Annotated in this window: 223 protein-coding genes, 4 tRNA genes and 5 pseudogenes (1 of these 232 cut by a window edge); 129 read left to right on the forward strand and 103 right to left on the reverse strand. The window is 35.2% G+C overall.

Features of this window, described 5'->3' with window-relative positions; translation table 11 throughout:
• Positions 1–79 precede the first annotated feature (79 nt).
• Both dnaN and dnaA read right to left on the reverse strand, forming a co-directional pair.
• Positions 80–1,240, reverse strand: coding sequence for a DNA polymerase III subunit beta (gene dnaN, locus IPK14_04330; GenBank protein ID MBK7992652.1), 1,161 nt, complete (start codon positions 1,238–1,240; stop codon positions 80–82).
• Between the two features lie 332 nt (positions 1,241–1,572).
• Positions 1,573–2,985 carry a chromosomal replication initiator protein DnaA gene (gene dnaA, locus IPK14_04335; protein ID MBK7992653.1) on the reverse strand — a complete coding sequence of 471 codons (1,413 nt, stop codon included), beginning with the start codon at positions 2,983–2,985 and terminating at the stop codon, positions 1,573–1,575.
• Between the two features lie 594 nt (positions 2,986–3,579).
• On the opposite strand from dnaA, the gene IPK14_04340 reads away from it, so the two are divergent.
• The 7 genes from IPK14_04340 to IPK14_04370 all read left to right on the forward strand — a co-directional run bounded on the left by IPK14_04340 (position 3,580) and on the right by IPK14_04370 (position 11,232).
• Entirely contained in the window at positions 3,580–4,479 is a 900-nt protein-coding gene (locus tag IPK14_04340) for a sigma-70 family RNA polymerase sigma factor (GenBank protein ID MBK7992654.1), read from the forward strand.
• A gap of 113 nt (positions 4,480–4,592) precedes the next feature.
• Positions 4,593–5,744, forward strand: a complete 1,152-nt coding sequence (locus IPK14_04345) for a hypothetical protein (protein ID MBK7992655.1) — start codon at positions 4,593–4,595, stop codon at positions 5,742–5,744.
• 120 nt (positions 5,745–5,864) lie between these two features.
• Positions 5,865–6,074: a twin-arginine translocase TatA/TatE family subunit gene (locus IPK14_04350; protein MBK7992656.1), complete on the forward strand. Its 210-nt coding sequence runs from the start codon at positions 5,865–5,867 to the stop codon at positions 6,072–6,074.
• Between the two features lie 154 nt (positions 6,075–6,228).
• A complete protein-coding gene (locus IPK14_04355; protein ID MBK7992657.1) occupies positions 6,229–6,564 on the forward strand; it encodes a PASTA domain-containing protein in 336 nt (111 codons plus the stop codon).
• Between the two features lie 144 nt (positions 6,565–6,708).
• Positions 6,709–7,380, forward strand: a complete 672-nt coding sequence (locus tag IPK14_04360; protein ID MBK7992658.1) for a ribulose-phosphate 3-epimerase — start codon at positions 6,709–6,711, stop codon at positions 7,378–7,380.
• 61 nt (positions 7,381–7,441) lie between these two features.
• Positions 7,442–8,581 (forward strand): outer membrane protein assembly factor BamD, encoded by a 1,140-nt coding sequence (bamD, locus tag IPK14_04365; protein ID MBK7992659.1) that lies wholly within the window; start codon positions 7,442–7,444, stop codon positions 8,579–8,581.
• A gap of 200 nt (positions 8,582–8,781) precedes the next feature.
• Positions 8,782–11,232, forward strand: coding sequence for a response regulator (locus IPK14_04370; protein ID MBK7992660.1), 2,451 nt, complete (start codon positions 8,782–8,784; stop codon positions 11,230–11,232).
• Positions 11,233–11,293: 61 nt separating this feature from the next.
• Here the strand turns inward: IPK14_04370 and IPK14_04375 are convergent, their stop codons facing one another.
• The 3 genes and pseudogenes from IPK14_04375 to IPK14_04385 all read right to left on the reverse strand — a co-directional run bounded on the left by IPK14_04375 (position 11,294) and on the right by IPK14_04385 (position 13,570).
• Positions 11,294–11,596: a hypothetical protein gene (locus IPK14_04375; GenBank protein ID MBK7992661.1), complete on the reverse strand. Its 303-nt coding sequence runs from the start codon at positions 11,594–11,596 to the stop codon at positions 11,294–11,296.
• Positions 11,597–11,746: 150 nt separating this feature from the next.
• Entirely contained in the window at positions 11,747–13,321 is a 1,575-nt protein-coding gene (locus tag IPK14_04380) for an AAA family ATPase (GenBank protein ID MBK7992662.1), read from the reverse strand.
• Positions 13,304–13,570, reverse strand: a pseudogene (locus IPK14_04385) (NERD domain-containing protein). The gene IPK14_04380 and the pseudogene IPK14_04385 overlap by 18 nt, the downstream one beginning before the upstream one ends.
• A gap of 180 nt (positions 13,571–13,750) precedes the next feature.
• Between IPK14_04385 and IPK14_04390 the strand changes: the two are divergent.
• The 3 genes from IPK14_04390 to IPK14_04400 all read left to right on the forward strand — a co-directional run bounded on the left by IPK14_04390 (position 13,751) and on the right by IPK14_04400 (position 15,732).
• Entirely contained in the window at positions 13,751–14,623 is an 873-nt protein-coding gene (locus tag IPK14_04390; protein ID MBK7992663.1) for an alpha/beta hydrolase, read from the forward strand.
• A 169-nt stretch (positions 14,624–14,792) separates the two neighbouring features.
• Positions 14,793–15,101, forward strand: a complete 309-nt coding sequence (locus IPK14_04395; protein ID MBK7992664.1) for a PilZ domain-containing protein — start codon at positions 14,793–14,795, stop codon at positions 15,099–15,101.
• 85 nt (positions 15,102–15,186) lie between these two features.
• Positions 15,187–15,732 carry a tetratricopeptide repeat protein gene (locus tag IPK14_04400; GenBank protein ID MBK7992665.1) on the forward strand — a complete coding sequence of 182 codons (546 nt, stop codon included), beginning with the start codon at positions 15,187–15,189 and terminating at the stop codon, positions 15,730–15,732.
• An 80-nt stretch (positions 15,733–15,812) separates the two neighbouring features.
• On the opposite strand, the gene IPK14_04405 is transcribed toward IPK14_04400, so the two are convergent.
• Positions 15,813–17,924, reverse strand: coding sequence for a hypothetical protein (locus IPK14_04405; GenBank protein MBK7992666.1), 2,112 nt, complete (start codon positions 17,922–17,924; stop codon positions 15,813–15,815).
• A gap of 189 nt (positions 17,925–18,113) precedes the next feature.
• Here IPK14_04405 and IPK14_04410 point away from each other — a divergent pair, with 189 nt between their 5' ends.
• Complete coding sequence (locus IPK14_04410; protein MBK7992667.1) at positions 18,114–18,566, forward strand: nuclear transport factor 2 family protein; 453 nt, start codon at positions 18,114–18,116, stop codon at positions 18,564–18,566.
• Between the two features lie 153 nt (positions 18,567–18,719).
• Here the strand turns inward: IPK14_04410 and IPK14_04415 are convergent, their stop codons facing one another.
• The 4 genes from IPK14_04415 to recF form a co-directional block, all read right to left on the reverse strand.
• The gene (locus tag IPK14_04415; GenBank protein MBK7992668.1) at positions 18,720–19,997 is read right to left on the reverse strand and encodes an amidohydrolase; all 1,278 of its coding nucleotides are present in this window, start codon (positions 19,995–19,997) and stop codon (positions 18,720–18,722) included.
• 61 nt (positions 19,998–20,058) lie between these two features.
• A complete protein-coding gene (locus tag IPK14_04420; GenBank protein MBK7992669.1) occupies positions 20,059–20,394 on the reverse strand; it encodes a hypothetical protein in 336 nt (111 codons plus the stop codon).
• A 127-nt stretch (positions 20,395–20,521) separates the two neighbouring features.
• Entirely contained in the window at positions 20,522–23,014 is a 2,493-nt protein-coding gene (gyrB, locus tag IPK14_04425; GenBank protein ID MBK7992670.1) for a DNA topoisomerase (ATP-hydrolyzing) subunit B, read from the reverse strand.
• 35 nt (positions 23,015–23,049) lie between these two features.
• Entirely contained in the window at positions 23,050–24,408 is a 1,359-nt protein-coding gene (recF, locus tag IPK14_04430; GenBank protein ID MBK7992671.1) for a DNA replication and repair protein RecF, read from the reverse strand.
• 135 nt (positions 24,409–24,543) lie between these two features.
• Here recF and folK point away from each other — a divergent pair, with 135 nt between their 5' ends.
• The 3 genes from folK to IPK14_04445 all read left to right on the forward strand — a co-directional run bounded on the left by folK (position 24,544) and on the right by IPK14_04445 (position 27,012).
• Complete coding sequence (gene folK / locus IPK14_04435) at positions 24,544–25,143, forward strand: 2-amino-4-hydroxy-6-hydroxymethyldihydropteridine diphosphokinase (GenBank protein MBK7992672.1); 600 nt, start codon at positions 24,544–24,546, stop codon at positions 25,141–25,143.
• Between the two features lie 93 nt (positions 25,144–25,236).
• Positions 25,237–26,097 carry a 3-methyl-2-oxobutanoate hydroxymethyltransferase gene (gene panB, locus IPK14_04440; protein MBK7992673.1) on the forward strand — a complete coding sequence of 287 codons (861 nt, stop codon included), beginning with the start codon at positions 25,237–25,239 and terminating at the stop codon, positions 26,095–26,097.
• A gap of 24 nt (positions 26,098–26,121) precedes the next feature.
• Positions 26,122–27,012 (forward strand): pantoate--beta-alanine ligase, encoded by an 891-nt coding sequence (locus tag IPK14_04445; GenBank protein MBK7992674.1) that lies wholly within the window; start codon positions 26,122–26,124, stop codon positions 27,010–27,012.
• A gap of 75 nt (positions 27,013–27,087) precedes the next feature.
• Here the strand turns inward: IPK14_04445 and IPK14_04450 are convergent, their stop codons facing one another.
• The 11 genes from IPK14_04450 to rpmH all read right to left on the reverse strand — a co-directional run bounded on the left by IPK14_04450 (position 27,088) and on the right by rpmH (position 36,877).
• Positions 27,088–27,558: a PilZ domain-containing protein gene (locus IPK14_04450; GenBank protein MBK7992675.1), complete on the reverse strand. Its 471-nt coding sequence runs from the start codon at positions 27,556–27,558 to the stop codon at positions 27,088–27,090.
• Between the two features lie 154 nt (positions 27,559–27,712).
• A complete protein-coding gene (locus tag IPK14_04455; GenBank protein MBK7992676.1) occupies positions 27,713–28,588 on the reverse strand; it encodes a ParB/RepB/Spo0J family partition protein in 876 nt (291 codons plus the stop codon).
• The gene (locus tag IPK14_04460; GenBank protein MBK7992677.1) at positions 28,566–29,339 is read right to left on the reverse strand and encodes a ParA family protein; all 774 of its coding nucleotides are present in this window, start codon (positions 29,337–29,339) and stop codon (positions 28,566–28,568) included. Before IPK14_04460 ends, IPK14_04455 begins: the two co-directional genes overlap by 23 nt.
• Positions 29,340–29,446: 107 nt before the next feature.
• Positions 29,447–30,103 carry a 16S rRNA (guanine(527)-N(7))-methyltransferase RsmG gene (rsmG, locus tag IPK14_04465; GenBank protein MBK7992678.1) on the reverse strand — a complete coding sequence of 219 codons (657 nt, stop codon included), beginning with the start codon at positions 30,101–30,103 and terminating at the stop codon, positions 29,447–29,449.
• Positions 30,103–31,983 (reverse strand): tRNA uridine-5-carboxymethylaminomethyl(34) synthesis enzyme MnmG, encoded by a 1,881-nt coding sequence (gene mnmG, locus IPK14_04470; protein MBK7992679.1) that lies wholly within the window; start codon positions 31,981–31,983, stop codon positions 30,103–30,105. The genes rsmG and mnmG overlap by 1 nt, the downstream gene beginning before the upstream one ends.
• A 192-nt stretch (positions 31,984–32,175) precedes the next feature.
• The gene (gene mnmE, locus IPK14_04475) at positions 32,176–33,570 is read right to left on the reverse strand and encodes a tRNA uridine-5-carboxymethylaminomethyl(34) synthesis GTPase MnmE (protein ID MBK7992680.1); all 1,395 of its coding nucleotides are present in this window, start codon (positions 33,568–33,570) and stop codon (positions 32,176–32,178) included.
• Between the two features lie 125 nt (positions 33,571–33,695).
• Positions 33,696–34,151 carry a hypothetical protein gene (locus IPK14_04480; protein ID MBK7992681.1) on the reverse strand — a complete coding sequence of 152 codons (456 nt, stop codon included), beginning with the start codon at positions 34,149–34,151 and terminating at the stop codon, positions 33,696–33,698.
• A gap of 28 nt (positions 34,152–34,179) precedes the next feature.
• The gene (gene yidC, locus IPK14_04485; GenBank protein ID MBK7992682.1) at positions 34,180–35,958 is read right to left on the reverse strand and encodes a membrane protein insertase YidC; all 1,779 of its coding nucleotides are present in this window, start codon (positions 35,956–35,958) and stop codon (positions 34,180–34,182) included.
• 125 nt (positions 35,959–36,083) lie between these two features.
• Positions 36,084–36,326 carry a membrane protein insertion efficiency factor YidD gene (gene yidD, locus IPK14_04490; protein ID MBK7992683.1) on the reverse strand — a complete coding sequence of 81 codons (243 nt, stop codon included), beginning with the start codon at positions 36,324–36,326 and terminating at the stop codon, positions 36,084–36,086.
• A complete protein-coding gene (gene rnpA / locus IPK14_04495) occupies positions 36,281–36,652 on the reverse strand; it encodes a ribonuclease P protein component (protein ID MBK7992684.1) in 372 nt (123 codons plus the stop codon). The genes yidD and rnpA overlap by 46 nt, the downstream gene beginning before the upstream one ends.
• Positions 36,653–36,733: 81 nt before the next feature.
• Complete coding sequence (gene rpmH / locus IPK14_04500) at positions 36,734–36,877, reverse strand: 50S ribosomal protein L34 (GenBank protein MBK7992685.1); 144 nt, start codon at positions 36,875–36,877, stop codon at positions 36,734–36,736.
• A gap of 355 nt (positions 36,878–37,232) precedes the next feature.
• Here rpmH and IPK14_04505 point away from each other — a divergent pair, with 355 nt between their 5' ends.
• From IPK14_04505 to IPK14_04520, 4 genes are read left to right on the forward strand one after another with little or no spacing between them, the layout of a single operon-like run.
• Positions 37,233–37,796 carry a hypothetical protein gene (locus IPK14_04505; GenBank protein MBK7992686.1) on the forward strand — a complete coding sequence of 188 codons (564 nt, stop codon included), beginning with the start codon at positions 37,233–37,235 and terminating at the stop codon, positions 37,794–37,796.
• Positions 37,797–37,846: 50 nt separating this feature from the next.
• Positions 37,847–39,541 carry a PilT/PilU family type 4a pilus ATPase gene (locus tag IPK14_04510; protein MBK7992687.1) on the forward strand — a complete coding sequence of 565 codons (1,695 nt, stop codon included), beginning with the start codon at positions 37,847–37,849 and terminating at the stop codon, positions 39,539–39,541.
• A gap of 17 nt (positions 39,542–39,558) precedes the next feature.
• Positions 39,559–40,239 (forward strand): methyltransferase domain-containing protein, encoded by a 681-nt coding sequence (locus IPK14_04515; protein MBK7992688.1) that lies wholly within the window; start codon positions 39,559–39,561, stop codon positions 40,237–40,239.
• 9 nt (positions 40,240–40,248) lie between these two features.
• On the forward strand, positions 40,249–41,175 hold the full coding sequence (locus IPK14_04520) for a hypothetical protein (GenBank protein MBK7992689.1): 927 nt from the start codon (positions 40,249–40,251) through the stop codon (positions 41,173–41,175).
• Here IPK14_04520 and IPK14_04525 read toward each other — a convergent pair.
• From IPK14_04525 to IPK14_04585, 13 genes and pseudogenes are all read right to left on the reverse strand, one after another.
• A complete protein-coding gene (locus tag IPK14_04525) occupies positions 41,172–41,933 on the reverse strand; it encodes a hypothetical protein (GenBank protein ID MBK7992690.1) in 762 nt (253 codons plus the stop codon). The genes IPK14_04520 and IPK14_04525 overlap by 4 nt on opposite strands.
• 2 nt (positions 41,934–41,935) lie before the next feature.
• The gene (locus tag IPK14_04530) at positions 41,936–42,250 is read right to left on the reverse strand and encodes a hypothetical protein (protein MBK7992691.1); all 315 of its coding nucleotides are present in this window, start codon (positions 42,248–42,250) and stop codon (positions 41,936–41,938) included.
• 4 nt (positions 42,251–42,254) lie between these two features.
• Positions 42,255–43,349: an AAA family ATPase gene (locus IPK14_04535; protein MBK7992692.1), complete on the reverse strand. Its 1,095-nt coding sequence runs from the start codon at positions 43,347–43,349 to the stop codon at positions 42,255–42,257.
• Positions 43,350–43,380: 31 nt separating this feature from the next.
• Complete coding sequence (locus IPK14_04540) at positions 43,381–43,671, reverse strand: AAA family ATPase (protein ID MBK7992693.1); 291 nt, start codon at positions 43,669–43,671, stop codon at positions 43,381–43,383.
• A 39-nt stretch (positions 43,672–43,710) separates the two neighbouring features.
• Positions 43,711–44,352, reverse strand: a complete 642-nt coding sequence (locus tag IPK14_04545) for a carboxypeptidase regulatory-like domain-containing protein (protein ID MBK7992694.1) — start codon at positions 44,350–44,352, stop codon at positions 43,711–43,713.
• Between the two features lie 20 nt (positions 44,353–44,372).
• A complete protein-coding gene (locus tag IPK14_04550; GenBank protein MBK7992695.1) occupies positions 44,373–45,656 on the reverse strand; it encodes a dihydroorotase in 1,284 nt (427 codons plus the stop codon).
• 3 nt (positions 45,657–45,659) lie between these two features.
• Positions 45,660–46,633: pseudogene (locus tag IPK14_04555) on the reverse strand (aspartate carbamoyltransferase catalytic subunit).
• Positions 46,634–46,642: 9 nt separating this feature from the next.
• A complete protein-coding gene (pyrR, locus tag IPK14_04560; GenBank protein MBK7992696.1) occupies positions 46,643–47,197 on the reverse strand; it encodes a bifunctional pyr operon transcriptional regulator/uracil phosphoribosyltransferase PyrR in 555 nt (184 codons plus the stop codon).
• Between the two features lie 112 nt (positions 47,198–47,309).
• Positions 47,310–47,582 (reverse strand): hypothetical protein, encoded by a 273-nt coding sequence (locus IPK14_04565; protein MBK7992697.1) that lies wholly within the window; start codon positions 47,580–47,582, stop codon positions 47,310–47,312.
• Positions 47,583–47,783: 201 nt separating this feature from the next.
• Entirely contained in the window at positions 47,784–48,506 is a 723-nt protein-coding gene (locus IPK14_04570; GenBank protein MBK7992698.1) for a response regulator transcription factor, read from the reverse strand.
• A 28-nt stretch (positions 48,507–48,534) separates the two neighbouring features.
• Positions 48,535–49,527, reverse strand: coding sequence for a response regulator (locus IPK14_04575; GenBank protein ID MBK7992699.1), 993 nt, complete (start codon positions 49,525–49,527; stop codon positions 48,535–48,537).
• A 175-nt stretch (positions 49,528–49,702) separates the two neighbouring features.
• Positions 49,703–53,668, reverse strand: coding sequence for a response regulator (locus IPK14_04580; GenBank protein ID MBK7992700.1), 3,966 nt, complete (start codon positions 53,666–53,668; stop codon positions 49,703–49,705).
• A gap of 272 nt (positions 53,669–53,940) precedes the next feature.
• Entirely contained in the window at positions 53,941–54,111 is a 171-nt protein-coding gene (locus IPK14_04585) for a hypothetical protein (GenBank protein MBK7992701.1), read from the reverse strand.
• A gap of 920 nt (positions 54,112–55,031) precedes the next feature.
• Here IPK14_04585 and IPK14_04590 point away from each other — a divergent pair.
• The 8 genes from IPK14_04590 (at position 55,032) to IPK14_04625 (ending at position 58,582) form a co-directional block, all read left to right on the forward strand.
• Positions 55,032–55,105 (forward strand) — tRNA-Pro (locus tag IPK14_04590).
• A 68-nt stretch (positions 55,106–55,173) separates the two neighbouring features.
• Entirely contained in the window at positions 55,174–55,449 is a 276-nt protein-coding gene (locus tag IPK14_04595; GenBank protein ID MBK7992702.1) for an acylphosphatase, read from the forward strand.
• Positions 55,450–55,497: 48 nt separating this feature from the next.
• Complete coding sequence (locus IPK14_04600) at positions 55,498–56,295, forward strand: PilZ domain-containing protein (GenBank protein MBK7992703.1); 798 nt, start codon at positions 55,498–55,500, stop codon at positions 56,293–56,295.
• Positions 56,296–56,300: 5 nt separating this feature from the next.
• On the forward strand, positions 56,301–56,822 hold the full coding sequence (locus tag IPK14_04605; protein MBK7992704.1) for an adenine phosphoribosyltransferase: 522 nt from the start codon (positions 56,301–56,303) through the stop codon (positions 56,820–56,822).
• A gap of 62 nt (positions 56,823–56,884) precedes the next feature.
• Positions 56,885–56,958: transfer RNA gene (locus tag IPK14_04610), tRNA-Arg, on the forward strand.
• A 161-nt stretch (positions 56,959–57,119) separates the two neighbouring features.
• Positions 57,120–57,407, forward strand: a complete 288-nt coding sequence (locus IPK14_04615) for a cupin domain-containing protein (protein ID MBK7992705.1) — start codon at positions 57,120–57,122, stop codon at positions 57,405–57,407.
• 44 nt (positions 57,408–57,451) lie between these two features.
• On the forward strand, positions 57,452–57,991 hold the full coding sequence (locus IPK14_04620; protein ID MBK7992706.1) for a hypothetical protein: 540 nt from the start codon (positions 57,452–57,454) through the stop codon (positions 57,989–57,991).
• A gap of 48 nt (positions 57,992–58,039) precedes the next feature.
• Positions 58,040–58,582 carry a serine/threonine protein kinase gene (locus IPK14_04625; GenBank protein ID MBK7992707.1) on the forward strand — a complete coding sequence of 181 codons (543 nt, stop codon included), beginning with the start codon at positions 58,040–58,042 and terminating at the stop codon, positions 58,580–58,582.
• Between the two features lie 3 nt (positions 58,583–58,585).
• Here IPK14_04625 and IPK14_04630 read toward each other — a convergent pair whose 3' ends face one another.
• The 6 genes and pseudogenes from IPK14_04630 to larC all read right to left on the reverse strand — a co-directional run bounded on the left by IPK14_04630 (position 58,586) and on the right by larC (position 64,492).
• Complete coding sequence (locus tag IPK14_04630; protein MBK7992708.1) at positions 58,586–58,927, reverse strand: hypothetical protein; 342 nt, start codon at positions 58,925–58,927, stop codon at positions 58,586–58,588.
• 17 nt (positions 58,928–58,944) lie between these two features.
• Positions 58,945–59,448, reverse strand: coding sequence for a YajQ family cyclic di-GMP-binding protein (locus tag IPK14_04635; protein MBK7992709.1), 504 nt, complete (start codon positions 59,446–59,448; stop codon positions 58,945–58,947).
• A 21-nt stretch (positions 59,449–59,469) separates the two neighbouring features.
• The gene (locus IPK14_04640; protein ID MBK7992710.1) at positions 59,470–60,246 is read right to left on the reverse strand and encodes a TatD family hydrolase; all 777 of its coding nucleotides are present in this window, start codon (positions 60,244–60,246) and stop codon (positions 59,470–59,472) included.
• A gap of 3 nt (positions 60,247–60,249) precedes the next feature.
• Positions 60,250–62,289, reverse strand: a pseudogene (gene metG / locus IPK14_04645) (methionine--tRNA ligase).
• 9 nt (positions 62,290–62,298) lie between these two features.
• On the reverse strand, positions 62,299–62,964 hold the full coding sequence (folE, locus tag IPK14_04650; GenBank protein MBK7992711.1) for a GTP cyclohydrolase I FolE: 666 nt from the start codon (positions 62,962–62,964) through the stop codon (positions 62,299–62,301).
• A 6-nt stretch (positions 62,965–62,970) separates the two neighbouring features.
• Positions 62,971–64,492 (reverse strand): annotated as a pseudogene (gene larC, locus IPK14_04655) (nickel pincer cofactor biosynthesis protein LarC).
• Positions 64,493–64,954: 462 nt separating this feature from the next.
• Here larC and rpsO point away from each other — a divergent pair.
• Positions 64,955–65,224 (forward strand): 30S ribosomal protein S15, encoded by a 270-nt coding sequence (gene rpsO / locus IPK14_04660; GenBank protein ID MBK7992712.1) that lies wholly within the window; start codon positions 64,955–64,957, stop codon positions 65,222–65,224.
• Between the two features lie 198 nt (positions 65,225–65,422).
• Positions 65,423–67,651 (forward strand): polyribonucleotide nucleotidyltransferase, encoded by a 2,229-nt coding sequence (gene pnp, locus IPK14_04665; protein ID MBK7992713.1) that lies wholly within the window; start codon positions 65,423–65,425, stop codon positions 67,649–67,651.
• A gap of 602 nt (positions 67,652–68,253) precedes the next feature.
• Here pnp and IPK14_04670 read toward each other — a convergent pair.
• From IPK14_04670 to IPK14_04680, 3 genes are all read right to left on the reverse strand, one after another.
• Positions 68,254–69,111 (reverse strand): DNA adenine methylase, encoded by an 858-nt coding sequence (locus IPK14_04670; protein ID MBK7992714.1) that lies wholly within the window; start codon positions 69,109–69,111, stop codon positions 68,254–68,256.
• Between the two features lie 170 nt (positions 69,112–69,281).
• The gene (locus IPK14_04675; protein MBK7992715.1) at positions 69,282–69,647 is read right to left on the reverse strand and encodes a hypothetical protein; all 366 of its coding nucleotides are present in this window, start codon (positions 69,645–69,647) and stop codon (positions 69,282–69,284) included.
• A gap of 100 nt (positions 69,648–69,747) precedes the next feature.
• A complete protein-coding gene (locus IPK14_04680) occupies positions 69,748–71,586 on the reverse strand; it encodes an HD domain-containing protein (protein ID MBK7992716.1) in 1,839 nt (612 codons plus the stop codon).
• Positions 71,587–71,937: 351 nt separating this feature from the next.
• On the opposite strand from IPK14_04680, the gene IPK14_04685 reads away from it, so the two are divergent.
• The 7 genes from IPK14_04685 to IPK14_04715 all read left to right on the forward strand — a co-directional run bounded on the left by IPK14_04685 (position 71,938) and on the right by IPK14_04715 (position 84,942).
• On the forward strand, positions 71,938–72,771 hold the full coding sequence (locus tag IPK14_04685) for a hypothetical protein (GenBank protein MBK7992717.1): 834 nt from the start codon (positions 71,938–71,940) through the stop codon (positions 72,769–72,771).
• Positions 72,772–72,807: 36 nt separating this feature from the next.
• Positions 72,808–73,008 carry a sulfur carrier protein ThiS gene (gene thiS, locus IPK14_04690; GenBank protein MBK7992718.1) on the forward strand — a complete coding sequence of 67 codons (201 nt, stop codon included), beginning with the start codon at positions 72,808–72,810 and terminating at the stop codon, positions 73,006–73,008.
• Between the two features lie 59 nt (positions 73,009–73,067).
• Positions 73,068–73,850, forward strand: a complete 783-nt coding sequence (locus IPK14_04695; protein ID MBK7992719.1) for a thiazole synthase — start codon at positions 73,068–73,070, stop codon at positions 73,848–73,850.
• Positions 73,851–74,033: 183 nt separating this feature from the next.
• Positions 74,034–77,807, forward strand: coding sequence for a sigma 54-interacting transcriptional regulator (locus IPK14_04700; GenBank protein ID MBK7992720.1), 3,774 nt, complete (start codon positions 74,034–74,036; stop codon positions 77,805–77,807).
• 326 nt (positions 77,808–78,133) lie between these two features.
• Positions 78,134–79,450 carry a hypothetical protein gene (locus IPK14_04705; GenBank protein ID MBK7992721.1) on the forward strand — a complete coding sequence of 439 codons (1,317 nt, stop codon included), beginning with the start codon at positions 78,134–78,136 and terminating at the stop codon, positions 79,448–79,450.
• Positions 79,451–79,555: 105 nt separating this feature from the next.
• Positions 79,556–83,683 (forward strand): VCBS repeat-containing protein, encoded by a 4,128-nt coding sequence (locus tag IPK14_04710; GenBank protein MBK7992722.1) that lies wholly within the window; start codon positions 79,556–79,558, stop codon positions 83,681–83,683.
• A gap of 215 nt (positions 83,684–83,898) precedes the next feature.
• Positions 83,899–84,942, forward strand: a complete 1,044-nt coding sequence (locus IPK14_04715) for a hypothetical protein (protein MBK7992723.1) — start codon at positions 83,899–83,901, stop codon at positions 84,940–84,942.
• 63 nt (positions 84,943–85,005) lie between these two features.
• On the opposite strand, the gene IPK14_04720 is transcribed toward IPK14_04715, so the two are convergent.
• Positions 85,006–85,077: transfer RNA gene (locus IPK14_04720), tRNA-Val, on the reverse strand.
• A 261-nt stretch (positions 85,078–85,338) separates the two neighbouring features.
• Between IPK14_04720 and IPK14_04725 the strand changes: the two genes are divergently transcribed.
• The 6 genes from IPK14_04725 (at position 85,339) to IPK14_04750 (ending at position 90,934) form a co-directional block, all read left to right on the forward strand.
• Positions 85,339–86,289, forward strand: coding sequence for a MoxR family ATPase (locus IPK14_04725; protein ID MBK7992724.1), 951 nt, complete (start codon positions 85,339–85,341; stop codon positions 86,287–86,289).
• Between the two features lie 23 nt (positions 86,290–86,312).
• Positions 86,313–87,668 (forward strand): DUF58 domain-containing protein, encoded by a 1,356-nt coding sequence (locus IPK14_04730; GenBank protein ID MBK7992725.1) that lies wholly within the window; start codon positions 86,313–86,315, stop codon positions 87,666–87,668.
• Complete coding sequence (locus IPK14_04735; protein MBK7992726.1) at positions 87,665–88,012, forward strand: hypothetical protein; 348 nt, start codon at positions 87,665–87,667, stop codon at positions 88,010–88,012. The genes IPK14_04730 and IPK14_04735 overlap by 4 nt, the downstream gene beginning before the upstream one ends.
• Positions 87,994–89,673, forward strand: coding sequence for a DUF3488 domain-containing protein (locus tag IPK14_04740; GenBank protein ID MBK7992727.1), 1,680 nt, complete (start codon positions 87,994–87,996; stop codon positions 89,671–89,673). Before IPK14_04735 ends, IPK14_04740 begins: the two co-directional genes overlap by 19 nt.
• Complete coding sequence (locus IPK14_04745; GenBank protein ID MBK7992728.1) at positions 89,598–90,212, forward strand: DUF4129 domain-containing protein; 615 nt, start codon at positions 89,598–89,600, stop codon at positions 90,210–90,212. The genes IPK14_04740 and IPK14_04745 overlap by 76 nt, the downstream gene beginning before the upstream one ends.
• Before the next feature lie 83 nt (positions 90,213–90,295).
• Positions 90,296–90,934 carry a hypothetical protein gene (locus IPK14_04750; protein ID MBK7992729.1) on the forward strand — a complete coding sequence of 213 codons (639 nt, stop codon included), beginning with the start codon at positions 90,296–90,298 and terminating at the stop codon, positions 90,932–90,934.
• Here the strand turns inward: IPK14_04750 and IPK14_04755 are convergent, their stop codons facing one another.
• Positions 90,935–91,564 carry an NYN domain-containing protein gene (locus tag IPK14_04755; GenBank protein ID MBK7992730.1) on the reverse strand — a complete coding sequence of 210 codons (630 nt, stop codon included), beginning with the start codon at positions 91,562–91,564 and terminating at the stop codon, positions 90,935–90,937.
• Between the two features lie 194 nt (positions 91,565–91,758).
• On the opposite strand from IPK14_04755, the gene IPK14_04760 reads away from it, so the two are divergent.
• A complete protein-coding gene (locus IPK14_04760) occupies positions 91,759–92,265 on the forward strand; it encodes a hypothetical protein (protein MBK7992731.1) in 507 nt (168 codons plus the stop codon).
• A gap of 4 nt (positions 92,266–92,269) precedes the next feature.
• Positions 92,270–93,160 (forward strand): VWA domain-containing protein, encoded by an 891-nt coding sequence (locus IPK14_04765; protein MBK7992732.1) that lies wholly within the window; start codon positions 92,270–92,272, stop codon positions 93,158–93,160.
• Between the two features lie 9 nt (positions 93,161–93,169).
• Here the strand turns inward: IPK14_04765 and IPK14_04770 are convergent, their stop codons facing one another.
• Entirely contained in the window at positions 93,170–93,679 is a 510-nt protein-coding gene (locus IPK14_04770) for a hypothetical protein (protein MBK7992733.1), read from the reverse strand.
• A 154-nt stretch (positions 93,680–93,833) separates the two neighbouring features.
• Between IPK14_04770 and IPK14_04775 the strand changes: the two genes are divergently transcribed.
• The 5 genes from IPK14_04775 to IPK14_04795 all read left to right on the forward strand — a co-directional run bounded on the left by IPK14_04775 (position 93,834) and on the right by IPK14_04795 (position 99,279).
• Positions 93,834–96,815, forward strand: a complete 2,982-nt coding sequence (locus tag IPK14_04775; protein MBK7992734.1) for a S8/S53 family peptidase — start codon at positions 93,834–93,836, stop codon at positions 96,813–96,815.
• A 23-nt stretch (positions 96,816–96,838) separates the two neighbouring features.
• The gene (locus IPK14_04780; GenBank protein MBK7992735.1) at positions 96,839–97,501 is read left to right on the forward strand and encodes a hypothetical protein; all 663 of its coding nucleotides are present in this window, start codon (positions 96,839–96,841) and stop codon (positions 97,499–97,501) included.
• Between the two features lie 37 nt (positions 97,502–97,538).
• A complete protein-coding gene (locus IPK14_04785; protein MBK7992736.1) occupies positions 97,539–97,751 on the forward strand; it encodes a hypothetical protein in 213 nt (70 codons plus the stop codon).
• A 17-nt stretch (positions 97,752–97,768) separates the two neighbouring features.
• On the forward strand, positions 97,769–98,197 hold the full coding sequence (locus tag IPK14_04790; protein MBK7992737.1) for a hypothetical protein: 429 nt from the start codon (positions 97,769–97,771) through the stop codon (positions 98,195–98,197).
• Between the two features lie 62 nt (positions 98,198–98,259).
• Positions 98,260–99,279: an O-antigen ligase family protein gene (locus IPK14_04795; protein ID MBK7992738.1), complete on the forward strand. Its 1,020-nt coding sequence runs from the start codon at positions 98,260–98,262 to the stop codon at positions 99,277–99,279.
• 46 nt (positions 99,280–99,325) lie between these two features.
• On the opposite strand, the gene IPK14_04800 is transcribed toward IPK14_04795, so the two are convergent.
• The 5 genes and pseudogenes from IPK14_04800 to IPK14_04820 form a co-directional block, all read right to left on the reverse strand.
• Complete coding sequence (locus tag IPK14_04800; protein MBK7992739.1) at positions 99,326–100,003, reverse strand: Uma2 family endonuclease; 678 nt, start codon at positions 100,001–100,003, stop codon at positions 99,326–99,328.
• Between the two features lie 133 nt (positions 100,004–100,136).
• Positions 100,137–101,349: pseudogene (gene coaBC, locus IPK14_04805) on the reverse strand (bifunctional phosphopantothenoylcysteine decarboxylase/phosphopantothenate--cysteine ligase CoaBC).
• A gap of 23 nt (positions 101,350–101,372) precedes the next feature.
• Complete coding sequence (gene gmk / locus IPK14_04810; protein ID MBK7992740.1) at positions 101,373–102,014, reverse strand: guanylate kinase; 642 nt, start codon at positions 102,012–102,014, stop codon at positions 101,373–101,375.
• A complete protein-coding gene (locus IPK14_04815) occupies positions 102,004–102,882 on the reverse strand; it encodes a YicC family protein (protein MBK7992741.1) in 879 nt (292 codons plus the stop codon). The genes gmk and IPK14_04815 overlap by 11 nt, the downstream gene beginning before the upstream one ends.
• A gap of 5 nt (positions 102,883–102,887) precedes the next feature.
• Positions 102,888–104,702, reverse strand: a complete 1,815-nt coding sequence (locus IPK14_04820) for an ATP-binding cassette domain-containing protein (GenBank protein ID MBK7992742.1) — start codon at positions 104,700–104,702, stop codon at positions 102,888–102,890.
• Between the two features lie 290 nt (positions 104,703–104,992).
• Between IPK14_04820 and IPK14_04825 the strand changes: the two genes are divergently transcribed.
• Together IPK14_04825 and IPK14_04830 are read left to right on the forward strand one after the other, a co-directional pair.
• Positions 104,993–105,904: a DUF4912 domain-containing protein gene (locus tag IPK14_04825; protein ID MBK7992743.1), complete on the forward strand. Its 912-nt coding sequence runs from the start codon at positions 104,993–104,995 to the stop codon at positions 105,902–105,904.
• Between the two features lie 32 nt (positions 105,905–105,936).
• Positions 105,937–107,517, forward strand: a complete 1,581-nt coding sequence (locus IPK14_04830; protein MBK7992744.1) for a DUF1957 domain-containing protein — start codon at positions 105,937–105,939, stop codon at positions 107,515–107,517.
• Between the two features lie 2 nt (positions 107,518–107,519).
• On the opposite strand, the gene IPK14_04835 is transcribed toward IPK14_04830, so the two are convergent.
• Positions 107,520–108,140 (reverse strand): UbiX family flavin prenyltransferase, encoded by a 621-nt coding sequence (locus tag IPK14_04835; GenBank protein MBK7992745.1) that lies wholly within the window; start codon positions 108,138–108,140, stop codon positions 107,520–107,522.
• Between the two features lie 140 nt (positions 108,141–108,280).
• Between IPK14_04835 and larB the strand changes: the two genes are divergently transcribed.
• The 38 genes from larB to accC all read left to right on the forward strand — a co-directional run bounded on the left by larB (position 108,281) and on the right by accC (position 132,151).
• Entirely contained in the window at positions 108,281–109,027 is a 747-nt protein-coding gene (gene larB / locus IPK14_04840; protein MBK7992746.1) for a nickel pincer cofactor biosynthesis protein LarB, read from the forward strand.
• A gap of 490 nt (positions 109,028–109,517) precedes the next feature.
• On the forward strand, positions 109,518–109,958 hold the full coding sequence (locus tag IPK14_04845; GenBank protein MBK7992747.1) for a 30S ribosomal protein S12: 441 nt from the start codon (positions 109,518–109,520) through the stop codon (positions 109,956–109,958).
• Between the two features lie 36 nt (positions 109,959–109,994).
• The gene (gene rpsG, locus IPK14_04850; protein ID MBK7992748.1) at positions 109,995–110,465 is read left to right on the forward strand and encodes a 30S ribosomal protein S7; all 471 of its coding nucleotides are present in this window, start codon (positions 109,995–109,997) and stop codon (positions 110,463–110,465) included.
• Between the two features lie 49 nt (positions 110,466–110,514).
• On the forward strand, positions 110,515–112,617 hold the full coding sequence (fusA, locus tag IPK14_04855) for an elongation factor G (GenBank protein ID MBK7992749.1): 2,103 nt from the start codon (positions 110,515–110,517) through the stop codon (positions 112,615–112,617).
• Between the two features lie 57 nt (positions 112,618–112,674).
• The gene (tuf, locus tag IPK14_04860) at positions 112,675–113,862 is read left to right on the forward strand and encodes an elongation factor Tu (GenBank protein ID MBK7992750.1); all 1,188 of its coding nucleotides are present in this window, start codon (positions 112,675–112,677) and stop codon (positions 113,860–113,862) included.
• Positions 113,863–113,872: 10 nt separating this feature from the next.
• Positions 113,873–114,199 (forward strand): 30S ribosomal protein S10, encoded by a 327-nt coding sequence (rpsJ, locus tag IPK14_04865; protein MBK7992751.1) that lies wholly within the window; start codon positions 113,873–113,875, stop codon positions 114,197–114,199.
• 62 nt (positions 114,200–114,261) lie between these two features.
• On the forward strand, positions 114,262–114,918 hold the full coding sequence (rplC, locus tag IPK14_04870) for a 50S ribosomal protein L3 (protein MBK7992752.1): 657 nt from the start codon (positions 114,262–114,264) through the stop codon (positions 114,916–114,918).
• A gap of 27 nt (positions 114,919–114,945) precedes the next feature.
• Positions 114,946–115,572, forward strand: a complete 627-nt coding sequence (gene rplD / locus IPK14_04875) for a 50S ribosomal protein L4 (GenBank protein ID MBK7992753.1) — start codon at positions 114,946–114,948, stop codon at positions 115,570–115,572.
• Between the two features lie 13 nt (positions 115,573–115,585).
• The gene (rplW, locus tag IPK14_04880; GenBank protein ID MBK7992754.1) at positions 115,586–115,891 is read left to right on the forward strand and encodes a 50S ribosomal protein L23; all 306 of its coding nucleotides are present in this window, start codon (positions 115,586–115,588) and stop codon (positions 115,889–115,891) included.
• 126 nt (positions 115,892–116,017) lie between these two features.
• Positions 116,018–116,839: a 50S ribosomal protein L2 gene (gene rplB, locus IPK14_04885; GenBank protein MBK7992755.1), complete on the forward strand. Its 822-nt coding sequence runs from the start codon at positions 116,018–116,020 to the stop codon at positions 116,837–116,839.
• 17 nt (positions 116,840–116,856) lie between these two features.
• Positions 116,857–117,153 (forward strand): 30S ribosomal protein S19, encoded by a 297-nt coding sequence (gene rpsS, locus IPK14_04890; protein ID MBK7992756.1) that lies wholly within the window; start codon positions 116,857–116,859, stop codon positions 117,151–117,153.
• Between the two features lie 43 nt (positions 117,154–117,196).
• Positions 117,197–117,565, forward strand: coding sequence for a 50S ribosomal protein L22 (gene rplV / locus IPK14_04895; protein ID MBK7992757.1), 369 nt, complete (start codon positions 117,197–117,199; stop codon positions 117,563–117,565).
• 32 nt (positions 117,566–117,597) lie between these two features.
• Positions 117,598–118,269, forward strand: coding sequence for a 30S ribosomal protein S3 (rpsC, locus tag IPK14_04900; GenBank protein ID MBK7992758.1), 672 nt, complete (start codon positions 117,598–117,600; stop codon positions 118,267–118,269).
• A gap of 57 nt (positions 118,270–118,326) precedes the next feature.
• Positions 118,327–118,764, forward strand: a complete 438-nt coding sequence (rplP, locus tag IPK14_04905; GenBank protein ID MBK7992759.1) for a 50S ribosomal protein L16 — start codon at positions 118,327–118,329, stop codon at positions 118,762–118,764.
• A complete protein-coding gene (gene rpmC / locus IPK14_04910; protein ID MBK7992760.1) occupies positions 118,761–118,961 on the forward strand; it encodes a 50S ribosomal protein L29 in 201 nt (66 codons plus the stop codon). The genes rplP and rpmC overlap by 4 nt, the downstream gene beginning before the upstream one ends.
• Positions 118,962–118,995: 34 nt before the next feature.
• Positions 118,996–119,298, forward strand: coding sequence for a 30S ribosomal protein S17 (gene rpsQ / locus IPK14_04915; protein ID MBK7992761.1), 303 nt, complete (start codon positions 118,996–118,998; stop codon positions 119,296–119,298).
• A gap of 28 nt (positions 119,299–119,326) precedes the next feature.
• A complete protein-coding gene (gene rplN, locus IPK14_04920) occupies positions 119,327–119,695 on the forward strand; it encodes a 50S ribosomal protein L14 (protein MBK7992762.1) in 369 nt (122 codons plus the stop codon).
• The gene (rplX, locus tag IPK14_04925; protein ID MBK7992763.1) at positions 119,695–119,967 is read left to right on the forward strand and encodes a 50S ribosomal protein L24; all 273 of its coding nucleotides are present in this window, start codon (positions 119,695–119,697) and stop codon (positions 119,965–119,967) included. Before rplN ends, rplX begins: the two co-directional genes overlap by 1 nt.
• Positions 119,968–120,058: 91 nt before the next feature.
• Positions 120,059–120,613 (forward strand): 50S ribosomal protein L5, encoded by a 555-nt coding sequence (gene rplE, locus IPK14_04930; protein MBK7992764.1) that lies wholly within the window; start codon positions 120,059–120,061, stop codon positions 120,611–120,613.
• A gap of 36 nt (positions 120,614–120,649) precedes the next feature.
• Positions 120,650–120,835 (forward strand): type Z 30S ribosomal protein S14, encoded by a 186-nt coding sequence (locus IPK14_04935; GenBank protein MBK7992765.1) that lies wholly within the window; start codon positions 120,650–120,652, stop codon positions 120,833–120,835.
• Positions 120,836–120,887: 52 nt separating this feature from the next.
• Positions 120,888–121,277: a 30S ribosomal protein S8 gene (gene rpsH / locus IPK14_04940; GenBank protein MBK7992766.1), complete on the forward strand. Its 390-nt coding sequence runs from the start codon at positions 120,888–120,890 to the stop codon at positions 121,275–121,277.
• A 71-nt stretch (positions 121,278–121,348) separates the two neighbouring features.
• The gene (locus IPK14_04945; GenBank protein ID MBK7992767.1) at positions 121,349–121,972 is read left to right on the forward strand and encodes a 50S ribosomal protein L6; all 624 of its coding nucleotides are present in this window, start codon (positions 121,349–121,351) and stop codon (positions 121,970–121,972) included.
• A 26-nt stretch (positions 121,973–121,998) separates the two neighbouring features.
• On the forward strand, positions 121,999–122,361 hold the full coding sequence (gene rplR, locus IPK14_04950; GenBank protein MBK7992768.1) for a 50S ribosomal protein L18: 363 nt from the start codon (positions 121,999–122,001) through the stop codon (positions 122,359–122,361).
• A 27-nt stretch (positions 122,362–122,388) separates the two neighbouring features.
• The gene (rpsE, locus tag IPK14_04955; GenBank protein MBK7992769.1) at positions 122,389–122,883 is read left to right on the forward strand and encodes a 30S ribosomal protein S5; all 495 of its coding nucleotides are present in this window, start codon (positions 122,389–122,391) and stop codon (positions 122,881–122,883) included.
• Positions 122,884–122,913: 30 nt separating this feature from the next.
• The gene (gene rpmD, locus IPK14_04960; protein ID MBK7992770.1) at positions 122,914–123,108 is read left to right on the forward strand and encodes a 50S ribosomal protein L30; all 195 of its coding nucleotides are present in this window, start codon (positions 122,914–122,916) and stop codon (positions 123,106–123,108) included.
• A 26-nt stretch (positions 123,109–123,134) separates the two neighbouring features.
• Positions 123,135–123,611: a 50S ribosomal protein L15 gene (gene rplO, locus IPK14_04965; protein ID MBK7992771.1), complete on the forward strand. Its 477-nt coding sequence runs from the start codon at positions 123,135–123,137 to the stop codon at positions 123,609–123,611.
• 39 nt (positions 123,612–123,650) lie between these two features.
• A complete protein-coding gene (gene secY, locus IPK14_04970; GenBank protein ID MBK7992772.1) occupies positions 123,651–125,051 on the forward strand; it encodes a preprotein translocase subunit SecY in 1,401 nt (466 codons plus the stop codon).
• Between the two features lie 20 nt (positions 125,052–125,071).
• Positions 125,072–125,725 (forward strand): adenylate kinase, encoded by a 654-nt coding sequence (locus IPK14_04975; GenBank protein MBK7992773.1) that lies wholly within the window; start codon positions 125,072–125,074, stop codon positions 125,723–125,725.
• Positions 125,726–125,755: 30 nt separating this feature from the next.
• Complete coding sequence (gene map / locus IPK14_04980) at positions 125,756–126,508, forward strand: type I methionyl aminopeptidase (GenBank protein ID MBK7992774.1); 753 nt, start codon at positions 125,756–125,758, stop codon at positions 126,506–126,508.
• A 102-nt stretch (positions 126,509–126,610) separates the two neighbouring features.
• On the forward strand, positions 126,611–126,829 hold the full coding sequence (gene infA / locus IPK14_04985) for a translation initiation factor IF-1 (protein ID MBK7992775.1): 219 nt from the start codon (positions 126,611–126,613) through the stop codon (positions 126,827–126,829).
• 14 nt (positions 126,830–126,843) lie between these two features.
• Entirely contained in the window at positions 126,844–126,957 is a 114-nt protein-coding gene (gene rpmJ, locus IPK14_04990; GenBank protein MBK7992776.1) for a 50S ribosomal protein L36, read from the forward strand.
• A 96-nt stretch (positions 126,958–127,053) separates the two neighbouring features.
• Complete coding sequence (gene rpsM, locus IPK14_04995; GenBank protein ID MBK7992777.1) at positions 127,054–127,461, forward strand: 30S ribosomal protein S13; 408 nt, start codon at positions 127,054–127,056, stop codon at positions 127,459–127,461.
• Positions 127,462–127,493: 32 nt separating this feature from the next.
• The gene (gene rpsK, locus IPK14_05000; protein ID MBK7992778.1) at positions 127,494–127,901 is read left to right on the forward strand and encodes a 30S ribosomal protein S11; all 408 of its coding nucleotides are present in this window, start codon (positions 127,494–127,496) and stop codon (positions 127,899–127,901) included.
• 44 nt (positions 127,902–127,945) lie between these two features.
• On the forward strand, positions 127,946–128,584 hold the full coding sequence (rpsD, locus tag IPK14_05005) for a 30S ribosomal protein S4 (GenBank protein MBK7992779.1): 639 nt from the start codon (positions 127,946–127,948) through the stop codon (positions 128,582–128,584).
• A 75-nt stretch (positions 128,585–128,659) separates the two neighbouring features.
• Positions 128,660–129,661, forward strand: a complete 1,002-nt coding sequence (locus tag IPK14_05010) for a DNA-directed RNA polymerase subunit alpha (protein MBK7992780.1) — start codon at positions 128,660–128,662, stop codon at positions 129,659–129,661.
• 29 nt (positions 129,662–129,690) lie between these two features.
• A complete protein-coding gene (gene rplQ, locus IPK14_05015) occupies positions 129,691–130,149 on the forward strand; it encodes a 50S ribosomal protein L17 (protein ID MBK7992781.1) in 459 nt (152 codons plus the stop codon).
• 165 nt (positions 130,150–130,314) lie between these two features.
• Positions 130,315–130,800 carry an acetyl-CoA carboxylase biotin carboxyl carrier protein gene (accB, locus tag IPK14_05020; GenBank protein MBK7992782.1) on the forward strand — a complete coding sequence of 162 codons (486 nt, stop codon included), beginning with the start codon at positions 130,315–130,317 and terminating at the stop codon, positions 130,798–130,800.
• Positions 130,801–130,804: 4 nt separating this feature from the next.
• Positions 130,805–132,151: an acetyl-CoA carboxylase biotin carboxylase subunit gene (gene accC / locus IPK14_05025; protein MBK7992783.1), complete on the forward strand. Its 1,347-nt coding sequence runs from the start codon at positions 130,805–130,807 to the stop codon at positions 132,149–132,151.
• Positions 132,152–132,181: 30 nt separating this feature from the next.
• On the opposite strand, the gene IPK14_05030 is transcribed toward accC, so the two are convergent.
• Entirely contained in the window at positions 132,182–133,285 is a 1,104-nt protein-coding gene (locus IPK14_05030) for a hypothetical protein (protein MBK7992784.1), read from the reverse strand.
• A gap of 145 nt (positions 133,286–133,430) precedes the next feature.
• On the opposite strand from IPK14_05030, the gene IPK14_05035 reads away from it, so the two are divergent.
• On the forward strand, positions 133,431–134,447 hold the full coding sequence (locus tag IPK14_05035; protein ID MBK7992785.1) for a thermonuclease family protein: 1,017 nt from the start codon (positions 133,431–133,433) through the stop codon (positions 134,445–134,447).
• A gap of 106 nt (positions 134,448–134,553) precedes the next feature.
• On the opposite strand, the gene IPK14_05040 is transcribed toward IPK14_05035, so the two are convergent.
• A complete protein-coding gene (locus IPK14_05040; protein MBK7992786.1) occupies positions 134,554–135,105 on the reverse strand; it encodes a transposase in 552 nt (183 codons plus the stop codon).
• A 130-nt stretch (positions 135,106–135,235) separates the two neighbouring features.
• Between IPK14_05040 and IPK14_05045 the strand changes: the two genes are divergently transcribed.
• On the forward strand, positions 135,236–135,724 hold the full coding sequence (locus IPK14_05045; GenBank protein MBK7992787.1) for a hypothetical protein: 489 nt from the start codon (positions 135,236–135,238) through the stop codon (positions 135,722–135,724).
• A gap of 4 nt (positions 135,725–135,728) precedes the next feature.
• Here the strand turns inward: IPK14_05045 and IPK14_05050 are convergent, their stop codons facing one another.
• Genes IPK14_05050 through IPK14_05060 form a run of 3 tightly spaced genes read right to left on the reverse strand, consistent with a single transcriptional unit; the run spans position 135,729 to position 140,990 of the window.
• Positions 135,729–138,563: an Hsp70 family protein gene (locus IPK14_05050; protein ID MBK7992788.1), complete on the reverse strand. Its 2,835-nt coding sequence runs from the start codon at positions 138,561–138,563 to the stop codon at positions 135,729–135,731.
• On the reverse strand, positions 138,563–140,416 hold the full coding sequence (locus tag IPK14_05055) for an Hsp70 family protein (GenBank protein MBK7992789.1): 1,854 nt from the start codon (positions 140,414–140,416) through the stop codon (positions 138,563–138,565). Before IPK14_05055 ends, IPK14_05050 begins: the two co-directional genes overlap by 1 nt.
• A gap of 34 nt (positions 140,417–140,450) precedes the next feature.
• A complete protein-coding gene (locus IPK14_05060) occupies positions 140,451–140,990 on the reverse strand; it encodes a DUF2760 domain-containing protein (GenBank protein ID MBK7992790.1) in 540 nt (179 codons plus the stop codon).
• A 208-nt stretch (positions 140,991–141,198) separates the two neighbouring features.
• Between IPK14_05060 and IPK14_05065 the strand changes: the two genes are divergently transcribed.
• Entirely contained in the window at positions 141,199–141,519 is a 321-nt protein-coding gene (locus tag IPK14_05065; GenBank protein ID MBK7992791.1) for a hypothetical protein, read from the forward strand.
• A 40-nt stretch (positions 141,520–141,559) separates the two neighbouring features.
• Positions 141,560–143,002 carry a porin gene (locus IPK14_05070; protein MBK7992792.1) on the forward strand — a complete coding sequence of 481 codons (1,443 nt, stop codon included), beginning with the start codon at positions 141,560–141,562 and terminating at the stop codon, positions 143,000–143,002.
• Between the two features lies 1 nt (position 143,003).
• Here the strand turns inward: IPK14_05070 and IPK14_05075 are convergent.
• Positions 143,004–143,077 (reverse strand) — tRNA-Glu (locus IPK14_05075).
• 70 nt (positions 143,078–143,147) lie between these two features.
• On the reverse strand, positions 143,148–144,230 hold the full coding sequence (locus IPK14_05080) for a hypothetical protein (GenBank protein MBK7992793.1): 1,083 nt from the start codon (positions 144,228–144,230) through the stop codon (positions 143,148–143,150).
• Positions 144,231–144,508: 278 nt separating this feature from the next.
• On the opposite strand from IPK14_05080, the gene IPK14_05085 reads away from it, so the two are divergent.
• Positions 144,509–145,309, forward strand: a complete 801-nt coding sequence (locus IPK14_05085; GenBank protein ID MBK7992794.1) for an alpha/beta hydrolase — start codon at positions 144,509–144,511, stop codon at positions 145,307–145,309.
• Positions 145,310–145,329: 20 nt separating this feature from the next.
• Here the strand turns inward: IPK14_05085 and IPK14_05090 are convergent, their stop codons facing one another.
• A complete protein-coding gene (locus tag IPK14_05090; protein ID MBK7992795.1) occupies positions 145,330–145,749 on the reverse strand; it encodes a hypothetical protein in 420 nt (139 codons plus the stop codon).
• Between the two features lie 266 nt (positions 145,750–146,015).
• On the opposite strand from IPK14_05090, the gene IPK14_05095 reads away from it, so the two are divergent.
• Complete coding sequence (locus tag IPK14_05095; GenBank protein ID MBK7992796.1) at positions 146,016–146,159, forward strand: hypothetical protein; 144 nt, start codon at positions 146,016–146,018, stop codon at positions 146,157–146,159.
• A gap of 25 nt (positions 146,160–146,184) precedes the next feature.
• Positions 146,185–146,631: a hypothetical protein gene (locus tag IPK14_05100; protein MBK7992797.1), complete on the forward strand. Its 447-nt coding sequence runs from the start codon at positions 146,185–146,187 to the stop codon at positions 146,629–146,631.
• A gap of 58 nt (positions 146,632–146,689) precedes the next feature.
• On the opposite strand, the gene IPK14_05105 is transcribed toward IPK14_05100, so the two are convergent.
• The 3 genes from IPK14_05105 to IPK14_05115 form a co-directional block, all read right to left on the reverse strand.
• Positions 146,690–147,208 (reverse strand): hypothetical protein, encoded by a 519-nt coding sequence (locus tag IPK14_05105; GenBank protein ID MBK7992798.1) that lies wholly within the window; start codon positions 147,206–147,208, stop codon positions 146,690–146,692.
• Positions 147,209–147,294: 86 nt separating this feature from the next.
• The gene (locus tag IPK14_05110) at positions 147,295–148,089 is read right to left on the reverse strand and encodes an NUDIX domain-containing protein (GenBank protein MBK7992799.1); all 795 of its coding nucleotides are present in this window, start codon (positions 148,087–148,089) and stop codon (positions 147,295–147,297) included.
• 79 nt (positions 148,090–148,168) lie between these two features.
• The gene (locus IPK14_05115; protein ID MBK7992800.1) at positions 148,169–149,266 is read right to left on the reverse strand and encodes a response regulator; all 1,098 of its coding nucleotides are present in this window, start codon (positions 149,264–149,266) and stop codon (positions 148,169–148,171) included.
• A gap of 145 nt (positions 149,267–149,411) precedes the next feature.
• Here IPK14_05115 and IPK14_05120 point away from each other — a divergent pair, with 145 nt between their 5' ends.
• The 3 genes from IPK14_05120 to IPK14_05130 are packed head-to-tail and all read left to right on the forward strand — an operon-like array spanning position 149,412 to position 150,853.
• Complete coding sequence (locus tag IPK14_05120) at positions 149,412–149,609, forward strand: hypothetical protein (protein ID MBK7992801.1); 198 nt, start codon at positions 149,412–149,414, stop codon at positions 149,607–149,609.
• Between the two features lie 30 nt (positions 149,610–149,639).
• Positions 149,640–150,275 carry a hypothetical protein gene (locus tag IPK14_05125; protein MBK7992802.1) on the forward strand — a complete coding sequence of 212 codons (636 nt, stop codon included), beginning with the start codon at positions 149,640–149,642 and terminating at the stop codon, positions 150,273–150,275.
• A complete protein-coding gene (locus IPK14_05130) occupies positions 150,272–150,853 on the forward strand; it encodes a hypothetical protein (protein ID MBK7992803.1) in 582 nt (193 codons plus the stop codon). The genes IPK14_05125 and IPK14_05130 overlap by 4 nt, the downstream gene beginning before the upstream one ends.
• Before the next feature lie 204 nt (positions 150,854–151,057).
• Here IPK14_05130 and IPK14_05135 read toward each other — a convergent pair whose 3' ends face one another.
• From IPK14_05135 to rocF, 5 genes are all read right to left on the reverse strand, one after another.
• Positions 151,058–151,345: an IS1 family transposase gene (locus IPK14_05135; protein MBK7992804.1), complete on the reverse strand. Its 288-nt coding sequence runs from the start codon at positions 151,343–151,345 to the stop codon at positions 151,058–151,060.
• Positions 151,346–151,525: 180 nt separating this feature from the next.
• Positions 151,526–153,481, reverse strand: a complete 1,956-nt coding sequence (locus IPK14_05140) for a protein kinase (protein ID MBK7992805.1) — start codon at positions 153,479–153,481, stop codon at positions 151,526–151,528.
• Between the two features lie 405 nt (positions 153,482–153,886).
• Entirely contained in the window at positions 153,887–155,191 is a 1,305-nt protein-coding gene (locus IPK14_05145) for an AAA family ATPase (GenBank protein MBK7992806.1), read from the reverse strand.
• A 10-nt stretch (positions 155,192–155,201) separates the two neighbouring features.
• Positions 155,202–156,146 (reverse strand): DMT family transporter, encoded by a 945-nt coding sequence (locus IPK14_05150; protein ID MBK7992807.1) that lies wholly within the window; start codon positions 156,144–156,146, stop codon positions 155,202–155,204.
• Positions 156,147–156,150: 4 nt separating this feature from the next.
• Complete coding sequence (gene rocF, locus IPK14_05155; GenBank protein ID MBK7992808.1) at positions 156,151–157,062, reverse strand: arginase; 912 nt, start codon at positions 157,060–157,062, stop codon at positions 156,151–156,153.
• A 179-nt stretch (positions 157,063–157,241) separates the two neighbouring features.
• Between rocF and IPK14_05160 the strand changes: the two genes are divergently transcribed.
• Together IPK14_05160 and IPK14_05165 are read left to right on the forward strand one after the other, a co-directional pair.
• Entirely contained in the window at positions 157,242–158,024 is a 783-nt protein-coding gene (locus tag IPK14_05160) for a tetratricopeptide repeat protein (GenBank protein ID MBK7992809.1), read from the forward strand.
• A gap of 58 nt (positions 158,025–158,082) precedes the next feature.
• Positions 158,083–159,363: a hypothetical protein gene (locus tag IPK14_05165; GenBank protein ID MBK7992810.1), complete on the forward strand. Its 1,281-nt coding sequence runs from the start codon at positions 158,083–158,085 to the stop codon at positions 159,361–159,363.
• Positions 159,364–159,411: 48 nt separating this feature from the next.
• On the opposite strand, the gene IPK14_05170 is transcribed toward IPK14_05165, so the two are convergent.
• Complete coding sequence (locus IPK14_05170) at positions 159,412–160,338, reverse strand: RluA family pseudouridine synthase (GenBank protein ID MBK7992811.1); 927 nt, start codon at positions 160,336–160,338, stop codon at positions 159,412–159,414.
• 107 nt (positions 160,339–160,445) lie between these two features.
• Between IPK14_05170 and IPK14_05175 the strand changes: the two genes are divergently transcribed.
• A complete protein-coding gene (locus tag IPK14_05175) occupies positions 160,446–161,708 on the forward strand; it encodes a lytic transglycosylase domain-containing protein (GenBank protein ID MBK7992812.1) in 1,263 nt (420 codons plus the stop codon).
• Between the two features lie 9 nt (positions 161,709–161,717).
• On the opposite strand, the gene IPK14_05180 is transcribed toward IPK14_05175, so the two are convergent.
• From IPK14_05180 to IPK14_05225, 10 genes are all read right to left on the reverse strand, one after another.
• Entirely contained in the window at positions 161,718–162,857 is a 1,140-nt protein-coding gene (locus tag IPK14_05180; GenBank protein MBK7992813.1) for an efflux RND transporter periplasmic adaptor subunit, read from the reverse strand.
• Between the two features lie 47 nt (positions 162,858–162,904).
• Complete coding sequence (locus tag IPK14_05185; GenBank protein ID MBK7992814.1) at positions 162,905–163,060, reverse strand: hypothetical protein; 156 nt, start codon at positions 163,058–163,060, stop codon at positions 162,905–162,907.
• Positions 163,061–163,082: 22 nt separating this feature from the next.
• Positions 163,083–166,334, reverse strand: coding sequence for a type 2 lantipeptide synthetase LanM family protein (locus IPK14_05190; protein MBK7992815.1), 3,252 nt, complete (start codon positions 166,332–166,334; stop codon positions 163,083–163,085).
• Between the two features lie 50 nt (positions 166,335–166,384).
• Positions 166,385–168,352 (reverse strand): S9 family peptidase, encoded by a 1,968-nt coding sequence (locus tag IPK14_05195; protein MBK7992816.1) that lies wholly within the window; start codon positions 168,350–168,352, stop codon positions 166,385–166,387.
• 195 nt (positions 168,353–168,547) lie between these two features.
• Complete coding sequence (locus IPK14_05200) at positions 168,548–169,156, reverse strand: hypothetical protein (GenBank protein MBK7992817.1); 609 nt, start codon at positions 169,154–169,156, stop codon at positions 168,548–168,550.
• Complete coding sequence (locus IPK14_05205; protein ID MBK7992818.1) at positions 169,137–170,288, reverse strand: TonB-dependent receptor; 1,152 nt, start codon at positions 170,286–170,288, stop codon at positions 169,137–169,139. The genes IPK14_05200 and IPK14_05205 overlap by 20 nt, the downstream gene beginning before the upstream one ends.
• A complete protein-coding gene (locus IPK14_05210; protein ID MBK7992819.1) occupies positions 170,258–171,481 on the reverse strand; it encodes a carboxypeptidase regulatory-like domain-containing protein in 1,224 nt (407 codons plus the stop codon). Before IPK14_05210 ends, IPK14_05205 begins: the two co-directional genes overlap by 31 nt.
• Before the next feature lie 306 nt (positions 171,482–171,787).
• On the reverse strand, positions 171,788–172,006 hold the full coding sequence (locus IPK14_05215; protein ID MBK7992820.1) for a hypothetical protein: 219 nt from the start codon (positions 172,004–172,006) through the stop codon (positions 171,788–171,790).
• A gap of 86 nt (positions 172,007–172,092) precedes the next feature.
• Positions 172,093–172,293: a hypothetical protein gene (locus IPK14_05220; GenBank protein ID MBK7992821.1), complete on the reverse strand. Its 201-nt coding sequence runs from the start codon at positions 172,291–172,293 to the stop codon at positions 172,093–172,095.
• 89 nt (positions 172,294–172,382) lie between these two features.
• On the reverse strand, positions 172,383–172,607 hold the full coding sequence (locus IPK14_05225) for a hypothetical protein (GenBank protein ID MBK7992822.1): 225 nt from the start codon (positions 172,605–172,607) through the stop codon (positions 172,383–172,385).
• Between the two features lie 446 nt (positions 172,608–173,053).
• Between IPK14_05225 and IPK14_05230 the strand changes: the two genes are divergently transcribed.
• Complete coding sequence (locus IPK14_05230) at positions 173,054–176,167, forward strand: efflux RND transporter periplasmic adaptor subunit (GenBank protein MBK7992823.1); 3,114 nt, start codon at positions 173,054–173,056, stop codon at positions 176,165–176,167.
• Between the two features lie 31 nt (positions 176,168–176,198).
• On the opposite strand, the gene IPK14_05235 is transcribed toward IPK14_05230, so the two are convergent.
• Together IPK14_05235 and larA are read right to left on the reverse strand one after the other, a co-directional pair.
• Positions 176,199–177,416 (reverse strand): MFS transporter, encoded by a 1,218-nt coding sequence (locus IPK14_05235; GenBank protein ID MBK7992824.1) that lies wholly within the window; start codon positions 177,414–177,416, stop codon positions 176,199–176,201.
• 8 nt (positions 177,417–177,424) lie between these two features.
• Entirely contained in the window at positions 177,425–178,711 is a 1,287-nt protein-coding gene (gene larA / locus IPK14_05240) for a nickel-dependent lactate racemase (protein MBK7992825.1), read from the reverse strand.
• Positions 178,712–178,927: 216 nt separating this feature from the next.
• Between larA and IPK14_05245 the strand changes: the two genes are divergently transcribed.
• The gene (locus IPK14_05245; GenBank protein ID MBK7992826.1) at positions 178,928–179,596 is read left to right on the forward strand and encodes a transglycosylase domain-containing protein; all 669 of its coding nucleotides are present in this window, start codon (positions 178,928–178,930) and stop codon (positions 179,594–179,596) included.
• Here the strand turns inward: IPK14_05245 and IPK14_05250 are convergent.
• Positions 179,593–180,867 (reverse strand): GAF domain-containing sensor histidine kinase, encoded by a 1,275-nt coding sequence (locus tag IPK14_05250; GenBank protein ID MBK7992827.1) that lies wholly within the window; start codon positions 180,865–180,867, stop codon positions 179,593–179,595. The two genes, IPK14_05245 and IPK14_05250, sit on opposite strands and share 4 nt — an antisense overlap.
• 358 nt (positions 180,868–181,225) lie before the next feature.
• Here IPK14_05250 and IPK14_05255 point away from each other — a divergent pair, with 358 nt between their 5' ends.
• Positions 181,226–181,432 carry a response regulator transcription factor gene (locus tag IPK14_05255; protein ID MBK7992828.1) on the forward strand — a complete coding sequence of 69 codons (207 nt, stop codon included), beginning with the start codon at positions 181,226–181,228 and terminating at the stop codon, positions 181,430–181,432.
• A gap of 73 nt (positions 181,433–181,505) precedes the next feature.
• Here IPK14_05255 and IPK14_05260 read toward each other — a convergent pair whose 3' ends face one another.
• Complete coding sequence (locus tag IPK14_05260) at positions 181,506–182,813, reverse strand: Stp1/IreP family PP2C-type Ser/Thr phosphatase (protein ID MBK7992829.1); 1,308 nt, start codon at positions 182,811–182,813, stop codon at positions 181,506–181,508.
• Positions 182,814–182,867: 54 nt separating this feature from the next.
• Positions 182,868–183,617: an FHA domain-containing protein gene (locus tag IPK14_05265; GenBank protein ID MBK7992830.1), complete on the reverse strand. Its 750-nt coding sequence runs from the start codon at positions 183,615–183,617 to the stop codon at positions 182,868–182,870.
• A gap of 457 nt (positions 183,618–184,074) precedes the next feature.
• Here IPK14_05265 and IPK14_05270 point away from each other — a divergent pair, with 457 nt between their 5' ends.
• From IPK14_05270 to IPK14_05315, 10 genes are all read left to right on the forward strand, one after another.
• Entirely contained in the window at positions 184,075–185,331 is a 1,257-nt protein-coding gene (locus tag IPK14_05270) for a ThiF family adenylyltransferase (GenBank protein ID MBK7992831.1), read from the forward strand.
• Between the two features lie 204 nt (positions 185,332–185,535).
• Positions 185,536–185,820, forward strand: a complete 285-nt coding sequence (locus tag IPK14_05275; protein ID MBK7992832.1) for a hypothetical protein — start codon at positions 185,536–185,538, stop codon at positions 185,818–185,820.
• A 99-nt stretch (positions 185,821–185,919) separates the two neighbouring features.
• Complete coding sequence (locus IPK14_05280; GenBank protein ID MBK7992833.1) at positions 185,920–186,096, forward strand: hypothetical protein; 177 nt, start codon at positions 185,920–185,922, stop codon at positions 186,094–186,096.
• Between the two features lie 29 nt (positions 186,097–186,125).
• Positions 186,126–186,482, forward strand: a complete 357-nt coding sequence (locus IPK14_05285) for a hypothetical protein (GenBank protein ID MBK7992834.1) — start codon at positions 186,126–186,128, stop codon at positions 186,480–186,482.
• The gene (locus IPK14_05290; GenBank protein ID MBK7992835.1) at positions 186,460–186,717 is read left to right on the forward strand and encodes a hypothetical protein; all 258 of its coding nucleotides are present in this window, start codon (positions 186,460–186,462) and stop codon (positions 186,715–186,717) included. The genes IPK14_05285 and IPK14_05290 overlap by 23 nt, the downstream gene beginning before the upstream one ends.
• Positions 186,718–186,722: 5 nt before the next feature.
• On the forward strand, positions 186,723–187,457 hold the full coding sequence (locus tag IPK14_05295) for a Mov34/MPN/PAD-1 family protein (protein ID MBK7992836.1): 735 nt from the start codon (positions 186,723–186,725) through the stop codon (positions 187,455–187,457).
• Positions 187,458–187,571: 114 nt separating this feature from the next.
• Positions 187,572–188,624 carry a hypothetical protein gene (locus tag IPK14_05300; GenBank protein MBK7992837.1) on the forward strand — a complete coding sequence of 351 codons (1,053 nt, stop codon included), beginning with the start codon at positions 187,572–187,574 and terminating at the stop codon, positions 188,622–188,624.
• A 43-nt stretch (positions 188,625–188,667) separates the two neighbouring features.
• On the forward strand, positions 188,668–189,855 hold the full coding sequence (locus tag IPK14_05305; protein MBK7992838.1) for a dipeptidase: 1,188 nt from the start codon (positions 188,668–188,670) through the stop codon (positions 189,853–189,855).
• A 227-nt stretch (positions 189,856–190,082) separates the two neighbouring features.
• Positions 190,083–190,352, forward strand: coding sequence for a hypothetical protein (locus IPK14_05310; GenBank protein MBK7992839.1), 270 nt, complete (start codon positions 190,083–190,085; stop codon positions 190,350–190,352).
• Between the two features lie 43 nt (positions 190,353–190,395).
• Positions 190,396–191,187 (forward strand): enoyl-CoA hydratase/isomerase family protein, encoded by a 792-nt coding sequence (locus tag IPK14_05315; GenBank protein ID MBK7992840.1) that lies wholly within the window; start codon positions 190,396–190,398, stop codon positions 191,185–191,187.
• Between the two features lie 62 nt (positions 191,188–191,249).
• On the opposite strand, the gene IPK14_05320 is transcribed toward IPK14_05315, so the two are convergent.
• The 5 genes from IPK14_05320 to IPK14_05340 all read right to left on the reverse strand — a co-directional run bounded on the left by IPK14_05320 (position 191,250) and on the right by IPK14_05340 (position 198,431).
• Positions 191,250–191,984, reverse strand: coding sequence for a hypothetical protein (locus IPK14_05320; protein MBK7992841.1), 735 nt, complete (start codon positions 191,982–191,984; stop codon positions 191,250–191,252).
• Positions 191,950–193,887, reverse strand: a complete 1,938-nt coding sequence (locus IPK14_05325) for an SUMF1/EgtB/PvdO family nonheme iron enzyme (GenBank protein ID MBK7992842.1) — start codon at positions 193,885–193,887, stop codon at positions 191,950–191,952. Before IPK14_05325 ends, IPK14_05320 begins: the two co-directional genes overlap by 35 nt.
• A 253-nt stretch (positions 193,888–194,140) precedes the next feature.
• Positions 194,141–195,388 carry a hypothetical protein gene (locus IPK14_05330; GenBank protein ID MBK7992843.1) on the reverse strand — a complete coding sequence of 416 codons (1,248 nt, stop codon included), beginning with the start codon at positions 195,386–195,388 and terminating at the stop codon, positions 194,141–194,143.
• A gap of 37 nt (positions 195,389–195,425) precedes the next feature.
• Complete coding sequence (locus IPK14_05335) at positions 195,426–197,183, reverse strand: hypothetical protein (protein ID MBK7992844.1); 1,758 nt, start codon at positions 197,181–197,183, stop codon at positions 195,426–195,428.
• A 30-nt stretch (positions 197,184–197,213) separates the two neighbouring features.
• Positions 197,214–198,431 carry a Stp1/IreP family PP2C-type Ser/Thr phosphatase gene (locus IPK14_05340; protein ID MBK7992845.1) on the reverse strand — a complete coding sequence of 406 codons (1,218 nt, stop codon included), beginning with the start codon at positions 198,429–198,431 and terminating at the stop codon, positions 197,214–197,216.
• A 319-nt stretch (positions 198,432–198,750) separates the two neighbouring features.
• Here IPK14_05340 and IPK14_05345 point away from each other — a divergent pair, with 319 nt between their 5' ends.
• The 3 genes from IPK14_05345 to IPK14_05355 are packed head-to-tail and all read left to right on the forward strand — an operon-like array spanning position 198,751 to position 200,712.
• Entirely contained in the window at positions 198,751–199,176 is a 426-nt protein-coding gene (locus IPK14_05345; protein MBK7992846.1) for a nuclear transport factor 2 family protein, read from the forward strand.
• Positions 199,177–199,204: 28 nt separating this feature from the next.
• Complete coding sequence (locus tag IPK14_05350) at positions 199,205–200,152, forward strand: acyl-CoA dehydrogenase family protein (protein ID MBK7992847.1); 948 nt, start codon at positions 199,205–199,207, stop codon at positions 200,150–200,152.
• A 26-nt stretch (positions 200,153–200,178) separates the two neighbouring features.
• The gene (locus IPK14_05355) at positions 200,179–200,712 is read left to right on the forward strand and encodes a hypothetical protein (protein MBK7992848.1); all 534 of its coding nucleotides are present in this window, start codon (positions 200,179–200,181) and stop codon (positions 200,710–200,712) included.
• 74 nt (positions 200,713–200,786) lie between these two features.
• On the opposite strand, the gene IPK14_05360 is transcribed toward IPK14_05355, so the two are convergent.
• From IPK14_05360 to IPK14_05375, 4 genes are all read right to left on the reverse strand, one after another.
• Positions 200,787–202,124, reverse strand: coding sequence for a hypothetical protein (locus IPK14_05360; protein MBK7992849.1), 1,338 nt, complete (start codon positions 202,122–202,124; stop codon positions 200,787–200,789).
• A 40-nt stretch (positions 202,125–202,164) separates the two neighbouring features.
• Positions 202,165–202,923 (reverse strand): type III secretion system chaperone, encoded by a 759-nt coding sequence (locus IPK14_05365; protein ID MBK7992850.1) that lies wholly within the window; start codon positions 202,921–202,923, stop codon positions 202,165–202,167.
• A gap of 183 nt (positions 202,924–203,106) precedes the next feature.
• Positions 203,107–204,288 carry a hypothetical protein gene (locus IPK14_05370; protein ID MBK7992851.1) on the reverse strand — a complete coding sequence of 394 codons (1,182 nt, stop codon included), beginning with the start codon at positions 204,286–204,288 and terminating at the stop codon, positions 203,107–203,109.
• A 24-nt stretch (positions 204,289–204,312) separates the two neighbouring features.
• On the reverse strand, positions 204,313–205,188 hold the full coding sequence (locus tag IPK14_05375) for a hypothetical protein (protein ID MBK7992852.1): 876 nt from the start codon (positions 205,186–205,188) through the stop codon (positions 204,313–204,315).
• 1,067 nt (positions 205,189–206,255) lie between these two features.
• Between IPK14_05375 and IPK14_05380 the strand changes: the two genes are divergently transcribed.
• A complete protein-coding gene (locus IPK14_05380; GenBank protein MBK7992853.1) occupies positions 206,256–207,662 on the forward strand; it encodes a hypothetical protein in 1,407 nt (468 codons plus the stop codon).
• A 91-nt stretch (positions 207,663–207,753) separates the two neighbouring features.
• Here the strand turns inward: IPK14_05380 and IPK14_05385 are convergent, their stop codons facing one another.
• The 4 genes from IPK14_05385 to IPK14_05400 all read right to left on the reverse strand — a co-directional run bounded on the left by IPK14_05385 (position 207,754) and on the right by IPK14_05400 (position 211,982).
• On the reverse strand, positions 207,754–208,179 hold the full coding sequence (locus IPK14_05385; GenBank protein ID MBK7992854.1) for a polymer-forming cytoskeletal protein: 426 nt from the start codon (positions 208,177–208,179) through the stop codon (positions 207,754–207,756).
• A gap of 20 nt (positions 208,180–208,199) precedes the next feature.
• Positions 208,200–209,480, reverse strand: coding sequence for a pentapeptide repeat-containing protein (locus IPK14_05390; GenBank protein ID MBK7992855.1), 1,281 nt, complete (start codon positions 209,478–209,480; stop codon positions 208,200–208,202).
• A gap of 57 nt (positions 209,481–209,537) precedes the next feature.
• Positions 209,538–211,004, reverse strand: coding sequence for a hypothetical protein (locus IPK14_05395; GenBank protein ID MBK7992856.1), 1,467 nt, complete (start codon positions 211,002–211,004; stop codon positions 209,538–209,540).
• Between the two features lie 246 nt (positions 211,005–211,250).
• Entirely contained in the window at positions 211,251–211,982 is a 732-nt protein-coding gene (locus tag IPK14_05400) for a type 1 glutamine amidotransferase (GenBank protein MBK7992857.1), read from the reverse strand.
• Positions 211,983–212,340: 358 nt separating this feature from the next.
• Between IPK14_05400 and IPK14_05405 the strand changes: the two genes are divergently transcribed.
• From IPK14_05405 to IPK14_05415, 3 genes are all read left to right on the forward strand, one after another.
• Positions 212,341–213,321 (forward strand): CPBP family intramembrane metalloprotease, encoded by a 981-nt coding sequence (locus IPK14_05405; protein MBK7992858.1) that lies wholly within the window; start codon positions 212,341–212,343, stop codon positions 213,319–213,321.
• Positions 213,322–213,696: 375 nt separating this feature from the next.
• Complete coding sequence (locus IPK14_05410; protein MBK7992859.1) at positions 213,697–214,299, forward strand: RNA polymerase sigma factor; 603 nt, start codon at positions 213,697–213,699, stop codon at positions 214,297–214,299.
• A 249-nt stretch (positions 214,300–214,548) separates the two neighbouring features.
• Positions 214,549–215,328 carry a Uma2 family endonuclease gene (locus IPK14_05415; GenBank protein ID MBK7992860.1) on the forward strand — a complete coding sequence of 260 codons (780 nt, stop codon included), beginning with the start codon at positions 214,549–214,551 and terminating at the stop codon, positions 215,326–215,328.
• 188 nt (positions 215,329–215,516) lie between these two features.
• Here the strand turns inward: IPK14_05415 and cphA are convergent, their stop codons facing one another.
• Together cphA and IPK14_05425 are read right to left on the reverse strand one after the other, a co-directional pair.
• Positions 215,517–218,132 carry a cyanophycin synthetase gene (gene cphA, locus IPK14_05420; protein MBK7992861.1) on the reverse strand — a complete coding sequence of 872 codons (2,616 nt, stop codon included), beginning with the start codon at positions 218,130–218,132 and terminating at the stop codon, positions 215,517–215,519.
• Complete coding sequence (locus IPK14_05425; GenBank protein MBK7992862.1) at positions 218,132–218,968, reverse strand: cyanophycinase; 837 nt, start codon at positions 218,966–218,968, stop codon at positions 218,132–218,134. The genes cphA and IPK14_05425 overlap by 1 nt, the downstream gene beginning before the upstream one ends.
• A 332-nt stretch (positions 218,969–219,300) precedes the next feature.
• Here IPK14_05425 and IPK14_05430 point away from each other — a divergent pair, with 332 nt between their 5' ends.
• From IPK14_05430 to IPK14_05460, 7 genes are all read left to right on the forward strand, one after another.
• Positions 219,301–221,022 (forward strand): B12-binding domain-containing radical SAM protein, encoded by a 1,722-nt coding sequence (locus tag IPK14_05430; protein ID MBK7992863.1) that lies wholly within the window; start codon positions 219,301–219,303, stop codon positions 221,020–221,022.
• Between the two features lie 96 nt (positions 221,023–221,118).
• A complete protein-coding gene (locus tag IPK14_05435) occupies positions 221,119–222,048 on the forward strand; it encodes an LD-carboxypeptidase (GenBank protein ID MBK7992864.1) in 930 nt (309 codons plus the stop codon).
• Between the two features lie 25 nt (positions 222,049–222,073).
• The gene (locus IPK14_05440) at positions 222,074–223,729 is read left to right on the forward strand and encodes an AMP-binding protein (protein ID MBK7992865.1); all 1,656 of its coding nucleotides are present in this window, start codon (positions 222,074–222,076) and stop codon (positions 223,727–223,729) included.
• A 47-nt stretch (positions 223,730–223,776) separates the two neighbouring features.
• Positions 223,777–226,356: a serine/threonine protein kinase gene (locus IPK14_05445; protein ID MBK7992866.1), complete on the forward strand. Its 2,580-nt coding sequence runs from the start codon at positions 223,777–223,779 to the stop codon at positions 226,354–226,356.
• A gap of 92 nt (positions 226,357–226,448) precedes the next feature.
• Positions 226,449–226,844 carry a hypothetical protein gene (locus IPK14_05450; protein ID MBK7992867.1) on the forward strand — a complete coding sequence of 132 codons (396 nt, stop codon included), beginning with the start codon at positions 226,449–226,451 and terminating at the stop codon, positions 226,842–226,844.
• A gap of 41 nt (positions 226,845–226,885) precedes the next feature.
• Positions 226,886–227,962 (forward strand): aminomethyl transferase family protein, encoded by a 1,077-nt coding sequence (locus IPK14_05455; GenBank protein MBK7992868.1) that lies wholly within the window; start codon positions 226,886–226,888, stop codon positions 227,960–227,962.
• 5 nt (positions 227,963–227,967) lie between these two features.
• Complete coding sequence (locus tag IPK14_05460; protein ID MBK7992869.1) at positions 227,968–228,264, forward strand: hypothetical protein; 297 nt, start codon at positions 227,968–227,970, stop codon at positions 228,262–228,264.
• A gap of 3 nt (positions 228,265–228,267) precedes the next feature.
• Here IPK14_05460 and IPK14_05465 read toward each other — a convergent pair whose 3' ends face one another.
• The 3 genes from IPK14_05465 to IPK14_05475 all read right to left on the reverse strand — a co-directional run bounded on the left by IPK14_05465 (position 228,268) and on the right by IPK14_05475 (position 229,824).
• Positions 228,268–228,951, reverse strand: coding sequence for a phytanoyl-CoA dioxygenase family protein (locus IPK14_05465; GenBank protein ID MBK7992870.1), 684 nt, complete (start codon positions 228,949–228,951; stop codon positions 228,268–228,270).
• A gap of 98 nt (positions 228,952–229,049) precedes the next feature.
• On the reverse strand, positions 229,050–229,250 hold the full coding sequence (locus IPK14_05470) for a hypothetical protein (protein ID MBK7992871.1): 201 nt from the start codon (positions 229,248–229,250) through the stop codon (positions 229,050–229,052).
• A gap of 175 nt (positions 229,251–229,425) precedes the next feature.
• Positions 229,426–229,824 carry a DUF971 domain-containing protein gene (locus IPK14_05475; GenBank protein MBK7992872.1) on the reverse strand — a complete coding sequence of 133 codons (399 nt, stop codon included), beginning with the start codon at positions 229,822–229,824 and terminating at the stop codon, positions 229,426–229,428.
• A gap of 63 nt (positions 229,825–229,887) precedes the next feature.
• Here IPK14_05475 and IPK14_05480 point away from each other — a divergent pair, with 63 nt between their 5' ends.
• Positions 229,888–230,391, forward strand: a complete 504-nt coding sequence (locus IPK14_05480) for a DUF4440 domain-containing protein (GenBank protein ID MBK7992873.1) — start codon at positions 229,888–229,890, stop codon at positions 230,389–230,391.
• A gap of 23 nt (positions 230,392–230,414) precedes the next feature.
• Here the strand turns inward: IPK14_05480 and IPK14_05485 are convergent, their stop codons facing one another.
• Positions 230,415–230,686, reverse strand: the 3' portion of a protein-coding gene (locus IPK14_05485; protein ID MBK7992874.1) for an ATP-binding protein. Its footprint extends 484 nt past the window's final position; 272 of the gene's 756 nt are visible here — the last part of the coding sequence; the start codon falls outside the window, past its right edge; its stop codon occupies positions 230,415–230,417.

Genomic DNA, 230,686 nt, shown 5'->3' on the forward strand with positions numbered 1-230,686 from the left:
TTATTTGGCAAAAATTCTAGCAAAAAACCCTTAAACTTCCAATGCTGTAACATTAAATAGTTAAAATTAAGCTGTTTTCTTAAATTCTCATTGGCATCACTACATATTTATATTCAAGACCTAAATCTTTTTTAGGTCGTAGTTGTGCTTGGCTGTTAACATCCTTAAACTCTAAGTTAAACTCCTCTGTCCCAACAGAGTTAAGAAAATCTAATAGGTAAGAAGAATTAAAACCAACATTAATTTCAGGCCCATTATAATCAGTTAAAATTGTTTCTTCAGCCTTTCCTACTTCGCTACTTTGAGAAGTTATTTCTGCTAAATTATCAGACACTCGCAATTTAATACCTCGGCTTTTTTCATCAGCCATAAGAGCAGCACGTTTAATAGCAGATAAAAAATCACTAGTAGAAAATACCATAGAAAGTTTTATTTCCTTTGGTATAACTAGTTCATAGTTTGGAAATTGGCCTGAAAGAGTGCGAGAAATAAGAAGGCGTTGACCCACCTTAAAAAATAAATGGTTATCATCTTTTTCAAAATAGACAAATTCTGGTTGTTTTTGAGCCTCTTTTTCATCTTTACCCTTGTTTGCTGTGTCTGCAAAGTCAGAGAGCATTTTTAGCAATTCTGTTAGCGTTTTTCTTGGAATTAGCACCTTAAAATCTTCTGTTAAATCTTGAACAAAGTTTTTTTGTTCAACATAAGCTAAGCGATGACCATCTGTAGCAATCATACGAGCAGATTCTTTGCTTAACACAAATTGCGCACCATTAAGAGCAAACCTTTGATTTTCTTCTTGTGTAATAGCATAAATAGTATGTTCAATTAAGTAACGCAACCTGTCAGCAGGAAAAGAAAGTTTTGTTTCTTTAGGTTCTGGGACTGTAGGGAAAGAATCCTCAGGTTGGCCTACAATGCGATATTTAGAACGTTGACAACGAAGTTCGGCCCAGGATTGCTCATCTTTCTTTAAGTGTATTTCCGCATCTGGCAAATTACGAACAATTTCAAAAAGTTTTCTTGCATGAATTAACATTGTGCCAGGCGTTTTTACTTCTGCTTCACATTGGCAACGAATAGTGACATCTAAGTCTGTTGCAATAATTTTAATTGCATCAGAACCATCTGAGGTAATAGAAATATTTTGCAAAGCTGGAATAGTGTTTTTCTTTTCAATTACGCCTTGAACAAAACCCAATTCCTTTTGCAGGTTGCTCTTTTTTACCGTGAACTCCACGCTTTTACTCCTTTAAGTAAAATTTAATAAGTTTTAATAATTAAACTACTTTATAAAAATTATTTACTTTCCTAATAAGATCTTATTTCTTGATCTAAAAAATTAAAAATTTAGTAGATAGATCAAATATTAATAATAGAGCCTGTGGAAATGTGAAAAAAGTTTTTTAACTTATTGAAAAATAAAGTATTTTTGTCAATAAAAAGCTGTGCGATCTGCTGTGGATCCAAGTGTGTAAAACTTCTTCGTCTGTGGATCCTTTTTAACAGCAAAAATTTTTTTCACAGGATCCAAAGGGATCCAAAAAACTTTATAGGAAAAGTCAAATAACTTTATTTTAATGAACTAGTTAAGCTGTTGATAACTCTGTGGAAATCTTTATCAGTTTGGTATAGCGAAGTTATTTTATTCACACTATGAAGCACCGTAGTATGATGCTTTCCTCCAAACTCTCTACCGATTTCTGGCAAACTAGCTTTTGTTAATGTTTTACATAAATACATTGCTACTTGTCTAGGAATTGCGATACTACGAGAGTTATTTTTTGATTTTAGATCATTAACCTTTAATCCATAATGGCTTGCCACTACTTTTTGAATTGTTTCTATTGAAATTCCTCGTTCATCTTCATCAATAATATTTCTTAATACTTCTTGAGCCAGTTGTAATGTAATAGGCTGTTTTTTTAGCGATGAATAGGCGACTAGACGAACTAAAGAGCCTTCTAATTCTCGAACATTAGACTTTATTTTACTTGCAATAAAAAGAGCTAAATCATTTTCTAAATCAATTTTTTCCAGTTCTGCTTTACGTCTTAAAATTGCTACTTTGGTTTCTAAGTCAGGTGGTTGAATATCTGCTAGCAAACCCCATTCAAATCGGGAATGCAAGCGTTCTTCTAATGTAGGAATTTCTTTAGGTGGACAATCAGAAGAAATAACAATTTGTTTTTGTGCGTCGTATAATGCGTTGAAAGTATGAAAAAACTCTTCTTGAGTTCTTTCCTTACCAGCAATAAATTGGATATCATCAACTAGTAAAACGTCTATTGACCTATACTTCTCACGAAAAGTTAAAGTTTTATCGTAACGAATGGCGTTAATTAGTTCATTCATAAACTTTTCTGCGGAAATATAAACAAGTCGTAAGTGTCGGTTACGGGATCTAATAGTATGTCCAATGGCATGCATTAAGTGGGTTTTTCCTAAACCTACGCCTCCATATATAAAAAGAGGATTATAAGCTTTTGATGGAGCCGCGGCGACAGCTTGCGCCGCAGCATGAGCAAATTGGTTTGAAGAACCTACTACAAAGTTTTCAAATGAATATTTTTGATTTAATGGGGTTTCAATGGGTTCAATATCTACAAATCTAGTGCTAACAAATTCATCTAATCCAGAATCATCAAAACCACTGTAAACTAATGATGGAGAAGCTTTTATACTTTCTTGGGAATCAAAAAAATCCTTATTTCTAAAATTATTACTTTGTTTACCTTTATCATTAAAACTAAAAATAATACGATAATTACTAAGACCTAAGTCTGATAAAGCTTTTGATATTTCTTCGCTATAATTTTCTATAATCCAATTTTCAAATACTTTGTCTGGAGCAGTTAAATAAATAACATTATTGGAATTAGATAAAAAAGTTATAGGTTCAAACCAAGTATCAAAGCTTTGATGATTTATTTTTTCCTTAATTAAGGAAAGAATAGAGTCCCAAAGATTTGGGCTACTTTTTATGTTCATAAACTATATCCGATCCATTGCACAATGACCTAAGTAATTTTTAGGTTAATAATTTGTTTTTATAGTTTAATTTTTAAGACTAAGACGAGATAAAGATTTAACTCTTAGATAAGATTTCCACAGCAATTTAACAGCTTTTTAATGTTATAAAATATATTAGTTGTGAAGAACTAAGAGGCTTATTTTCAGTTATTTAAGCTGTTGAAAATATTTTTTCAGACCAAAATCGAGATTAGCATATGCTTTTATTGCTTTGCAATTGATTTTCACAGGAAAGAATAGAAAAAAAGCTTTCTTAAAAGTTCTTTTTAGAGCTATGAACATTTTTATCAAGATCTTAGCTAAGCAAAAAATTTTCCGATCACGTAAGGAAAATTTTTACATTTTTTTTACAGTAGAAAGGAAAATTTAGGTAGAATTTTGATCTTTTACAAACAAATGAAGCAAGGAAGCATTGAATAGAAAAAATAAAACTCTTATTTTAGTCTAATCAAAGATAGAACTAAAATAGCCTAGGGTTACATTCCTAATTCTAGGTTAAATTTTAGGATTAAAAAATGTAACCAATGTAAGCTTAGGGCATAAGACGTGCAAACAAGTTCAAAAGATTTTATTAGTAGGTTTAATAAAGAAATAACAGAAATTTATTTCTCAATAACTAAAAGGTATTCAATAACCAAAGAAAAATTTTCAGAGGTTCTTTATTTTGTTATATTTAGATATTTACTAAAATCTTCTCCAGATGCTACTAGTAGAGAAATTATAGCCTTTTTACTTCAATTAAATGCTCAGGATCTTTGTTTTGCTGTTGCTTGTGCTGAAGCAGATGAAACAGCTTGGGAAGATTTTATGCGGGATTACAGGGGGTTTTTACAAGCAGTTGCTCATCAATTAACAAAAAATGAGACTCAAGCCGAAGAATTAGTGGAAATTGCATGGAGTGAACTTTTTGGACTTCGAGAAGTAGAAGGAAAAAGGGTTAGTAAATTTTCTTCTTATTCTGGTAAAGGTTCGCTAAAAGGATGGTTAAAAGCGGTTTTATTTCAACTTTCTGTTGATCGTCATCGAAAACAAGGTAGATATGTACAAACAGAAGAAGAAAAAGATTTTGAACGCTTAACACCGGCTGTTGCTCATACAGCGGAAAAAAATCCTTCTATAGGAAAGCGTTATCAAATTGCTACACATAAAGCACTAGAGAAAGCCATTACTACCTTAGATTCTCGTATGAAATTAGTGCTAAGTTATTATTATTACGATAACTTAACGTTAAAACAAATAGGACAAATTTTTGGGGTACATGAAGCTACAGCAAGTCGTTGGCTACAAAAAATTCAACAAGATATTCGACAAGAAGTAGAAAAACTTCTTAAGCAAGAGCATCAATTTAATAATGTTCAAATAAAGGAATGTTTAGAATTTGCTTCACAAAGCGAAGGTGTAGACATCAAAACTTTACTAACAAGTGAACCTCCAAGAGGCCCTTAAATTTAGCAGAAATATCTGCAAGATTTTTGTTAACTTGCGTTCCCACTATGGGAAAAGTAGAAGCTATAATTATTAGAGCAGAGTATTTTTTGGTAGCTTTTTAAGGGGAAAAAATGGAAAACACAAAAGACAAAGCAACAGATTTGCAAATAGATAATTTGTTGCGTAAACACTTAAAAGACAACCCACAAAATGTTGAGTGTGAAGGCTTTGATCCAGACTTAGCCACAGCTTATGCAGAAAAAACTCTTAGTGGGATTATATTAGAAAACTATCAAAGCCACTTAATTGCTTGCCAAAATTGTCGCCAAATGACTACGGAATATTTATTAATGTTTGGTGAAGAAGTCGCTAATAAGGATCCAGAACAAGTAGTTTTTTCAAATGAAGTAGTTAAAAAAGAAGTAAAAAAACCTTCTAGTTTTGGATGGACAAGTTTAAGAGAATGGCTCTTTGCTTCACAACTTCGCTGGGTTACAGTAGCATTAGTTATAGTTTGTGCAATAACATGGATAGTTTACGATCGAAATATAAATACTAACACTATAGCAGAAAACAATAATATTCAAAACGGGAAGAAAAATACTCCAGAAAATACTAGTGATCCTAAAGTTATTGATCCAAAACCTGAAGATAAGGTAACATTACCTGATAATGTACTCGCGACTGATAATAAAAAAGATTTAATAATTACTCCTGAGAAAAATAAGGATAGTAAAGATAATAAAGATAATAGAGATAATACACAAAATGTTACACCTGAAAATAAATTAGAGAATAAAGAGGAATTTGCTAATAAAACGGCTCCTACTATAAAATTACCAGACTTAAAACAAGGGGAAACAATACCAGATTTAGCAGGAAATAGTAAAAATACCCCTATTAATATTACTGACCCTTTACAAATACCGCCCCCACCACCAGCAAATAACGATATTGCGCAAAATACAGAGAAAAATACCGGTACTACTACAACTAATAACGGCCCTCGTTCAACAAAAGGTGAGAAGTTAGGCATAGGTTTAGCTTCTGATATAGAAGAACAAAAAACTATAGCAGGAAAAAAGTTTATTCTTAAAAATGGAGTTTGGACAGATAAAGAATATTTAAGTCGAGGAGCCAAAAATCTAAAGAAGGTAGAACTTAAGAATGGTAGTGAAGAGTATAAAAAGGTTTTAAGAGAAAATGCTAGCTTAAAGCCTTATTTTGGAATTGGAAAATCTGTCATTGTGCTTTATAACGACACACTTTATTTGATCAAATAAGCTCTATAGATAAGAAAGAGGTTTTATTTTGCTATCCATCCGTAAACAGGTATTTTATTTGACAGTTAGTAAGACACAAGACTAGAATTAGGGAATGTTTTTAGTTTTAAGGAGATCTCTATGCTTGGCCTTTTTTTATTTCCTCTTGGCCCTACAGAAATGATAGTTATTTTAGTAATTTTGGTTGTTCTTTTTGGTGGCAAAAAGATACCAGAATTAGCATCTGGATTAGGAGAAGGAATTAAGAATTTTAAGAAGTCAATGAATGATGATCCTGATGCAGATAAAGAAAAAGTTGCACGTATTGAAGAAACTTCTAAGTCTAAGTAACTATTTTTTAGGTTGCTATTTAAGGCGTAAATTTATAGGCCCCCCCTTAATAGTTTTGCTTATAGTTTATTGCTTATAGTTGAAAGCTTTTCTAGGAAATGCTAGACTAGCGTTTCCTTAAGGTTCTACTTTAGAAAAATCTGGAGAAGTAAAATTGGGCTTTGCTAGAGTATTTTGGACAGTCTTTCGACGCTTACTTATTCTAGCAATTCTATTATTAGCCTTTATTGGTAGTTCTTTAACAGCAATTTATTTTTCTCGTGGTAAAGAAGTTAAAGTACCAACATTTATTGGTAAAAAACAAAGTGATGTGCAACGCATCGCTCAAGGTGTGGGACTAACAGTAAGTACTATTGAAGTTGTTGATGAAGAAGCTCCTACAGGTATTGTCATTAACCAAGAACCAAAAGCAGGTATGATAGTTAAAACAGGTTATACAATAAAAGTTTTTTTACCTAGCAAAAAAATAGAGAATAATACCCAACCTTAATAAGGCTGGGCTACTACCATAAGCCCCTCTAAGGCTTATAAGTAATGTAAAAACAAAGTATTATTTTATTTAGCTATATAGAGGCTTTTAGCAATAGTACAGTCGTTTACGACTAAACGCATAATCACAGTAGGATTTTTATTTATGCAAATAAAAATAGCTCCTTCAATATTATCTGCTGATTTTACTCGTCTAGGTGAACAGGTAAGAGAAGTAGAAGCCGCCGGAGCAGGTATTTTGCACGTTGATGTTATGGATGGTCATTTTGTTCCTAACATCTCTATTGGCATACCTGTAGTTGAATCCCTAAGACCTATTACTAAACTTCCTATTGATACGCATTTAATGATTTCTGAAGCGGATCGTTATATAGAACGTTTTGCTAAAGCTGGTTCAGATATGATTTCTGTTCATGTTGAAGCCGTTCCACACCTTCACCGTAGTCTTGATTTAATCCATAGTCTAGGATGTAAGGCTGGTGTGGTGCTTAATCCAGGAACTTCACTATCAACTTTAGATGAAATTTTACCTTATACAGATTTTGTTTTACTAATGTCAGTTAATCCTGGCTTTGGAGGACAAAAATTTATTAAAAGTACGTTAGAAAAAATATCTAAGCTACGAAAAATGATTACAGAACGAGACTTAAATGTTCATATTGAAGTAGATGGTGGTATTGATATGACTACTGCTCCTCAAGTTACTGCTGCCGGAGCAGAATGGTTAGTTGCTGGTTCAGCTATCTTTTGCGCTGAATCTCCTGCTAAAGCTGTTGTAGAAATGCAGCAGATAGCCAATAAACCTTTTTCTGTTTAATTTATTTTTAATTTTTCTTATTTTTCTTAATTAAAAAGTTTTATTTTGGAGTAATGCAAAAATGAAATTAGCAAAATTTTTCACTCTTTTTATTATATTAACTTTAAGTTTTTCTTTATCTGCTTGTAGTAGTAATAAAACTACTAAATTATCTGTGTCTGATAATGCAGATCAGCCTCGTGATGGTCGAGATCGAGAGCTTTTTGAAGATGCTTTAAAAGAAATGCAGAAAAAACGCTATGAACAAGGCCGTCTGTTAATTAACACTATGGTGACAACTTATGGTGATAGCCCGCTACTACCAATGGCAAAACTTACTATTGCAGATTCTTACTATAGAGAAGGTGGTACAGGAAATTTAGTACAAGCAGAAGCAGAATATAGGGATTGGCTACAATTTTTTCCTAATCACGATTTAGCACCAGAAGTTTTAATTAAAACCGCAGAAATACACCTTAGACAAATTCAATCAGCAGACCGTGACCAAGAACACGCTTTGAAAGCAGAAAAAATTTTGGTAGAAACCACAAAGCGTTTTCCTAAATCAAAGGATAATCCAAAAATAGTAGAGTATTTAGACTTAGTACAAGAGAAATTAGCTACTCATGATTTAGGTGTTGCTAGGTTTTATTTTGAGAGACGTGATGCTTGGAAAGCTACAGAATCTAGATGTTTAGATATTATTAAAAAATATCCTAACTTTATAGAAATGGATATAGCCCTTTGGTATTTGGGGCGAGCCTTAGAGTCACAAGAAAATACAGAAGATGCTTCTAAGTATTTTGCCCGTATTGTACGCGAATTTCCAGAAAGTAAATATCGCGATGCTGCGGCTGAAAAATTAGAGCTTTTTGGTAAAGTTGTTCCAGATCCAGACCCAACTATTACAGAAAAAATAGTTGAACGTCGCTCTATGATGGCTCGTGTTATGGAAAATCTCTTTGGCCCAACAGTTGCCGTCTCTAAAGAAGGAATTTTACTTAAAGATGGCGACAAGATAGATGAATCAACTTATGAGCTAATAAATACTACTGCAAGAAATACAGGTAGCGACCCTACAAGTAGAGGTGGTAGTATTGGAAGTAAACCTACTACAGATAACGCGGATAATAATGCTAATCCTACAAACACAAACAATGAAGGAGATAGCAACCAGCCAAAAATAAAAGAGAAGAAAAAAAACAAAAAATCTAAAGGTTAATTACTAAAAAATAACAAATCTTGACAGCAATAAGCTAAGGATGATAGTTTAGTTTTTCAATGTTTTTGGTTGATTTCAAAAGAGTTTTGATTTCTAGTTTGCAACGCTACAGAGTAAAATTTTCTCTGTAGCGATTTGCATTTAGAATGCCACTTAGATTAATCAAAACTAGGAAATCAAAGTCTATTTAGGAGGACGGAATGGGACATAAAATCTTACTTGCTGACGATAGTATAACAATACAAAAAGTTGTTAACTTAACTTTTTCTGATGAAGGTATAGAAGTTGTTACAGTAGGGAATGGAGAATTGGCAGTAAGAAGATTAAACGAAGTCCAACCAGACATTGTACTTGCTGATATTTATATGCCTGGTAAAAGCGGTTATGAAGTTTGTGAGTATATTAAAACTAATCCTCAATATTCCCATATCCCTGTACTTTTATTAGTAGGGGCTTTTGAACCTTTTGATCCAACAGAAGCCGTTCGTGTTAAAGCAGACGGGCATTTAACAAAACCTTTTGAATCTCGTGCTTTGGTTGCAACAGTAAATAGACTTATAGCTAATAATCCTAAAAGGGCTGTTACTCCTGTTCCTACCCAAACACCTTCTTGGCAAAATATTCCTCCAGATGCTACAACTACAAAGCTTTCTCCAGAAATTGCTGCTCGTTATCAAACTAGTTTCTCTCCAGAACTACAAAAGGTTGAACCCTTTATGGCTAGTCCAGTAACACCAATTCAAGCTAAACCGGTGACACCAATACAAGCTAGTCCTGTAATGCCAATACAAGCTAGCCCTGTATTTCCAGCAAGTCCAATAACACCAATACAAGCTAGCCCTGTATTCCCAGAAAGTTTTGCTCCTCCAAAACCAGAACCTGTTTTTCCTCCATCCTCTTCTGCTAATAACTTTGTAGATAAAGTTTTTAGCTTTGATGATAGTAATTCTGCACCTATAACAACAGTTCCTGAAGAAACGTCTGATAAAATGCAGCTAGATATAGATAGAGGCCCAGTTTTTGATTTAGACGCTCCACCACCACCTAGCGAGCCAACATTTGAACTAGAATTAAGTGATGATACTTATAATACTTCGGAGCAAAAAGATTCATCTACTCTAGCTTTTGACCCAAATGCAAATGTCTCCACACTTAACAATCAAACACAAATGGATAAATCCGTAAATTTTGAATTTACACCCGATGAACCTGTTGAAGCAGAAAACTCACTGCACGAAAATAAATATGATGAATATGAAAATACTCAAATAATGGGTTCTGCTTCCCGCAAAGAGCTTTTTGCAGCTTATTCGGCTTACTCTAGTTCTGCACCTTCTACAAGTAAAATGCAAGATCATAAAGACATGTCACTAGATATAGACTTTGGCACCCAACAATCTTCTAGTTTTGAAGTAAAAAGTAATGCAGAAACAGAAGATGTTAGCACTGTATCAGAGGACAATTATAGCTATGATGATTTTAGCCCTTTAGAACTAGAACCTTTAGAAGAAGTAGGCTATTCACAAACTCAGGAACAGAATACTTCTGCTTCTACACCTCATACAACTGATGAATTGCCAGCTATTAGCGATGAATATGTTTTTGAATCAACAACTTCTGAAATTAAAAGAGAACCTTTATTAGATATAGAGGAAATTCCTTCTCCCGAAGTTTCTAGGGTAGAAGAACTTAGCTTAGATATTGGGCGAATAACTAGTTCTCAAGATGTTGCAAGAGTTACAGAAACGATTCCCCAAATTCCAGAGCCTATTGCTACTCCAATTTATACACAAGAAACACCTGCTTTAACAGAAATGTATGTTTCTGAACCCATTGCACCAATACAACACCATGAAGAACCTAAATATATTACCCCTAATCCAGTAGAAGAATTTAATTACTCTGAACCAATATCTAATATTCCTGATTACGCTTCAAGTCCAATGCCTTTAAGTACTGTAAACTCTAATCTTACGTCTATAACTAACGAGGAAGATCCTTTAGGTTTAGAATCTCAAGATCACCCACTAGAAATAGATGAAAGCCCTTCACAATTTGAGCTTGAGCAAGCACCAACCCATTACTACACAGAACCATTGTCTTCTAATTACAACGCTATTGCAGAAGAACCTTTAGCCGATTTAGTAACACCAGAAAGTGTCTCTAATACTATAAATGAACCTCAAACAGTCTTTGAAACAAATGCTGGCTTAGAATCTGTTTTAGAACTGCCAGAAGTACCAGAACCAACACCTGTTTTACCTGCTATTTCAAACCCAATTTCAACTACAACTTTTGTCGAAGAAGAAAATCTTCCTACAGCAACAGATTTAGCTTCTGCTAGTGCTTTTGTTTCTTCCCCTATTATAGCTTTGTCTCCAGTTTCAACAATTCCAAGTTTAGTTGAAACTAATACAGTAGTAGAAAACCTTATAACTAAACCTGTTATTGAGTCTGATAATCAAACAAAATTAACAGCTATCACTAGTATTACTAGTATTGATCAAATACCACAACACTTAATAGACCAAATTGTTCAACGTGTAATATCTCAGCTTAGTGAAAATGTTGTAAGAGAAATTGCTTGGGAAGTAGTCCCAGATCTAGCAGAAATTTTAATCAAAAAGCAGCTAGAAAAGAAAGTTAAATAGTTGGTTAACAAGAGCTAATGCTAACAAGCTAACATTTTAAGTTTGTTGAAATTACTTTAAATTATTTGTATAGACGAAAAAACTTAAAAGACTTCGGCCATTCTTCTCTAGGCTTAAAAGCAATAGCAACCTCCTGATTATCTAAAGCGGATTCCGTTAAGATAATATGATCAGGTGTTTCTTTAGCTTTCTCAAATTCTGAATCATTAACTTTACATATAGCCTTGAAAAAAGGCCCTGATAACCATTCTGCAATTTCCGGAGTATCTTTAAATTTTAAATAACAAGCCAAAGATGCATGTGCTGATGCAAGCATTGCAAAACCATTTGGTATTGATTCTTTTATAAGGATATACATTTTCATTTTTCTTTTCTCCTTTAGATTTTCGTTTTTCTTCATTCTACTTCAACTCATATTATATCTTTTGTTTTCCCTTTAACATTTAAATAACTTTATCCTTTTTAATAAATACCTAAATACAACGTAAACTATGTTACGATGTAATAAACCATTTTAGTAAAGAGCTAGTTTTTCTCTGCATTGTTTAAGATCAACAATAAATTGAGAGGCTTTACAGTGAGTAATTAAAAGCTCATTGCGAGCGCGTGTTAAACCAACATATACTAGTTTTCGCTCTACTTCTGCTTGTTCTATAGATGAAGGCAATAAAGATAATCCCACTAAAGCCACAGCAGCAAAATCTAGCCCTTTGGCACTATGGATAGTTGATACTTTTACTTTAGCTGATGAAAGTTGAAAACTACGTTTTGACTCTTGATTGCGGGTTATCCATTCATATTCAATTCCTGCTTCTTCTAGCGAAGTTAGGATAGCTTGTATATATTTCTCATCGTTAGGGTTAGCACCTTTTTTTACATATAAAATTAATATTTCTTGTGGTGGATACTTACCTTTTTCTAGCCAAAGTTTTACTCTAGCGGCTATTTCTGCGCATTCTTCTCTAAAGCTTTGACATTCAATTAGTTGTGGGAATAAACCAGATCTTAGAGTTGCTTGAGGTCTTATTATTTCTAAGAGTTGACCTTCATCATCTTTTAGTAACTCATCTGTAAATTTTACTCCGCAATTAAGAAAGCTAGAGGCTAGTTGGGCTATTTCACGAGTATTGCGATAGTTGGTCTTTAATATTTTAGCGCGTCCTTTAATTTGAATTCCTACGCTCTTAAAGCTAAACCCTTTGCGATAAATATTTTGCGCACTATCGTGAACTATGAATAAACTATTAGTTTTTGGGTTTAAGCAACGAACTATTAATTTTAACCATTCAGGATGGAAATCATGAGCTTCGTCTATTAGGATTGCATCAAAAGTGGGAACTTTATATTTTCCTTCATCAATAAGTTTATTTAGCTTTTGGGAAAGAATTTCTGCCCATTTTTCACCGCTAGCTTGTTCAACTTTAGCCCTAGCAGCTAGTTGCGCTAAAAATGGATGATAGTTTGTTACTTTAATATTAGCTAAACATTTAGGCAAAGCTACCATATCTATCATTTGTTTTAACATAGTAGTAAGGCTTACGTTATAACATAAGACTAAAATTTTCCAATCAGGATAAAGCTGTGCCAAAATTCTTGCTCTACAAATTAAAGTCCAAGTTTTTCCAGAACCTGCAACACCCCTTAACAAACGGTGTCCTTCTCCTAGATGTTTAGCTAAGCGTTCTTGCTCTAAGTCCATTACTGTAAGAATAGTTTCGCTATCAGTTTCTAATTCTGGCAAAAAATCTTTATTATCTTTAGATTCAATTTGTTTTACAGGAAATTGTTTTCGAGGAAGCCTTATTTCTGGAAAAAGATGATATCGAATTCGGTCTATCTGCTCTGTTGATAAATGAAAGTTAAAGTATTGAGGAAAAAGCATTTGTAATTGTTGTTGAAATTTTTCTGCATTTATAGAAGTACTTAAATGGTCGTAAAATAATGCTTTATTAACCTCAAATAATTCAGGCAAAGAAGACTTAAAATCTTCTGATTTAATACGACTCCAAACAACTCCATAACTAAAGGGAAAAGCTAGTTTACCTTTATAATCATTGCTAGATTGAACTAGTAACGGGTCAGATGCCAATAAATCAACTATTTGAAGCGCATAGTTTCTAGCTTGGTTAAGAGGGTTGGTACAACTTTTTTGGCCTTTGGAAGTTTCTATAACAATATATTTAGGGTTAATTTCTTTAATTTGAGATAGTTGCCAATCTTTAACTTCTAAAATTAGCAGCCCAAGTTTAGGGTCTAAAATAACAAAGTCTGCAAAGCGTTGTTTAATAGGAATATTAAACCAAACATAAACGTCATCACTTAATTTATTTTGAAGCAGCTTAAAAGGGCTGTTTCTCCTGCGGTTGCTTCTAAACTATTAAGTGTTTCTGGAATCATATAAGCCATCTTGCTAGCATTTACCACCTTTGTTGATTTATTTGCTTTGCTAAAGTATCTTAGTTCTTAAGGCTAAACAAAAACAAATACAATAAATCAAACCAGCAAAAAAAGGTAAATTATGAAATTAAGGTATTTACTAGTATTAACAGTTTTCTTATTGGTAAATGTAACTATTGTTTATGGTCAAAGAGATGGAAACTTTAATAATTTCATGGTTATAAAAAATATGGATAAGGCAGAACCATTAATTATTGGCGAGACATTTACAATTGACTCAAAAATTCTTGGTGAAAAAAGACGCATAAACGTCTATATTCCTTCAATTTATTTAGAATCAGCAGATACTAAATTGCCAGTGCTTTATATGCCTGATGGGGGTATGGCTGAAGACTTTTTGCATCTAGCAGGTCTTGTGCAAGTGTCTGTAGGCAATCAAACAATGCGACCATTTTTGCTAGTGGGAATTGAAAATACTGAAAGACGACGTGATATGACTGGCCCTACTGAAAATGAAGAAGATAAAAAGATCGCTGTGCGTGTAGGAGGTTCAGAAAAGTTTAGAAAGTTCTTAAAAGATGAATTAATGCCCCAAATAAAAGAGCGTTACCACACAACTAACGAAACAGCCATTGTTGGCGAGTCACTTGCAGGACTTTTTGTAATGGAAACTTTTTTTCTTGAACCAGATTTATTTGATACTTACATAGCACTTGATCCAAGCCTTTGGTGGAATAATCAAAAACTAGTCAAAATGGCAGATAAACAACTGCAATCACATCCTAAATCAAAGAAAAACTTATATTTTGCAAGTAGCGATGAAAAGGGTATTTCAGATATTACTCAACAATTATCAGGGATTCTTAGTAAATATGCACCTTCTATGCTTAATTGGCACTATGAAAAAATGCCAGAGGAAAAACACTCGACAATCTATCATCCAGCGGCTCTCAAAGCTTTTAGGAGTTTGTTTAAACCTACCATAGATAAGTAGGTGTTAATTATTTTTATAATTCTATAAAAATGTGTATGTACAAAGAAATAAAAGAAACTATGATAAAGAAAAATAGTTGTATAAAGCCTTTTAACAGGAAAAAATATAATAAATAATGGTATAGCTATTGCTTAGTATAGTAATAAAATCTTTTTGGAGGGTCAATATAATGGACGACCAACGCGAAGAACCTAGAGAAGAAGCTAAAATGTTTATTACTGTTGAAGGCCATGATCTTTGGGGTCATGAAAAATTAGAAGCATTAGTAACAGATGTAAGTCATTCAGGAATATGTGTATATACCGAATTTCCTTTTGAAATTAATTCTATCGTTAAATTATATTTAGGAGGAGAATTAGCTGCTAAAGGAGAAATTGCAGATGTTGTTACAGATACTACTCAAGAAAATGCAGCTTTAAGAACTCGTATCGGTATAGAAATTACTCAAAAATACGAGGCTTGGCCCTATTTTTCTTAAAGTGTGGTAAAAAATCCACTGTGGAAAAATCCTTAATTTAAGGGACTAAAACAATAAGAGATAAATGGAGAAAAATATATAAAAAATGAAGTTAATGAGTAAAGTTATAGTAAATTTCTCCATAACTATTTTATTGATTTTGTTTGCTTTAAGTGTAACAAGTGCTTTTTCAACAGAGGAAAATTTTAAGCTTAAAAACTTATCTAAATCAATAAAAGATAATTTTTTAGTAGTAAGTACCCAAAATGACGAAGAAACACTTAAAGCTATCCTTAATGAATGGAACTTAAACGACGTTAGAGAAACAAGAGAACGACTAGAAAGTTTAGTAAGAAATAATCCTAAAAACTATGTAGCCTGGTATTGGATAGCAGTAGCTTCTCATCGTGACCTTGATGATAGCAAGCGGGCTAAAGAAGCTCTTTCCAAAATAATTAAAGCTAACCCAAAACAGCCTACTTGGTTGATACCCTGGGCGTACTTTCGTCTTGGTATGGTTGCAAACTCTGAAGGGCAAACTAGCGAGGCTATAAAGCTTTTTAATAAAGTTCTTTTATTTAAGGATGATGGATCTGGTTTTTATTATGCTGCTCAAGATGAATTATCTAAACTGGAAAACTTAAATGAGTAACGTTTAAGTTTTAGATTTTATGGGATAATAATTTTGGAGTTAAACTATCATCCCACAAAAAAGGATTGCTCTAACTTTAATTATTTCTTAACGTTAAAGCTAATAGCTTCTATTTGTTTGTTCATTTCTACATATAAATTAGCTTTGTCAGCCGTAATTTTCTTGATTTCTGCTTGTAATCTCTCTATTTCGTCTTCACCTGTCTTAAATTTTTGTATATAGCGGTTCATTAAGGTTTTATCGTCGGCTGTTTTACTAATAGTTTCTAAGTTTGTTCTTAAACGGGCTTGCTCTGCACTTATTTCTGATATTTGCCGATTTTTAGCTACTAAAGCTTGGTCAGTTTCATAAATTTTGTTTTTGATATCTAAAATTCGCTCTAAAGCTTGTTTAATTTCATCGCTAATATGTCTTCCTTTATAGAAAAATTCTACGTCTTCAGGAGTAAAACTAGAAATATAGTAAGTAGTTTCTACTGTGTTTTCCTCAACTACAGGGAATTTTAATGTTGTTTTTGGCTCAACTGTAACTCGGAAACGGAAGTAGTTTTGCGTTTTTTCTGCTGGTTCTGGAGTATTGACTAGCTTCCAATTTTTCTTAAAAGGATGCTCTAAGTAAATAACTTTTTGTTTATTGTCTTTATTAACAATATTATAAGTTTTTGTGCTTATTTGTTTGTTGTAAGCAACACAACTTCCCTTATTAATGCTTACTGAAGAAACATTATTTGCTTTATCTTCGTTAGAAACGCTAATAAAACAACTTAAGTCCGCCGCATAAGTAAGAAATCTTTTTTCATCTGGCTTCATTCTGCTAATTAGGCTTTCACCTGCATAAGTTTCTTGTTCAAAAACCGTTAAAGGGCCATTTTCTAAAGTTAGATTAGTAGTATTATGGATTAAAACACCACTCATAGGGTTTCTAATCTCATTATCTTCGTTAAAAATAGCTATACGCTCACCTTCAATCTTTGTTGAGATAATAGGGATTAATGCTGAACTATTACGCTTAATAGTTACTGGATGATCTACTTTATATTCAAAGAGTTCACCAATATTTCTTCCTACAGCTACCGAGCTAGTAGATAATTCTAAATTTTCCGTTAATGGCCTAGGCGGTGGAGGTGGAGCATAAGAATTTCCTACACTTCCTGCTATAACCCCACCAGCGACCCCACCAGCAACGCCACCTTCAATGCCACCTTCAACCCCAGCATCAAGGCTACCTTCTTCTGGTTCAGGGTTATTTTTATCAATAGTTTCTTCATAAATTTGTGGCCTTAATGCAGGCTCATCATCTTCTGGAAGCGGGACTTCTGGCCGAACACGATATTTAATTGCTTGTATATCTTGGGTAAAAGAAACAGGTTTACCAGAAACAAGCGATAGTTGCACATTTTCCCAATCTTCATTTTGTTCATTATCTACAATCGCCCAACCTTGTAAAAAAGGCTTTCCTTTGCTATCTATAACAACTCTATAAGTTGTTTTCCAAACAGGAGCTTCAATTGTATAGCCTGCAACAATATTTCTTTGACCTTCACCTTGAGCAGAAATAGTAATATTACGAACATCTTTTTTATGAGTATTATTTAAAATATCAAGATAATGTTCTAAATCATTACGTAATTTTTGGTCTAAAATTTTTATCCCTCTAATTTCTACTAAATCAAAAGCTCGAATATCTCCAAGCTCAGTAGAAATAACCAATAAATCTTGCTCTAAAATATTTTGATTTTGTGTAATACGTTTTTTTTCTAACCCAACAACTTTTCCTGTAACTATTTCTTTTGCACGAACTTCTACTTTTGCTCCTCTCATTTGAGCAATTAGGGCTGACATACCACGTTGATTTGAATCAGTTAAACTAAGCGAAAAATCTTCCAACTGTTTATCAATGGGTTTTGAAGAATCATAATTTACTGTAGAAATTCGTCCTCCATTTAAGTCTAGGACTAACAATGACTTAAGCACATCATTCATTTGTTTTGTATTAAATTCTAATTCAATATTTTCTGATCCTGCAACCATGCCTTTTCGCTCAAAATATCCTACGCCGTGACTATATAAAATAACTCTTTTTACAGGTAATTGGCCTATTTGATTTGATTGATTAGAAGGTTTTTCTAGTTTTTGGGCAAAAACAGGAAAGGTAAAAGATAAAATTAGGGCAAAAACAAGCAGTTTTTTCATAAAATTAATCTCCCAAGGCGAAATAATCATCTTGGGAGACTAGACACTAGCTTTAATAGATTTGTTCCCAACAGTTTGCTTGCTAGCAAAAAGAGCTTTAAGCTTTATAATTACAAATTATTATTTCTGTGAACTCCGCTAACAACTAAAAGTTATGCTTATTAATATTTATTGCTTAAGGTTATTTTTATGAAGAAAGCTATTTTGTTAGTAATTTCTCTAGTGTTATTTTTTTCTTATGTGGTTATTGCACAACATAACAAAACAGAAAAGCTTAAAAAAGAAGTCTTTGATACTGAGCAAGCTTTTGCTCAAACTATGGCAAGCCGTGATCACACAGCATTTAGCTCTTTTTTATCCTCTGAAGCTGTGTTTTTTTCTGACAAAGAAGTTTTACGAGGTAAAGAGCAAGTAGCTAATGCTTGGAAAAGTTTTTATGAAAAGCCTAATGCACCTTTTTCTTGGAAACCTGAGCAAGTAGAAGTCCTGGATTCAGGAACACTTGCCTTAAGTTCTGGCCCTGTTTATGACCCTAGCGGAAAACTTGTAGCTAGATTTACTTCTATTTGGCGATTAGAGTCTAGCGGAAAATGGAAAATAATTTTTGATAAGGGTAATAATGTCTGTGATTCTGCTAGGTAAGTTATATGAGGTAAATTTTAAGATATTTCAAAAATTTATTTTGTTAACAAAATAGCCACTATGTGGCTATTGATAATAGACTGGTTAGGGCTGGGCTAATTAAAAAAGCGGGCAAATTACCCGCTTTTTTTTGCATTCAAACTTATTTTAAGGCTATTTCAAACTATTAATAATTTGCTCACGATATTTTTTAGTTTGTTGGTTAATTTCTACCTCATTAAGAGTTAAGACTTTTCCAGACTGCATAACTACTTTTCCATTAATAATGCTGGTTTCTACATCGCTACCTTTTGTTGAATAAACTAAGCTAGAAAAAAGGTTATAAACAGGTTGATGATGAGAAGTTTGTAAGTTTACAACCACAATATCGGCTCTTTTTCCTACTTCTAACGACCCAATTTCTTTCTCAAGGTGAATAGCTTTAGCACCGCGAATAGTCGCCATTTCTAAGGCTTCCCGCGCACTTAACACAGTAGGATTTTTTGAGTTAAGCTTATGTAATTTAGCGGCTGTGTCCATTTCTTCAAATAAATTTAAGTCATTATTTGATGCTGCTCCATCTGTTCCAAGACCAACTGCAACACCTGCTTTTAACATTTCTGGCACAGGTGCAACCCCGCAAGCTAATTTCATATTGCTTTGAGGATTATGCGCTACACCTACACCACGTTGTTTTAGCAGCGCGATTTCTTCCGCGTTTGCCCAAACGACGTGTGCAGCAATTAAACGGTCGCTAAGTAGACCTAGTTTTTCCAAGTGCATAATTGGACGTGAACCATAACGCTTAGTAATATCGTCTACCTCTGCTTGAGTTTCTGCTAAATGTATGACAATAGGGATGTTTTGCTTTTCAGCAAATTCTTTAACAGCTTTCAAATGGTCAGGTTTTACTGTGTAAGGTGCGTGTGGAGCAATTGCAGGAATAATTAACGGATGGTTGCGCCAACGTTCAACAAATTTTTCTGTGTAAACCAAAGCTTCTTGAGGGGTTTTATTGTCAGCTACAGGAAAATCTATTAAGGTTTCACCCAGTACGCCACGCATCCCTGCTTTAGCTGTTGCTTCGGCAATGGTGTCTTCAAAATAGTACATATCTACATAAGTAGTCACACCGCCTTTAATCATTTCTAAACAACCAGCCATTGTTCCCCAATAGCAAAAATCTTTAGAGACATTCTTAGCTTCAGCCGGAAAAATATATTTTTCTAGCCATTCTTGAAGCAGCAAATCATCTGCAATTCCTCGAAAGAAAACCATAGGAACATGAGTATGAGTATTGATTAAACCAGGAATAATTGCTTTTCCTGTAGCAAGAATCTTTTTCTTAGGTAAGTATTTTTTGCTTAGATCAATGCGTGATCCTAGATCGACGATCCGATCACCTTTGATTGCAATATATCCGTCTTCGATCACTTCTTGACGATCGTTCATCGTTACGATCGAGCCGCCTACGATCGCTAGATCAATAGATCGGCTGGATCGTTGATCTGTTTTAGCTGCTAGGACGTGATCGTTTTTCTGTTTGTTGATCTGTTTTGTTAGCTGTTTGAGTTAAAAAGCTAGATGTTGGATCGAAAACTTTTGCTAGATCAACTGATCGTTGCTTAGATTGTTGATCGTCCGATCTTTTTGATCTGTCCGATGGATCTGATTTTTGCGATCGTCGATCTATAGTTGATCTATTTTTAGATAGATCAGACTTTGTAGTGTTTGAGTGGATCAGATTTTTACGATCATTGATCTGTTTAGCTAATAGATCAATGGATGAGATCAAACAAAGTAAAATAGCAACGATCACTATTCTAAAAGTCCATTTACCCTTACCCATTTTGTTATTCTCCTGATTTTTAAGGGATTGTAAGAAATTTAATTTGAAAATATTTCTTTAGGTAAAATTAAAGGGCGGTTGTTGTTCCGCCCTTTGATTTAGTTAGAAATTTTATAGCACAAAGCTTTTAGACATCCAAATTTCGTACATCCAAAGCAAAATCCTCAATAAATTTTCGGCGAGGCTCAACAGAATCACCCATTAACACCGTAAAAATTTCATCTGTTTCTACAGCATCTTCTATCCGAACTTGTAAAAGTGTACGTTTAGCAGGATTCATAGTTGTTTCCCAAAGTTGGTCTGGGTTCATTTCTCCTAAACCTTTATATCGTTGGATTTGGATGTCTTTTTTAGCACTATCCAAAATATGTTTAACTAGCTCATCTCGTCCATTTACTTCAGTTACATTATTATTTTGGCGAATTATAAAAGGAGGAACTAAAGAATTAGACAACTCTAAATGAAGCGACACAGACTTTTGAAATTCAACGTGTGTTGCTAGTTCCCAATCAATTAACATTGTTCCACTAGAAACCGCTGTACTACGTACAACTTCTATTTCAAATAAATTATGTTCTTCATCTTTTTTGATTTCTGACTTATAACCAGCTTTAGTTAAAGCTTCCTGAACTTTTGTTAGGGGTTGCACGGTTTCAAAAACTTGATGAAGTGTTGCTAAAGAACGCATAACACCAGTTTTTCCAGCTAAAGCTTCTAAAACTATACTTAATAACAGACGATCTTGGAACCGTTTTTCTAGCTTTTGGTAGTAGGTGTTAAATTCTATTTGTTTTTCCATTACTCGGATTAACTCACGACCTTCTAACACTTTACCAGATTCTTTAACCGTAACTTGTACATCTTCAGTAGACTTTTTCATCAAGTAGCGATTAAGTTCTTTTTCATTGATTATGTATTGTTCCGAGCGACCTTTTTTAACCTTAAAAAGCGGTGGTTGAGCAATATAAATATTTCCACGCTCAATAAGTTCTGGCATTTGCCTATAGAAAAATGTAAGTAAAAGGGTTCTAATATGGCTACCGTCAACGTCCGCGTCCGTCATTATCACAACTTTGTGATAGCGTAACTTGCTCACATCAAAATCATCTTTTCCTATGCCTGTACCAAGAGCAACAATCATCGCGCTAATTTCACCGTGTGCAAGCATTTTGTCATAACGAGCTTTTTCAACATTAAGAATTTTACCTTTTAGAGGTAAAATAGCTTGAAAACGACGATCCCGCCCTTGCTTTGCGCTCCCACCTGCACTATCGCCCTCTACAAGGTAAATTTCACAGACATTTGGGTCACGTTCTGCACAGTCGGCTAGTTTGCCGGGTAGACTGCTACCATCAAGCGCACCTTTACGGCGGACTAATTCGCGGGCTTTGCGGGCTGCTTCACGGGCGCGGGCTGCGTCTATGGCTTTGGTGATTATTTTTTTGGCAACAACAGGATTTTCTTCTAAATATCTGGAAATATTTTCATTAAGGAAAGATTGAACTTGTCCGCTAACATCACTATTAAGCTTGCCTTTGGTTTGACCTTCAAATTGTGGTTGTGGGATTTTTACGCTAATAACAGCTACTAATCCTTCGCGTAGGTCGTCACCTGTCAACGTGCTACTATTTTTCATGTTAGTTTGGGCATAGCTATTGATAGTACGAGTTAGCGAAGTACGAAAACCTGAAAGGTGAGTTCCTCCATCAACAGTATTGATATTGTTAGCAAAAGAATAGATATTTTCTGCATAACTATCATTGTATTGGATGGCTACTTCAAGACCTAAAGGATCGTCAGAAGAAGGAAGTTTTTCAAAGTACATTGGTTGAGCATGCAAAACGGTTTTATTTTTATTTAAGTGACTAACAAATTCTGCAATTCCACCTTTATAGTAAAATTCATGCTCGCGTTCTGGACTAACACGTTCATCTTTAATTGTGATACGTAAACCTTTGTTAAGAAAAGACTTTTGCCTTAAACGATCGGACAAAATATCAAAATTAAATTCTGTTACAGTAAAAATTTCTGGATCTGGCTTAAAGGTGATTTTTGTTCCTGCACGACGGGTTTTGCCTGTTTGTTGGAGAGGGGCTTGGGGATAGCCTCGCTCATATTCTTGTTCGTAAACATCCCCTTCTCGACGAATTTCTAGTCTTAACCATTCTGATAGAAAATTCACCACACTAGCACCAACACCGTGTAGACCTCCAGCAACTTTATAGGCACTATCACCAAATTTACCACCAGCATGTAATTCTGTTAGCACGATTTCTGCGGCAGAACGCTTTTTAGGGTCATCTGGGTGAATATCTGGGGGGATACCTCGCCCGTCATCAACTACGGTTACGGAATTGTCAATATGAATAAATACTTCAATATTTTTGCAATAACCTGCTAACGCTTCATCAACACTGTTATCAACAATTTCATAAACCAGATGATGAAGTCCTGCTTCACCATTTGAGCCAATGTACATTGCTGGACGAGTTCTAACGCCATCTCGGTCGCTAAGAATTTGTATGTCTTTGCCTGTATAGTGGCCGTTTTCTGGGGTAGGGAGAATGTCTTCTCCAGGACTTTCTACTGCAATGCTTAAAGCGGTATTGTTGTCTTTCATAGTTTCCTTCTGCGTTAAAATTTATAATTAAAAGGTTAAAAGGGTGCCCGATGACGATCTTCTTCATCAATAGAAGGCTCTTCTTTAAAGTCTTCTTTGACTAAAAAGACGTTGTTGCTCGCTGATGTTTTGACTGATTCAATTTGTAAATTCTCTTTATTTTCTACTAAATTATTTACAGATAAATCAGTAGTTTTTGTTATTATTTCATTGTTTTCAAAAATTTGTTTTTCAAAAATATTTTTGACTATTTCAAAAATATTTTCAGAAGTATTTTCTATAATTTTTCCTTGTGAAATAAAATTGCATTGAGCTTTTTTCTGGTATTGTGAAGCTATTTCACGTTTTGAAGTAGAGATAAAGACCTGCATTTTATTTGCTAAATGATCTAAAAGCAGAGAAATCCGTTTTAAGTCAAGTTCTGCATCAATATCATCTATTAGAAAAATTGGGTATTCTTCAAAGGTTTGATGATAAATAGCTATTTGTGCTAAGTCTAGTGTAATCAACGCGCTACGTTGCTCCCCAGAACTTCCAAATTTACTTACTTCTTGACCATCAATAAGGATTTCTAGCTCATCTCTATGAGGCCCAATCAGTGAATAACCTACTGCAATTTCATTTTCTAAACGTAAGCGTAAACGTTCTGTAAGTATTTTTTTGTAATCTTCAGTAGAAGATTTTTGACTAACTCCATGTTGAGCAAGCGAAGAAAGATAATTAATTTCTATTTTTTTCTGGCTAAAAAGTTGTTTATTTATTAACTTACTTAAACGATTTGTATAATCAACTCTTGATGAATGAATACGGGTACTATATTCAATAAGCTGTTGATTCCATGAAGCTATTAAATCAATAAATTTAGATAAATTTTGACTTTCTTGAGCTTCTTTTAGCAGAGTATTTTTTTGTTTTAGAACACGGTTATATTCTGAAATAGTTTTTAAGTAGCTAGGCGTAAGGCTAACAATACCCCGGTCTAAAAAGCGTCGTCGTTCGGCTGGTTCACCCCGAACAATTTGCATTTCTTCAGCACAAAAAACTATTACATCTAAATTACCTAAATATCTAGTAACAGCTTCTCTTTTACCATTAATATAAAAACTTTTAGTATTTTCTTCTAAATGAACTTGTAAATCTTTTTGTAATCTTTCTCTTAGAACGCTACCACGAACAAAGGCTTGTTTAGATGTTTGGTTTGTAGGGTTAAGTCTAAAAGTTTCTTTTAGTGTTGAAGTGCGAAAAGATTTTGTGCTAGCAAGTAGATAGATTGCTTCTAGCCAATTTGTCTTTCCCTGTGCGTTATCTCCACATAAGATATTGATACCTGGGGAAGCTATTAACTTACCAGATAGATTACGAAAACCTTCGGTATAAATTTCAGTAATAATCATAGGATTAAAAGTAAATATTTTATGCTATAACTTCAATATTTTAACATAATTAACTTGAATAAGCTAGCACGTAAAGCCGATTAAAATTAGCAAGAAAATTTCTAATTTATTAAGCCATTTAAGGACATTATTTAGATGCAAAGAGAAGAAAAAAGTAACTCTATTTCGCCTAAATTTTTATTATCTTCTTATAAAAACTGGGCAGCTATTGGTTTAGGCAGCAACCTAGGCGATAGAAGCGCAAATTTACTAAAGGCTATTTCTTTGTTAATTAATCAAAAAATAAAAGTAATTGCTATTTCAAATATTTACGAGACTATGCCAGAAGATTACTTAAACCAATCAAATTTTTTGAATATGGTTATAGTTGTTGCAGGAGATGATTTACCTACACCAGATAAGTTATTGCAGTTATGTTTAGAAATAGAACATCAACTTAAACGCGAAAGGCTTATTAACAAAGGGCCCCGAACAATAGATTTAGATTTATTACTTTATAATAATTTAGTAATAGATAGCATAGTAGATTTAGAAAAATACTATTCTAATATACAAATCTCACAATTAGATTTAGTGTTACCTCATCCTAGAATGCACTTACGAGGTTTTGTTTTAGTACCATTGCTAGAACTTTTACCAAATGGACAACATCCTGGCTTAAAAGAGAGTTATAGGTCATTACTTGAAAAACTAACGTTGGATTTAACAAACAAAGTTGTTTATTATCAGGGCTAAAAGCTTATTGTAGCCTAGGTGTTTCTCTTTGTTTTCTTTGCTATAATGTGCAAAAAACAATAAATTAACTTCTGTTATTGATAGGAAAAAGTTATGAGCCATTTCACTGGTGATACATTAGGAAAAATTACTGTTCAAGTAATTCAATCCAGAAAAGAGAAAAAGCAAAAAATAACGGCTTTAACAGCTTATGATTATCCTTCAGCACGTTTGGTTGATGAAGCAGGGATTGATATTATTTTAGTTGGGGATTCACTAAGTAATGTTGTCTTAGGGCATGAAAACACACTTTCTGTAACATTAGATGAAATGCTTGTGTTTGCTCGTGCAGTGCGCCGGGGATGTAAACGGGCTTTAGTGGTTGGGGATATGCCTTTTGGCTCCTATCATATTAGTGAAGAACAAGCTCTTATATCAGCCGTGCGTTATATAAAAGAAGGTGGAGTTGAGGCGGTAAAGATTGAAGGTGGGCGAAATCGTGCCTTACTAGTAGAAAGACTAGTGGAAAATGAAATTCCTGTAATGGGTCATATTGGGCTAACTCCTCAATCTGTGCATAAAATGGGGGGCTATAAAGTTCAAGGAAAAACCATTAACGCTGCACAAAGTTTGATTGAAGATGCTGTAACGCTTGAGCATGCAGGGATTTTTTCTTTAGTATTAGAAGGTATTCCTGAAGAAATTGCTGAAATGATTACAGAACGCATTAGTATTCCTACTATTGGTATAGGTGCAGGTCTTCATTGTGATGGGCAAATTCTGGTTTATTCTGATTTACTTGGGTTAACTTTTGGTCATCAAGCTAAATTTGTTCGTAAATATGCAGACCTAAAAATTACGATTAGCCAAGCTTTAGCAGAATATGTTGATGATATACACAAAGAAAATTTTCCTGCTCGCAAAGAGTCTTATCATATGCCTGAAGAACTATTAACTAAACTACGGCGGTCATAGGCGGTCATAGGCGGTCATAAAATTATGGAAATAATTAATCGTATTCCTAGAATGCGCTCAGTAACCCAAAAAATACGACGTGATGGACGTAAAATAGGCTTTGTTCCAACAATGGGAGCTTTACACGAAGGGCATTTAAGCTTAATTCGTCGTGCTAGGGCAATGAGTGATATTGTTGTAGTTTCAATTTTTGTTAACCCAATACAATTTGGACGAGGAGAAGATTTTGATGCTTACCCACGAGATCTAGCCCGTGATGCTGAACTCGTTTCTACAAGAGGTGTTGACTATTTATTTGCTCCTAATATTGATGAAGTTTACCCAGAGGATTTTTCTACTTATGTAATTGTTGAAGATTTAGGTGACAAACTTTGTGGTCTAAGCCGTCCTGGTCATTTTCGCGGTGTTTCTACAATAGTACTCAAGTTATTTAATGTTGTTCGCCCTCAATTTTCATTTTTTGGTCAAAAGGATGCTCAACAAGCAGCCATTTTAAAAAGAATGGTTAGGGATCTTTGCGTAGACACAGAAGTTGTAATTTGTCCAATTGTTCGTGAGCCAGATGGTTTGGCTATGTCATCTAGAAATGCTTATCTTAATACAGAAGAAAGAAAAGCGGCTCTTGTACTTTCTTTAGCCTTGCAACAAGCTAAGAAACTTTATCAAGATGGTGAACAAGATGCAGGAAAAATAATTTCAGCAATGCGACAAACAATTGAAAATGAACCGTTTGCTAGAATTGATTATGTTTCTATTGTTGATAATGAAAGTTTAGAGTCTCTTGATATTATTGATGAAAAAAAAGCAGTATTGATTGCTTTAGCAGTTTTTATTAATAGAGTTAGGTTAATTGATAATATTACCCTTAATACTTCAACTCAAGATGAGGATGATGAGCCGAGTTCATTTTTTTAAGCTGTAAGACTTGGGCCAAAACACTCTTTACAATCACCATAGGAAGTTTTGTTAAAGCTATATGAGCCTAAAAAATTATGTTTCAAAATTAGGCTTAATTATATGCTCAACTGTTTGGGGTTTACTTTTAATAGAAGTCAAATACTCTTGTAGTATTTTTTTATCTTTTTCGCTAATTTTTATAAATTTTATCCCTAATAAATAAACATACTCTTTACTATCTACTTTTTGATAACGGCAAGTTTGACCAACAATGTTGATAGATTTTTGGGGGAGAGCTAGTTCTATTTCCAAATAAGTATGTGTGTCATTACTAAAATGAGCGTGTAGTCCATCAACAGTAATTAAAGGGGATAAAATGCTAATACCTGTTTCGCTTAAGTCAAAAGCTTTTCCTTGAATAATTCGAGAGCTACGGCGATCTCTACCCCCAGTTTGAGCTATACGAAAACAGGCTGGTAGGTCTACAGTATAGCGAGGGCTAATACCCCACTCTAGTATAAACCGACTAAAAGTTTTGCGAAGTTTGTCTTTTAATTTACCCAATTTCCCGCCCCTCTTTTGCTAGAAATATTTTGTTAGGGCTTTTGTTTCTTATTAAAACTTTTGTGGTGTGCAAGTCTTATTCTAAATTAATTTTTACTTACTAGGAAGGACTTTTTTTCTTAATAAGTGAATTTTAATAAATATCTAATAGTTTTTATAATAATTCTTCTCCTATTTCGCCGCTTGTAGCTTTTCCTATTAATATTTCATATAGCCGGTCTAGTTCATCTTCAGAATGAAAATCTATTTGAATCCGACCACCATTTTTATTATTAAAATGTATTTTTACTTGTGTTCCAAATCGATATTGTAATTTTTTTTCTGCATCTTTAACATTTGGATCAACTGCTACAGGCTCAATAGCAATAGGTGTAGAGCAAAGCTGCTCTACTAGTTTTTCTACTTCTCTAACAGAAAGCGAAAAATTAATAATTTTTTGTGCAATTTGAAGTTGTGTTTGAAGATCTTCTAGTCTAAGTAATGCTCTAGCATGCCCCATAGAGATTTTTTCTGTTGCTACCATTTGCTGGATTTCTTCAGGTAATTTTAAGAGCCGGATTATATTGGCTACAGATGAGCGTTCTTTACCTACTCTACGCGCTACTTGTTCTTGGGTAAGTTTATAGCTGCTAATTAATTTTTGGTAAGCTAAGGCTTCTTCAATTGCATTTAATTCCTGTCGAGCAATATTTTCTACTAGGGCTAGCTCTAATAATTTATCATCAGCAATTTCTTTGACTATAGCAGGGATTTTTAATAGCTGGGCTTTTTGTGCTGCACGCCAGCGTCTTTCCCCTGCAATAATTTGAAAACGGTTTCCTTTACGACGAACTAAAATAGGTTGGACTAAACCATTTTCTTCTATAGATTCAGCTAGTTCATTTAGCTTTTGTTCATTAAAAACCGTGCGAGGTTGTTCATCGTTAACTTCAAGTAAATCTAGGTCTATTTCTAATAGTTCCTCTGTTCCAGAGCTTTCCATAGGTGGGAGTAGTGCTGATAAACCTTTACCTAGAGCCTTTTTGCTCATGACTAATTACCTCCTTAGCTAATTTTAAGTAGCTATCAGCCCCTTTTGATTTTAAGTCATAAAGCATTATTGGTTTACCGTGGCTTGGGGCTTCAGCTAATTTAACGTTTCTAGGAATTATTGTCTTAAAAACTTGTCCACCAAGAAAATCTCTTAAATCTGATTTTACTTGGGATGCTAATTTAGTTCGCTCATCATACATAGTTAATAAAAAACCTTCTACAGCTAAATTAGGGTTTAAGCCCCGCCTTACTCTAACTAAAGTATCCCAAATAGCAGAAACACCTTCTAATGCAAAATATTCACATTGTACAGGAATTAAAACAGAATCAGCGGCTGCTAAGGCATTTAAGGTTAAAAGACCTAAAGAAGGGGGACAATCAATTAAAATATAATCATATTTTTCCCGTTCAGCTTCTAAAATGGATTTTAGCTTTAATTCTCGTTCTTCTAGTTCTACTAACTCTATTTCTGCTCCAGCTAAATTACGATCAGAAGGAGCAAGGAGTAAATTTTCTATTTCAGTTTTAATTAAAATTTTGTCTAAAGGCTCACTCATTACAAGTACATGGTAGAAGCTACGACGTAAGTTTTTGGCTACACCTAAACCAGAACTAGAATTTGCTTGAGGATCAATATCTATTAGTAATGTACGTTTTTTTCCTGTTGCTAGCCCCGCTGCTAGATTTATTGCAGTGGTAGTTTTTCCAACACCACCTTTTTGATTTGCAATGGCAATGATTTTCGCCATAAAGCCTTCTTTCTTACTTTTTGGTTTTTTAGAGGACTGTTAATAAATTAACATAACATAGGCGAATTAACAGATTATGTCTAGTGTTTTTTGTGAAAAACTTTGTTTCACGTGAAACATTCTTTTTTGTGAAAAAGTAATAGTACACGATTTTTACTTTCTGGCAATGCAATTATCTCGGATTCTCTGCCTAAAAACTTTTCTTTAGAAGTAGATAAAATATTATTTGCTGTTTGTAAAGAAACAAAAAGTATTATTAATTTTGATTTAGTAAATTTTTCTATTATTTTAGGGACTTGATTTTCAAGTTTTTCTAATGCTCGGACAGTTATTAAATCAGATTCTAAAGAAATATTTTCAAATCGGTCATTAACTATTTTTAAGTTAGATAAATTTAAGCTACGTCGCACTTCTGCTAAAAAAGCAGATTTACGCTTATCTGCTTCAATTAATGTTATAGACATGTCTGTTTTAGCAAAACAAATTGGTAATCCTGGAAAACCTGCACCAGTTCCTATATCAACGATGCTATTAATTTCATTAGAAATAAATTTTGTTACAAAAAGAGATTCAAAATAAAGTTGTTCTGCGGCTTGTTTGGGATTTGTTAAGGTGGTAAGGGAAATTTTTTGATTCCATTTAAGTAAAAGAGAAAAATGTTCTGCTGTTTTATCTATTATTTGATTTAGATTTGTTGGACAAAATTTATGGAGTTGGCAAAGTTTAACCAACTCCTCTTTCATTAAATCAATTTCAGATTTCATTAAATAGCTCGGTGTCTTAGTTCTAATTGGATATTAATAATAGAAAGTGCAGCAGACGTAACCCCAGGAATCCTAGAAGCCTGACCTATAGTTTCTGGTTTTACCCTTGTAAGTTTTTCTATCATTTCACGTGAAAGACCTGGAATAGATGAATATTCAAAGTCCATAGGAATATGTCTAGCTTGTGCTTTTGCTAGTCTTTCTGTTTGCACTTTCATAGTTTCAATATAGCCTGCATATTTAATATCGCTAACGGTTACATTTAGCTCTTCTGGATCTACTTTATCTTGCATATCTGCTGGAAGTAGCATTCTTAAGTGTTCTGCTGTAACTTCAGGGCGTTTTGCTAGTTGTGCTAAAGCCACACTTTCATTAAGTTTTATACCCGTAGCTTGACAGAAACGGTCTGCGGTTTCGCTGCCTAAAACAGCGCGTAGTTTAGTAAATGCTTGTTTTAGTTCTGTAATTCGTCCTTGTTTAGTTTGGAAATTAGCAAAACAAGATTCTGTTACTAGACCAATTTGCCGACCTAGTGGGGTAAGACGTTGGTCAGCATTATCCATTCTTAATAATAGTCTTACTTCTGAACGAGAAGTAAACATTCGATAAGGTTCATCAACACCACGAGAAATAAGATCATCTATAAGAACACCAATATAACCTAGATCCCTTGGTAAGACTAAACGATCTCGGCCTTGTATCGTAAGTGCAGCATTAATTCCTGCCATTAGACCTTGGCAAGCCGCTTCTTCATAACCTGTTGTCCCATTGATTTGACCAGCATGAAATAAACCTTGGACACGTTTAGTTTCAAGTGTGGGTTTAAGCTCAGTTGGGTCTACCATATCATACTCAATTGCATAACCAGGACGAATCATTGCTACTTTTTCTAGCCCAGGGATTTTTCTAACAGCTTGTTCCTGGACTTCTAAAGGAAGGCTTGTGGAAAAACCATTAAGGTAAATCTCGTTAGTATTATAGCCTTCAGGCTCTAAGAAAAGTTGGTGGCGGTCTTTATCTGCAAATTTAACAATTTTATCTTCAATAGATGGACAGTAGCGCGGGCCAATAGATTGAATTTGACCGCTATAAAGTGGAGAACGACCTATATTTTCGCGGATAATGTCGTGTGTTGACTCTGCTGTATAGGTAATATAACAAGGAAGTTGCGGTTGGGTTATCTCCTTTGTTTGGAATGAAAAAGGAGTAGGAACTTCATCTCCTGGTTGAAGTTCAAAAAGTGAAAAATCTATTGTCCGTGCGTCCAGGCGTGGAGGAGTTCCTGTTTTTAGTCTAGCCATAGAAAAACCTAGTTTTTTGATAGATTGACTAAGTAAAATAGCTGCTATTTCTCCAGATCGACCAGCAGAAAAAGTTCGTGGGCCAATATGAATTGTACCATTTAAGAATGTTCCCGTAGCAATAACTACTGCTTTAGCCGCTAGTTTGCGGCCATCCATAAATTCAACCCCAATAATTCTATTTTGCTCAACTAAAAGTTCTACTACTTCACCTTGACGAAGTGCTAGGTTAGGGATTTCTTCAAGTTGGCGGCGCATTTCTGTCCGATAAATTCCACGATCAGCTTGGGCGCGTGGTGATTGTACGGCAGGGCCGCGACTACGATTTAGCACCCGAAATTGAATACCAGCTTTGTCTATGACTTGTCCCATCATTCCGCCAAGAGCGTCTATTTCTCTGACAATATGACCTTTAGCGATTCCACCAACAGCCGGATTACAAGACATTTGGGCAATTAAATCTAAATTGATTGTTACTAGTGCGGTTGAACATCCCATTTTTGCTGCTGCTGCTGCTGCTTCACAACCTGCATGCCCAGCACCTATTACAATTACATCAAAGCTTTCATTAAACTGCATAAAATTGGCCTCTTACTTTTATAAAAAACAAAATTATCTCAAACAAACCCATAAAAAACAACCGCTAGAGTATTTATAAAGAAAAGTTTTCCACAGCTTGTGAATAACTTTAAAATACCTGTTTTCTAGTAATTAACTTGTGGATATAAAATATTAAGGGTTCGTTGCTGTGGAAAACTTTAGGCAAAATAATTATTTTCCTACACAAAATGTTGCAAAAATTTGTCCTAGGATATCTTCAATAGTAGTTTCTCCAGTTATCTCTCCCAATTTATTTAAGGCTAAATGTAAATGACACAAAGCAACTTCTTCAGAGAAACCCTCATTAAAACGATTGATTGCGTCTGATAACTGACTAATAGTATTAGAGAGCAACGCAAAGTGACGGGCATCTAAAATCAAAGTATCTTCTTGGTTTAAGATATCATGATGGAAAAACTTATTTACTAAATCTCTTTGTAAATTATCTATTCCTTGGCAAGTTTTAGCTGAGACAGAAAAAATCTTTTCCTCGCTAATTTTATTTCCTACTAATTCAATTATTTGTTGAGGTGAAATTTTTTCTCCAAGATCTGATTTATTGATGATAACAGCAAATGGGACAGGATTATTGGAGCAATTAAAAAGTAATTCTTTATCGTCTTGGTTTAACTCGGTTGAGCCATCTACTACTTGTAAAACCAAATCAGCATCTATCATCGCGCTATAGCTTCGTTCAATACCCATTTTTTCTACCACGTCTGTTGTTTTACGTATTCCGGCGGTATCAATTAAATAAATAGGGATACCACCCAGGCTAACTTGTTCAATAAGACTATCTCTAGTTGTACCAGGAACATCTGTAACAATGGCTCGGTCTTTTTGAAGTAGGACATTAAACAAGCTAGATTTTCCAACATTAGGACGGCCAACAATTGCTAAATTTACTCCGCTGCGAACAACTCGCCCAAATTGGTAGCTTTTAGCCAAACGATGAAGTTTAGCTACTAATGTGTTAAGACGTGTAGTTAAACTTGCAATAGAATCTGTGTTCAGGTTTTCTTCTACAAATTCTACGGCTGATTCTAGATGGACGATTATTTCCAAAAGTTCTGATTTAACAGGCTGAAGATAATTTGATAATTCCCCTTTAAGTTGGCGGGCGGCCAAACGTGCTTGGTATTCAGTTTGTGAGTCAATTAAATCTCTAACAGCTTCTGCTTGTGTTAAATCCATACGACCAGAAAGAAAGGCTCGCATAGTAAATTCACCAGGGCTTGCTGCGCGTGCGCCCAGGCTAAAACAAAGTTGTAGCAAACGACTTAGAATAAATGGGCTGCCATGACAGCTAATTTCTACTACATCTTGGCCCGTATAGGATTTAGGAGCTTGAAAATAGATAGCAATAGCTTGATCAATAAAAACGCTTTTTGAGTCCTGAATTTCTACTAGTTGGGCTTTTTGTATTGCAGACAAATCTGCTTTTGGGGCAAGTTGGGATAAGATTTTAGCTGAATTTGTTCCGCTTATTCTTATTACTCCAATTCCACCACGACCAGAAGGAGTTGAAATAGCTGCGATTGTGTCATCAAAGAAAAACATTGTCATTTTTGAGGCTAGCCCTGAAGGACTAGCCTATTATCAAATGCTACTACGTAGCATAAAGACTTTAAGGGTTTTGATTTAAGCCCCAGAGTGGTTAGTGACAATAGCCAAGTCCTTTAGTGCTTGGCTTAAGATAAATAAATAGTTACTTTGCGGTCGTCGCCTTCACCTTGGCTTTCTGTATGAAGGTCTGGAAATTCTGATAAAGCAAGGTGAACAATGCGACGCTCATTAGGTGACATAGGTTCAAAGGTAAAAGGTTTTTTAGTTAGTCGGACTCGTTCTGCTGCATGTTTTGCCATTAGACGTAATTCTTTTTCTCGCATATTACGAAAGTCTGCTGAGTCAAAAACAATTCTAGTGTCATCATCTAAAAACCGACCGTAGTTTTTATTAGCAAGATATTCTAGCGCATTAAGTAGTTCTCCGTTATGTCCAAGTAAAAAAGATACATCTTCGCCAGAAAATTCCAAATTTATAGAACTAGGGTTTGTGTCTACAGAGACTGACAGGTTAAGTTGAGAAAGCACTATGATTCGGTTCATAAATTCAGTAAGATTTTTAGCTATTTTTTCTTCTGACATTGCTAGAGTTCTCCTAATTTAACACTTTTTATTTAGCTTTTGCCGCAGCAGGCGCAACTTGAGAGCCGGATATTAATTTATTAATAAATAATTGTAAAGCGACACCAAAAATACTGTTAAACATCCAGTATAAAACTAGACCACTAGGCGCGCTAGCAAAGAAAAGGACAAAAAATACTATTGGCATTATATAAGTCATCATAACGCGCTGCATTTTTTGTGCTGGATCGTCTGTGGGTGCTGGATTAGGCATTATTGCTGTAGCTGCCATTGAAGCAACCGTCATAATTATTGGTAATATGTAAGTTGGGTCAGCAATAGACAAATCTTTAACCCAGAAAATAAAAGGTGATTGTCTAACATTAATAGACATTGAAAGATAGATGTAAATTGCCCAAAAGATAGGAAGTTGTAGTAGTAAAGGTAAACAACCTGCTAGAGGATTACCTTCCTTAAATAATGCCATCATTTCTTTTTGAAGTTCTTGTGCGCGGGGATCATCTGTTTTAAGTTTTTTAAGTTTTTCTTGAATTTCTCTTTGTCTAGGTTGGAGTTTTTTAGCCTTCTCCATTGCAACAGAGCTTTTCCACTTTAAGGGGAAGAAAACTAAGTTGATTAGTAGTGTGATAGCAATAATTCCCCATCCATAATTGTAAGTAACGCTGTAAATAGCTTTTATTGAAAAGTCAAGCACAGGAATAAAAGGTCTAACAATAAAAGAAAACATTCCATAGTTAAGCATTATTTCTAGGTCATGTTTGCTCTTAAGTAAATTTTTGCTAAGAGTTGCAAGTAAGTCGCTATCTTTTGGCCCGACAAAAACTAAATAAGGTTTGTCGTTTGCTAATGGTAAGGAGACAGAAAGTAAATGTTTTTCAGTCTCATTTTCTTTAATTGTAATATTTTCAATGGTGCTACTAGGTGCTTTTTCCGTTGGGACAACAGCCATAGCAAAATAATGGTCAATACTAGCAACCCAATCAATATTTCCAGAAAAAGATTTTGTTGCTCGCTCTTTGTTTTCGCCCGTTACATCTGTACCTGCAAGGAAATTTGTTTTTCCATTTTGGACTACTAATATTTGAGGTGGGGTATTTACATAAGGGTCAAATTTCTTAACAGATTGATCACCAAAATTAGGCCCAATTATTAGTTGGGCTGCTAGTGGGTTTGAATCTTTAAGAACTTTGGCTTGAAAATCAAAGAGGTATTTTCCACCTGTTATTTTTAAGCGTTTTTCTACTTCTATACCAGAGCGAGTTTTAAGGCTAAAGACAATTTCTTTTGTTTCATCCGCTTTTAATTCTATTGTTTCGCTTTCTTCATTAACACTATAGAAAGATTCATTTAAGACTTTAGTAAGGGTTTTATCTTCTACTTCTAAGCGAAGTGGTGCGCCAAATTTTTCTCTAGTTGTTTGAGAAACTAATTCTAAGGTTTTATACTCGCTGTTAGTTATTTCTCGACCGTAAAAATGATGAAGATTTAGAGATGTTAAAACTCCACCTTTATTATCAAAAATAGCAGTCCAAAAGGGAGTTTTAATAGTTATTTTTTTTGGAGCAACTGTTTCTACTTCAGGTGAAGGAATACCTACGTTTGCATCAGGGTTATTGCTATCTGTATTAGTTGTAGGTGTTAGGCTAGCTTCTGTTGAAGGTGTTAGGCTAGCATTGGGATTTGGTGTAGGACTTGAGCTAACTTGTTCTTTTGTAATAGCTTCTGGATAAAAATAAGAAACTGCAAACTGCCAACCTACTAAAATTAAAAATGATATCACTATAAAAGAAATAAAGCGTTTTTCCATAAAATTTTGTCTGTGTACCTCTAAATGCTTAAAGTTGTGAGAGAGTCTTATAAGCATTTACGAAAATAAAAAATAACTTAAGGCAAAACATAGAATGTTGACATAAAAGAAATCTGCCCTGCTAGTTACTTCACCGGATCATAACCCCCTGGATGGAATGGATGACAACGTAGTAAACGGCGAATGCCCAAGTAAATTCCTTTAATTATTCCATAGCGTGCTATAGCGTCTGCACTATATTGTGAACAAGTTGGAAAAAAACGACAAGCAGGAGGAAACATTGGGGAAATAAATTTTTGGTATACTTTGATAGCAGAAAGTGCTAAATAGCTTGGGGTTTTGGTAAAAAGTTTAACAGTCGTAAATATTCCTCTACTATTTGTTGAAAAGGAGTTTGAAGCATCGCTTTTTTGACATTGAACACTAAGTCGCAAGGCTGCATCAATTGAGGTTTGTTTTGTCGGAATATCTCTCTTAAAATTCTCTTGCATCTGTTTCTTTCTACTGCATTACCAATCTTTTTAGTAACAGTTACGCCAAAACGCGATAAAGTTTCATTATTTTTTAGCACAAATAAAGTAAATAAAGGGCTATTATAACGCCTGCCCTTATCATAAACCCGCTTAAACTCACGAGATGTTCTAAGTTTTTCGCTTTTATGGAAACGGGCTGATACTTTTGGTGTGGATGACATAGACAGTTACAAGATTTTAGAAAAAGAGCATAAATCCACCGCTACGCTTAACATAGGTAAGCGTAGCGTAAGCAAAGCTTTTTAGTAATGTGAAGGGGTCAAACGCTTACGTCCTTTAGCACGTCGTCTTGCTAAGACTAAACGACCACCTTTACTGCTCATACGCTCACGGAAACCGTGTTTTTTAGCGCGGCGGCGATTATTTGGTTGGTAGGTTCTTTTCATGGCTTACTCCTTTTTTATTAGTTAGTTTGGCTGCTTTTGGAAAAGAAGTAAGAATAAGAGACTTAACCTGCTAAGTCAAGTCTCGCGGGTAAATTAAAAAATTTTTATGTAGATAATTTTAGTTATAGCAATGGTAAAAAAAAAGGTTGTAATATAAGTAGCTATTATTTAGCATATCAAAACATCTCTTTGCCCAAGCTTTTAAGAGTTAATACTTTATACCTAAAATATAATAGGTAAATAATAATAATTTTTAATTTTAATTAGGACTATACTTTAGTAAGAAAGGGCAGTGCTTTATTACTTAACTTAACTGTTTAGTAGTTTAGACTAAAGCACGAAGTAGAAAATAATTATGAGACCTTCAGACTTTGGCAGTTCTTTTCAAATCCCTAAATTTGAAGCACCAGCAGAGATTTTGCTATCTGATAATCGACGCTTAAGAGGTAAATTATTTCTTTCGATTTTGTCTAGTTCCAAACTAGGCCATAGTTCTGTTTTAGATAGCTTAAATGAAACACAAAAATTCTTTCCTTTTCTCTTAGAAGAATCTAACCAAGTAGAAATTATTAATAAAGATGTAGTAGTATCAGTAACCGTAGATATAAAGTTAGATCAAGATGAAGGGACAGATATCTTAAATGCAAATCTTTGGATTGAAGAAGTAGAATTAAAATGCAATCCATATATGAATTTAAGAGGAAATGTTGTTTTAGACCTTCCACCAAATAAAGCTAGGGTACTAGACTTTTTTAATTTGACAACAGCTTTTTTTGCCCTTCAAGAGGGAGAAAAACACCATATCATTAATAAAAGATATATTACAAGCATTAAAGAGCTTTCTGCTTTACCACCTACTAATGTCCCTATTGTGGTTGTTAAAGCTAAAAGAGGCGGGCGTAAAAAGAAAAATACTTAAGAAACTAGCTATTAAAAAATAGAAACTTTTACGGACTTATGAGGAATAATATGGAACAAATAGAACAGCTATTAAATAAATTTAAGGATTTTGGAGCTACAGAACTACATTTAGAAGCAGGACAAAAACCCTATTTTGCTACCCCATCAGGAGTAAAAGAAATCAGCGCAAATGCTATTCAACATAAAGATATTGTTCAAATTATTTCTCCTATTTTAACTCCGTCTGCAAGAAATGAACTTATAGAAAAACCTGGAACAGAATTTTCTCATCGTAGTGCTTCAGGGGTTTTTCAAGTTTCTATTAAGAAATCTAGCCTAGGTTTTAATGTTATAGTGCGTGGAACAGGTGCGCCAGCTATAAATGTTTCACCGGCTGCAACACAACCTGTAGCAGCACAACGTCCAGCCGGCTGGAATAATGCACCTCAAGCTAATGCTCCTACAGCAGCTTATCAAACATCACAACCAACACAACAATATTCCCCACAGCCAGCACATAATCCTAATCCAACACAAGCAGCACAAACTTTTCGTCAAGGCTCTTCTGTTCCTCAACCTACTATGGCGATGGGAGGGGCTAGTCATCAAATGGCACAAACCTTGCAGGCTACAAATCAACAAGGGTCTGCTCAAGTAGTTCAAGCAAAGATAAAAGCAGCGCAAGCAGCGGAAATTGATAAGCTTTTTGAAGAGATGGTGCGAATGAAGGCTTCAGACTTACATATTTCTGTAGGTATGCCTCCAATGGTACGCCATGATGGAGAGATGAAAGCTATTGAGGGCTTAGGAGTGTTAAGACCTGAAGACACAGACCGTATTTTGCTTGAAATTATGCCTGAGCGTAATAAACAAGAGTTTGATCGTCGCCATGATACAGACTTTGCTTATGAAATTAAGGATTTAGGGCGGTTTCGATCTAACATTTTTATGGATCGTAAAGGTAGAGGTGGGGTCTTTCGTGTTATTCCTACAAAGATTTTGACAGCAGAAGACCTAAAGCTTTCTAAACAGATTTTAGACCTGTGCTTTTTAAGTAAAGGTCTAGTAGTAGTTACAGGGCCAACGGGTAGCGGTAAATCTACTACGCTAGCCGCTATGATGGATTTTCTTAATCGGCATCGTAGAGATCATGTCATCACAATTGAAGACCCAATTGAGTTTGTACATGAAAATAAGGGCTGTTTGGTCAATCAACGAGAAGTTCATAATCATACAGATTCATTTAAGGACGCACTGCGGGCAGCATTACGCGAAGATCCTGATATTATTCTGGTTGGTGAAATGCGGGATTTAGAAACAATTGCTATTGCTATTGAAACGGCTGAAACAGGCCACTTAGTTTTTGGTACATTGCATACCACCACAGCACCTTCTACTATTGATCGTATCATTGACCAATTTCCTACAGATCGACAGTCTCAAATCCGAACCATGCTTTCAGAGTCCCTTAAAGGTGTTGTAGCTCAAACATTACTTAAGAAAAAAGGTGGAGGACGTGTTGCTGCGCTAGAAGTGTTGCTTGTTACACCCGCTATTTCTAACTTAATTCGTGAAGGAAAAACTTTCCAAATCCCTTCTGTGATGCAAACCTCTCGAAATCTAGGCATGGTTACACTTAATGAAGCATTATTTGATCATGTTAAAAATGGCCTTGTTACACCTGAAGACGCTTATGTTAAAGCTGTTGATAAAGTAGGGTTTAGAGAATTATGTAAACGTAACAATGTAGAGCTTAGCATGTAGTTATATTTCTTAAGAAAATGGTAAAGACAGAAAAAATTCAAGAGGACTTTGATCATATTGCCATTTTGTTAGAAAAAGAAGGTGAACAAATAGGCCCTTATGATGATTTTGTTCTTAAATTTGTACCAAATCCGTGTAAGCATGCTATGGAAGTTGGTTGTGGAACAGGAACATTTACCCGCCTATTAGCTAAACAAGCTAAACAAGTTACAGCTATAGACTTATCAAGTGAAATGGTGCGCGTTGCTCAATCACGCTCAACAAACTATACAAACATAGATTACAAAGTTGGAGATTTTTTAGATTTAGACTTAAAACTTGCCCACTTTGATTGTATTGTTATGATTGCTACCCTGCATCATTTACCAAATGAGCAAGTTCTTAAGCGAGTAAAACAACTTCTTGCCCCTAATGGAGTTTTAATTCTCCATGACATTTTAAGACCTGAAGGTAAGTTTGAAAAATTGGCTAATTTAGTAAGAGTTCCTGTTAGTTTATTTTCTAGGTATTTTCGCACAGGAAAACCACAAGTAAGCTGGCAATTAAGAAAAGCCTGGGCCGAACATGGCAAAGATGAATATTACCTATCAAAACGCGAAGTCAAAGCTATGAGCAATGCCCATCTAAAAGGTAGTTACACAAAATTTCACTTGCTTTGGCGTTATACAGTTATTTGGCGTAATCAAAGCACTGCATAAACCAATATTATGAACAAAATTGCTAGACTTAATGCTGCTTTACAAGGTGAGAATGTAGACCGTCCACCTTTTAGCTTTTGGTATCACTTTGGCTTACAACACGCTAAATCAGAGCGCGTTGCACAAACTCACCTAGAATTTTTTCAAGCCTATGACCTAGATTTTCTAAAAGTAATGAATGATTATCCTTATCCTGAATCTGATAACCAAGAAGAATTTTTTGAAGTTTCTGATTGGAAAAATTTAAAGGTTTTTTTAGGTGATGAAGGCGGATTTGGCAAGCAATTAAAAGCCCTTGAGCTAATAGGCCAAGAATTAGCCGACAAAGCCTATTTTGTTGAGACTATTTTTAGCCCCTGGACAACTGCACGTAAGCTTTCTGATAAAGAAACTTTAATTGAATTAAAAAATAATCATCCTGAGCTACTTTTAGAAATAATGGAAAAAATTGCTTTGTCTTTAGCTAATTATGCTGAAAAAGCAATTAACACAGGTGCAGCAGGGATTTTTCTTTCTCTTTCAGGTGCAAATCCTAATGTAATGACTTATCAAGAATATGAACATTTTGCACGTCCTTTTGATTTAATGATCCTAGAGCGTATAAAAACAAAAACTAAGTTTAATATTTTACATATTCATGGGGATCAAATTTATTTTAATGAGCTACTAGATTATCCTGTCCAAGCAATAAATTGGTCACATTATTATGCTAAACCTTCTCTAAGCCAAGCGCGGCAACAATATAAAGGCTGTTTGTTGGGCGGAATTAATGAAAAACTCTTTGGACACACTACTATTTCAGCAGTTAAAAAAGAAATAAATGAAACTCTCAAAGAACTTGGAACACAAAATTTAATAATTGCTCCAGGTTGCTCGATAGAAACAGACAGTCCACAAAAACAGTTAAGAAGTGTTAAAGAAGCTCTTGAAAGCTAATTGCTTATCTTTTCCAAAATAGCATTTTTCATTTTCAAATTTATTTCAAGAAATTTTTCTATAAATTTAATGATTTCTAGTGCTGATTCCTCAGAACGATCATAGCCTTGGATAAATTTTGGTAGTTGTTTTGAAATGTTAGGATATATTTGTTCAAACCTTCTTTCATTTGAAAAAAAGTCTTCATTTACAAGACTTTTTTCTTCTAAATAAACGGCTAATTCTAAAACTCTGTCAACTGCATGTGATTGTATAAAGCGGCTTGCAGAAAGTTTTTCACCTCGCTTATATCTACATATACCAATGTATAAATTTGTAAGAAGTTCGCCTATTATCCATTCTTTGTTATGTTGGACTTTTTCGACTCTCATAATAGGTTTACAAATATTGTGGTCTACATTGTTTTCTGCCCAAACAAGTCTACCTTCAGAGAATGGAATTTTTGACAATTCATTTTGTTCAAAAATAGCAAATTCGCAAAAAATGCCATCGTCAAATAAAGCTTTATAACCATCTTTTGTATTTTGAAAATAAAATGCCAAGTTTGAAACAGCCTTTAACCAATCCAAATTGTTTAAAAAATAGTTTTTATAACCTGTTTTAGCAATAACAAAAAAGTCCAAGTCTGAATAGTCATCTATTCTATCTAATTCAATTCCTACAGATCCTAAAGCAAGTAAAGCCAAAGCTTTTTGGCTTTGCTTTAATGATTCACCTATTTCATTTAATCTAGCAAAGAGTTTTTCTTTATGGCTCATTGTTACAATTCTAAGTGATCTTCTAATATTTCAAGTAGTCTTTCATAGCTCACCCTATTGTATTTTCCATTAGGGTTGTAGGGAATAGCAGTTTCTCTTGATGGTAGCTCTAATTCTAAGTAATAAAAGTCTTTAAGCATCCCAAAAGTGCCAATATAGATTACTTTTCCTGGCCTTTTAGCATTAGATAGCACAATTGAAGACATATCCGCAGTCCAAAGATCAGCTATTTCTAAAGCATCTTCGCCAAAATGACGATTTAATTTAGACAGTAGCGTTTTTATAGATTTACCTTTTACTAAACCTTCTAATTTCATAATTTTAACTGTTTTTCCAACCTCTTATGTTTTGAGCAAATGAGCCAAATCCATCAGGAAAAAGCTTTTCTATGTCTGATAAATCGGTTGCTAGTCTATTTGCTGGTGCATCTATTCCGCATTGATACCAGGCTTCAATGGCTGGAACTGCCAAACCAACCGCGGTTTTAATCTTTGAGCGATTTGGAATCAAAGCAAGTGAATTTTGTGGTTGCTCAATCACTTTCTTAATTTGGCATAAACGGCAATTACTGTCTATAGTTTGTTCGTGGGAAGGGTTGTGTATAAGTGTTTCGTCTGAGTCAACCACAATAGCAAAAGCTTCTGCATCTGTTTGGTAATATAGGCTTTTTATTACAGTTGGGATAAGTTGTAACACTCCATACCAGCCCCGAAAGCGTAATGGATACTCTACCTTTTCTATTTCTTCTCCTAAAATTGCACTAACAATTATTCTAGTGAATGCTTCATCAACTTCTGATTCGCTTAATATAGCAACTTTCATTACTTTATAGGATTCAATATCAAAACGTTCTGATAAACGTTCAAATGTAACAAAACCATCTTTTTTACTTGCAATTACTACTTCCTCTGGATGATCTCTAAATAGATCTAAGAAATATGGTGAATGAGTAGTGCAAATAATTTGGATTGGATCGCGTTTTTCTCCAACACTTTCAGGGTAAGAAAGCCTGTATAAAGCGTCTTGTAAATCTCTCAATAATCGCGGGTGAATACCATGATCTGGTTCTTCAATACATATCAAAGGAGGGTGATCAGGTATATAAGCTAGTGTTAAAATAGCTAAGGCAAATAAAGTACCTGTTGATAAATCTTCGGCTTGAACTTTGTGTTTTCCGCGAGTTGTCCTTAGCAGGAAAGATCTTTGACCTGTGTCTGGAGTATCAAACAATATCCGGTCATATTCTGGTAATAGTCTGTTAACTTCTTGATTTAATAGTTCAAATTTTTCTGGTTCTTTATCTCTTAATTGATCAAGTACCCCTGCAAGGTTTCCTCCGTTATCTAACAAACGGCTATTTGGGTTTAACTCAACAGGATAAGAAATAAAATTTGAATCAAAAGAAAAAATTTGCATTTGACTTAGCTTGCTTTAAATTCCTATTTCTTTAGAAAAACTTGTCGAAGGAGGAACAGTTAGAATTGTTTCTCCAAATGACTTCTGTTTGGATGTTTTCTGACCAATTTATCTTTACTTTCACACCTTCAAGGTCTTTTTCATGTCCAAAGCTAACAAGTCTTGAATACCACATAGTTACTCGTTTCGCTGCTGATTGAATAGCTTTAAGCGCGGTTGTTTTTCCGCTACCATTTGGCCCGATGATAAGTGTAAATGGGCTAAGAGGTAGTTTTGTATCTTGTAATGCTTTGTAATTCTTAAACTCTACGGATTCAATCATAAGGTTTAATTTAAGTTTAGTTTTAGCCAAAATTCAAGGTTAACGCTTAAACATTAATGCTTTAATGTTAATTTCAAGGGTTTCTGTTTTTGAGCATTCTATTTTTGTGTTGTTTTCTTTTACTTCCATTTCTATATCAGTATTAGTTCTTAGTGTAAAATGATCTCCACGGTTAAGTTCTAGTAACAAAACACGCTCATTTGAAAGGCAATCTAAGCGAGCAGAAATCAACCGACCATCTTTAGTTGCAAATTTATCATCACGTCCACAAGTTAAACCAAGCTCGCTTTTCTTAAATTTAACCATTGCTTGAGATGTGTTTCCTGAGCCTTGGAGGGAAATTTTAGCGGTTCCATCTGTAAAGCTATTTCTTAGCACCCCAGAAAAATCTTTTTCTCGATAGTCAGAGTGGCTAACTAGCAATAAAAAGTTTTTTAACCCTTCTTTATCATCTACTTCAAAAACAAAATTTCCTGCATTATCTGTTTTAGTTTTGTAATCTTGAAATTGAGTGCGAACTGTAACTAAAGCCTCTACAATAGGTTGTCCATTGCGAGCATCTATAATTTGACCGGAAAAAACAGCTTTGGCCTGATTACTCAAGCTAATTTGAGCAGAAACAGGTAGGTTAACTAAAAATAAGAAAAATAAAGCAAATATTGGTAGATAAAAGCGTTTCATTGATAAACCTCTAACTTAAATTAATCTTGTTGGTGATGATAGATAATTTTACCATTTACAATAGTTGCAATCACCGCTCCTTTTAGTTGCCAGCCAGCAAAGGGACTATTACGACTTTTTGAACGAAATAACGCAGGGTTAACAGTTGTGTTAAGTGTTGGATCAAAAATAGTTATATCAGCAGGTGAACCAACGGCTAGCGTCCCACGAGCTAGATTAAAAACCCTAGCTGGAGCAGTAGAAAGTAGCTCTACAAATCGCATTAGAGAAATTTTTCCTGTATGGTAAAGCTTGTCTAAAGAAAGGCTTACGGCTGTTTCAAGCCCTACGATTCCAAAAGGTGCGCGGTCATATTCTAAAGCTTTTTCATCTGCATGATGTGGTGCATGATCTGTAGCAATTACATCTACTGTCCCATCAATAATGCCTTGTATTAAGGCTTCTACGTCTTGATTAGTACGTAGTGGAGGATTCATTTTTGTATTAGTATCAAAACCTTCTACCGCGCTATCAGTCAGGCTAAAATGATGTGGGGTTACTTCGCAAGTAACTTTAATTCCTTTTTGCTTACCTTGTTTTACTAAAGCTAAAGATCCAGCAGTGCTTAAATGGGCGATATGGATATGCGCTCCAGTTTCTTGCGCTAGCATTAAATCTCGCTGGACATCTGCTTCTTCAGCTAAATGAGACATTCCTTTTAGTCCAAGTAGCGTAGAGTAATAGCCTTCATTCATTACGCCACCAGCAGCAAGCTCTTTATTTTCACAATGATCAACAACAGGTAGGCCAAAATTTTTGGCATATTCCATTGCTCTACGCATTACCAAAGAGTTTGACACTGGACGACCATCATCAGAAATAGCTACAATTCCAGCCTCGTACATTTCCCCAATTTCCGCCAGTTGTTGACCTTCAGATTGTTTAGTTATTGCTCCAATAGGGAAAATGTTTACAAGATTAAGCTTTTTTGCTCGCTCTAAAATATAGTGAGTTACTGTAGCATTATCATTTATTGGCTGTGTGTTTGGCATACAACATATTGAGGTGAAACCCCCAGCAGCAGCAGCTTTAGCACCTGTTTCAATAGTTTCTTTATCTTCGCGTCCAGGTTCGCGTAAATGAGTGTGAAGGTCTATAAAACCAGGTGCAACTACTAAACCTGTAGCATCGAAAATTTGAGCATCAGCTATTTCAATGTTAGGAAAAACACCTGCAATTTGTCCATCTTCAATTAATACATCAGATACTTCTTCAAAGTAACGACTAGGATCAATTACTAGGCCATTTTTAATTAATAGACGCATAAATTATTTTGCTCCTAAAACTTCCTGTTGAGCATCTGCTACATTGCCACCCATAACCAAATAAAGTGCGGCCATACGAATAGCAACACCATTAGTAACTTGTTCATAAACAAGCGAATATGGCCCGTCAATTACATCTGAAGCTACTTCAATTCCACGATTAACCGGGCCCGGATGGATAACGATTACATCTTTTTTAGCCATTTCCAGACGTTTAGCTGTTAATCCATAGAAGTAAGCATATTCTCGTAAGGAAGGAAAATAGGCTGAAGCTTCTCGCTCAAGTTGTATTCTTAGCATTAGGACTACATCAGCACCTTCTAAAGCTTTATCAATAGAAGTTGTTGTTGTAATTTTACCAACAGAATTTGCTGTTAGCTGGTCAAAATGTGGTGGAATAAGTGTTGCGGGCCCGGCTACACGAACATTAGCACCAAGTTTAGTAAGTAGATGTACATTAGAACGAGCTACCCGACTATGAGCAATATCACCAATGATTGCTACTTCTAAGCCTTCAATTTTTTGTTTATGTTCACGAATAGTTAAAGCGTCAAGTAGGGCTTGTGTAGGGTGTTCATGCGCTCCGTCGCCAGCATTAATAACAGAAGTGCGACAAATGCGGGCTAGTTGTTGGGGAACGCCTGCTGATGAATGGCGAATAACAATTGCATCAGCACCATTGCTTCTAGATTTCTAGCTGTATCAATTAGCGTTTCACCTTTTGACAAACTGCTACTAGAGGCAGAAATATTAATTGCATCAGCAGAAAGACGTTTGGCAGCAATTTCAAAGCTTGTTCTGGTACGTGTAGAGGGTTCAAAAAAAAGATTGATGACTGTACGACCTCTAAGAGTCGGGACTTTTTTTATTGGACGGCGGGAAATTTCCTTAAAAGCTGCTGCCGTGTCGAGAATTGTATTAATCTCTTCTACAGAGAGATCTCTAATTGCTAACAAATCTTTTCGATTAAAAGCCACAAACAATCCTTAAGCTTCTGGGGCAGGTTCGACAACAATAACTTGTTCTATTTCGTCAAATCCTTCCAACATAACTTTAACAATTTCTGCTTGTTTGGTAGCGACTTTCTCGCCTACATAATCAGCATGAATTGGTAGTTCACGATAACCACGATCTACTAAAACAGCTAGTTGTACTCGGCGAGGACGGCCAAAATCCATTAGTTCATCAAGTGCTGCTCGAATTGTTCGACCTGTATAAAGTACATCATCAACTAAAATTATGGTTTGTTCTTCTACTCCACCAGGAATATCAGTATCTTGAACAACAGGTTTAACATCTACTGTAGAAAGGTCGTCTCGGTAAAGTGTTATATCTAATGTACCAACAGGAGGGCGAACACCTTCAAGTTCAGCAATTTTATTAGCGATTCTTTCGGCTAGTGGTACACCTCGACGGCGAATACCTACGATTAATAATTTTTCTGTGCCGCGATTACGTTCAACTATTTCTGAAGCTATACGTGAAAGGGCGCGGTTAATAGCAACAGCGTCCATTAATTGAAATTTTTGTACAAAATTCATCGATCTTTCTCCAAAATAAACAAGCTAAAATTTTACTGCAAAACCCGTCTTTATAGCATAAGCTAATAAATGATAGCAAGGTGTCCAATAGCTTGTTGGTGACACGAAGTAATTAATACTCTACTACTGCCAATTCTACAATTTGGTAATTTTCTACTCTCATTTTTAAGAAATTTCCTTCTATTAAAGGGAGCAAATAAGCTCCCGTGCCTCCACTAGAAGCAGTGGCATTTGGATCTAGCTGTTCTCTAACTTCTAAAGGTAATTGCTTAATAATTAGGTCAAAATCAGGTATGCGGCGTTGTTTACCAAAAAGGATAAAAGCCCCTTCGGGAAGTGCTATTGGCAGAGAGATATCTTTGATCATTTCTTCTACTTTAGGCATAAAACAATATTATCTCTCCTAATAGATACTAACTGTTGTTGGCGCAAAGTTTTTTATTGTAAGTTTTTCTTTAATAACACATTAAAATAGTATCTAGCAAGTACAGATAACTATTATTACTCTTTGACATAGATAAAAACTTTGGTATTTATTGAAAGTAATAGGTTAATAGACTACTATAATCAACCTAAAAATTAAATCTTAAAAGAATTTTTTTCTTAGTTCAGAAGAATATTTGCGGCTAGTTGTTAATGGAGTTGTTATGTTGCGCAAATAAATTTGGTAGCTACTTCTAAACCAAGGCTCTATTCTTTCAATATATTCAATATTTATTAAAACTGATCTGTGAATACGTAAGAATTGTTGGGAAGGTAGGTGTTCTTCCCACTCACGTAAGGATTTTAGGACTAGTTTTTTTTCACCCTTAGTTGTGTAAACCTCTGTATAATCGCCAGTTGCCGAAATATAACTAATAGAATTTATTTTTACAAAGCCTGTTCGACCTTGACCTTTAATAAAAATAAAATCGTTGTAATCTAATGGTTGAATGGGTTTAGACTCATTTTTAGGTGATTTTTCTAATCGAGCGAGAGCCTGACTTAACCGAGGTAAACTAACAGGCTTAAGCAAATAGTCTAGGGCATTTACTTCAAAAGCACGAATAGCAAAATTATCAAAAGCAGTAACAAAAATAACAGAAAAGTCTATTTCCATTTTTTCAAACAACTTAAAGCCGGACTCTTTTGGCATTTGTATATCTAAAAATACCAAATCTGGCTCAGTTGTATTAATTACTTCTATAGCTATTTCGACACTATTGGCTTGACCTACAACTTGGATTTGTTGGAAATGAGCAAGTTGATGTTGTAGGTCTTGACGTGCTAATTCTTCATCATCTACCAATACTACACGTAGTTGCTTCATTTGTTTTATTTATACCTTTCTTCTAGGATTAAACAGGTATTTCTATTGTTATATAGACATAGCCTTTTTGTTCACTAATATTAATAGTGTGATTATCAGAATAATATTCTTTTAAGCGTTGTTTTACATTATCTAATCCTACACCTAAACTAGCACTTTGAGGAATGTCGTCATCATCAGGTTTTGCTATCCAATAGCCGCTATTAATTACATCAAAAATGAGCATATCATTTTCTATTTTTACAGATAACTTTATTTCAAGTGGTAGCCTACTAGTCACCATTCCATACTTAATAGCATTTTCTACAAGTGGTTGTAGCAAAAAGGCTGGCATTGTGTAGTTATTAGCTGCCTTTTCAAAGTTAGTTTTAACTATTAATGTATCCTTAAAGCGAATTTGTTCTATAGCTAAATAATTTAGTGTAGCTTGGATTTCTTCTTCTACGGAAACTATTGATTTCTTTCTATTTAGTAGCAAGTAGCGTAAATAGTCTGCTAGTTGTGTAAGCATATTTTCAGCCGCTTTGCCATCTGTAGAAATTAAAGCTCGAATAGACATTAAGGAATTAAATAAAAAATGTGGATTAAGTTGATAAAGTAAAAGCTCTAAATAAAGTTGCCTAGTCATCCGAGAGATTTTTAATTGATTTTCAACCCGCACAATAACTTCTTCAACTTGAAAAGGTTTAGTTACATAATCCACACCACCAACGCTAAAAGCTTTAATTTTGTCTATCATATCACTATTAGCACTAATGAAAATTACAGGGATTTTTTGGCTATTAGGGTTACTTTTTAGCTGACGACAAACGTCATAACCGTTGACTAGGGGCATATTAATATCTAAAAGCACAATATCAGGAGGTGCAGCCTTTATTGATGCAAGCGCGTGTTGACCGCTATTGGCTACTCTTACATCATAGTTTTGTGCTGTTAACATTTTTGATAGGACTTCTAAATTGTTTGGCTCATCATCAACAATTAAGACTTCCCCTTTATAGCTCTCAATATTTAATGGCATAGAATCAAAGCTCTTTTTTGGGGTTTAATAAGCAAATGTAGTTGGCATCTTATAATCCCTACAATAAAACAGACTCTTCACCAGTAATTTTAGGACAGTTATACTTGGGGTGTCGAATGCTTGTTAAGATGGATTGTCCATTGAGCGATAAAATAAACCTTTTAGCCAAAGATCTTTATTTACTAACTTTATTTGTAAGCTTATCTATCATTTGTAAAAGAGCTTCTACTTGATAGTTTTTAATCATGTTTTGTAAATGATTTTTTAGGTCTTTATTATCTTTTCCTATATCTTCAATTATCTCTTCTGCTAAAGTTAACCTACCTTGTAATGCTGCTTTATGCAGGCGGTTTAGCACTTTTGTAGGAACATTTTCTAGCAAGGCAACTATTTCAAAAGAGCTTATTTCTTTGTTAGATTTTTGCTCTGTTTTAGTCTCCAAAACTTTGTAGGAAAACTTTACTCCAAGGTGCTGTTTTAATTTTTGGAAAATGGTTTTTTCTAAATAAGGTTTAGTAACAATATCATCACATCCTACATTATAAATACCAGCATGGTCTTGTTCAAAAGCACTAGCCGTCATAGCAATTATTACGGTTGATTTTGAGTTATTTTCTAGTTCTCTAATTTTTCTTGTCGCACTATAACCATCTAAAACTTTCATTCTAATATCCATCCAAATCAACTTTGGATGCCAGGATTGCCAAATTTCAATAGCTTCTTGACCATTTGTTGCCTGGCGAACTTCAAAACCAAGAGAAGTTAAAAAAGTGCTTAAAACTGTGCGGTTTTCTGCTCGATCGTCAACTACTAAAATTCGGTGTTTTGCCTCGCCTTCAGCTAAACCTATGATGTTATCTTCTTCAGATCCTACTATTTGCGAACTCTCATTTATTTGAGGTAGTTCAATATCAAAAGCAAATACGCTTCCTCTACCTTCTTCACTAACTACAGTTATATCTCCACCCATTAATTGTACAAGGTTGCGGCTAATAAATAGTCCAAGTCCTGTTCCTTCCTTGGATTGTTGACCACTAGAAGTTTGGACAAATGCCCCAAATAATTTGTTTATTTCTTCTTTGGAAATACCTGTTCCAGTGTCTTGAACCTGGAAAAATACTCTTGAATCACTATATCTAACAGTTAAAGTTATTTTACCTACACTAGTAAACTTGACAGCATTAGCTAGTAGATTAATTAATACTTGTTTAAGCTTCTTTTCGTCTCCCTGGACTTGTTGAGGCAAGTTAGCAGGAATTTTACATTCAAACTCTAAACCTTTTCCTGTAGAGTGAGATGTAAAAATACTGGTAATATCACTAAGTAAATTATGAAGATTAAAAGTCGTTTTTTGAAGTTCGACTTTGCCAGATTCAATTTTAGAGATAGATAAAACATCGTTAATTAAAGATAGTAAGTGTTCACCACTGCGCAAAATAGTTTTTAAGTACTCACCCTCTTGTTTTTCAAAAGGGTGTTTGCGTAAAATTATTTGAGTAAAACCTAGGATAGCATTTAATGGGGTGCGTAATTCGTGGCTCATATTTGCTAAAAAAGCACTTTTAGCTTGATTAGCTATTTCTGCTGCATTTGCGCGTAGTTGATTTTCTAGCAGTTCTTGTTTTATTCTTAGCCGTTTATTTCTAGCTCTAATAGCAGTAAAACATATTACTGAAAAAGTACCAAAATAAAGACAGTAAGCCCACCAACGTTGCCAAGGTGGAGCAACAATTCTTACTTTTACTGAAACCCCTTGTTCATTCCAAATGCCATCACTATTTGCCCCTTTTACTTTGAAAATATAGTCTCCTGGAGCTAAGTTAGTGTAACTAATATAGTTTCTATTATCAACCATTCTCCATGTTTCGTTAAGTCCTATAAGTTTATAGGCATAAGAATTTTTTTCTGGGTCAGAATAGCTTAAAGCCGCAAATTCAAAAGAAAAATAATTTTCTTTATGAGAAAGTTCAAAAACTTCATTTGATTCTAAATTTTGAGCTAACAAAAGAGCGGCTTTTGGAGAAGGTTTATCAAAAATCTTAAAATTGGTAATAATGATTCTTGGGACATACTTAGTGCTTTCTATTTGTTCAGGAAAAAAGCGAGAAAAACCATCTACTCCACCAAAAAACATCTCTCCACTTTTACTTTTATAATATGCTCCAGAATTATAACTGTAGCCTTGTAATCCATCGCTAGGGCCGTAGCTAGCAAAAGTTTCTTTTACAGGATTAAATTTAATAAGTCCTCGGCTACTAGTACTTAACCAAAGATTTCCTTGACTATCTTCTAATAACCCTAAGATAGCGTTATCTGCTAAACCTTGCTCTTTTTTGTAATACTTAAAACTATTGCTTTTAAGATCAAAACAATTTAGCCCTCCACCATAAGTTGCTATCCAAAGCCTCTTTTGTTTGTCTTCATGAATTGACATTATGGTATTTGCATTTACGCTTTTATTAGTAGGATTTTTAGGGTCATATTTGTAAATTGTAAAAGCTTCTGTTTTAGGGTCAAATTTGTTTAATCCTCCGCCTTGAGTACCTATCCAAATATTGTCATCACTATCCACAAGCATAGAAAAAATAGCGTTTCTACTTAAACTATTAGGATTTTTAGGGTCGTTTAAGTAGGTTTTAGTTTCTTCTGTTTTAGTATCATATTTAATTAGTCCTTTCATTGAACCAATCCAAAAAATTCCAGAACTTGATTGACAAATTGGGCCTAAGCCGTTGTCACTTAAAGTTTTTCTCTTAAAACCATCTATTTTAGGGTCGTATTGATGTAAAGTTCCGTCATGTGTTCCTACCCATAATATTTTCTTTTGATCTTCATAAATTGAATAAACAGTATTATGACTTAAGCTAGAATTAGAATTTTTATTATACATATAATGCTTAAAGGTTTTAGTTTTAGCATCATAACGATTTAAGCCTCCTCCACCAGTCCCAACCCATAAGTTGCCTTTTGAATCTTCACAAAAAGCATATATAGTATTATGACTTAAACTATTAGGAAATCTTGGATCCTTAAAAATGGTTGTAAATTTTTGACGGTTTAAGTCAGCTTTGTTTACACCATTATTGGTTCCAACCCAAAGTATTCCTTCTCTATCTTGAAAAACTGACCAAATTTCATCACTACTTAAATTAGCACCAGAAAGTTTATCATCTGTAAATAAAGTAAAATCAGCGGTTTTAGGATCAAATCTAAAAAGCCCTAAAGTTGTAGTAGCAACCCAAAGCTTACCCCAAAGATCTTCACAAATTGAATAAATATCGTTGCCATCAGTGCTACTAGATGAATTAACTTCGTTTAAGTAAGCAGTAAAAGAGTTTGTAATAGGGTCAAATTTATTAAGTCCTCCTCCATAAGTACCAACCCAGAGATTTCCATTGTTATCTAGATAAAGCGACAAAATGTCATCTGCACTAAGGTTTCCAGTTTTTTTTGGATCACTAAGATAACGAGTAAAATTATTAGTTTTAGGGTCAAGTTTATTAAGACCTTCTTCTGTTCCAACCCAAAGATTTCCTTCTTTATCTTCACAAATAGCTGTAACAAGATCATTACTTATACTTGTTGGAAGTTTTTCATCATAAAGATAAGATGTAAACTTATTAGCCTTTGCATCATACCTATTTAAGCCTTTAGATGTTCCAATCCAATATATTCCAACTTTATCCTGATAGATTGCACTAATACGGTTATTAGTCAAACTATTAGAATTATTGGAGTTATGCTTATAAACCGTAAAATTATCCGTTTTTGGATTATATTTTGTTAATCCTTCAGATGTTGCTACCCAAAGAGTTTCTTCTCTATCTACATAAATTTTTAGAATTTCACCACTAGGTAAAGAATAAGGATCTTTTCCATCAGGACGGTAAATTGTAAAGTTGTAACCATCAAATTTATTAAGGCCGTCCTCTGTACCAAACCACATAAAACCCTGTTTATCTTGATTAATAGTTGAAACAACGTTGTGGGATAAACCCTGGTCTATTTGGTAATTTGTAAATTTGACATTTGCTTGTTGGCTATAAGCTAGATGAACAGAGAATAACGTAATACAAAAACCTATTAGCAAAAATACCGGAGTATTATGTTTAGTTAAAGTTTTGTTACTAAAGTTAACCATAAGACTAGTAAGCAGTTATAAGATAAAAATAGAGATAAAAAATTAGCTAATTATCCCTTAATAATTAGCTATCTGCAACTAACTTAACAGGTAGTTAAGTTTATTTTGGCGATAAAATAAGCTATTTAGCGATAAAAAAAACCATTTGTAGATTTTTGCTTATTTTATGTAAAAATTTCCTAATAATGTAGCTTATTAACTAACACAAAATATCTTTAGATTTATGCAAAAAAGTTAACTGGGTTTGAGGAGCGTAGCTTAAAGGCAAAATCTTACGGTTTAGGAATAATGCCAGTAGTAGATAAAGATTCTTGCAAGATGCCTACGCCCTCATAGTTATAATGCTTAGGTGTTTTAGATAAAATAAATAAACGTTTAGGCTTATTAGCAGCAGAAATACTTTTATAAAATTCGGAGGTTTTTATTTGCTCTCTAATATCCATAAAACCTAGAAAAATACTTAAATGTTCTTAAGCTTTGCCAAAATATAATAAATAACTACTGCTAGATTATGTGTCTAGCTTTGCAGGAGAAGAAACTTAAAAATTGGCAATTATAAGCTTGTATTTTGATAATAAGTGTTTGAAAGGTATATTGGCAGATTGTTAATAAAAATTGTTTGGAAAAATAAATGTTCTGCTGCTAATAAATTTTACTTAAAATTACACAAGTAATGTAAACGTAATAACTAAGATTCCCAATTTTTGGATCATATTCCGTTGTATCTTGACCTGCTAAGTCAAATTAGCAGGTTTTTTATTTGGTTAAATTAAGTACGCTGTAAACTAAATATTCTAATATTTTAATCTTAAGCCCCAGTTGGCAACAGATACGTAGCGTAGGGCTTCGACTCTACGTATAATAACGCAATGCCCCTAAAAACCCCAACGGGGCGATAGAGTTTTTTAATGTTAAGAAACAACTCTGTCGCCCCGCTTGGGCTTTTGGGAATACCTGATTATTATACCTAGGGTTGAAATCCTAGGCTACCTATCTTTCGTCCCGTTGGGGCTTTAAGAGATAAAAAGCCAAAAAACTTTGTTGACAGTGCATTAATTAAATTCTATTTTGGTTTTTGTCTCTCTCCATTTGTCATAAAATTTTCTACTTTTAACTTATTTTTATTTATAAAAATGCTTTAGCTGCATAACCAAATGTTAGGCAATTTCTAAATTTTATAAAAGGTTATTACTAGTGTTTCTACTTTTTTAAGTAGTGTTTTAGCTATTTTATTTTCTTAAAAAGTAGCCATTAACTAATCAAAACAGAAAGGGTTATCAATCAGAAGTGGCTTGACAGAAAAAATCCATGCCATATACTTTGGAAGAAAGCGGCTTCTAATTTTTATCAATCACAATTTATCCGGGGCGTGGCTCAGTCTGGTAGAGCGCACGGTTCGGGACCGTGAGGTCGGTGGTTCAAATCCACTCGCCCCGACTTAGTCCGGCTTCATTATTATTTTATATTACAGCGGATAGCTTAAAATTAATTACTTAATAATATTTATGCATTTAGCCCGTTATTTTCTCATTACTGGCAAAGTTCAAGGGGTGGGATACCGTTATTTTGCAATGCGTGCGGCTAATCAATATCAGATCTCTGGATATGTACGTAATTTAGCTTCTGGACAAGTAGAAATTGTAGCTGAAGGCCAGCGTGAGGCAATGGAAAGTTTTAAGAAAGAGCTAGCCATTGGGCCTTATCATGCAGAAGTGATTCAAATAGAGGAAAAGATTTTAGAAAATACAGGACGCTTTCAAGGTTTTCGTATTGAATACTAGTAGCTAAGAGAAATTAATTTTTTTTGGGTATTAATAATAGTTAATCCTATGCAAGAAAAACGTTCCCGTCCCCGTTTAAAGGTTTCTATGCCTGTTCAAGTCATTGGGCGTACTATTGATGGAGAAAAATTCCGTGAACTCTGTCAAACACAAGACGCTTCTGCCTTTGGACTTTGTTTAGTTTTAGAAGCAATTGTGCCACGTGGAACAATATTATTTTTAAGTATGCAAATGCCACGTCGGTTGCGTCTTTATGATTTAGCTAAAGATGTTTATCAAATTTATGCGCAAGTCCAACGAGTTCATATGTTAACAGAAGGTGGTTGTGAGGTTGGACTGTCTTTTATAGGTAAAAATCCTCCTTCAGGATATGAAAATTATCAAAGTGCAGAATTTTTTAATACAGAAATAAAAAGAACTACTGGAACCTACAAACCTGTCACCACAACACAAGTAAATGCAAATAATCCTACTAGTCACTCAGTTACAAACACAACTACAGGAACCAATGAAGTGGCAAAACCTCCTAACACAAATAATAGTGCTTGGGAACGTCCTGGCCGAAGAGATGCACGTCATAATATCCCAATAGATGTTATGATTGATTTTTTAGACATTAACAGTAGTATAATTAGGCAAGAACCAGGCTTAGTTACTAATATTAGTCGTGGTGGGGCCTGTGTGATGGCTGCAACAGAAGCACAAATTGGTAGCAAAGTCCGAGTTTCTATGATGAGAGAAAATTTTATTGTCTTGAGTTGTGTTAAAGCTATTACTACTAGTCAAGGCGGTGTATGTAATTTACATTTAGAATTTATTGATAAATGTTGGATGGGAGGCGGTTAACGCAAATGGAAGAATTAAAAAAATTGATTCGGGAAGTACCCGATTTTCCTAAACCAGGAATCTTGTTTTATGATATTACTACTTTACTGAAAAATGCTAAGGGGTTAAAGACAGTTATTAACCGAATGAGCGAAGCTTTTGCAGGAGAAAAAATAGACACTGTAGTTGGAATTGAGGCACGAGGTTTTATTTTTGCTCCAGCACTTGCCTATCATATTGGCGCAGGCTTTGTTCCTGTACGTAAACCAAGAAAATTACCTGCTTCCACAGAATCAATTAGTTATGAATTAGAATATGGTACTGATACTTTAGAAATACATCGTGATGCAGTAGGCCAGGGTCATAGGGTTTTAATTGCTGATGATTTACTAGCGACTGGTGGAACGGCTAAAGCAGTAGTTGATTTAGTTGAAAAATTAGGTGGTCAAGTGGTTGGATTAACTTTTGTTATAGAGTTAGATTTCCTTCAAGGCAGGGAAAAACTAGCTAATCATAATGTATATTCCTTACTACAATATCAGTCATAAGTATTGTTTATTATTAGAAAGATTTGTCAACGTTTAAGGCTCAACTAATTTTAAAGAGTCTTGCTCTCGTAGCTCAAATGGATAGAGCAACGCCCTCCTAAGGCGTAGGTTGCGCGTTCAAGTCGCGCCGAGGGCATAAATTATTATTTAATCTAAATATATTGGGCTGTAACAATCACACCTTTTTTGTTATGGTTTTTTATCCTTTTGATTAGTTACTATAAATTAGTTAATTCTAGGGGGATTCTTTTGGACGTAAAGCTATTTACTGAGCTAAAAAATTTTTCTCCAGAAAAAATGGTAAAAGTAAATCTTTTTGAAACAGAAAACTTTTTCTGTGATATATATTGTTTTGAACCAGGACAACAACAAAAATTGCACACCCATAATGGGGCAGATAAAGTTTATTTTGTTTTAGAAGGTGAAGGGAAATTTTTTGTTGGAACAGAAGAAAAAATCTTAGACCAAGGTAATGCGATTTTAGCCGCTTCAGGTTTTGTGCATGGAGTAGAAAATATTTCTCAAAATAAATTAGTATTGTTAGTTTTTATGTCTCCTAACCCAAATGTAAAAACTGCTGTTTAATTGTTGAGCCACTTTTATTAAAGTTTTTGGTATTTATTTAGCTTATGGAACAAACAACCAAAGAACAATTACGGGCAATGTTTTCTATAAAACCCCCCGAACCACAACCAGCAAAAGTTGCTCCGGTATTAAATCCAATGGAAACTATCCCTATTATTAATCTTTTAGAAATGGATTTAAGTAATATTGCGGATATTTCCCAGGAAGAAGAAGCCAAAGATTATACTTTTGGTTATGGAGAACAATTAAAAAGCTTAAGATATGGTGGAGATAGTAAAGACCCAAAAACACGAACTGATTTAGCAAAAGTAAAAAAAAGAGATGGCGAAATTATTGATAATAAATATCTGATTCTAGGCTCTTTAGGGGCCGGAGGTGCTTCAGAAGTTTACCTTGCCCAACGTCTTTTAATTGGTGATAAAGTTGCACTAAAACTACTTCGTAGTAGTTATGCTAGAGATCCTGACACTGCAAAACGATTTCATTTAGAAGCTGTTACAACAGCTACTATTAAACACCCTAATATAATTACTATACACGATTTTGATTTTACTGATGAAGGTACTCCATATATAGTAATGTAGTTACTTAGAGGAGAAACCTTATTAGGTGAACAGCAAAAAGTAGGCGCAATTTCTATTCGACGGGCAATACAAATAGTTACCCCAATTTGTCACGCGCTTAATGTGGCGCATTCACAAGGCATTATTCATCGAGACTTAAAGCCTGCCAACATAGTTTTACATCGTACAGACGATAACAACGAGGTAATGAAATTAATAGACTTTGGAATAGCAAAACAAGTAATAGAAAATGATTTTGATGAAATGAAAACCCTTCCGGGCTTAGTTGTTGGAACGCCTGCTTATATGTCGCCAGAACGTTGTATGGAAGAGCCATATGATCACAGAACAGATATTTATAATTTAGGCTTAATTTTTTATGAATTGACTGCTGGACAACATCCTTTTCAAGCTAAAACTATGATGGCAATGATGGCAAGGCAAATTTCTGATAAACCTCGACCATTGCATGAATTAGTACCTAATCTTCCTTCTGCCTTAGAAGATGTAATCTTTAAAGCTCTAGCCAAAGCTCCTAAAGAACGTTATGCAACAGCACTTGAATTTGCAGAAGCCTTAAACAATGCTTTTTATACATCTTCCATGACTTAAATTTTAGCTTGGGGAGTCTTTAACATACCAATCTTCGTGTAGCGACCACCCAGAGCAAAATAAACAAGCCGTCCACCGCCATTGATGATAACAGCCCGGACAAAGCCCGCGAGTATCAAAAGTATTCCAGCCAGTACCACAACCATTAGAAAAATATTCAGGATGTCCGCTACTGATGCAATACCAGCGGCTAGAGGCTTTTGGCTGCCAACTACATAATGGGCAACGAATACGTATAAAATCTGGCTCTTCTTCTTTTTGCTCTGGCTTTTTTTCTTTTACCTCATCTGGAAGATCGCTTTTTTGCAGTAGAAATAAGCTTATTTCTTGGCTGTTAGTTTCCATAAATACTTATAATATAGCTAGTTAGATCTATAGTTAGTAAATTCCATATGAATGCCAAAATCTTTTTCTTTAAGCAGTTTAATTACTTCTTGCAAAATATCTCGATCACGACCAGCAACCCTAACAATATCAGCATTGATTGAGGCTTGAACTTTTAACTTACTATCTTTGATATATTTAACTATTTCTTTGGCTTTTTCTGTTGGAATCCCCTGTTGCAAATCAATTTTTTGGCGGACAGTGCTTCCCGCTGCTGGCTCAATTTTGCCATAAGTTAACCCTTTTAACGGTACACCACGCTTAATTAATCTTTGCTGGAAAACGTCGTTAAGACTATTTAGCTTAAAATCATCATCGGATAGTAAAGTTACGGTGTTATCTTTTTCTTCTAAAGTAATATCGCTTTTACTTCCCTTAAAGTCAAACCGTTGTTTAACTTCTTTCATTGTTTGATTTATAGCGTTAGTTACTTCGGTTAAGTCGATTTTTGAAACAATATCAAAAGTATTTTGCTGGGACATAAAACATTATCCTTGTTGGGATTATAAATTAAAAAAATTACGAAAATTAGTGCTAGTAATTTCTCCTAGCTCTTCAGTGGTTTTGCTATGGAGTTCTGCTAGGCGTTTAGCAGTTTCTTTGACCCATGCTGGTTCATTGCGTTTGCCTCGAAAAGGCTCTGGTGCTAAATATGGGCAATCAGTTTCAATCAACAGGCTATCAAGTGGCAACCGTGCAGCAGTTTCCCTTAACTCTTTAGATTTCTTAAAAGTAATTACTCCAGAAAAAGAAATTAAAAAACCCATATCTACTGCTGCTTTTGCTAGTTCATAACTTCCTGTAAAGCAATGAAAAATGCCTCTTAGCCCAGTGTCTAGCCAATATTCTTTAAGGATTTGTATAGTATCTTCCTCAGCATCGCGCGTATGAATAATTACTGGAAGTTGTCTTTCTTTAGCTAGCTTAAGTTGTTGAATAAAAGCATTTTGTTGAACTTCACGCGGGCTATTATCATAATAATAATCTAGCCCAATTTCCCCCCAACCAATTACTTTTGGGTGGCGAGAAAGTGCAACTAGCTTATTTTCTAGCTCTTTATCTAGTAGTGAAGCATCATGAGGATGTACACCAACGGTTGTATAAATAAAGGGATATTGATCTGCTAATTGTTGGGCGATTTTATGCGAATCTTTTAAGATATCACCATTGCCAACCGCAACAATTATGTCTATGCCTGCTTCTTGAGCGCGTTGGAGCATTTCTTGACGGTCTTCATCATAACTATAAAAATCAATATGTGCGTGTGAATCAATAAACATTACTTATTTTAACCGCGCTCCATTAGGCACATCTTCTAAAAATCCTGCTACGACGGGCTTTCCTTCATCGCCAATAGAAGCTGCTAACAACATTCCTTGGGATTCTAAACCACGAAGTTTTCTTGGTTCTAAATTAGCGATGACAACAATTTTACGCCCTAACATTTGCTCAGGTGTGTAATATTGAGCAATACCGGCTAGGATTTGACGGGGTTTTTCTTCGCCTACATCTACTACTAAACGCAATAGTTTATCAGCTTTGGGAACTCGTTCAGCTTCTAAAACTTGGGCAACTCGCAAGTCAATTTTAGCAAAATCATCAATATTAATTGTTGGGCGTAGGGGTGGAACTTCTACTTTAGGTGTTGTTGCTGTAGTTTCAGTGGTTTCTGGTGTGGCTGGAACCGTTTCAACAGGTGCTACAGTGTTATTTTCAGACATTTTCTTTTTCTCCTCAGTAATTTCTGCCATTAACTTTTCTTTGTCTAAAGTTGGGAAAAGAGCTTTTACTTCGCCAATCTTGTTTCCTGATGGAAGTTCTGCCCACGCTAAATTTTCTGGACTTATGTTTGTTGGACTGTCCATTAAACCCATTTGTGACCAAATACTTGCACTTAATTCTGGTAAAATTGGTGCAAGCATAACCGTAATATAACGTAAAGCTTCAAGTGAAGTATAAAGAACTGTCTCAAGTTGTTCTTGATTGCTAGCATCTTTAGCTAAATTCCAAGGTGCGCTATCAGAAATATATTTATCAACACGGGCAATAATTTCCCAAACAGCTTCTAAAGCACGGCTAAAATTATAATCATTAAACTCGTTTTCAAAAACTTTGCTACGTTCTAAGCAAAGATCTCTAACCTGGCAGGCTTCTTCTTGCCATTTTTCTGCTACTTCACTGCTAAAAGCTTTTGGACAAGCGGGCAGCAAACTTTGGCAATATTTTTCTACCATTTTTAATGTACGACTAACTAAATTTCCTAAACCCTTGGCTAAATCACTGTTTACACGGTTAATTAATGCCTCATAGGTAAAATCACCGTCTAAACCAAATACCATTTCACGTAAGCAAAAATAACGTATATAATCGCGTGCAAAGTATTTAATTAAGATTTTAGGCTCAATTACATTACCTAACTCTTTACTAATTTTGCGTCCGCCCGATAGCCACATTCCATGAGCATAAACTGTTTTAGGTAGCTCAAGCCCGGCAGCCATCAAAAACGCAGGCCAGTAAACAGTATGAAAGCGTAAGATATCTTTACCTACTAGCTGCAAATCTGCCGGCCAGTATTTGTCAAACCCGCTACGAGTCTTATTTCCCCAACCTAGCGCGGTAATATAATTTGATAACGCGTCAAACCAAACATAAATTGTATGTGCTGGGTCGTCTGGGACAGGTATTCCCCATTTTACCGAAACCCGACTGACGGATAGATCTTTTAATCCACCTTTAACAAAACTAATTATTTCATTTCGTCGGGATTCAGGTCTGATAAAGTTTGGATTTTCTTGGTAATAATTTAGTAAGCGTTCTTGGAAAGCTGATAGTTTGAAAAAATAACTTTCTTCAGACACGCGCTCTGCTTCTCGGTCGTGAAGCGGGCAAAAGGGGGCTTTACCTGCTTCTTCTTCCTCTTTAAATTCGCTACACCCAACACAAAACCAGCCTTCATAATGACTTTTATAAATATAGCCAGCTTTGTCTGTTAAACGAAAAAGTTCTTGGACGGCTTCTTTGTGGTAATCGTCTGTTGTGCGAATCCAATGATCGTAATTAAGCCCAAATTGAGCGAATATATCTAAGTATTCGGCTACGATTTCATCAACATGTTGTTTTACATCTACCTAGGGTTGTCTTTTATTAGCAGCTTGCTCAATTTTTTGTCCATGCTCATCTGTGCCAGTGAGGAAAAAAACATCAAAACCACGCTGACGCTTAAAACGAGTAACTGTATCAGCTATAGTTGTGGTGTAGAGATGGCCTAGATGAGGTCTTGCATTAACATAATAAATGGGTGTAGTTACATAGAAAGTCTTCATCTTTTTTACCTAATACATTTGAGTTTTATTAATTAATGCCATTGCTTCGGCGCGGGTGCGTTGGTCGGTACGAAAAACACCCCGCACAGCAGAAGTTATAGTCTTTGCTCCTGGTTTACGAATGCCACGCATTGCCATGCACATATGTTCGCACTCAACCACAACCATAACGCCACGAGCCTTTAAGCCTTCATAAAGCAGTTCTGCAATTTGTGTGGTAAGGCGTTCCTGAATTTGTGGACGGCGAGAAAAATTATCAGCAATTCTAGCCAGTTTAGACAGACCAACTATTCTGCCATGATCAGGAATATAAGCAATATGTGCTTGCCCAAAAAAAGGTACTAAATGATGTTCGCAGAGACTAAAAATTGTAATGTCTCTAACTATAATCATTTCGTCATGAGTTTCTGCTGGTACGACTTTAATATATTCTTTGGGGTCGTGATGAAGCCCTCCACAAATTTCTGCATACATTTTAGCAACTCTCATTGGAGTTTCTTCAATTCCAGGGCGTGTAATGTCTTCTCCAATACCTTCTAAAATTAGCTTTACCCCTTGAGCAATTTTAGCTAAGTCAATATTTGCTATAGCCTGATGTTCAATTGGGGGCAAATGATCGTCAATTGTTAAAGAATTACCATTGCTAGACAGTGTTTCTAATTTATCGTCTTTCATCAAAGTTTAACCTTTATAAAGTTGTTGTTGGAGGGTATCTTTTTCTTGCTCAAAGGCAAGTGTAGCGGCTGTTTGTACCAAAGTTAATGGCACATTAGCTTTTTGTGCTAATGCTGCACAAGAATCATACTCAGGCATAACATTAATTATTTTTTCACCTAAAGAAGCAAACTTAACTTCCACCTCACCATAAATTGTTTCTACTTGGCTTTTATGTCTAGCTAAAGTACGTCGGTTAGTTTCATAATAGCGAATGCCTAAAGTTGTAGTTTCTTGAAACAAAATAGCAGAGATATTTTCAAAATTATTTTTTTCTACAAGAATTGTTAATAACACTCCAGGACGGTTTTTCTTCATATAAATAGGAGTGTAAAAAACGTCTAACGCGCCTTGTTTAAGTAGCTTATCCATCAAATAGCCATATATTTGAGGATTCATATCATCAATATTTGCTTCAATTATGGTAATGGTTTCTAAATTTGCGCTAGTAGGTTCAGAAGACACAGGGCTATGTGTAAGCTTACTTTCTTGTGCTAGTTCACCATAAAATAGCCTTAAAACATTGGGAAAATTAGCAATATCTCGACCTCCTGCACCATAGCCAATTTTTTCTATAGCCATTTTTGGTAGTGGGACAAACTCGCTACATAAGGTTGAGACAATTGCTGCTCCTGTAGGTGTCACCATTTCCTTTTCTATTTCTGTTGAATAAATTGGAATGCCTTGCAACATTTCTGCTGTTGCTGGTGCTGGAATAGGGAATTTTCCATGAGCGCAAGTTACAAAACCACGTCCAACATGCAAGGGTGAGCAAATAAATTTTTCTACTCCTAATTTTTCAAAACCAATACAAGCACCAACTATGTCAACAATTGCATCTACCGCGCCAACTTCATGAAAATGAACTTGTTCTGGCGCAATGCCATGTATTTTTCCTTCTGCTACTGCTAGTCGGTAAAAAATTTTTTTAGCTGTCTCTTTAACCCATACCGACAAACTAGATTCATCTATTAACTTATTGATTGTTGGCAAGTTGCGATGTTCATGATCGTGGACTATGGCTGTGATCGTGATCGTGGCTATGGCTATGATCGTGGCTATGGCTGTGATCGTGATTGTGGCTATGACTGTGATCGTGGCTATGGCTGTGATCGTGATTGTGGCTATGGCTGTGATCGTGACTATGGCTATGATCGTGACGATGGCTATGATCGTGACTATGACTATGATCGTGGCTATGGCTGTGATCGTGATCGTGGCTATGGCTGTGATCGTGATCGTGGCTATGGCTGTGATCGTGATCGTGGCTATGACTGTGATGCTCATGATTTTCTGTCAAGGTGACATCAAATTTGGTAGCGGCTAGTTGGCTACGAGTAACGCGGTGTAGGCTCAATTGATAGCCAGGCAAGACTAGTTTTTTTAGCTCAGAGTCTAAAAAGTGAAAATCTAGTCCTAAGTCTAATAATGCTCCAATGGTCATATCGCCACTGATGCCAGCAAAACAGTCAAAATAAAGTGTTTTCATATGATTAAAACCTAAAGAATTAAAGCTTAAAAATAATGAAAGTTGATACTAAGTGGCTAAATTAACACTGTCAAGCGAGCTAACCTTAGCAAAATAAAAAAGGGATTAGTTAAAAGTGTATATGGATTTTTATAAAGTAATTGTAAAAGGTGCTTTACAGGCTTTGTTTTTCTATGCTATTTTACGCCGTTAAAGTTTCAATTTTTCTACCTGTTGCCTGTCGTTGTAGCGAAATTATCCTAAATTTAGGAACTGTATAAAAAACGGTAGACTCTCCTGACGGGTGATAGACAAAATCCATTATTTAGAAGGTCTTAACTTTTGCGAAAGAGTTTTAGTTAAGATTTTGATTGGATAATGCTGTCATCTGGAAAAGACCTAGGATACTAAGTAGTTTCAAGATTTGCGACTTGTAGGTAGTTAATTTTTTAAGTTATTAGTCTTTGAAGGAGAATAGCATAAGTGGCTTTACAACGAGAAGTTAAGCAAGATTTAATCGCAAAATATAAAACTCATGATAGTGATACCGGTTCACCAGAAGTACAAATTGCTCTTTTAACACAACGTATCGAAGGTTTAATTGAACATTTCAAATCCCATGTCAAAGATAATCATTCCCGCCGTGGGTTATTAAAAATGGTGAGCCATAGACGTCGTTTACTTGATTACCTTAAACGACAAGACTTTGCCCGATATCAAGCAATCATTGGTAAATTAGGAATCAGGAAGTAATTATAGGTTGAAACAGTCCAATAGCGATTTGGTAGATCTATATTTTGGTCTGCTTTTAGTGGACTGCTCATTAGTGTGCATATTTTATGCACAAATAGGCTATTATTTTTTTGAGGGATTAAAAAGCCATGTTTAGCTAAATCAGCGGATTTAGTTAACATGGCTTTTTCGTTTGCGGCTCGTAGAGAGGAGAAAGTTATGTATTTTAAGAAAGCCATTAATTTTGGTGGCAGAGAGTTTTCAGTTGAAAGTGGCAAAATCGCAAAACAAGCTGATGGTGCTGTAATAATTCGTTATGGCGATACAGTAGTTTTAATAACAGCCGTAGGAGAAAAAACACAAGACGAAAGTAAGGATTTTTTCCCTTTAACAGTAGATTATCGTGAATATGGGTATGCTTCTGGCCGTATTCCAGGCGGGTATTTTAAGCGTGAAGGTAAGCCTACAGAAAAAGAAGTTTTAACTAGTCGATTGATTGACCGTCCTTTGCGTCCTTCATTTTCAGAAGGATATACAAATGAAACACAAATTATAGCTATGGTAATGTCTGCTGACACAAATAATGATCCAGATGTGTTAGCTGTTACAGGTGCTTCAATAGCACTTTATATTTCAGATATTCCTTTTCCAAACCCTGTTGGTTGTGTAAGAGTTGGTCTTATAGAAGGGCATTACGTAGTTAACCCAACTTATTCAGAGCTAAGAAATTCTCAGTTAAATTTAATTATTGCTGGTACAGAAGAAGCTATTGTAATGGTTGAGGCTGGAGCTAAAGAAGTTACAGAAAATGTAATGGTAGAAGCTTTAATGTTTGGGCATAGCGAAATTAAAAAGCTTTGTGCTATGCAACGAGAAATTAGAGAAGCTATTGGTAAGCCAAAACGGGAAGTAGTTATACATAAACTAAATGAAGATTTAGTTAAAGAAGTAGAAGAAAAACTAATTTCACAATTACGAGAATCTTTAGATGTACGCAATAAAAATAAATTAGCTAGTTATGAAGCAGTAGATGAATTAAAAGAGAAAACTATAGCTAGTTATGCAGAAGAGCCAGATAAGCAAAAAGAAGTAGGTAAAATCTTTGATCACTTAAAAGAGAAAGTTTTTAGAGAAGATATAATGCAAAACCGTCGTCGACCAGATGGACGACGTTTTTCAGAAATTCGCCCAATTACCTGCGAAGTTGGTTGGTTGCCTCGTGTTCATGGTAGTTCTATTTTTACTCGTGGAGAAACTCAAGCTGTAGTAACTGTTACATTAGGAACAAAACATGATGTGCAATATGTAGATGATATAGAAAAAGGTGAAGTTACTCGTCGAGCAATGCTTAACTATAATTTCCCACCATTTTCTGTTGGTGAAACTGGACGTGTAGGACAACCGGGCCGTCGGGAAGTAGGACATGGAGCCTTAGCACTAAGAGCTATAGAACCTGTTTTACCTACTGAAGATGTTTGGCCTTATGCCTTGCGTATAGTTTCTGATATTACAGAGTCCAATGGATCTTCATCAATGGCAACAATTTGCGGTGGAATATTATCTTTAATGGATGCTGGAGTTCCGATAAAAACACCTGTTGCAGGTGTTGCTATGGGGTTAGTGATGGCTGGCAACCGTTATGCGATTCTTACAGATATTGCTGGGGCAGAAGATCATTATGGAGATATGGACTTTAAGGTTGCTGGAAGCCGTGAAGGTATAACAGCATTACAAATGGATATAAAAATAGGTGGAATAAACGCCCAAATTATGGCAGAAGCACTTGAACAAGCTAAACAAGGTCGTTTCTTTATCTTAGATAAAATGCAAGAAGCTATCTCGACTCCTAGAACAGAGATTAGTGCTTATGCTCCAAGAATTTTCTCAATCCAAATTCCTGTAGATAAAATTCGAGATATCATTGGGCCAGGTGGGAAAACTATTCGTGGCCTAGTAGAAAAAACAGGCTGTAAGATTGATATTGAAGATGATGGACGGGTAAGCATTGCTTCTTCTGATGGTGAATCAGCCGAACGCGCTCGACAATTAATTCAAGAGATTACTGCTGAAGTTGAAATTGGAAAGAGCTATTTAGGTACTGTCACTCGTTTAGCAGAATTTGGTGCTTTTGTTGAAGTTCTACCAGGCATAGAAGGCTTGCTACATATTTCAGAAGTTGCTGATTATCGTATTCGTAATATTCGTGATGAGCTAAAAGAAGGTCAACAACTAATGGTTAAATGCCTTAGCAATGAAGGTGGAAAGGTTCGCTTAAGCCGACGTGTATTACTAAGGGATGAAAAAGGTGCTAGTAGTAATGGGGAAGCTAAAAGCCCAGAACAACAACCTTCAGAGCGCCCAGAGCGTTCAGAACGTCCTGAGCGTAGAGAGCGAAACGACTATGACCGTCCTGAGCGCAGAAGTCCGCCTGCTAGAGGAAGAAGATAAGACATTTAATTAGATAAATTAATCAATAATCAAACACAAGCGAGCTTTTGCTTGTGTTTTTGTTTTTGGGTTAATACAGCGTAACTTATAGTAATGTAGCAATTTTATATTCTTAACTCTTAAGCCCCAGAGGGGCGAAATAACTGTAGCCTAGGGCGCAAGCCCCATAAGCGCGAACTTAAGAAATAAGTTATTTATAATGAATAAATAACACAAATCTTAGCTCCGAAGGAGCGTAAAATTTGTAGCCTAGGGTTTGCGCCCTAGGAAATTATAGTTAAGCCTTCTCAAGCCTGAAAGGGCGAAAGAGTCTTTAAGAAAAGCTCTTACGCCCCATTGGGACTTTATATGGTATATTACTTAAACCCAGAGCTTACGCTCTGGGCTACATATCTTTCGCCCTGTTGGGGCTTAAGATTTAACCCCTTACTTTTCAATTAGTTGTTCTTAAGTTTCGCGCTTATGGTTTGCGCCCTAGGAAATAATAGTTAAGTCTCTTTAAGCTTTGTAAGGGTGATATAGTCTTTTAATGTTAAGAAACAAATATGTTGCCCCGTTGGGGCTTAAGATTAAAATATTAGAATATTTAAGTTACAGTATAATTAATAATTTTTAATTACTAATTCTGTTACTAGCCCACGAGCAAAGGGATTGCTATTAATTGAGCGCGGACAATGGACAGTAAAAAACTTAAAACCTTGGTAAAGAGTTCTAACTAATTTTGTATCTGAATTAGAGAGCATAAATAAACAGCCCTTTTTATCAAGGATGCGAACGATTTCTGCTAGCTTAACTTGGTCTGACTCTGTGAAATTAGAGCTAGTATAACTAGTAAAACTGGCTGTAACACTAGTAGGGACATAAGGAGGGTCTAAATAAATAAAATCTCCTGGGTGAGCTTGGGAAACAGTTTTTTCAAAGCTTGCAATACTAAACTGAACATTTTGCAAAGCTTCACTTGCAATACGAATTACTTCTTTATCACAAATTAAAGGTTTTTTATATTTACCATAAGGAACATTAAATTGACCTTGTTTATTAACTCGGTAAAGACCATTGTAACAAGTTTTATTTAAGTAAATAAATCTAGAAGCTCGCTCAATAGAGGTTAAATTTTCTGGAAGCAATTCTCTTTGCCTATAGAAATATTGCTCAGTAGTTTTATGTTTTGCTAAATGGTCAATTAGTTCATCGGGATAGTTTTTAACCATTTTATAGCAATTAATTAGCTCTGGGTTAAGGTCAGCTAGTAAAGCTTTAGATGGTCTTAAATGAAAAAAAACTGCTCCACCACCAAGAAAAGGCTCAAAATAACGATTAAACTGGGATGGATTTGGTAAAAGAAGGTTATATTGATCTAAAAGGCGACGCTTGCCCCCGGCCCATTTAATAAATGGGCGTGCTAGTGAAAATCTATTAGCTAGTGTAACGCGCTCTGGACTACTGTGATCAAAATCCAATGCACTGGAATTAGCTGGTGACAAGAACTTCTCCTCAATAAGCTACTAGTTGAAAATATTTAGGTATAAAAGTTAGTACTTGATTATTAATAAAAATAATGACATTAAGGAAATTTGAAAATGTGTTAGATATATAGATTTAGTTTGTTTTTGTCAATCAAAGCAGATCACTAAAGTCCCATTTCTTCGTTTAGTGATTTAGCTACATCTTTTAAGCTATAGATAGCTTGCCCAATATTTCCTTGAGGGGAAAGTGCAAGTAAGACAAAATAGCCTTCGTTAAGGGTCTTGATAATACAAGTTGCATCCTTATATTGGCAAATCATTACTTCAATTAATCCCATCTCTACTTCATCAGAAAATTTCCGGCAAGTTGTGAGGGTAATACCGTGATAAGCACCAATTAAATCTAGTTCTTTTAGACCTTTAGGTGGAGTGTAAATCTGTACAACTTCACCATCGCTATCTAAAAAAACTGCTCCCTTTGCTCCATAAACAGATTCCACTAATTGTTCTAACAACTTGTCAAAACTCATGATTTTTACCTGTACTTGATTTTATCTGCTTGATTTAGGTTAGCAAATTTTAAGATTTTGCCATTCTAACATATTGCTTAATTTAAGCTAACCCAAATAGTTAGCGTGCAACCGGATCTAGGGTAGCAGCATAGCTTTGTAAAACTTCATCTAATTTTCCAGAATGTAGGGCACCTACAAGAGCTTCTACTACTTGAGTATCATAACGAGTACCAACAAAGCTTCTAATTCTCTCAACAGCAACTTCTGTGTCCATTGCACGTTGATAAGGTCGGTTAGTTGTCATCGCATCAAAAACATCTGCAACAGAAATAATTCTTGCCATTAGAGGGATTTGATCACCACGCAAGCCTAGAGGATAACCTTTACCATCAAGACATTCATGATGGTAAAACATTCCAGGAATAAAACGCTTCATTTGTGGGATTTCTGACATTATTTTAGCCCCAATTTGTGGATGCTGTTTCATAATTTTATATTCATCGTCTGTTAGTGCTGCTGGTTTCTTTAGGATTTTATCATCAATACCTATTTTGCCTACATCATGCAAAATGCCAGCAATACGAATATCTTCTATTTCTTCTTCGCTTAAATCCATATATTGAGCAATTAAAACAGAATATTTCATAACACGTTCAGAATGACCACGTGTATAAGTATCTTTACCATCAATAGCTTCTGCCAATGCTCTAACCGTACCAATAAAAAGCATACGGTTTTCTTCAGCGGCTCGACGGAGTTCATTAATATATTGCTGAATATGTTCAGCCATTTTATTAAAGTCGTCGGCAAGTTGTCCTATTTCATTGCGGGTACGAACTCTAATTCTACGGGCAAAATCTCCTGTAGAAATGGCTTTTGCTCCTATAGCTAATGTTTCTATAGGAGAAGCTAGACGAATAGCTAAAAAGCTTCCAATAATTGATGCAATTAAAATAGTTACAACACTTATATAAACTGTTCTGGTTGTCATTTGTCCTACAGAAGGATAAGCAGCGTCTTCATTAATCATTGCTATTACACCTAGCTCTTTACCAGCAGCTATTTCTGCTGTGTGGTAGGTGCCAAGCATAGGAATTTGCTTTCCGTTTTCTGTAAGTTCAAAGGGAGTTGAAATAGTTGCTTTAAAGTTTGACTCTAGCCAATCATCTACTATCTTAAGATTTGATTTGTTATCAGTAAAAACCATTTGTTGATCAGGGTGTGCAACTATTCGACCACTATTATCAACTACAAAAAATATTGTTCCACCATTTTTAAGTAAAGCACTAGTTTCTTGAAGCCCACCACTATTATTAGTAATAAAACTAAATACAGGCTCTAAATTAACTATTGCTAAAACAAAACCTTCTACCATTTGCTGGTTATTTTCTGGGTTTGTGTTGCTAATTGGCGCGGCAAGGACAATGGCAGAAATATTGCTAGATTTTATTAGCTTAGGTGTACCAATGTAATAATCTAGGTCTTTATTTTGACTCATAAAGTCAAAAACATCTGTAACTAATGGCTTAAGCTCTTCATTGCTAATTTGATTAGGATCTACCCCATAAATTGCGTAATTAATTTTGCTTTTATCTAGTGGAGAAAGCATTAAAGTGCAAAGGTTTTTATCTGTGTTTATAGCCTCTTTTACTTTAGACTCTCTTTGGACTTTAGCTTCATCTGATACAGTTTGTTCTAAAACATTTACCCCACCAGCAATTTCCAGCGAACGAGCAAAAGCACCTATTTGATCCCTATATGCATGAATATAAAGCGTTATTTGTTTAGCTTTATCAATAACACGAAGGGTTTGGATATTTCTTTCTTTTTGACTTAACGTAGTTTTATTTAAGTCAATAAGATGATATCCAATTATTAAAACAGGTACAACGCTAACCGTTAATAACACGGTCAAAACAGTATAAAGAATTTTTGAACGCTTAGTGGTTTGTTCCATATAGGGTGATATCCTTAATTAGAAATCTGACAAACGACATAAGTTATATTAATTTAAATGTCTAAAGACAACATTATTTAGGAGTTATTAGAAATTTTTGCTTGTTCAAGTATATGTCAAGATAAAAATATTTGCAATTTTCTCCCTTTGTGATCGATAAATTAATCTTACTAAATTTATTTTTGGAAAGGGAATTTTATTTGCTGTAGTTATTAACATTAGTAACTATTTATGTTATTCTCTCTGCAAAATATACCTATCTTGGTTTAGTAGATTTTGCAAAATTAAATCTTGTCTTCAAAAATAAATTATAAGAATAAAAAAGTTAGCATTGTAAGGTAAGGAAGCCTAATGATTACTGGATTTAACACGGATGTTTCTTATGATGGAACAACTTATCACGTTCAAACAGAAGATAAGGGAGATGCAAATCCAATCATTTTATCTCTTGTATATGTCAGAGGAGCAATACTAGCTGCAAAACGCACTTCTTATGCAAAAGAATTACAAGGTGGTTTAACTGAACAACAATTGCAAAGCATGCTAGAAAAACAGCATCGCACCATTTTGGCTGTAATAAAAGCGGGACGAATACAAGAACTCGTAGAAAAGCTTAGTAAGCAAAAATCTGCTGATGAAGATGCGATAGCCGAAACACCTAAAGCACCTTCTTTTCCAGTTGCTCCACCTATGCCAATTCCCACTATACCAAGCCCACAAATACCTAATCAAGTAGTAAATAAAAATTTTGAAGTGCCAATACCAAGTATTCCTACTATTAACAATAATGTGGAACAGGTTGTTAGTAAAAGCAATACCCAGCCATTATTTGCAGAATTTGATTTAGATAAAATAATTTTTGATTATTTACAAACTGATTCACAGGAAGAAAAAGTAGAAATAAATTTACGTGGGGCAAAAGATTTTTATGCAGGCGAGGCTGTATTGCTACAAGTAGAAGTTTCTTTAGCTAATATGCAGGCTTTAGCAAATATTCCTGTAATTGTAAAAGTTATAGGCACAGCCTTTAAGCCTCAAATATACTCTGGACGTACTGGCCCAGATGGTGTAGCTATTATGCCTGTCACCTTGCCGCAATTTACTGCGGGAAGTGCTGCTATAGTAATTCAATCTACTTCTGACTATGGAGAAGCAGAAGTTAAACATTTAATTCGTCGTCATTAAATCACTTAGTTAAATTTACTTAATTACAGCAAAGTTATGCAAATTGTTCTTAATGGTGAAAAAAAAGAAATTTCTGAAAATATATCCTTAAAACAACTTATTGACAGGTTAGAACTTAAGCAAGAAAGAGTAGCCTTAGAGCTAAACAAAACTGTAGCGCGTCGTAAAGACTGGGCAGAGATAATGCTTAAGGATGGGGATCAGTTGGAAATAGTTCATTTTGTTGGCGGTGGTTAAAAACAAGTTTTTAAGCGATTAATGACTTATTTATCTTAAAGGATTTTATTTAGTAATTTATGGTTAAAAGCGATAAGTTAGTGATAGCAGGACGAGAATTTAATTCTCGTTTAATGATCGGTACAGGAAAATATCCTAGTAATGAAGCAATGGTAGAAGCTCATAATCGTTCTGGAGCAGAGATAGTTACTGTAGCTGTTCGTAGAGTAAATATCAGTGATCGTAGCCAAGAGTCTTTACTAGATTATATTGACTTAAAAAAGTTTATGCTACTTCCCAATACAGCCGCTTGTTACACGGCTGAAGAGGCAATTCGTACTGCACATTTAGCGCGAGAAGTTTTAGACACTCCTTGGGTAAAATTAGAAGTAATAGGAGATGAAAAAACACTTTTTCCAGATAATGAAGGCTTAGTAGCAGCAACTAAAGCACTTAGCAAAGAAGGTTTTATAGTTTTACCTTATTTTAATGATGATTTAGTTACAGCTAGAAAATTAATAGATGCTGGAGCCGCAGCCATTATGCCTTTAGCTGCGCCAATAGGATCAGGCTTAGGAATACAAAATTTTACTACTATGCGGATACTAAGAGAAATGATTACATCCGTTCCAATTATTGTAGATGCTGGAGTTGGAACGGCTTCAGACGTTGCTATTGCAATGGAAATGGGGATGGATGCGGTTTTATTAAATACAGCTATAGCAAGTGCTAAAGATGTTGGAGCTATGGCTGAAGCTATGAAACTAGGTATTCAAGCAGGCCGTCTAGCTTATTTAGCTGGTCGGATGCCACGTAAACTTTATGCTAGTGCAAGTAGTCCTTTAGATGGATTAATTAAATAAGTAAATTCAAATAGTTTTTTTATTAAAAGGCTAACAAAATAGTTTAAGTTTTGTTGGCCTTTTCTTTTTGCAGAAAGAATTACTATCCTACTGTGATAGTAATTTTATTATTTGGATTGACAGTTAGGAAATCTTAAACTATAACTATCTTGCTTATTAAACTATTTTGATCATACTTATTTTATGACCTTACCTTTACACGCTAGAAAGTTAACAGAGTTTGAGAAGAAAACTTTAACAGAATGGCTTAATTCTCAGGATGAGGAAAAATCCCGACGTGCGCGGGTAATACTGCTTTCTTGTGAGGGAAAAACCGCAATCGAAATTGGTCAAGAACTGGGTTTTCATCCTGACAACTTAAAAAAATGGATCAGACGCTTTAATCAAGACGGTCTTAACGGGATAGAAATCCTTAAACGAGGGCCAAAAAATCGTTTTACTGACCAGCAAATTAAAGCTATCTTTAAGCTTTATTACCAGTCCCCAAAAGATTTAGGCTTATCTTTTAATACCTGGACACCTCAAAAACTCGCCTTAGCAGCCGTTAAACAAGGAATTGTAAACCAAATTAGTCATGTCACTATCAGGGAATTACTATCAGAAAATAATTTAATGCAGGATGAAGTAGTAGATAACTCTTTACAAAGAAACAGTATGATAGAAAATATTAGTGATTTGGAAACTAACTCTATCATAGTACCCCTTAATGGTGACAATGGCAATATTGCAAGTAATTATGATATTAACAGTTTAGCTCAAGAAAGTACTTCTGAATTTCTTACAAGTTTAACAGATAAATCTAACAATCTTAACTCTTTTAATACTTTTGATAGCCCAATAAAAGTTACAACTAGTGGAAATATAGTAAATATTATTAGTGATAATTTAACCTCTAGAGCTAACAATGATAGTAATGATATAAGCCTAAATGCTACTGTGACACAATTGCTTTCACTAGGACAAAATGCTTTACGAATAAGTGAAAATTTAGAAGCTGTTAAAATTTTTCAAAAATTACTTAATTATCCTGGTCTAAGTAATGAATTACAAGCACAGATAAGGTGTTATTTAGGTGAAGCATATGAAGGGCTTAGCAGTTATGATGATGCACTAAATACAGTTTCAATATATGAAGATAGTTTATTTCGCAATCCATTATCACCAAAACTACAAGCAAAAGTTAAGTTGCGTTTAGGTTGGGGTTATAGTCGTATATCTAATTATGCAAAAGCTTTAGCACGTTTTAATGAGGCTAGAACTATTTATGTTGGTTTAGGAGATTTAGAAGGTTTAGGAGCTATTCATTATGCGTTAGGCTATGTTTATGTAGAAATTAATGAGTCTAATTTAGCTAGAAGCTACTTATTAAAAGCCCTAGAAGACTTACGTTATTCAGAAGATTCTAGGCTTTTAGCGCGTATTCATATAGATTTAGGGCTAGTAAATTATAAAGAAGGTGATCTTGAGGGTGCAAAAGCCAATTATCTAAAAGCCCAAGCTTATGCTGAAGGTTTAACTGATTCTAGTTTACTTGGGCTAATTGCAATGAATTTAGGAGCAATTTATGTAGATTATGGTAAAAGAGACGAAGCTACAGAATATTTAGTTAAAGCAGTAAAAGAGTTTACTCTAAGTGGACAAAATAGCTATTTAGCCCGTGCTTACAATAACTTAGGCAATAATTTATTATATGGTGGTCGTTGGAATGAAGCAGCAGAAAATCTAAATAGAGGTTTAGAACTAGCTCGTAAATTAGGTGATAGGGAAAACACTTGGCTAACACTAATTACACTTGGAGAACTAAGGTTTTTACAAGGTGAGTATGAAAAAGCTGAAGAGGCACTACTTTCTGCTTTAGGAATACTAACAGATGGAGATAAATGGGCTGAAGCCTATGCACAAAGGGTTTTAGGACTTTTATATATTGCTAATGATCGTCCAGACAAAGCTTCTCAAGCTCTTAGAACTGCCTTACAATTAGCAACGCGTATCGGTAGTTTATATGAGGTATGCTTAACACAATTAGCATTAGCTGAGCATCACTTTGCCCAAAATAATTATGAACAAGCAGAAGAATATTTAGAACTAGCTAAAGAAAACCTAAAAGGTAAACATGACCCAGATCTTTCAGCTAGTGGATGGGCCCAACGTCTAGCCGGAAAATTATCTTTAATACGTGAAGAATTTGAAGAAGCAAAACAACATATTTCTGCCAGTATCAATATCTTTGCGTCCATTAATAACAATTATGAATTAGCCGTAAGTAAATTAGAGTTAGGATTACTTTATATGCAAATAGGAGAAAGTATCCCAAGTAAAGATAATTTAGTTGCTGCTAGAGATAAGTTGGTGGCTCTTGGTGCAATGCCAACGGTTAAACGAGCTAATGAAATGTTGTTGGCCCTACAACGTGGAGAGGCCCCAAAAATCAGAAACAAAGTAGAATTAAACTTAAACCGGGATATGTTGCTTATGCAACGCTTAATAGAGGCTGCTAATTCTCGTGACTTGCTCTTAAAAGAATTAGCTACAATTATTTATGAAAATTTTGACTTGCAAAGTTTAGTAATTTTTGACAACAGCCAAAGCCAATTAGTAGCCATTGTTACAATAGGTTGCCAACAAAAGGAAGTTCTCTCCTTAATTCCAGAAATTAAGCGAATTATTGATTTTGGTAAAACTACTTTAGGTGCTTCTCATATTTATATTTTAGAAGATCATGTAAATACTCGATTTTGCCTTTATTTAGAACCAAAAAGCAATGCTCGCTTAGATTTAGCTCGGCTTAAACCTCTATTTAAGCAGGCAGAACTAGCTTTAGAAAATTGTTCTCTACGTGCTTTGACTCGTTCTACTTTGGTTCAAGAACAGGAAAAAGTTAGGGTACATACTCTTATTCCAGGCTTTATTTATTCTAGTCCTGCTATGCAAGATGTAGTAGAACGAATTAAGAAAATTCGTTCTAGTGATACAACAGTTTTAATAACTGGCGAATCAGGTACAGGAAAAGAATTAATTGCTCGTGCTGTGCATGCAGAATCTTCACGTAGAGACGCAATATTCTTACCTTTTAATTGTACTGCTACACCAAAAGACTTAATCGAAAGCCAACTATTTGGGCATCGTCGGGGAGCCTTTACTGGTGCTACTAGCAATTATCAAGGAATTATTCGTGCTGCTGATGGTGGAACATTATTTTTAGATGAAATTGGAGATCTTAGCCTAGAATCACAACCTAAATTACTAAGATTTTTAGAGGCTGGCGAAATACAGCCTCTTGGAGAAACCAAACCTATAAAAGTAGATGTTCGTGTTTTAACAGCAACTAATGCTTTACTAGAAAAAGCTGTTGAAGAAGGGCGGTTTCGCGAGGACTTATTGTTTAGATTAAATATTATTCGTCTTCATATTCCTCCTTTAAGAGAAAGAAAAGAAGAAATTCCTCTACTTGCCAACCATTATTTACAGCATTTTGCCAATCGTTCAGGAAGAAAAGAGCTTTCTTTCTCTCCTGATGTTATGTACTACTTTGGCAATTACAACTGGCCCGGCAATATTAGGCAATTGAGAGCAGAGATTGAAAGAATGGTTGCTTATTCTGGAGAGTCTAATTTACTTACTCCTAAAGATTTGTCTCCAGAAATTGTCAGAACACCTGTAATTAGTCCTATAGAAATAAAAGCACCTGTTAGTTCAATAAATCCAATAAATCCGATAAATCCGATAAATCCAGTAAATCCAATAAATCCAATAAATCCAATAAATCCAATAAATCCAAACTGGTCAAAAGATAGCTCTAACCACACCTTAAAAGAAGCTACTGATCAATTAGAAAAACAATTAATTGAGGAAACCTTAATTAGAACTGAGTACAATATTTCTCGTGCTGCTAAAGAACTTGGGCTTTCTAGGCGAGGGCTAAAACTAAAAATGTTGCAACTTGGGCTAGAAAAATAAAAAATTTATATCTTGCTGGTAATAATTTATCTATTAGTGGATAGTTAGTTTGCAGTGGAAACAATTTGCAACATAAATTTGATTACTATATGTTCGATTAAAGCATTAGTGTCATAGTGATAGAAATAGTTTACCAAATCCATATGTATAAATATCTTTTTTATTTGCAACAAAATAGCGATTTTCATGGAAAAAAAGATCTGTTTTCAATAGCTTTGGAATAGTAAATGCAATAGCCTTAATCAAACAAAACTTTAATCACAATCTAAACAAATCAAAAAAATCTCTTTATAACATTGGTAAAGTTCCACTATAGGGTTACTAAAATGAAAAAGCGTATTAGCCAATTAATAACATTAATAATCAGCTTAATCCTGATTAATTGTGTTATCTGGACTAATACTAATACAAATTCCGTTAGTGCTAGCAAAGTAGCTAATCAAGAGAGTATAACTAGTGCTAACACAACAGTTTCTATTCCAGGCGAACTTTCAGAAAAAAATAATGTTGTTTTTACAAGAGATGGTGGTAAAGGGCTAGTAGCTACATTCAAAGAGCAAGATGGTGCTACAGGTCATTCAGTCTATAGCTTTAATACCTTAACAGGTGAAGTTATTGATAGACTAGATACATTAAATTTTAGCCTTGTTACTCCAACAAAATTAACTATTAGCAACAATGATGTTTTGTTTATTAGTGCTTTATCTAATTTACCAGATGAAGTTGATTTTATTATTGTCCCTATTAACGCTGATGGCTCTTTTGCTAGAGATAGACAAGTTAATTTAGCTTTTAGAGTTCCTGTTACAGAAGATGAGCAAATTCTCCCAGATGAAATTAGTTTAAGTGCTGATGGAAGTTATGGAATTTACTCTAATAAAACAAACATATTTGTTTTTTCTACCACTTCAGGACAAATTATTAGCAGTAAGCAGATCGTTTTAGAAGGTGCTTTAGGGGAAAATAACCGTATTGAAAGTTTTACTTATGATCAACAAAATAGTCGGTTAGCCCTTATTCATCAACAAAATGGACAATACTTTATATTAGTATATACCCTAGCCTTAGATGGGCAGTTGCAATTTGAAAGGCGCATTCGCTTGCCAAAACGCGAGGTAATTGGATATGGTTCCAAACTAGCTTTTGATGAATTAGGAACTAAGGTCTATTTAGTTTCTTCAGATCTAGGTCAACTTTCTGCTTATGACATTGCTAGTGCGAATTTAGTTTTTAAGAAAACTATTCTAAATTTAGCAGAAAATGATAAAGATATAGCTAAAGAATTAGCCATATCTTTACAAGTAAATATACAAACAGGAAGACTTTTTATCCAAAAGCCAGGCCATATTCAAAAACCAGGTCATATTCAAAAACCAGGCCATATTGCGGTGGTAAATCTGAGTAATTTATCGGTTATTACTAATATAGAATTTAATCAAGCTTTAACAGGTGCCGCCTTTAATTCTGGTGGACAAAAAGTTTACGTGTTAGTTGATAATAAACTAGAGACATTCCTAGTTGACACTAATGAGAAAATAGAATCTCGTGAACTAACACAAAAGAGTTTAAATCTTTCGCTGTATGCACAAAGTGAAATGTTAGGTATTGCAGCAAGCAGCAGTGTACAGCTTATTTATCAGTGAATTAATTTCGTAATAAAAACAAACATTTAGCGGAGTAATTTGCGCATTATTAATAATGCGACAACAGGTTCACAATTTGTCTTTTAATTCTTCGAGGAGGAAACAATGAGAAAGGGCTTTACGCTACTTTTATTTGCAATCATGTTGATTGCTTCTGCTATTACCCCTATCTTAGCTCAAGACTTTGCTTTTGGGGGCGCTAATAGCAATAATAGAAATTCCATTATTCGTATTGTGCCAGGCTTAACCAACCTAGGCGTTACAGGTGCTGCTACTAACCTAACCTTAAATACACTTACAGGTGTTGGTAATGGTAGATTAGCAAATAACAGACTTGCTTCTACTTCTTTTAATGCTGTTGATGTAGGTATTGGTGATTTTGATGGCGATGGTATCAACGATATAATTACCGTTTCTGATGATACAAATATTTTTAACCTCAATTCACCACCAATTCCTTCCCCAGATGCTAACGTAGGAAGAATCACCTTATTTACAGGTGCTGGCGATGGTACATTTGGTTTACCAGCTAGCACATTAACCCGTGCAGTACCAAAGAGTCTTGCTGTTGCTGACGTAGACCTTGATGGTGTAGACGAAGTAGCAGTTGCAGACCTTACCGGTTATCAAATTTTCGATACTGGCAACTTGATAGTCACCGTTAGTGCTAGTACTCCAGGTAGTGTTGGTAGTGGTGGTACCGCTGTACCAGTATCTATCGCAATTGAGCGTATTGATGATGACGCAGTACCAGATGTCGTTGTTGCTAGCTCATTTTTAATCGCTGGCTTAGGTGGTTGTGTTGATACATTTGTAAGCACCAATGGTCTTACCATTGCTTCTTCCAGCATTTTTACACTAGGTGATGTTGCTGCTAACGTTCAACAATTTTTACCAGCTAACAGATGCGTTAATGCTTTCCAAAGCAATCTTCCTTTCCCAGCAGTTGGCGGTGCAGTTGATACAGATTTTGATATCGGTATTGCTACCACCTCTGGTTTAGAAATTTATGAAAATTTAGGTACAGACCCAGCTTTAGGTTTCCGCGGTTTTGACGGCGACTTAGCTAATGGTGGAGCTCAAACCCCATCATTCCTATTACCTGCTGGTGCTGCTCCAATCGCATTCTTCCCAGGCGATGTCAATGGTGACAACGTTCAAGACTTAAACGTACTTAACTTCGGTTCTGGTACAACCACCACTTATGTTGCTAATGCTGGTAATGTTGGTTATCAAACTGCACGTACTTCTGTAGCAGGTGCTAACCCAATATCTGGTACATTAGCTAACTTTGATGGCGATAACAATGCAGACCTTTTAGTTGCTGATATTTTTGGTGTTGTATTCTTACAAGGTAATGGCAATGGTTCTTTCACTAACTTAGGTGAAAACGTTGCTTCCTTCTTTGGCGCACCTCTAAATACCTGTGCAGTAGCTTCTGACGTTGTCAATTTACTTTTAGACGATGGTATTGAAGATATTGCTATTGCAGATGGTTTTGCTGGTGCTGGCGCACCTGGTGGTGTTATCTACCTAGATAGCCAAGGTGGTTTACCTAATGGATTTAATCCTGTTGGTTTAAGACTATTTACTGCTGTTTCTTTAGCTGCTGACTTTGATGGCACTGGTGGCTTAAATGACATCGCAGTAATGGAACAACGCTCAGGTACAGTATTTGTATTATTAAACCTTTCTGCTAATGCTAACCCAACCTTGGGATCCATTACATTAAGAGACATCTTTACAAATAGAGATATCCGTCCAACTGCTGCAACCTCTTTCGTTGATGCTTTAACAGGTCTCAATGATATTGCTATTACAGACGTTGCTACCCCACAAAATACCAATGGTGCTGGTCAAATCATTGTTGGCTTAAATGATGGTACAGGTAGATTCTCTAACCAAAATGGTTTATTCCGTCAATTCGTTGCTACCTCTGGTGCAACCAATATTCTCAGTGGTGACTTTAGAAACACTGGTAGAGCTACAGACTTAGTATATGTTGACTACCTCAACAACTTAGCCGCAGTCGCTCTCAATGATGGAACAAACTTCTTCTTAACTCCACAAATTCGTGAAACAGGCGGTTTTGTACCAGTTTCTGCTGCTATCGCTGACGTAAACGACGACGATAACATGGACGTAATGGTACTCAATAGCGGTGCTGCTCCAAACCAAACAGTTGGTAATCAATCAATCGTTTCTGTCCTATTAGGTCAAGGCGATGGCCGTTTAATCCCAACAGGTTCATTACTCAATGTACCAAATTCTGGTCTTTCAATTGTTGGTGGTTTAGCAGTATTAGATACCACTCCAATTCGTCGCGTTGTTGACTTCAACAATGACGGTTTCCCTGATTTCGCAGTTAACAGCACAAGAGGCGGTGCAGGCGTTTTAGGTGTTCCAGGCCAACCAGTTCCAACAGTTACATTACTCTTAAATCGTCCAGATGCTCCAGGCCAATTTGTTGTTCAACCTCCTATTTCCTTATTTGATGACACTGTTACTACCGGTGGAGGCAATGCCGTTAACGGTGCTAACATGGCTTTAGATTCAACCCAAGGTGGCCCAGGCTTAGTAACAGGTCGCGGTGGTAATGTTGGCCCTAATGGTGCTTTAGTCGGTTTAACAGCAGGTTTTGGCGGTGCAGGTGTTGGTGGTGCTAACTACACCCTATCAGTATCTGACTTCCAAGCAGATGGTTCTCCAGACTTAGTTGTCACTGGTTCATTTAACATATTACAAAACGTTGTTGGCCCAATTACTAACACTCAACCAGTCAACTATCGTTCAGCTATCTACTTAGTAGGTAATCAAACTGCTGGCACAATGCGTGTATCTCGTCCAATGCGTATTAGAGAATTTACTCTAAATACAGTTGGAACATTAACACCAAGAATTAATGGTGGCGATACATTTGTTGCTTGTACTACAGGTAACTTTGTTGGATTCAATAACTTAGTTCCAGATGTTGTCCACCTCTCAATCAATGGTGGTTTATATATCGATGGTAACATTACATCCGTACTCAACCATGCTCCTATTATTCGTATTAACCGTACTGATTTAGGTGCGCCAATGGGTCAAGGCCGTAAAGTTATCTTAACTTCTGGTCAAATGAGATCCATCCCAGTAACTGGTGCTGATGTTGACATCCCAGGTAACACATTAAGCTTTAGCTTAGTACCTCCTCCAAATGGTGAAGCTCCTCCATCCTTTGTACGTATTATGGACAATGGCAATAACACTGCTAACGTTGTAATCGATACACGTAACAACGGTGCAGGCGTAAACAACGGCCCAGGTCAATTAAGAGCACGCATTGCTGTACAAAGCACTGATGCTGGCACAAGCGGCCCAGGTGGACGTTTACCATTAATCGGACGTGATTACTTTACATTAGTTGTCAATCCAAACTCTGCTCCAACCATTGCTCCAATTGCTAATGTAAGCCTTGAAGCTGGTAGAACTCAAACCGTTAACCTACAAGTTAATGATAGAGAAGGCGATGCAGTAACCATAACCAGAAAATGCGACAAAGATAGCTTTGTTTCCGTCAGTGGAACAACATTATCTATCGCTCCAACAGATGCTGATGTAGGCACAAACACTTGTACCTTAACAGCTACCGATTCTATCGGTTTATTCTCAACCACTTCCTTTGTAGTTACAGTAAGAGCTCGTAACATTGCTCCAACAATCGCTAACATCGGCGACCAAACTGTAAGACAAGGTCAAGTCATCACTGTTAATGTAACAGCTAATGACACACCAGGTGATGCTTTAAGATTATCCATCACTTCACCTCTTGCTTTTGCAACACTTTCAGATAATGGCAACGGCACTGGCGTTATCCGCATTGCTCCAGCTTTAACTGATGCTCAAGGTGGACGTATTACTGTAAACGTAACTGACCAAGGTGGTTTAAGTGCTACTACATCCTTCAATGTTACCGTTCAAACAGCAGTACAAATCAATGGTGCAGCATTTGACACACGTGGCAAACAACTCTTTATCAATGGTACTGGCTTTGGTACATCAGGTGCTAGAGTAACAATCAATGGTCAAGATATAACTGCTCGCGTAAGTGGTCAATCTAATGAGTCAATCACAGCTAAAGGCAACAAGAAGAAATTAAACCTCAGAGCAGGCCCAAATCAAATTGTTATCACTGCTGGTGGTGTAACCTCTAACACCTTTGTATTGAATTTACTCCAAGGCGATGAAGATTAATCTGAATCTACCCTAGGTTTTACAAGCGAGAGCGAGCCATTCGGCTCGCTCTTGTTTTTAAGAATAAAATGTTTTAGCGTTATAATGTTTTGCTAGCTTGCAATGAGCTAACTTCATCTATAAAACTAAATAGTTGGTGTTAGTTGATTTTAAGCTTAAACAATTTATTAATATTTAGTTTTAAGCTTTTGTGGACATGTTTTTAGGAGGATTTAATGTCTAAGAAGTTTTCCTTGATTTTACTAACTTTACTTTTAATGACCGCTTTTATTGGTTGTAACAAAACTGCTAATAGCGATAACACAGCAAGTAATAGTACGGCAAATAATACGCCTGCAAATAATTCTGGAGTGACTGCAAATAATACAATAGAAGCAAATAATACAACTGATGCAACAGGGCAACCTGTTTTAGTTAATGCTCCAGCAGGAGCAAATGTTGTTTTGCCAAAGGATGTTCCAACTTTTCCAAAGGCTGCTGCTAAAGGAAAAAGAATTACAAATAAAATTACTATGTTTGATTTTCAAACCAAGTCAGATCCTAAAGAAGTAAATGACTTTTTTATAGAAAACTTAAAAAAAGAAGGCTGGCAACTCAGAATACAACAATCTAATAGTAAGGAAGGACTTTTTTTTACTAAACCAAAACGAAGTATAAAAGTTGTTGCTTATCCAAATGCTAAGGAAAAAGCTACAGATTTTACTATTCATGTTGTAGATATAAGTGATAATCCTATAGCCCAACAAATAGAAGTAGCAGATAAAGATGACAAAAAGACTCCTATTAATGTTGGTAACTTAAATGAAGCAATGAAAATGCCAGCAACATTGCCTAGTGATGTACCCTTCTATCCAGGGGCAACAAGAAAACCAACCGATAAACCGGGTCTTTGGTGGGAGTATAAAACTAAAGATAACGTTAAAAAAATTGCTGATTGGTATTCAGGAGAATTAAAAGCTAAAAATTGGGATGTACATTTAGATACTAGTGAATTAGGCGATAGTATGGTTATCTATACAAAAAATAATGAACAAGGCGATAAAATATATGTTGGTGTTCGTGTTAATGATATGAAACAAGCAGATGAACGATGGATAACATTAATTAACTATCCTTATAATACTGTAATACCAAAGGATATAAAACCAATTAGTGTGGTAGAAAAAGAACAAGCAGGAACATTAAAAGCAATTCAAGAAGCAACTAAAAAAGCTCAAGAGTTAAAGAAAAAGGCAGAAAAAGAAGCTAATAAAAAATAACTAGCTCTAATGTTTTATTAAATAAAATAGCCCAGTAATAATTTACTGGGCTATGGTTTTTTATGGGTACGGCTGGGCTTGAACCAGCGACTTCTACCGTGTGAGGATAGCACTCTACCACTGAGTTACGTACCCAAGAATTTTTAAAGTGCAAATAAAAAAGTAAGCTCCCAATTCTAGTAGAAATAACTTTTTTGCGTCAATAGCCAAAAACCCGATAACCTTACAATCCTACTTGTAAATGGGTCTATTTAGAATTTTTAATTTCCAAAAATTAAATTCTCCTTTTTGCTATAAACTTTCCTTTTGTCAAAATCTACACTTATGATAAATTGCACTCTACCATCTAAATAAAGGACACACTAGCCTTACTCTAAACGACTGGCAAAATAGAACATGGATCTTTCGACAGCTATCACTAAAACCAAACAATTACAAAAAACTATAGAAACAGTTATTCGCGGTAAATCGGAAGTTATTCGTCTAGCTATAATTGCTTTACTAGCAGGAGGGCATCTTTTAATAGAAGATGTTCCTGGTGTAGGTAAAACTACTTTAGCTCAAACAATGGCCCGTTCTTTTAATTGTACTTTTAACAGAGTACAGTTTACTAGTGATTTACTCCCATCAGATATTGTTGGCTTATCGGTTTATAATCAACGTGCAGATAACTTTGAATTTCGGCCAGGGCCAATTTTCGCCAATGTAATTTTAGCTGATGAAATCAATCGAACTACTCCTAAAACTCAAAGTAGTCTTTTAGAAGCAATGGCAGAAGGACATGTTACGATTGAAAATAAAACTTATCCCCTACCACGCCCCTTTATTGTTTTAGCTACTCAAAACCCTGTAGAACATCATGGCACCTACCCGCTGCCAGAATCACAATTAGACCGTTTTATGATGCGTATCAGTATGGGTTATCCAGAAATGTCAGAAGAAAAGCAAATCTTACGTAATCAAATGACCAGGCATCCAATAGAAAGTATTGAACCTATAATGCAGGCTTCTGATGTTGTAGAGTTACAAAAATTAGTTAGAGAAGTAAGAGTAGATGATTTAATTTTAGATTATCTTGTAAAATTAGTTGATGCTACTAGAAATAATGAGCTTTTAGAGCTAGGAGTAAGTCCTAGAGCTAGTTTAGCTTTACTTCATGCAGCACAATCTTGTGCTATTTTAGAAAAGCGAGATTATTGTATTCCTGATGATGTAAAAAATTTGCTAGTACCAGTTTTTTCTCATCGTGTTATTGTTAATGCTCGGTATGGATCAGCAAAAAAACATTCTGAAGAAGCAGAGTCAGTTCTCCAGGAAATATTAAAGACTGTTGAAGTACCAATTTAAGCCAAGAATAGTTTAGGTTTTATATGGATAGCAAAGCAATACAAGATTTTAAGCGGATTGCTAAAGAGTTTTTTATTACTACATTTTTATTAGGCTCTGCGCTAGTTTTAGCAGTAGTCTCTAATTCTTTACTACAAACAGGGGACTATCAATTAGTTGTTGGTACTACTATATTATCTTTGGTACTTGCTGGAATAGGTGGACTCTATAGCGTTCCAAAACTTTCGCGACGAGTAAATTTAGAGCTTTTTTCTTGGCGATTTTCCTATTCTGCTACTCCAGAAATGGCTTTTTTCTTTGTCCTTACCCTTATTGTCGGTTTTTCTGCTATTAATACAGGAAATAATTTACTTTATTTGGTTTTCTCTGTCTTAATTGCTGTAATAATAGCCTCTGGAATTATTTCTGAGGGCAGCTTACGTAAACTAGATGTTAGTCTTAGATTTCCAGAACATATTTTTGCTAATCAAGAAACTTTACTAGAACTCTCTTTAATTAATCGAAAAAAATTATTACCTTCTTTTTCTTTAACTGTTGGTGTAAATACAGGGGAAGAAGAAAAGAAAAACCTTTTTGTAAAAGTGCAAGAGCTATTTTTAGGGCCACAACAAGAAAAAGGTTTTGGTAAATTAGCTCACTATAGTATTTTACCTAATAACAGTAAAGTAAGCCAACGTATATCTTATACATTTAGGAAACGAGGAAATTATCAAATTACAGGTTTTATGATTAGCACTAAATTTCCTTTTGGCTTCTTGCGTAAAGTACAAGAAAAAGAAGCTGCTGGGGAAGTTATAGTTTATCCTGAACCACAACCGATTAGTAGTTTTGCTGCTAGTATTCCAGTTTTAACAGGATGGTTAGAAAGCTCTCAAAAAGGTAATAGCACAGATCTCTATAGAATGCGCCAATATGTTCCTAATGATAGTATGAGGTATATTGATTGGAAAGCGACAGCAAAAACACGTCGCCTTATGGTAAAAGAATCTACTACAGAAGATGAACGGCGTTTTAGTTTAGTGCTAGACGATCAACAAATAGATGATTTAGCAGACTTTCAAGAAAAATTTGAAAGAGCAGTAGTTTTAATAGCTTCTTTAGCGGATTATTTAACTAAACAAGGCTCAGAAGTTCGTTTGTTGACTCCTAAAGAACAAACAGACTTTGGTTTAGGTACAGAACACCTCTATAAAATATTTAGAATCTTAGCTTTAATACAACCACGTAGTCAAAATATTATAGATAATAAGCCAACTAAATCCATTAGTGAGTTTTTGGAAATGGATAAAAATGATTTTAAGATCATTGTTACACCTTTACCTTCATTAATGCCAACAAATAACATTAGAATTAAAGTTATTAGTTTAAGTAAGCTATGATAAAAAGTAATACACTAGAAAAATACTTTAAGATTTGTTCATATTTACTAATTACCCAAGGGTTTTTAACTTTATGTTTAACAGGTAATGTAGATTTTATTTCGATGGTGCTTTATAGTATAGCTTTAATACTTAGTTGGTATAGTGACAAAGCGGACTCAAAACTACAAATTAAACCTCAAACAGCTAATTGGTTAGCAATATCTTTCTTACCTTTTGTTTACATAGATTTTCGCTATATTAGTTCTTCTTATGTTGGGCCACTAATCCACTATAGTTTATTTATATCGATTTTTAATTTATTTAAGGTAAAAGCAGATCGTGATTGGGTCTTTTATATCTAATAGCTGTTTTTGAAATACTTTTAGCTGCTACTTTAACAATAGATATTACTTTCATTATTATGTTGTCTATATTTTTATTGTTAATATTGGCAACTTTAGAAGCTTTTGAAGTAAAACGCAGTCAAGGAGAAGTTTATAAACCTAAAGAAGAAAAGCTATTAAACCAAATAGGCAGAGCATTGCCTTTACGAAGAATTACTTATTTAGTTGGTGTGACATTTGCTATTGTATTATTAATTGGAATGATTACGGCTCCTGTTTTTTTGATGATTCCAAGACTTAATACTAATTTTATGGCACGTAGTTTTGGTGCTACCACAGTATCTATTACAGGGTTTTCTGATGTTGTAGAACTAGGTCAAGTAGGAGATATTAAGAAAAGTGAACAGGTAGTAATGAATGTACGTCTAAAGACAGATGCCACCAAATTAGCTAAATTACCAAAATGGCGAGGGGTAACTTTAAGTCAATATAATGGTCGTAGTTGGAGCGAACCGCGAAGAGAACAACGTAAAGCTTTACGTCCTATAGATGGACTTTACAAGGTAGATGAACCAAGTAAAAATCCTTTTCTTTTAGAGCAAACATTTTATCTTGAACCTCTTAGCACGCCTGTTGTTTTTGTTGCCCCTAGGCCCTTGACCGTTAATAACCAATTACCTTCTCTTTATAGTACTACTTCAGACACATTAACCACTGCCGACCATTCATATAAACAAATAGTTTATACAGCTTATTCTGATATTTCTTTGCCTCCTTTAACAGAACTAAAAAAAGATGCACAACCCTATAGCCAGGAAACAAAGGATCATTATTTACAAGTTCCTGATATGGATGAGCGAGTAGCTAAACTTGCTCAAGATGTTACTCAAGGTGCTACAACTCGTTTTGATAAAGCTAGAGCTATTGAACAGTATTTGAAAAAAAATTATAGCTATTCATTAGAGATGAAACGAACAGGTGAAGTTGATCCTTTAGTAGATTTTCTTTTTAACACTCAACAAGGACATTGTGAATATTTTGCTAGCGCAATGGTAATAATGCTTAGGCATATTGGGGTAGCAGCACGTATAGTAAATGGTTTTCAGACAGGGGAATATAACGAAGTAAATAATACTTTTACCATCCGGCAATCAGAGGCTCATTCTTGGGTAGAGGTTTATTTTCCTACTACAGATACTTGGATGGATTTTGATCCTACGCCATCAGCAGGCTTTAGCCAATATACTAATAATATTGCTAATAAGCTAAAAAAGTATTTTAGTGCTGTTAGAATGCTTTGGCTTGATTATGTTGTAACTTATGACTCAGAACGTCAAAGCTATCTATCAACTAGGGTTAGAGATACAGTATCATCTTATAAATCAAGTTTAGAGAGTTATATTTTTAATTTCCGACGATATTTATTAAATTCCTACAATAATTTTTCTACAGGTCAAATACCAGTAAAAAATTTAGCTATTATTAGTATTTTAGGCTCATTAACTATACTTACTTTTCTGACTTGGCAGTTTAGACAATTACTTAAAGGGTGGCAATTAGCACCAGGAAAACTTTTTCTAGTTGGTGGGCTAGACAGTTATTTTTGCCTTGGCTACGTTGGAGAACTAAAAACAATCCACAACAATCAGCCGTGTTATTTTACAATGAAATGTTGGTAGTTTTAGAAAAGAAAGGCTTTAAGAAACAAAAACATCAAACGCCTCTTGAATTTGCTACAAATACTAAGCTTTCAGAAGTTGCAGAGCTTACTAACTATTATAATAATGTTAGGTTTAGCAATATAAAACTTAATCAACAAGAAGAAAAACAAGTTCGTGAATTAATTAAAAAATTAGCTAAGAAAAAGACTGTTAACAAAATACCTGTTTCTAATCTAAAACGCTTAGGTTTAGCAACAAGTGCCGTTAGCCTTTTATTCTTACTAGGGGCAACAGTTTTTTATTTTTATAATGAAAGACATATGTCTGTAAGCTCTAGACTAGCAAAAAATCAAATACTTAGCTTTACTAATGAAAATTACAGATCCCCAAGGCTAGTTGAAAAAATTATTGGTCAAGTTAGACAACAACCAGGCAATGGAGCTTTGGATTTAGCAGAAGCTCTAGCTCCTGGTCAACCTGCTGAAGTTGCTCCAAAAGGTAAACTTCCTGGGATGACTACTTTGATCCAGCCTCACAACCTACAAAAGACGAATTAGCAAGGATATTTGAGCGTCCAGAAATAGCACTCATTGAAAAAGCTGCTACTTATAAAACTTTTGATATTAGTGAATTAACAAATTTGACACCACAACATAAAATTTTTGTTAATAATTTAGATCACCTAACTGTTATTGATAGAGTAGATGTACTACTTTGGAAGGCTTATGTACAGTTTCGAGAAGGAAAAACTAAAGAATGTGAAAGAACTTTTGCTCTAGTTATTTCTTTAGGTGATAACTTAAGGCAGGATTATTCTGTAAATAATGTTTCTTTAGGTTATAGGGTTCTTGCTCGAGGTTCTTTAGCAATAGCTAAATATAATCTTCTGTCTGATAATGAAGATCAAGCTAAAGAATGGTTTTCTATAATGAGAAGAAGTTATCAACGCCGTACTAGATTACAATACCTTGTTGGACAAATTCATTTAGCTGGTGGTAGTGATAGAAATTTAACAGAGCTTTTTGCTTTAGCAGTACAAAAAGATGAACCAGCACTTGCTCAACAAGCTACAGTTGCTATTGGGCAAGCTTGGTTAAATAATCCTAATCAAGTTATTTTGGGACTTTCAAAACAAAGAAAGTTATTTTTAATGGCTTTAACTGAAATTAAGAAAAAAGAAATTGTAAAAACAGCGAATAGTTGTTTAGAAACATCAACGAAGATGTCTTTTTTTGATAGATGGAAAGAGTTTCGTGAAAGATATAAGAAAAGATTTTAATTAATCAACAGGATCCTTAAAAATATGTTGTAAATCATCATGAAGTGGTTGAGTGGTTCTATCCCCAGGCCAGTCACGTCGTACAATGCTAAATTGTCCTGTAGTACTACTTAGAGAATATGGACGCTCGGTCTTACAAATTTCTGGAATTAAACTATCTAATTCTATAAAGCGATCAGCTACGTCAATTAATCTAGGTGAAGTATTGGAGCGAAAACCCGCAATTTCTACACGAACACCTTTATAAGCAACAGCATCAACAGCATAAGCAAAGTCTTCATCTCCACTAACTAAAATAGCTGTATCATATCTATCAGCTAAAGACAGCATATCTACAGCAATTTCCACATCTAAATTGGCTTTTTTAGTTCCATCTGGGAAGGTTTTTAATTCTTTTTCTACTACTCTATAACCATTTCTACGCATCCAGAGTAAAAAGCCTTGTTGACGCTCTGCGTTTTGGTCTACACCTGTGTAGAAAAAAGCTCTTAATAAAGTGTCTTGTCCTCTAAGTACATCAAGGAGTTTTGCATAATCAATTTCTACTCCAACCGACCTAGCAGCATGAAAAAGGTTATTACCATCAATAAATATGACCAAGCGGCCTCTAAGTGCTGTTTTATAAACCATTTTTATAGTGACCTATTATAATAATTTAAAATAAAATCTTTAATTTCAGCTATTGTAATACTTTGAAAATAGCCACGTCAAAGCAAAAGAACCAATCTTAAATATAAATAAATTTTTTAGTTTCTACTACATGGCCTTTTTTAACCAAAAATGCTAAACTATAGCTACATTTATTTCTATATTAAGGAAAAGATATGTATAAAGTTATCTTAATCTTACTTTTTCTTATTTTTCCAGCTATTGTTTTTGCGCAAGAACCATCACCACCATCACCTATAAGTGAGCCTGAGCAAAGACCTGTTTTTTCTATCGGTGAAACTATTTCTCGCAGCCGTATTGCTATTGCCGAAAAAGAACATAAAGAAATGATTAGTGCTAGTAGCGAAATGAATCATTTAGCTAGATCCTTATTAAGAATATCCCAAACCCAATGCCAATTTACTATTGATGATAAAAAGAAAATAGAAAAAATAGAAAAATTAGCTAAAAAAGTACGTTCTGAACAAGGTGGAGGTGGAAATAAATTAGAAACTAAACCAGAAAATGTTTATATTGCTCTAGAACGCTTACATAAAGCTACTCAAATAATAGAAAAAGAAAGCCGTAAAGTAAACCGTCATAGTGTTTCTTTAGTCTTGATTGAACAAGTAAACGAAGTTTTAGGATTAACTAAAGAAATAAAAAAAATGAATGATAACTAACTTTATGCTAAAAACTGTTGTCACTACCCTATTACTATTATTAAGTCTTACAACTAATAGCACTTCTTATCTTATTCAAAATCCAGAAGATAATATAATTAAAATAGAAACAGGTTTAGTAGTTATTAATGCTACCGTGACTGATAATAATGGACGTTTTGTAGCTAATCTAAAAGCTAATGATTTTCTTTTAACCGAAGACGGCCAAAGCCGTCAAATTGCCCATTTTAGCGCAGAAGAAACCCCCTTTGCAGCCGCAATTTTAATTGATGCAAGCTCAAGTATGAGAAATAAATTAAGCCGTGCCAAAGTTGCCGCAGCACAATTTATGGAAAATATGCGCCCCAGTGATTCAACCGCCGTTTATGGCTTTAACTATAAGGTTTATAATTTGCAAGAGTTTACTAATGTTAAAGATATTAGCCCTGATATTTGGGAAATAGAATCTGATGGGACAACCTCACTCTATGATGCAATGTATAAGTCTTTGGAAGATCTAAATAAGCGTGGCGAAATACGTCGCGCAGTAATAATTATTTCTGATGGGGGAGATAGCTCTAGTAAACATACTGAAAAACAAGCTTTGGAATTAGCTGCTAAATCTTCTACTAGCATTTATACTATAGATATTACTGATTTAGAGGATAGTAGAGATTCTAGTAAAATGATAGCTAGTGGTCTTCTAAAAAATTTTGCAGAAAAAACTGGCGGACAATATATTAAAACCCAAGGAGGTAAACAATTGACAGAAAAGCTCTTAGAAGTATCTAAAGAACTTCGTTCCCAATATACTTTAGCCTTTTATCCTGAAAACCTCCAAAAAAGTAAAAATCATAAACTTGCCCTAAAAGTTAATCGCCCAAATATTCAGGTTCGTTCCCGCCAAAGTTATTAACTTAAACTATTAAAAAATTCTTGGTTGGCTTATGCTAATTTCCCTAGCTAAAACCTCTCGTTGATAAACTAAAATTGCCAATGATTTACGAGAGCGTGCAGACTCCTTTAATTTACTTCCCATTAGTAAAATCATTGTAGTGCAAATAGTCCCACAAAAAACAGCAATTACTAACCGGTTAATTAGTAACCCTGACAAAGTAAAAAAGAAAAACATAAATGCTACTACAAAGCTAGATGATGCAGAGCTACGACGTTGTTTGACTTTGCGGTCAATTTCATAAATTTGTTGATCTAATATTTTTAATTGTTCACGTAAACTAAGTGGTTCTTTACTTACATCCGATAAATTTGTAACAATAGAAACAGGAGCATCTTTTAGCCATTTTAAGCTAACAATATCATCATAGATTTCTACTAAGAAATGATTATGGCATTGTGGGCAACAAACACGAGCAAGTTGTTCTGGAAATTCTAGGTCAGCACCACAATTGCTACAGTTATGTTTGATTAAACTCATGGCTTTTTCGCAATATACACCATACAAAGAAAGAATAACAAATGTTAAATGTCTGGACTCGCTTTACAAAAGTCAGTTATCATAATTTGCTAAATCAAACTAATTAACTGGCTAAAAGTCTTGCTTGTAAAACAAAAATACAGGAGTAAAAAAAATGTTACGTTGCAATAATCAACAAATTATGTTGAGACATCATTTATTATTAGTTAGCGTGATTTTACTAATTACTTGGCTTTGTTTGCCTGAAAAAATAACTGTTTCTGCAAGCCAAGAGCTAAAGAGCAAAGTAACTTTATCTCAGCAAATTCGGCCAGAAGTAAACTCTGCTAGCCTTATAGCTCCTGTAGAAGAAAATACTTCCATGCAGCTTACTTTAGCACTAAATTTACGTAATCCATTAGATTTAGATAAATTTCTTGCAGAGTTACATGACACAAAATCCCCTAATTATCAACGTTGGATTAGTCCAAATGAGTTTGGAGAGCGTTTTGGAGTTGATAAAACAGAATATCAAGCAATGGTTAGTTGGCTAGAGTCAGAAGGCTTTATAGTTGATCGCACTTGGCCCAACCGTTTAGCAATAAATTTCAGTGGAACTGTTGCGAAAATAGAAAAAACCTTTCAATTACAAATAAATCGTTATCAATATAGCGAGCGACAATATTTTGCTAATAATAAAGCTCCTCAAATTCCAGCGCGTTTTGCTAGCAATGTGTTAACTGTGCTTGGGCTAGAAAACTTTTCTGAGCCAGAACCCTTACATAAAAAGTTAGCAAATATAGATAAATCTAACTCTAGCAAAGACTCAGCACTTACTTTTAATGGTCGGACGGCCTTAGCTCCAAAAGATTTTCAAATTGCTTATAACACTGCCCCTTTGATTGCTGAAGGCATAGATGGGACAGGACAAGCAATTGCTATTGCTGCTCGTTCAGACTTTAATGTTAGCGATGTGCAAAAATTTCGTTCAGACTTTGGTTTAACAGCAAATGACCCTAAGAAAGTTTTTCCATTTGGCCCGGTTGCTAATCGGGGAGGAATTGAAGAAACGGAGGTTTTGCTAGATGTACAACTTTCCGGGGCAGCGGCTCCTAAAGCCAATGTTCAAGCTATCATCGCGCCAATGATCTCGCAGTCATTGCAGGCTATTTATAATGATTTTTCCAGCATTCCTATTGTTAGTTTAAGTTTTGGATTGTGTGAACAACGCTTGATGCTGGAGAGTACAATGTTTTTTAACTCGCTTTATGCTCAAGGTGTGGCGCAGGGTCAAACAACTTTTGTTGCTTCTGGTGATGATGGGGCAAATGATTGTAGGGATGGGCGTTTAGCTGTAAATGGACTAGCATCTTCTCCTAATGTTGTAGCTGTCGGTGGAACTAGGCTAGATGCAAGGTTTGATACAAATGGTAATGCTACGGCTTATGGTGGCGAAGTAGTTTGGAATACAGGACGAGGTAGCGGAGGTGGTCTTAGTACGGTTTTTGATAAACCTGCTTATCAAGTTGGGCCCGGTGTTGCAAATAGCACTAAACGAAATGTTCCAGATGTTGCTCTTATGGCTGATCCAATTGGCCCAGGCTATTTTATTGTTCAAAGTGGAATTACTACTACTATTGGAGGGACAAGTGCCTCTGCTCCTTCTTGGGCAGGAATTTTAGCTTTGGTACAACAACGTAATCAAAATATTAGATTAGGAAATGCAAATTTCCGTATTTATGCCCTAGGTTCTAATCAAGCCGCAGGTGGGCCAAAAGTCTTTAATGATGTAACTGTTGGAAATAATAGTGTTGCTAATGTGATGGGTTTTAATGCTCAAACTAATTATGATTTAGCTACGGGTTGGGGATCGGTTAATGCTTCAGAATTAGCACGTAATTTATTTACTCAGCAAAATCCTTTTCAAACCGTTCGTAACTTGCAAGCTACTGCTCAAGGTACAGATAAAGTTATGCTTAACTGGCAGGTGCCTGCTAATTTTGCAACTTCATCTAAGTTTGCTAAACCTGTTCTGGATTTAGCAAAACTAGAACAGAGCGAAAAAGATCAATATTTGCTAGACCCAGAAACTAATGAGTTAAAAGCTTATCGTTTTGGTATTGTTAGGTCTGGAAATAATGAACCTAATGAAAATAGACAAGTTAATGAACCTAATCCACTGGCTAGTGGGCAGGCTCCTAGAATTTCACAATTAATTGTAGACTTAAAAGGAAAAAATAAAGCTAAAGCAGATTTTACAGTTACTGACCCTGACGGTGATCTTGGAAGGCAAAGTGGAGTATCTATTATTTTGTTAGATAAAGATGTTAGAGGTGTCACCACGCCTCGAAACGGAAATTTACTTTTATTTGGCGATAGAGCAATATTTTCTAAACCTTTGGATTTTACAGGTAAAGAAACAGGTAATTTTCCATTTACCTTAAAGGGTGTAAGAGGTTTTCCATCTGCTGCAATTTGGGCTAGTAGTATTAGAGACGATGCTGGAATACTAAACCTTGCTCCGGCTGTAACTGGTATCAATGGTCGTGTTGCTGGTGATGGCACAACACCTATGATTATGAATGCTAATGCAGCAATTTTTAATAATGAAGATAGCGTAGGTGTTAACTTAGATGGAATTGACGATGATGCTAACACGGCAGGGATGACACTTGGGTTTTTGGATGCTAATGGAAAAGTAGTTTTTGCTTTAGGCATTGTCGGAGATGGTGGACTACAAAACTTCTCTCCATTTTCACTTGAGCTAGTAAGAAATCCTGTAAGAGGACAAGCACGGTTCAATGTTAATTTTTCTATTTCTGGTGTGACTCAAGCGGTACGTGCTGGAACATTAAAGGCTGTTTCTGTTAGTCTAGTAGATAGCAATGGTAATCAAAGTGCAGTAAGAGTAATTCCTTTGGATGGAGTTGCTTCAACAAATAACTTATTGCGCTATAATATCTATCGATCCCAAACAACACCAGTGCTACTTGCTCCAACAAATTTAATTGGGATTGTACCAGCAACAAATACAACATTTACTGATAGTGTTTCTATTACCCAAAAAACTACATTTAATTATGTAGTTACTGCCGTCTATGAGAATGGAGAAAGCCCTGCTTCTAATGAGGTGATTGTTACCATAGACAAACCTTAAAAGCTTATTGATCTAGGACAATTATGGAAAGCCAATCAGGAATTATCATTAACCAGTTAGTGGCAGAGGGACGTTGCGCTCTAGACACTCCTTTATCTGAAACAGAAGTGGAGAGTTTTGATAAATTTTATCGTGGCTTTCTTAATAAAAAATTAGAAGATAAATTATCTTTATTAAAAAGCATGCTGTTGATGAGACGTGGAGATTTACGTCATTATGTACAATATGCCACCTTGTTTCAAAAGCGTTATGAAAGCCTAATTCCCCTTAAACAACGTGATTTGTTGCTTAGTTTTCCTTCTGTAACTAAAGAGATTTATAACTTGATTTTTTCCTGTGTAGAAACCTATGGTGATGCTGGCAGAACTGTAGTTGATTTAACTAAAGAACAAGTTAGAGATCATTTAGACCGGACAGAAATGTTTCGTATTGACATAGACTCCCTACTTACTTCTGCTAGTGCCATTGTTCCAGAAAGCAAAGAAATGCTAGAAGAATATTTGTCTAATAAAGAAGCAACAGAAAAATCTTTTAAGTTTTGTATTGTAATCATAGCTGATCATCCTATGATTAGCGTATTACCACACACAGAAAATAACAATACTCTAGCACTTGCTAAGGTAAGAGAATATTTAGAAAAAGTTTTGGTGAACGTTTTGAGGAAAATTTGGTTGAATTTTTTGTAGTAGGAGGTGGATATATTCGGTTGGAAGCGGAAAAGTAATGATTGGTGGGCGAAGCAATATTTTTGACCCTTTATTTGCAGATATTGCTAAACCTATGTCAGATCTTTATTCTGGCCGGTTTCTTACCTTAAAGTATCAATTAGCTGAACAAATCTTGCGCCTAGAATTTCCTGACACAGATTTTCTTATTAGATCCGCAACTACTGGTAAATCCACTACTACTTTAAGCCCTGTAGCAAGACCAAGTTAAAGGATGTTTTATATAAATTGACCAGTAGTTTCCGACTTAACCTAGCAGAAAAATTTGAAAAACTCTCAACCTTTTGCCTCTACGCTTGTGCTTTAGCCGCACCTCATTCTATTGCAGGTTCTCAAGGTAGCTTTTTAGCTGCTGCGCTGTTTTGGCTTATAAGCTGTGCTGCAAAAAAACAATTTACTCTTAAAGCTACCCCGCTAGATTTACCCTTACTAGGCTTATTTGCTTGGGCCGCGCTTTCAGCCTGTTTTTCTTATGAAAGATTAACTAGTTTTAGTGGCTTAAAACAACTAGCTTTTTTTAGTCTTTTTTATTTTGTTGCTGTTCGTGCTTGTGATGGTCAAAGAGCTAGACGTTTAGCTTTAGTTTTAATTATGTCTTGCTCTGTAAATGTTGGCTATTCAATATACTTAAAAGCCAAAGGACAAGGGCTAAAATAGATAAAATACATCCTCATAGCTTACTTAATCGTAGAACTAACATTATTTTTGTTGAAGGTGATGTGCTGCTTAAGGCTGATGGAGTTCCTATAACTTCCTTGCAAGTCTTTTCTGATGTGATAGATAAAGGCGATCCTGACACTATGGTAAAAGTCGAGTTTCGCCATAATGAAATGCTACTTGTTGGAGATGTTTTAAGACGAAGGTTTCAAAAGTCTACAGAGCTAAAAGGGGTTGAACGATTAGGAATAGATGTTTCTCCTGGTCGGGATTTTCGCGCACAAGGCTTTTATAACCATTATTCTACTTATGCAGAAGCCTTGCAGTTAATTACTTCATTGCTATTTGGCTTTTTGCTAGCTTGCCCTAAACGTGGATCAAACTGGGTACTTATTGGACTTGGGCTACTTGCCATTGCTTTTACAGCAACATTGATTTTTACAGCAACTAGAGGCCCTTTAGCAGGTCTAGGGCTATCTGCTTTAGCAATTACTTTGTTTTCTCAAGGTAATCGTCGGCTAATTTTAATTGCAATGCTGCTAATTGCTCTACCTGTAGGAGTTTATGCTATTGCTAAATGGCGTGGTGTAGGACTATTTGATCTAAAAGATGGTAGCACAACTTGGAGGCTTGAAATTTGGCAAGAAGGCGTTAAGCTAGTCAAAAAACACCCTATTTTAGGAATTGGAAAAGGCAGCGAGCGTAAACATTGGCGGGAGTGGGGAATGTTTCGTAATGGAGAACTACCGCCTGGACATTTTCATTCTACTTATTTGCAATTAACTGTTTGGTGGGGTATTCCTGCCTTGCTGCTTTATCTAGGTGTTATTGGGCAAGCTCTACGTACATTTAGCAGATTTTTATTAAGTGTTAAAGCTAGCGCGTTACATTGGCAACAGCGAGCCATTATTTTAGGGGCTTTAGGCGGTTTAGTTGGTTTTAGTGTCAGTGCTTTAGTGCATTTTAATTTTGGAGATGGTGAAGTAGTAATTGTTTTTTGGCTAATACTTGGTTTAGCAATGGCAGAAATTTTATCGATAAAAGATAAAGAATTGGCTAATACTAGTCAAACTACGCAATAGGAATAGCCTAGCTTAAGAATTGTTAAACTAGGCTATTAAAAAAATCTTAAATATTTGGATCTATTCCCAAAGCACGAAGCTTAGCTCTAAGTTGTTCAGCACGAAGACGTTCTTGTTCAAGGTGCTGTTCAGCAAGTAAGCGTTGTTGGCGTTCTCGCTCTATTTGAGCATTGGCTTGTTGTATTTGAGCATTAGCTTGTGATTCAGCTAATAAAATGTCTTCATAGCGTTGGTTAAGCTCCAAAAAAGACAAAAACCTTTGACCATCAGCATGATAGAGCGTTAGTTCTTGGTCTGATTGTTCAAAACGGATACCTAAAAGGGGACTAGTCCAATTTGACATAGGGACAATATCAACTAATTGTTCTCCTAGCCTTTGCCAACCTCGCAATGTATTGCGCTGAGGATAATAAAGATAATATTCTTGGACGTTATATTTTTGATAAAAAAGTAGTTTTTCGGCCATCTCCTTTTTAGTGTTACTTGGAGAAAGAATTTCAAAAACGACTTGAGGGGCAATATTTCCTTCTTCCCATTGTTTGTAAGAGCCTCGATGACCTTTGGGACGGCCAAACATTACCATCACATCAGGAGCAGCAGAAATTTTTGGCTCTCCCTCTACAGGATACCAAAGTAAATCTGCTGCAACAAAACAAGGTAGTATTTTATCTAAATTTTCTTGAATAACTGTAATCCAATAATATTGCAAAGTATTGTCACACATCGGTTTGCCGTCGCTTTCTGGATAAACTATTTTGTCTTTAGTTTTTTGTTTGCTCACGGTTTTTAACTCCTTTACTTTTTTCTTAAAAAGATTACAGTGTTTAAATGCAAAATTTGGCTAATTCTGGTCAAAATTAACTAAGATTTTTTAGTCTAACAGCAGCATCCAAAATATAATCGGCTACTTCGCGTTTAGGCATTAGCGGAAGTTCTACTTTATTGCTATCGCGGTCAATCATTGTTACTCGGTTGCTATCGCTATCAAAACCTGCATCTAAGGCATTAACATCGTTAGCTATAATTAAATCCAGATTTTTTCTTTCTAGTTTATCTTGAGCATATTCAATTAAGTTTTGTGTTTCGGCTGCAAATCCAATTAAGACTTGACTAGTTTTTCTTTCTCCAAGAGCAGCTAAAATATCTTGAGTTCGCTCAAGTTCGATAGACATTTCAGACGAAGTTTTTTTGATTTTTTGATTAGATATTACTAGTGGTCGATAATCACAGACAGCAGCAGATTTAATAACTATTGTTGCATTGTCAAAATTATCTAAAACAGCCCTATACATTTCTTCGGTAGTAGAAACCTTAATTAAATTAGCTTGATCTGGAGGGGCGATTGATACAGGCCCGCTAACAAGTGTAACTTTTAGCACCTCGTTCTATTGCTGCTTGAGCAATAGCGTAACCCATTTTTCCCGATGATCGATTGGAAATAAATCTAACAGGGTCAATATATTCTCTAGTTGGCCCGGCTGTAATCAATATATGTTCATTAATCAAATCTGTTTTAACAACAGAGGTTTTAGCTTTATTTTCTTGGATTATTTGCACGGCTTTTTGAGCTATTTCTAGCGGATCTGCCAAACGTCCTTCGCCTTTCATTCCACAAGCTAAATAGCCTGCTTCAGGATTAATAAATTTCGCTCCTCGATCACTTAAAATTTTAATATTTTCTTGTGTTGCAGGATGTCGCCACATTTCAACATTCATTGCAGGCGCAATTAATGTTGGTGCAGGAGTTGAAAGATAAAGTGTTGTAAGAAAATCATCTGCAATTCCATGAGCTAATTTAGCAATAATATTTGCCGTTGCAGGTGCAATTACAAGTAAATCAATAGCTTGTGCTAAAGAAATATGATAGATATCGCTGCGTTCTGTCGAAGCAAACATATCTGTTATAACAGGATGTGTGGATAATGCTTGAAAAGTAAGCGGTTGGATAAATTCTTGAGCATGTTTAGTCATTACTACTTCAATATCTACACTTAATTCTTGTAAATGGCGTAGTACTAAAACAGCCTTGTATGCACCGATACAAGCACTTACACCTAATGCTATTTTCATAAAACCCCTCTTTTTAGTTTAATTTATGATAAAGGAAAGCTTGTGAGGATATGTTTAAGTTTATTACTCATACGATTGGGCCGAAGCCTTTCGGCTTGCGCTACTGAAACTAAAGCAGTTGTTGCAGAATCCAAATCATCATTGATAATTACATAATCAAATTTGTCATAACAGGCAACTTCTTTAGTTGCAGCTTTTAAGCGGTGTTCAATGACTGATTTGCTATCCAAATCACGACTATATAAACGTTCTGAGAGTGCAGAAAATGAAGGGGGCATAATAAATATTAATACTGCTTCAGGCATTGCTAACTTTATTTGTTCCGCTCCCTGTACATCAATATCTAAAATTACATCATAGCCTTGCAAAAGTATTTCTGTAACATTTTTTTTATGTGTACCGTAATAGTTACTGTGTACTTTTGCCCATTCCAAAAATTGATTTTCGTCTTTCATTTTTTCAAATTCAGGGATACTAACAAAAAAATAGTCTCGTCCATGCTCTTCTCCTGAACGAGGTGGTCTAGTTGTATAAGAAATAGAAAAAGCTATTTCTGAAATACTTGTACGTAGTCGTTTTACAAGGGTGGACTTACCAGCACCAGAGGGGGCAGTTATTACTAGTAAATTACCTAATCTTCTAAAATTATTAATATCATTCGACATTTTGCACTTGCTCTCTTAATTTTTCTATTTCGGTTTTTATTTCAATTGCCATTTTTGAGATATTTAACTCACCAGATTTAGCTAAAATAGTATTAGCTTCCCGGTTCATTTCTTGCAAGATAAAATCAAATTTTTTTCCTGCTTCTTCAACAGTTGTTAAAAGTTCTTTAAATTGTAAAACATGGCTTTTTAACCTGGCAATTTCTTCTGTTATGTCACTACGTTCAGCTAAATAAGCAACTTCTTGGCTAAAGCGTCCTTGATCAAGTTGGATACTGTTGGGGAGGATTTCTTGCATCCTTTTTTGCAATCGTTCTCGGTAAAACTCAGTTAGTTGACCAGCATTGTTTTCAATCTCAGGAATAGATGCTTCTATTTTTTCTAGTCGGCTCATTAGTTCCAATTCTAATTCTTTTCCCTCAACTAAACGCATGGCAGTTAATTTTTCTAAAGCTTGGTCTACAACTGTAGTTAGATGATTATTTAGATCTTGGTCAAGATTAGCTGATGTTGTAGTTAATTGGATAGCATTGGGGAGTTTTGCTAGTAACCCTAAATCAAAGCTAGTGTCTAAATCTAGTTGCATCTGAATTTGTTGTAGAGCCTTAAAATAACCTTTTATTAAAGGTAGATTTATTTCATAACTTGATTCTGCTGTTTGAGTTAGCGTTATAATTAAATCTACACGTCCACGCTTAAGAAAGCTTTGTACACGCTTTTTTAGAGCTATTTCCATTGTAGATAGCTCACTTGGCATTTTAATATGAATATCTAAAAATCGGTTATTAACGGTTTTAACGTCAGCAGTAATACGATATTTTTCATTTTCTAAAACTGCTTGACCAAATCCGGTCATGCTTTTAAGCATAAAGTTTAGTTCCTTGTTAGATTAATCTCTTCACTAATTTCTTCTTGACTGAATTGTAATTCATAAAGCTTTTGATACAAGCCACCCATTGCTAATAATTGGTCATGTGTTCCTGTTTCTATGATTTGCCCTTTGTCTAGTACCACAATAGAAGACGCTTGACGAATGGTTGAAAGCCTATGAGCAATAACAATGGTTGTGCGATCCTGCATTAAATTGTTTAACGCTTTTTGAACTTGTTGTTCGGACTCTGTATCAAGTGCTGATGTCGCCTCATCAAGTATCAAAATAGGGGCATTTTTTAGCAATGCTCTTGCAATTGCAACGCGCTGACGTTGTCCACCTGAGAGTTCAGACCCGTTTTCCCCTACAACTACATCATAGCCGCCACGCTCAATAATAAAATCATGTGCAAAGGCCGCTTTTGCTGCCATTTCTACTTCTTCTCGGCTAATATCACCTCGACCATAAGCAATGTTGTTATGAATAGTGTCATTAAATAACACAACTTGTTGACTGACTAAAGCCATTTGTGAGCGCAAACTTGAAAGTTTTATATCTCGAATATCTACACCATCTAAAAGAATTTTTCCTGCTGTTACATCAGAAAATCTCATTAATAAGTTGCTTAAAGTTGACTTTCCAGAACCAGTTTTTCCAACTAATGCAACCATTTGTCCCTTATTAATTGTTAAATTAATGCTACTTAATGCTGCTTGATCACTATTAGGATAGAAAAATGACACGTCTGATAAAGTAATATTTTCTAAAAATGATATTAAAGTTTTGGCATTAGGCTTGTCTTCTAGCTCTGTATGCTCGTCTAAAATAGCAAAAACTCGTGTTGAAGCAGCAAAAATCTGTTGGTAAGTGTTATGTGTTTGGCTAAGTTTACGCATTGGATCATAAAGCTTAGCAAGTGCTACTAGCAAAGCCGTAAATGCTCCAATAGAAAGACTTCCTCTTACAATTAAACTTTGAGCAAATAAAATCAAGACTCCCAAAAGTAAAAAACCAACTAGCTCTAAAATAGGCGAAGAAAGATAAAGAGCCGTAGCTGTTTTCATGTTGGTATTACGCAGTTTATCTAGTGAGTCAAAAAATCTTTTTGACTCAAAGTTTTCCATTCCAAAGGCTTTTACAACCCGGTTGCTAGAAATAGTTTCTTGAGCAATTCCTAAAACTTCTTGAATACCTTCCTGGGTTTTATGGCTAGTCCGGCGCAAACGTTTACCAAAACGAACTGTAATAGCAAAGACTACTGGAACTATAACTAATGAAAACACAGATAATTGCCAGCTAACAGAAAAAGCATAAGCTAACAATACAATTAAAGTAAAAGATTCTCTTAAAGTATCATAAAGCAGGACTGTTACAGCATGCTGGACTCGTTCAACATCGCTAATTATATGAGCAGTAAGGTCTGTTGAACGATGTTTGCTAAAAAATAGGTCTGATTGCTTTAGGATATGCTCATATAATTCTTGGCGTAATTTAACGATAATCTTTTGCCCTACGTGAGTTAGTAAGTAACCAGAAAAAAATAATGCTATTCCTTTAAGTATAGTAAACAAAAGTAATAAGAGAGCTATAACACCAGCTTGATTTAGTTTTGGAAGATATTCAACTAGGTAAGATACACCAGCGAATTTACTAATAGCATTTGTTGTATTTTGATTTGCTAGACCATCAAAAATAGGAGCTACTAAAGAAATTCGAGCAGCTTCAAATAGCCCAACAAATATAGTTAGTAAAATCCCAGTAATTAAAGCTAGTGTGTAGGGTCTAGCATAGCGGAGTAGTCTTAGTAAATCATTCATTTTTTAGTAGTTAAAACCTTTTATTTAATTTATGCAAAAGTTACCTGCTATGCTAAAGCTTTGATTCTAAAAGAATAATTAGTTAAAAAATTTTTATTAGAAATACTTTACAAAAAGTTAACAACAAAGAATTAAATTTTCTGACAAAATCATATTTAAGCAAAGCTCTAAACGTCAAGGTTGCTTGACACTTCCTAGTGTATGAAATATTGTCAAATGGCTTGCTAAAATCTAAGAAATTTATCTAAGCAAAGCTAAATAAAGCTCCAAGAAAGGCAACAAATATGGTTATGTCTCAATCCTCTTTTTTTCCATCTCATCAATTAGAAATCGTAAGCGAAACCCCTATTGCTGAATTGATAGAGGAGAGAATTACTAAACCATCACAGGAAATTTTTATTGATAAAGGGTTGGAAATACCTGATAGCTATGATGTTGATACTATTCGAGCAATGCTACAAGACCCTTTTCATATTTGGGTTTATTGGAATGTTCGCCCACAAGTCTTTGATAAGCTAAAAGCTGTTTTTCCTCAGCATATTGCAGAAAGCTTTTCACCAGTCTTAAAAGTAACTGAACTTACCTTTAATGATGTTAAATTTATCAATATTTTAGAATCTGGGGATTATTGGCTAAGTGTTTTGCCTGATAAACATTATCATATTGAAGTAGGAATGCTTTCATCTGAACGCGGTTATATTCGTTTATTAGAAGCAGATGAAATCACGACTCCTAGAGGAACTATTTCCAAAAATATTGATCCAGAGCCAGAATACAAAATTGTTGGACAAGATTTTGCAGATAATTTAAGAGCATCAGGATTTGCTGCTTTTGCTGGTATGCTAGGGCCGGAAAGAGTAATGAACGCGCTACCAGAAAATGTTTCTAGTATTTTATCTACCGTATCATCAGGCGAAAGTTTACAAGATGATCAAATAGACAACCTACCTCCAAGAATACGTGCTTTGCTTAAAGAACTACAAGAAAGAGGCGAAGGAGGCGATTTAACTCTTCTAGCTTTTCTTTATTTAATCCCAGAATATTTACGCGAAGCTGTAGCAGAGGTGGAAGGTTTATTTGCTGACGCGCTACATCCTCATCATGTTGCACCACGTTATATGGTTGGCTCTTCTGAGCATCGCCCTTATCCATCGCGTAATCCTTGGTTGCCTAGTATGACTAATAAAACTATTAGCTTTTAGAAAAAAGCAATTATGCTGTGTTAAGGAATAATATGGAAGCAGGCTATCTTGCACTAATACTGCATGCACATTTGCCATTTGTGCGACATCCAGAATATCCAGAATTTTTGGAAGAAGATTGGCTCTATGAGGCTATTACAGAAACCTACATTCCACTGCTATTTTTATTTGAAAATTTAGTCAAAGAAGGAGTTAAGTTCCGTGTTACAATGACTTTAACTCCTAGTCTCTGTGAGATGCTAGCCGACCCACTCTTACAATCTCGTTACTCTGAACGAATTGCTAAATTAGTTAAACTTACTACCAGCGAATTAGAACGAACCAAGGACACACCATATTTTGAGGCTGCTAAACTTCACCATGAACATTTTGTAGCTGCACAAAAGCTATTTAATGAAAAATATCATGGTAATTTAATAGCAGGTTTTCGCAATCTTCAAGATGAAGGTGTGCTAGAAATTATTACTTGTGCAGCAACGCATGGTTTTTTACCTTTAATGTCAAATGATGCGGTTAGACGTGCGCAAATACATATTGGCTGCCGTAATTATGCTAAACATTTTGGACGTTGGCCTAGAGGGATTTGGCTTCCAGAATGTGCTTATCAACCTGGTGTAGACAAGTTATTAGCTGAAGCAGGGTTAAAATTTTTTATTGTAGACTCTCATAGCATTATGTTTGGCGATCCTCGCCCACGACGCGGGATTTTTGCTCCTGTTCTTACTCCATCAGGTGTTGCTGCTTTTGCTCGAGATGTTGAAACCAGCGAACAAGTTTGGAGTGCAGATATAGGCTATCCAGGTCATCCAAATTACCGTGAATTTTATCGTGACCTAGGCTGGGATGCTCAAGAAGAATATATTAAGCCCTTTTTACATTCTGATGGGAAACGTCGTAACTTGGGAATAAAATATTTTCGTGTTACTGGCAAAGTTGAACTACACGAAAAGCAACCCTATGTTCCTGATTGGGCTAGAGAAACGACCATTAATCATGCTAATCATTTTATTCTTTCGCGTTTAGCACAAGTAAGACAGCTTAAGCAAATGATAGGACGTAATCCTATAGTGGTTTCACCATACGATGCAGAACTATTTGGGCATTGGTGGTTTGAGGGGCCACAGTTTCTTAGTTTTTTAATTAAGAAAATTCATTATGAACAAAATGAAATTACTCTAATTACCCCTTCAGATTACTTAGAAATGTATTCGGAAAATCAACAACAAACCCCTTCAGCCTCAACTTGGGGTGCAGAAGGCTATAATCGAGTTTGGGTCAACACTGCTACTAGTTGGATCTATCCTCATCAACATATGGCAGAAAAAAGAATGATTGAACTTGCCCAACGTTATCCAAATGCTACAGGTCTTTACTTGAGAGCCTTAAAACAAGCTGCTAGGGAGCTAGTCTTAGCTCAATCAAGCGATTGGGCATTTATTATTACTACCGCAACAATGGTTCCTTATGCAATAAAGAGATTTAAGGATCATATCCATAGATTTACTAGACTTTACCAAGACATAATTTCTGACAGAATTGATGAAGCTTGGCTTTCAGAAATTGAAAGCAAAGATAATATTTTTTCAGAAATAGACTATCAAATCTATCATTAAGGCTATTGTTTGTTTGTGCTAGTTCTTCCTTGCCATATACTTTCATCAGAATGAGCAACACCTAAATGATCCAAAATACGAAAAACAAAATGATCTACTAAATCAAGAATAGTACTAGGGTTATGATAAAAAGCAGGCATTGCAGGGATTATTGTTGCTCCTGCCTGATGTAATTTTAATAAATTTTCTAGATGTATTCGATTTAGTGGTGTTTCTCTTGGAACAAGTATTAGTCTTCTACTTTCTTTTAAGGTGACATCTGCCGCACGATGAACTAAATCTCTAACAATTCCTGCTGCTAACATTCCTAAAGTGTTGACACTGCAAGGGATAATTACCATTGCATCAACAGGATAAGACCCACTTGCGATACTTGCACCAATATCTTTAGCAGGGAAATGCTTAATTTTTGTTGTTGGCCGTCCTAGGAGTAATTCTGCATCTGTTTGGCGTACTCCTGAAAACTTTAATGATAATTCTTCTCTTATTACTGTAGTTGCAGCAGAAGTTATTACTAAATTAATGGTTTCAACCAAAGGGCTTTCTTCTAGATAATGTAGTAGCCTTTGGGCGTAAATCGCACCACTTGCACCAGTTATGCCAACAATTATTTTTTTAGCCATAAATTTTTTCCTTAAAAACAAGTTAAATAAGCTTTAAGGCAATATTAAGCAATGCTAACCTGACAAACTTAGCCTTGTCATGCTATTTAAGAAATATGCTTTTTAGCCATTTTGTTAATTTTGCTAGCTAGGAAATATTTATGGATCGCAACAAAATCTCTGATCTCCTAAAAGCTTATAAAGAAGATCAATATAGCTTAGAGGAAGTTTTAGAAAAATTTCGCACCCTTCCCTATGAAAATATTGGATTTGCTCGTGTTGATCACCATCGAGCTATCCGTCAAGGCTTTCCAGAAGTTATTTTTGGACAAGGAAAAACTAGTGATCAAATAACAGGTATTGTTGAAAGAATGCTAAAGGCTGGTAGTAACGTCCTAGTAACTAGAACTAACCTAGAAGCCTATGAGACGGTTAAACAAATTGCCTCAGATGCCACTTTTCATAAAGATGCTCGTGCTATAACTATTAAAAGAAACTTTAACTTACAGGGAAAAGGAAAAATAGGTATTGTCACAGCAGGAACTTCTGATATAAGCGTTGCAGAAGAAGCCGCCATAACAGCAGAAATATCTGGTAATGAAATAGTAAGGTTTTATGATGTTGGTGTAGCTGGTCTTCACCGCCTTTTAAGCGAAATGGAAAGACTTGCTGAAATGCGTGTAATCGTTTGTGCTGCTGGTATGGAAGGCGCACTTCCTTCTGTATTAGGGGGGTTAGTCTCTGTTCCTGTAATCGCTGTTCCCACAAGCATTGGCTATGGGGCTGCTTTAGGAGGTATTGCAGCACTTCTTGGAATGCTAAATAGTTGTGCTTCCAATGTTTTAGTGGTAAATATTGATAATGGGTTTGGAGCCGGGTTTGCTGCTTCTTTGATTAATAGATTATAGAAATAGACTGTCTATTAGAAATAATTGAACAATTATTCAGATATTCGGAAACTTTTCCTTGACAGCACACATCTCTTAATCTAGACTCCACACTTTCGTTGGTAAAGAATTTCAACAAAGCTCGTTTTTAGGTTTTTTGAGTTTTTTTAGTGCGGAAACGAGCAAGCAGTAAAGCTTTTAATTTCACTGCTTTTAACTCAATTCTAGTTCTTAATACTAGAGAGTAATTTATTATTGTGGCGTAAAAGAGATGTTTTTTGTCTCCGCATATTTATCTCTTACCTAAATTTAACGCACGCCACAGAGAAGCCTAGGCTATGGGTTACGCCTAAAGGATACGCACAAACTCAAAAGTTATACCCAAATTAATTTAATTCTATTTATTTTAAAATTTTACTTAACCAGTAATTTATCTAAAAAGTAAATTGCTTTATTAAGTAGTAATTCTATTGCTTTTACTTTTCACTTGTATTTGAAGGAGCAAAGGGAAGTGCCAACAATTAGCCAATTAGTTCGCAAAGGACGTGATAAAGTTGCTTACAAAACTAGTAGCCCAGCTTTACAAGCTTGCCCACAAAAACGTGGCGTTTGTACTCGCGTTTATACTGCTACACCAAAGAAACCAAATTCTGCTTTGCGTAAGGTTGCTCGCGTAAGATTAACTAATGGAATTGAAGTAACTACTTATATTCCTGGTATTGGTCACAATTTACAAGAACACTCTATTGTTTTAATTCGTGGTGGTCGCGTTAAAGATCTGCCAGGCGTGCGTTATCATATTGTTCGTGGAACATTAGATTCGGTTGGTGTAGCTAACCGTAAGCAAGGACGCTCTAAATATGGAGCTAAACGTCCAAAAGAAGCTGCACCCGGCAAAGGCGCACCCGGTAAAGGCGCACCAGCTAAAGGCGCACCAGCTAAGAAAAAGTAGAACTGCTTCATAAGTAAATTAAGGAGTTATTTTTGTATGCCAAGAAGAAGAGTTGCTGAAAAAAGAGAAGTTCTTCCCGATCCCATCTATAATAATACTATGGTGACTAGATTTATTAATAATATGATGTGGGATGGCAAACGCTCTGTTTCAGAAGGAATTTTTTATGGAGCACTTAATAATATTCAAGAGAAAACACAAGATGATCCTCTAAAAGTTTTTAAGAAAGCTCTTGAAAATGTTAGACCAAAAGTTGAAGTACGCTCCCGACGTGTTGGTGGTGCAACTTATCAAGTACCTGTAGAAGTTAGTCTTCATCGTGGTACATCACTATCTATTCGTTGGTTAATTGATTATTCTCGTAGACGTGGAGAAAAAACTATGCGTGATCGGTTAGCAGGGGAGATTTTAGACGCTGCTGCTGGTAAAGGTAGCTCCATTAAGAAAAGAGAAGATACACATAAAATGGCAGATGCTAACAAAGCTTTTGCCCACTATCGTTGGTAAGTTTTTAGGGTCAGTTGTCAGAAATTTGTTTCAATGACACTGCAAAATTATGAGTAGACAAGAACCGCTTTATCGTTTTCGCAATATTGGAATTATGGCTCATATAGACGCTGGTAAAACAACGACTACCGAACGCGTACTTTACTATACAGGAGTGAGCCATAAAATAGGGGAAGTTCATGAAGGAACAGCCGTCATGGACTGGATGGAACAAGAACAAGAAAGAGGTATTACTATAACCTCTGCTGCCACTACTTGCTTTTGGACAAGAAAAGGCGAGCAATTTCGAGTCAACATAATCGATACTCCAGGTCACGTTGATTTTACTATTGAAGTAGAAAGATCTTTAAGAGTATTGGACGGAGCAGTTGCTGTTTTTTGTGCTGTAGGGGGTGTTGAACCACAATCAGAAACAGTTTGGCGACAAGCCGATAAATATCATGTTCCACGTGTTGCATTTATTAATAAGATGGATCGTCCGGGAGCTAACTTTTCAGAAGTTGTTTCCCAATTACGCTCACGTTTAAGTGCTAATCCCGTACCTATACACCTACCTATTGGGAACGAAGATACTTTTCGTGGTGTAGTAGACCTTCTTGCTATGAAAGCAATTGTTTGGGATGATGAAAACAAGGGCGCACAATATTCTGTCATTGATATTCCAGCGGATTTGCAATTGCAAGCTGAAGAAATGCACGAACAAATGATAGAAGCCATTGCCAATTATGATGACGAAATTGCTAATAAGTATTTAGAAGGAAATACAGATTTTTCTGAGCAAGAGCTTAGATCAGCACTTCGCCGAGGTACAATAGCCTTAAAACTAGTTCCTGTTATAACTGGAGCAGCTTTTAAGAATAAAGGTGTCCAAACCTTACTAGATGCTGTTATAGATTATCTGCCTTCTCCTTTGGATATCCCCTCTGTAGTAGGAATTAATCCTAAAACAGAGCTTGAAGAAGAAAGACCTGCAAATGATACAGCACCTTTTTCAGGCTTAGTTTTCAAAATTATGGCAGACAAGCATATTGGTAGTTTGTCTTTTGTGCGTATCTATTCTGGTCACTTGAAATCAGGAAGTTATGTACTAAATTCTACTAAGAAAAATAGAGAACGTGTTGGCCGAATAATGCGTATGCATGCCAATAAACGCGAAGATGTTGATGAAGCATTTGCTGGTGAAATAATTGCTATTGGTGGTCTTAAAAATGTTACTACTGGTGATACAGTTTGTGTGGAAAGCAATCCTGTAATCTTAGAAGCTATGGAATTTCCTGCACCTGTTATTGCAGTAGCAATTGAACCTAAAACAAGACCTGATCAAGAAAAACTAGGTATTGCTTTAAATAGATTAGCTCAAGAAGATCCTTCCTTTAGAGTTAGCACTGACAATGAAACAGGTCAAACTCTAATTTCTGGAATGGGCGAATTACATTTAGAAATAATAGTGGATAGGCTAAAAAGAGAGTTTGGGGTAGGTGCCAACGTTGGTAAACCTCAAGTTGCTTATCGTGAAACCATTCGCAAAATTTCAAAAGGTGAAGGCAAATTTATCCGTCAAAGTGGTGGTCGTGGTCAGTATGGTCACGTCAAGATAGAATTAGAACCTTTACCACCAGGTAGCGGATTTGTTTTTGAAAATAAAATTGTTGGTGGTGTTGTTCCAAAAGAATATATTAATCCTGTTGAAACAGGCATAAAAGAAGCTATGGAACGCGGTATTTTAGCTGGCTATGAAATGGTAGATATAAAAATCTCATTATATGATGGTAGCTATCATGAAGTTGATTCAAGCGAAATGGCTTTTAAGATAGCTGGCTCAATGGCTTTCCAAGATGCTGCCAAAAAGGCAGATCCGGTTTTATTAGAACCTGTTATGAAGGTAGAAGTTGTTACACCGGAAGAGTATATGGGATCAATAACAGGTGATATAAACTCACGAAGAGGACGAATTGAAGGAATGGAATCTCGTCCAGGTACACAAGTTATTATTTCTGCCGTTCCTCTTTCTACTATGTTTGGCTATGCAACGGATTTACGTTCTTCTACTCAAGGTCGAGCAACTTACACAATGCACTTTAAGCATTATGAAGAAACTCCTAAATCTGTTGGAGATGAAATTATTGCCAAAGTTAGAGGCACAACTGCTTAATATAATATTTTCAGTGACTTAAGTTAAGATAAAGTTTTCTAGGAGTAAAGTCAAGATATGGCAAAAGAGAAATTTGATCGAAGTAAACCGCACGTAAACGTAGGAACAATAGGACACGTAGATCACGGAAAAACAACATTAACAGCAGCAATAACAAAAGTATTAGCAAAGAAAAATCCAAAAATAGCAGTGAGAGCGTTTGATTCAATAGATAACGCACCAGAGGAAAAAGCACGAGGAATCACAATTGCAACAGCACACGTAGAATATGAAACAGCAAATAGACATTATGCCCACGTAGATTGCCCAGGACATGCTGACTATGTAAAAAACATGATAACTGGAGCAGCACAAATGGATGGAGCTATTCTGGTTGTTGCAGCGACTGACGGGCCAATGCCACAAACTAGAGAACATATTCTCCTTGCTCGCCAAGTAGGTGTTCCTGCTATGGTTGTTTTTATGAATAAAGTTGATGCGGTTGATGACCCTGAACTCCTTGACTTAGTTGAACTTGAAGTTAGAGAACTTCTTTCTTCTTATGATTTTCCAGGTGATGATATTCCAGTAATTCGTGGTTCTGCTTTAGGTGGATTAAATGGCGATCCTAAATGGGAAAGTACAATTGAAGAATTAATGGCATCAGTTGATTCTTATATTCCAACTCCTCAACGCCAAACTGATAAACCTTTCTTAATGCCTGTTGAAGATGTTTTCTCAATAGCAGGAAGAGGAACAGTTGCTACAGGTAGAGTAGAGAGAGGAATAGTAAAAACAAGTGAACAAGTAGAAATTGTAGGAATAAAAGACACTCGTACAACAGTAGTAACAGGCGTAGAAATGTTTAAGAAGTTGTTGGATGAAGGAAGAGCAGGAGACAACGTAGGGTTACTATTAAGAGGTGTGGATAGAAAAGAAATAGAAAGAGGACAAGTAATAGCTAAGCCTGGAACAATAAAGCCTCATACTAGATTCAAAGCGGAAGTATATGTATTGACCAAAGAAGAAGGTGGAAGACATACTCCATTTTTTACAGGATATAGACCACAATTTTACTTTCGTACAACAGATGTAACAGGTGTAGCAGATTTACCAACAGGAGTTGAAATGGTTATGCCTGGTGATAACATTGCTATTGAAGTTACTTTAATTACTCCTATTGCTATGGAAAAAGGTCTTCGTTTTGCCATTCGTGAAGGTGGTAGAACTGTTGGGGCTGGTACTATCTCTGAAATTATTGAGTAGAGTTAAGAATATGCTAAATGAAAAAATTAGAATTAGATTAAAAGCTTATGATTATCGAGTGCTTGACCAGTCAACTGCGGAAATAGTTGATACAGCTAAACGTACAGGTGCTAGAGTTGCTGGGCCAATACCTCTACCTACAGTTAAGAATAGATATACTGTATTGAGATCTCCACACGTCGATAAAAAGTCTCGAGAACAATTTGAGATTCGTACACATAAAAGACTTATGGATATTCTGGATCCTACACCTCAAACGGTAGATGCTTTAATGAAATTAGATCTTCCTGCTGGTGTTGATGTAGAGATAAAAGCTTTTGGCAGAGAGCATAAGTAAAAAATTAACAATAGATTTTTAATTTTGTAAGACTAAAAATCAGTGAGGCTAAGTTTTAGTTTATGATTAATGGCATCATTGGAAAAAAAGTAGGTATGACACAAGTATTCGCACCAGATGGTACAGTAACTTGTGTTACAGTGATTAAAGCCGGTCCTTGTGTAGTGGTACAACGTAAGACTTCTACTAAAGATGGGTATGAAGCTGTACAACTAGGTTTAGTTGAAGAACGCGCTCCTAAACGTGTCTCTAAACCATTGTTAGGCCATTTTGGTCAAACTGATAAATCAAAAGCACGTGGAAAACAATCTATTCCCCCTACAAGAATTTTAAGGGAATTTCGTCTAGAAACCTCTGACGATAGTTCTAAAGTAGGTGATAGTGTTTTAGTAGCTCAATTTGCTGCAAATGACACTATAGATGTTATTGGCACTACAAAAGGGCGTGGATTTGCAGGTTTTATAAAACGCCATGGTTTTGGTGGTGGTCGTGCTACTCACGGATCAATGTTCCATCGCGCTCCAGGTTCAATAGGAGCTTCTGCTTTTCCTTCAAGAGTAATAAAAGGAACCAAAATGGCAGGACATATGGGCGTAGAGCGTAAAACAATCTTAAATTTACAGGTTGTTCAAGTTGATACAGAGAACAATCTTTTACTAGTAAAAGGTAGTGTGCCTGGACCAAAGGGCGGATATTTACTTATCAGGAAGAAAAGTTAGGATTTTGTCCTGTTTATGGAGTAAAAAATGGCTGTTGTAAAAGTCAAAAATTTAGAAAACCAAGAAACTGGAGAATTAGAGCTACAAGATGTAGTTTTTGCGGCTCCACTTAACAAAGCATTGATTTATGAAGCTGTTAAGTGTTATTTAGCTAATCAAAGACAAGGCACAGTTTCTACTAAAACACGTGGTGAAGTTTCTGGTGCTGGCCGTAAGTTATGGAAACAAAAAGGTACAGGCCGAGCGCGGGTAGCTTCTATCAGATCTCCTCTTTGGAAAGGTGGTGGCAATGTACACGGGCCAAAACCAAGAGATTGGGGATATTCTATACCTAAGAAAATGCGTCGCGGAGCTTTACGTTCTGTTTTATCTGAACGCTTACGTGAAGGTGGATTATTGGTATTAGAAAACTTTAACCTAGAAGATCATAAAACTAAAAATCTTCTTAAAGTGCTTAAAAACTTAGGTGGAGACAAAAAAGCTCTTTTAGTAGATCTAAAAGATAACAATAACTTGACTTTGTCTGCACGCAATCTTGAGAGAGTTAAGCGCGTTTCTAGTGACAGCGTTAACATATATGATCTGCTTAATCACGAACAGCTTATCTTTAGTAAAGAAGCTATCATGCAACTTCAAACTATTTTACTAAAGTAAAGGGGATAAAGTAATGCGTTCAGTATGGGATGTAATTAAAGGGCCTGTTATTACAGAAAAAGCATTGCGCTTAAAAGAAAGCTCACAAGATGGCAAACAAAAGTTAGTTTTTTATGTTGATAGATCTGCTAACAAAATAGAAGTAAAAAATGCTGTCAAAGCTATTTTTAAGGTAGATGCTGAGTCTGTTCGTATTGCCAACTATCAAGGCAAAATGAAGCGTCGAGGTCGTTTTGAAGGTCGTCAATCTGATTGGCGTAAAGCTTATGTGACCTTGAAGGCTGGTGAAAAAGTAATTGAGTATGGTGATGTAGTCTAGTAGTTTGTTTGAGGTTTACCCTCTTTCTGTATTTTAAGCGCAAAATTCAATCTTTGTACTTTTAAATCCTTAAAACTTAAGACTAATCAGTTATTTATTTTATTTTAGGTAAATGAGATTTACATCATGGGTATAAAAAAATTAAAACCTACTTCCGCAGCTAGAAGATACCAAACTTACTTAACAAATGAAAATTTGGATGCTGTAAGACCTTGTAAAGGATTAACAGTTTCTAAAGTGCGTGGTTCAGGCCGTAATAACATTGGTCATGTTACAGTACGTCATAGAGGCGGTGGTCATAAAAAGCTTTATAGAATTATTGATTTTAAGCGTAACAAAGTTGGTATCCCTGCAAAAGTTGTTTCTTTAGAATATGATCCAAATCGCTCAGCACGTATAGCTTTGCTTAGCTATGTTGATGGGGAAAAAACGCTATATTTTAGCCCCTGTAGGTTTGGAGGTTGGGCAAAAATACTTTCTGGCCCGGAAGCAGATATCATTGCAGGAAATGCTTTGCCGTTGCGAAATATACCTTTAGGTACTGAGGTTCATAATGTTGAACTTAGACCTGGTAAAGGTGGTCAAATGGTTCGTAGTGCTGGAGCTTCTGCACAATTAATTTCTAAAGAAGGTGACTGGGCTCAGTTACGTTTACCAAGCGGAGAGATTCGCCGAGTTAAAGTTGATTGTATGGCAACAGTAGGCCAAGTAGGTAACATTGAACATGAAAATGTTTCCTTAGGTAAAGCAGGCCGTTCGCGCTGGCTTGGGCGACGTCCCACCGTAAGAGGCGTAGCAATGAATCCTGTTGATCACCCACATGGTGGTGGTGAAGGTAAAACAAGTGGTGGTCGTAATCCAGTAACTCCTTGGGGACAACCTACCCGTGGTTATAAAACAAGAAACAATAAAAGAACTGATAAGTTTATTGTTAAGCGTAGAAAGTAAAGCAGTTGAGGTGATTTATGGCACGTTCTGTTAAAAAAGGGCCTTTTGTAGATCGTCATTTGACAAATGCAATTGAAAGAATGAATAAAGCAAATGAAAGAAAAGTCTATAAAACTTGGTCCCGACGTTCAACTATAATACCAGATATGATTGGTCATACTTTGGCTGTTCATAATGGTAAAAAATTCCTTCCTGTTTATGTTACTGAAAACATGGTTGGACATAAATTAGGAGAATTTGCTCCTACACGCACTTTTAAGGGTCATGCTGGGGATAAGACAGAAAAAAGTGCTAAACCGGCTGGTAAAAAATAGAAAAAATCACTAAAATCACGAGTTTTAGTTTGGAGTTAAGTAAATGGAAGCCCAAGCAATTGCAAAATATATAAAAGGTTCAGCACAAAAAGCGAAATTAGTTGTTGATACTATTAGAGGTCGTAATGTAGCAGATGCCTTTGCTGTCTTATCTTTTACTAATAAAAGATCTGCTAGACCTATTGAAAAAGTGCTGCGTTCGGCTGTTGCTAATGTGTTGCATAAAGCAGACAAAAACAATGTTTCTGTTGATGTTGAAAAACTTGTAGTTAGTAATTGTCATGTAGACATTGGAATAACAAAATGGCGTCGTCGCGTTCGTCCCGCTCCTATGGGACGTGCCTATAGGGAACGTCGGCATTACTGTCATATCACGGTTGTTGTTTCAAGCGAATCTAATCAAACTAAGTAAACATAGTTATAACTTTAAGTTCGGAGGCTAATGTGGGTCAGAAGGTACATCCTTACGGCTTTAGATTAAGAGTTAATCGTACTTGGCGTTCAATTTGGTATGCTAAGAAGGATTTTGGTAAGCTTTTATTAGAAGATTTAAGCTTAAAGAAAGATTTGAAAACTCGTTTTGCAGGCGCAGGTGTTTCCCATATTGATATTGAAAGGGCTGCAAACAAATTAAAAATCATTATTCATACATCTCGTCCTGGTATTATTATTGGTCGCAAAGGACAAGAGATTGATAAGCTTAAGTCAGAAATACAAGCTCAAACAGGTAGAGATGTTATTGTAAATATTCAAGAAATTAGTAGACCTGAACTAAACGCCCAGCTTCAAGCAGAGCAAATAGCTTCTCAATTAGAAAAACGTGTCGCTTTTCGTCGTGCTATGAGAAAGTCTGTTGATAGCGCAAAACGCTATAATGCTTTAGGTATTAAAGTACGTGTATCAGGTCGTTTGGGTGGAGCAGAAATAGCTCGTTCTGAATGGTACTTAGATGGTCAATTACCTTTACATACTTTACGTGCAGACATTGACTATGGATTTGCTCAAGCTTATACAACCTTTGGGGTTATAGGTGTAAAAGTTTGGATTTATCGTGGTGAAATCTTGGATGTACGTAAAACACAAGCTGAAAAATCATTAAATGCACGTGGTCGCTAGAAGTTTCTGTATAGAATAATTAAAACTATTACATAGTGTCATGTTTTGGAGTAAAAAATGGCAGAATATAAGATCCCAAAAAGAATGAAGTACCGTAAGCAACAAAGAGGTCGAATGAGCGGTAAAGCTATTCGTGGTGCTACAGTGGCCTTTGGTGACTATGGTCTTAAGGCAATGGAAGTTGCTTGGGTTACAGGTAAACAAATTGAAGCAGCTCGCGTTGCAATTACACGTTCTGTAAAACGTGGTGGAAAGCTATGGATAAGAGTTTTTCCAGATAAACCAATTACTAAAAAACCTGCTGAAACGCGTATGGGAAAAGGCAAAGGAGCCCCAGAAGGTTGGGTAGTTGTAATAAAGCCAGGTCGTGTTCTTTTTGAAATGGAAGGCATCAGTGAAGAAGTAGCAAGAGAAGCTATGAAATTAGCTGCAAGTAAACTATCCATAAAAACTAAGTTTGTTACCCGTGACGAGTTAGAGAGTGGGGTGTTATGAAAATACAAGAAATACGTGAAATGTCTGATGAAGATCTTAAAACACGAGAAACTGAGCTTATAGAACAGATCTTTAGAGGTCGTTTTAAGAAAAGCTTAGGAGAAGTGGATGCAGTTAAAGGTGTTCGTTTACAGAAAAAAGAGCTTGCTCAAGTAAAGACAATAGCTCGTGAAAGAGTGTTGGCAATTAAACATTAATTGTAAGATTTAATTTGGAATTGGGTTAATCATTATGTCAGAAGAAAATAAAGTAGAAGAAAATTCTCAAGAAAAGGTAACTTCTAGCCAGGGCCGTCGTGCTGAAAAAGTTGGTATAGTAACTAGTAATAAAATGCTGAAAACCGTTGTGGTGCGTGTTGATCGTTTAGTACGTCATCATAAGTATAAGCGTTATATAAGGCGGCGTACAAGATTTATGGCACATACAAACATAGATTGTAATATAGGTGATAAGGTTAGGATTATTGAAACACGTCCACTTTCTGCTTGTAAACGTTGGCGAGTAGCTGAAGTTTTACAAAAAGTTGTTTTATAAGTAAAAGTTATTTTTAGGAGAATTTCTTATGATTCAAATGAGAACTATTTTGGATGTGGCAGATAATTCTGGAGCAAAAAAAATAGCGATGATACTACCAATCGGCGGCAGTACAGGTTTAAGAGCCTCTTTAGGGGATGTAATAACTGCTTCTGTGAAAGAAGCTAGTCCTGATGGCACAGTTAAAAAAGGGCAAGTAGTAAAAGCTGTTGTTGTACGTACCCGCAAAGAAGTGCGTCGTCGGGATGGTAGCTATATTAGATTTGATCAAAATGCTGCTGTACTTATTAAAGCTGATGGAGAGCCTATTGGTACACGCGTTTTTGGCCCTGTTGCTCGTGAATTGCGTGAGAAAAAATTTATGAAAATAGTTTCTCTTGCACCGGAGGTAATATAATGGGATTAAAAGCTCTTAAGCTAAAAAGCTTAGTCAATGTAAGAGTCAATGACATCAAAAAAAATGACTGGGTTATGGTTATTTCTGGTAAAGATAAAGGCAAAAAAAGTAGAGTTATTGAAGTAAACCATCGACAAGGTAAAGCTAGGGTTGAAGGAGTTAATGTAGTAAAGCGTCACCTAAAATCCAACCCAACACGTGGTGTAAAAGGTGGTATTGTTGAAAAAGAAGGCTTAATACATATTTCAAAACTAAAAGTTTTGAGAGATTAAGTTTTGATTTTACTTAAAAAACTCTCTATTTTAAGATCAGTTTTGAATTGTTTTGTAAAAAGATTTTATTAACAAGGCTAAGTATTTAATTATGGTACCAAGACTAAAGCAAAAATACAAAGAACAAGTCTCCTCTCTTTTGATGAAAGAATTTGAGCTTACTAACCCTATGGCAGTACCAAAAATAGAGAAGATAGTTATCAATATGGGGTTGGGAAGAGATTTTATTACTTCAAATAATGCTAAAATCTTAGATATAGCAGCGGATGAACTAGCTGTTATTACAGGTCAAAAACCTGTAATAACTCGTGCTAAAAAATCTATAGCTGCCTTTAAGTTACGACAAAATATGACTATAGGAGCTATGGTAACATTAAGAAATGATCGAATGTATGAGTTTTTAGATCGTTTAATCAGTGTAGTGTTGCCTAGAGTACGTGATTTTCGTGGGGTATCTCCTAAATCTTTTGATGGGCGTGGTAACTACACTTTAGGGTTACGAGATCAATTAATTTTTCCAGAGATTGATTTTGCTAAAGTTGATAAAACACGTGGTATGAATGTTTGTATTGTAACCACGGCTAAAACAGATGAACAAGCTCGGGCATTGTTACGACACTTTGGAATGCCATTTCGAGTTAACTAAAATAAATTATATTAGGTACTGTTAGGTAAGTTAATTATGGCTAAAAAATCTATGCTTTTTAAAGCAAACAAAAAAGCTAAGTTTAGTTCTCGTGCCTATAATAGGTGCAAACGTTGTGGACGGCCTCGGGCCTATTTGAGAAAATTTTCATTATGCCGTATTTGTTTTCGTAATTTGGCTTTAGAGGGTCAAATACCTGGGGTTACGAAAGCAAGTTGGTAAATTGTAAAGATCCTTTTCAAGGCGAAAAATTTTTGTATAGGGAAAGTGTTTTATGGATCCAATTGCTGATATGTTGACGCGTGTTCGTAATGCATTAGCAGCACGACATACACAAGTAGATATACCTTCTTCAAAGCTTAAAGTTGAAGTTGCCCGTATTCTAAAAGAAGAAGGCTATATAAACAACTATAAAGTAGCTGGCGAGGGTGCAAGAAAAGCCATAAGAGTGTATTTACGCTATGGCCCAAAAGGTGAAATGGTACTTCACTACTTAAAACGTGTATCTAAACCTGGAAGCAGAGTTTATGTGAAAAATAGCGAGATCCCTAATGTTTTAGGTGGATTAGGTATAAATATTGTTAGTACCTCAAAAGGTTTAATGACAGGTAAACAAGCGCGCCAAGCCCAATTAGGTGGGGAGTTGCTTTGTAACATATATTAAGATAAATTGAGAGTTTTTATATATAAATCTGAAATTTATGTTTCTGGATTTGTAATATAGGTGGAACTGATATGTCAAGAGTTGGTAAAAAAGAAATAGAACTGCCAAAAGATGTAAAAGTAGAGATTTCATCAGAGATTGTGCAAGTAACAGGCCCAAAAGGTGTCTTAAAAACATCTATACCAAACGGTATAAGTGTAAAGGTCGAAAATAATGCTATTAAAGTTGAGAGCAAAGGGAATGATTTTGCTGCCCTTTATGGTTTAACACGAGCTTTACTTGCAAATTCTGTGACAGGTGTTACAAAAGGCTTTACTAGACAACTTGATATTGTAGGCGTAGGCTACAGAGTGGAATTAGATCGTAGTAAAGTGAATGATGCTAAAAAGCCTGTTCGCGCTTATTCTTCAAAAAAACAATCAAGTGGGCAAAAGTCAATAATATTTGATCTGGGATACTCTCATATGATAGATTTCCCAGTTCCAGAAGGCATAGATTTTAGAGCAGATAAAATTGCTGGTAAAACTATTCCTCAGTATCAAACTACACTTACTTTGTCAGGAATAGATCGTCAAATTTTAGGTCAAGTAGCAGCTGATATGCATAATTTACGTAAACCGGATGCTTACAAAGGTAAAGGGGTACGTTATGCAGAAAAAGTATTAAAACTTAAGCCTGGTAAGACAGGTAAATAAAGGACTTCTCTAGGAGTATTTGAGCAATGATTACAATGAAATCACGAGCAAAAGTTAGACAGGCTGTTCATAAACGTATTCGCAAAAAAGTTGTAGGAACCACACAAAGACCACGTCTCTGCGTTTTTCGTAGCTTAAATCATATTTATGCTCAAGTAGTTGATGATTTGACAGGATCTACAATATGTTCTGCTTCAACTTTAGAGAAAGACTATAAAGAAAAAGCTGGTGGAAATATAGAAGCTGCTAAATATGTAGGCCAACTAATAGCCAAGCGTGCTATTGATAAGGGAATACAAAAAGTAGTTTTTGATCGTGGTGGTTATCTTTATCATGGGCGCATAAAATCTTTAGCAGAAGCAGCTCGTGAAATAGGGTTAAGTTTTTAACAACTGTAAAATATTAGGAGAATTTTAATGGAGCGTGTTGTTACAGCAGACTTAGAACTAAAAGATTTTGTTGTTTCAATTAATAGAGTAACTAAAGTAGTAAAAGGTGGTAAGAACCTAAGTTTTAGTGCTTTGGTAGTTGTTGGAGATGAGCATGGGGTAGTTGGTTTTGGTTCTGGTAAAGCTAAAGAAGTTCCTAGTGCAATTAAAAAAGGTTTAGACTCTGCAAAAAAGAACCTTATTAAAATACCTTTAAGTGGTAACACTTTAACACATCCTATTATAGGAGAATTTGGTGCTGGAAGAGTTCTACTTAAGCCTGCTCCTGAAGGTACAGGTGTTATAGCTGGGGGCGTTGTTCGTGCTGTTATGCAATCTGTAGGTGTTACTAATGTCGTAACAAAAGTTCTTGGTTCAAATAATCCCCATAATATTGTTAGAGCTGTGTTTGATGGGTTAAAGAAATTAAAAAGCCATGAAGAAGTAGCTCGACTTAGAGGCAAAAGAGTAGAAGAGATATAATTAATGAATTATGGTTTTTTAGGAGAAAATATGTCTCAAGCAGTTGATAAAAAAATTAAGATACAACTTTACCGTAGTGTGATTTGTACACCAAAACCACATAAAGTAATGGTTAGTACGTTAGGACTACGTAAGTTAAATCAGGTGGTAACGCATCCAGATCTTCCTTCAATTCGCGGAGTGGTTGCAAAGGTGCCACATCTCCTTAGAGTGGTAGAAGATTAAAATATTTGCAAATGTTTGGAGCTTTTATGTCATTAGGATTGCATAATATTGGTGTTCCAAAAGGAGCCAACAAAGCCAAAAAAAGGGTTGGTCGGGGCCCGGGTTCAGGCCATGGAAAAACATCGGCTCGTGGTAACAAAGGACAAAAATCTCGTTCAGGTTATAGTAGCATGCGAGGTTTTGAAGGTGGTCAGATGCCACTCCATAGACGTTTACCAAAACGAGGTTTCACTAATATATTCAAAAAAGAGTGGAACGAAGTTAATTTAGACACACTTGAAAAGATGTTTCAAGAAGGTGAAACTGTAACAACAGATGCTTTATTAGAAAAAGGTATTATCAAAAAACTAGCAAAAGATGGATTAGCTATTTTAGCTAAAGGAACTATTAGCAAAGCACTTAAAGTAGAAGCCCATCGTTTTAGCCAAAGTGCGAAAGATAAAATATGTGCTGTTGGGGGAAGCATTGTAGTGACTTCTTCTTATGGAGAAAAAGTAAACTAATTTTTATAATTTCCCTCGTTTTGGAGCTTATACGATAATATGTTAGATCAATTTTTTAGAAGTTTAAAAAACGTTTTTTCTATACCAGATTTAAGAAGACGTATTTTTTTTACGTTGTTTATGTTGTTGGTTTATCGTATAGGTAGCCATATAAGAACGCCTGGGATTGATCCTTATCAACTAGAAAAGCTTTGGAGTACCATTGCGGGTTCTTTAGTAGGTGTAGTTGATTTGTTCACTGGTGGAAATTTTCGAGTAGTTTCGATATTTGCTCTTGGTATTACTCCTTATATAACTTCTTCCATAGTTTTGCAATTGTTGACATCCGTTTTTCCTTCTCTAAAAAAAGTTCAAGAAGAAGGGGAATCTGGAAGACAAAAAATAAATCAATATACACGCTATGGAACCATATTGCTTTCTCTCTTACAGTCATTTTTCATATCGATGTGGTTGAAAAGCCAACCTGGCTTAGTTGTTGGGATTAATCCTGTAATGTTTGTTTTTCTTACCATGTTGACACTAACTACTGGAACTGCTTTTATAATGTGGTTAGGAGAACAAATTACAGAACGTGGCATTGGTAATGGTATCAGTTTGATGATTTTTGCTGGTATTGTCTTAGGTTTGCCTAATGCTATTTACCAAATTTGGGAACGAGTTAAAGACTTAGATCCAACATCAACTTTAGGTGTTTTAGCTATGCTTGTAGCTATGTTGGCTATAACAATGGCTATTGTTTTTGTTGAGCGTGGGCATAGAAAGATATCAATAAACTATGCAAAAAGGATGGTTGGTCGCAAACTTGTAGGGGGACAATCAACTCACATGCCTTTGCGCGTTAATATGGCAGGCGTTATACCTGTTATTTTTGCTTCTTCTATACTTACTTTCCCACAAACAATAGCTCAATTTACAGGATCTGATGCTATAAAAAGTTTTTTAGGTAATTTTGGTGGCGGCCATCCTTTGTATATGTTGCTATTTACTGTTGCAAACATATTTTTCACTTTCTTCTATGTTTCTATAATTTTTAATACAGATGAAATTGCGGAAAATTTGCGTAAACATGGTGGTTATGTGCCAGGCATACGCCCGGGTAAACGTACAGCGGATTACTTAAGCACTATCCTGACTAGATTAACTGTTGTTGGTGCTATTTACTTAACTGTAATAGCAATTATTCCACAGATATTACTTAGTGGCGTTCAAGTGGATAAATTGCCGGGTGTAGGAACATGGTTATATGGTGTCTTTACTTCTAACCCAATTACTGATTGGATAGTAAAAGGCTTCGGCTTTCAATTCTATTTTGGTGGTACTTCTCTATTAATTGTAATAGGTGTTGCTATGGATACTGTTAACCAGATAGAATCCCAGTTGATCATGCGACATTATGAAGGCTTTTTGAAAAAAGGTCGGATAAGAGGCCGTAGAGACTAGTTAATTTTCTAGGAGTTTCTGTGTCATTAAATAAGATAATTGTAATGTTAGGTGCCCCAGGAGCTGGTAAAGGTACCCAAGCACGTAAATTACAAGAAAAGTTTTCCTTACCCCAAATTTCTACAGGGGATATTTTGCGGCAAATTGCTAAAGAAAATACCCCTTTAGGGAGTACTGTTCGTGAAATACAGGCATTAGGAAAATTAGTTGGTGATGATGTTTTGCTTGAGCTTGTGACTGAGCGCACAAACAAGAAAGACTGCACAGAAGGTTTTGTTTTAGATGGTTATCCAAGAACGCTAAATCAAGCAAAACAGCTAAGTTTGTTGGCAAAAAAGCATAATAAGCCTGTTTTTGTTATAGAAGTTAAAGTTTCAGAAGAAATATTATTAAACAGATTAACAGGTAGACGCACTTGTTCTGGTTGTGGGGAAATTTATAATATTTATTACAAACCTCCTAAACATGAAAATAAGTGTGATATTTGTGAAAGTTCTTTAACTAATAGAAGTGACGATAAGTTAGAAGCTATAAAATCACGATTAGAAGAGTACAAAGCTAATACAGCTCCTCTCATAGATTACTACACTAATATAAATTCTTTGATATCTGTTGATGGAACTAAACTATCAAGTGAAATTTTTGATGAGCTTTGTTGCATTCTAAAATCTTAATAAATGTTTTTTATAATAAACTGCTACTAAATGATAATAACAAAAACAAGAGCAGAAATTCAGAAAATGTATGGTGCTGGGCAATTAGTAGCACAAGTCTTGAGACAATTGTCTAGATTGGTTACACCAGGTATAACTACAAGTGAGCTTGATATTTATGCTGAAAAATGTATAAGAGATGCAGGAGCTATTCCAACTTTTAAGGGATATCGCGGTTATCCTTATTCAATCTGTACCTCTGTTAACGAACAAGTTGTACATGGATTTCCTTCAGAGCGTATTCTTAAAGAAGGTGACATAATAAGTATTGATTGTGGTGCAACCTTAGCTGGATATGTTGGAGATTCTGCTATAACTATTCCTGTTGGCCGTGTTTCTGATGAAGCTCAAAAACTAGTTGATGTTACTAGAGAGTCTCTTTATCAAGCTATTGAGAAAATGCAAGTAGGCAATAGGTTGTATGATGTTTCTTATGCAGTACAATCTTATGCTGAATCAAGAGGCTATACAGTAGTTAGAGATTTTTGTGGTCATGGTATAGGCACAGCAATGCATGAAGAACCTCAAGTTCCTAACTATGGTAAACCAGGTAAAGGCCCTCGGCTTCGAGAAGGTTGGGTATTAGCTATTGAACCAATGGTAAATGTTGGTTCTTATCAAGTAAAAATTGAAAAAGATGGTTGGACAGTAACAACAATTGATAAGAGATTATCTGCTCATTTTGAACATACAATAGCAATTCTTTCTGAAGGCCCTTGGGTACTTACTCAGCTAAATTCTTAATAAAATAAAAGCGTTAAATCTGCTGGCTTGGCTTTTTACGCTTAATTGCTATGTTATAATAAAAGCTTTAATTATTTGTGAATTTTTATTTTGTGTAAAATTATGTCAAAAGAAGACGCTATCGAAGTGGTTGCATCAGTAGTAGAAACATTACCAAATGCAATGTTTCGTGTTGAGTTAGAAAATAAGCATCAAGTTCTTGCCCATATTTCTGGGAAAATGCGCAAAAATTTTATTAAAATTTTGCCAGGGGACAAAGTCATAGTTGAGTTATCTCCTTATGATTTAACACGTGGGCGAATAATTTATCGTTATAAGTAACATTTAGGAGAATTATGAAAGTTAGGGCATCTGTTAAGAAAATCTGTGACAAATGTAAAATTATTCATAGACATGGTGTAGTAAGAATAATTTGTGAGAATCCTAAACATAAGCAACGTCAAGGGTAAGATAAAACATATAGCTAAAATTAAAGCATATTTGTTTTTGTAAACCTTTTCTATTTTACTAATAAATAATTTTATTTGTTTTATTTTGGAGGATATATGGCGCGTATCGCGGGTGTGGATTTGCCAGATAATAAAAGAGCAGAAATAGGTTTAACCTATATTTATGGAATTGGTCGCTCTCGGGCAATGCGCATTATTAAAGAAGCAGCAGAAGAATCAAATCAATCTGCACAAACCCTAGGCGGAAAAAAGATGAAAGAGCTTACAGAAGAAGAGCTTTCACGTATTCGTGCAGCAATAGAAAGAACTGGTGATGTAGAAGGCGATTTGCGCAAAGCAATCCAAATAGATATAAAAAGATTGATAGAGATTGGTTGTTATAGAGGTTTGCGACATCGTCGGGGTTTACCTGTTCGTGGTCAACGTACGCATACTAATGCTAGAACACGAAAAGGCCCACGTAGAGCTACTATTGCTAAGAAGAAGGCTCCTGGTAAGAAGTAATATTTGTATTAAAATAGTATTGGTAAAAATTTATGGCAAAAAAAACAACAGCTTCTAGTAAAAAGAAAACTTTTAAGAAGAAAGAAAAAAAGGTAATTCCTCAAGGAATCGTTCATATTCAAGCCTCTTTTAATAATACTTTAGTTAGTATTACTGATTTAGAGGGAAATCTCGTTAGTGCCTCTTCAGCAGGTGCGTTAGGCTTTAATGGATCTCGTAAAGGGACACCTTTTGCTGCTCAACAAGCTGCTAGCAAAGCTGCTACGCTTGCTAAAGAAGCCGGTATGCAAATTTGTGAAGTTAGGGTTAAAGGCCCTGGATCTGGCCGAGAATCAGCTATTCGTGCTGTTCATAGTGCTGGAATAGATGTTCGTGTAATAAAAGATGTTACACCAATACCTCATAATGGTTGTAGACCGCCTAAACGTCGTAGAGTTTAGGTAATCTTAAAATATTTATATTTTGTTTTATTTAGGAGGATATCTTGGCAAGGTATCGTGGTGCGGTTTGTCGTCTTTGTAGGCGCGAAGGCGTGAAGTTATACTTAAAAGGTGAGCGTTGTTATAAACCCTCTTGTGCTATAGATAAAAGAGGCCAACAACCTCCAGGTGAGCATGGACAAGATGCTCGACGTGGCAAGTTAGTAGGTTATGCTGAACAACTAAGAGAAAAACAAAAAGTTAAACGTGTTTATGGTATGTTAGAAGGGCAGTTTCGTAGTTATTTTGAAAAAGCTGTTCGCCAAAAAGGTGTTACAGGTGAAAACCTTTTACTTCTTTTAGAACGTCGTTTAGATAATGTTGTTTATAAACTTGGTTATGCTACTTCCCACGCTCAAGCAAGGCAGTTAGTTACACATGGTCATATAGTTGTAAATGGAAGAAAAGTTAATATTCCTTCTTTTCAAGTAAAGGTTGGGGATAAAATAACTATCAAAGAAACTAGTAAAAATAATGGTTTTATCCAAACAGCTTTTCAAACTGCTGGTGGACGTGGTAGACCAGCTTGGTTAGAAATTGCTGACGCAAGTAATATGGTTGGTCAAGTTTTGTCTTTACCTAGACGCGAAGATATTGACTCAAGCATAAAAGAACAATTGATAGTAGAACTTTATTCCAAGTAATAACATTTATTTTGATCTAAAATAGTGAGTAAAGTTTTTAACTAAAATCAAAGATTTTAGATTGTAAGAGATGTGATGGAGCAACAAATTTTAACTTGGACAAACTTTCAAAAGCCAAAAAGGTTGATGTGTGAGTTTGAAACGCTAACAGATACATATGGGCGTTTTTATGCTCAACCTTTTGAACGAGGTTTTGGTACAACTATAGGGAACACTCTACGTAGAGCGTTACTTTCTTCTATAGAAGGGCCAGCAATTACAGCAGTTAAAATAGAAGGTGTTTTAGATGAGTTTTCCCCTATACAAGGATCAGGTGAAGACGCTACTGATATAATACTTAATCTAAAGCGAATTTCATTTAAACTACATACAAATGAACCAAAAGTACTTCGGGTCACATTTAAGGGCCCTGGCAGGTTTACAGCAGGGCATATACCTCTTGATGAAGATATAGATATAATTGACCCTAATATTTATATCACTTCTTTAGAAGAAGAGACTTCTTTAGATATAGAATTGTATATTAAGCAAGGATATGGTTATGTTGCGGCACAATATAATGCCGATGATAATTTATCTACAGGTTGTTTACCATTAGATTCTGTGCATTCTCCTGTTAGAAAAGTTAACTATCAAGTTGAGCCTGCTCGTTTAGGGCAAGACACTGACTATGATAGATTGACATTGGAAGTTTGGACTAATGGTGGAATTCGTCCTGAAGCTGCAATAAGTTTGGCTGCTAAATTAATCAAAGATCACATGTCAGTCTTTATTAATTTTGAAGAAGGGCCTGAGGTTCAAGAGCCTGAGCCAGAAGAAAAGCCATCTCCTTTTAATGAAAACTTAGATAGATCTGTTGAAGAGCTAGAATTATCTGTTCGTTCTTATAACTGCTTGAAAAATGCTGATATCAGAACTATTAGGGAACTAGTTCAAAAGACAGAAGCAGAGATGCTAAAAACTAAAAACTTTGGCCGTAAATCTCTAAATGAAATTAAAGAAATCTTAGGTGCTATGGGACTACACCTTGGTATGCGATTTGATGATACAGGTAGTCCTCTTAAAGAAGAAGAGTAAAATATAGTAGTAGAAATTAGGAGAAGAACATGCGACACAATGTTGCTCATAGAAAGTTGGGTCGTCCAACACCACATCGTAAAGCTTTACTTAGAAATCTAGCAACATCACTTATATTACATGAGCGTATAGTAACTACTTTGCCAAAAGCAAAAGAGTTACGACCATTTGTTGAAAAAGCTATTACACTTGGCAAAGCAGGTACTTTACATGCTCGACGTTTAGCTACAGGTTACTTTTTTGCTGGGAATACAGGGCGGATGTCATCTGTAAGACGTAAGACAAAGCCACCTGAGCCACAAGCAGGTGTAAAAGCTGTTAGCAAGCTTTTTGATGAAGTAGCTAAAAGATATGAGTCTCGCCCGGGTGGTTATACTCGTATTCTTAAATTAGGTAATCGCCGAGGTGATGGTGCAGAACTAGCAATTATTGAGTTAGTAGACAGCAAACCAGAGCCGCTTGCATCTGAATCAACTACAGAAAAATAATAGTTCTTTAGAGCGAGCTTGATTTTAAGTTAATAAATTAATAAAAGCCCGCTTGCATGTAATCATTGCAAGCGGGCTTTTGCTTGGGTTATATAACAAATTCTATTTTTATATAAAACAAATTAAAAAGCACTTTTCTAATTCTTAAGTAAATGAGGTAAAGTTGTGGAGCTTAAGGAAATTAAAGAATTAATTGAGCTAGTTTCAGAAAAAGGTTTTACTGAGTTTGAGTTAAAACAAGGGAGTTTTAAAATAAAAATTTCTTCATTTAGTAATGATGTTACACCTCCTAGTGTTTCAAAAAGTTCAAAACGCCTAGAAGAGCCTCAAACGGAAAAAATTATACCTACTGTTGTAGAACCTCCTAAAACACCTATTGTTACAGAAAAAGAAATAAAAGTAGAAAAAGATTTACATAAGATAAAATCCCCTATAGTTGGTACTTTTTATCGCGCTCCTAGTCCAACATCAGACTCTTTTGTAAAAGTAGGTAGCCAAATTAAACCTGGTACTGTTTTATGTATTATTGAAGCTATGAAGTTAATGAATGAAATTGAGTCTGATGTAGGTGGCGAAATAGTAGAAATATATGTGGAAAACAACCACCCTGTTGAGTATGGTCAACCGCTTTTTGGAGTCAAAGTAAATTAATCACATGTTTAAGAAAATACTTATTGCTAATCGTGGCGAAATAGCTTGCCGTATCATTTGGGCTTGTAGGGAATTAGGTATTGAAACAGTTGCTGTTTATTCAGAAGCTGACAGTGATTCATTGCATGTTAGATTTGCTGATGATGCTGTTTGTATAGGGCCGCCTTCTAGCGGGCAAAGTTATCTTAATATTCCTGCTGTAATTAGTGCTGCTGAGATTAAAAATGTTGATGCTATACATCCTGGATATGGATTTTTAGCAGAAAATGCCCATTTTGCTGAAGTATGTGAGGCTTGTAATATTAAGTTTATAGGCCCATCGCCTGAAGCTATTCGTACAATGGGTGACAAAGCACGTGCTAAAAAGGCTATGAAAGCAGCCGGACTACCTTTATTACCTGGAAGCGATGGAATTGTTGAAAGTGTAGAGGAAGCTATCAAAATAGCCGAAATAATTGGCTATCCTGTAATAATTAAAGCTAGTGCTGGTGGTGGTGGTCGTGGAATGCGTATTGTGCGAGATACCACAGAGTTAGTTTCTGCTTATCAAACTGCTAGACATGAAGCAGGATCAGCTTTTTGTGATCCTAGCGTTTATATAGAAAAATATTTAGAAAACCCTCGTCACATTGAGTTTCAGATTCTAGCTGATGGTCATGGAAATGTTATACATCTTGGTGAGCGGGAATGCTCAATTCAAAGACGACATCAAAAATTAATTGAAGAGTCTCCATCTGTATTATTAAGTCCTGAAATTCGCAAAAAAGTAGGAACCCTAGTTGCAAAGGCTTGTCAAGATCTTGGATATGTTAGTGCTGGTACAGTAGAAATGCTTTTTGATAATGATTGTAATTTCTACTTTATGGAGATGAATACTAGAATCCAAGTTGAGCATCCTGTAACTGAAATGGTGACAGGTGTAGATCTAGTTCAAGCTCAAATTCATATAGCTGCTGGTGAGCCTTTATCCATAAAACAAAAAGATGTTAAGTTTAATGGGCATTCGATAGAATGTCGTATTAATGCTGAACATCCAGAAAAGTTTACTCCTAGCCCTGGCCTAATTACCACCTTAAATTTACCTGGTGGCCCTGGAGTTAGAATAGATACGGCTGCTTATTTGGGCTACACTGTCCCACCTTATTATGATTCAATGGTAGCAAAACTGATAGTTCATGCTAGTACACGTCCACTTGCAATAGCTCGAATGAAGCGGGCTTTAGATGTGATGATTGTTGAAGGAATAAAAACCACAATACCTTTACATTATCGCATTATGGATGATCCAGATTTTATTGCTGGTAATCTTTCTACTCGGTTTATGGAAAACTTCTTTGCCCGCAATAAATAACAGAAAAATGCTAGTTATAAATAGTCTAGGTTAAATATCTAGGCTATTTATTTGCCCAAATTCTACTTTTTGACAAGAAAAAGTAGGTTTTAACCAAGGAGCAAGCCAAGAGGCGGTTAATTCTGATGAAGGAAAGAAATTAGGAATGCCTTTTTTACCCATTCCAGCAACTACTTTTTCTTTAACCATAGAAATATATTGTTCTGCTGTATATTCGGCAGTATTTGCATTAAGAATTACTTCTAGTCCCCACTCCTTAGCATGACGACGAATACCATGAATTTTGCTTTCTAAAGGGCAATAGCTATCTATAGAAATTCCGTTTTCACTAGTTACAAAAACACCATTAGGAGTATTAATTGCTAAGGAAATATTTCCTGGCGTATGGCCTGGAGTATGAAGCAGGGCGACACCATCACCTAACATAACATCATCATCAATGAGGATTTGTTTATCTGTACAAACATCTTTAAGTGCATCAGGGACATACCAAGGAATTTGTACTGGATGAAGTTGTTTCATAGATTCAACTTCTGCACGATGGAAAATAAAATGGGCATTAGGGAAAAGTGCTTGTCTAGGGGGTTGATTATTTTTAGCTATAGTTCCCATAAGCCTTCTTAAATCTTGTACATGTAAATGATCAAAGCTTATATAATCTATTTCTGAAGGTTTTACTCCAATAGCTTTTAGGTGTTCTTCTACATTAGCTACTTTTTTGCTCAAAATATTTTCTGAAATAAATGTTCCATAACGCTTAATTTGTTTTGCGTAAAATGGGACAGCTTTTGATGCTTCAAAATCGCTTGGATTCATAAGTAGATTTTTGATTTTTTCTCCTTGGCGAAACTGAACAAAGAGAGTTCTATTAGTCATAACTACATAAGGAGCAGGAGAAAGAGCAGCACCCCAAAAGCCAAATTTAGTTGGGTAAGGAAAAGAAATTAAATCAAAAGTACGAACAGCTAGAACTTTTGGCCCAGCAGAAAATTTTTTATGAAAATCTTGTGCTAAATGTCTAACAGCCTCAAGTTTAGCCCCTGTTAAAGTAATTTTACTTGCAGGTAAAAAATCTGTAATAGGTAGAATTTTTTTATCAATGGTTTTAGTTGGCTCATCCAAAGTTACTAACATTTAATAGCTCCTAAAGAAAAATACTGCATTACTAAAAAAGAGCAATTTTTGAGGTTTGATTTTTGTTTGTAAGAAAATATAATCTAAATCTACTTTGTTTTGTTAATATTATTTTCCCAGCCAAGCTAAGTAAAAGGAATAAATAATGCGTAACTTATTGATCATACTAAATTTACTGATATTAGTTAATAGTTTTGTTATTGAAGCTAAAGCACAAAAGGCTAAAGCTAAAGAACCTGTTAAAAACGTAACAACTAGCTCTAATACCACAACTTCATTAGTAGTTGAGCAAGTAATTAATGGTGATCTAGTAAAATTAACTAATGGTGAGTTAGTAAGATTAATTGGGGCTGATGCTCCTGTAACATCTGTAGGTAATCAGCCAGGGCAAGAACCTTGGGCTAGTGAGGCGCGAACTTTTACAGAACGTCTAGCTATAGGTAAAGAAATTACAATCAATAATTTAGGCTTGTCAGCAGATGAATATGGTAGGCGTATAGGTTTAATTTATATCTATGATTTATGGTTGGACTATGAATTAGTTAAAGAGGGTTTAGCAGTAGTTCAAAGTAACAGGTATTTAGATAATAAAAGTAAACAGCAACTCTTGGATGCTCAAAGCGAAGCTATAAAGGCAGGAAAAGGTATTTGGAATGCTGAAAATCGGATGCCGTTACCACCAAAAGAATTTCGTGCAGCTAATGGTATAGAAGAAGGAAATAAAAATGAATCTTGGAAAAATATTGCTTCTAAATCTCCTCAATCAAAAAGTGTTAATACGTCCAATAGCTCTAGCAAAACTACTGATCCAAGCTCAAGTGATACCACAAGTGTTAGTTCTGTTGTTAGTAAGGAAGCTTTAGACTCCTTAAAGCAAATTCAAGAAAAATTGGAGGGTGGTTTAAGAAGCAATGAAATAGCAAAATTAGTTGCTATTGCAGATGGAAAAGTTCAGGCGGCTAGCTCTGTCTCAAAAGTTGATCGAATACTAGTTAGAAACTTAAAAGATGCGTTGGATGCTTATAAATTAGTGCTAGACGCTTTTAAGAGAAGAGAGACTGCAACGGACGCAGAGCGACCAAGATATGATAAATTTATTGATGGGGCTTTAGAAATTGCAGATAAATCAATTATAGAAGCAGAAACAAAATGTTGTAAATAAAAGTTTTGTTTTACTTGAAAAAGTTCTAGGGCAATTTCAGCATCAGTTTCGGTAACTGCTTGATAAATAAGCTTGAGGGCTAGAACAATTTTTTTAAGATCTAGGATTAACAATTGCGTAAGCCATCTTCTTTACGGTTCTTTAACTCTGTTACTATGCTCAACCAAAATCTAGCTCCTTGGTTTTCACTAGCCCACATTCCTAATACTTCTTTGTATCCTCTCAAATTTACTCCTATTGCTAAATATATTGCTTTATTATTGACTTTTCCTTTTGTATGTACTTTTCCTTGTATAGCATCTAGGTAAACTATTGGATAAACTGCATCTAAGGGTCTAGTTTGCCAAGTTCTTACTTCCTCTACATAACTATAGAAATATTCTCCTAGCACTCTTTCTAGCGATTCTATATTTATATTTCTGAATACCCAGTTCAACGTTCCTACACATGGCGTTTTTCCTTCCTTAAATCGCAAAGCTAGAGCTATTTCTTTTCCATAATTACGCCCCCATTCTGCTATTGCACTATAGCTTTTATACCCACTCATTATTGCTGCTATTGTCATTAACAATATTGCTTCTAACTTATGTCTCTTTCCTTTGGCTTGACGAAAGTCCTCTACTTCGTTTAATACTTCTTTTAAAGTTTTAGGAGTCATAGTTTTTCCCTTTTCTTTTGGTAAAGTTTTGGAATTTTACTATACTCCTTTCTCTTTTTGCTTTTTAGAGAACTGAATGACCCTACACTAGCTCTTTAGGGCTAGTCTAAATTTTTAGGGAGGAAAATTTATGCTTTCAGATGGATTAAAAAAAGAATTGCAACCAAAAATAATGACAATGAGAGTGCTTTGGGCAGCTATGACAATGACACTATTTATGTTTACAGTAGTTTTCTTTGTGCTACTTAGACCAACTACAGTAGCTTTTCCTAATGTCACTTCTACGCTAGATTTGGCTTTGTCTTTTATGGCTGTAACTTCTATTTCAGCTTCTTTTGTATTAAAAAATCTTTTTTTATCCAAAGAAGGTATAAAAAAAGTAATGCAGGAATCTGCGTCAAAAGATAAAGCTATATTGGAATTATCCAACAGATATTTTACTAATATGGTAGTAAGGCTAGCTATTAATGAGACAATCGCACTTTATGGACTTGTTTTAAGTTTAGTAACACTACGCCCTGTTTTAATTCCTTTTGTTGCAATTGCTTTAGTGATGAATATTTTAACTTTTCCTAATTATGAAAACTTTGCTGAATCTGTCTTGCAAGAAAACTTTTAAGCTTTTATTGAATAAGCTTTAGTCCTAGCGGTAAAGATTCGCCAAAAATTCTTGCTGCGTCGCGTTGTTCGGCTGGAACATAATTTTCTAGGCTCTCGATTAAGTAAGCTTGCTTGTTAATTTCTTTTATTTTAGCAATTATACGGTTTCGCAAACTGTTGTTAATGTCTCGTGCTGTGTCATTGGTACGCGCTCCCATCTGAGCAAGTGCTAAAACAAAACTATCTAAAGCAATTGTTTCAATATTTAAGATTGCTTCTAACCAGTTGGTGACAATTTTAGGGGATACTACTGTATCAATCGTAGCATAAAAAGGAATCCGTGCGCCGATACGACCTAAAGCCCAAAATTCATTTTCTCCAGCTTGACCATTTTGGATACGAGAAACCAAAGCATTTCCTAATTCAGTTTTATGATGTTGGGTTAATAGTTCCATGCTTGCTAGAACTCGCCAAGTTTCTCTTTCCACTTGTGGATTAAGTCGGACACGTTTTTTAGTTTTACTTCCAAGTAGTTGAGGAACATAGCGTTCATAGAAATCAAGCTGTTGACCTTTAGTAAAACCAGCACAAACCCTACGCCATAGAACATGCCATTCAGCCTGGCATTGCTCATCATCTAGGAAATATAGCCCTCGATGGTAAAGTTTGCGGGCTTGTTGAAGTCGCCAATCATCAACTGGGTCGCCAAAACCGGGACGCAAGCAAAAACCATAGAGATTTAGCCAACGGGCTTCAAATTTTCCTCCTAATTTGCGGCCTTCAACAAGTTCCATTAACTGATCTGATAGTTTACGGATTAACTCTAGCGGCCAACTATCCCGGCCAATACCAATTATTTCTTCTAATCTGCCCAATAATTCAACAGGACTTGCTGTTAATTGACAAACTTTTCCTGGATCTTCACTTGATCCAAAGACTTCTTTAATAGCTTCTTTAGCTTTCTCTATAGTTTCTTCTGGAATTACCTGCTGACTTTGTGGAAGTATTCCGGTTTCTTTACGAAAAGCTTTGATTTGAGGAGTATCTTTACGTAGTTGGAATTGAAGCCGCCAGCGATGTTCCGTAATTTGTGACTCGCACCAAATTTCTAATGTCCCAACCTCGGTAAATTCCGTAGCAATTTTTACTGGAATATCAACGTTAGTTGAGCGTTTGCCAAAGCGAATAACTGTAACTAATGGTGAATGAGGATGCAGATCATCAGGATCTACAGTAATAATATCGCCTAATTTATCACCTTGACGAGTTGTAGAACTCCAAAGATTAAAGCTAACCGGACGATTTGCTTGTAAAACCAGATTTCCAGCAGCCATTTCCCAAGTTAGTTTAGTTCCTTCCTCGGTTCCTCGTGGTAAAACACAAACAACATCTACTTTAGACTCTTTTTCTTCCGAATCTTCACGATTAATTGCAATGTAATAAGCTTTTGCACTGCCTGAACCAACACGAATACCACCTTGACGACGGATAAAACCATAATAAGCAGCACCAATAGCAACAGCAGTGTCTAGCGCGTCATTAGAAAGCATTTTAGGAAGCCAATCTTGTTGTCCATCATCAAACCAATTCATCAAAGCTTCAGCTAATCTTACTCTTAGAATGGGTGGTTTGAAAAATCCTCCATTAAAAAGTATTGCATCCGGTCGAACGGGGCCAGAATCACCACCAGCACGATGTAAAAATTCAGCTAAATGACGTGTAATTGCTGGATCTTGCTCGTAAGGCAGGCCTATTTCACGTAGTCCAGTACGTTTTTCATTGTGCGGCTTTTCTGCAAGTTCTGTAACAGGCAGAAAACCTTCTAAAATTAAATCTAAAACTTGGGGACGAGTTAATTCTGTTTGAATTAAGCCTCCAACAAGACTACTTCCGCTACCAGCAATTCTAATTGTCGCGCTTTGCTCGCTATCATCTCCAAGTAGCTTTTCTTTCGCGCTACAACATTGGCGAAGCAAGGCGGCTCGTTGTTGTAAGGTTAGTTTATTGCTAATTTGTGATTGCACTTGATAGGTTAGGGCGTGGTCTACGTTATCACCACCTAATAAAAGATGCTCACCTACAGCAGTACGATCAAACTTTACTTCATCATTTTCACGGCTAACACGAATTAAACTAAAGTCAGATGTTCCACCGCCAACGTCACAGACTAAAATAGTCTCTTTGTCGGCTACATATTTTTCAAAATTTTCATGATTAGTGACAATCCAGGAATAAAAAGCTGCTAACGGCTCTTCAAGCAAAGTTAAATTTGTAAAACCTGCTTTGTGTGCTGCTTCAACTGTTAATTCCCTGGCTTCTTCATCAAATGAAGCAGGAACAGTAAGAACAATTTCTTGATTTTCAAAGCGAGTTTCTGCATTCTCACCAAATTCATGATTCCAGGTATCTCGAATATGTTTAAGATAGCTAGCTGAAGCTTCAACTGGCGAGCAAGCATCTTCTCCAAGATCTGATCCCCAAGGTAAAATTTTAGCTCGTCGGTCTACTTCAGGATAACAAAGCCAGGATTTAGCAGAACTAACTAGCCTAGCAGGGACTAAAGCACCCTGTTCACGTGCAAAAGTTCCTACAGCAGTTTTTGCAGTTTCATCCCAAGGTAGCCAAAGGCTTTCAGCCGCAATATCATATTCTCCAGCAATATAAAGAAAAGATGGAAGTGTGCGAATAGGCGCACCTTCGCCAGGTGCTACTAATTGAGGGATTTCATAGAGTTCAATTATAGGAAATTCTATTTCTGCGCTACTTTGGCGACGAACAAAGGCGACAGCCGAATTGGTAGTACCTAGATCAATACCAATAATAAATTGAGATTTTGGTTTTTTTTCTGCTGTTTGCATTATTCTTCTTCACGCTCTCGAACATTAAATTCTAGTTTCCATTTATGTTGGTCATCACGAGAAACACACCAGACTTCTAACGTCCCGATTTCCGTCATTCTGGACTCTAACTCTACAGGTAAGACATTATCTTCCTGTCCAGGAATCTCTAAAGTTATTTCTAGCGGGGATAATTCTTGAATTTCATCTCCCCAATCTTCTATTAGCGTTCCAATAGAGTCTTTTTTGCGGGTATTAGAGCTTAAAAATCGAAATTCGGCAGGTTCGCCAACTACAAGACCAAATTCTTGGTTAGGAATTTGTGCAGATGTGCCTTCTTCCATACCAAATGGCACAACACAAAGAGCTTTTAAGGGTGCAGGGAAGCCTGGAATTGCTGGCATCGCGCTTTCAATGCCTATGTAATAGGTACGATTTGCCCCGCCACGAATGCGAACACCGCGACCTTGACGCGCTTGACCATAATAAGTTGCTCCGCGAGCTACAGCCGTATCTAAATCAGCAGAATAAAGCTCTTTTACAGGCTCAAAACCTGCTTGTGCTAACCAATTATTTAGTGTTGCAACAACTTTTTGGCGCAAAATGTCGGCTTTCATCACACCACCATTAAAAAGTATTGCTGTTGGACAAGCAAATCCATCAGTAGAACGGCGGATTTGATAATTTTCTGTGTCTTCTCGGGCTTGTTGTGATAGGAATTTAGCTAAATGCTTGGTGACTGCTGGATCTGCAGCATAAGGAAGGCCGATTTCTTGTAGTCCCACACGGCGTTGTTTAGCGGGCATGTCCGTATTTTGACAGTTTGGGAAGAAGCCTTGTAGCAGAATTTGCTCAATATCTACTCGATTTAGCTCGGTTGTGATGGTTCCACCAACTAAACCAGTACCTTTGCCTAGGATAGTTACAGGTTCTTTATCTAAATTTGTGTTGCTTAGAAGCCTTTCTTTAGCAATTCGGCAGCGATACCAAAGGCTTTGTAGTTGCCAATTGTCAATTTTTGTTCCTCGTTCTTGAAGTCTAAGCTGTAAAAGTCTTGCTAAGGCTAGATCCATGTTGTCACCACCTAGCAAAATATGTTCGCCGACGGCAACACGGTTTAAAACTAGCTCACCTTTTTCTTCTGAAACAGCAATTAAACTAAAATCTGTTGTTCCACCGCCAACGTCACAGACTAAAATTAGGTCGCCAACCGTGACTTGCTTACGCCAAGTCTCGCCTTGGCTTTCAATCCAAGAATAAAATGCTGCTTGAGGTTCTTCTAGCAATGTAACATTATGTAGTCCTGCTAGTTCTGCTGCTTTCATTGTTAGATCACGAGCAGCCATATCAAAAGATGCAGGCACGGTAAGCAAGATTTCTTGGTCTGTTAAGCTAAGATTTGAGCCTAATTGTTGTTGCTCATAGTCCCAGGCTTGGCGCAAATACTCTAAATAAAGCTGAGAAACGGTTAAGGGTGAAACTTTGGAAATATCTGCTGCTGATTGCCAAGGTAAAATTGGCTGAGTTCGGTTAACGCCTGGATGACAAAGCCAGGATTTAGCCGAAGCAACAAAACGAGTGGGATTTTCTGCACCTCGTTTGCGAGCTAGTTCACCTACTACAAAAGAATGTTCACTTGTCCAGGGAAGCGAGGTGCTACCTTTAGGAAAATCATACTCTCCAGGTATATAAAGAAATGATGGAAGCAATTTTTGGCTGGCAACTTCACTAGGATTAATTAATTGTGAAACAGAAAAAAGGGAAATATCTGCCTTTTCGTCTTCGGCTGGATTAATTCGGCGACTGCTAGCAAGTGCGCAATTGGTAGTTCCAAGGTCAATACCAACAATATATTCAGAATTATTTTTAGACATAGTTTTATAACTTTAAGAAAATTTCAAAATAACTTTAAGGGATTTCAACTTCTGCCGGAGCTAAAATTATTTGACTTGTAGTTTCTGGTAAAGCTGGTAAATCTACTTTAGTTACTTTCCAGCCACGATGACGAAGCAACCCTTTAATTGGAGGTTTACCAGTAACATTACCTATTAATTTAATTGTGGCAGGGTCAAAACCTGTGTCGACTGTGACTTGTTCACCTTCGCTAGAATCCATAACAGGTTCAAGCTGTAAATAACGGCTTAATACTTGTTGGCAACTTTCATGCAAGTTACGAACAGCCGCGCCAACTTGAGCATCTGCATAGGGTTTTATGTCTTCTTTTAAGAAATCTACAAGCCGCGCATCTCTTTGTAAAATATTGAGCAGTTGCATAGCACGGGCATTATGTTCTGCTTCTTGTTTACGTAATTCTTCTGGTGTAGGGCCAGCCGGAAGAGCAACTTTTTCAGGTTCTTTTTGAAGTTTCATTTCCTTTAACAAATTGTCAGGTAAGGTGTTAGAAGTTAATAGAGCAAAAAAAGCTTTTATTGCTAAACCTAATCCCATTAATAATATTTCCTTATTTTTCAAGCTTTATGGCTAAATAATTTTAGCTTGTGATTTTACTTAATTGCTTAAATAGTGGCAACTAAAGCAGAACGATAATAAAACACTCAATCAATCCTTATGAAATTTTTATGCCTCATTTAGTCTTTCCTTATACCTAAAGCTTTAACATAAAGCTAGTAATAATTTATTTTAGGAAAAGGCTTATATGTTTCTACTAAAACAGATTTCTTTATCTTCAAAATGTGAAATTTGCCATCAGAAAGATTGTTTTAATGCAAAAAAGAACTTTTGCTCAAGGTGTGCAGATTTTGACTCAGAAGTAACTCCAATACCAAAAAGAGTAGCAAAATATAATCTTGCTAATATAGGAACATTACTAGGTATATTGGTAGGGTTATCTTTACTTCTAGTAATTATGTTAGTAACAGGAAAAGAGATTAAAGAGGCGTTTTATGTTGGGCTAGGTTTTGCTATTTGGGGAGCAATATTAGGTTCTGTGGTTGGTGAAGGGCTGATGAAACTGTAAGCAATAAATTTATAACTGTAAATTTACGAAGGTGTAATTAATGCAAAGTACAAAATTAAAAATCTTGTTTTTAATAGCTATTATTTGTTGTTTATCTATTAAAAATGTTTATGCACAAGAACAACAGCTAACAAATAGTTTGCTAAAAGATACTAGCAAAGTTACTAATGAAGAATTGAGTGAACGAGAAGTTTTGCTATTAAATAAAGTTACAGAATTAGAAAAGCGGTTAGTTGAGCTAGAAAAAAAAATTATCCAGCCATCAGAAAGCACACAGATTGTGCTGGATGAAAAAACACTACCAAAAGTAGAAAAACCTAATGAAGTTACTGCTAAAGAAAATACAATGCTTTCAGAAGACTTAGACGTTCTTAAATTTTTTAAGGATACAACTATAAATTTAACTTTAGATGGCTACTATGGTTATAATTTTAACCGTCCTCGTGCTAATTTATTGCGTGCTTATGATGTTGCGCAAAATAGTTTTACTTTAAGCCAAGCGGCATTAATACTGGAACAAACTCCAAATTTAGAAGAAGGACGTAGATTTGGTGCAAGGTTAGATTTGCAATTTGGTTCTGCTACGGAAACTTTGCAAGGTAATGCAAATAATGAACTTCGCCCGCAGGTTTATAGGCATGTTTTACAAGCTTATGGCACTTATGTTTTCCCAATAGGAAGCGGTTTAACGCTGGATTTTGGGAAATTTACTAGTGCATTAGGAATTGAAGGAAACTATAACAAAGACCAAATAAATTATAGTCGTTCTTATTTTTTTAACTTTTTGCCCTTTTATCATACGGGCTTTCGCTCAACCTATAATGTAAATAGTAAACTTACTTTGACACATTGGTTGGTTAATGGTGTACAGCAAACAGAAGACTTTAATGGGTTTAAGTCACAAGCTTTGATAATTAACATTAAGCCTAAAGAAAATATATCTTTTAACTTAAATTATTATACTGGTTTAGAAGGTCGAGATTCAGTAGCAAACCTTAATCCAACTTTTCCTAGTTTACCTACACAACCCGGACTACCTACACAATCAATTAATCCTGTTCCAAGGGGTAGACTTCATATTTTAGATAGCTATTTTACTTGGAATGTTACTAGTAAACTTACTCTTGCTGGAGAGCTAGATTATGTTATTAGCCGAGTAAATACTTTTTCTGCTCCAATGCGTGTAACAGGGGGTGCAGCCTATTTACGTTATCAATTTACTCCAAAAGTTGCTTTAGCTTTACGAGGGGTTTATTTGTCAGATAGAGGAGGTTTATTTAGTGGAGTTACTCAAGCCTTAAAAGATACAACGTTTACACTTGACTACAAATTTGCAGAAGGGTTTTTAATGCGGGCAGAGTACCGAAGAGATTTTTCTAATCAAGCATTCTTTTTAACTAATAAAGAGGGGTTAAAAAAGGAGCAAAATACAGCTACATTAGGGTTAGTTTGGTGGTTTGGTCGTAAGGGGGGTAGTTGGTAAATAGCGCATACGGGACTCGAACCCGTGATCTCGGCCTTGAGAGGGCCGCGTGTTAACCGACTACACTAATGCGCCAGGTTAAAGTAATTTATTTATAGATATTTGCAAGCGCGAATAATAGATGATCGTTCTATAAACTGTCAATCTATGATTTGCTAAAATCGTCTGTTATTTCTAAGTCTTTCATTAGTTTTTGCATTATTTCTTTAACACGTTGAATTTGTTTAACACCTTCAGTAATTTCATAAGTTCTGGATTTTAAGCTAGTGTAATTATAGCCTTGTTGTTTTAGCCAATTAGCAGCAAACTGTAGTTGTGCTGGTTTAATACTAAGTAAGGTTTCACAGTAATTAAGATGTTGTAAAAAAGTTTCACATTCAGATAAAAGCACATTGCTTTCAGGAAATGAAGAAATAGAGTTAATAGGAATAAGGCTTGATAGGTCTTCTTTGTCATCTGTTTTATAGTATTTTTTAGTTAAAGAAGAGTCACCTAAAAGAAGAGTACGTTTTTGGTTTTTTTCTAGTTTTTCTTCTGGATCAAAGCGAGACAAAACATGCACACTTCCTGTAATAGTTCCATTAGAAGGTTTAGTGCTTAGTGCTTCTCCAGTAAATTGTGCTGCAATGGTCGTAATAGTTTCAGCCGAAGCTCTTTTGGATGCAATGCTAGTAATTTGTTGGCATATCTTATCTGGTGATAAAGCCAAAGTTAGACCTAATATTTCATCTACTTGTAATATTTTAGATAAATTATTAGTAGATAGTAGTAAAATATCTCCATAGCGTAATTGAAACATACTGATATTTGCTTTAATGGTAGCTGTTTTACCAATAGCTTGTAATAATAAGTTTCTATATGAATTTCTTTGAGTATTATTAATTAGATTATCTGCTGCTATTGGACTGTCAGCAGTTTGATCAGAAGTTACTTGTTTAATTTGTTCTCCACGAATAAGATAAGCTCGACTATTTCCTACCTCAGCAATAAAAGCTTGGTCACGTTCAATTAATACCGCTGTTAGGGTTGACATACTATCTTTCATAGCAATATTAGTTTGTCGTTCTTGCCAAACAATATTATTGGCTTCCTCAACCGCAGCAACTAAGCGATCATAAGCTGCAATATTAGTAGGCATTCTTAGCAAAGCATCTTTAATAGCTAGTGTAGTTAGTTCGCTTGCAATATTAGAATTTTGGTCTAGCCCAATGCCTTGAGCTACTATCAATAATAATGAATTTTTATCTAAAGGCTGACGTAGATTTAAGCTATTTGCTAGTGTTTGCCCATTTGTTAGATTAGCAATTAGGATAGCATCTTTGTTTTTTACTTCTGAATTGGTAGTTGTATTAATACCATAAATATCACAATAGACATTAGCACTAGCTTATGATACTAACTCCAAATATATTATTGATTAATGTATAAATTAATGTATAAAGAGATGTATTTAAGCACAGACAAGCTAAAATATACATCAATTCTTAGAAGAAAAGAGCCTATACTTTGCCATTTATTGAGTTAAATAACTCTGTTTTTAGTAAGAATAAAAAATCTACAAAAATCTACTATCGTAGTTATGGACAGGGGAAGCCTTTAGTATTATTGCATAGTGGATGGGGTTATGAAGTTTATAATTTTCAAACCCAAATAGATTTACTAGAGGATTATTTTAAAATAGTAATTCCAGATCGTTCTGGATATGGTAGATCAACAAAGCTAGATCAACTACCAATGAATTTTCATGAACTAGCCGCTGAGGAAATGATAGAATTTCTTGACAAACTAGAAATAGATAGCGCATTACTTTGGGGACATAGTGATGGAGCAGTAATAGCAGCGATTATGGGATTAAATTATCCTAAGCGTGTTGGGGGAGTAATTTTAGAGGCTTTTCATTATTTTCGGGCAAAAAGTAGTTCTAAAGAATTTTTTGAAAAAATGATTAATTCTCCAAGTGATTTTGGAGAGCGTGTTTGTCAAGCCTTGATAAAAGATCATGGGGAAGAATACTGGCAAAACCTACTAAAAATAGCAGGTAAAGCTTGGTTAGAAATTATTGTTGATGCCCAAGTAGGAGACAAAGATTTTTATAAGCAAAAGCTTTCAAAGTTAGTTTGCCCTACAATGTTTATTCATGGAGAAAAAGATTTACGTACAGAAGTAGGGGAAATGCAACAAGTACAAGCTTTACTACCACAAGCAAAATATCATTTTTTAACAGACATAGGGCATAGTCCGCATTCAAGCAGTAAGGCAAGCCAAAACTGTGCTGAAATAGCAAAGCAATTCCTTGTTAATCTTTAAGTATAAGTAAAAATTTTCTGTTATTTATTCTGTAATAAGACTTTTACACCGTCAGAAAATTTTACTTCTATTTTATTAGTATCTTTTATAGATAGCACTTTACCGACACCAAATGAAGCATGAGCAATGATTTCGCCTGCTTCATAATTTTCACGCATATTATAATTGCGGCTAGGTAGACCAAAATCTTCAACGCTACTAGCTGTTTGAGCGCGTGTAGATGTACTACGGGTTTTTGTTACTTTAGTTGTTTCACCTTTTGCTGTTTTTGGTGCGCGATAACTACGGTAAGTGTTACACATACCACAGATTACTTTTTTTATTGTACCATCAGGGTCTTGAGCAACAATGCGATGGATTCTATCCATTCTACAACGTCCACAAAGTGTTTCTATTTCTTCACCAATACGACTGTGGGAAGGAGTTAGGGAATTTACCATAGATAATTTTCTCCAAGCTATTATGCGGCAAGATCATAAAGCTAAATTACAGATTAAGCAAGGCAGAGTTAGCTAGAAAAATGTTTTTTTAATAAAGATTTTTCTGGCAAAGTATTTTCAAAATAAATAAAAACAAATAAAATCTTAACAAAAGACTATTTATTTTTGCTTAATTGGTGTAATTTTAAGCTAAATCTTATTTTTTCTAAATCCAAGCTAACCAATTTAACAAACAAAACCTCATTATTTTGAAGCGAGAACAGTAAATGTCAAAAATTGATGCTAAAAGCCCCTTTCTTTTACAGGAACAACAAATAGATCAAGCCTTGATGCAGCTACGTAATTTGCTACATCAAATGCTTGCTGATATGGCTTCTAATCCTAATGTGGGGATCAAGCGCAAATTATAGGTTTAAAACAACGCTTAACATCTCTATGGAACTTCGTGCATTAGAAAATGATCGCAAAGCTATAGCAGCACAAAAACAATTAATAGAGCTACAAGCCAAATTAACAGAAACGGAAATGATACTTGTTACAACTAGGGATTATGTTATTACCTCTGAAGCAAAATCTGTTGAATTAGAAGCCCGTTTAGAAGATGCCGAAAAGCGTTGGCAATTAGCTAGCCAACAAATACTAAAATTACAAAATGAACTTAATATAGCTAATAGTAGTTTAGAAGCGGCTCAAATACGTACTACGGCTGCTGAACATCGGGCTATTGCTAGTGAAGCTCAAGTTTTAGAGCTAAAAAACCAACTTGAAGAAGCTGAACGTCGGGCCAATGAAGCAGAAGAACGGGCTAATGAAGCAGAAGAGCGAGCAATGAAAATGTATCTTAATGTTACAGAGAAATTAAGAGAAATTCGGGGGAAATAATTTTAGGAGGGTAAAAACTAGACCCCATAATAAAACATTGAGTCTAGTTTTATAAGGATTATAAATTACAAAACTCTACTAAATTTTCTTGTAATTTTTTATATTCTTCTTCACTTAGTTGGTTAAAGTCTGGTTGGTTGATGCGTTTTTGTCCTCCAAAAACAGCAATAACAAAATTTTTGGCTGTTATTGCCCTCCCAAACTTATTACGATAAATCCTATCAATATTAGCAAACTGAGCTTGTGCAGCGTCTAAAGAGTCATAACGCATAATTAAAAAACCTATGCGGTCTTCTCGATGAAACCCTACAGATTCTTCTGAGCCAAACACTGCTACAGCAGCGGGATTTGCTTGGCTAAACTCCCAACCTTTACTTTTTAGATGTGTATAAAGCTGTTGGGCAGTTTTTCCATCTAATGGAGGTTTATTGCTGTTTTTGGTTGGTGCTTCTGGAGAAATAACGTTAAGTTGGCCTGTTGTTGTTTTTGGTTGCTGGTTATTATTGGTTTTGTTGTTTGAACAACCTATAGAAAATAAAATTAAAAAAGTAGAAAATAATAAGACAAGATACTTCATAAAACTTCCTTACAGAACTTCCTTAAAAAATTTTAGGATAGATAAATTTTATTTTTACTTCGTTTTTCGGTCAATAGAGCTTAGAACTAAGTTTTAGCTTTTTCTTTACTTATATCTATTTTTAATCTAGCTAGTATATTATGCGCTCTTGTTGGATTAGTTAAGCTTATTGCTTCTGGTATTGTCACCCAACGACCATCTATAAAACCTTCTTTTTGCTCTACTTTTAATGCTTGATTTGGGTCTAGGCTGTACATTAAATAGTAGCTAATGCGTTTATAAGTAACGGTTTTATTAGAAACTATAAAATAGCCTTCACGTCCAAGAAATTTTTTTATTTTAAGATCAGTTAATCCGGTTTCTTCACCTACTTCTCTTAAAGCAGTTTTTTGGCGGTTTTCTCCTGCCTTACGTCGTCCTTTTGGCAAAACCCAGTCAAGTTGCTCACCTTCACGTTTTAGCAGTAATAAAACTTCTAATTCTAAGTTGTTGCGTAGCACTATTCCACCTGCACCATCTACACGAAGTAACTTCTCATAACGACCTGGTAATTTGCTGCAAGAAATATACTCTAATGATAAATAATTAGCATGATAACCACCTTTGATTGGCTCAAAGTGTGTCCCTGATTCAATTGCAGCAGAAGCAGCGACACGAACAAGTATTTGGGAAGTTTTACGCATTAATTGTTGACGACTTTTAGCTAGTACCAAAGGATTATTAACGCTAGAGCTTAAAACACGATTGGAAATCGCTTCACTTAGTTGTTTACGTGTCAAAAGACAATAAAGCCAAATAGGGAGTTCCAATGACTTAGCTTTTTTTTCTTTTTGAGCTTTACGGGCTTTACGGGCTTTTTTTTCTAAATTGCTAACTAACAAGTCTTCGATGGCTAGCTCCTAAAAAATAACATTATTTTTCTTGGTCGTTTATTTTAACAAAATACTTTAGCAAAAGTTTTCAAAATATTCCGATAACATCCTCTGCTAATAGCTTATCAATTATCTCTAGTGTTTCTAAGTCTGTTAAACTACTTTGGTCTAATACTTCTGATAACTTACGATATTGATTAACTAGCTCTAATACTAGATTTGTATTGTCTATTGGCTCTACTGTAAATATAAATTGGGAACTTTTGTCAGATGATGATTTGGTTGGGGTTTGATTAGTTTTGTCTAATTTTGTAAGAGATTGTTTGATTTTTAAACTACTAGTAGGTTCTTTATCTGTAATAATTTGATAGTTATCACGACTAAGTTTAGAAAGCAAAATAGGATCTTTAATAAAAAGTGTATGGCCTCTCTCAGTAATACTTTTTATTAAGCAATTATATTCGTCCAGTTTTGCTACTGTGTCTAGTAGGCATTCTTCCAAGCGTTCATTTACTGTAGCAGGATGAGGAAAGGTCTTTTTTTCTACACGAAAAGTTCCTATTTTCCACTCTAAAAGTCGAAATAACGCTTTTTTGCCTATTAGGTTACTTAATGAAGCATGAATAATTACTCCATTTGATAAATATATTTCCCCTACTCCATAATCAGGGTTATCAATTTGTAAGTAAAAATCTCTATGACCTAAAAAACTAATAACTTGTAATAGTCCTGCTACATCGGTATCTCCTAATTGTCCACTCATAAGATATTGTATTTGTTGATCTTGAAGTAGTTTTTTTAGAAAGCGAAACTGACGTGCTTTCACTAAATTTAGTTTTATTTTTAAGAGCAGTTCTGGAGGGTTAATGGGTTTAACAATATAATCATCTGCTCCCATTTGTAGACCAACTAGTCTTTCTGGCAAACTACTTGCTGAAGAACAAAAGAAAAAGGGGATATCTTCATAGCCTAATAATTTAACTTGTCGGTAAAGTTCATAGCCACCCATTACAGGCATATCAATATCAGCAATAATTAATTCTGGAGTAGATTCTTTTAGGTGTTCTAAAGCTTCTTGTCCATTTTCTGCTGTTGTTACACTTACGCCATGCATTCTTAAATAGGTAGAGACTAACTTTATAATGATGCTATCATCATCTACTAATAGAACATTTGTTGGTACCATAGAATTTCTCGAAATTAGTTAATTAAAATCAGCCAAAAATTTTTCTTAAATATGTTTTCAAGCTCTATAATATGAAAAAACAGCTAGAAGATATAGTCATTTAGAGAAAAACAGTTTACATAATCTTGTATTTTAGGTTGAAAAAATGAGTCATGATTTAATAATTCGATTAACTGATGAACAATGGAAAGAAGCTCAACGTGCTGTAGATTCAGAGTTTGATAGCACTTTAATTCGTCTTGGTTCAGGTGATATTTACTATCAACGTGAAGAAGGTAAAGTAGTTTTAATTATTAATTTTCAACATCGCGCACCATTAGGTAAAACTAATAGTAATGAGTAATTTTTATAACCTAATAAAACGGGTAATAGTATGGAAGAAAAGAATTTTAGCCCCCCAACAAGAATAGATACTCCTGCTAATTACTCAGGACAGCCCCTCTATCAAGACTATTACGTTAATAACCAGTTGGTTAATGCCCAACCCATCAACCCACAAATAAAACTACAAAATACTTCTTTACCAAAACGATGTGAGATCTGCCATCAAGCTGATATGTTTGATGCAGTTCAAAATTATTGTGTCAGATGTAGCACATTTAACCAAAACTATTTATTTGCTAAAGAAAGCACTAAATGGGCAGATCATTTGATAGCATTGGCAATAGTCCAACTTTTATCCATTTTTATTGCTGCTATTGCAGTTTTTATTGAGATTGAAACTATTTTAGTAAGTGGCCTTGTTGTTAGTATTTTAGGCGCAATAACTGCTTACTTAAGCTATCGCTGTAAAAATTTATTGGGTATTTTTTGGGGTAGCTCCGCCATACTAATTTCTTTAGTTACTTTTTTTAGAATATTTATATCTGGTTGGAGTCCAGGAGAGGCCGCTGTGCCTATAGCATGTTTAATTTTAGGTTATGTTGTATCTGCAATTCCTATAGGAATTAAATTGATTATTGAAATGCGACAAGCTATTGTGTCAAAGAAAAAAGGGGATAATGCATGAGTGTATTCTTAAATTTAGATTTAAAGATTTGGCAACCTGGCGAAGTTGAACGCTGGTTTTCAGCAAGAGATCTGCGAGAAAAATTTCCAGAATTAAGCAGAGATGAACAAATCTTAAAAGCAATAATGATTGATAATTTAGGTTGTGGATTGGCAATAAATGGAAAAGTCGTCTCTCGATGTACTTTTATGTTTGATGGTGAATCTTCTGGCGATATGCTGCAAATGTATGAACAACATTTGCCAGATCTGTTTGAGAAAAAGCCAGTTACTATTCATTTCTATGAAGAAATGACTTCCTGGAGGCTTACACCTGAAGCTAATGAAATGATTTGGGAAGTCTTAGATACTTCTCAAGGCATTTCGCGTTCCGAAGTAGAACAAGAAGGACGTTGTGAACGCCTTCCGTTTATTAAAGGTGCTATAAGCTGGCTAACAGAAGCTGTTAGCTTACTAAAACGCTATCAAGAATTAGTTAAAAAAGTAGGCGGACAAGACCTTCAACCTCAAATTGATATGGCTAGCCGGCTTTTAGATTTTTCTAAACAAACTTTGATAGATATGGGCTGGAAGCCCTAGTAAAACTGCTAGAGTTGATTTAAAACAAAATTAAAAAACCCAGGCTTACCCTGGGTTTTTTATTTAGGGTTATTTTTAATAAGTGTTCAATTACAAACATAGGTCGTGTTCCAAAAGAGTTGGAAAATCAGAAAAATCAAAAGAAAGATTCATCGTTGAAGCTTCATTATTAATACCAATTAAAAGATTCTAGTAACGCAGTGTTTACTTGCTTAATTTCTGAATGTTTTTTTTTAGCTCATTTAATACAGTCGTTGGGCTTATTTTTAAGACTCTTGCTGTATCTCTTATTCCACTACCATTTATTACCATTTCTATTACTTGTTTTTTTGTTGTTTCCAAAATTCCTAGATTACTATAATCTAATATAAATGTTACTTTTTTACATTCTTCATTTGTACAGCAATATCTTTGTTTGCCTTGCTTATTTACTCCATATTTGATTACTTGAGTTTCATTACAGCTTGGACATTTCACTTGTATTGTTGCCATTTTCTTTTTCCTGGTTTTTGTTTTTTCTTTTTTGTATTTTATCACTCCTTTTTTTTTATAAACAACTTCTTTGGAACACGACCGAAAAGCTTTTCCTTTTTATCTCCATTGTTTTCTTTTCTTTGCCATTTACACAATTTACTTTACACCCTTACTTGTTTGCACATCAAGTAAACTAACTTAATCTTGAGATAAAAAGAAAACCATAGGGTTTTCATCTTCTGTAGGTTGATTTGTGTTTTCTATGGGAGTATTCTCTATATCTATATTTTCTGTCTGTATATATTCTATTTGTTCTATTTGTTCTATTTGTTCTATTTGCTCTATTTGCTCTATTTGTTCTATTTGTTCTATTTGTTCTATATCTGAAGAATTTTCTAAGGCTGCTTCTTCAAAATGTTTTAGAAACTCCATTATTGTTTTTGGCCTTTGATTACGATTTTTTGCTATTGCCCAAAGTACAACAGACTCAATAGAATTACTAATATTGGGATTAAATTCACGTAGTTCTATTGCTTTGCCTTGGACATGAGCAAGTATTAATTCTGCAAGTGTATTACCTCTAAAAGGCATTTCTCCGGTTAGCAATTGATAAACTATAATGCCTAGGGAATAAATGTCTACTCCATCATCAAGTTCAGCATCTAGACATTGTTCTGGCGAAGTGTAACCTACCGTACCGACAATCATTCCTGTTTTAGTAATATCTTTCATTAAGGAATTTTCTTTACTGCCATTTACCATTTTTGCGATTCCTAGGTCAAGCAATATAGCTTTTTCTGTATTGTCTACTTTTTCAATCATAATGTTGCCAGGTTTGAGATCTCTATGAATTATATTTTTTAAGTGCATTGTGTACAAAGCTGGGCAGATTTGTTGAAGCAAGTTTAACACTCTAGGAACAGACCAAAGTTTTTCTTTAAGTAATATTTTTTCAAGAGACTGACCATCTATATATTCCATTACAAAAAAAGGTTTATTCATACTAAAGCCAGAGTCAAGAATAGAAACAATATTTGGATGGTGGATTTGAGATAAAATTTTGATTTCGCGCTCAAAGTATTTTTGGTTAGTTGTGGGATCTTCTGCTGTTTGATCATCTATCAAGAATTTTAGAGCTACTTTTTTTCCATTTGTAAGATCAACTGCTTGATAAACAATACCAAGTCCTCCTTTACCTAGCTCTTGCTCAATTTTATAGCGATCATTAACTATTTCAGAATAGTTAGTCTCCAATGGCTCTAATTCTTCACCAGAAATTTCTTCTACAAGGATTTCCTCTAAAGGGATTTCTCCACTAAAATGTTCTTCTAAGGCAATTTCTTCTAAGGGAATTTTTCTAGTAGGTTCATGATGAGTTTTCGGTTTTTTCTCTACTATTTCACTACTAGCATTATTACTAGCATTATTACTAGTATTATTACTAGCATGTAGTTGGGTTAACTCATTGTAGAACTGTTTCCAACTTTCCCCAACAATTTCTAAATTTAAGCGACGAATATAATCACTACCAACAACAGTTCGTCGAACTATAGCAACGCAAAATTCTGCTTCTTTACTAGGAGCAATATTAATTACTGTACCTATTTCTACTTCAAATAATGTTAAAACTGCTGCTCCATTAAGACTTATATCTTCTGTAATAGTTTGTTCCAGAAAATGTTGATCACTACTTTCTTCTGTTATTTTTAATGTAACTTCAATAGCAATAGGCAAACGCGCTTCTTTACGGGGATATCTACCAACAGGTAAAAATGTAAATTGCTCAGAACTAATGCCTGTCATAGATTCTACTTCTGTAAGAACACGTTTTAAGTTTAAGGGTTTGGCTATTACAGCATGAAATCCCATATTAATGGCATAAGTACGATTAGCTTCGCTATCAACGTCAATAAGTGCAATTATTGCTTTGTATTGATAAGTTAAGGCACGAAAAAAATCTTCTAGTTGTAAAATTACCGGGTGAATACAAAAACAGGTGTTAACCATAATAATTTCAGGCTCGTATCCCATTTGCAGAACTTTAAGACCTACTTCAACATCAACTGCACCTCGAAAATTATAGCTATACTGTTCTAAATTGTCAGAAAGTAGCTTTAACAAATTTATAGAAGGGTCAAGGGCAAGTATTTTCATTTTTAAACCTTTGATATTAAGTAAGTTAAACAACCTTAGCTGTTTTGTATTCTAAAAATAACCCACCAAAATCATGCTTTTAGTTCTTTAAAGGTTAGTTTTGTATGGTAGGGGCTTGTTTAGAGAAAAACAAGCCCGAAGATTCCTTATTTTATAGCTTTTCTACTATTTGAATAACTAAGAAAAATCTACAAATAATGCTCTACAAGTTGTTGATTTATAGATATTCCGTTTGTAAGTTTACTTAATTAGTTAATAACTTTTTGTTTATAGATTATAAATTCTTCCTTAAAATCTAGATTTTCTAGTATAAGTGCTAGGGTATTTAAGGAAAAAATAAATAATTCTGGCATAAAAACAATGTATTCATATATTTGAGTTAGCTTAGTAACTTATGTTGCTAGTCTATTTTTCCCAAATAGGGTTTGTAGTTTCACAAATAATCTTTAATTGTTGGGCTTCGGTGGGGCGTGGAACTTCTAGTTCATTAAAATAACGAGCAATAACTAAATCTGGAACTTGTCTATCACGTTGTTTATTTCTAGCTAATGATATTTCTAGCGGTAAATCAAAGTAAACAATAGTTGTATGGGCAAATTGTTGGAAGGCTATTTGAAGTGGGGTGTTGCGGTAGCTAAATTTTGTGTTGGTTGCATCAAATATTACTTTTTCACCATTGAATAGGGCTTTTTCAATATCTAAATGACACTCCTGAAAGACTTTGCTGTTATCACCTTGCCAATTAACATCATTAAACAATTCTTCTCGCTTTTTGTCAGAGGAAATAACCTTAATATTAGGTAAATTTTTGTTTATCCAAGTGCTTTTTCCTGAACCAGGTATTCCAAGCATCAGATAAAGATGAGCCGACTTTGGCCTAAGTATATCAGGATGTTCATTAATATAAGAAAGTGCTTGATCTCGGCTTTGTATCCTGCCTTGCAAACTTAAATTAAGCAACAAATATTGAACTCGTTTTTGTTCTTGAGGGTCGCTTACATTTAGTTTGTGAAGATCTTCAGATGGAAAAACTCGGTCTGATAAAACTTCTAAACCTTTATAATTCCACAAATTATAATGTTCAGCACGAGCGCGAAAATTTTCTATTTTTTCTAAAGTTTGAGGGATGTTGCTGCCATGACGACCTAGCCAATCAGCGCGAGTAAGATGATAAAGTGAAGGGATGTTTAACTCTGCTGCTAGGCGAAAGAACTGCTTATATTCAATATTTATCTCATTTATTGTGAAGTTAGGGCTAAGTCGGCTTGTCATGCGATAGGCAAGCATATGCCGTAAAATTAGCCTTAAAACATGTTCTTGAATATCAAACGGTACACCTAACAAATAAAGTATTTTTCTTGCTAAAGGTATTGCAGCGGCAGAATGTCCGGGCGAGACAACACGATTATATTCAGTTGTATAAGTAGTTGCAGGCTTGCCAACATCATGAAGTAATGCTGCTAGGTAGATTGCAACTTTATTTTTATAAGATAAATTTGGATTTTGCTTAATTTCTTCTAAAGTAGCATCCATCACCATTTTAGTATGTGTTAAAACATCTCCTTCAGAGTGCCAAATAGCATCTTGTGGACAATCGGCCATTTGTTGGAGTTCAATAAATTCTGATGCTAAGGCTTGACGGAAGTAGTTAAGGTCTAGAGGTTCGAGTAAAGCAAGTTTGCTGATAAAATTACTTAATTCATTACTCATAAGCTAATCTTTAGCCAAGTCTACGCGCTCTTACAGATAGGACTGAGCCAATAAAAATTAAAATCGCACTAATAACCATTCTTAAAGTTAAATGATCGCCTCGAAAAATAATTGATAAAGTTGCTGCTATAGGTGGTTGAATGTAAATAAAAAATGCTACTAGGGATGATTCAACTCTTTTTAATGCCCAGTAATTAAAAAAATAAGCAAGAACTGTAGGGAAAATTACAATAAATACAGCCCAAGCCCAAGTATAGTTAGATACTGTTGATGGGTCGAACTTTACTAAAGAACTTGCTCCATAGCCTGTAATTATGGTTGAACCAAAGGCTAGCAAAATAGCTGTTATTACAAAAGGATCATAGCGCATTACTATTTCTTTGCTAATTACTAGAAAGAAAGAAAAAGATAGAGCATTAATTAAAGTTAGTAAATCGCCTATGACATAGCTGCTACTAAATTGTAACTTGTCTATTTCCAACAAATAGAGTACGCCAGTCAAGGAAATAATAATACTTAAGGCTTTTGAAGAGGAAAAAGTTTCTTTCTTAAATAAAATAGCAAATAAAAGTGTAGTAATTGGAATTATTGTATTAATAATTGCTGAGTGAGTAGGTACACTACGCGATAGACCTTCGGTAAAGAAAATCTGGTTAATTGCTACACCAAAAATTGCATAAATAAAAATCCAGCCAAAGTCACGAGCGTTTCGAGGAAAACTTTTTTTAACTCTAGGCAGGACTAAAAGCAGCATTAAAATTGCTCCAAGTGTCACTCGTAGAGATGCCCAGGTAGGAGCAGGGATTTCTTTTAGGACTTCTTTAGCTGCAAAATAATGGATGCCAAAAAATATTTGGACAGAGATTAATGCTAAATAAACCTTAGTTTTAGGGTCGGTAGTGTCATTAGCAGTAACAAGTTGCGAAGTAGTTGCAGGAGCGAGTGATTTTTCCATTTAGTTACATTATCTTTTTTCCTAGAGCAGATAAAATAAGGTCTGCACCTAGTTTGCCAGTACGATTTTCTATATCTAGTACAGCATTAATTTCAGTTAGTTCAATTGAAAGAGCTTTGCCACTATCAAAAATTTTTTCCATTGCTAAATGGCTTTCTCTATATGTACCGCCGCCTGAAACAGGAGTTCCAACGCCTGGCGCGTATGTAGGATCAACAAAATCAATATCAAAGGTTGCATGAAAACCTACCGTATAACGGGAAGCAATATCTATAGCTTCGTCCATTACTCGGCTCATTCCTAGTTCGTCTAAGTCTCTCATGGTAAAGACTTTTAGGCCAATGCTTCGGGCCAAGTCTCGCTCTCCTGGGTCAACATCTCTAACGCCAATGACTACGCAATCTTCAGGACGTACTTTAGGGGCAAATCCACCAATATGAGTTAGTTCTTTTGGGCCATAACCTAGTAAAATTGCTAAAGGCATCCCATGAACATTGCCTGACAATGAAGTTTCAGGAGTATTACTATCTAAATGGGCATCAATCCAAATAATTCCAATACGTTGCTCTTTTGCTTTGTAGTAGCTAGCTACGCCTGAAACGCTACCAATAGCAATTGAATGATCTCCGCCTAAGACAACAGGGAGGCTATCACTTTCTAAGATTTCTGATACTTGAGTAGCTAAAACTTCATTAGCTTCAGCAATTTCATCTAAATACTTAGCATTAATGGCATTTTTAGTCACCATTTCAGCTAATTTTACAGGAATATTTCCTAAGTCTTCAACTTGATAACCTAGGGCTTTGATTTTTTGGCTAAGACCTGCAATACGCACTACGGACGGGCCCATATCAACACCGCGACGGTCGGCCCCAAGATCCATTGGCGAACCAATTATCTTAACTTGATTTTTCATAATAACCTGTTTTTTAAGTGGATAGAGTTGAGATAGCAAATTATAACAACAATAAGTTGTTTTTATAACGCGCTTTGCCAAAGATTTTGCCTAACTGCTTGACAAGCAAGCAGTATAAAGGATATTTTGTAATCTTCACCAAAAATTTAAGTGAGATTTTTAAATTAGGAGTTACACCTGTGGATTCAGAAAAATCCCAAAAACATAAGACTGCCAGACCTGTTTATGATGATCCTTTATGGAATCTTTATGATAGTGTTTACTTAAAGGTAGAACCTAAAAGAAAACAAATTCTTTATGGAGTTGGTTTATTTATAGGGTTAATTTTAGCAGGGTCATTGGCTTATGGCCTTATTTCTTCACGAGTTGCAGTATCTCAAGAAGCTTTTGCAAATGCTTTAGAAATTTATAAAGCTGATGTTATAAAACCAGGCTCAGAAGAAGATAAAAATAAAAATCCAGCAAAAAAATTCTATACAGATGAGCAACAAAAATATAAAGATGCTGCTCAAGAATTTGACAAAGTTGCTAATAGTTATTCCTCTTACCGCGAAGTAGCTAATTATTATGCTGCAATGAGCCGCACCCATTTTGACCAAGCTAAAGCACAAACTGATTTAGAAGCATTAAGTAAAAACAATACAGAAGTAGCTCTATGGGCAAAAATTGGTTTAGCTGAACACTATGCTGCTACAGGTCAAACAGATAAAGCAATTGCTACTTATCAAACGCTTAAAGAAGGTAATAATGTATTGCCTAAGTCAATGATATTTTATAACTTAGGTCGTCTTTATGAGCGTCAAAATAATACGGCTGAAGCTATAAATGCTTATACGGAAGCAGCTAAAGCTAATCGTTCTTCTGCTGAAGGTCGCAAATCTTATGAAAGACTAAGTTTTCTTGACTCAGCAGCAGCAGACAAACTACCTCCTGAAGATACAAAGAAAGACGATGATATTTAGCTAAGACTTTTGTAATTAATTTGTTAGCTTAATTAATCTCTAAAGTAACTTTTACTGTATGAAAGAAAAAATTGAAGTAAAGGTTTTAACACACATCTATTGGATGTTAGCGATTATTATTGTAACAGCAGCTAGTTCATTAAGTACGGCTGACTCTAGCAATCTAATAATTGCTTTGCTCATTAGTGCAATCGCTTTTATTTTTGCCTCAAGATTTGAAAAAGTTTCTTTTGATGGTAATTTGCTTATTCGTACAGGGTTACTTGCTATTTTAGAATCGCTAATTTCAGGGCAAAAGCCAGAAATAACCTTAGATAAAATTGAAATGGTAGCAACCGAAGCAATTCGCTCTCGTCGAGGGTTGCATAAAATTAAATATCTTTACAAAGTTGTTGTTTCTGGCGGTAATGTTCAGTTAGTTATAATGTTAAATGGTGCAAAGAAAACCAATAGAAGGTATTTATTAGTTAAAGAGCTATTTAATTTGTTACCAGAGAGTAAAATAGATCCTCGATCAAGTGAACTAAAACAATACTTAAATGATTTAGAAAATCAACAGGCTCTAAGTAAAATTGCTAGCACAGTTGAAGTTGATAATTCAATTAGCCAAGAAACCCTTCCTCCTTCATTGTTACGTCGGGCTGCCAATAGTCTTAAACTAGAAGGACAAATGCAATCAGCCTTTAAATGTTTTGATTTAGCTTATGAAAAAGAACCCCATAATGCACAGCTTCTTTATGAAATGGCTAGGTTTTTACGTTCTTTTGCTATGGCAAATGGTCAAAACTTCTTTAATCGCTCAAAAGCCTGTCTTCGTTTAGCAGCCTTTTTAGCTAAAGACGAACCAAAGCTTTTAGAGCGAATTGGAGAAACTTATTTTGAACGCCTAGAATATAAACTAGCTGCACGTTGTTTTTCTCGTGCCTTAACGGTTGAACCAATGCTTTACCGAGCCAATATTGGACTAGCTGAAATAGCTCTTAGAGACGGCAAATTAGCCCATGTTGCTCATTTTTATAGTGCTGCGGCAGAAGTTTCTAAAGATCATGCACAAAAAGAATTAGCTAAAAGAGAAGCTCTTTATTATGAAAAGTTGTGTAGCGATGAAGATTATTTTGAGGCAGAAATTAACCGAATCAACAAATTAAAAAATTTTCAATGGGCGAGGGATTGGTCTGGTTTACTTCTCTTTATTGCTTGGCTTATAGCATTGTTAAGCGGGCAATTTTCTACTAACTTAGGTAAGTTTGCATGGTCAATAGTCTTATCTAGTTGTTTTGTTTGGTTTGCTTCTGTGCTTTTTTCTTTTCATTATAGCCAACGCCATCAAATGAAATAATCCAAAAAGCCCAACCCAGAAAACTCCGCATTTCAAGGCTGGGCATAATTAATTTATAAATTCTAAAAATTTCTTCATATCTTCAGGCCAATTAGCAACTAAGGTAACTTCTTGATTATTAATGGGATGCTGGAAAGTAAGTCTTTCAGCGTGTAAAAAATGCCTTTTTACTAAATCAAAAAAATTTTCCTCTAATTCAAAAGATGAATAAAGCTTATCTCCTAAAATAGGGTGTCCAATGTGTGCCATATGAATACGTAGTTGATGAGTTCGTCCGGTGCGAGGATGGAGTTCTACCCAAGAAAATTTAGAGTTATGTTTTTTAACTTGATAATTGCTATGAGCAGATTTGCTATTTTCTAGACTAACACCCCAGCTAGATGACTCTCTAAACCAACCTATAGGAGCAGTTATTTCTCCAGTCATATCTTGAGGAACACCAAAAACAATTGCTTGATAGACTTTTTTTACTTGTCGTTGGTCAAATTGCTGTGCTAAATGCTGTAGGGCTTTTTCCTGTTTAGCTACTAGTAAAATTCCAGAAGTTTCACGATCTAAACGATTTACTAAACCTAGACGTGGGCTTTTTTCACCATTTTTTAATGAGTGGTGAAGTAGTGCATTTAAGAGTGTTCCCTGGCGTTCCCATCTGGTAGGATGAGAAAGCATAAAAGGGGGCTTATTAACTACAAGTAAGTATTGATCCTCATAAAGAATATCTAATTCAATAGCTTCTGCTGCTAATTCTCGGTGCCGATGAGCTTCAAGATTAACTAAAATTTGGTCGCCAGGCCGAACCCGCCAACCTGCTGAACGATGTCGGCCATTTACTAAAACATCTTCTAAAAAGATTGATTGACGAATTGCAGCAATAGGCATCAAACTTTCTTGTTTATGTATAAATTCATCAAGCCGTAGGTGGGTTTCTATTTCTGATACTATATATAGTGTTTCTTCAGGTAATATGTTTGTCATAAAAAATGTTTCTGCAAAATCACAGGCAAAAAAATGTAACCTTTCTGATGGGACGCGCGTTATAATACCGACCATAAAACAATCAATAAAATCTGAGGTTTTAAGTTTTGCATTACAAAAATTTTTTAGTAATTATTAGCCTAGTTTTTATTTTTAGCTTTAATCAGCCTAATATTAAAGCACAAACTAATAGTAATTCTATTAAAGAGCAAGAAGTTAGCACGCTAATAAAACGTGCAGAACTACATTATCAACAAGGTGTCTTAGCATTATCAGAAAATAATTTCCCTTTAATGCGTAAAGAATTTGACTTAGCTGTTGATGAGCTATTAATTGCTGGAATGGATTTACACTCAGATTTACAGCTTCAAAAATACTATCATGACTTAGTAGATAAAATCGTCCAACAACAACTAACTATTAGAGCCTCTAATACTACTGCTTTAAGTGATCAGAGATTTGAAGGCACTCCAACCAATGATATCGGGCGTTTAACAGAAGTAGAGTTACAAGAATTAGCTGCAAAAATTGCAGAACAACCAAAAATTAAAACAGAAGATTTTGGATTTAAGACCGACTTACCGCCTGCCGTCAATCAATTTATTAGTTATTTTACTGCTGGAAAAGGACGTAAAACCTTAGAAATAGGTTTTTCTCGTTCTGGTCGCTATCGTCAATTTGCTGAAGCAATTTTTGAGCGTGAAGGAGTACCAACAGACCTTATTTGGCTTGCCCAGGTTGAATCTTGTTGGCAGCCTGTAGCCACTTCTCCAGCAGCAGCACGGGGTATTTGGCAGTTTATTCCATCTACAGGAGAGCGTTTTGGTCTAAGACAAAATGGTTGGGTAGATGAACGACTTGACCCAGAAAAATCCACAGTGGCAGCAGCACGCTACTTACGCTTTTTAGCTGATCGTTATGCTGGAGATTGGCTTTTAGCTATGGCGGCCTACAATATGGGGGAAAACGGTTTAGATAAAGCTATTAACCGTTGTGGATATGCAGATTTTTGGGAACTTCGACAAGGTGGATTTATTCCTCAAGAAACACGCAATTATGTTCCAGCAATTTTAGCTGTAATTGCTATAGCTAAACAGCCCGACTCTTATAATATTTCTGTTACACCTGAAAACAATTGGCAATTTGATAAAATTGCTGTTCTTGAACCAAAAACTATTAGTGATATTGCTAGCACATTAAATATTTCTACTGAAGTGTTAAATAGGCTTAATCCAGAGCTAGTAAGCAGTCAAACACCTTTTGCAGGTTACTCAATCCGCATTCCTAAAGGTGTTGAGACAAAGCGAATTGCATTATTAACAAATAAAGAAACTAAACCCTATAAAACACAAAATGTAGTAAAAAAATAGCCAACTACTTTACCAAACCCAATATTCAAGTTTGATAAGGCTTTTAAGCCATCTAAAAGCAATAACATAGCCTGGTTGATAGGATGAAGATATTCTAGTCACTCCACTCATACCTGGGCGTAAAAGCTGTTTATCGTTTTTTACTTTTACCTCACAATTATATATCCGTAAGTTGTTTTCTGGTTTTATTGTTGCCTCACTACCAATATAACTAACAGTACCTTTAAATACTTGATCCACTAGCGAACGAATACGAATACGTGCCGCACTCCCTAATCGTACTTTTGTTATATCTTTTTCAGAAACAGAGACCACTGCACGAAGCTGGGAAATATTAGCAATATGGCAAAATTCACTTCCTCTTTCTAGATATTGACCTAGTTTTTTTTCAATATCTTGACCTAAAACCAAACCGTCTTGTGCTGCTTTAATAGTTAAAGTCTCTTTTTTTTGTTCAAGAAGGACTAATTCATTGTTGCTAGAAGTGATTTCACTATTAATTGACTGCATTTCTGTTTCTAAAGCTTTTAATTTATGCAACGCAGCTTGCAAGGTTTCACGAGAGGCTTTTTCTTCTGTTATAGCTGTTTTTACTTTACGTTTATGAGTAATTTCACCTGCACGCATACGATCTTCTGCCGCGTGACGATTTAATATTGTAATTTGGTAACGACTTGTTGATTCATCAACTTGTAGTTGTGAAATTAGCCCTTGACTAAGTAATACATCATAGCGGCTTTTTTCTAGTTGCTGAATTTGTTCTTCGTTTTGTTTTGTTTGTATTTGGGTCTTTAGTTCAAGTAATTCTGGTGGATATTCCGGCGATATTTCTCCAGTGTTTTTATATTCTTTTATGGCTTCCTCTTCTGCTATTAGTTCTTTTGCTTCATTTTGGCGTTGCTCATAGTAGCTTTTAGCTTGTTCAACAATAGCTTGCTGTTCTGAATATTGATTTTGTAATGTAATTAAACGACCTTGGGATTGTTTTATATTTGCGCTAAGATTTAATAGCTGTTTTTCCATATCTATGTCTTGGCAAACACCTAAAACAGTATCTTTAGCAACCCAATCACCATCTTTAACCCTAATTTCCTTTAACACTCCGCTTTCTTGTGCAGAAGCAATAAGAAACTGATCTTTTTCAGGCATTAAAATACAGTCACTTGTTACAGTTACTTCCCAACGAGAAAAAGCTGCTAGTAATAAAACAAGAGCAAAATAATTCTAAAAAAATGCTTAGGCAATTTAATTAATTTAGATAAAGATTTTTTCTCAACGCTAGAGGATTCAGCCGCTGGATTTGCCGTAGATTGAGAAACGGTATTTGTATTAACTAAAGCTTGTTCTGACATTACTTACACCATTTTAAGATAATTAAATTTTAGGAGGTGCTAAACAAAGAACCGAAGGAACTATATCAGGTGAAGCTAGCCGTAATAACTGATAACCAATTCCTGCAATTCCTACCATTAAACCTGGAGATTCTACGCTAAGTGGAGTACCACATAGCCAACCTTGTTTATTTATATTGTTAAAAATAATAGAAGCTATGTTTTGCACTTGGCTCTTAATTTTGTAGCCATGCTGGTTTTCTGTTACTTGTAACAGAAAATCCAAATTTCCCAAATCACCATGACAAAGCGAATGATTATTACCAAATCCACCTTTGATTACTGTTTTTATTGCTGTGCTAAGTTCTTGTTCAATAAATTTGTCATTAGAAAGATGTTTTATTGATAAAAGCCGCGCTATTCCAACACCAGTTGCACCATGACACCAGGTTATTCTGAATTTCTCATTTGAGTTTTTTGCATCGTCTGTGTCATCTCTGTTTATGTCGGGCCAATTACCCATTTGAGGAGAAAAGAAACTCCGTTCATAGCTTAAAGCTTCTTTTGCTGTGCTAGCAAAACTACTATCTTTTGTAAAATCGGAAAGTTCTAAAAGCGACCAAGCAATGCCCGCTACACCATGAGACATTCCTAGCGGCGGTTTTTTTTCTGGAGTTGTCACCCAAGCTTTTCCTTGAGGAGTTGTTTCAATTTTAGAAATAAGGTGGTTTCCACATTGAATAGCAATATTTTTTATTTGTTGTAAATCTTCAGACTTAGTAATAAACTTATGTAAATTTAACAGACTAATAATACATCCTGAGCTACCATAAATAAGGTCAAAACGAATGTCTTTTTCTATTAAAGAAGGAAGGAGAGGAACTATTTCTAGTGCTTCTGTTATTAATTTGGGGTCATTCCATAACCTAGATAGATGATTTAATAGATAAATAATTCCACCAAGACCACCAAAACCACCAACGTTTTTAAGATCTCTATTTTTGGCTCGCCCAATTTGCTGTCTTATATTTTCTAGTGCTTGTTTTGCTAAATCTGTGTAAACGCTTTGGTTAGTGATATAACCAAGGTATGCTAAAAATAATGTAGTTCCTGCAAGGCCATCATATAAATCTAGTTTTGATGAAGAAATATAATAATTATCCAGTTTACCAACTTGTAAACTTAACCAAGTAGCCTTATTTTGATCAATTATGGCTAAGTTTGCTAGCTGATCTCCAATAGCTGAGGCTGTTTTAATAAAAGCTTTATCATTAGTGCTTTTATTATTGCTAGGAATAAACTTATAGGATTTTGGCTTAACGTTTTCTGTATCTTCCATTAGGGTAATAAATGAAGCACGAATGAGCCAAATTTGCTTTGTAAGATCTTCTTCGCTAAGTTCTTGGAGACGAGCTTTGACAAAATCTATAGCGGGTTTGTCAAAGAAATTAGGTACACATTTATTATTATCGCACCACAAATTGATTGATTCAGGATATGTAAAAAAGCGAGGAATAAAACCTTGTAATAAAGACTCACGCTCACTAGCAATTACTTTTAATAAAAAGGGCTGATCTTTTGTTTGCTTCCATAAATTATCAAAAAGCCATTCACATGCAATGCTATTGCGTAACATATTAGGATTAGAGCTTTCTGTTAGCAATATTCCATATTCTCTAGTAGAGCGAAGAAGTCTTCTAACCTCATCTTTAGCAAAGCGATTTATTAAACCATCTGCTGATATCAGAGTAGTCACATTTTTTTGCAGTAATTGATAAATTTCTGTAAAGCCTTTAACTATTATTTCTACATAATTCTGCAAAATGACATCTTTGCCATTAAGTTTAGGCTGGTGTGTACTTTCTTCTTCAAATCTAAGTTGTTTATGGACAATATGTATTTCGTCTGTTTCAGATAATTCAATGTAAAGTAGAGGATATGGGGTTAATTGACCTGATAGACCTGCTAGTCCACTAAAATCTATGCCTTTATTATCTTTATTACCAAAAATGGGTGTTGGCAATAATCCAGTTTTTAGCACAGAATCTTGTAAATAGTTAGCTACTTTATTGTTAGAGGTAGTTTTATCTGGTGGACAAAAAAGTGTTTCTAAATCAACCAGTATTGGGTATTCGCCTGAAGCAATTAAATTTTCACTATGGAAATCTGTTCCATAAAGTACATAGAGTATTGCTAAATAGCCACCTTGACGATAATAAAATCGAGAGATTTCATCTTCTGAATGGCAGCTTTGGAAAGTAACAAATTCTGTCCATCCATAAGTAGAACGATTGAGTATTTTTAGTGTACGAAAAGATGGTTCTATTCCTTTGTTATTAAGCCAGTTAAGCAATTCTTGAAAATGCAAATCCATAGATAAAGAACGTGGTTTATAAAGTAGCTTAAATCCAGAACTAAATGTTAGTGTTATTACTTGTCCACTATTATGAATATCACCTACGTTATTTCCTTTGTCCAGAACTATTACTCCAGGATCTTCTTTAGGTGTAAATATATTTTTAATATCAATCCAGTCTTTACATAGTCGTTCCAGGGTTTCAATACTAAATTTTACCCAATTATTTAGCATTATTACTAGTCGTCGAGCTAAAACAGGGTATTCCTGCAATAAGTCAAGAGCCACATCTTTTTGGCGCATATAAGCCAAGAAGTATTCATACCTTTGTTTAGGTGTATCGCCCTTAAGCATACCTTTTTGGCGTAATTCACCACACTTTTTAACCATTATTTGTATTAATTCAATTAATAACTCTGGTAAAAAACCGCTTAAAAAAACGTCTTTTATAGTTTTAGGGTCAAAAGGTAGTTGTTTATAGATTTTTTTATATTTATCGTTAAGTTCTTGAATAGCTTCATTTAACGGTTTAGAGCATTCATCAATAAGAGGTTTAAATGTGTCTAAAAAGCCTACTATGCTTTTATCTTGAACTAATCTAGGTAGTTTTACAGGAAGCTCTATTTTTCCTTCGCTTTGATAAGTAAAAGCTCTAAGGATAGTTTTTAACCAATCAGGTGTAGTTTCATAATTGTTTTTTAGGTCATCAGGTGATTGGCCTAACAAATAAAGCAGTGTTTCTTCTGTAATACCTTGCAGATTTAGCCATTCAGCAAAAATACTATCTTTTTTGAGAGGTGAAAGTTCCCGCCATTTTTTTAGCCTCTGTTGTCCAAGTTCAAGGTTAGTTTTTAGGGGTAATGATTTGTTTAGCAAACCAATACGCTCTTTTAAGTCAATAGCGCGATACCAATCTGAAGAATCAGTAAAATTTAACATCTTAAGTTAATCCAAATCTGTAGCTTTTTATTTTAGAGCTACAGAAAGTTTTATTGTTGGGTTTTAGGATTTACAGGAACATACTTTTTCAAAAAATTACTAATACTTTTTAGTGCATCTACTTCGTTTTCTATACGAGAGAATCCATGTCCCTCATTTTCATATATTTTTAATTCTGCTATACCATTTTGTTTTTTTATTTTGCTTGCCATTTGTTCAGCTTCTGATTTAGGACATCTAGGATCTTTATCACCAGCTAAAATCAACATAGGGGCTTTTATTTTATCTGCAAAATAAATAGGAGAACGATCTTCCCATAAATCTTTATTAGTAACAGGGTCTCCCATAAAGCTTGTTATATATTCGCGGCTTGCGGGATCTGAGTTTTCAGCTTCTGTAAACCAATTAACAAAGGGGATTAATGCTACTCCTGCTGCCCAATTTTCTGGAAATTTAGCTAAAGCTAAAGAAGTTAAATAACCCCCATAGCTACCACCCATAGATATTAGTTTTTTAGGATCAACATAATCAGTTTTTTTGATCCACTCAGCAGCAGCTATAATATCTGCTAAATCTCCCCCACCTGCATCAAATTTGTTTGCATTCATAAACTCAGTTCCATAACCAGTTGAGCCACGATAATTAGGAATTATAACTAGATATCCCTGGTTAACAACATATTGAATTATAGGATTAAACCAATTTACAGATTGGGTTGCCGGCCCGCCATGTATCCAAACAACTGCTGGGTTTTGTTTGTCGCGCTTAAGGTTATGTGGAACATAAACAAATGCTGAAATTTGCCATTTTCCATCAGTGCTAGGATATTGAATTAAAAAAGGCTGGACTAAATCTTCTGATTTTACTGCACCTACAAATGAATGTGTAACTTGGTAAGATTTTTTTTCTTTTATCAAATAAACCCATATATCTTTAGGGGAATCAGGCCCATTATGATAGAACAGCAGCTTAGAGCCATCTTTAGTAAAGGCAGTTTTATCACCTCCTAAAGTATTTACTCCTTTAGCTATAGGCAAAGTGTATTTCTCTTTTTTGTCTATATCATAGAGAAAGATTTCTTTATTTCCATCAATATTTGATACCCAAGATATAGTTTTGCCATCAGGAGAGAAACTACCAGCTTCAGCAATTGATTTATCTTGTGTTAACCATTCAATTTTTTTGGAAGCAATATCAAACAATCCAATATTTTCATAACCATTTGCTGCATCAGAAGCGATTAAAAGCTTATTTCCATCAGTTGACCAAGTTTTAGCCGAATAGAGTTTGCTTTCCATTTTTGAAGTAAGATTAGTTGTTTTTCCTGTTGCAATCTCAGCAATAAAAATATTTGAAGTTGCACCATCAGCACTAAATTGTGTGTAGCCAATATGTAGACCATCAGGCGACCAAAAAGGGCTATCATTAGAAAGCTCATTAGGAGTGTTTGTTGTTATTTTTTGGACTTTATGATTAGAAATATCTATAACTTGAATTTCATATGATGGGGAGTCTTTTTCCCTGATTTGATAAACCAATTTGCTACTATCAGGAGACCAAGAAGGGAATTCTTCAGAACTATCAGGAGAATTTGTTAAATTTATTACTTCACCGTTTAATGGAGAAACCAAAAAAATATCCCATTGCTCGTTTCCATCATAATCAGATACAAAAGCTATCCATTTACCATCTTTTGACCAGGTTAAATATGCTTGTTGTTGGTCGCTTATAGTAAGTTGTTTGGGCCATCCTCCATTAGCAGCAACTAGCCAAATATTTCTGCGACCACTCATATTACTAATAAAGGCTATAGTATTTCCATCTGCTGACCAATCACTTTCATCAATGAAGCGTGTAACCATAAAATGTTCAGCAGAATAGGTTTGGTGGTTTTCTTTGACCTTACTAAAAATTTGATTTGGGTCAGTTATTCGTATAGTTAACAAAGATGATTGTTGGGCCATAACTGACATCACAGGAATAAGGAAAATTATTAGTAAAGCTGATAGTACTTGCATTTATTATTCTCCATAAAACAACCATTAATAATGGTTGTCTTAATAAGTAATAGTAATAAGAAAGAAAAGCAACGCTACAATCTTTGGTTTATTAATATCTATTACCAAAGTATTGTGAGAGTTGCTTTAGGTCACTTTTTATAAAAACCTCTAATAAATAAAATCAAGGTTTAAGATTTAGTTTCTAAAAACAAGCTAGAAACTTAGGCGAAAAGCAAATTGAAATGCACGAGGGCCACCTGTACCAAAAATTCCTCCAGCATTTGCTATGTTTCTACCAAAAGTTGATGCTTGTAAAAATCTAGGATCTCTTGGAGCAAAACTATCTCGCGCCAAAACGTTTTGGATACCAGAGAAATTATTTATTCCACTTCCTCTTATGTTGGTGACATTAAACACATTGAATACTTCAACTATACCTTGTAAAGAAAAATTATCTTTTAGTTTGAATTCTTTATTTATTCTTAAGTCAACCGAAGCTAAACCATCTCCTAGTTTTAGGTCATCTGCAACAAATGGTAAAGGGTCTCCATTTACACCTCCACCCATATTGATTTGTCTAATAAAGGCATTAAGTTCTGCTCCTGTCTTAAATTGTCTTGCTCCTGCATTAACTTGCGCTATTGGGAGGCGTGAGCCATCATCAAGACGAATATTAATAGGCACTTCTGATTCAAGAGTAAGTATTGAGGATATATTTATTCCAAAAGGAGCATTATATATCCCAGCAAAAGAAAAACGATGCCTTATATCATTTGGTGGAGGGCCTTTATCAACCTTTACATTAGCGACTATCTGTTCCAATCAGTTGAAAATCCTGAGACATAGTTAATGATTTTGCAAATGTGTAAGAGGCAAGAAAGTTAAAAAACTTTCCTCTTCTTCGTTCTACTTTAACAAGCAAACTGTCATACCAATTCTTTAGGGAAGATACGTTGATAAAGATAGAAGTGTCTTCTGTTAGAAGTTTAGATTGAATAAATTTTACTCCATAAGTGTGTAGTGCATCTGCTGAAATAACTATGTTGTAAGGTAGTTCGCGGTCAATTCCAAAACTAAATTGTTGAACATAGGGTGTAGCTAGATTAGGGTCAAAAACTAGAAAATCATTAAAAGCTTCAAAAAATTCTCCTGAAAAAGTATTTGAATTTAAGGTAGGTGAGCCAGGGACAAAATTTTTACTGTTTCTATCCAATACTGAACCACCTCTTACTTCAGCAAATGAAAGGCCAGATGTAGATGTTTTTGAACCAGTGGCAAGTGAGAGCAAAGTACGAGTATAAAAAACTCCATAACCGCCTCGTATAGAGGTTTTATTATCTTTAAAAGGCGACCAGTTAAACCCAATTCGTGGAGCAAAATTGTTGCCATCTATTTTAGGACGTTTTGTTATAAGAGGTGTGACTATATTAAAGTTATCTCTAGCTGTAACATTAGTATCTAGTTCATATCGTACTCCAAGATTAAGTGTAAGATTTGGTGTCACCTTCCAATTATCTTGAAAGAATAAGCCTAAGTATTTGTTATTGCTACTATTTGTTCTAGCAGAGGAGGGACTAGTAATTCTAATAGTAAAAACTAAGGGAATATCTGTATCATCAATCTTACCATCCCCATTACGATCACGAGATGCAAAATCTTCTCTAAGAGTTACAGATCCACCAGAAAAAGAGCCGTCAAAGCCTCTTGTATTAACAAAATGAAGTTCGCCACCAAATTTAATTGTGTGAGAGCCTGCTACTAAACTTAAAACATCTCTAAGTTGAAATCGATTTTGGCGATCATTTATTGGAGTATCTTGTGTTGGAGTACCATCAGCAACAGAAGGGAATAAAACGCGAAAAGGTCTTTCAGATGTATTAGATATCCTATCGGTGTAATAAGTCTCATTTGCAGTAAAATCATTTAATAACCTGGGGAAAAAGTATGAACCCAGTTATAAACAAAGGATTGAGAGCGATTAAAGACTTTTAAACGGAAGTCTGGTGTAGATATAGGTCTAATAGGACTTCCTACATCCATATTATCTTCTCGTTGTATGCCATAACGGAAAAACATTTGATCTTTGTTACCAAGGGCTAAATCAACTCTTGAAGTTAACAAAAAGTCTGTTAATGGTGATGGTGCATAGATAGTGTTTATAACTCTATTAATAGGATCTCTTTGCCCAACTATTGATATTCCATCTTGATTACGATATTCAAGAGCATTAAAGAAATGAAGCCGATCGCTTTTAATCGGGCCACCAAGAGTAAAAGCATATTGTTGGCGATCAAATGGTGGATTACCTAAAGCTGCAACAGCATTTCTATCAAGTGTTGGTGGTAGTCCAGATATTTCATCACTGCGAAAGAAAAATGCTCCTGAGCCATGAAATTGATTAGAACCTTTTTTGGTGACAATATTGATAATTGAAGAATTTGATCTACCACTTTCAGCACTGTATTGAGCAAGCTGTATTTGAAATTCTCGTATACTATCTAGCGGGAAATTTTGTAAAAGACCTCCTACTATATCTTCATTGTTATCTGCTCCATCGACAAAAATCCCGTTACCACGTGCTGATTGACCAGAGGAAGATACTTGGGAAAGAAAAGCTTTAACAGGACTAAATACAGGTGCAGCAGTATTGCCTGGTAATAAAAGACCTAGCTCTAAGAAATTGCGTCCATTTAATGGCAAGTTTTCTACTGATTTTTCAGAGATAACTCCTGCTATTTGTGGATTAAAAGTATTTACTATAGATGTATCTCCTGAAAGGACTTCTATTACATCTTCTGTTTTAGCAGTTTTAAGAGTGCTTTTTAGTAGTATTGTTTCGCCTATGTTTATGGAAATATTTTCTAATTTTAGTTTGTTAAATCCATCAGCTTCAATTTGTATTAAAAAGTCTCCTGGCTGTAAGTTTTGTATAGAAAAAAATCCGTTTTCTGCACTTACCGTTTGACGAGTTTGATTAGTTGATTTACTTATAACTGATATAGTCGCTCCTCCAACTACAGCTTGTGTTTCATCGTAAATTGTTCCTGTAATACCAGATGTTCCTACCTGTGCAAAAACTTCTGTTTGTGCTGCTAACACAAAAGCAAAAGTAACTGCTAATATTGTCCCAATTTTTTCTACAAACATGCCTCTCCTTAAAATTAAAAGCCATAGAACCGCTTTTTGAGGTGTTTTTATAGCACCTAGCAATACTAAGCTTACATAGGTAGAAATGATGTGTTTTTTACAAACAAGTCATTTTCTATACTGTTGTTTTATTAAGGTTGAAAAAGAAAAATTAACTTTTATTAGACGAAAGAGAAGAGAAAGAAAAATTTTAATAAAAATCTCTCTCTCTTCTCTGTAACTTATACTAGAATAAACATATGTTTTATAAACTTAATAAGTTTATGAAGGCTTTAAGATTTAGACTTATGAGCCTAATCTTATTGACTAGCAGCAAAAACTTTTACGGCTACGACTAAAATTATCAGCTTTAGGATCGTTACTATTTTTGTCTCCGTCGTCCTTAGAATCATCCCTATCGCCAATATCAGCATTATCATCAACATCACCACTATTCATTTGTTGAGCAATGAGTTCTTCCATTTGAGCAATATTGAAATCTAAATCACAGTTAGCAATAGAAACTACTAAATTTCTGTTTTGCATGAATTTTCCTCTCTATGTTTACTCTGTACACCTATTCTATTTTCAACAAATCGTAAGTTTATACTCTAAAAGCTGTATTTTATTGGCTAACAGCAGAAAATTTTACGGCTTTTGCTAAAATTACCAGCTTTAGAGGGATCTTCATCTCCCTTATCGCTATCATCCTTGCCATCTCCAAGGTCTCCAGAGTCTCCAATATCTCCAGCACCAGTATCTATTTGAGGCGCAATAACTTGCTCTACTTCTTCAATATTGAAATCTAAATCATCTAAATTTTTACCTTGCATGAATTTTCCTCTTTATATTTGGTTTAGTTAACTTAATATCGTTATTTCAAAAATTTATAAGTTTATGCTAAAAGCTAAACTCTATGTGACTAACAGCAGAAAGCTCTGCGGCTTTTGCTAAAAGCACCAGCAGCATTAGTTGGCTCTTCGGGGTTGTCAATCTTAGTATCACTATCATCAAGTTTAGTATCACCAGAATCACCACCATCAATAGGATCTTCAAGACTTGGATCGCCAGTATCAATTTGAGGAGCAATAACTTGTTCAACTTCTTCAATGTTGAAATCTAAATCATCTGAATTTTTATTTTGCATAAATTTTCCTCTCTATATTTGGTTTTGCTGGCCCCAATAGGCCAATCCCTAAAACAATAGTTTTAATATTGCTTTTTGTTAAAAAATAAATTTTGGGGTATTTTTTGAAAATGTGCTGCACTGAAACCACAGAAACCACAAGTTAATTTGTGAGGTTAACAAAAACAAAACTTATTTGGGTGTTAAGTAAAATATAATTGTTATGGATTACAAAGGTAAACTTGGGTTGTAATTTGTGCTGTGTATATATACAGGCACTAAAATTAAATGTCAACTGTAAAAAGTAGGTTTTAGTAGGGCGTAATTACTAAAAGGTTAAAAGTACGTTGATTCTGCAAAAATTAATGTTTAGTATATAAAAACAAGAAACCACATTTATAAAAACTTCTTAACACCATAAAACAACAAATTTATTATTTGTTAGATATTGCGTAAACATATTAAAAATGAATGAATTATCTAATTATAAAAAAACTGGATCCCTAACACCTGTAGTAACAGATGACTATAAATTTACAGAAACTTTTTATGGTCAACTTGTTACTAACCTTGATGAAGTGTTTGAGGAAATATTTTTCGCACCTCTTGAACAACCCTTTGAAAAAAACTCTTCTATACCAGATCAAGTTACATATGATGAAGCGACTCTAAGGATATTGTTTGGTGAAATAGCATCTATTTATGTAGAACCAGCAAAAGTTTTTATAAGTAACTTAAAAGCCAAAAAAGCTTCTCTTTTTGAAAGTCAAATAGTCTGTTATGCACTAGAGGATGTTTCAAAAGCTGCAAGGCAATTAGAGCTTTTGACTATTTCTGAGAAAATAGATTTACTTATTAAGGAAATTCAACAATGGTCTGATTCAACAAACATTAATTATACCAATGCTAAAGAAGCTACTATTTTGTTTATTTATGATGAATTAGTAGAAATTCTACCGCAGACTTTTACTATTGAAGGGTTTCAAGCTTCAAATAAAGCAAATAAAGCAAGGGCTAGAGCAACAACTAAACTAACTGCTAATTTGTTTCCTATACCTTCAACGGTTAATTTATCTATTGATTTAGAAGTATCAGACAGTGATACAACTTATTATTATTATCCTCCAAGGTTACACAAGTATGTTGACATTGTAGAGCAAATGGAAAAAGGCCAAGTTGTATTTTGGTTTAAAGATACACGTTCTAATAGGTATTTTAAGGCAGGAAAACGGGAAAGAGAGATTATTTTATTAATTGATGGTAAACATACCATTACACAAATGTGTGAAGTTATTCGCCAACAAATGGGCTTAAATGTCAAGCCTGCACAACTTACAAAGATTATGGCTAAGTTGGATTCTATTGGGTTGATAGATAGCTTTGATGATACAAAGTCAGAAGATAATTATAAAAAAGCTTATAAAGATTCTACTAACTTGATGGATACAAAAAAGTTCCAGCTTACAAACCCAGATCGATTTTTTACTAAATTAGATAGCTTTTTACCTTGGATATTTACTAAAACCTTTGTGATTTCATCCTTGATAGTAATGGGATTAGTTATGCTTGTGGTCTTAAACCAGCGTAATGAATTTTATAGTCAAGGTTATATGGTAGTTAGAGAGTATGGTTTTATTTTTAACTATATTTGTTTTCTTATAACGGTTTCTTTACATGAAATTGGTCATGGAATGACTTGTAAGCATTATGGAGGGCGTGTTAACGATGTTGGGGTAATAATTTTTGGGCTTGTGCTTCCAGGGGCATATTGTAATATAAGCGATATATATTTATTTAAGAATAAATGGCACAGACTTTATACCTTATTGGCAGGGCTTTATACACAGTTTCTTATAGCTACTATAGCAGCTATTGGGGCTTTAATATTTTCTAGTAACACAATTATTTCAGACTTATGTTATATAGGATTTTTTAGTGCTACAGCTTCGACTGTAATAAATCTTATCCCATTAATAAAATTAGATGGTTATTATATTTTAACTAACTTATTAGATGAGTATAATTTACAGGCACAAGCAGCTAATTATATATCTAATTTATCTAACTGGTGGTTTTATGGCGAGCAAATGCCAAAGCAATCGTTATCTAAAGGTCAAAAAATACTTTATTTAATCTATGGCAGTTTATCTTTATTATTTATTAAGGTTCTTCCAATATTTTTTATTTTCTTTCTTGTTAATAGCCTTTTAGCAGGGAAAATAAACTTTTTTGCACTTATTTTTGCTCCATTGTTAATAATTAGGTTTTATAAAACTTTGCTAGGCTATATTATTTCCTTTCCAAAAGCTTGTTATTTAATAGTTAGAATATTATTGCATAGAAAAACACAATATCCGCTTCGCTTGCGTGCTTTAACTGTAGTTACAAGTATATTTATTGTTTTTGGGATGTTAATAGCAAAATGGCCCGAGAAAATAATTACAGAGTGTAGGTTTTCTTTCTTACCAGATAAAAGTATACCTGTGACTTGTTCTTATTCAGGGGTGATAACTAATGTATTAGTTAAAGACCAAGAAATAGTAACAAAAGGACAAACCATTGCTACTATAATAAATTATAATAGCGATATAGAAATATCCAAATTAAACTCTAAATCGTTAAAATTACAATATGATAGAGATATTATAAAAGAAAAAATAAATCAACAAAAAAGGCTATTAGAACAAACGCTTGCTTATTTGCAAAACTACCAGGGTCAAGTAGAAGAATTTGTTACAGAAGAACAAATGTTTGGTCAAAGACAAACGGAAAAAGGAGATGGGAAAATAAATGAACTCTACACTAACTTAGAAAGTCTAAAAGTAAAAATAAGCCATCTCAAGACTATAGTTGAAAAACAAGAACTACTTTTAGCTAACAATTTAATCTCAGAAATAGAAGTCCAAAAAGCAAAACTTAATTACCAACTTGCCTTAAAAAAACAACAAGAAACTGAGGCTACATTAGCTTTAGCCATTGCCACTCATCAACGTTCTACAAAGCAAATCGCCACTAAAAGAAATGTAACAGAGAGTCAGTTAACTGCGGCAAAGGCAAAATTAGACAAATTAAGCGCGGAACTTAAACAGCTAGATGAAAGTATTGAAGATACAAATACACAATATCAGTTATTACTTAAGCAAAAACAAGAGTTTCAAATTAAATCTCCTTCAGATGGGATTGTTGTAGAAGAAAATCTAACACAATATTTAGGAAAACCTAGCTACCAAGGTTTTTTGCTATGCAAAATAGTAGATAATTCCCAATTGAGGATAGAAATAGAGATACCAGAATGGCAAATTGCTAAAATAAGCTCTAATAAATTTGTTCGTATTAAGATAAAAGGGTTAGAGGGAGAAGAGTTTTTAGCTAAGATAGAAAAACTTAGTAATGAAGCTATTATTAAACAAGGTAAACAACAAGTTTATTTGGCATATGCGAGTTTAGAGGATAAAGCAAATTTACTAAAACCTGGACTTTCAGCCATTGCCTATATTGAAATTACTCAAACTAGAGGATTTGATATTATCTTAAACAAATTTAAAGAGTTAACTGATTATCCTAGTTGGTGGCCTAGTTAACACAACATAATTTAAGTTACAATGTATTAACTTATTGTAAAGAGCCAAATTTCTTTATTTCCGGCCAAATTAGTATTGTAGCGATTACAACTAAAACTGTACCAATTCCGCCGCCAACAACAGAAATTACAGGGCCAAAGATTGCAGCTGTTACACCTGACTCAAACCCTCCAATTTCATTGGATGAAGTAATAAAAATACTATTTACAGCAGAAACTCGCCCGCGCATTTCATCAGGTGTTAGCACTTGTACTAGCGTTTGACGCACTACGACGCTGATCATATCAACGGCTCCAGCTAGAAAAAGCATACTAAAAGAAAGCAGAAATGATTGAGAAAGCCCAAAAACTATTGTTACCAGCCCAAAAATTGCTACTGACCAAAGCATAGCTTTACCAGCTTTTCTCATTGGTGGTAAATACGCTAAAGCAAAAGCCATAATAACTGCACCAATTGACCCAGCAGCACGAAGCCAACCTAGTCCACTAGGCCCAACTTGCAAGATATCTTTAGCAAATATTGGTAAAAGTGTTGTTGCTCCACCAAGCAACACAGCAAATAGATCAAGTGTGATAGTTGCCAGAATTATTTTAGTTTTCCAAACAAAGTCAAATCCTGCAATTAAAGAAGTTAGCGTCATTGGCTCTTTAGCATGAATAGTTTGCTTGCTAGTAATAAAAGCTACAAAAATAAATCTTGCAACACCAAAAATTGCATCAATTATATAAACTGGTAAGGCACTCTCATAATTTGCAATAATAAGTCCACCTAGAGCAGGGCCACTAATAGCACCGATTTGAAAAAATGTACTACTCCAAGTGGCAGCATTGCCAAAAATGCCTATTGGGACAAGTTGAGTAACCATTGCAGAACGAGCAGGCCACATAAAAGCCTTGGCTACTCCACCCAAAAGTAAGATCGGATAAACTAAAAAAATAGGTGCATGATAATAAGAAATAAGTGCTAGTCCAATAGAGCAAAAAGTAGTAAATACTTGTGTAATCAAGACTATACGCCGACGGTCATATTGGTCAGCTAATTGACCAGCAGGCAAAGCTAGTAAAATTACTGGTAAAGCTTGCAAGAGTCCGACCCAGCCAAGCGAAAGAGCCGAGTTAGTACGTTCGTAAAGTTCCCATCCTACGGCGACGCTTTGCATTTGAGAGCCAATAACGGCTAACACCGCGCCTATAGAATATAACTGGAAATCTTTGATTCTTAATGCTGCAATAGGATCGTGTTTAGACATTAGGTTATTTAGCTTAATTTATCTATTTTTCTAACTACTGGGATTGCTTCGCAAGCGTAAGGAATAATATAACCAGATGTTTTACTCTTACTTATTGATAAAGCAGTAGTTAAATCTGGGGCTGGGTGCATTCCTGTTAGCTTTACTTCTTCTGGTGGAAGTTCTGAGACTAAAATCACTTGAAAATTTTCGGCTTTATTGGCAAGTGACCAAGCTGTTTGACTATTTACTTGATAGTTTGTTTGTAACTTTTTCCCAATATTTGTTGCACTACCTAGCTTAAACCAGTCTAAGAAATCTTCTCGTCCATAAGCTTGGCTACATTCAGCTAATAAAATAATTGTTCCACCATCTTTTAAGGCACTTACTGACATATCTAATGCTTTATGGGATTGAATTAAATTAATGTCTTTTGGAAAACCTCCACAACTAGCAATCACTAAATCGCGTTTTTCTGATATTTCAATTGTATGTTGGTTAGCATATTCGGCACAGCCTCGACGGTGGGCAACTCTCCAATCACCACAGAAAACTTGCTCTATTTGACCTTTTTTGTTGACTATAGTGTTTATTAAAAATGATGGAGACAGCATACTTGCAGCTTCCTGCATATCTTCGTGAACAGGATTTTTATCTAGCCGACCAAGCCCTACACCAGCGCGACGACAAGCTACACCGTCTATAAAATCTAGCGCAAGTAAGTGGTTATGCTGAATTGTTTTTGCTGATGCAAGGCCAGGTAAAATAGATTTGCGTCCACCACTAAAACCAGCAAAGTAATGAAAGGCAATTGTTCCTGTTAAAATTATATGATCAGCCTCTAAAAGCTTAGAATTAACTTCTACAGGTGTCCCATAGCTAGTATCTTCTAGGTAAGTTAATTGTGCTTCATCATTAGGGTCATGGTCATAGCTTTTAATAGAGCCAAAAATTTTATCTGTAACTAAAAATCGTTTTTCTTTTTCAGTAAGAAGCCTATGAATACCAGTAGCAAATAAAATACTGATATTATTAAGTTTTAAGCCACATTGTAGTAAGCGAGCAACTAAGAGTGGGACAATAGTTTGACTGCCTGTTAGACGTGTAGCATCAGAAACAACAATTACTACATTTTCCCCTATATCAATAATTTCTTCTAACGGCTGACCATCAATAGGATTAGCCATTGCTACTAATATATCTGTGTCAGAAAGTGCAGTATTACTAATGCTTGGAGTAGTTAGCAAAGAAAACTGCTCTTTGTCATAAGTAAATTCAATAGCTTGTTGTCCATATTGTAAAAAAGTTTTTGCCAAAAGATTTGTCCTTAAAAATTATTGGGAATTTATTTTCTGCAATAATTTATAGCACTTGGTTAAAAAAGTAAAAAAAGTCTAGCAAATATTTATTGAGCAATTATTTTATAAACGGTTCTAAATCTAGAGGTTATTGAGTTTTTCTGTTTTTCTAGTTTTTATGATTAAACTTCTCTATTAGCATACTGTATACTTTTTAGAATTAGGAAATAGAGTTTGAAAGCAAAAAAAACTTATAGCAAATTAAAGAAACTATTATTAGTTATTTTACTAACAGGTTTATTGCCAGTTATTTATTTTGGGACAGTTTCAGTAAAAGCTTATTTTGATACTCCAGCAATTGTTAGCAAAATTTATTCTTCCAATAAAATAAAAATTAAAATTGAAGACTTACCTATAAACCTTCAGGAAGCTTTACTTAAGGTTGAAGACCCAAATTTTTATTATCACAATGGTATAGACCTAAAAACCCCTGGAGCAGGTTATACAAGCATTACACAAGCTATTGTAAAAGTATATTTTTTTGATGGATTTACGCCAGGATTTCTAAGATATAAAAAAGTAAAACAGAGTTTAATCGCGCTAATTTTTAATAGTAGAGTAGATAAAAATACCCAGTTAGATATATTTATTAATTCTGTTTATTTAGGTAATTATAAAAATAAAGAGATTGTAGGTTTTGTTGATGGAGCAAAAACTTATTTTGACAAAGAATTTAGTGAGCTTTCAACAGATGAATATCTTTCTTTAGTGGCTATGATTATTGCTCCTAATGACTTTAATGTTGCTAAACATCCAGAAAAAAACAAAGATAGAGTAGAAAAGATAAAAAAATTACTTAAAGGTGAATACAAACCTATAAGTTTAACAGATGTCTATTATTAATTTGCTAAAAGAGAGCCATTAATAGGAAGTTCAATTGTAAAAGTTGAACCGACATCATAAGTACTTTTTACAGAAATAGTTCCGCCCATTATTTGACATAAACGTTTGGTTATAGAAAGACCTATTCCTAAGCCGTTATTATCTCGTGTAGTTGAATTGTCTACACGTCCAAAATCTTCAAAAATTAGATCTATATGTTCGGCCTTTATTCCAATTCCAGTGTCAGAAATACTAATAAAAAATCGATCAGAGTTTATAGCCTTTGCTTCAATAGTAATAATACCTATTTTGGTAAACTTTGCAGCATTAGAGAGTAGCCCAAGTAAAATTTGGCTTAATCTGCTTTGATCTAAATAGAGATTAGGTAAATTTCCATCTATCATATAACTAATATCAATAGGCTTGTCTTTTATCCAACGTTTAGTAGGTTGTATTAACTCTTCTACTAAATGCTTTAGATGAAAGCTTTTTGGATGTAATGGCATACGATTAGCAAGCAATGAAGAAAGATCTAAAATACCATTAATTAGATTAAGCATATCCTGGCTACTTTGATAAATAACTTCTAACCATTGGTGATGCTTATTAGACATATTATTGTTTTGGTTTGGTGTATTTAGTAATAATTCTGCAAAACCAATAATAGCGCAAAGCGGAGTTCTTAGCTCGTGTGTTGCACAATTAAGAAAATCATTTCTTAATTTAACAGCTTCTTGGGATTTTTGGTAAAGGACTTGTAATTGGTGGTTTTGTTGTTTTAAGTCTTCATAAAGACGAGAACGCTCAATTGCAATTGCTGCATTATTAGCAAAAAACCGTACAATTCTTAAATCTTCCTCATTAAAAGCAAAGGTTTTTGAAAGATTATCAAAAGAAATAACCCCTATTACTTTATCTTTAACGCAAAGTGGGGCATCTATCATAGATTTAATAGGAGCAATTACATCTTGGCCAGGAAAAAAATGTGTCCGATAATCTGTAGAAAAATCATTAACAATAGTTGCTTGACGATTTTGAAAAACCCAGCCAGCTATCCCACTATCAATACTTAGTTTTAATCCCACAACTTCAGAACCATAGTTATAGGCTGCTCTAATCAATAATTTATTTTCTTTTTCATCATATAGAAGTAATGAACCTGCATCGGCAGACGGAACCAACTCTATGGCCGACTTAATTAAAGCAGGTAATAGATCATCTAATTCTAAGGACTCTGTTAACCAGGTAGATACCTGAAGAAAACTAGATAGTATATCAAGTGATTTAGTCATAAGTTATTAAGGTAAATAATCCTTCTATATGTACCATAAAAAATAAAAAAATGTCTACAGATGGATGAAATATAACTCATATTTAAGTCTAATATAATTCTTAATTTTATTAAATTATTAAACTTAAAATAATAAACTTAAAATAATAAAATTAATAGATAAGCAGCGATCTACATCATTATTATTAGGTATATTTCAGAGCTTGCCTAAACCTAATGATAATACTATAATTTGTTCTGTTTTTTAGCTATATAACCTAACAATTAAATGGGTTTTAACCCTAAATAAATTTTTATACCAATGCCATAAAGTTTAAGTGGGAGGAGAGATATACTGTTCTAAGTATGTCAAAAGTACAATGCGTAATTTACTAAGTGAAAGAGAAAAAGAAATAGTGAAATTGATTTCAGAAGGAATGTCTAGTAGAAAAATAGCAGAAGAACTATCTGTTAGCCCAAGAACAGTTGAAGCACATAGAGCAAATATTTATAGAAAATTAGGCATACATACCTTAGCTGATCTAATTAAATATGCACTAAAAAATGAGCTTTGTAGTTCAGAATAAAACTAAGGCCAAACTTTGAAAATTTAGTTTCAAAGTTTGGCCTTAATTTTAACTAAATTATTTATTAATTAGGTTATTCAACAAGTTTATTAGATTCTGATAAAGATAACCTATTGGTTTCAATAGAGCGGATAAGGTTTTCTAGCTTTTTAATAGCTTCACTTACTGCTGTAGAGTTTTTTCCGTCTTTTTCTGCCCAGAAAACTACTTGGCGGAAATTATCAACTTGTTTTCTTAAAACATTAATTGTACTAGCCAAAGTAGCTTCAACCGTGTTGTTATGCTCTACCAATTGAGTATTGGTTAGGCGTACAGGCTCGATTTTTAGGGTTGAAAGTTCAGATAGTTGTTTTGCTTCTTTAGAAAGGGGTTTTCTACCACCTCCTAAAGTTTGTGAATAAACTGGTGTACCCTTGCCTTTTTCTGAACTTAAACGTTTGGTTTTATTTAGGTCTTCAGCAGATTCAGCAACAGCTTTATTTTTTTGTTTTCTACGTTGGGCTTCATCTTCAGGGTCAAATGCTGCTAGAACTTCTATTTGTGTAGTAAGTCGGGTTACTTGTTCAGCAGGCTTTAGTCCATTACCTTCAAACTTAGCTAAAACTACTGTAATATTGTCCTCGCCACCTCTTTGCTTAGCTAATTCAATTAATTGTTTGCAACAATCTTCTATAGAAGAGTTATTTTCTACATGTTGAAGCATTTCTTCAGCTTTAACTTTACCAGAAAGCCCATCAGAACAAAGTAGTAAATAATCTCCTGTGCAAAGTTCAACAGAGCTAACAGCTACTTTTATTTCAGAATTACATCCTAAGGATTGTAAGATAATATTACGCCCTGGGGCTGTTTCTGCTTGTTCAGGGGTCATTATTCCACGATTTACTAAAATACCAACTAATGATTGGTCAGTAGTGACTTGTTTAATACGTCCAGAATGAATAACATAGCCTCGTGAATCGCCTACCTCAGCAATATAAGCAACATTTTTTTCTATAAGTGCAGCAGTAATTGTTGCTCCCATTCCACGTCTTTCAGGGTTAGATTGACCTTCATTCCAAATTAAGGAATTAGCTTTTTCTACTGCTTGGACTAAACGTTGAAATGGGTCAGCGGTATTGTTACGCCTAAGCAGTTCTACACGCATAGAATGAACAGCCATAGAAGATGCTACTTCTCCACAACTAGCACCCCCTACACCATCAGACACAGCTAAAAGCAATCGGTTTTCTGCTGCTTTATGATTTATTCGTTGTGGGATAAGAAAAACACGTCCAGTTGCTAAATCTGCTATTAAGAAGTTATCTTCATTATTACTTCTAACCATACCAACATCTGTAAATCCAGCTACAGTAGTAACAATACTAGTATTTTGATCTGTCATTTTCACCCCGCAAATGATTTTAAGATTTAAGGCTATGATTGGCCTTGGTGTTGTTTATTGTTCAAAACGAAGGACTTGTCTACCAACTAATATAGTATCACCGTTTTTAAGGACTAACTCACCTTTAATACATTTATAAACGCCATTTTTAGAATTTTCATCAACTAGGAAGAAACGTTGATCTTTTTGAATAATACGAGCATGACAACTGGACATATAGTTATCTTGTGGAAATGTAATATTTCCTTGACTACGACCAATAGTAAATTCACTTCCTGTTATATCATAAGTTTCCTCTTCGCCGCTATCCTTGATTAGCCGTAATTTAGGAGCGTTTATTTGAGAACCCATGGGTAAAGTTTTAGCTAAAGGATTTCCACAGGCAAAACAAATTTCTTTGTCACTAGGAGTAGATTCTTCACAAACAGCGCAAATAATAAAATCACAAACAGCTTTTTCTTTCCCTTTATTTTGTGTTAGTAAAGCTGGATTTGGGAGATTTTGATTTTTTATTGGGCTTGAAATTATAGATTTTGCTGGAGCGATAGCTACTTTAGCTATTGCAGGCTTTTGGATTTCTTTAGGTTTTTCTATGGCAACTTCATTTAGTGGATAACCACATCTACCACAAAATGCCCAGCAAGATTGGTTATTAGTGTTGCAAGACGGGCAAATTTTTATTGAAAGACCAGCCTTTTCATCTACTCTTGTTGAATAATCTGTTGGGTCATCATAAATTGCACAAACCTTACAAGTAGTTGCTGGCTGGGGAATTTCTGAGTTGCAGTTAGGGCAAATGCGCATAAACACCCTCTTTTTTTAATAACTTAAAATATTACCATTGATGCTAAGATTTCTGTACAGCAAAATTTATATAATTATAGCCATTTGATCAAAAATTGGGATATACTCCTAAAAATTTTGATAATAAATTTTTTTAAGCTAATTACAGCGTAAACTAAGTAAGTTAATATTTCTTGAATTTCTTAAGTCACGCGCGTGACGAAATAATTGTAGCCTAGGTCGTAAGACCTAAGCTTAGTGGTTATACATAGCTAGAGTCGCGTAGCGACGACATAATAAGCCTAATTAACACAATATTTTAATTATGTCGTCACTACGTGACTCTGTAAATACTATACTATCATACGTAGGGTTGAACCCCTACACTACAAATATGCCGCCCCGTTGGGGCTTAAGATTAAAATATCAGAACATTTAGTTTACACTGTACTAATTTAATAATTATTTAGAGGGTATAATGGTATTTCAGCTTAAAGAGCAGCACGTAGATGAGAACGATCCTTTTGAAAGACAAAGACGCATTGATTGGTGGGATCAAAATTTTTTACGCCAAGCAAAAATAATGGTTATTGGAGCAGGTGCTTTAGGTAATGAAGCCTTAAAAAATTTAGCACTTCTAGGTGTAGGAGGGCTTTTTATAATTGATTTTGATACTATTTCTGGTTCAAATCTTAGTCGTACAGTGCTTTTTCGTAAAGAAGATATTGGTAGGGAAAAAGCTGCTGCTGCTGCTGCTGCCATTAAGGACTTAGCTTTAGAAACAACTTCTAAAGTAGAATATTTTCATGGTGATATGGTTTGGGATTTAGGCTTAGGTGCTTACCGAAGAATGGACGTAGTTTTAAGCTGTATTGATAATGATGAGGCCCGTTTAGCTACTAATAGGGCTTGTCGTAGTGTTGGAGTTCCTTGGATCAATGCTGGAATTTTAGGTTTTTCAGGCAATGTCATGATCTTTGGTAAAGAAGGGGTATGTTATGAATGTAATGTTACTCCAGAACAAATTGAAGACTCTCGTTCTCGTTATGATAGCTGCGAAAGTGTTCGCAAAAGGTTTTTACAAGAAGAAAAAATGCCTACAGTTCAAATTACTTCAGCCTTAATTTCCGCGCTACAAGTTCAAGAAGCCATTAAGCTACTTCATAATCAACAACCTGCTATTGGTAAACGAATAGCTTTTAATGGATTAACTAATAGTTATTTAGTCATTACATTACAGGCTTTGGAGGATTGTTTAGCTCATGGTAGCTATGAGAAAATTCAGGAGATTTTTTTAAGCGTTTATACATCAACACTAGATGATTTACTTGTAGCAGTAGAAAATTACTTAGGCGATAATGCAGTTTTAGATCTTGGCCGTAGATTTATATTAGAGATACGTTGTCGTTATTGTGGTAAAATAATCCCGTTAATGCGCCCAGCACATCGTATTTTTGATGATGAACTAGTTTGTAGTAATTGTCATAAAACAGATCAAACAACTCAACATACTATTATGGAATCTTTTGCTAAATCCAGTGATGAGACTTATGTTAAAAGTATTACTAGATTTTCACGTAGTGAAACTTCAGAAGAGATTTTAAGCCTAACTTTATGGGATTTAGGCGTTCCTCCTTTGCCTATTTTTTCTTCAACTAGTAGTCAAGGAAAACATAAGGCTTTTGAACTAACAGGAGACTGTGTTAAAGTCTTAGGTACTTTAGCGGGCAGCTAATATAAACAAATAGTTTTACTAGCAAGATTAGTTAATTGTTAAAAACTAATTACATAGAGTTTGTTATCAATGCTAGCACTTGTTGATAAATTAGTTTAAAATGCGAGTCCAATAACTTAACAATTGGCAATTAAATTCTGACATTAGAAATTATTAAAGTCAGGCTGGCGTTAACGTGGCAAAAAAGAGGTACTTATGGACTTTATGGCTTTTTTGTTCGGCGTGCTTTTTCTCGGATATCTAGGAGTTAATATTTGGGATAGATGGGAAGAACGTCGCCATAACCTCTTTACAGAAGATGGCCGCTTTTTACGTCATCAATTTTTGCGTGCGTTGATTTATAGTCCAGAGCCAATTCAAATTTCGCCAGATGCTAAGTTTGCAATACAGCAATCTCGCTCGGCTTACCGTTGCGAAGTTTGCCATCAAGTTGATTGTTTTGATCCAAATATAAGTTTTTGTCATCGGTGTAATCATCGCACCTTGTGAGGCTAAAAAAATCAAGGAGAAATTTACATGCCAGATATTGATGTCACCTTTCGCAATGAGAATAATGGTAAAGAAGTTGAGGTGACGGTTTCCGACGATATGCCTGCAGATGCAATTTTGCGTAATTTGGCGGAAGCTGGCCTGATTCCCAACACACCAGGAACAGCATTAGTTTATCGTGGTATGCAGCTACGACCTAATCAAACACTAGCACAATTTGGTGTTGCAAGTGGGGATGTTGTAAGCATATTCTTAAATACTCGCGGCGGCCTTTAAGCCGTGAACTTTCGCTAAGAGGTATTGTTATGGCAACACCAGAAGATGTTAGACGGGCGCGTTTAGAAGCCGACTATGAAGAAATGAAATCTATTCGTGGCACTGCTATTAGCTGGCAAGCTTATGGTACGCCTCCACATGAATATATTGTTACTTTTAATATTCGTAGTTATATTAATACTTCTTTAACACGCGATGAGCATCGTATACGTATTATCCTATCGCCTAGCCATCCATTTGAAAAACCTGTAGTAATGATGCATGAAATGGTGCCAATTTTTCAATCCTCATGTTTGGCCCGATGGAAAGGTTTGTATAGGTGGTTGGGATTATCGGGAAGGTTTAGGGTCTTTTGTAGTAAAAATGGCGAGACTCTTTCAATATGACCCTGATTTAGTAGACCCTTATTCAATTGCAAACTATAACGCGGCAGATTGGTATTATGCTAATCCAACGCTATTTCCTTCTGACCGACAAATTTTACCTGTACCTGGTCGTGAACCAGCACCACAAACTTTTCAAGTAAAAAAAGTATCTGATACCCCTGCGGCAGGAGCAGCTAGTCCTCAACCTCCACAGCCACCTCCACCGCCAAGACGTACTTTCTTGATTAGGAAGTAATTCGTATGAAATTTGTTATTAAAAAAGTTAATGAAGTTGAAGCTGTTAGGCGGCGATTGCCAGAAGTTGTGGAAATTGAAGGTGAGCCTCCTACAGAGGACTTCCGTATCTTTCTTTCGCGTCAAGCAAGAGAGAAAATCTTTATTGCAGGCTCTCATAACCCTGATGGAATGGCTGCTTCACTTTATAGACGTGAAAATGAGCGGGGAGGCGTTTTATTAGGTAATCTTTATTACGATGAAGTAAATGGCAAAAAAATTACATATACTGCAATAACTGATGCAATGCCTGCCGATGATGCTCAAGCAGGTTCAACACACGTTGAATTTGATGGTGGAATGCTAAAAAAAGTAATGGAAGAGGCTAGCGATTACATTCAAAAAACAGGTCAAAATGCCCGCATTGTAGGTTGGTATCATACTCACCCAGGATTTGGAGTATTTATGTCTGGAACTGACCAAAATACTCAACGCCAAATTTATGGTACAGACTGGCATATAGCAATAGTTTTTGACCCAATTCGCAGGGATTATGGAATTTTTTACGGCAAAGATTCCACTCCAGCTACAGGTTGGGGGATTTTTGATTTAATTGCTGAAGGTTTTCCTCCTCCAATGAAAATTAAATTAAGGGTTAATAATACCCAAAATCGCCAAGTAGAAGAAGATTTTTTCCAATTAAAAGAAGCCTTATTTGAGGAATTTAGAGAAATGTTTGATCCTATTAAAGATGTAATTTAATTAATATAATTACTTTCCTTGTATATCTACTTATATTTGCCCTCAAAATATTATGCTAAAAAGCTTTAAGATAATGTTAAATAAACTCTAATTTCGCTAAGATGAGGTACTTGTATGGACGATAAATTTGATATAGAAGACACCCCAAAAGCAATTAAAAGTGAGGAAATAGAATCTGAAATAAAAAGCTTTGATTTAGCAGAAAAACAACTTAGTAATATTGTTTCAAGTATAGATTTAGAAACAGTAACACAAATTAGGGATCAAATAGATAATCACTATGTTGCATCTGTTGTTTATAAAGAATTAATGTCTAATGTAAATAATCGTCAAGAGTTAATAGATGAGCTTAAAAATAAACTAATAGAGCAGCAAAAAGATATAAGTACTTGTTTATCTGAGCAAGAAGAAATAAAAAAACAAATAGTCCTATTAGAAGATAAACAACAAGAATGCTTAAAAGAATATCAAGAAGGGGCGCAAGAATTAGAAGAAGAAGTTATAGAAATAGATAAACAAATTATTGAATTAGAAAAACAAATACTTGAATTAAGAAGGCGTAAGTCAGAAATAGCTGAACAACAAGAAGTAAGGCTAAAAGAACAAGATAATACACAGTTAGAAATACAAAAAGAAATTGATGATTTAGCAAAAAATAATGAAGAGTTAAAAGAAAAAGAAAAAGAATTAGCCCATAAACTTAACTCTATTTCAAAACCAGAAAATTTATCAGTTTTAGATAGACGAATAGAGGATTTAATTCATCATATTTGTGCTATTTTTGAGTCTCCAGCAACGAATTTAACAGCTAAAATCCCCCAAGATGACCTAGCACAAACACCTATTTTTCAGCTTGAACCCTGGGCAGCAGAAGAAAATCGAGGGTTAAGTAAAATAGTTCTTCCTATGGGGGTAAAACAAGTAGTTTTATCTTTACATATTCCTGGGGATAAGACTTTTGAACGCTATAGTGCTGAACTATATTCTTCTAATGGCCGACGGGTCTGGAATAGTGATAAACTAGAGATCAATGGACGTGCAGTAGTAGTTAATTTTAATTCAACATTTTTCCTTTCTGATGATTATGAAATGCGTCTTAAAGGACGTAACACGGAAAGACATTACACCCCAATAGCAGAATATTATTTTAATATAAATAAAAAATAATAATGTTTAAAATCATCTATTGATAAGACTTAAGGAGCAGTAAATGAAGATTTCTGGTTGGAAAAAGAGGATTTTTTATAGCCTACTTTTTTTTCTAGGAGTAATGCTAGCTTTCTTTTTTATTGCTCCAGGTCAAGTAGAAGAAAGTAATAATAAAGTCTTAAATCGTCCTCCTTATTTTGCTTCAGAAAAAGCTAAAGAGCTTCATAAAAGCTTATTTATTATAGATTTACACGCTGATTCACTGCTTTGGAATAGAAATCTTCTTAAATCTAGTTCTAGAGGACAAGTTGATATCCCGCGCCTAATTGAAGGCAATGTTGCAATACAAGCTTTTACTGTAGTAACAAAATCACCAAGAAAATTTAATATCGAAAAAAATGATGATAAAACAGATAATATTTTTCTTTTAGCCTTTTGCCAACGCTGGCCGCTAGCTACTTGGAATAGCTTAACAGAACGCGCTCTTTATCAGGCGAGTAAGTTAGATAACTTTGCTAGTGCTTCTGAAGGAAAATTAATATTAATTAAGTCTAAAAAAGACTTAGAAAATTATTTATTAGCCAGAGAAAAAAATCCTACTATTACAGCCGGGTTTTTAGGTATAGAAGGGGCGCATGCGTTAGATGGAAAAATTGATAATGTAGAAGTACTATTTAATGCAGGATTTCGGATGATGTCGCCAGCACATTTTTTTGATAATGAAATAGGTGGTTCGGCTCATGGCTTAAAAAGAGAAGGATTAACAGATTTAGGTAAAGAAATGATTCGCAGAATGGAAGCTAAAAATATGATAGTAGATTTAGCACATTCCTCTAGCAAAGTAATAGATGATGTTTTAGCGATGGCTACTCGTCCAGTTGTAGTCTCACATACAGGTGTTAAAGGTACTTGCAACAACAACCGCAATCTTACAGATGAACAAATTAAAGCTATTGCTCAAAGGGGTGGAGTTATTGGTATAGGTTATTGGGATACGGCTGTTTGTGGTAAAGATGCTAAATCAGTTGTAAAGGCTATAAAATATGTTGTTGACTTAGTAGGGGTTGATTATGTTGGCTTAGGATCAGACTTTGATGGAGCAGTAGTTGTTCCATTTGATACTACAGGAATTGTACAGATAACAGATGCTTTATTAACTGAAGGTTTTACTGTAGAAGAAATAAAAAAAATAATGGGTGAGAATAGTTTAAGAGTCTTAAAACAATGTTTGCCTGAATCTAAAAATTAAATTTTCCGTAACGGAGAAAGCCAATTTTGTTAACTAGACTACACTATCAATTAATAGTAAAATCCCCTTGTTATCTTTCAACTAGCCGCTTCTTTTAAGCAAAATAAAAGTTGAACTAAAAGTTTTTGTCTATTAAGTATTTTAATAATAGTCAATTATAAAAAGTAACAAATATAGTGTTATTTATATTAAGTGTATAACATAGAGGGAATTTTTGAGGAGATCCGATGGACGATTTAGAAAAAGCGATCCAAGAACTTAAGCTTCCTATTAGTTTGCCACCAGGTTCAGTTATGGTAATGGGGAAAAGAAGAATTCCAAATTTTGACTTAATTCTTGCTCAATTACCTGGTTGTGTTACTGCGTTAGTTAATCCTAATGCAACTGCTCCAGGAGGTGGAGCAGATGGATATTTTATTCCATTAAAAGATGGTCGTTACTTAAAAATTACCTTAAAAGATATGGAACTTATTGATCTATCAATAGTTAGCACTTAGTTTGGTTTTCCTATAAACAAAAATTTTATATCTAGGAGAAAAGATGTCTTATAAAACTCTGCTAATTGAGGAAGAAGAGAATATATTTAAGATAACAATGAATCGTCCAGAAGCAATGAATGCTTTAAGTACAGATTTAGCGATGGAATTAATACAAGTTTTTGAGGATTTAACAAATAAAGAAAATATTCGTGCTGTAATTCTTACTGGAGCAGGAAAGGCTTTTTCTGCTGGTGGGGATGTTAAACAAATGTTAACCGTAGTCGGAACAGATGCACCAAGCCAGTTTAGATTAGCTTTAGATGTTTACCATAAGTTAATACTACTAATGAGACGACTACCTAAGCCAATAATAGCTGCTGTTAATGGAGTAGCTGCTGGAGCAGGGTTTAATTTGGCTTTAGCTTGTGATGTACGAATTGCAGCTAAGGCAGCAAAATTTAGCCAAGCTTTTATTAGAATTGGGTTAATTCCAGATTTTGGAGGTACTTTCTTTTTGCCTCGTATAGTTGGCTGGGCAAAGGCAATGGAATTAATGATGACAGGGGAATTGCTTGATGCTGAGCAAGCAAAAAATTTGGGACTCGTTAATTTAATTGTTGATAATGAAGAATTACTTACTACAGCAGGCTTTTTTGCTAAGCAAGCATCTGAACTTCCTACAAGTGCAATTGGTCGATTAAAACAGCTTTTAGATTCTAGCTATCATGCTTCTTTATCTGAACAATTAGAAATGGAAGCACAACTGCAAATGGAATGTTCTGCTACAGCAGACTTTGCAGAAGGTGTTAAAGCTTTTGCTGAAAAACGCCCTGCAAAATTCCAAGGACGCTAAAAACATTTAATTAAACTAGAAAAGCCGCTTAAACTTAAGCGGCTTTTCTAGTTTATAGAACTCTACAATCCAGGTGCATAATCTCTTCCATCTTTATTTTTATGTGGAATATTGGTATAACCTGCCTCATCTACTTGAATAGAACCTGCATTAGTGTTTCCTGAGACTGTTATTTCCCGAGTAAGGTCGTTTAATGTTTTGGTTAAGGCTCTTTCATGCCAAACTTTAAGAGAATATTTCCCGCTAGGAACATTACTTATTTCTATTTTCCCAGAATTATCACTTACCCCATAATAACGAGTTTTTACAGCAAGAACAAAACCTTTCATTTGTGGGTGAATATTGCAGTAAATTGGAACTACACCAGGGCGATTCATTGGCAAATCACGGCTTTCACCCGCTTGATAAAGTCCTAGATCAAAACGTTTTACATCTGATGGGGAAAAAACATTGTGTGGAAAAGGATCATCATTAGGAAAACTAATTGTATAACCTGCTGGAACAACTAATACTTGAGGAATAAACTTTTTACCCTTTTGACGCATAGTTGGGTAAGGAGGTGTTTGTTTAGGTACACGGGCAGGAGTCCCAAGAGGTTCTAACCATACTACAACATTGCTGGGAATATCTCTTTTTGCATTTGCTAATGTAATTGTTGCTTCTACTTTTCCCCCTTGTGGGAAAGAATAACTTACATTAAAAGCAGTAACAAAAAACACTAGAAAAATTACTAGAGATAAAACTTTAGATAAGAACATTTTTTTATTTGCTTTTTGCACATCTAAAACCAAAGTCATATTGCCTTCCATCAGGGATATCATTGATACGTGCAGAAACACGTATTTTACTTAAATCTGTATACCAAGACCCACCACGTAAAACTTTAGTCTTACCACTTGCTGGCCCAGTAGGATTTTTTTCTGGGGAGTTAAAGTAGTAAGTTTTTTCATACCAATCATTGCACCATTGCCAAACATTACCTGACATTCCATAAAGTCCGTATCCATTTGCATTATAGGCTTTTACAGGTTTTGTTGGTAATGGTATTTCTCCAGTCAAACTAGCACTAGCTAGTTCAGCATTTCCATAATTTGCTTTTTTTTCAGGGTCATCTTTACCCCAAGGATATTTCTCACCTGTTAAACCACCACGAGCAGCATATTCCCATTCTGCTTCTGAAGGAAGTCGTTTACCTGCCCATTTAGCATAAGCTTGTGCATCATTCCAAGAAATATTTACAACAGGATGATCTCGGTGATCTGAAGTTGCATAAGTACGCCAATCATATTCATCTTGTTGTTTTTCTGCATCTGTAACATATTTGGTTTCAGTAACAAATTTTTCAAATTGAGCATTTGTTATAGGAGTAATATCTATGTAAAAATCATTTACATAAACATCGTGAACAGGTCTTTCATCATCAAAAACCCCTTCATCACTACCCATCTTCATCCAACCACCAGGAATAAGAACCATATCAGGAAAATTTTTATCTACTATTTGACTACCAGGTGCTGCTGGAACTTTACCAAGCATTTTCTTTGATGCAACATAACCTCCACCAGCTAGCATAACTAGTAAAACTATTCCTATTACAGCATAAAGCCAAACAGGTTTTTTATTAGGATTGGGAACTTGTTCTGTTTGAGTATTTATTTGAGTAGAGTTTACGCTATTAATAGCACTAGTTTTAGGTTTATTATAATCACCTGTAGAAATACCTGCGGCTGGAGGAAATTCTTCATCCCCTCCATAAAGACCTTCACTATGAGCAGAGTGCAACAATTCACTTGCAAAAGCTCCTGCACTGCTATAACGATCATTAGGTTCTTTGTTTAAGGCACGAAGAACAGCTTTATCTACACTATCTGGGATCTCACTTACAATAGTTCGCATAGAAGGAGGCGGGTCAACTATATGTTTTACAGCAAGTCCTGTAGGAGTTGGAGCAGTAAATGGAAGTCGCCCTGTCATCATTTCAAATGCTACTACGCCAAGGCTATAAATATCTGATCTAAAATCAATTGCACTTTCTCCACGACATTGTTCTGGAGACATATAATTTACTGTCCCAACAATAGTTCCAGCACGGGTAATAGAGTTATCCTGGTTTCCTTCTATCACCATTTTAGCAATACCAAAATCAAATACTTTTACTATATGTTTACCACGATCTACTTTAATCATTACATTATCTGGTTTTAGATCGCGGTGTATAATCTTTTTAGCATGTGCATCATCTAGTGCTGCACAAATTTGAGACATTATATTAGCTGTAGTGCTTGGAGAGAGATGACCTTTTTTGCGGATAAGTTGAGTTAAATTATAGCCTGGAACAAATTCCATTACTAAATAAAGCATATCTTCAGCACGGCCAAAGTCAGTTACTTTAACAGCATTAGGATGATCTATTAGGGCTGCTGCTCGTGCCTCACGTAGAAAGCGTTCTACAATTTCTTCATGAGAAGCTAATTTAGGGTTAATTAACTTAATAGCTACTTCATTATTGATAAAAACATGACGAGCGCGAAAAACTCCACCCATTCCACCTAAACCTAAGAGGTTTAGGATTTCATATTTACCATCAATAACTTTACCTATTAGCGAACCTACATCAAAATCCGCTAATTTATTATTGTCATCAGGACAAACTTCTGAGCTATCTGGATAGGATTTCTGACATTTAGGACAATATTTCATGGATTATCAATAAAACCTAGCAATTGAGGTAATCATAATTTCCAAGCTAACAGTCAATTTTATTATTTAATAAACTGCTAAAAATAGATCTAATTAGATGTTTTTATACCTAATACTTAACAAATTCCGCTAATTAGCAGCAAACTTTAAAGTCAATATATCAGAACTACTATATATTGAGCAACTCTGTTTGTATGTTCTTTAATTTAAAATCTCTTTCATAATTCTAATACATTGTTTTTCAAGTAAATAGCTAGAGAGATTTTAAGAAGTTTATTAGATCTTGTTGTGCTGCACGGTTTAATTTTAAGAAATTTTGCTTTGATTTTTCAGCCTCTCCACCATGTGCAGTAATTGCTTGAGAAAGATCAGTTGTTCTAGCATCGTGTAAAAAGAACTTTTTGCTAGATAGCCCCCAAAGAGGTTGAGTACGCCATTCTGTTGGAGAGGCTATACCTGTTTGAATATTGTCTCTTAACTCTTCGCCCATGTCATGTAAGAGTAAATCTGAATAAAGATTAGCTTCTTGATTAGCTAAAATGGGGCTTGTTAAGTCTGGTCTTTCAGATAAATTAGCTGTAACCAAAGTAGGAATATGGCATTTAACACAGCCTAGAGATTGGAAAATATCTTTACCACGTTGAGCAGAACTATCTAATGGTTTTTGTGGTGGTGGAGCAAGTAAATTAATAAAGTCAACAAAAGACTCTGTAACACGCCCATCAAAATCTTCTGCACTATTAACTGTATCACAAACAGATCTTTGACCATTAGGATGGCGATTTTGAGGGAAATCTGGATTAGATATGCCTATTTCTACTAAATAAGCATCGCCACAAAAATCTATCATTGTGGGCCAGTGTGCTTTCCAACCAAAACGACCTACACGATCTTCTTGAAAACGTGGGCTAAAGATAATATTGGGCCGTCCACTTATTCCATCACGATCACGATCGTTTGGGTCAGCATTAGCTAAAATAGCTTCATCTGTAAGAGAATCTAGTAGCCCTAATCCAAAAAGTTGTTGTGCTGCTCGAGGAGAAACAAATTGCGCTTTACGTGGTATTTGTTGTGCTTCACAACCTGGAACAAATTTTTTGTTAGATAATGGCTCACCACCAAATCTTTCTAAATCATCATACCTACCATTTTTGGTTAGGCGAGCTATTCGGAAAGTAATATCATCTAAACTATCTAATGAGCCACCTGTTACAGGCATTCCATGACAGGAAACACAAGTGCTATCGTTAAATACAGGGCCAAGACCTTCTTCTACTAAATGTTCTCGTTCAAACTCAAATTTACCACTTAAGAACCGGGCAAACATCTTACCATCTAATCCAGGAAAAGGCTCTCCTAGAGGAGTTGAAATCAATATAGATGGTTTTGTTGGTTCTTTAGTTTGTGCTTTAGGGATACTAGATGGAGATTCAATATTTGTATAAAAAATTGGCATTAAAACCAAAGCCATTAGTATAACTAATATTTTAACTTGTCTCATCTTTGTCTTGCTCCCTTAAAATGCTAGCCTTATTACTTTAGAAAGAATATCCAAAGCCAACATTAATATGGTTATTAACTTTACTTGGTTCAGTTGTAAAGTAAGTTTGCATAAAACGATATTCTGTAGAAATAATAAAGTTGGAACGGAAACGATAAAGGATATTACCTGAAAAAGTTCGGTTATTAGCACGAGATGTGCCAGCAGCTAAGTCAAAACGTGTTCCTGCCAAATCTTCGTTATAAGGATCATCCAACCCATAAGCAAAGTGAATGGCAACATTATTTATAGGACGAACTTGAAGTTGGGCCCAACCTCCTCGGCTACGTACACCAATAGCACGGCTACCATAGATTGGAAATACAATGCCTTGAACAATAGCACCACCTAGACCGCCTAGAGAACGTCCCCAGAAAACCTCACCTGTTAGGGTCATTTTATTGCCTAGAGGAATAATATAATCACCTGTAACAGCAACAGAATTAATGGTTACACCAGGTCTACCTATATCTTTTCTTTCAGGTACAGCTAAATGCCGGCCATAATGAACGCCGATTCCTACTTGAAATGGTTGAGGGTCAAAAGCCAAATAAGCGTTTGTAGGTGCGCTAGCTAAATCACCTCGTTGATAGCTAAATCTGGTTTCAAAAGCTGGCATTCTTGAGCGTTCGCCAGCATCAGGACGGGTTTCAAATTGAAATTCTGTATTAGTTTGACCGTTATAAGGTGCAAGTATCCCGCCTTCAATTGTAAAACGCTCGTTTTCACGGTCAACTAGCCTATAAGCAACCTTAGCTTGAGGAGTCCATGACCAAAGATTGCCTGACTCGGCTAAAGCTGGAAACCCTACTTGTGCTAAAGATGTTGGGTTAAGAGGCGTTACTATTGGGTCATCTTGACCAACAATAAAAGCAAAACGTCCTGACTCTAGTTTTGCTCTAGCTATCCTTAAGCGCAGTGGACTAAAGGCACGTCCATTATAAACAGGAGGGTTGCCACCAAAGAAGTCTAATTGTAAGTCGCCAGATAAACGCCAATCACCTATTTTAGGAGCAAAAAAGGAAAAACCTAGTTGGGTTTGCCTAATAGTAGCACCAAAATTTGCACCATTTTCTAAAGAAATATTCTTACCACCCAACAAATAAAGCCCTGTTGGAGGGTCATCTGTGCCAGCAGTATTGTAATAAGTATTAAACAGAAGTGTGCCAGAGAGCTTTACATTAAAATGCTCAGCAGTTTCTACAGACAGACGGCTAGAATCTTGAAGTCTTTTTTCATGCACATCTATTAGATCTTTTAATTCTGATACACGATCATTAACACTATTAAGCGTTAGTTGATCATCATCTTCATAAGTGATAAATTCTTCTTCTTGTTGACCTTGATTATTTTCGTTTTGAGGTAGAACAGCTTTAGTTACTTTAGGTTTATTACTACTAACTAGGGAATTAGTTTCTACTTTGACTCGGTTAAGCTCAGCTTCTGTTTCTTGTAAACGCCGGTTGGTTTCAACTACTTGCTTTTCTAATTCTGTAGCACGAGCCGTAGCAGTATTGGCTGCTTCACGTGCGGCTTTAGCTTCTGCTTCTGCTCGCTCTAGTCTAAGTATAATGGTGCTAAGATCTACGCTACTATTGCTGTTGTTGGTGTTTTTCTTTTCTGCTGTCTCTGTGGTCTTATTGTCGCCTTTTTCACCTTCATTAGTTAGTGCTAAAATTGATGGGTGAAACAGCGTAAAAGCAAGTATTAGTAAAGCAAACCGACTAAATAAACTGTTAGAAAGCTTCTTTAACATTTTTCCCCCTAGGAGTTAATAAACTCAAGCTTATTTTTTCTCATGAAATTCTGCTATAACTTCTTCTAAAGTTCGCCAAGCTTGTTCGATACGCTCACGTGCAGAAATTACTTTAGCTTCTAAATCTGGTAAACGTACATAAGTTAAACCTTGGCTTTTTAACCAATCATTTACCTTAATAATTTCTTCTTGTTGCAATCCTAATACTTCAAGCGAATTATTAAGTAATAAACTAAGTTTTTGGTATTGCTCTTCTATCGCCTGATTATTAGGATAAGAAGATAAATTTTCTAATATTGTGTCAGTTTCTTCAAGCACACAAACCGAAGGATCACTTAATAAACGGGTTCGCTTGTGAGATTTTTCTGGATCTCGATCTGGATCAAAAATAAACAATGGTGTAACACTTGGTGGCCTTGTTAATTCACGGCTAGATGTTTCAGGTAATCCTTCTCCTGTTAAATGTGCGATTACTACAGTAATATTATCTTTACCTCCTCGCTCATTAGCTAAAGTTATAAGGAGTTGACATGCTTCTGATAAAGAAGAAGTATTTTTGATAACCTGTAATATTTCTTGTTCTAAAACATTATTTGAGAGTCCATCACTACAAAGGACTAGATAGTCTTTTTGCTGAAGGCATAGCTTACGTACATCAACCTGAATTAATTCTTCTAATCCAACGGCTTGTAAAATAATATTTTTACGTGGATGTTCGGTTGCTTGTTCAGGGGTAAGTAATCCCCTGGAAATCATTAATTCTACTAGTGATTGATCTGTAGTAATTTGTGTAACTCGATTTTGACGGATCAGGTAGGCTCTTGAGTCACCAACTTGAGCAATATAAGCTGCATCTTCTTCTATTAAAATTGCTGTTACAGTGGCTGACATTCCTCTATAAGCAGGGCTTTCTTTACTATAATTCCAAACAACATAATTAGCCTGTTCTACAGAAGCAATCAAGCGATCATGTGCGGGTATTGCCCAAGAAAGTCTACCCAAAGATTCATTAATAGAATGTACAGTAAGTTGGCTAGCTATTTCTCCCGCATTTGCTCCACCAACTCCATCTGAAACAATCATCAAAAAACTATTTTCGTTAGCGTTATAAACTTCTTCTGTGCTACTAGGAAAAGTCTTGCCATTACGAAAATCTGCCATTAAAAAACTATCTTCATTGTTTTTACGTAAAATTCCAACGTCAGTAATTCCGGCTACATTAATATGTACTTTATTATTATTACTCATATAAAATTTTCAAGCAGTCACTAAGTTTAGTTTAGGGGGCAACTAATCAGATAAATTTATTTAAACAATTAGTTATAAAAGATATTAGGGCTAAATTATACACAGCAAAAAACCTATGAACAACCTACTTTTTCTTTATTTAGTATATTAATTATAAATATTTAATGTTTAGAAAGAAGCAAAAATTTTTGTTCTAAAAATTGCCTAGACGTTGCTTTAATAGTGGGATATGGTGTTTGATTGCTTGCATTTAAGGATTTCTTCAATTATTCTGTTGGCTTGCTATTTTCAATAAATAATTATTTATGTGGGGCTATTAATGACTTTAGAACAAACCGCAGTAGAGGCGGTCAATGCAGAGTTTTATAAAGCATTGGAAAGCTGTAATCTTGCAGCAATGGAAAAAGTTTGGTTACATGAAAGTTGGGTTCGTTGCGTTCATCCAGGGTCAGAAATACTTGTAGGATGGCCGGAAATTCGCCGTAGTTGGGTATCTATATTTGGTAATACTCATGGGATGAAAGTTTCATTAACGAATATTTTTATTAAAACTATAGGTGATTTTGCTTGGGTAGAATGTACGGAAAACATTGCAACATTTTTTGAACAAGGTTTTACTTCTGGACAGGCGCAAACAACAAATATTTACTTAAAAGTAAAAGATAAATGGCTAATGGTGCATCATCATGCCTCTCCATTGCCGATGGATGTTCCAGATGATTGGAATGACGATATATTACAATAAGTTTTTTTAAGTTTTTTTGGAGGATTTAATGGACGAATTATTATCAAAAGAAAATTTGAAGTATCGTGAGCAGACTAGGGAGATAGCAGAGCGTTATGTGCGTCCTGTCGCAGCAGAGTTAGATAGAATTGCAGAATATCCTTGGTCAGTGGTGAGAGCATTACAAGAAGCAGGTTTGATGGGTGTTTGGATTCCAAAAGAATATGGTGGACATGGTGCAGGTGTTCTTAATCTATGTATAGTTGTAGAAGAACTTTCTAAAGCTTGTGGTGGTGTAGGGGTGACTTATGCAGTTAATGCTTTAGGTTCTTTTCCATTAATTTTAGGTGGAACAGAAGAGCAAAAGAAAAAATACTTACCTGATTTAGCTTCTGGCCGTAAATTAATTGCTTTTGGTTTATCGGAAAAGAAATCTGGCTCAGATGCAGGTAGTTTGCAAACTCGTGCAACAAAGAGTGGAGATGACTACCTTATCAATGGTGAAAAAAAATGGAACACCAACGGAGGAGCAGCAGATATTTATAGCGTTTTTACTACGGTAAACCCTGAAAGAGGCGGGCGAGGAATTACAGCTTTTATTGTTGAAAAAGGCATGGAAGGCTTCCGAATAGGCAAAAAAGAAGATTTAATGGGCATTCGTTGTGTACCTGTTCATGAACTGCATTTTGAAAATTGCCGTGTTTCACCTGATAGATTGCTTGGTGGTAAAGAAGGTCATGGATCTGCGCGTGCTGCTGATTTGGGAGCAAAAAATGTTTCTAAATTTGCTGCTATGGCAAAAGTTTTTGCTACAGATACGGCAATGGCTGTGACAACAAATTGTGTACAACTTTTTGGCGGTTATGGTTATTGCAAAGATTATCCAATAGAAAAATATATGCGTGATGCTAAGATTACTCAAATTTATGAAGGTACAAATCAAGTTCAACGTGTTGTTATTAGCCGCGCATTAATTAAAGAAGCCGCAGGTGGCTAGAATCTAGTTTTTAAGGAGAAACCCTTATGAGACAACATCTAGTTCTAAGTGCTGTTGGGACAGATCAAGTTGGATTAATGGAAAGAATTTCACGTTTTATCCAAGAACGTGATGCAAATATTGAAGATAGCCGAATGGCTGTTTTTTCTGGAGAGTTTGCAATAATTATGTTGATTACTGGCTCGGAAGATGGCCTAAAAAGTATTGAAGCTAGCCAAAATGAACTTGGAGAACTTACAGGCTTAAATATTTTTATGCGCCGGCCTTCAGAGAAAAAATATAGCGAACCAATGGTTCCTTGTCGTCTAACAGCATCATCTTTAGATCATCCTGGAATAGTTCATCGTCTAACTAGTCAATTAGCTCAAAGTGGTATCAATATTGAATCTATGGAAACAAAAAGTTATGCTGCTCCAATGAGTGCTACACCAATGTTTCGATTTGAAGCAATTATCTCTGTACCGGGTAGGATAAACTTACCTTTACTTAGAATGGATTTGCAATCTATTGGTGAGGAAGAAAATATTGATATTGAGTTAACAGTTATGCGGGAACGCTAATTAGTTTAGTATAAAGAAATTAAAGGTTGTTATATCAATAAGATAATTTATCGATATAACAACCTTTATTGCTTTTAAAGTCTTACATTAAAATGTGCTGGTAATTTTTTATTTACACTGCCGCGCTTAATATTTTTATGTTTTCTTTCGCTAACCATGACTAAATCTTCAAGTGCTTCTTCTACTTGGTCAGCACCTTCAAGGATTTGTTCAACAGCTTGTGCTGCTGAAGGTGAAAAGGTGTCTTTAACCTCGTCTTTAATGTCTCCTAGATCAGCATTAACAGAGTTTACAGCTAATTGTCCTTCGTCGATAACTTCACGTGAGGCTTCTTCAAAATTAGCTTCTATTAATTTACCACAATTTATCAGTGTGGCACCAAGCAAACCTAGATTGCCTTGTATTGAACGCCAGCATTGATCAATCTTTTCTGGAGTTTGCCACAAAATAGCAGACATTTTTTCTGGTATTCCTAGGGCTTGACGATTGCCTAAATCTTTTTCTAGTTGTTCTGGGACAAAAGCAAGTTGTTGTAGAGCTACTTCTAAATCATTACGAAATAGACTTGTAGTATCCATTATATTCATTAAGCTTGTAAAAAGTGCGCGAAAACCTCTTTCTACTGTCTTAAATCCATCTGCTTCACCATTATTTACTTGGTCAAAGCCAGCGCGAATATCACTTAAACTACCTAATAATAAATGAATTGAGCCTTCTGCTGTTTCTAACATTAAGTTAGTTACATTAGAAATATTAGTTAAGTTTTGGGAGAAGTTTTGTTTTGATTTACGTAGGGCTAAAGCTCGCATGCTATTATCTCTTAGATCTGGTGTAGGGATGCGGGATTGGCGTTTATTCATATCCAGCATAAATTCATCAATAGCACCTCGAATTGCTACTAGTTCTGTTACTGTAGAATTAAAGAGAGTATCACCAATATTGAGCATTTCTGTAACTGCTCTTTCTACAGTTTCTTCAATATCTACAACAAGTTTTTGTCCCATATGGGAAATTTTTTGTAAACGTTCATCTAAGCCTTTTGGAATACCTGTATTAGTTTGGCTAAGTTCTTTTAATTGCTCAATTCCTTCAGACACTTGTTGTAGGCCGTCCTGGAGGTCTTGAACGCTTTTTTGTGTTTTTTCCTCCATTTCTTCTACAGATTCGGGGTCTTCCTGGTCAGATTTTCCACCTTCAGACTCGCGGTCAGTATATCTAGCTTCTTGGGATTCCTGAGATTGTTGGACTGGGACGGCTTCACCTTGTTGATGGACAAGTTGCGCCATATCGGGGTTTTGTATATTTGGATCATTTAGCTTTTCATTTTTATTTTGCTGAACATTTTGCTGTTGTTGTTGCTCGCGTGCTATTTCTATAGGAGAATAACCGCCTTGGATACGATTAACAGACATTTTGGGGGCCTCCCAGATTTTATTTAGCTAAAAATTTATCTTAAGCAAGTATGCCACCCATACGATAAATAATATAGGCAATTGTTAAAAATCCTGTAGCTTTATCAATATAGCGTTCTACTTTGACTTTTTTATCTTTTGCTGCTGGTCTATTAAGCAGTGCTGAAGAGGCTGTCATAGGCTTGGAGAGCTTTTGATAATTTGAACGCCATTGATTTGCAGAAGAATAAAAATTTCTTACAAGAGTTTCAAAATCAAGACCATTAAGCTTTTTCATTTCACTGCCAAGGCATAAAAAAACCGTTGTTCCAGAGCTATTAAGCGATAAATAAGTGCCATCTTCAGAGCCAGGTTGATTAGCAATATATTCTTTTACTTGGCTAGGAATCCCACTAGTATTTTTATCTAAAATAGTATAAAAACATAAAGTTCCATCTGGTGCTAGTTCCATAGTTAATTGAACGGATTCATCACCATCCCCAAGAAGTAGAGAACAGCGATTTTGATCATTTAGTTCTAAATCAGGTAGCCCAATCATTTCACCAAAGTTTTGAAGTAGACCATTTAACAAATTAACATCTTGTTGTGAACTGCTGCTACGTCCACCACTGCTTTGTTGTTGATTTTGATTTTGCTGTTGAATTGCTGCATTAGGTTGACTATTAACACGTCCTAAGCCAGCAAAGGCAGAACTAGAACTGCTAGAAGTACTGGAAGTGCTACTAGTGCTAGAGTTTCTACTGACGCTAGATGTATTAGAGGAACTATTAACAGAGCTAGAAACTTGTCTTAAAGCCATAGCTTTTTCCTTAATTTGTAAGTTGATTGATAAAGTATTTAAGTTATCGGCTAAATTAGATTATAAGTTGACATAAGGCTCTTTGATTATACTACGTTGATTTGATATGGCGAGAGTTTTTAGCAAAATGAAAAAGGTATCCTAATTTTTAGGATACCTTTATTTAATATGAGAGTTAGAAAATTATAGAGAACTCTTTAGAAAGAAATTGTCGATTTTTTCGGCTGCTTTAATTCCTGGCATATTAGTAGTATTCATTAGCTCTACACCAGAAAGCTTAAAGCCACTAGAAAAACCTGAATTATTGATAATATCTTTGGCAAAACGTAGCTTTAATGTATGGTTGCCGGGAGTTAATTCTTGAGCATCTTGAGACCATGCAATAGGCTCATTATTAGTTCCAAGTAAATTGCCACGTAAATAGTAGCGGCCTGCTTGACTAACTTTAACATTTACTTCTACTACTAAATCAGAATCAGTTAAAGTTTCTTGACCAACACTTAATAACTTAGCATTAGCTTTACCAGCAATTACATCAATAGCTCCATGTCTTAATAGCTGTAAGCCTTGTGTTGTAGTTGCTTTAGCTTCAACAACAAAGGTTTGAATACCTTGGAAATCATTGCTATTAATTGTTGTAGTATAAATGCCGTCGCTAGTTTCGCTTAAACTTAGAGTAGCTTTACTACCCTTAGCTTTTGCTTGAAGTTGTGCGCCAGAAATAGACTTTTCACCATCTTTTAATTGTGCAAATAAAGTAATACCATTGCTATTGTCACGGCCATTATCAGTTAGCCAAACTTTTAATTCTGGCCCACCAACGTCATTAACAATAATATCTACTGGAGTTGTGGCTTGAACTACATTGACTGTATAGTTACCGGGAGTCATTTTTTGTTTACGATCAGTTACTAGTAAAACACCTTCACCACCACGACCCATTACTACTTGGCTCATTTCATAAGCTGGGATTGCATTATTACGGCTATGTGGTTCTACAGGAATTTTGCTACCGCGAGGGTCAGATAGTTCTACATTTAGCTGGCTATCCTCAGCAGAAAAAACACCTATTCTTGCACGTTCACCAGATATAGGTAATTTAATATTTTTAGCCTTAACACCTTCCATTACAAATAATGTTGAGCTAACAGAAACAATATCTGTTTCCATTTGTAAAGCTTCTTGAGTTAAACGGCCTGTATCACCGCGGCTAGAAACAGGTTCTTTAGCTAAACGTTCTTGTTCTAATTGAACTATAGACTTAATTTTAGCTTTTTCTGGTGTGCTATTTTCTACACGCTGTGTTAGTGCTACGGCGGTGACTAATAAAATAACTGTTGTAAGTAATAATCCAAATTTTCTCATTTCATCCTCCTAATATTTATTAGCCTACCAACCATATTGGCCGATAGTGTCCCCAATGTAACCAGGGTCATCATTATGACGGTTATGGTCGTGATTAGCAGTGGTGTTAAACCAGTCGCCACCAGGCGCACCTATATAATGCGCACTTGAAACATCTACTAAACCATCATTTGAACCATTAAAAGGTGCTAGTAATGATAAAGTGCCTAAACCTACATCAGTAAGGTGGTAAATATGATTAAGTGTGTTGGTTCCAGCTACAGTGTAGAATGATTTTGTTCTTTGATTATCACGTAACCAGTTTTGACCTGCATATTGAAGGTGAGATGTAGTTAAAACTTTTGAGGAATTGGAATTGTTATCTACCAAGCTAACAATCCAAGAAGTAAAAGCACTATTAGAAAGAGTTGACCCTAGGTCAGCTACTGCGCTACCGCCATGAGGAGTTGCTAAAGTAATTACATGACTTGTTGCAGCATTGATGCGAGCAAAATTTGAACCACGATAATTATAATAAGGGGAAGAAGTGCTGCTATTGCAAAGGATAAAGCGCATTTGGATTCCACCATAAGAGTGGGTGACAAAAACTAATCTTTCATTTGGATATGAATTAAGGTAATTATTTACTTGTGTTGCTATATCGCCAACTGTATCCCAATAATATTGAGTACCATCATAAGAAACTACTAAAGATCTTGCTGCATAGTTTCTTGTTGAAGCGCGAATCATATCAGTTGTCCAATAATTATTTGTAACATTAGCAACAGTGTCTTTCTTATCACCTTTACCATGAACAAATACTAATGTTACAGCTTCAGCCGTTTGAACACCGTAAGCAAAAAATATCGCAAACATAAGGAAACTAAGTAGATATTTCCCAAGTGCCTTTCCTAAAAGCATGACTTTCTCCTTAAGCATTTATTTTGATTTATTATAGATTTGATTGATGTTTGATTGTTAACATTAATAGCAACTACTGTGCCAAAAGGATAAAACCAATAATAATCTGACTAATCAGTCAGCTATTTATTGTAATAATAAGGCTTTACCTACTGGTAGAGATATTTAAAATAATTTTTATAAATGTATACCTAGTATCCAATAAAATTAGAATAAACTGTAATTAATTGAGAAATAAGAGTTTAATAACTGTTAATATTTCTTTACAGTTGTAAAATAACTTTACACTAAGGACTATTTCTAGTAGTAGATTTTTGGTTTATTCTAAAATTTTCTGCTTTTTGATTAAAATAGGTGGTTGAAATCTGGATAAAAATTTTTTTTGTAAAAATTAGTTCGTAGGCGTACAAATAAAGACAACCATTTGATAATTTGATAAAATGCTCGCACATTATAAGGGTCTATCAAAATTTAGCTAAAATCAAAAATAATAAGCTTGCTTCTATATTAATTAACAACAGTTAACTAATAAATTATCATATGTATTTTTATTAGTATAAATTTGTAAGCTGAATTTAAGATGTTATTAACCACCCAAGGATTTTTTCTTATTAAGTGTTGGTGAAAGCCCTGTAATGGCAAAGTTGGTTAGTGATTTTTCAAACTAGAAAAAGCGTTTTTAGCTAAATAAGAATTAATTTAACTAGACAAATGGTAATAGGTCTTTTAACTAAAGAATGAATTAAAGCTAAATGAAACAAAAAACAAACTATTATTAATGAACATATTAATCAAGAAAATAAAGAACAAATAGATTTAATTAATTCATTAGAAGAAATAGGGCAATCTCTATCTATATTAACTTTACAAATACAAAATTTGGCAGAAAAACTACGCAACCAAAATAAATAAAATAATGTAACTGCAAAACATTATTTTAGGCTTTGGATAAATAACAAATCTGAATCTAGCCCAGATTGGGTAATGAAAATGGTTGCTTAACTATGCTAATATTGCTAAAACTTTGACTCAACATATGAAGGTATCGACTTAAACTAGGAGGATTTATGAGTTTATTTGCAAGGGTGTGGGAAGCTATTAAAAAGTTATTTCGTCGTGAGACTCCTACTAAATTAGATTTAGGAACACCTGCTTTAGAACAAAGACAAGAAAATCAATTTACCCCACCCCCTGAGCCACCAAAGCCAATAATGCCCCCTGCTCCTAAAATTGAGCCACCAAAACCATTAACACCACCTGCTCCTGAACCAGTGAAAGCGTCTCTACCATCTGTTCCAAAACCAATTGCACCACCACCAATGCCACCACCAATGCAGCCACCACCGCCTAAAATGGCACCACCACCGCCAAGGATTGAAAGTCCAGTGGCACCTCCTCCTATACCTGCTCCAATTCATCCACCTGTGATGGATACAAAACCGTTAAGCCCTACTTATAACGAGCCAGCAAAAATGACTCCACCTCCACCTCCACCTGCTCCTGTTAGCCGCCCTGAAGTAAGAGCAACTAGTATGATGGAAGAAGGTTTAGGTGCTACTAACCCTCTTACAGCAGGGGATCTTCCTCCTATACCTGCTTCTAAATCAGGGACAGCTAGTAGATTTGCTACTGTTCAACCTATGTCTAGCCCACTTTCAGCAAATCCTAATATGGGTGCGTTTCCAGAAACTCAAGCTCCAGTAGCTCCACCAAAACCAATGGCACCGCCACCCCAAGCAGTACAACCCATTACACCAATGGCACCACCACCCCAAGCAGTGCAACCTATTACACCAATAGCACCGCCAAAACCACCACCACCTATGCCACCTATGCCATCATCATCGCAAGGAATGCAAAATATGCCTCCAATGGCCCCACCAAGGCCAGCGGCCCCGCCACCACCACCACAAGCCGTGCAACCACCTACAGCACCAAAACCAATGGCTCCACCTGTGCCAATGGATAGCCCAAGAATACCAACACCACCAATACCACAAGTTCCAGCACCACCACAAACTGCACCAATGCCACCAATGCCACAACAAAAGGCACCAGCACCGCCACCAATACAACCGCCTAAACCAGCTATGCCAAGTATGCCAAAAGCTGCTACACCTCCTGTTGCTGCTACAACAGCACCAAAACCTGTTGCTCCAGTACCAAATGCACCTGTTAGCGGAACTCAACCTGCAAAATATAACCCTGGTGCTACCAACGACCAAGCAGCACAGCGATTAGCTCGTTTACTAGTTTCTGAAATTAAACTCTATAATGAAAAGAAAATAGCCGAAGGACGTAAAAATAGTAATATTTATGATGTGCTTAAAGATACCATAGAGCAATCACGTAAACATTATAAGGAACGCATGGGTACATCGTTAGAAGCAATGCCAGATTATTTTCATGAAGAAATAGTAAGAACATTGTGTGAAGGGGATGCTTCTAAATTAGGGCCAAACTATCAGCACTAAAAGTTAAATATTAGAAAAAGAAAAAGGGAGATTTTATATCTCCCTTTTTACTTTATAAATTAGAAAGAAACTTAATTAGCGTGTTGGTGCTTTAGTGCGCAGGTGGGGTAGGTGGAGCAGGTGCAGCAGGTGTTGCAGCAGGTGGATTTTTAGCTGCATCATTATTTGCAGCTTTATTTCCAACTTGAAGTTCACAATTACCAAAAGTTACTTGTAATTTGCTTCCTGGTTGATTAAGCATTACTTCTAAAGATGAAGCACGAATAGTAGTTTGATCATTTACTTTTCCAGCTAATTCAACATTTTCTGCTTCGATATCTCCAGCTAATTCACCTTGTGATTTAAGATGGGAAACTTTTACTTGACCATGTACTGATCCAGAGGGAGTAATTGTTAGAGAGGGTGCTATTACCTCACCCTTTAGTTTACCACTAACTGTAATTGGGCATTTTGATTTAACAGAGCCATCAAATTCTGTTCCATCTTCTAAAATGGTTTGTTTAGGACTATCTGACATAAGACCCTTTTCCTTTCACACTATTTTGATTTAATAATCTTTAATCTCAAAGTACAACCACGTTCAAAACCAAATTCAGTTAGTTCAGGAGGCTGTTGTAATGTCCCAAACACTGAACCATTCTTACCAACAATTAGTCGTTTAGTACCAACAATACTAGGAGAAGAACCACTTTCAGAAAAGCAACCATGAATGATTATTTCTCCAGAACCAGTAATGTTACAACCGTTTAATACTCCATTGGGCCCGATAGTCAACTGAGCATCATTGCCTAATGTAATTGAGCATTTTTCAAATCTACTTTCAATTTCTACTAAAGATTTTTCACCGAACTCTAATGTTGCATTACGAAGGACATCACCTCTACCAAAAAAGCGTTTTGCTTGGTCTTGAGAAGTAGTGGCGACAGGTGCCGCAACAGGTGCCGCGACAGCAGCAATGGCAGGTTCTCCACTCTTAAGACGTTTATAATATTGAACTATTTCAGGGCCTTTTACTTTGGTTTGACCATTAGCTTCAGCAGAGAAATCAACCCAATCTGCTACAACTTCTGCTAATTGTTCAGGGTTTATATCTATTCCAGCAAGTTTGGCACCTGTTAATTTAGCACCAGTAAGTTTAGCATTTTTCAAGTTAGAATGGCGTAGGTCTGCATCTACAAAATTAGCTCTAGCTAAAGAAGCGTTTTCTAAATTAGCTCCTTCTAAAATTGCTCTAGCTAAATTTACCCCTTCACTATAAGCACCTCGCAAATTAGCTTCTTTTAGGTTAGCTTCTGTTAAATCAGATTCTTCTAAGTTAACCTTTTCCATTTTTGCATATTGCAGATCGGCTTTAATTAATTTGGCTCCACCTAAATAAGTCTCGCGTAAATCTGCGTTAGTTAACTGAGCAGATTCTAAAATTGCTCCTCCTAGATTAGCTAGTTCTAGTTGAGCATAATTAAGACGCGCTCCTTTTAATTTTGCCCCTTCAAAAGTCGCTCCCTCTAGGTTAGCTCTACTTAAATCAGCAGATTGAAGTATTGCTCCTTCTAGGTTAGCTCCTTCTAAATCAGCTTTTTGTAGGTTAGCCCCTTCTAAATCAGTACGCACTAAGTATGCGTCTCGTAGATTAGCACTAGAAAGATTACAGCGTTTAAGGTTACTTTCTTCTAAATTAACCCCTTCTAAATCTGCACGCCGTAAATTAGCCCCTTCTAAATTAGCTTGATTAAGTGCAATATCACGTAAATCTGCTCTTTCAAGACTCTCACCTTTTTTAATTTTTTCTAAAACTTCCTCTCTCGAATAATCAGCCATAAAATGTCTTTGCCTTTCTGCTCTTGTGCTTTAGGTTAGTTACGGTTGTTGATTTTCTTACATGCCCATACCCGCCGAGCTTTCAAGATATTCTTCTAATCTTTGTATACGGCGTTCAAAGGAAAGCTTTTGAACTTCATTGACTAGATCTAATTCTCCCATTTCTGCCAACACTACATTAATTTGTAAAACGCAGGCTTGTCGGTTTTGTCTAAACTTACGCTTATCTGCTGCTAGTGCTGGGTTAGACCATTCCTGAGCAGATGCACGCTCAAAGCCTTCATGTTGACGTTTTAGCTCTGTTACTAATTCTGCTAGTTTAGAACGGTATCCAGATTGGGCTACATCTCTAGGTGTACCTTCTAGTTCTTCACGATATTCTTGGAATTTATTGCAAATACGTTCACATAACCAAATGGGAATACCTGTAGCAGCAGCTAAATCTTCTTTCTTTGCTAAAAATAATGTATCTAAAGATGTTAAACCTGCACCATATAGTTTTTCAAAAGTAACACGCCCTAAATCTGGTACTTGTTTAAGCAATGAATTAATAATAATACCTTCTCTTTGTTGTTCTTCTTCACCTATAACAAAGGTTTGAGGCATTATTTCAATTAATTCTTCATAGCTAGCTAAAATTAGCTCTCTAATTTCACCTGTTAATGTGCGTTCTTCGCTAGCTTGAGCTAAAGATAATGCTTCATCAAAATCTAACATTCTTTTTGCTGCTGTAGCTAACTCCATATTTTCTGCTGCACGGCCAATGCTACGCATTGCAGGTCGACAAATTTCTATCCACTCTTTTGTAGCTGTACCGCGTTTAAGCTCAAAGACAAAGTTTTTAACTGGTCGGGCATAATTGGCAGCAATTTTAGCAAACAAATCTTGTATAGCTGCTTCATCATGTTTGACTTCCCCTACTTCTATGCTTTGATCAGGAGAGAAAGAAGTAGCACTAAAAGCCGCATCAAAAGCTTCATCAAAATCATCTACAACTTCATCAAGAAAACTCATTTCTGATAAAGGGTTAGATGTTTGTGAATGTTCAACAACACGAACTTCTTGTTTAACAGCAACATCTGCCGCAGGACTGCTAGCAAATTCTTGTGCTGGGGTATAATTAAGACCTACGCCAGGTTTGTAAGTGTCTTTGTTTGAAAACGGGTCTGCTGCTGGTTCAAACCCACTATTAGAAAATCCTGAAGAAACAGGCCGACTTTCTGGAATACGAGGCGGTTCAACAGGTGTTGGTGCTACAACAGGTGGCACTTGGGGTGCTTGATAAGAGGGAGTAGGACGCACTTCCGCTTTTGGCGGCTCCACCACAGTAACAGGTTTAGGTTGGTAGGGTTCTGGCGAATACTTATTATAAGCCTGCGGTTCTACTACAGGCTTAGGTGTGTTAATAGGTTTTACAGGTTCTGGAGGCTTTGGCACTTCGACTTGTTTTACGGGTTCTGGTTGTTTGGTTTCTTCGTCACTTTGCCCCCAGAGTGACTTAAAAATATTCTTTAAAATTCCCATACCATCTCCTGTGGGTTGGGTCACTCTTAAATTTAATCTAACTTAATCTAAAAAGTGCTTTTTGAACTACAACATAACTTATGATTTCATATTTTTAAGGATTTTATAAAGATATTAAACTTTACTAAATCTTAATTATATGGGTCACAAATTTTAGTAAAAACTAACTGCTGCCAATTATAACATGAACAACAGTTAAGAACTTTATTTAAGATAGAAAGAACTTAAAACTAATAATTTTGGGTTTTATTTTGCTAAAACCACTTTTTCAAGAAAACCGCTTATTACAGTTACTGCTTCAGGGCTTTCTTGAAGACTATTACAAATGTTTTCAAATTCTTTATTATCAACATAATCATATTGATAAAATTCTAGGCGTTCTTTTAGTTCTAGTTTGTCCATATCAGCATGAAACTGTACACCATAAATAGGACAATCTATCACTTTTATTGCTTGGTAAGGCGATAGCACAGAATAAGCTAATGGCTCAATATTATTTGGTAACTTAACTACATGATCTTTATGACCGGATTGAGCCGTAAATTTTGTTGGTAGCTTACTAAAAAGTAGATCTTCTTTTCCTTGAGGGGTTAAATGGACTTCTATTGATCCCATCTCTTTGCGTGAAACATCAGAAATTACCTCTCCCCCAAATACTTTAGCTACCATCTGATGTCCCCAACAAGATCCAAACAGGGGCATTTTAACCGCTGCAATCTGTTGAATCAACTCAATAATGGAGTTAGACCAGGGAAAATTATCAAGTACAGATGTATCAGACCCTCCAATAATTACTGCGTCAACATTTTTTAATAAAGAGTTGGTTATTGTTGTATAAAAAGGGCTAACTGAATGTATTTGTTCTCTTGATAAACCGCTATATTGGGTAATACATTTTATTTCATGTTCAACCATTGGCAAATCTGAACGAGGTTGAACTAGCAAAACAGATATTTCATCAAGTTGTTTTTTAGCCATTAATCAGAACTGTACTTACTTACAAAAATTTTTGCAAGTATCCCCTTCAATTTATAGTAAGTTTAGTATTAAACCTTAAGAATTTCCTTTTCTAAAAAAGAAATACTAAAACCTTTTTGTCTTACTTTTGTTTTATAAATCTATAAGACTAGTTGACTTAATTCTCTGCATTAGAGATAGCAGTTTTAGATAATATTGTGTTGATGCAACTAGAATGTTTATATTTTTTGAATTTTAGAATCTTAAAATGTACAAATTACCACTTACTATAGAAGGTTCTGACTTTCTGATCAATATAGAATTGTCTAATTAGTGGTTATTGTAGCAAAAGTTTATTTCTGACAAAGGAGCTTTCTTTATGCAACTAAAAAAAATACTTATAGAAAAATACCAGATTTTTATAGCCATTTCTTTAGCTTTTATCTTTGTTATTATAGGCAGTGTCTTAGCTTATTATAATGGTCTAAGAGATTTAGCTTTAATAACAACTGTTATTACTTTTACAACCTTAATCACTGGTTATACTCTGCTTTCTGTTGAAATAGTTAGGCAGAGAATAGGAAAATTCTTTGTTAATAATACCTATACTTTATGGTTAGTAATAATTTTATTTTGCTTAGTGTATTTTATTTATGCTTTAGGTAATCAAGCATTTAGCTTAAAAGCTACTGGTAAACTAGTTTTATTTTTAAGTTTTCCAACAGTAGTTATTTTTTTAGCTAATGGAAAAAGAAATAATAAATGGGTTTTCCTATATTACTTAGTTGCTATTTTATTAATTTGGCTTCCTTTTGATTTTCGCCTACTTAGTGGAATTTGGACTGGAAAAGTTGTCTATGCTTTTAATGTGCTAGTTGCTTTTAATTTAGCGATAATTTTATTTGCTATTTACTCTCAAATTAAAGATGTTGGTTATGATTTAATAATTAATAAATCTATTATTTACCATGCTTTAGTAAATTTTGCTATTTTTGCCATAATTGCTATCCCTCTAGGTTTAGGCATTAAGTTTCTTGAATTTGCTCCACGTAACCAAGGATTTATTCCAGTATTTTTAACTGCACTAGGGATTTTTCTTTTTACTGCGCTACCAGAAGAATTATTATTTCGTGGACTTATGCAAAATATATTAGGTAAATGGCTAAGTAATGATAATTATGCTTTAGTTATTGCTTCTGTTGTTTTTGGTTTGGCCCATCTTAATAATGCTTCTTATCCACAAAATATTAAGTATTGTTTGTTAGCAACTATAGCAGGGATATTTTATGGTCGTGTTTATTTAGCAACTAGGTCTATTTTAGCTGGGGCCATCACACACGCTTTGATTGATGTAGTTTAACATGAACTTTTTAAGTAGAAAAAACGCGCAAACATTTTTCATTTGATGTCTGACCATCAGTTCACGTTGTGAATTAATTACACGATATAGTGCAATAAAATTTACAAAAGTTGCGAAAAGGTGGACAAAGCATCTTTCCATTAGTCTGCAAAACCTATTGACTAAAATTTTTTCTCACCATAGCCATCGGTAAACTATTGATAAAAATATAGAAATAGGAAATTTAGGATCTTTTTGCAGAAAATCCAATTTTTTGGATTTTTGTTGCACGGTATTTGCTAATACAAAGAGCAGCTAAAACAATCATTGATAATCAATCCCCTGCAACTATATGTAACGCCGGGACTTGTAGGGAAAAATTTGGAGGGAAAAGATATGACTACACAAACTGTTAACTTAGGTTCTTTAGATAGTTTTTTACCCGCAGCCAAGGAAGCTGTAACAGAATCGTTTGAAGATTTATATACCAACCATTACCGACGTGTTTATAGCCTCTGCTTAAGAATGACTTCAAATGTTGCAGATGCTGAAGATTTAGCCCACGATGTTTTTTTACAAGTACAAAGAAAATTAGCTAGCTTTCGTGGAGATTCAGCTTTTACAACTTGGCTACATCGCATTACCGTTAACCAAGTGCTTATGCACTTTCGCAAAAAATCTGTTAGATCTGAACTAACTACTGAAGATGGTGAAATGCCCGAACAAGTCGAACCACTTACAATAAAAACCCAAACTACTCCAATGATAGACCATTTAGCCTTAGCCGCAGCGATTGAAAAACTTCCTCCAGGGTATCGCAAAATATTTTTACTTCATGATGTTGATGGTTACGAGCATGAAGAAATTGCTAAATTATTAGGTATTAGTGCGGGTACTTCTAAATCACAACTACACAAGGCCCGTATGAGACTACGTTCTCTCTTAAACAAACGCAACGAGCCTCAAGAAATAGAAACAGACGAATTATTAGAGTTCTAATCCTCCTCTTTTTTACAAGTCCCAAAATTTTGATAAAAATTCGATAAGCGTTCCAACAAAGGCTGGAACGCTTATTTTTTAGCTTTAACAAACAAAAATTTTATTTTAATAGGCTTAAAACAATAGCTTTTGTTTTTAAGATTACACAAGTAAAATATAGGAAATTTAAAGAAAGTAAGATTTTGGAATAATCATATGAGTAAAACAATATATGAAAAAGAAAACCTAACAGAAGAAGAACTTTTAACAATGCACTTGCCAACAGAAGCAGAACTACCATGTAATGAGGATAATTTTGTGAGAAATTACCATGAAAGCCCGCAAAGTTCTTTAATAACAGATTGTTTAAGCCCATTATTACAAAAGCGTCATCCTAATGGAGATTTTTCTGTAGGACATGATGTTGGGATATATTGGAGATTGCCTAAAGAAGGAGAATCTCCACAAAGAGGAGCAGTTTGCCCAGATTGGTTTTATGTTCCAGGTGTTTCTCAAATGGTTGAAGGTGAAAGGAGGATGAAGCGTAGCTATGTTATGTGGTATGAACTTATTTCTCCTCTTATTGTTTTAGAATTTGTTAGCGGAAATGGAAGTGAAGAACGAGATTATACCACTTACAAAGGTAAATTCTGGATCTATGAGCAAGCTGTTAAAGCTGTATTTTATGGTATTGCTGAAATTAACCCTACTAATTTTGAGCTTTATCACTTAGTGGATGGTCGTTATCAATTAGTCCAAGCTAATGAGCGAGGACATTTTCCTATAGAAGCTTTGGGCATAGAATTTGGAATTTGGTCAGGTGTTTATCGTACCTACCATTTAGACTGGCTTAGAGTTTGGGATTTACAAGGCAATTTACTTCCTACAGGTGATGAGCTAGCTTTAGGAGAACGCCAACGAGCAGAAGAAGAACGCCAACGAGCAGAAGAAGAACGCCGACGTGCTGAGAAAGCAGAAGATCAAATAAAAATATTGGCTGAGAAGTTGGAAAAGTTAAAAGCTATGGGTATAGATGTTGATGGTATATAGCTTAAAAGATTCTTAGGATTTTTGCTTGACTTAATAGATTAAATTGTTGGTGTATAAGAAAATACAGATTTTGAGATTCAAAAAGAATTCAATAGTTATCACTTCTTTTAACCAAAGTTGTGATAACTATTTGGTTCTTGCATATGTAAAAGTTTATACTTGTTATAACTACTATAGCTATTACACTATTATATTCCCTTACGCAGATTATCACGGAAATTGACTACTTGTTCAAAACAGCGTTTAATATTGTCACAAGTTATGACTATCAAATCATCTCGAACTGCATTTTTAAGAGCTTGGTCAACCGCTTCAGTTTCTTTTAGGATTATTTGAATATTTTCTGGTGGCATTCCACTATCAATTGCAGCTTGGCGGAGTACCTCAGCCGTTTTTCCTGCCTCACGTCCACGACTATCATCATCCTCTTTAATAATTAGACGGGAAAAGATTTTTCCTGCCTGACTTCCCATATTTTGTAAGTCTATTTCGCGGCGATCCCCAGGTGCAGCAACCACGCCAATTTTACAGCTAGTATTAAGCTGACTTACAAAATTAGCCAATGCTTCATAAGCAGCAGTGTTATGAGCATAGTCTAATAAAACATGGAAATCCCCAACTTGTTCAAGGTTCAAGCGGCCCGGTGCAAGATAGAAATTAGTATTAAAAGTTTTTAACCCTGCTCTAATATCATCTATTTTTACACCGGAAAGATACGCTGCTAAAATTGCAGTCATTGAATTAGCTACATTCATCATTGCCCGACCATTAAATGTAGCAGGAATTGAATGGATATTGATGACAGGTATTTCATAAGAGCCTTGGAAGATCTTAATTACATTATCAATTAATGTAATTACTGTGCCGCCTGCATTTCGATGTTGTTGCAGCACTTCATTATCAGGGTTGAGAGAAAAATAAGCTAATTTACCTCCGGCTCTTTCCGCTAGTTTTATGCAATGTTCATTTTCAGCATTTAGAATTGAATAGCCATCACGCTCAACCACTTCTATAACTAAAGCTTTAACAAATGCTAGTTCTTCAACAGTTTCAATTCCTCGAAGCCCTAAATGATCTTCAGCAATATTAGTGATAATACCAATTTGGCATTGGTCAAAACCTAGTCCTGAACGAAGGATTCCACCGCGAGCCGTTTCTAACACTGCAAAATCTACAGTTGGATCACGTAGCACCATTTGAGCCGACCAAGGCCCAGTCAAATCGCCTGTTAAAATCTTTTTCCCATCAATATAAAGCCCATCAGTAGTGGTTAGACCTACTTTTTTTCCAGCCATTTTTAATATATGAGCTATCATTCTAACTGTAGTAGTTTTCCCATTAGTTCCTGTAACAGAAACTATAGGAATACGACTAGGAGTATTAGGAGGAAAAAGCATATTTAAGACAGGAGTTGCAACATCACGGGGTCGGCCTTCGGTTGGGTGTACGTGCATACGAAAACCAGGCCCTGCATTTACCTCGCAAATTGCTCCTTTAGTTTCTTCTACAGGTTTAGTAATATCATCAGTAATAAAGTCAATACCTGCAACATCTAGCCCAATAACCCTAGCGGCGCGTTTAGCCATTTCTATATTAGAAAAATGTATATCGTCCGTTCGGTCAATAGCCGTGCCGCCTGTGCTAATGTTGGCTGTATATTTTAGGTAAACAACTTTTCCTTTTTCTGGAACAGATTCTAAAGTAAATCCTTGTTCAGTAATTAAACGTTCGGATTCAGCGTTAATAAAAATTTTGGTTAAAGGTTTTTCATGTCCTTCACCGCGTCTAGGATCTTGATTAGTTATATCTACTAGCTCTTTAATTGTATGTTGTCCATCTCCAACAACATGTGCTGGAACACGTTCAGCAACAGCAATTAGCTCATTATTGACAACTAAAATTCTATGGTCACGTCCCTTAACATATCGCTCAATTATTACATCTTCAGAATAAGTTTGAGCCATTTCAATAGCCTTAGTTAAATCTTCGTCAGTTTTTATGCCAATAGCTACACCTTTTCCATGATTACCGTCCAAGGGCTTAACTACAACAGGATAACCAATGTCTTTTGCTGCTTCTAAAGCGTCTGCAATGTTATCAACAACTTCACCTTTTGGAACAGGTATTCCAACATCATCTAAAAGTTTTTTAGTTAACTCTTTGTCACTTGCAATGTCTACAGAAATTAAATTAGTCATTGATGTAACAGTAGCCTCGATACGCTTTTGATAAACACCATGACCTAGTTGGACTAAATTTCTATCATTAAGTCTTAAGACAGGAATATTACGTTCTTTTGCTTTGTCAATCATTGCTTGGGTAGATGGCCCATAAGCAGTTTTCTCAAGCGTTCGTATAAGGGAAGACATTTCTTCCTTAAAATCAAATTCATTGCCATAAACTAGGTGTTCAACTAGTCGGATTGCCATTTTACCAGCACGAAGCCCAACTTTTTCTTCTACATAAGAATAAATCACATTGTAAAGGCCAGGTTGACCAGCGGAACGACATTTTCCATAGCCTACAGGAGTTCCTACTAGACATTGAAGCTCTAAGGAAATATGCTCAATAATATGACCCATCCATGTACCTTCACGAAGTCTAAGAATAAAGCCACCAGGAACACCTTCTGAGCAGCGATGGTCATAAAGGGATGGAATCCATTCTATTAGACGATCTGTAAATTTATCAATTTTGCTAGAAGGGCGTTCTTCTAGTTCTTCAATGTCTATAAGTAGTTTAATTACAGGTTTTAGGCTATAAATATTTGGCCCACGAAAAACTTGAGTGCTGATAACTTTCATTAGTTTGAACTCCTCTTTTTACGTCTTTCTAAAATAAGGGAAGCTGTTTTGATAGACAATTTACAGCCATGTGTTAGAGTGTGTAATGCAATATTGGAAAAAACTAGTGGGCTTTTATCTGGCACACTAGCAGGGTTAAACATATTAACTTTTCTTGCGTCAACAACTGTTACTGTCCCACGTCCAATTACATCTATTTTGTCATCAGGATAAATAATTGCTGCTGTGTCTTCATCTACTCCTACTCCTACCAAATGGGGGTTTAGCATTACTGCATAAAGTAGTCTTCCTAGTCTCTCACGTTGATGAAAGTGTTGATCAACAATTATTGATTTGGCTAACCCTAGCCCAGGTGCTACTTTAGCCATTCCTGAACGTGCTAAACTGCCACGGCTTCCACCAGCAATCATTGGGTCGGATAAAGCAGCAGCACCAGCAGAAGTTCCACCAATAACAGCCCCGCGCAAATGCGCTCTTTCAATAGCTTCAAGTGCTGGAGTTTCTGAGAGTACAGAAAGGATTTTATTTTGATCCCCGCCAGTTAGAAAAATTGCTGTTGAATGGTCGAGAATTTCAATAGCTTCTTTTTCATAAGCGTCTTCATGATGAAAAAGTGAAAGGGCTTCAACACTTTGCGCACCAAAATCAGTAAAAATTTTATGGTAAGCTGGGCCAGTGCGCTCATCTTGTGATGCTGTGGGCAAAATAGCAATACGGGCTTTTTTGCTACCACTAAACTCAAAAAAGCGATTTAAGATAAATTTTTCTTCAAATTTATCTTCGGCTCCACCAATTGCCATTAAAACGCCGGATTTAGCAATAGATTTTTTTGTCATGAGGTTTCTTTAACTTTGTTAATACTTGAGGTTATTGGAGATTTCGCGGTGAGATTCTATTGAAAAATTTTGTATATTTCAAGAACTCTAAAACTAATTGAAAATACCATATATAAACTTCCTTAAAATTAATTAAGAAAAATTTTTAGCTCTTGTATTTTGAATAATTAAAGGTTGGATAAAAGAGGAAAATTCCCCAAAATTTATCCATTTCAAATTGATGAATAATAAATCACGGTGTAAGATTGGCGGATATCGAGCCGAAGCTCAAGTAGTATTAATCAAAGCTAGAAGCTTTATATTTCTAACACTTAATGACGGAGACTGATATAGTGGGTTCACCTAAGATTGTTTTGACGGCTTCGTCTACTGAAGCTAGTGAATTTAAGCATAGTATTTGGCAACAAATGCTTTCCGCCACAATCCCTTATAAATTTAGTCATATATTTATTGATCCTGCCTCAATGATTAATGATTCTTGGCCTGATGGACGTGCAAAATATGTTCCTAATGGCTTACGTATGGTTGAGACATTGCTTCTTAGGGATTATGACGAAAGCGATGTTGTAACTTGTTATACAGAAAATTTAGAAAAATTTGTTGGGCCAGAAACAAAAGTAGTAGCTATTCATGCACATAATCCTTTGGGTATTTCTTATGCTACGGATGTTTACTCAAAATTAGCTGGAGATAATTTCATGCCGTTAAACGCGCATGAATTTATGGAAATAGTTACTCACCCAATAATTAAAAAATATCGTCCAAAAATCGTAGTTGGTGGGCCCGGAGCTTGGCAATTAGAAAAAGCAGACCGTTTGGATGAATTTAATATAGATTATTTAATTGATGGTGAAGTGGAACTTGTTCTAAATGATATGTTTAGAAAGATTATTGTTGGAGATCCTACACTACCACGCATCATCAAAGTACCAAAAAACATGCAGCCTTCTGTAGAAGATATTCCAGTAGTTCGTCATCGCTCAACTTTTGGTGTAGTAGAAATTACTAGAGGATGTGGACGTGGTTGTCAATTTTGCTCTCCAGCAACAAAAGTAGGACGTTCTTTTCCCTTAGAACATATTATGAATAGCGTTCGTGCTAATGTTGATGAAGGTGCAACAGAAGTTATGTTGACTTCAGAAGACATGTTTTTATACGAACAGTTACCTAATTTTACTACTAATGCCCCTGCATTAGAAAAGCTTTTTAAGAGCGTGCTTTCTGTTAAAGGGCTAGAAACCATTCAGCTTTCACATATTACCCTTGCACCAGTAGTAAAAGATCCTAGTATTATTGAAAGGTTATCTCCTTTATGTGTTCCTTATTCGCATCTTAAACATCATGAATCTACGGATCCAAATAAATGTATAGTTGATCCAATTATTGGGCTTGAAACAGGTAGTCCAAGGCTTTTTGATACCTATATGAAGGGGAAGGCTTACCCTTACAAAGCTCATCAATGGAGAGATGTTGTAGTAAAGGGAATGGAGATACTTAACCGTCAAAATTGGTATCCATTTAATACTTTTATTATTGGACTACCTGGAGAAACGGACGAGGACACCAAGCTATCTTTAGATATGCTTTATGATTTGCGGGACTCCAAAGGAATGTATGTTCCTACATGGTTTGTTCCACTAGAAAACACTCGCATGCAAAAGAAAGAAAGTGTTAAACTCATTGAAATGACAGACCTGCAATGGGAATTTTTCTTTACTTGTTGGAAATACAATATTGAATTTTATCGCGGAGGCACATTTTCACGCTATAAATTCTCCTTAGGTGTACCGCTTTATTACAAGATGTTAGGCCGCAAGTTATTTGGTGAGGGGATGAAATACCCATTATGGAGATTTGCTGGATTTCCAGAGAGGTTTTTGCGCAAGAAATTGTACTTAGATTTTTCTGGTCATAAGCGTAATCGTAATGGAATGAAACCTTTTGACAGAGAGATTATTCCCGGCTATGAGACCGTAAAGGGCTTGAATATGGTTGATGCTAGCCAGCTTGGAGTGAAAAAGAGGCTCTCCAATCCGGCAGAAGTCATTAGTTAATAACTTTCCTTCTTAGAATTTGTAACCCCAGTTAATTACTGAATTAGCTGGGGTTATCTTTATTTAGAGAAAATAATAAATTAAAAGGTGTCATTGATGAAAAAAGTTTTACTACCTCCAATGCTTAAAACTGGCGATAAAATAGGAATTATTGCTCCAGCAGGAATAGTTAAGCAAGAAAATGTTAATAAAGGTATAGCACAGTTAAAAAAGTTAGGGTTTGAAGTAAAGTATTCATCTTCGCTTTTTGAGCAAACACGCTACACAGCCGGAAGCATTAAACGACGTGTGGCGGAATTTGAAGAAATGCTTGAAGATAAGAGTGTAAAAGCTATTTTTGCTGCTCGTGGTGGTTATGGTTCTATGCACTTGCTTGAGTATTTAGACAAACTGGAAAATTTTGATCCAACCCAACCTAAAATTGTAATGGGCTATAGTGATATTACAGCATTGCTTATTGGGTTATATCAAAAATATTCTTGGGTAACTTTTCATGGGCCGATGATAAATAAAGATTTTGCTGAGGGTCTTTATGATAAGCGTTCTTTTACTAAATTATTAACTCGTCCGCTACCTGCTGGGCCCGTTGACAGTCAAACAACACAAATTTTAGTGCCAGGGACGGCTAGAGGACGGCTTTTAGGTGGTTGTATGTCTTTAATTGTTTCTTTACTTGGCACACCTTGGGAGTTAGATACAACGGGAGCCATACTTTTTTTAGAAGATATTAATGAAAAACCTTACAGATTAGACCGTATGATCACACAGTTAAAGTTAGCTGGAAAATTGCAGAATGTTCGAGCTATTATCTTTGGTGAAATGGTTGCTTGTCAGGTAGAAGCGACAGCTAATTATAGTTTAACAGATCTATTAACTGACTTAACAAAAGACTTAAATATACCTGTTGTTTTTGGGCTAAGAGCCGGACATAGTGATATAGGTAATCTTACATTGGCTTTTGGAGTTGAAGTTTCACTTAATGAGCGTGGTATACTTTCCTTTAATGAACCTGCCGTAGTTTTATAAATCTAAAAGAAATTCAGAGTTAAACATGGGATTAGAAGAAAAAAAATCTTATCGTGATGTTTGTGTAGGTGAGTTGTTAAGTTGTCTTGCTAAAGATTTCCCTAAAAATGAAGCATTGGTTTATCCTGATAGAAAGTTACGCTATAGTTTTTCTGAGCTAGAAAGCGTTGCTAACACTATTGCTAAAGGATTATTAAAGCTAGGAATTAACAAAGGTGATCGTGTAGCTCTTTGGGCTAGCAATGTTCCAGAATGGATTATTTTGCAATTTGCACTAGCTAAAATTGGTGCAACATTAGTTACAGTTAACACTAGTTTTCGTGCTAGAGAGCTAGCTTATTTGCTTAACCAATCAGAGGCTTGTGCAATTATTGCTATTGCTAGGTTTAAGGACTTGGACTATGTAAATACTATTTATGAAGTATTACCAGAATTAAAGCTAAGCACACCAGGAAATTTACAAAGCAGCAATTTTCCTTTTCTTCGACATGCAATATTAATTGATGAAAATAAATTTGATGGATTTCTTTGGTACCAAGATCTATTTGATTTAGCTAAAAGTGTTAGTGATGAAGCTTTGCAGATTAGAGAAAAAGACTTAAGCCCAGAAGATGTTATAAATATGCAATATACTTCTGGAACGACAGGTTTTCCCAAAGGAGTAATGCTTTCACACCGCAATATTGTTAATAATGGTTATTGGCTAGGCGGTGCAATGCACCTTTCAAACAAGGACAAGCTTTGTTTACCTGTACCACTTTTTCATTGTTTTGGTTGTGTAATTGGAGTGTTAGGAGTTTATACGCATGCGGGTTGTCTTGTGCCTTTAGAAACTTTTGATGCTCGTAAAGTTTTGGAATATGTAGAGCAGGAAAAATGCACAATGCTTTATGGTGTTCCAACAATGTTTATTGCAGAATTAGAAGACCCAGAATTTGCTCGGTTTGATTTAAGTTCTTTACGTACAGGAGTTATGGCTGGCGCACTTTGTCCAGAAATGTTAATGCGGCGTGTAATAAAGGATATGAATTTAACAGATATTATTATTGCTTATGGTTTAACAGAAGCATCTCCTGGTATTACTCATACTTTAATAGAAGACACTATAGAAAACCGAACTCAAAGCGTTGGTAAAGTTATGCCTGAAGAAGAGGTTAAAATTATTGATCCCAATAGTTTAGAAGCTTTACCTGTTAATAGTCCTGGTGAATTATGCGTTCGTGGCTATAATGTAATGAAGGGTTATTACAATAATGAAATAGCAACACAAGAAGCATTAATTACACTTGATGGGGTTTCTGGATGGCTCAGAACAGGCGATCAGGCTACTATTGATGAGCAAGGTTATGTTCGCATTACAGGAAGAATTAAAGATATTATTATTCGTGGTGGGGAAAATATTGGCCCTAAAGAAATAGAGGACTTAATACGTACACATCCTAAAGTACTGGATATTTATGTTTATGGGGTTGCAAGTGAAAAATATGGGGAGGAAGTTGCGGCTGCAATTAAATTAAAATCAAGCTTAGAATGTGATGAAAAGGAAATATTAGATTTTTGTCAGGGACGAATTGCTAAATTTAAGATTCCACAATATATAAAATTTGTTACAGAATTTCCTACTACTGCATCAGGAAAAGTACAGAAGTTTAAATTACGAGAAACGCATTTTCAGCAATAAGGGGAATAGCCTAAGCACTAATGATTTAGTGTATAAGCGAAAAAACTATGAAAGAATGTCCTGTCTGTCATGTTTGTTTTGGCGATCATATGCAGATTTGTGATAACGATCAAACTGTTTTGATAGAGTTATTGCCGGGACTACCTGTTATTTCAGGAAAATATCGCTTAGATAGAAAAATCGGAATTGGAACAGTAGGTATGGTTTTTCAAGCTACTATAATACAAACAGGCTTAGTTGTTGCTGTAAAAGTAATTTCTCCAATACTTCTTAGTGTAGATCCAAGTTTAGTAGATAGATTCTTAAACTTAATTAAAGATTTTGCTGCCTTAGACCATGTAAACATTATAAAAATATTAGATTGTGGTTATGTTAATTCAGCACTGCTTTACTTTGTTATGGATTATTTCCCAGGAAATAATCTAGCTAACATATTGATAGAAGAAAAACAACTTTCCATAGAAAAAACATTAGTAATAATGTCAAAGGTTTGTGAAGCGGTTGCAAATGCTAATCGTAGTGGGGTCTATCATTTAGACTTAAAGCCAAGTAATATTTTAGTTCGTGAAGGAGATGATGGTCAATTAATTATTAAAGTTGTAGATTTTGGTATTGCTCGCTTAAAGACAACAAGTTTAATAACTAAGCTTTCCCCATCTCAGCGAGACTTAGTCTTAGGTAAACCTTATTATTCTGCTCCAGAAATGTTTAATAACAACGAGCAAATAGATGCTCGTTCAGAGGTTTATTCTATAGGTGCTGTTCTTTATCATTTATTAGCTGGTAAACCTCCTTTTACAGGTGGAAGTTATCCTATGTTAAAAATGCAACATATGGGAGTAACACCTAATCCATTAAAAGAATTTCGTCCAGATATGCCCCCTACATTGGAATCTATTATTATTAAAGCCTTAGAAAAACGTACTGTACAACGCCATAGCTCAGTTATTGCTTTAACTATTCAATTATCAGCACAACTAGCTAAACATAGAGAATTTTTAGCTTCTCAACCAAGTAACACTTTACCAACAATGCCATCTCCACCAGAGCCTTTTTATTCAGATGAACCAACTCCCGTTCCTATTACAGGGAGAGCCTTTTCTTTACAAAATAATCAAGAAACTGTATCGGCTTTGCTTCCTGTGTCTGATTCTAATAATTCACGGACAGAGCCAATGGTAAGCTCAGAAATTTCTATATCAGATTTAATTAATAGTATGGATAAGAATACTTTACCGGCACTTCCTGACTTACCAGAGCCATTTTACTCAAATGATCCAACACCTCCACCAATTACAAGTAAACGTACTTCGCCTGTTACAGAGATGGATAAGGATACTTTACCTAAGTTACCAGACCCAGGGATATTTTATGATGATGAACCAACACCCGTTCCAAGTTCAAGCCAAGCCTTTTCTTTAATAGATGAAATGACTAAAGATACAATACCTGTAATTTCAATGGATTCAAAAAGATACCCAGTAGTAAAATCTTTTGAACCTACTGAAGTAGTAGAAAAAGAGCTTTCCTTAACAGATGAATTAGATAGGGCTTTTCCTAGCGTATCCTTTGCCGAAGAGCCAGTTGATGACTCAACACCTAATCCAAACACAGATACAATTTATTCAAATGCTCAATTTTCTTTTTCTGAAAAACAAAAAATAGTAGCTCTATCAACTTCTAGCACAAGTCAAACTTCTATAGATACCTCTGCATGGTTTAATAATGAAAGTGAGGTAGTTATCACTAAGCCATTAGTGTCAGAGTCTTTTGCTATTGAAGGTATAGGGCAACAGGAACCAGATTATGTTGAAAATAGGGAAGTTGAAAGAGTACAAATTATTGAGCAAATGGACATAAGACAAGAAAATAGCTTAGTAGAAAATTTTAGTATTAGTGAATTTTTGAAATTTCCTACAACTGCCAAAACACCTATACAAATAACAGAATTAAGCCCTACTTGCATAGTTTATTTATTTGTTCAGCAATTTCTTCCTTCTGTTTTAAGTGGGCAGCGTAGCCGAAAAATGCACAACAACTTTGCTACAGAACGCGAACGTTTAGCAGCAATGCTTTTAACCGTCGCTCTTTTTTCTTTAAGTTGTCGTGGTGCTATAGAAATTGCTGTTGGTTCTAACACACAAAAGAAACAAATAGCTCTTAACAATAGAAATGATGGTTTAATTGTTAGGGCAATAAATTTAGATCTGCCCCCACTAGACATTTTAGAATGCAAAATAACAGACTCACTTAAACGAACAAATATCTCGCGTTTTTATAATATTTTCTTACATATTGCTCAAACTAGTGTGGCTAGTACAGAAAAAGAAGCAATTTGTGAAATTGTTGCAGATTCTATTGCAGATGAATTAACGGTTCGTAAATTACTGCAATCAAAACGACGTAGCAGAATGCTTGAATCAGGGGAAAGTGCTATTGATTATGAACTTGCAAGCGATTTAACACCATACCAAAATCAGGCTAGTGCAGTAACTGATTGGATTCAAGCTTTGCAGCGACAAGCTACATTAGAACTTAGTGGAAAACCTGTACAGCCTTTTATTTATATACTTAAATACTATACAGATCTATTTCGACATAATTCAAAAGAACTATCTAAAACCTAGTACAAATTTTTCAACCCCTTATTGAAAGCTTTTAATCAATGCTCTTATAATAATCCATCAGATCTAAATATGTTTTTTAGGAGTTATAAGTTATGCGTAGAGTTTTATTTATCTTTGCCGCCATTATTTTTCTTGGTAGTTTAACAACAGAAGCTTTAGCACAGGGTTCTTATGGTACAGGTAAATTACCTAATACCGCTCCTAAAATACGCAGAGAATTAAAAACTATTGTAATTATTGAATCAGTTAACAATGAAGAGTTGACCTTTAAGGGTACAGATGAAATTACAGGAGATAAGCTAAGTTATAGAGCAAGTAAACGGACTTCTATTTATGCAGAAAAAAGCTTATTTAGTGTTTTTGGCAAAAAAGAATTAGCTTTTGCAGACTTGCAAAAAAGACAACGTCTGGAAATTAAATATAATGAATGCCTACCTACTTCTGTAAAAGAAATTAAGGTATTAAAACCAAAAGAAGAAAAAAAATAACAAAGATAAAGTATAGTTTTTTATACTTGGGAGAAAATTTTATGTTAAAAAGTGCCTTGGCTTCCCAGCATTCTCAATTAAAAGCTGAATTTGCGGAGCAACTTGGCTGGGAAATGGCAGCACATTATGGAGATTACTGGCAGGAATATCAAGCAGTTAGAAATGCAGTCGGTGTAATAGATCTTTCTAACCGAGGACGTATTGAAATTACAGGTAAAAATAAAGTCCAGTTTTTGCATAATTTAGTTAGTAATGATGTAAAAGCTTTACAAGTTGGAAATGGAATTTTTGCAGCTTTTCTAAATATGAGAGGGCATGTCTTAAGTGATTGTTTTATTTATATGTTAGAAAATTCCATTTTATTAGATTTGCCGACTAGTACTAGAGAAAAAATCTATTATCACTTAGAAAAATATAGTCCTGCTGGAGAGTTTAACGTTACCGATATTACGGAAGCAACATCACTTTTATCATTACAAGGCCCTCATAGTAGGCCGCTTCTTAATAAATTAGGTGTTACTACTAATTTACAAGAGTTGCAATTAGCAGAAGTTTTAATTGCTGATTGTAGATTGACAGCCGTAAAACATTCACGAACAGGTGAAGAAGGCTATGATTTATTTATTGCTAATGAAAATATCTCTACTGTATTTCAAGCGTTACTAAAAGCGGGTGCTAAGGCTGTTGGACTTAAGGCTTTTGACTTACTTCGTATAGAAGCCGCTGTACCAGAATATGGTGTAGATATGGACGAAGAAATAATTTTACTAGAAACAGGCTTAGAAACTGCTGTAAGTTATACAAAGGGCTGTTATTTAGGACAAGAACCTATTGCAAGGATTCATCATCGAGGCCGCGATCAAACCGCAAAACGTTTAGCCGGACTAGTAATTTCAGGTGAAGATGTACCAGCCACCAAAAGCAAGGTTTTTAATAAAGATGGAAAAGAAATAGGACATATTACTAGTGCAGGGTTTTCACCAATACTAAATCAAGTAGTAGCTTTAGCTTACTTAAAACGCAATAATTTTACTGTTGGACTAAATCATTCTGTGCAATTTAATGGTAAAGGGCTAGCGGCAGAAGTATCAAAATTACCTTTCTATAACCGAGGTTAGTTTTTATGTCAGAAGAAAATAATATATTAGCAGGCCAGGAAAACCCCTTAGATCTTGCTACTGCTCAATCTACTTATAAAATTATTACTGCTCTAATTGAACAAGTTGAAGCCTCTTCTAACTTGATTGCACTCTTAGCTAGCTCACTTGGTGAAAAAGCTACTTTTAGTGTTACACAAACTAGCACTTGGGCCGCTTATCTTAGTTCAAAACGTACTTTAGAAACTTTAACACCAGAACTGCACCGCTTTGTTTTTGCTGTCACCAAACTAACTGAGGAACTAGAAGAAAAACCAAAATAACTTTTAAGCTAAAGCTAGAGAAATATTTGTGGCTAACTCTAAATTTATTGCATATTCAATATGTAAAACTCGTCTTGGTTTATCACTTTTTGCTTTAGATGAACAGTGTATTAGCAAAGGACTCATTGCAAGTACCCCTCCCTTATCAACTAAACATTCTATAGAACTATTTGATTTTGAATAACTTAAAACTTCTTTGTCTGATAAAATACCAAGTAAATGTGAGCAAGGAATTATTTTAAGTGGCCCATTTTCGCTAGTAGCAGCATCTAGATGTATTCTTAAAGCTACAATTTGAGATAATGCCCAAGTAGGAGCATGAGCATAAAGAACACCTTCTTTTTTTGACCAAGGCCCCCAAGCTTTATCATCAAAATATGATTTTAAGGGTAATGCTCTATCTTGATGCCAGGTTACTAACCAATTATTTAATAATGATTTATCAAACAATGTAGCGCGAAAGGGATTAGCTTTGTTTCCTAACAATTTTTCTGCAAAATTAATTAAACGCTTGTCTTTGGCAACCTTAGCAATTTGAGTGTTAGACATTAAATGTCTTGCTCCTGCTTGCTTTCGTTTGCTAGTTTGTAGCTTAGTCCTATTTGCTTGAGATAAAATATTTGTTAAATCGTCACATTCGCTAGCTGAAAAAATATTTTTTTCAATAAAATAGCCTGGGTTTTGCATATTAAAAATGTTAAATATTTTAGGTTCCAAAATAGAAAAGCGCACAAATGTAGTGCGCTTAGACTTTATAAAATCACTCACTAAAAAAGATCAAGAAATTAAGATACTTTATTAAGTTTTTGCAATACTTCGCGTGCTTGCTCTAAGCGTTTTTCTACCTCTTTGGAGCCTTCTAGGTGAGCTTCTACCTCACGTTCTGACCCACAATCATAACAACGCATTACGTAGCGCCCATTAGAGCCTTCTACATGATGAGGTGTACTCCAAGTATGTTTATGAAAAAGGAACTTCAAACGCATGATTACCTCATTTTGACAAAAGCTAAAAGCGATTGGTTTTATAAAATAGATAAATTTATTTTGTAAATTTAATATGTTAAGTGTGAAAAGATTCTAACAGAATCAAAGCTAACAGGAAAGTGATCAAAAAGTAAAAATATTATTTTTACCTCAGTTGTCTTTTAACACTGATTTTTTAGCTATTAGTTAAACTTCTTTCCTTAGCGCAATCACTACATAGACATTCATCACTTAACAATTTCCATGTAAAAATACTATGATGATTATCTTCCCAGTCTACACCTAAAGCATAATTTCCAACATAGTGCATACCAGAAATGCTATATTTTTCTGCCTTGAAAAGTGGTAAACTGCGCTTGGGTTTGGCTTCTGATGAGCCAGCAGGAGCCTTAGCACTAATAGCTTGATGTGGCTTTTCTCCTTTTGCTTCACGACAGCTTGCACAAGGACAAATTGCTCGTAGTTGCCCTAGGTTATAAAAAGTGCGATGATCATCATCCCAAAAAATTTCTATTATACCTGTGTTTTTACTAGCATTAATCTCTACAGGTAAGCGTTTTATTTCTGTTGACATAGCTTAAACCTTTCTGATAAAGGATTTACCAAAGATTGATATATAACAAAGAGGTGCAGAAAAGTGAATAACTCCCAGCAGATAAGCCGCCAAATAAAATATCAAAAAAAATATTTTCTTATTTGTTTTAGCTTAATAATTTTAATTTTTTGTCAATCAACCTATATTTTTGCTCAAAATGACCTTGAAAAATCTCTTACTCAAAAGCAAGCCATAGAAAAAGTCTTAAAAGATCAAGTAGTGGCTTGGAATAAAGGTGATTTAGAAGGTTTTATGTCAGGCTATTGGCAATCGACAGACTTAAGTTTTTATTCTAATAAGTCAATTACTCATGGGTGGCAACAAACCTTAGACCGTTACAGATCACGTTATCAAGCAGAAGGCCGTGAAATGGGCAAACTTACCTTTAAGGATTTAGAAATTGAAATGCTAGGCACAGATAATGCTTTTGTGCGTGGTAAATGGCAACTAGATCTAAAAACGGAAACTGTTGGAGGACTTTTTACTTTAGTATTTAAGAAATTTCCTGATGGATGGCGAGTTATTCATGATCATACGTCAGGATAAATTACAAAGCAAACTTGATTTTGTTAGAATCTATTATGTCTAAGCTTATCTTTGCGGTAGTCTTCGCCTTTGATATGGACGATTTTGCACATTTCATATAAGCGGGATCTTAATCTAACTCCTAGACGCTCAGATAAAGTCTCACCATAGTTAATCGATGGAGTATCTAAATAGTTGGAAGTAAAAATAGTTATCTTTTTATTGTTATAGCGGCGGTTAATAATTTGGGTCATTGTATCTTGTACCCAAGCAGTAGGTTTAGTTGCTCCTAGCTCATCTAATACTAAAAGCTCTG

Source organism: Blastocatellia bacterium (assembly GCA_016713405.1).
In the GTDB taxonomy this organism is placed as follows: domain Bacteria; phylum Acidobacteriota; class Blastocatellia; order Chloracidobacteriales; family JADJPF01; genus JADJPF01.

Bases quoted from the DNA above. Each gene is read 5' to 3' on its own strand.
- IPK14_05230 (MBK7992823.1), top strand. From the start codon at position 173,054: ATGAATGAATTATCTAATTATAAAAAAACTGGATCCCTAACACCTGTA.
- rpsH (MBK7992766.1), top strand. From the start codon at position 120,888: ATGGATCCAATTGCTGATATGTTGACGCGTGTTCGTAATGCATTAGCA.
- IPK14_04410 (MBK7992667.1), top strand. From the start codon at position 18,114: ATGAAGAAAGCTATTTTGTTAGTAATTTCTCTAGTGTTATTTTTTTCT.
- rplW (MBK7992754.1), top strand. From the start codon at position 115,586: ATGCGTTCAGTATGGGATGTAATTAAAGGGCCTGTTATTACAGAAAAA.
- rplC (MBK7992752.1), top strand. From the start codon at position 114,262: ATGATTAATGGCATCATTGGAAAAAAAGTAGGTATGACACAAGTATTC.
- IPK14_05345 (MBK7992846.1), top strand. From the start codon at position 198,751: ATGACTTTAGAACAAACCGCAGTAGAGGCGGTCAATGCAGAGTTTTAT.
- IPK14_04685 (MBK7992717.1), top strand. From the start codon at position 71,938: ATGATTACTGGATTTAACACGGATGTTTCTTATGATGGAACAACTTAT.
- yidC (MBK7992682.1), bottom strand. From the start codon at position 35,958: ATGGAAAAACGCTTTATTTCTTTTATAGTGATATCATTTTTAATTTTA.
- IPK14_05135 (MBK7992804.1), bottom strand. From the start codon at position 151,345: ATGGCAACAATACAAGTGAAATGTCCAAGCTGTAATGAAACTCAAGTA.
- IPK14_04700 (MBK7992720.1), top strand. From the start codon at position 74,034: ATGACCTTACCTTTACACGCTAGAAAGTTAACAGAGTTTGAGAAGAAA.
- IPK14_05115 (MBK7992800.1), bottom strand. From the start codon at position 149,266: ATGGTACCAACAAATGTTCTATTAGTAGATGATGATAGCATCATTATA.
- IPK14_05250 (MBK7992827.1), bottom strand. From the start codon at position 180,867: ATGACTAAATCACTTGATATACTATCTAGTTTTCTTCAGGTATCTACC.
- IPK14_05325 (MBK7992842.1), bottom strand. From the start codon at position 193,887: ATGAAATATTGTCCTAAATGTCAGAAATCCTATCCAGATAGCTCAGAA.
- IPK14_05145 (MBK7992806.1), bottom strand. From the start codon at position 155,191: ATGAGTAATGAATTAAGTAATTTTATCAGCAAACTTGCTTTACTCGAA.
- rsmG (MBK7992678.1), bottom strand. From the start codon at position 30,103: ATGAAATCTGAAATTGATTTAATGAAAGAGGAGTTGGTTAAACTTTGC.
- mnmG (MBK7992679.1), bottom strand. From the start codon at position 31,983: ATGCAGTTTAATGAAAGCTTTGATGTAATTGTAATAGGTGCTGGGCAT.
- IPK14_04760 (MBK7992731.1), top strand. From the start codon at position 91,759: ATGTATAAAGTTATCTTAATCTTACTTTTTCTTATTTTTCCAGCTATT.
- IPK14_04480 (MBK7992681.1), bottom strand. From the start codon at position 34,151: ATGTCAGAAGAAAAAATAGCTAAAAATCTTACTGAATTTATGAACCGA.
- IPK14_05290 (MBK7992835.1), top strand. From the start codon at position 186,460: ATGGCGAGACTCTTTCAATATGACCCTGATTTAGTAGACCCTTATTCA.
- rplO (MBK7992771.1), top strand. From the start codon at position 123,135: ATGTCATTAGGATTGCATAATATTGGTGTTCCAAAAGGAGCCAACAAA.
- IPK14_04535 (MBK7992692.1), bottom strand. From the start codon at position 43,349: ATGCAAATTTTTTCTTTTGATTCAAATTTTATTTCTTATCCTGTTGAG.
- IPK14_05465 (MBK7992870.1), bottom strand. From the start codon at position 228,951: ATGCAAAACCCAGGCTATTTTATTGAAAAAAATATTTTTTCAGCTAGC.
- IPK14_04585 (MBK7992701.1), bottom strand. From the start codon at position 54,111: ATGGATATTAGAGAGCAAATAAAAACCTCCGAATTTTATAAAAGTATT.
- IPK14_05355 (MBK7992848.1), top strand. From the start codon at position 200,179: ATGAGACAACATCTAGTTCTAAGTGCTGTTGGGACAGATCAAGTTGGA.
- IPK14_04945 (MBK7992767.1), top strand. From the start codon at position 121,349: ATGTCAAGAGTTGGTAAAAAAGAAATAGAACTGCCAAAAGATGTAAAA.
- gmk (MBK7992740.1), bottom strand. From the start codon at position 102,014: ATGTCGAATGATATTAATAATTTTAGAAGATTAGGTAATTTACTAGTA.
- IPK14_04540 (MBK7992693.1), bottom strand. From the start codon at position 43,671: ATGATTGAATCCGTAGAGTTTAAGAATTACAAAGCATTACAAGATACA.
- IPK14_04800 (MBK7992739.1), bottom strand. From the start codon at position 100,003: ATGTGTGACAATACTTTGCAATATTATTGGATTACAGTTATTCAAGAA.
- IPK14_04510 (MBK7992687.1), top strand. From the start codon at position 37,847: ATGGAACAAATAGAACAGCTATTAAATAAATTTAAGGATTTTGGAGCT.
- IPK14_04580 (MBK7992700.1), bottom strand. From the start codon at position 53,668: ATGGTTAACTTTAGTAACAAAACTTTAACTAAACATAATACTCCGGTA.
- IPK14_04765 (MBK7992732.1), top strand. From the start codon at position 92,270: ATGCTAAAAACTGTTGTCACTACCCTATTACTATTATTAAGTCTTACA.
- IPK14_05105 (MBK7992798.1), bottom strand. From the start codon at position 147,208: ATGAAGTATCTTGTCTTATTATTTTCTACTTTTTTAATTTTATTTTCT.
- IPK14_04545 (MBK7992694.1), bottom strand. From the start codon at position 44,352: ATGAAACGCTTTTATCTACCAATATTTGCTTTATTTTTCTTATTTTTA.
- rplQ (MBK7992781.1), top strand. From the start codon at position 129,691: ATGCGACACAATGTTGCTCATAGAAAGTTGGGTCGTCCAACACCACAT.
- IPK14_04730 (MBK7992725.1), top strand. From the start codon at position 86,313: ATGGATAGCAAAGCAATACAAGATTTTAAGCGGATTGCTAAAGAGTTT.
- rpsJ (MBK7992751.1), top strand. From the start codon at position 113,873: ATGCTAAATGAAAAAATTAGAATTAGATTAAAAGCTTATGATTATCGA.
- IPK14_05405 (MBK7992858.1), top strand. From the start codon at position 212,341: ATGCAACTAAAAAAAATACTTATAGAAAAATACCAGATTTTTATAGCC.
- IPK14_04640 (MBK7992710.1), bottom strand. From the start codon at position 60,246: ATGTTTATTGATTCACACGCACATATTGATTTTTATAGTTATGATGAA.
- IPK14_04695 (MBK7992719.1), top strand. From the start codon at position 73,068: ATGGTTAAAAGCGATAAGTTAGTGATAGCAGGACGAGAATTTAATTCT.
- IPK14_04375 (MBK7992661.1), bottom strand. From the start codon at position 11,596: ATGAAAATGTATATCCTTATAAAAGAATCAATACCAAATGGTTTTGCA.
- IPK14_05285 (MBK7992834.1), top strand. From the start codon at position 186,126: ATGGCAACACCAGAAGATGTTAGACGGGCGCGTTTAGAAGCCGACTAT.
- IPK14_05060 (MBK7992790.1), bottom strand. From the start codon at position 140,990: ATGGGATTAGGTTTAGCAATAAAAGCTTTTTTTGCTCTATTAACTTCT.
- IPK14_05400 (MBK7992857.1), bottom strand. From the start codon at position 211,982: ATGGCTAAAAAACAACTTGATGAAATATCTGTTTTGCTAGTTCAACCT.
- IPK14_04755 (MBK7992730.1), bottom strand. From the start codon at position 91,564: ATGGTTTATAAAACAGCACTTAGAGGCCGCTTGGTCATATTTATTGAT.
- IPK14_05120 (MBK7992801.1), top strand. From the start codon at position 149,412: ATGAGTCATGATTTAATAATTCGATTAACTGATGAACAATGGAAAGAA.
- IPK14_04620 (MBK7992706.1), top strand. From the start codon at position 57,452: ATGGAACAAACAACCAAAGAACAATTACGGGCAATGTTTTCTATAAAA.
- IPK14_04405 (MBK7992666.1), bottom strand. From the start codon at position 17,924: ATGAAAAAACTGCTTGTTTTTGCCCTAATTTTATCTTTTACCTTTCCT.
- IPK14_04370 (MBK7992660.1), top strand. From the start codon at position 8,782: ATGGGACATAAAATCTTACTTGCTGACGATAGTATAACAATACAAAAA.
- IPK14_04460 (MBK7992677.1), bottom strand. From the start codon at position 29,339: ATGGCGAAAATCATTGCCATTGCAAATCAAAAAGGTGGTGTTGGAAAA.
- rpsK (MBK7992778.1), top strand. From the start codon at position 127,494: ATGGCAAAAAAAACAACAGCTTCTAGTAAAAAGAAAACTTTTAAGAAG.
- IPK14_05130 (MBK7992803.1), top strand. From the start codon at position 150,272: ATGAGTGTATTCTTAAATTTAGATTTAAAGATTTGGCAACCTGGCGAA.
- rplD (MBK7992753.1), top strand. From the start codon at position 114,946: ATGGCTGTTGTAAAAGTCAAAAATTTAGAAAACCAAGAAACTGGAGAA.
- IPK14_04505 (MBK7992686.1), top strand. From the start codon at position 37,233: ATGAGACCTTCAGACTTTGGCAGTTCTTTTCAAATCCCTAAATTTGAA.
- IPK14_04705 (MBK7992721.1), top strand. From the start codon at position 78,134: ATGAAAAAGCGTATTAGCCAATTAATAACATTAATAATCAGCTTAATC.
- IPK14_05165 (MBK7992810.1), top strand. From the start codon at position 158,083: ATGAAAGAAAAAATTGAAGTAAAGGTTTTAACACACATCTATTGGATG.
- IPK14_05215 (MBK7992820.1), bottom strand. From the start codon at position 172,006: ATGCAAAACAGAAATTTAGTAGTTTCTATTGCTAACTGTGATTTAGAT.
- IPK14_05375 (MBK7992852.1), bottom strand. From the start codon at position 205,188: ATGCTTTTAGGAAAGGCACTTGGGAAATATCTACTTAGTTTCCTTATG.
- IPK14_05050 (MBK7992788.1), bottom strand. From the start codon at position 138,563: ATGCAAACAGCAGAAAAAAAACCAAAATCTCAATTTATTATTGGTATT.
- IPK14_04600 (MBK7992703.1), top strand. From the start codon at position 55,498: ATGCAAGAAAAACGTTCCCGTCCCCGTTTAAAGGTTTCTATGCCTGTT.
- IPK14_05445 (MBK7992866.1), top strand. From the start codon at position 223,777: ATGAAAGAATGTCCTGTCTGTCATGTTTGTTTTGGCGATCATATGCAG.
- rpsQ (MBK7992761.1), top strand. From the start codon at position 118,996: ATGTCAGAAGAAAATAAAGTAGAAGAAAATTCTCAAGAAAAGGTAACT.
- folK (MBK7992672.1), top strand. From the start codon at position 24,544: ATGCAAAGAGAAGAAAAAAGTAACTCTATTTCGCCTAAATTTTTATTA.
- IPK14_04400 (MBK7992665.1), top strand. From the start codon at position 15,187: ATGAAGTTAATGAGTAAAGTTATAGTAAATTTCTCCATAACTATTTTA.
- IPK14_05320 (MBK7992841.1), bottom strand. From the start codon at position 191,984: ATGACTTTGGTTTTAGATGTGCAAAAAGCAAATAAAAAAATGTTCTTA.
- folE (MBK7992711.1), bottom strand. From the start codon at position 62,964: ATGAAAGACGATAAATTAGAAACACTGTCTAGCAATGGTAATTCTTTA.
- IPK14_05150 (MBK7992807.1), bottom strand. From the start codon at position 156,146: ATGGAAAAATCACTCGCTCCTGCAACTACTTCGCAACTTGTTACTGCT.
- IPK14_05195 (MBK7992816.1), bottom strand. From the start codon at position 168,352: ATGCAAGTACTATCAGCTTTACTAATAATTTTCCTTATTCCTGTGATG.
- IPK14_05380 (MBK7992853.1), top strand. From the start codon at position 206,256: ATGAGTTTATTTGCAAGGGTGTGGGAAGCTATTAAAAAGTTATTTCGT.
- rplV (MBK7992757.1), top strand. From the start codon at position 117,197: ATGGAAGCCCAAGCAATTGCAAAATATATAAAAGGTTCAGCACAAAAA.
- IPK14_04825 (MBK7992743.1), top strand. From the start codon at position 104,993: ATGTCTCAATCCTCTTTTTTTCCATCTCATCAATTAGAAATCGTAAGC.
- mnmE (MBK7992680.1), bottom strand. From the start codon at position 33,570: ATGACAATGTTTTTCTTTGATGACACAATCGCAGCTATTTCAACTCCT.
- IPK14_05315 (MBK7992840.1), top strand. From the start codon at position 190,396: ATGTCTTATAAAACTCTGCTAATTGAGGAAGAAGAGAATATATTTAAG.
- IPK14_05235 (MBK7992824.1), bottom strand. From the start codon at position 177,416: ATGTCTAAACACGATCCTATTGCAGCATTAAGAATCAAAGATTTCCAG.
- IPK14_04550 (MBK7992695.1), bottom strand. From the start codon at position 45,656: ATGCGTCTATTAATTAAAAATGGCCTAGTAATTGATCCTAGTCGTTAC.
- IPK14_05265 (MBK7992830.1), bottom strand. From the start codon at position 183,617: ATGCGCATTTGCCCTAACTGCAACTCAGAAATTCCCCAGCCAGCAACT.
- IPK14_05090 (MBK7992795.1), bottom strand. From the start codon at position 145,749: ATGGTAAATTCCCTAACTCCTTCCCACAGTCGTATTGGTGAAGAAATA.
- IPK14_04615 (MBK7992705.1), top strand. From the start codon at position 57,120: ATGGTAAAAGTAAATCTTTTTGAAACAGAAAACTTTTTCTGTGATATA.
- accC (MBK7992783.1), top strand. From the start codon at position 130,805: ATGTTTAAGAAAATACTTATTGCTAATCGTGGCGAAATAGCTTGCCGT.
- IPK14_04565 (MBK7992697.1), bottom strand. From the start codon at position 47,582: ATGCCTAAAGTAGAAGAAATGATCAAAGATATCTCTCTGCCAATAGCA.
- IPK14_05435 (MBK7992864.1), top strand. From the start codon at position 221,119: ATGAAAAAAGTTTTACTACCTCCAATGCTTAAAACTGGCGATAAAATA.
- IPK14_04395 (MBK7992664.1), top strand. From the start codon at position 14,793: ATGGACGACCAACGCGAAGAACCTAGAGAAGAAGCTAAAATGTTTATT.
- IPK14_05065 (MBK7992791.1), top strand. From the start codon at position 141,199: ATGTTTCTACTAAAACAGATTTCTTTATCTTCAAAATGTGAAATTTGC.
- IPK14_04415 (MBK7992668.1), bottom strand. From the start codon at position 19,997: ATGAACGATCGTCAAGAAGTGATCGAAGACGGATATATTGCAATCAAA.
- IPK14_04935 (MBK7992765.1), top strand. From the start codon at position 120,650: ATGGCTAAAAAATCTATGCTTTTTAAAGCAAACAAAAAAGCTAAGTTT.
- IPK14_05370 (MBK7992851.1), bottom strand. From the start codon at position 204,288: ATGAGAAAATTTGGATTATTACTTACAACAGTTATTTTATTAGTCACC.
- IPK14_04820 (MBK7992742.1), bottom strand. From the start codon at position 104,702: ATGAATGATTTACTAAGACTACTCCGCTATGCTAGACCCTACACACTA.
- bamD (MBK7992659.1), top strand. From the start codon at position 7,442: ATGAAATTAGCAAAATTTTTCACTCTTTTTATTATATTAACTTTAAGT.
- IPK14_05170 (MBK7992811.1), bottom strand. From the start codon at position 160,338: ATGACAAACATATTACCTGAAGAAACACTATATATAGTATCAGAAATA.
- IPK14_05010 (MBK7992780.1), top strand. From the start codon at position 128,660: ATGGAGCAACAAATTTTAACTTGGACAAACTTTCAAAAGCCAAAAAGG.
- IPK14_05100 (MBK7992797.1), top strand. From the start codon at position 146,185: ATGGAACTTCGTGCATTAGAAAATGATCGCAAAGCTATAGCAGCACAA.
- rpsE (MBK7992769.1), top strand. From the start codon at position 122,389: ATGGAGCGTGTTGTTACAGCAGACTTAGAACTAAAAGATTTTGTTGTT.
- rpsM (MBK7992777.1), top strand. From the start codon at position 127,054: ATGGCGCGTATCGCGGGTGTGGATTTGCCAGATAATAAAAGAGCAGAA.
- IPK14_04445 (MBK7992674.1), top strand. From the start codon at position 26,122: ATGGAAATAATTAATCGTATTCCTAGAATGCGCTCAGTAACCCAAAAA.
- rocF (MBK7992808.1), bottom strand. From the start codon at position 157,062: ATGAAAAATCAAGTTAAGATAATTGGTTCGCCAATGGATCTTGGGGCC.
- IPK14_04570 (MBK7992698.1), bottom strand. From the start codon at position 48,506: ATGAAGCAACTACGTGTAGTATTGGTAGATGATGAAGAATTAGCACGT.
- IPK14_04835 (MBK7992745.1), bottom strand. From the start codon at position 108,140: ATGGCTAAAAAAATAATTGTTGGCATAACTGGTGCAAGTGGTGCGATT.
- fusA (MBK7992749.1), top strand. From the start codon at position 110,515: ATGAGTAGACAAGAACCGCTTTATCGTTTTCGCAATATTGGAATTATG.
- IPK14_05415 (MBK7992860.1), top strand. From the start codon at position 214,549: ATGCACTTGCCAACAGAAGCAGAACTACCATGTAATGAGGATAATTTT.
- IPK14_04515 (MBK7992688.1), top strand. From the start codon at position 39,559: ATGGTAAAGACAGAAAAAATTCAAGAGGACTTTGATCATATTGCCATT.
- IPK14_04390 (MBK7992663.1), top strand. From the start codon at position 13,751: ATGAAATTAAGGTATTTACTAGTATTAACAGTTTTCTTATTGGTAAAT.
- IPK14_05280 (MBK7992833.1), top strand. From the start codon at position 185,920: ATGCCTGCAGATGCAATTTTGCGTAATTTGGCGGAAGCTGGCCTGATT.
- rplE (MBK7992764.1), top strand. From the start codon at position 120,059: ATGGTACCAAGACTAAAGCAAAAATACAAAGAACAAGTCTCCTCTCTT.
- IPK14_04630 (MBK7992708.1), bottom strand. From the start codon at position 58,927: ATGGAAACTAACAGCCAAGAAATAAGCTTATTTCTACTGCAAAAAAGC.
- IPK14_04605 (MBK7992704.1), top strand. From the start codon at position 56,301: ATGGAAGAATTAAAAAAATTGATTCGGGAAGTACCCGATTTTCCTAAA.
- gyrB (MBK7992670.1), bottom strand. From the start codon at position 23,014: ATGAAAGACAACAATACCGCTTTAAGCATTGCAGTAGAAAGTCCTGGA.
- IPK14_05305 (MBK7992838.1), top strand. From the start codon at position 188,668: ATGAAGATTTCTGGTTGGAAAAAGAGGATTTTTTATAGCCTACTTTTT.
- IPK14_04420 (MBK7992669.1), bottom strand. From the start codon at position 20,394: ATGGGTAAGGGTAAATGGACTTTTAGAATAGTGATCGTTGCTATTTTA.
- IPK14_04575 (MBK7992699.1), bottom strand. From the start codon at position 49,527: ATGCCATTAAATATTGAGAGCTATAAAGGGGAAGTCTTAATTGTTGAT.
- IPK14_05395 (MBK7992856.1), bottom strand. From the start codon at position 211,004: ATGGGAATTTTAAAGAATATTTTTAAGTCACTCTGGGGGCAAAGTGAC.
- IPK14_05185 (MBK7992814.1), bottom strand. From the start codon at position 163,060: ATGTCAGAACAAGCTTTAGTTAATACAAATACCGTTTCTCAATCTACG.
- rpmC (MBK7992760.1), top strand. From the start codon at position 118,761: ATGAAAATACAAGAAATACGTGAAATGTCTGATGAAGATCTTAAAACA.
- rplP (MBK7992759.1), top strand. From the start codon at position 118,327: ATGGCAGAATATAAGATCCCAAAAAGAATGAAGTACCGTAAGCAACAA.
- panB (MBK7992673.1), top strand. From the start codon at position 25,237: ATGAGCCATTTCACTGGTGATACATTAGGAAAAATTACTGTTCAAGTA.
- rpsG (MBK7992748.1), top strand. From the start codon at position 109,995: ATGCCAAGAAGAAGAGTTGCTGAAAAAAGAGAAGTTCTTCCCGATCCC.
- IPK14_04710 (MBK7992722.1), top strand. From the start codon at position 79,556: ATGAGAAAGGGCTTTACGCTACTTTTATTTGCAATCATGTTGATTGCT.
- map (MBK7992774.1), top strand. From the start codon at position 125,756: ATGATAATAACAAAAACAAGAGCAGAAATTCAGAAAATGTATGGTGCT.
- IPK14_04525 (MBK7992690.1), bottom strand. From the start codon at position 41,933: ATGAGCCATAAAGAAAAACTCTTTGCTAGATTAAATGAAATAGGTGAA.
- IPK14_04770 (MBK7992733.1), bottom strand. From the start codon at position 93,679: ATGAGTTTAATCAAACATAACTGTAGCAATTGTGGTGCTGACCTAGAA.
- IPK14_05040 (MBK7992786.1), bottom strand. From the start codon at position 135,105: ATGACTCCTAAAACTTTAAAAGAAGTATTAAACGAAGTAGAGGACTTT.
- IPK14_05270 (MBK7992831.1), top strand. From the start codon at position 184,075: ATGGTATTTCAGCTTAAAGAGCAGCACGTAGATGAGAACGATCCTTTT.
- IPK14_05070 (MBK7992792.1), top strand. From the start codon at position 141,560: ATGCAAAGTACAAAATTAAAAATCTTGTTTTTAATAGCTATTATTTGT.
- IPK14_05360 (MBK7992849.1), bottom strand. From the start codon at position 202,124: ATGTCTGTTAATCGTATCCAAGGCGGTTATTCTCCTATAGAAATAGCA.
- larB (MBK7992746.1), top strand. From the start codon at position 108,281: ATGGATCGCAACAAAATCTCTGATCTCCTAAAAGCTTATAAAGAAGAT.
- IPK14_04360 (MBK7992658.1), top strand. From the start codon at position 6,709: ATGCAAATAAAAATAGCTCCTTCAATATTATCTGCTGATTTTACTCGT.
- pyrR (MBK7992696.1), bottom strand. From the start codon at position 47,197: ATGAATTTTGTACAAAAATTTCAATTAATGGACGCTGTTGCTATTAAC.
- IPK14_05295 (MBK7992836.1), top strand. From the start codon at position 186,723: ATGAAATTTGTTATTAAAAAAGTTAATGAAGTTGAAGCTGTTAGGCGG.
- IPK14_05440 (MBK7992865.1), top strand. From the start codon at position 222,074: ATGGGATTAGAAGAAAAAAAATCTTATCGTGATGTTTGTGTAGGTGAG.
- IPK14_04735 (MBK7992726.1), top strand. From the start codon at position 87,665: ATGATAAAAAGTAATACACTAGAAAAATACTTTAAGATTTGTTCATAT.
- IPK14_05450 (MBK7992867.1), top strand. From the start codon at position 226,449: ATGCGTAGAGTTTTATTTATCTTTGCCGCCATTATTTTTCTTGGTAGT.
- IPK14_05335 (MBK7992844.1), bottom strand. From the start codon at position 197,183: ATGTTAAAGAAGCTTTCTAACAGTTTATTTAGTCGGTTTGCTTTACTA.
- IPK14_04520 (MBK7992689.1), top strand. From the start codon at position 40,249: ATGAACAAAATTGCTAGACTTAATGCTGCTTTACAAGGTGAGAATGTA.
- secY (MBK7992772.1), top strand. From the start codon at position 123,651: ATGTTAGATCAATTTTTTAGAAGTTTAAAAAACGTTTTTTCTATACCA.
- IPK14_05390 (MBK7992855.1), bottom strand. From the start codon at position 209,480: ATGGCTGATTATTCGAGAGAGGAAGTTTTAGAAAAAATTAAAAAAGGT.
- IPK14_04785 (MBK7992736.1), top strand. From the start codon at position 97,539: ATGATTGGTGGGCGAAGCAATATTTTTGACCCTTTATTTGCAGATATT.
- tuf (MBK7992750.1), top strand. From the start codon at position 112,675: ATGGCAAAAGAGAAATTTGATCGAAGTAAACCGCACGTAAACGTAGGA.
- IPK14_05225 (MBK7992822.1), bottom strand. From the start codon at position 172,607: ATGCAAAATAAAAATTCAGATGATTTAGATTTCAACATTGAAGAAGTT.
- IPK14_05470 (MBK7992871.1), bottom strand. From the start codon at position 229,250: ATGCGTTTGAAGTTCCTTTTTCATAAACATACTTGGAGTACACCTCAT.
- IPK14_05275 (MBK7992832.1), top strand. From the start codon at position 185,536: ATGGCTTTTTTGTTCGGCGTGCTTTTTCTCGGATATCTAGGAGTTAAT.
- IPK14_05220 (MBK7992821.1), bottom strand. From the start codon at position 172,293: ATGCAAGGTAAAAATTTAGATGATTTAGATTTCAATATTGAAGAAGTA.
- IPK14_05035 (MBK7992785.1), top strand. From the start codon at position 133,431: ATGCGTAACTTATTGATCATACTAAATTTACTGATATTAGTTAATAGT.
- IPK14_04780 (MBK7992735.1), top strand. From the start codon at position 96,839: ATGGAAAGCCAATCAGGAATTATCATTAACCAGTTAGTGGCAGAGGGA.
- IPK14_05055 (MBK7992789.1), bottom strand. From the start codon at position 140,416: ATGTCTAAAAATAATTCTGAATATATTGTTGGTATTGACCTTGGAACT.
- IPK14_05460 (MBK7992869.1), top strand. From the start codon at position 227,968: ATGTCAGAAGAAAATAATATATTAGCAGGCCAGGAAAACCCCTTAGAT.
- IPK14_04530 (MBK7992691.1), bottom strand. From the start codon at position 42,250: ATGAAATTAGAAGGTTTAGTAAAAGGTAAATCTATAAAAACGCTACTG.
- IPK14_05260 (MBK7992829.1), bottom strand. From the start codon at position 182,813: ATGACAGATCAAAATACTAGTATTGTTACTACTGTAGCTGGATTTACA.
- IPK14_05140 (MBK7992805.1), bottom strand. From the start codon at position 153,481: ATGAAAATACTTGCCCTTGACCCTTCTATAAATTTGTTAAAGCTACTT.
- IPK14_05350 (MBK7992847.1), top strand. From the start codon at position 199,205: ATGGACGAATTATTATCAAAAGAAAATTTGAAGTATCGTGAGCAGACT.
- IPK14_04775 (MBK7992734.1), top strand. From the start codon at position 93,834: ATGTTACGTTGCAATAATCAACAAATTATGTTGAGACATCATTTATTA.
- IPK14_04675 (MBK7992715.1), bottom strand. From the start codon at position 69,647: ATGAGTTTTGACAAGTTGTTAGAACAATTAGTGGAATCTGTTTATGGA.
- IPK14_04830 (MBK7992744.1), top strand. From the start codon at position 105,937: ATGGAAGCAGGCTATCTTGCACTAATACTGCATGCACATTTGCCATTT.
- pnp (MBK7992713.1), top strand. From the start codon at position 65,423: ATGTATTTTAAGAAAGCCATTAATTTTGGTGGCAGAGAGTTTTCAGTT.
- rpmJ (MBK7992776.1), top strand. From the start codon at position 126,844: ATGAAAGTTAGGGCATCTGTTAAGAAAATCTGTGACAAATGTAAAATT.
- IPK14_05125 (MBK7992802.1), top strand. From the start codon at position 149,640: ATGGAAGAAAAGAATTTTAGCCCCCCAACAAGAATAGATACTCCTGCT.
- IPK14_05210 (MBK7992819.1), bottom strand. From the start codon at position 171,481: ATGTTTGTAGAAAAAATTGGGACAATATTAGCAGTTACTTTTGCTTTT.
- IPK14_05365 (MBK7992850.1), bottom strand. From the start codon at position 202,923: ATGGCTTTAAGACAAGTTTCTAGCTCTGTTAATAGTTCCTCTAATACA.
- IPK14_04635 (MBK7992709.1), bottom strand. From the start codon at position 59,448: ATGTCCCAGCAAAATACTTTTGATATTGTTTCAAAAATCGACTTAACC.
- IPK14_05255 (MBK7992828.1), top strand. From the start codon at position 181,226: ATGCGTAATTTACTAAGTGAAAGAGAAAAAGAAATAGTGAAATTGATT.
- IPK14_05330 (MBK7992843.1), bottom strand. From the start codon at position 195,388: ATGAGACAAGTTAAAATATTAGTTATACTAATGGCTTTGGTTTTAATG.
- recF (MBK7992671.1), bottom strand. From the start codon at position 24,408: ATGATTATTACTGAAATTTATACCGAAGGTTTTCGTAATCTATCTGGT.
- IPK14_05385 (MBK7992854.1), bottom strand. From the start codon at position 208,179: ATGTCAGATAGTCCTAAACAAACCATTTTAGAAGATGGAACAGAATTT.
- IPK14_05475 (MBK7992872.1), bottom strand. From the start codon at position 229,824: ATGTCAACAGAAATAAAACGCTTACCTGTAGAGATTAATGCTAGTAAA.
- IPK14_04715 (MBK7992723.1), top strand. From the start codon at position 83,899: ATGTCTAAGAAGTTTTCCTTGATTTTACTAACTTTACTTTTAATGACC.
- IPK14_04725 (MBK7992724.1), top strand. From the start codon at position 85,339: ATGGATCTTTCGACAGCTATCACTAAAACCAAACAATTACAAAAAACT.
- IPK14_05190 (MBK7992815.1), bottom strand. From the start codon at position 166,334: ATGTTAAATTTTACTGATTCTTCAGATTGGTATCGCGCTATTGACTTA.
- thiS (MBK7992718.1), top strand. From the start codon at position 72,808: ATGCAAATTGTTCTTAATGGTGAAAAAAAAGAAATTTCTGAAAATATA.
- IPK14_04680 (MBK7992716.1), bottom strand. From the start codon at position 71,586: ATGGAACAAACCACTAAGCGTTCAAAAATTCTTTATACTGTTTTGACC.
- rplR (MBK7992768.1), top strand. From the start codon at position 121,999: ATGATTACAATGAAATCACGAGCAAAAGTTAGACAGGCTGTTCATAAA.
- rnpA (MBK7992684.1), bottom strand. From the start codon at position 36,652: ATGTCATCCACACCAAAAGTATCAGCCCGTTTCCATAAAAGCGAAAAA.
- IPK14_04595 (MBK7992702.1), top strand. From the start codon at position 55,174: ATGCATTTAGCCCGTTATTTTCTCATTACTGGCAAAGTTCAAGGGGTG.
- IPK14_04455 (MBK7992676.1), bottom strand. From the start codon at position 28,588: ATGAGCAAAAAGGCTCTAGGTAAAGGTTTATCAGCACTACTCCCACCT.
- rplB (MBK7992755.1), top strand. From the start codon at position 116,018: ATGGGTATAAAAAAATTAAAACCTACTTCCGCAGCTAGAAGATACCAA.
- rplN (MBK7992762.1), top strand. From the start codon at position 119,327: ATGATTCAAATGAGAACTATTTTGGATGTGGCAGATAATTCTGGAGCA.
- infA (MBK7992775.1), top strand. From the start codon at position 126,611: ATGTCAAAAGAAGACGCTATCGAAGTGGTTGCATCAGTAGTAGAAACA.
- cphA (MBK7992861.1), bottom strand. From the start codon at position 218,132: ATGAAAGTTATCAGCACTCAAGTTTTTCGTGGGCCAAATATTTATAGC.
- IPK14_05180 (MBK7992813.1), bottom strand. From the start codon at position 162,857: ATGCCTGAAAAAGATCAGTTTCTTATTGCTTCTGCACAAGAAAGCGGA.
- IPK14_05300 (MBK7992837.1), top strand. From the start codon at position 187,572: ATGGACGATAAATTTGATATAGAAGACACCCCAAAAGCAATTAAAAGT.
- IPK14_04815 (MBK7992741.1), bottom strand. From the start codon at position 102,882: ATGCTTAAAAGCATGACCGGATTTGGTCAAGCAGTTTTAGAAAATGAA.
- IPK14_05425 (MBK7992862.1), bottom strand. From the start codon at position 218,968: ATGACAAAAAAATCTATTGCTAAATCCGGCGTTTTAATGGCAATTGGT.
- IPK14_05030 (MBK7992784.1), bottom strand. From the start codon at position 133,285: ATGTTAGTAACTTTGGATGAGCCAACTAAAACCATTGATAAAAAAATT.
- IPK14_05045 (MBK7992787.1), top strand. From the start codon at position 135,236: ATGCTTTCAGATGGATTAAAAAAAGAATTGCAACCAAAAATAATGACA.
- IPK14_05340 (MBK7992845.1), bottom strand. From the start codon at position 198,431: ATGAGTAATAATAATAAAGTACATATTAATGTAGCCGGAATTACTGAC.
- IPK14_05410 (MBK7992859.1), top strand. From the start codon at position 213,697: ATGACTACACAAACTGTTAACTTAGGTTCTTTAGATAGTTTTTTACCC.
- IPK14_05455 (MBK7992868.1), top strand. From the start codon at position 226,886: ATGTTAAAAAGTGCCTTGGCTTCCCAGCATTCTCAATTAAAAGCTGAA.
- rpsS (MBK7992756.1), top strand. From the start codon at position 116,857: ATGGCACGTTCTGTTAAAAAAGGGCCTTTTGTAGATCGTCATTTGACA.
- rpmD (MBK7992770.1), top strand. From the start codon at position 122,914: ATGTCTCAAGCAGTTGATAAAAAAATTAAGATACAACTTTACCGTAGT.
- IPK14_05095 (MBK7992796.1), top strand. From the start codon at position 146,016: ATGTCAAAAATTGATGCTAAAAGCCCCTTTCTTTTACAGGAACAACAA.
- IPK14_05310 (MBK7992839.1), top strand. From the start codon at position 190,083: ATGGACGATTTAGAAAAAGCGATCCAAGAACTTAAGCTTCCTATTAGT.
- IPK14_04350 (MBK7992656.1), top strand. From the start codon at position 5,865: ATGCTTGGCCTTTTTTTATTTCCTCTTGGCCCTACAGAAATGATAGTT.
- IPK14_04345 (MBK7992655.1), top strand. From the start codon at position 4,593: ATGGAAAACACAAAAGACAAAGCAACAGATTTGCAAATAGATAATTTG.
- rpmH (MBK7992685.1), bottom strand. From the start codon at position 36,877: ATGAAAAGAACCTACCAACCAAATAATCGCCGCCGCGCTAAAAAACAC.
- rplX (MBK7992763.1), top strand. From the start codon at position 119,695: ATGGGATTAAAAGCTCTTAAGCTAAAAAGCTTAGTCAATGTAAGAGTC.